228 protein-coding genes, 2 tRNA genes, 4 pseudogenes and 1 riboswitch (1 of these 235 only partly in view) are annotated in these 224,055 nt (G+C 74.1%); of the genes and pseudogenes, 126 read left to right on the top strand and 108 right to left on the bottom strand.

Annotation, left to right across the window (positions count from 1 at the left end; genetic code table 11):
• A protein-coding gene (clpX, locus tag QSK03_RS17050; RefSeq protein ID WP_285654237.1) for an ATP-dependent Clp protease ATP-binding subunit ClpX crosses the window boundary here: on the top strand, positions 1–13 show its final stretch. 1,274 nt of this gene lie to the left of the window's left edge; 13 of the gene's 1,287 nt are visible here — the last part of the coding sequence; its start codon lies off the left edge, out of view; it ends in the stop codon at positions 11–13.
• 30 nt (positions 14–43) lie between these two features.
• Here clpX and QSK03_RS17045 read toward each other — a convergent pair whose 3' ends face one another.
• Positions 44–979: an alpha/beta hydrolase gene (locus tag QSK03_RS17045; RefSeq protein ID WP_285654235.1), complete on the bottom strand. Its 936-nt coding sequence runs from the start codon at positions 977–979 to the stop codon at positions 44–46.
• Between the two features lie 121 nt (positions 980–1,100).
• Positions 1,101–1,949, bottom strand: coding sequence for a formate dehydrogenase accessory sulfurtransferase FdhD (gene fdhD, locus QSK03_RS17040; RefSeq protein WP_285654233.1), 849 nt, complete (start codon positions 1,947–1,949; stop codon positions 1,101–1,103).
• Between the two features lie 104 nt (positions 1,950–2,053).
• Here fdhD and QSK03_RS17035 point away from each other — a divergent pair, with 104 nt between their 5' ends.
• From QSK03_RS17035 to ndk, 6 genes are read left to right on the top strand one after another with little or no spacing between them, the layout of a single operon-like run.
• Positions 2,054–3,454, top strand: a complete 1,401-nt coding sequence (locus QSK03_RS17035; protein WP_285654231.1) for an OFA family MFS transporter — start codon at positions 2,054–2,056, stop codon at positions 3,452–3,454.
• Entirely contained in the window at positions 3,451–3,558 is a 108-nt protein-coding gene (locus tag QSK03_RS33420) for an MFS transporter small subunit (RefSeq protein WP_460382549.1), read from the top strand. The genes QSK03_RS17035 and QSK03_RS33420 overlap by 4 nt, the downstream gene beginning before the upstream one ends.
• Positions 3,559–3,562: 4 nt before the next feature.
• Complete coding sequence (locus QSK03_RS17030) at positions 3,563–3,838, top strand: DUF6457 domain-containing protein (RefSeq protein WP_285654229.1); 276 nt, start codon at positions 3,563–3,565, stop codon at positions 3,836–3,838.
• Between the two features lie 11 nt (positions 3,839–3,849).
• Positions 3,850–5,418, top strand: a complete 1,569-nt coding sequence (folC, locus tag QSK03_RS17025; RefSeq protein ID WP_502872178.1) for a bifunctional tetrahydrofolate synthase/dihydrofolate synthase — start codon at positions 3,850–3,852, stop codon at positions 5,416–5,418.
• Complete coding sequence (locus QSK03_RS17020; RefSeq protein WP_285654227.1) at positions 5,415–5,822, top strand: DUF4233 domain-containing protein; 408 nt, start codon at positions 5,415–5,417, stop codon at positions 5,820–5,822. The genes folC and QSK03_RS17020 overlap by 4 nt, the downstream gene beginning before the upstream one ends.
• 53 nt (positions 5,823–5,875) lie before the next feature.
• Positions 5,876–6,280, top strand: coding sequence for a nucleoside-diphosphate kinase (ndk, locus tag QSK03_RS17015; RefSeq protein ID WP_285654225.1), 405 nt, complete (start codon positions 5,876–5,878; stop codon positions 6,278–6,280).
• Here the strand turns inward: ndk and QSK03_RS17010 are convergent.
• A complete protein-coding gene (locus QSK03_RS17010; protein WP_285654223.1) occupies positions 6,261–7,124 on the bottom strand; it encodes an alpha/beta fold hydrolase in 864 nt (287 codons plus the stop codon). The two genes, ndk and QSK03_RS17010, sit on opposite strands and share 20 nt — an antisense overlap.
• A gap of 86 nt (positions 7,125–7,210) precedes the next feature.
• Between QSK03_RS17010 and QSK03_RS17005 the strand changes: the two genes are divergently transcribed.
• The 9 genes from QSK03_RS17005 to QSK03_RS16965 all read left to right on the top strand — a co-directional run bounded on the left by QSK03_RS17005 (position 7,211) and on the right by QSK03_RS16965 (position 18,885).
• Positions 7,211–9,169: a TIGR03960 family B12-binding radical SAM protein gene (locus QSK03_RS17005; RefSeq protein ID WP_285654221.1), complete on the top strand. Its 1,959-nt coding sequence runs from the start codon at positions 7,211–7,213 to the stop codon at positions 9,167–9,169.
• Between the two features lie 154 nt (positions 9,170–9,323).
• Positions 9,324–9,788, top strand: a complete 465-nt coding sequence (locus QSK03_RS17000; RefSeq protein WP_285654219.1) for a GNAT family N-acetyltransferase — start codon at positions 9,324–9,326, stop codon at positions 9,786–9,788.
• Positions 9,788–10,588: a TIGR03936 family radical SAM-associated protein gene (locus QSK03_RS16995; RefSeq protein ID WP_285654217.1), complete on the top strand. Its 801-nt coding sequence runs from the start codon at positions 9,788–9,790 to the stop codon at positions 10,586–10,588. Before QSK03_RS17000 ends, QSK03_RS16995 begins: the two co-directional genes overlap by 1 nt.
• 199 nt (positions 10,589–10,787) lie before the next feature.
• Positions 10,788–14,021, top strand: coding sequence for a translation initiation factor IF-2 N-terminal domain-containing protein (locus QSK03_RS16990; RefSeq protein WP_285654215.1), 3,234 nt, complete (start codon positions 10,788–10,790; stop codon positions 14,019–14,021).
• A 178-nt stretch (positions 14,022–14,199) separates the two neighbouring features.
• Positions 14,200–14,499 (top strand): 50S ribosomal protein L21, encoded by a 300-nt coding sequence (rplU, locus tag QSK03_RS16985; RefSeq protein ID WP_285654213.1) that lies wholly within the window; start codon positions 14,200–14,202, stop codon positions 14,497–14,499.
• A gap of 11 nt (positions 14,500–14,510) precedes the next feature.
• Positions 14,511–14,780: a 50S ribosomal protein L27 gene (rpmA, locus tag QSK03_RS16980; RefSeq protein ID WP_285654211.1), complete on the top strand. Its 270-nt coding sequence runs from the start codon at positions 14,511–14,513 to the stop codon at positions 14,778–14,780.
• Between the two features lie 195 nt (positions 14,781–14,975).
• Positions 14,976–16,457, top strand: a complete 1,482-nt coding sequence (obgE, locus tag QSK03_RS16975) for a GTPase ObgE (RefSeq protein ID WP_285654379.1) — start codon at positions 14,976–14,978, stop codon at positions 16,455–16,457.
• Complete coding sequence (proB, locus tag QSK03_RS16970) at positions 16,454–17,596, top strand: glutamate 5-kinase (RefSeq protein ID WP_285654209.1); 1,143 nt, start codon at positions 16,454–16,456, stop codon at positions 17,594–17,596. Before obgE ends, proB begins: the two co-directional genes overlap by 4 nt.
• Positions 17,593–18,885: an aldehyde dehydrogenase family protein gene (locus tag QSK03_RS16965; RefSeq protein WP_285654206.1), complete on the top strand. Its 1,293-nt coding sequence runs from the start codon at positions 17,593–17,595 to the stop codon at positions 18,883–18,885. The genes proB and QSK03_RS16965 overlap by 4 nt, the downstream gene beginning before the upstream one ends.
• A 1-nt stretch (position 18,886) precedes the next feature.
• On the opposite strand, the gene QSK03_RS16960 is transcribed toward QSK03_RS16965, so the two are convergent.
• On the bottom strand, positions 18,887–19,345 hold the full coding sequence (locus QSK03_RS16960) for an SRPBCC family protein (protein WP_285654204.1): 459 nt from the start codon (positions 19,343–19,345) through the stop codon (positions 18,887–18,889).
• A gap of 68 nt (positions 19,346–19,413) precedes the next feature.
• Between QSK03_RS16960 and QSK03_RS16955 the strand changes: the two genes are divergently transcribed.
• Positions 19,414–19,800: a nuclear transport factor 2 family protein gene (locus QSK03_RS16955; protein WP_285654202.1), complete on the top strand. Its 387-nt coding sequence runs from the start codon at positions 19,414–19,416 to the stop codon at positions 19,798–19,800.
• Positions 19,801–19,803: 3 nt separating this feature from the next.
• Here the strand turns inward: QSK03_RS16955 and QSK03_RS16950 are convergent, their stop codons facing one another.
• From QSK03_RS16950 to QSK03_RS16930, 5 genes are all read right to left on the bottom strand, one after another.
• Positions 19,804–21,312: an acyl-CoA synthetase gene (locus QSK03_RS16950; RefSeq protein ID WP_285654200.1), complete on the bottom strand. Its 1,509-nt coding sequence runs from the start codon at positions 21,310–21,312 to the stop codon at positions 19,804–19,806.
• A gap of 27 nt (positions 21,313–21,339) precedes the next feature.
• On the bottom strand, positions 21,340–22,233 hold the full coding sequence (locus QSK03_RS16945; RefSeq protein ID WP_285654198.1) for an MOSC domain-containing protein: 894 nt from the start codon (positions 22,231–22,233) through the stop codon (positions 21,340–21,342).
• A 49-nt stretch (positions 22,234–22,282) separates the two neighbouring features.
• On the bottom strand, positions 22,283–22,612 hold the full coding sequence (locus QSK03_RS16940) for a hypothetical protein (protein WP_285654196.1): 330 nt from the start codon (positions 22,610–22,612) through the stop codon (positions 22,283–22,285).
• 35 nt (positions 22,613–22,647) lie between these two features.
• A complete protein-coding gene (locus QSK03_RS16935; protein WP_285654194.1) occupies positions 22,648–23,001 on the bottom strand; it encodes a YfdI family membrane protein in 354 nt (117 codons plus the stop codon).
• 112 nt (positions 23,002–23,113) lie between these two features.
• Positions 23,114–25,237: a RecQ family ATP-dependent DNA helicase gene (locus QSK03_RS16930; RefSeq protein ID WP_285654192.1), complete on the bottom strand. Its 2,124-nt coding sequence runs from the start codon at positions 25,235–25,237 to the stop codon at positions 23,114–23,116.
• A 72-nt stretch (positions 25,238–25,309) separates the two neighbouring features.
• On the opposite strand from QSK03_RS16930, the gene QSK03_RS16925 reads away from it, so the two are divergent.
• Entirely contained in the window at positions 25,310–25,672 is a 363-nt protein-coding gene (locus QSK03_RS16925) for a hypothetical protein (RefSeq protein ID WP_285654190.1), read from the top strand.
• Positions 25,673–25,677: 5 nt separating this feature from the next.
• On the opposite strand, the gene QSK03_RS16920 is transcribed toward QSK03_RS16925, so the two are convergent.
• Positions 25,678–27,201, bottom strand: a complete 1,524-nt coding sequence (locus QSK03_RS16920) for a DUF8692 domain-containing protein (RefSeq protein WP_285654188.1) — start codon at positions 27,199–27,201, stop codon at positions 25,678–25,680.
• 128 nt (positions 27,202–27,329) lie between these two features.
• Between QSK03_RS16920 and QSK03_RS16915 the strand changes: the two genes are divergently transcribed.
• The 5 genes from QSK03_RS16915 to QSK03_RS16895 all read left to right on the top strand — a co-directional run bounded on the left by QSK03_RS16915 (position 27,330) and on the right by QSK03_RS16895 (position 32,931).
• A complete protein-coding gene (locus QSK03_RS16915) occupies positions 27,330–28,220 on the top strand; it encodes an AAA family ATPase (protein ID WP_285654186.1) in 891 nt (296 codons plus the stop codon).
• Between the two features lies 1 nt (position 28,221).
• The gene (locus tag QSK03_RS16910; RefSeq protein ID WP_285654184.1) at positions 28,222–29,694 is read left to right on the top strand and encodes a VWA domain-containing protein; all 1,473 of its coding nucleotides are present in this window, start codon (positions 28,222–28,224) and stop codon (positions 29,692–29,694) included.
• A 19-nt stretch (positions 29,695–29,713) separates the two neighbouring features.
• Positions 29,714–30,349 (top strand): nicotinate-nucleotide adenylyltransferase, encoded by a 636-nt coding sequence (gene nadD / locus QSK03_RS16905; RefSeq protein ID WP_285654182.1) that lies wholly within the window; start codon positions 29,714–29,716, stop codon positions 30,347–30,349.
• A 138-nt stretch (positions 30,350–30,487) separates the two neighbouring features.
• Positions 30,488–31,885: a DUF6777 domain-containing protein gene (locus QSK03_RS16900; RefSeq protein WP_285654180.1), complete on the top strand. Its 1,398-nt coding sequence runs from the start codon at positions 30,488–30,490 to the stop codon at positions 31,883–31,885.
• Entirely contained in the window at positions 31,882–32,931 is a 1,050-nt protein-coding gene (locus QSK03_RS16895) for a hypothetical protein (RefSeq protein ID WP_285654178.1), read from the top strand. Before QSK03_RS16900 ends, QSK03_RS16895 begins: the two co-directional genes overlap by 4 nt.
• A 10-nt stretch (positions 32,932–32,941) precedes the next feature.
• On the opposite strand, the gene QSK03_RS16890 is transcribed toward QSK03_RS16895, so the two are convergent.
• Together QSK03_RS16890 and QSK03_RS16885 are read right to left on the bottom strand one after the other, a co-directional pair.
• Complete coding sequence (locus QSK03_RS16890; RefSeq protein WP_285654176.1) at positions 32,942–33,424, bottom strand: TIGR03618 family F420-dependent PPOX class oxidoreductase; 483 nt, start codon at positions 33,422–33,424, stop codon at positions 32,942–32,944.
• Between the two features lie 97 nt (positions 33,425–33,521).
• Positions 33,522–34,685: an FIST signal transduction protein gene (locus QSK03_RS16885; RefSeq protein ID WP_285654174.1), complete on the bottom strand. Its 1,164-nt coding sequence runs from the start codon at positions 34,683–34,685 to the stop codon at positions 33,522–33,524.
• Between the two features lie 83 nt (positions 34,686–34,768).
• Between QSK03_RS16885 and rsfS the strand changes: the two genes are divergently transcribed.
• The 6 genes from rsfS (at position 34,769) to QSK03_RS16855 (ending at position 40,743) form a co-directional block, all read left to right on the top strand.
• On the top strand, positions 34,769–35,167 hold the full coding sequence (rsfS, locus tag QSK03_RS16880; protein ID WP_285654172.1) for a ribosome silencing factor: 399 nt from the start codon (positions 34,769–34,771) through the stop codon (positions 35,165–35,167).
• Positions 35,164–35,778, top strand: a complete 615-nt coding sequence (locus tag QSK03_RS16875) for a histidine phosphatase family protein (protein WP_285654170.1) — start codon at positions 35,164–35,166, stop codon at positions 35,776–35,778. Before rsfS ends, QSK03_RS16875 begins: the two co-directional genes overlap by 4 nt.
• Positions 35,775–36,527, top strand: a complete 753-nt coding sequence (gene octT, locus QSK03_RS16870) for a diglucosylglycerate octanoyltransferase (protein ID WP_352232010.1) — start codon at positions 35,775–35,777, stop codon at positions 36,525–36,527. The genes QSK03_RS16875 and octT overlap by 4 nt, the downstream gene beginning before the upstream one ends.
• A gap of 25 nt (positions 36,528–36,552) precedes the next feature.
• A complete protein-coding gene (locus tag QSK03_RS16865) occupies positions 36,553–36,984 on the top strand; it encodes an SRPBCC family protein (RefSeq protein WP_285654168.1) in 432 nt (143 codons plus the stop codon).
• 151 nt (positions 36,985–37,135) lie between these two features.
• Positions 37,136–38,212 (top strand): ComEA family DNA-binding protein, encoded by a 1,077-nt coding sequence (locus QSK03_RS16860; RefSeq protein ID WP_285654166.1) that lies wholly within the window; start codon positions 37,136–37,138, stop codon positions 38,210–38,212.
• A gap of 176 nt (positions 38,213–38,388) precedes the next feature.
• Positions 38,389–40,743 (top strand): ComEC/Rec2 family competence protein, encoded by a 2,355-nt coding sequence (locus QSK03_RS16855; RefSeq protein WP_285654164.1) that lies wholly within the window; start codon positions 38,389–38,391, stop codon positions 40,741–40,743.
• Between the two features lie 84 nt (positions 40,744–40,827).
• On the opposite strand, the gene thrC is transcribed toward QSK03_RS16855, so the two are convergent.
• Positions 40,828–42,090 carry a threonine synthase gene (thrC, locus tag QSK03_RS16850; RefSeq protein WP_285654162.1) on the bottom strand — a complete coding sequence of 421 codons (1,263 nt, stop codon included), beginning with the start codon at positions 42,088–42,090 and terminating at the stop codon, positions 40,828–40,830.
• 12 nt (positions 42,091–42,102) lie between these two features.
• A riboswitch (SAM riboswitch) is annotated at positions 42,103–42,213 on the bottom strand.
• 147 nt (positions 42,214–42,360) lie between these two features.
• Here thrC and holA point away from each other — a divergent pair.
• Positions 42,361–43,380 (top strand): DNA polymerase III subunit delta, encoded by a 1,020-nt coding sequence (holA, locus tag QSK03_RS16845; RefSeq protein WP_285654160.1) that lies wholly within the window; start codon positions 42,361–42,363, stop codon positions 43,378–43,380.
• Between the two features lie 67 nt (positions 43,381–43,447).
• Here holA and QSK03_RS16840 read toward each other — a convergent pair whose 3' ends face one another.
• Positions 43,448–44,293, bottom strand: a complete 846-nt coding sequence (locus QSK03_RS16840) for a hypothetical protein (protein ID WP_285654158.1) — start codon at positions 44,291–44,293, stop codon at positions 43,448–43,450.
• 245 nt (positions 44,294–44,538) lie between these two features.
• Positions 44,539–44,832, bottom strand: a complete 294-nt coding sequence (gene rpsT / locus QSK03_RS16835) for a 30S ribosomal protein S20 (RefSeq protein ID WP_285654156.1) — start codon at positions 44,830–44,832, stop codon at positions 44,539–44,541.
• Positions 44,833–45,004: 172 nt separating this feature from the next.
• Between rpsT and lepA the strand changes: the two genes are divergently transcribed.
• The 4 genes from lepA to QSK03_RS16815 all read left to right on the top strand — a co-directional run bounded on the left by lepA (position 45,005) and on the right by QSK03_RS16815 (position 51,947).
• Positions 45,005–46,918 carry a translation elongation factor 4 gene (gene lepA / locus QSK03_RS16830; protein WP_285654154.1) on the top strand — a complete coding sequence of 638 codons (1,914 nt, stop codon included), beginning with the start codon at positions 45,005–45,007 and terminating at the stop codon, positions 46,916–46,918.
• A gap of 154 nt (positions 46,919–47,072) precedes the next feature.
• Complete coding sequence (locus QSK03_RS16825; RefSeq protein WP_285654152.1) at positions 47,073–48,962, top strand: DEAD/DEAH box helicase; 1,890 nt, start codon at positions 47,073–47,075, stop codon at positions 48,960–48,962.
• A 169-nt stretch (positions 48,963–49,131) separates the two neighbouring features.
• On the top strand, positions 49,132–51,111 hold the full coding sequence (locus QSK03_RS16820; protein ID WP_285654150.1) for an FAD/NAD(P)-binding protein: 1,980 nt from the start codon (positions 49,132–49,134) through the stop codon (positions 51,109–51,111).
• Positions 51,108–51,947: an alpha/beta fold hydrolase gene (locus QSK03_RS16815; protein ID WP_285654148.1), complete on the top strand. Its 840-nt coding sequence runs from the start codon at positions 51,108–51,110 to the stop codon at positions 51,945–51,947. Before QSK03_RS16820 ends, QSK03_RS16815 begins: the two co-directional genes overlap by 4 nt.
• Before the next feature lie 38 nt (positions 51,948–51,985).
• Here the strand turns inward: QSK03_RS16815 and QSK03_RS16810 are convergent, their stop codons facing one another.
• The gene (locus QSK03_RS16810; protein WP_285654146.1) at positions 51,986–52,951 is read right to left on the bottom strand and encodes a quinone oxidoreductase family protein; all 966 of its coding nucleotides are present in this window, start codon (positions 52,949–52,951) and stop codon (positions 51,986–51,988) included.
• A 104-nt stretch (positions 52,952–53,055) separates the two neighbouring features.
• Here QSK03_RS16810 and QSK03_RS16805 point away from each other — a divergent pair, with 104 nt between their 5' ends.
• Together QSK03_RS16805 and QSK03_RS16800 are read left to right on the top strand one after the other, a co-directional pair.
• The gene (locus tag QSK03_RS16805) at positions 53,056–53,814 is read left to right on the top strand and encodes an alpha/beta fold hydrolase (protein WP_285654144.1); all 759 of its coding nucleotides are present in this window, start codon (positions 53,056–53,058) and stop codon (positions 53,812–53,814) included.
• A gap of 35 nt (positions 53,815–53,849) precedes the next feature.
• A complete protein-coding gene (locus tag QSK03_RS16800) occupies positions 53,850–54,098 on the top strand; it encodes a hypothetical protein (protein ID WP_285654141.1) in 249 nt (82 codons plus the stop codon).
• A 98-nt stretch (positions 54,099–54,196) separates the two neighbouring features.
• Here QSK03_RS16800 and QSK03_RS16795 read toward each other — a convergent pair whose 3' ends face one another.
• Together QSK03_RS16795 and QSK03_RS16790 are read right to left on the bottom strand one after the other, a co-directional pair.
• Complete coding sequence (locus tag QSK03_RS16795; RefSeq protein ID WP_285654139.1) at positions 54,197–55,147, bottom strand: hypothetical protein; 951 nt, start codon at positions 55,145–55,147, stop codon at positions 54,197–54,199.
• 99 nt (positions 55,148–55,246) lie between these two features.
• Complete coding sequence (locus QSK03_RS16790; RefSeq protein WP_285654137.1) at positions 55,247–56,029, bottom strand: enoyl-CoA hydratase-related protein; 783 nt, start codon at positions 56,027–56,029, stop codon at positions 55,247–55,249.
• A 355-nt stretch (positions 56,030–56,384) separates the two neighbouring features.
• Here QSK03_RS16790 and QSK03_RS16785 point away from each other — a divergent pair, with 355 nt between their 5' ends.
• From QSK03_RS16785 to QSK03_RS16775, 3 genes and pseudogenes are all read left to right on the top strand, one after another.
• Positions 56,385–56,600 carry a hypothetical protein gene (locus QSK03_RS16785; protein WP_285654135.1) on the top strand — a complete coding sequence of 72 codons (216 nt, stop codon included), beginning with the start codon at positions 56,385–56,387 and terminating at the stop codon, positions 56,598–56,600.
• A complete protein-coding gene (locus QSK03_RS16780) occupies positions 56,597–56,725 on the top strand; it encodes a hypothetical protein (RefSeq protein WP_285654133.1) in 129 nt (42 codons plus the stop codon). Before QSK03_RS16785 ends, QSK03_RS16780 begins: the two co-directional genes overlap by 4 nt.
• 35 nt (positions 56,726–56,760) lie before the next feature.
• Positions 56,761–57,946, top strand: a pseudogene (locus QSK03_RS16775) (acyl-CoA dehydrogenase family protein).
• An 88-nt stretch (positions 57,947–58,034) separates the two neighbouring features.
• Here the strand turns inward: QSK03_RS16775 and QSK03_RS16770 are convergent.
• The 6 genes from QSK03_RS16770 to QSK03_RS16745 all read right to left on the bottom strand — a co-directional run bounded on the left by QSK03_RS16770 (position 58,035) and on the right by QSK03_RS16745 (position 63,639).
• Positions 58,035–59,039, bottom strand: a complete 1,005-nt coding sequence (locus tag QSK03_RS16770) for a zinc-binding alcohol dehydrogenase family protein (protein WP_285654375.1) — start codon at positions 59,037–59,039, stop codon at positions 58,035–58,037.
• A gap of 101 nt (positions 59,040–59,140) precedes the next feature.
• On the bottom strand, positions 59,141–59,488 hold the full coding sequence (locus tag QSK03_RS16765) for an LLM class flavin-dependent oxidoreductase (protein ID WP_352232008.1): 348 nt from the start codon (positions 59,486–59,488) through the stop codon (positions 59,141–59,143).
• Positions 59,489–59,650: 162 nt separating this feature from the next.
• A complete protein-coding gene (locus QSK03_RS16760; RefSeq protein WP_285654131.1) occupies positions 59,651–60,421 on the bottom strand; it encodes a dienelactone hydrolase family protein in 771 nt (256 codons plus the stop codon).
• A gap of 133 nt (positions 60,422–60,554) precedes the next feature.
• Positions 60,555–61,544 carry an isopenicillin N synthase family dioxygenase gene (locus QSK03_RS16755; RefSeq protein ID WP_285654129.1) on the bottom strand — a complete coding sequence of 330 codons (990 nt, stop codon included), beginning with the start codon at positions 61,542–61,544 and terminating at the stop codon, positions 60,555–60,557.
• 218 nt (positions 61,545–61,762) lie between these two features.
• Positions 61,763–62,236 carry an OsmC family protein gene (locus QSK03_RS16750; protein WP_285654127.1) on the bottom strand — a complete coding sequence of 158 codons (474 nt, stop codon included), beginning with the start codon at positions 62,234–62,236 and terminating at the stop codon, positions 61,763–61,765.
• 200 nt (positions 62,237–62,436) lie between these two features.
• Positions 62,437–63,639 (bottom strand): trans-sulfuration enzyme family protein, encoded by a 1,203-nt coding sequence (locus QSK03_RS16745; RefSeq protein ID WP_285654125.1) that lies wholly within the window; start codon positions 63,637–63,639, stop codon positions 62,437–62,439.
• A 91-nt stretch (positions 63,640–63,730) separates the two neighbouring features.
• Here QSK03_RS16745 and QSK03_RS33160 point away from each other — a divergent pair, with 91 nt between their 5' ends.
• Together QSK03_RS33160 and QSK03_RS16740 are read left to right on the top strand one after the other, a co-directional pair.
• Positions 63,731–63,865, top strand: coding sequence for a putative leader peptide (locus QSK03_RS33160; protein ID WP_352232007.1), 135 nt, complete (start codon positions 63,731–63,733; stop codon positions 63,863–63,865).
• A gap of 119 nt (positions 63,866–63,984) precedes the next feature.
• A complete protein-coding gene (locus QSK03_RS16740; protein WP_285654123.1) occupies positions 63,985–64,542 on the top strand; it encodes an OsmC family protein in 558 nt (185 codons plus the stop codon).
• Positions 64,543–64,554: 12 nt separating this feature from the next.
• Here the strand turns inward: QSK03_RS16740 and QSK03_RS16735 are convergent, their stop codons facing one another.
• The 5 genes from QSK03_RS16735 to QSK03_RS16715 all read right to left on the bottom strand — a co-directional run bounded on the left by QSK03_RS16735 (position 64,555) and on the right by QSK03_RS16715 (position 70,034).
• Positions 64,555–65,802 (bottom strand): NAD(P)-binding domain-containing protein, encoded by a 1,248-nt coding sequence (locus QSK03_RS16735; RefSeq protein ID WP_285654121.1) that lies wholly within the window; start codon positions 65,800–65,802, stop codon positions 64,555–64,557.
• A 76-nt stretch (positions 65,803–65,878) separates the two neighbouring features.
• On the bottom strand, positions 65,879–67,261 hold the full coding sequence (locus QSK03_RS16730; RefSeq protein WP_285654119.1) for an NtaA/DmoA family FMN-dependent monooxygenase: 1,383 nt from the start codon (positions 67,259–67,261) through the stop codon (positions 65,879–65,881).
• 10 nt (positions 67,262–67,271) lie between these two features.
• Entirely contained in the window at positions 67,272–68,441 is a 1,170-nt protein-coding gene (locus QSK03_RS16725; RefSeq protein WP_285654117.1) for an LLM class flavin-dependent oxidoreductase, read from the bottom strand.
• Positions 68,442–68,454: 13 nt separating this feature from the next.
• Positions 68,455–69,162, bottom strand: coding sequence for a GNAT family N-acetyltransferase (locus QSK03_RS16720; RefSeq protein ID WP_285654114.1), 708 nt, complete (start codon positions 69,160–69,162; stop codon positions 68,455–68,457).
• A 218-nt stretch (positions 69,163–69,380) separates the two neighbouring features.
• Positions 69,381–70,034, bottom strand: coding sequence for a nitroreductase family protein (locus QSK03_RS16715; protein WP_285654112.1), 654 nt, complete (start codon positions 70,032–70,034; stop codon positions 69,381–69,383).
• A gap of 70 nt (positions 70,035–70,104) precedes the next feature.
• Between QSK03_RS16715 and QSK03_RS16710 the strand changes: the two genes are divergently transcribed.
• Positions 70,105–70,497 (top strand): cupin domain-containing protein, encoded by a 393-nt coding sequence (locus tag QSK03_RS16710; RefSeq protein WP_285654110.1) that lies wholly within the window; start codon positions 70,105–70,107, stop codon positions 70,495–70,497.
• Between the two features lie 14 nt (positions 70,498–70,511).
• On the opposite strand, the gene QSK03_RS16705 is transcribed toward QSK03_RS16710, so the two are convergent.
• Positions 70,512–71,672, bottom strand: a complete 1,161-nt coding sequence (locus tag QSK03_RS16705) for an acyl-CoA dehydrogenase family protein (protein WP_285654108.1) — start codon at positions 71,670–71,672, stop codon at positions 70,512–70,514.
• Positions 71,669–72,781 carry an LLM class flavin-dependent oxidoreductase gene (locus QSK03_RS16700; protein WP_285654106.1) on the bottom strand — a complete coding sequence of 371 codons (1,113 nt, stop codon included), beginning with the start codon at positions 72,779–72,781 and terminating at the stop codon, positions 71,669–71,671. The genes QSK03_RS16705 and QSK03_RS16700 overlap by 4 nt, the downstream gene beginning before the upstream one ends.
• A 290-nt stretch (positions 72,782–73,071) precedes the next feature.
• On the opposite strand from QSK03_RS16700, the gene QSK03_RS16695 reads away from it, so the two are divergent.
• The gene (locus QSK03_RS16695) at positions 73,072–73,560 is read left to right on the top strand and encodes a beta-class carbonic anhydrase (protein WP_285654104.1); all 489 of its coding nucleotides are present in this window, start codon (positions 73,072–73,074) and stop codon (positions 73,558–73,560) included.
• 60 nt (positions 73,561–73,620) lie between these two features.
• Here the strand turns inward: QSK03_RS16695 and QSK03_RS16690 are convergent, their stop codons facing one another.
• The 9 genes and pseudogenes from QSK03_RS16690 to QSK03_RS33150 form a co-directional block, all read right to left on the bottom strand.
• Positions 73,621–74,901 carry a sulfate adenylyltransferase subunit 1 gene (locus tag QSK03_RS16690; protein ID WP_285654102.1) on the bottom strand — a complete coding sequence of 427 codons (1,281 nt, stop codon included), beginning with the start codon at positions 74,899–74,901 and terminating at the stop codon, positions 73,621–73,623.
• A gap of 2 nt (positions 74,902–74,903) precedes the next feature.
• Entirely contained in the window at positions 74,904–75,821 is a 918-nt protein-coding gene (gene cysD / locus QSK03_RS16685) for a sulfate adenylyltransferase subunit CysD (protein ID WP_285654100.1), read from the bottom strand.
• Positions 75,818–76,543: a phosphoadenylyl-sulfate reductase gene (locus tag QSK03_RS16680; protein ID WP_285654098.1), complete on the bottom strand. Its 726-nt coding sequence runs from the start codon at positions 76,541–76,543 to the stop codon at positions 75,818–75,820. Before QSK03_RS16680 ends, cysD begins: the two co-directional genes overlap by 4 nt.
• A 144-nt stretch (positions 76,544–76,687) precedes the next feature.
• On the bottom strand, positions 76,688–78,478 hold the full coding sequence (locus QSK03_RS16675) for a nitrite/sulfite reductase (RefSeq protein WP_285654095.1): 1,791 nt from the start codon (positions 78,476–78,478) through the stop codon (positions 76,688–76,690).
• Between the two features lie 110 nt (positions 78,479–78,588).
• The gene (locus tag QSK03_RS33155) at positions 78,589–78,672 is read right to left on the bottom strand and encodes a putative leader peptide (RefSeq protein WP_352232012.1); all 84 of its coding nucleotides are present in this window, start codon (positions 78,670–78,672) and stop codon (positions 78,589–78,591) included.
• A gap of 49 nt (positions 78,673–78,721) precedes the next feature.
• Positions 78,722–79,873, bottom strand: a complete 1,152-nt coding sequence (locus QSK03_RS16670; protein WP_285654093.1) for an LLM class flavin-dependent oxidoreductase — start codon at positions 79,871–79,873, stop codon at positions 78,722–78,724.
• Between the two features lie 95 nt (positions 79,874–79,968).
• A pseudogene (locus QSK03_RS16665) lies at positions 79,969–80,352 on the bottom strand (MFS transporter); the annotation flags it as partial.
• A 23-nt stretch (positions 80,353–80,375) separates the two neighbouring features.
• Positions 80,376–80,819 (bottom strand): MFS transporter, encoded by a 444-nt coding sequence (locus QSK03_RS16660; protein WP_285654091.1) that lies wholly within the window; start codon positions 80,817–80,819, stop codon positions 80,376–80,378.
• A gap of 30 nt (positions 80,820–80,849) precedes the next feature.
• A complete protein-coding gene (locus QSK03_RS33150; protein WP_352232011.1) occupies positions 80,850–80,933 on the bottom strand; it encodes a putative leader peptide in 84 nt (27 codons plus the stop codon).
• Positions 80,934–81,024: 91 nt separating this feature from the next.
• On the opposite strand from QSK03_RS33150, the gene hemW reads away from it, so the two are divergent.
• From hemW to QSK03_RS16590, 14 genes are all read left to right on the top strand, one after another.
• Complete coding sequence (gene hemW, locus QSK03_RS16655; protein WP_285654089.1) at positions 81,025–82,260, top strand: radical SAM family heme chaperone HemW; 1,236 nt, start codon at positions 81,025–81,027, stop codon at positions 82,258–82,260.
• Between the two features lie 371 nt (positions 82,261–82,631).
• A complete protein-coding gene (gene hrcA / locus QSK03_RS16650; protein ID WP_285654086.1) occupies positions 82,632–83,651 on the top strand; it encodes a heat-inducible transcriptional repressor HrcA in 1,020 nt (339 codons plus the stop codon).
• A 57-nt stretch (positions 83,652–83,708) separates the two neighbouring features.
• Positions 83,709–84,866 carry a molecular chaperone DnaJ gene (gene dnaJ, locus QSK03_RS16645; RefSeq protein ID WP_285654084.1) on the top strand — a complete coding sequence of 386 codons (1,158 nt, stop codon included), beginning with the start codon at positions 83,709–83,711 and terminating at the stop codon, positions 84,864–84,866.
• A gap of 149 nt (positions 84,867–85,015) precedes the next feature.
• The gene (locus QSK03_RS16640) at positions 85,016–85,714 is read left to right on the top strand and encodes a 16S rRNA (uracil(1498)-N(3))-methyltransferase (RefSeq protein ID WP_285654082.1); all 699 of its coding nucleotides are present in this window, start codon (positions 85,016–85,018) and stop codon (positions 85,712–85,714) included.
• Positions 85,705–86,628, top strand: a complete 924-nt coding sequence (locus QSK03_RS16635) for an alpha/beta hydrolase family protein (protein WP_285654080.1) — start codon at positions 85,705–85,707, stop codon at positions 86,626–86,628. Before QSK03_RS16640 ends, QSK03_RS16635 begins: the two co-directional genes overlap by 10 nt.
• Before the next feature lie 34 nt (positions 86,629–86,662).
• Positions 86,663–87,775 (top strand): PhoH family protein, encoded by a 1,113-nt coding sequence (locus tag QSK03_RS16630; RefSeq protein ID WP_502872177.1) that lies wholly within the window; start codon positions 86,663–86,665, stop codon positions 87,773–87,775.
• Positions 87,776–87,804: 29 nt separating this feature from the next.
• Complete coding sequence (ybeY, locus tag QSK03_RS16625; protein ID WP_285654373.1) at positions 87,805–88,389, top strand: rRNA maturation RNase YbeY; 585 nt, start codon at positions 87,805–87,807, stop codon at positions 88,387–88,389.
• Positions 88,386–89,882: a hemolysin family protein gene (locus QSK03_RS16620; protein WP_285654076.1), complete on the top strand. Its 1,497-nt coding sequence runs from the start codon at positions 88,386–88,388 to the stop codon at positions 89,880–89,882. Before ybeY ends, QSK03_RS16620 begins: the two co-directional genes overlap by 4 nt.
• Complete coding sequence (lhgD, locus tag QSK03_RS16615) at positions 89,875–91,155, top strand: L-2-hydroxyglutarate dehydrogenase (RefSeq protein WP_285654074.1); 1,281 nt, start codon at positions 89,875–89,877, stop codon at positions 91,153–91,155. The genes QSK03_RS16620 and lhgD overlap by 8 nt, the downstream gene beginning before the upstream one ends.
• Before the next feature lie 28 nt (positions 91,156–91,183).
• The gene (era, locus tag QSK03_RS16610) at positions 91,184–92,089 is read left to right on the top strand and encodes a GTPase Era (protein ID WP_285654371.1); all 906 of its coding nucleotides are present in this window, start codon (positions 91,184–91,186) and stop codon (positions 92,087–92,089) included.
• A 154-nt stretch (positions 92,090–92,243) separates the two neighbouring features.
• Positions 92,244–93,119 (top strand): DNA repair protein RecO, encoded by an 876-nt coding sequence (gene recO / locus QSK03_RS16605; RefSeq protein WP_285654072.1) that lies wholly within the window; start codon positions 92,244–92,246, stop codon positions 93,117–93,119.
• Between the two features lie 71 nt (positions 93,120–93,190).
• A complete protein-coding gene (locus QSK03_RS16600; protein WP_285654369.1) occupies positions 93,191–93,970 on the top strand; it encodes an isoprenyl transferase in 780 nt (259 codons plus the stop codon).
• On the top strand, positions 93,967–94,377 hold the full coding sequence (locus QSK03_RS16595) for a hypothetical protein (RefSeq protein ID WP_285654070.1): 411 nt from the start codon (positions 93,967–93,969) through the stop codon (positions 94,375–94,377). The genes QSK03_RS16600 and QSK03_RS16595 overlap by 4 nt, the downstream gene beginning before the upstream one ends.
• 160 nt (positions 94,378–94,537) lie before the next feature.
• On the top strand, positions 94,538–96,469 hold the full coding sequence (locus QSK03_RS16590) for a BCCT family transporter (protein WP_285654367.1): 1,932 nt from the start codon (positions 94,538–94,540) through the stop codon (positions 96,467–96,469).
• Positions 96,470–96,850: 381 nt separating this feature from the next.
• Here QSK03_RS16590 and QSK03_RS16585 read toward each other — a convergent pair whose 3' ends face one another.
• Genes QSK03_RS16585 through QSK03_RS16575 form a run of 3 tightly spaced genes read right to left on the bottom strand, consistent with a single transcriptional unit; the run spans position 96,851 to position 97,940 of the window.
• Positions 96,851–97,267 carry a Fur family transcriptional regulator gene (locus QSK03_RS16585; RefSeq protein WP_285654068.1) on the bottom strand — a complete coding sequence of 139 codons (417 nt, stop codon included), beginning with the start codon at positions 97,265–97,267 and terminating at the stop codon, positions 96,851–96,853.
• A complete protein-coding gene (locus tag QSK03_RS16580) occupies positions 97,264–97,638 on the bottom strand; it encodes an ArsR/SmtB family transcription factor (RefSeq protein WP_285654066.1) in 375 nt (124 codons plus the stop codon). The genes QSK03_RS16585 and QSK03_RS16580 overlap by 4 nt, the downstream gene beginning before the upstream one ends.
• Positions 97,635–97,940, bottom strand: coding sequence for a DUF6703 family protein (locus QSK03_RS16575; protein WP_285654064.1), 306 nt, complete (start codon positions 97,938–97,940; stop codon positions 97,635–97,637). The genes QSK03_RS16580 and QSK03_RS16575 overlap by 4 nt, the downstream gene beginning before the upstream one ends.
• 78 nt (positions 97,941–98,018) lie before the next feature.
• Here QSK03_RS16575 and QSK03_RS16570 point away from each other — a divergent pair, with 78 nt between their 5' ends.
• The 6 genes from QSK03_RS16570 to QSK03_RS16545 all read left to right on the top strand — a co-directional run bounded on the left by QSK03_RS16570 (position 98,019) and on the right by QSK03_RS16545 (position 103,535).
• Complete coding sequence (locus tag QSK03_RS16570) at positions 98,019–98,351, top strand: antibiotic biosynthesis monooxygenase (protein WP_285654061.1); 333 nt, start codon at positions 98,019–98,021, stop codon at positions 98,349–98,351.
• An 80-nt stretch (positions 98,352–98,431) separates the two neighbouring features.
• Positions 98,432–99,859 carry a glycine--tRNA ligase gene (locus tag QSK03_RS16565; protein WP_285654059.1) on the top strand — a complete coding sequence of 476 codons (1,428 nt, stop codon included), beginning with the start codon at positions 98,432–98,434 and terminating at the stop codon, positions 99,857–99,859.
• Between the two features lie 25 nt (positions 99,860–99,884).
• On the top strand, positions 99,885–100,883 hold the full coding sequence (locus tag QSK03_RS16560; protein ID WP_285654057.1) for an XdhC family protein: 999 nt from the start codon (positions 99,885–99,887) through the stop codon (positions 100,881–100,883).
• Positions 100,880–101,566, top strand: coding sequence for a YdcF family protein (locus QSK03_RS16555; RefSeq protein WP_285654055.1), 687 nt, complete (start codon positions 100,880–100,882; stop codon positions 101,564–101,566). Before QSK03_RS16560 ends, QSK03_RS16555 begins: the two co-directional genes overlap by 4 nt.
• A gap of 2 nt (positions 101,567–101,568) precedes the next feature.
• Positions 101,569–102,843 carry a deoxyguanosinetriphosphate triphosphohydrolase gene (locus QSK03_RS16550; protein ID WP_285654053.1) on the top strand — a complete coding sequence of 425 codons (1,275 nt, stop codon included), beginning with the start codon at positions 101,569–101,571 and terminating at the stop codon, positions 102,841–102,843.
• Positions 102,844–103,025: 182 nt separating this feature from the next.
• Positions 103,026–103,535 carry a gamma carbonic anhydrase family protein gene (locus QSK03_RS16545; protein ID WP_502872179.1) on the top strand — a complete coding sequence of 170 codons (510 nt, stop codon included), beginning with the start codon at positions 103,026–103,028 and terminating at the stop codon, positions 103,533–103,535.
• 6 nt (positions 103,536–103,541) lie between these two features.
• On the opposite strand, the pseudogene QSK03_RS33145 reads toward QSK03_RS16545, so the two are convergent.
• Positions 103,542–103,664 (bottom strand): annotated as a pseudogene (locus tag QSK03_RS33145) (aromatic-ring hydroxylase C-terminal domain-containing protein); the annotation flags it as partial.
• A 329-nt stretch (positions 103,665–103,993) separates the two neighbouring features.
• Positions 103,994–104,851: an alpha/beta hydrolase gene (locus QSK03_RS16540; protein ID WP_285654049.1), complete on the bottom strand. Its 858-nt coding sequence runs from the start codon at positions 104,849–104,851 to the stop codon at positions 103,994–103,996.
• Between the two features lie 164 nt (positions 104,852–105,015).
• Between QSK03_RS16540 and QSK03_RS16535 the strand changes: the two genes are divergently transcribed.
• Positions 105,016–105,966: a helix-turn-helix domain-containing protein gene (locus QSK03_RS16535; protein WP_285654048.1), complete on the top strand. Its 951-nt coding sequence runs from the start codon at positions 105,016–105,018 to the stop codon at positions 105,964–105,966.
• A gap of 6 nt (positions 105,967–105,972) precedes the next feature.
• Here the strand turns inward: QSK03_RS16535 and QSK03_RS16530 are convergent, their stop codons facing one another.
• Positions 105,973–106,653 carry a GntR family transcriptional regulator gene (locus tag QSK03_RS16530; protein ID WP_285654046.1) on the bottom strand — a complete coding sequence of 227 codons (681 nt, stop codon included), beginning with the start codon at positions 106,651–106,653 and terminating at the stop codon, positions 105,973–105,975.
• 274 nt (positions 106,654–106,927) lie between these two features.
• Here QSK03_RS16530 and QSK03_RS16525 point away from each other — a divergent pair, with 274 nt between their 5' ends.
• The 8 genes from QSK03_RS16525 (at position 106,928) to QSK03_RS16490 (ending at position 113,879) form a co-directional block, all read left to right on the top strand.
• Positions 106,928–108,658 carry a 2-hydroxyacyl-CoA lyase gene (locus QSK03_RS16525; RefSeq protein WP_285654044.1) on the top strand — a complete coding sequence of 577 codons (1,731 nt, stop codon included), beginning with the start codon at positions 106,928–106,930 and terminating at the stop codon, positions 108,656–108,658.
• A 1-nt stretch (position 108,659) separates the two neighbouring features.
• Positions 108,660–110,060, top strand: coding sequence for a phenylacetate--CoA ligase family protein (locus QSK03_RS16520; RefSeq protein WP_285654042.1), 1,401 nt, complete (start codon positions 108,660–108,662; stop codon positions 110,058–110,060).
• Positions 110,061–110,152: 92 nt separating this feature from the next.
• On the top strand, positions 110,153–110,794 hold the full coding sequence (locus QSK03_RS16515) for a gluconate 2-dehydrogenase subunit 3 family protein (protein ID WP_285654040.1): 642 nt from the start codon (positions 110,153–110,155) through the stop codon (positions 110,792–110,794).
• A 10-nt stretch (positions 110,795–110,804) separates the two neighbouring features.
• Positions 110,805–112,457 (top strand): GMC family oxidoreductase, encoded by a 1,653-nt coding sequence (locus QSK03_RS16510; protein WP_285654038.1) that lies wholly within the window; start codon positions 110,805–110,807, stop codon positions 112,455–112,457.
• Between the two features lie 79 nt (positions 112,458–112,536).
• Entirely contained in the window at positions 112,537–112,803 is a 267-nt protein-coding gene (locus QSK03_RS16505; RefSeq protein ID WP_285654036.1) for a hypothetical protein, read from the top strand.
• Between the two features lie 96 nt (positions 112,804–112,899).
• Positions 112,900–113,079: a hypothetical protein gene (locus QSK03_RS16500; RefSeq protein WP_285654034.1), complete on the top strand. Its 180-nt coding sequence runs from the start codon at positions 112,900–112,902 to the stop codon at positions 113,077–113,079.
• Positions 113,080–113,091: 12 nt separating this feature from the next.
• Positions 113,092–113,544, top strand: a complete 453-nt coding sequence (locus QSK03_RS16495; RefSeq protein ID WP_352232006.1) for an MFS transporter — start codon at positions 113,092–113,094, stop codon at positions 113,542–113,544.
• On the top strand, positions 113,541–113,879 hold the full coding sequence (locus tag QSK03_RS16490) for a thioesterase family protein (protein WP_285654030.1): 339 nt from the start codon (positions 113,541–113,543) through the stop codon (positions 113,877–113,879). The genes QSK03_RS16495 and QSK03_RS16490 overlap by 4 nt, the downstream gene beginning before the upstream one ends.
• Positions 113,880–113,891: 12 nt before the next feature.
• Here QSK03_RS16490 and QSK03_RS16485 read toward each other — a convergent pair whose 3' ends face one another.
• Positions 113,892–114,683 carry an SDR family NAD(P)-dependent oxidoreductase gene (locus QSK03_RS16485; protein ID WP_285654028.1) on the bottom strand — a complete coding sequence of 264 codons (792 nt, stop codon included), beginning with the start codon at positions 114,681–114,683 and terminating at the stop codon, positions 113,892–113,894.
• Positions 114,684–115,007: 324 nt separating this feature from the next.
• On the opposite strand from QSK03_RS16485, the gene dnaG reads away from it, so the two are divergent.
• The 3 genes from dnaG to QSK03_RS16470 are packed head-to-tail and all read left to right on the top strand — an operon-like array spanning position 115,008 to position 118,266.
• The gene (dnaG, locus tag QSK03_RS16480; protein ID WP_285654026.1) at positions 115,008–116,915 is read left to right on the top strand and encodes a DNA primase; all 1,908 of its coding nucleotides are present in this window, start codon (positions 115,008–115,010) and stop codon (positions 116,913–116,915) included.
• A complete protein-coding gene (locus tag QSK03_RS16475; RefSeq protein WP_285654024.1) occupies positions 116,912–117,496 on the top strand; it encodes a hypothetical protein in 585 nt (194 codons plus the stop codon). The genes dnaG and QSK03_RS16475 overlap by 4 nt, the downstream gene beginning before the upstream one ends.
• Entirely contained in the window at positions 117,493–118,266 is a 774-nt protein-coding gene (locus QSK03_RS16470) for a trans-aconitate 2-methyltransferase (protein WP_285654022.1), read from the top strand. The genes QSK03_RS16475 and QSK03_RS16470 overlap by 4 nt, the downstream gene beginning before the upstream one ends.
• Here QSK03_RS16470 and QSK03_RS16465 read toward each other — a convergent pair.
• Entirely contained in the window at positions 118,260–118,541 is a 282-nt protein-coding gene (locus QSK03_RS16465) for a hypothetical protein (RefSeq protein ID WP_285654020.1), read from the bottom strand. The genes QSK03_RS16470 and QSK03_RS16465 overlap by 7 nt on opposite strands.
• A gap of 119 nt (positions 118,542–118,660) precedes the next feature.
• On the opposite strand from QSK03_RS16465, the gene QSK03_RS16460 reads away from it, so the two are divergent.
• A tRNA-Asn gene (locus QSK03_RS16460) sits at positions 118,661–118,733 on the top strand.
• A 274-nt stretch (positions 118,734–119,007) separates the two neighbouring features.
• On the opposite strand, the gene QSK03_RS16455 is transcribed toward QSK03_RS16460, so the two are convergent.
• The 4 genes from QSK03_RS16455 to QSK03_RS16440 form a co-directional block, all read right to left on the bottom strand.
• Positions 119,008–119,427, bottom strand: a complete 420-nt coding sequence (locus QSK03_RS16455) for a hypothetical protein (protein ID WP_285654018.1) — start codon at positions 119,425–119,427, stop codon at positions 119,008–119,010.
• Entirely contained in the window at positions 119,424–119,894 is a 471-nt protein-coding gene (locus tag QSK03_RS16450) for a hypothetical protein (RefSeq protein ID WP_285654016.1), read from the bottom strand. Before QSK03_RS16450 ends, QSK03_RS16455 begins: the two co-directional genes overlap by 4 nt.
• Positions 119,895–119,955: 61 nt before the next feature.
• Positions 119,956–120,507: an LEA/WHy family protein gene (locus QSK03_RS16445; RefSeq protein ID WP_285654014.1), complete on the bottom strand. Its 552-nt coding sequence runs from the start codon at positions 120,505–120,507 to the stop codon at positions 119,956–119,958.
• Positions 120,479–121,729 (bottom strand): adenylate/guanylate cyclase domain-containing protein, encoded by a 1,251-nt coding sequence (locus QSK03_RS16440; RefSeq protein ID WP_285654012.1) that lies wholly within the window; start codon positions 121,727–121,729, stop codon positions 120,479–120,481. The genes QSK03_RS16445 and QSK03_RS16440 overlap by 29 nt, the downstream gene beginning before the upstream one ends.
• Before the next feature lie 114 nt (positions 121,730–121,843).
• Between QSK03_RS16440 and QSK03_RS16435 the strand changes: the two genes are divergently transcribed.
• The 3 genes from QSK03_RS16435 to QSK03_RS16425 are packed head-to-tail and all read left to right on the top strand — an operon-like array spanning position 121,844 to position 123,945.
• The gene (locus QSK03_RS16435; protein WP_285654010.1) at positions 121,844–122,755 is read left to right on the top strand and encodes a metallophosphoesterase family protein; all 912 of its coding nucleotides are present in this window, start codon (positions 121,844–121,846) and stop codon (positions 122,753–122,755) included.
• Positions 122,740–123,432 carry a 4'-phosphopantetheinyl transferase family protein gene (locus QSK03_RS16430; RefSeq protein WP_285654008.1) on the top strand — a complete coding sequence of 231 codons (693 nt, stop codon included), beginning with the start codon at positions 122,740–122,742 and terminating at the stop codon, positions 123,430–123,432. The genes QSK03_RS16435 and QSK03_RS16430 overlap by 16 nt, the downstream gene beginning before the upstream one ends.
• A gap of 12 nt (positions 123,433–123,444) precedes the next feature.
• Positions 123,445–123,945, top strand: coding sequence for a DnaJ family domain-containing protein (locus QSK03_RS16425; protein ID WP_285654006.1), 501 nt, complete (start codon positions 123,445–123,447; stop codon positions 123,943–123,945).
• A 272-nt stretch (positions 123,946–124,217) separates the two neighbouring features.
• Here the strand turns inward: QSK03_RS16425 and QSK03_RS16420 are convergent, their stop codons facing one another.
• The 7 genes from QSK03_RS16420 to QSK03_RS16390 all read right to left on the bottom strand — a co-directional run bounded on the left by QSK03_RS16420 (position 124,218) and on the right by QSK03_RS16390 (position 132,498).
• On the bottom strand, positions 124,218–127,007 hold the full coding sequence (locus QSK03_RS16420; RefSeq protein WP_285654004.1) for an AAA family ATPase: 2,790 nt from the start codon (positions 127,005–127,007) through the stop codon (positions 124,218–124,220).
• The gene (locus QSK03_RS16415; RefSeq protein WP_285654002.1) at positions 127,004–128,161 is read right to left on the bottom strand and encodes a metallophosphoesterase family protein; all 1,158 of its coding nucleotides are present in this window, start codon (positions 128,159–128,161) and stop codon (positions 127,004–127,006) included. Before QSK03_RS16415 ends, QSK03_RS16420 begins: the two co-directional genes overlap by 4 nt.
• Positions 128,162–128,352: 191 nt before the next feature.
• Positions 128,353–129,987, bottom strand: coding sequence for an alkaline phosphatase D family protein (locus tag QSK03_RS16410; RefSeq protein ID WP_285654001.1), 1,635 nt, complete (start codon positions 129,985–129,987; stop codon positions 128,353–128,355).
• Positions 129,988–130,029: 42 nt separating this feature from the next.
• Entirely contained in the window at positions 130,030–130,752 is a 723-nt protein-coding gene (locus QSK03_RS16405; protein ID WP_285653999.1) for a hypothetical protein, read from the bottom strand.
• Positions 130,721–130,873, bottom strand: coding sequence for a hypothetical protein (locus tag QSK03_RS16400; protein WP_285653997.1), 153 nt, complete (start codon positions 130,871–130,873; stop codon positions 130,721–130,723). The genes QSK03_RS16405 and QSK03_RS16400 overlap by 32 nt, the downstream gene beginning before the upstream one ends.
• A gap of 189 nt (positions 130,874–131,062) precedes the next feature.
• A complete protein-coding gene (locus tag QSK03_RS16395) occupies positions 131,063–131,254 on the bottom strand; it encodes a hypothetical protein (RefSeq protein WP_285653995.1) in 192 nt (63 codons plus the stop codon).
• 308 nt (positions 131,255–131,562) lie between these two features.
• Positions 131,563–132,498, bottom strand: a complete 936-nt coding sequence (locus tag QSK03_RS16390; protein ID WP_285653993.1) for a type IV toxin-antitoxin system AbiEi family antitoxin — start codon at positions 132,496–132,498, stop codon at positions 131,563–131,565.
• A gap of 178 nt (positions 132,499–132,676) precedes the next feature.
• Between QSK03_RS16390 and QSK03_RS16385 the strand changes: the two genes are divergently transcribed.
• A tRNA-Ile gene (locus QSK03_RS16385) sits at positions 132,677–132,751 on the top strand.
• A 65-nt stretch (positions 132,752–132,816) separates the two neighbouring features.
• On the top strand, positions 132,817–133,062 hold the full coding sequence (locus QSK03_RS16380; RefSeq protein ID WP_285653991.1) for a hypothetical protein: 246 nt from the start codon (positions 132,817–132,819) through the stop codon (positions 133,060–133,062).
• A gap of 4 nt (positions 133,063–133,066) precedes the next feature.
• Here QSK03_RS16380 and QSK03_RS16375 read toward each other — a convergent pair whose 3' ends face one another.
• From QSK03_RS16375 to QSK03_RS16345, 7 genes are all read right to left on the bottom strand, one after another.
• The gene (locus QSK03_RS16375; RefSeq protein WP_285653989.1) at positions 133,067–133,987 is read right to left on the bottom strand and encodes a 3-hydroxyacyl-CoA dehydrogenase NAD-binding domain-containing protein; all 921 of its coding nucleotides are present in this window, start codon (positions 133,985–133,987) and stop codon (positions 133,067–133,069) included.
• A complete protein-coding gene (locus tag QSK03_RS16370) occupies positions 133,984–134,868 on the bottom strand; it encodes a beta-keto acid cleavage family enzyme (RefSeq protein WP_285654365.1) in 885 nt (294 codons plus the stop codon). The genes QSK03_RS16375 and QSK03_RS16370 overlap by 4 nt, the downstream gene beginning before the upstream one ends.
• Positions 134,865–135,719: a TetR/AcrR family transcriptional regulator gene (locus QSK03_RS16365; protein WP_285653988.1), complete on the bottom strand. Its 855-nt coding sequence runs from the start codon at positions 135,717–135,719 to the stop codon at positions 134,865–134,867. The genes QSK03_RS16370 and QSK03_RS16365 overlap by 4 nt, the downstream gene beginning before the upstream one ends.
• Before the next feature lie 56 nt (positions 135,720–135,775).
• Positions 135,776–136,939 (bottom strand): acyl-CoA dehydrogenase family protein, encoded by a 1,164-nt coding sequence (locus tag QSK03_RS16360; protein WP_285653986.1) that lies wholly within the window; start codon positions 136,937–136,939, stop codon positions 135,776–135,778.
• Between the two features lie 24 nt (positions 136,940–136,963).
• On the bottom strand, positions 136,964–137,251 hold the full coding sequence (locus tag QSK03_RS16355; RefSeq protein ID WP_285653984.1) for a putative quinol monooxygenase: 288 nt from the start codon (positions 137,249–137,251) through the stop codon (positions 136,964–136,966).
• A gap of 37 nt (positions 137,252–137,288) precedes the next feature.
• Positions 137,289–138,608, bottom strand: a complete 1,320-nt coding sequence (locus QSK03_RS16350) for an MFS transporter (protein ID WP_285653982.1) — start codon at positions 138,606–138,608, stop codon at positions 137,289–137,291.
• Positions 138,609–138,746: 138 nt separating this feature from the next.
• Positions 138,747–139,277, bottom strand: a complete 531-nt coding sequence (locus QSK03_RS16345) for a TetR/AcrR family transcriptional regulator (RefSeq protein WP_285653980.1) — start codon at positions 139,275–139,277, stop codon at positions 138,747–138,749.
• Between the two features lie 87 nt (positions 139,278–139,364).
• Here QSK03_RS16345 and QSK03_RS16340 point away from each other — a divergent pair, with 87 nt between their 5' ends.
• A complete protein-coding gene (locus tag QSK03_RS16340; RefSeq protein ID WP_285653978.1) occupies positions 139,365–140,324 on the top strand; it encodes an SDR family NAD(P)-dependent oxidoreductase in 960 nt (319 codons plus the stop codon).
• A 4-nt stretch (positions 140,325–140,328) separates the two neighbouring features.
• Here the strand turns inward: QSK03_RS16340 and QSK03_RS16335 are convergent, their stop codons facing one another.
• The 4 genes from QSK03_RS16335 to QSK03_RS16320 are packed head-to-tail and all read right to left on the bottom strand — an operon-like array spanning position 140,329 to position 144,951.
• On the bottom strand, positions 140,329–141,588 hold the full coding sequence (locus QSK03_RS16335; RefSeq protein ID WP_285653976.1) for an MFS transporter: 1,260 nt from the start codon (positions 141,586–141,588) through the stop codon (positions 140,329–140,331).
• Positions 141,585–143,225 (bottom strand): FAD-dependent monooxygenase, encoded by a 1,641-nt coding sequence (locus QSK03_RS16330; RefSeq protein WP_285653974.1) that lies wholly within the window; start codon positions 143,223–143,225, stop codon positions 141,585–141,587. Before QSK03_RS16330 ends, QSK03_RS16335 begins: the two co-directional genes overlap by 4 nt.
• A complete protein-coding gene (locus QSK03_RS16325; RefSeq protein WP_285653972.1) occupies positions 143,222–144,043 on the bottom strand; it encodes a fumarylacetoacetate hydrolase family protein in 822 nt (273 codons plus the stop codon). Before QSK03_RS16325 ends, QSK03_RS16330 begins: the two co-directional genes overlap by 4 nt.
• The gene (locus tag QSK03_RS16320; RefSeq protein ID WP_285653970.1) at positions 144,040–144,951 is read right to left on the bottom strand and encodes a dioxygenase family protein; all 912 of its coding nucleotides are present in this window, start codon (positions 144,949–144,951) and stop codon (positions 144,040–144,042) included. Before QSK03_RS16320 ends, QSK03_RS16325 begins: the two co-directional genes overlap by 4 nt.
• Before the next feature lie 116 nt (positions 144,952–145,067).
• On the opposite strand from QSK03_RS16320, the gene QSK03_RS16315 reads away from it, so the two are divergent.
• Positions 145,068–145,820: an IclR family transcriptional regulator gene (locus QSK03_RS16315; RefSeq protein WP_285653949.1), complete on the top strand. Its 753-nt coding sequence runs from the start codon at positions 145,068–145,070 to the stop codon at positions 145,818–145,820.
• Here the strand turns inward: QSK03_RS16315 and QSK03_RS16310 are convergent, their stop codons facing one another.
• Entirely contained in the window at positions 145,821–146,384 is a 564-nt protein-coding gene (locus QSK03_RS16310) for a class I SAM-dependent methyltransferase (protein WP_285653947.1), read from the bottom strand.
• A gap of 84 nt (positions 146,385–146,468) precedes the next feature.
• On the opposite strand from QSK03_RS16310, the gene QSK03_RS16305 reads away from it, so the two are divergent.
• Positions 146,469–147,212, top strand: coding sequence for an AraC family transcriptional regulator (locus tag QSK03_RS16305; protein ID WP_285653945.1), 744 nt, complete (start codon positions 146,469–146,471; stop codon positions 147,210–147,212).
• Positions 147,213–147,413: 201 nt separating this feature from the next.
• Here QSK03_RS16305 and QSK03_RS16300 read toward each other — a convergent pair whose 3' ends face one another.
• The 8 genes from QSK03_RS16300 to QSK03_RS16265 all read right to left on the bottom strand — a co-directional run bounded on the left by QSK03_RS16300 (position 147,414) and on the right by QSK03_RS16265 (position 155,762).
• Positions 147,414–148,277 carry an alpha/beta hydrolase gene (locus QSK03_RS16300; protein ID WP_285653943.1) on the bottom strand — a complete coding sequence of 288 codons (864 nt, stop codon included), beginning with the start codon at positions 148,275–148,277 and terminating at the stop codon, positions 147,414–147,416.
• Positions 148,258–148,803: a quercetin 2,3-dioxygenase gene (locus QSK03_RS16295; protein ID WP_285653941.1), complete on the bottom strand. Its 546-nt coding sequence runs from the start codon at positions 148,801–148,803 to the stop codon at positions 148,258–148,260. The genes QSK03_RS16300 and QSK03_RS16295 overlap by 20 nt, the downstream gene beginning before the upstream one ends.
• A gap of 100 nt (positions 148,804–148,903) precedes the next feature.
• Positions 148,904–149,776 (bottom strand): LLM class flavin-dependent oxidoreductase, encoded by an 873-nt coding sequence (locus QSK03_RS16290; RefSeq protein ID WP_285653939.1) that lies wholly within the window; start codon positions 149,774–149,776, stop codon positions 148,904–148,906.
• Between the two features lie 11 nt (positions 149,777–149,787).
• On the bottom strand, positions 149,788–150,603 hold the full coding sequence (locus QSK03_RS16285) for an HpcH/HpaI aldolase/citrate lyase family protein (protein WP_285653937.1): 816 nt from the start codon (positions 150,601–150,603) through the stop codon (positions 149,788–149,790).
• Positions 150,600–151,052, bottom strand: a complete 453-nt coding sequence (locus tag QSK03_RS16280) for a MaoC family dehydratase (protein ID WP_285653936.1) — start codon at positions 151,050–151,052, stop codon at positions 150,600–150,602. The genes QSK03_RS16285 and QSK03_RS16280 overlap by 4 nt, the downstream gene beginning before the upstream one ends.
• Before the next feature lie 34 nt (positions 151,053–151,086).
• Entirely contained in the window at positions 151,087–153,012 is a 1,926-nt protein-coding gene (locus QSK03_RS16275) for an AMP-binding protein (RefSeq protein ID WP_285653934.1), read from the bottom strand.
• A gap of 9 nt (positions 153,013–153,021) precedes the next feature.
• Complete coding sequence (locus QSK03_RS16270; RefSeq protein ID WP_285653932.1) at positions 153,022–154,614, bottom strand: acyl-CoA carboxylase subunit beta; 1,593 nt, start codon at positions 154,612–154,614, stop codon at positions 153,022–153,024.
• Entirely contained in the window at positions 154,611–155,762 is a 1,152-nt protein-coding gene (locus QSK03_RS16265; protein ID WP_285653930.1) for an acyl-CoA dehydrogenase family protein, read from the bottom strand. The genes QSK03_RS16270 and QSK03_RS16265 overlap by 4 nt, the downstream gene beginning before the upstream one ends.
• A 92-nt stretch (positions 155,763–155,854) precedes the next feature.
• Here QSK03_RS16265 and QSK03_RS16260 point away from each other — a divergent pair, with 92 nt between their 5' ends.
• Positions 155,855–156,472 carry a TetR/AcrR family transcriptional regulator gene (locus QSK03_RS16260; RefSeq protein WP_285653928.1) on the top strand — a complete coding sequence of 206 codons (618 nt, stop codon included), beginning with the start codon at positions 155,855–155,857 and terminating at the stop codon, positions 156,470–156,472.
• A 42-nt stretch (positions 156,473–156,514) separates the two neighbouring features.
• Here QSK03_RS16260 and QSK03_RS16255 read toward each other — a convergent pair whose 3' ends face one another.
• Positions 156,515–157,327, bottom strand: coding sequence for a crotonase/enoyl-CoA hydratase family protein (locus tag QSK03_RS16255; RefSeq protein ID WP_285653926.1), 813 nt, complete (start codon positions 157,325–157,327; stop codon positions 156,515–156,517).
• A gap of 158 nt (positions 157,328–157,485) precedes the next feature.
• On the opposite strand from QSK03_RS16255, the gene QSK03_RS16250 reads away from it, so the two are divergent.
• Genes QSK03_RS16250 through QSK03_RS16230 form a run of 5 tightly spaced genes read left to right on the top strand, consistent with a single transcriptional unit; the run spans position 157,486 to position 162,804 of the window.
• The gene (locus tag QSK03_RS16250) at positions 157,486–158,742 is read left to right on the top strand and encodes an acyl-CoA dehydrogenase family protein (RefSeq protein WP_285653924.1); all 1,257 of its coding nucleotides are present in this window, start codon (positions 157,486–157,488) and stop codon (positions 158,740–158,742) included.
• Entirely contained in the window at positions 158,739–160,085 is a 1,347-nt protein-coding gene (locus QSK03_RS16245; protein WP_285653922.1) for a phosphotransferase family protein, read from the top strand. The genes QSK03_RS16250 and QSK03_RS16245 overlap by 4 nt, the downstream gene beginning before the upstream one ends.
• Complete coding sequence (locus tag QSK03_RS16240; protein WP_285653920.1) at positions 160,082–160,987, top strand: SMP-30/gluconolactonase/LRE family protein; 906 nt, start codon at positions 160,082–160,084, stop codon at positions 160,985–160,987. Before QSK03_RS16245 ends, QSK03_RS16240 begins: the two co-directional genes overlap by 4 nt.
• Before the next feature lie 12 nt (positions 160,988–160,999).
• Entirely contained in the window at positions 161,000–162,286 is a 1,287-nt protein-coding gene (locus QSK03_RS16235) for an acyl-CoA dehydrogenase family protein (protein ID WP_285653918.1), read from the top strand.
• A gap of 35 nt (positions 162,287–162,321) precedes the next feature.
• On the top strand, positions 162,322–162,804 hold the full coding sequence (locus QSK03_RS16230) for a peroxiredoxin (protein WP_285653916.1): 483 nt from the start codon (positions 162,322–162,324) through the stop codon (positions 162,802–162,804).
• On the opposite strand, the gene QSK03_RS16225 is transcribed toward QSK03_RS16230, so the two are convergent.
• Positions 162,801–163,448: a TetR/AcrR family transcriptional regulator gene (locus tag QSK03_RS16225; RefSeq protein ID WP_285653914.1), complete on the bottom strand. Its 648-nt coding sequence runs from the start codon at positions 163,446–163,448 to the stop codon at positions 162,801–162,803. The two genes, QSK03_RS16230 and QSK03_RS16225, sit on opposite strands and share 4 nt — an antisense overlap.
• Positions 163,449–163,541: 93 nt before the next feature.
• Here QSK03_RS16225 and QSK03_RS16220 point away from each other — a divergent pair, with 93 nt between their 5' ends.
• The 5 genes from QSK03_RS16220 (at position 163,542) to QSK03_RS16200 (ending at position 167,664) form a co-directional block, all read left to right on the top strand.
• A complete protein-coding gene (locus QSK03_RS16220) occupies positions 163,542–164,324 on the top strand; it encodes an enoyl-CoA hydratase/isomerase family protein (protein ID WP_285653912.1) in 783 nt (260 codons plus the stop codon).
• Entirely contained in the window at positions 164,321–165,088 is a 768-nt protein-coding gene (locus tag QSK03_RS16215; RefSeq protein ID WP_285653910.1) for an SDR family NAD(P)-dependent oxidoreductase, read from the top strand. Before QSK03_RS16220 ends, QSK03_RS16215 begins: the two co-directional genes overlap by 4 nt.
• A complete protein-coding gene (locus QSK03_RS16210) occupies positions 165,088–165,462 on the top strand; it encodes a nuclear transport factor 2 family protein (protein WP_285653908.1) in 375 nt (124 codons plus the stop codon). Before QSK03_RS16215 ends, QSK03_RS16210 begins: the two co-directional genes overlap by 1 nt.
• Before the next feature lie 32 nt (positions 165,463–165,494).
• The gene (locus QSK03_RS16205; protein ID WP_285653906.1) at positions 165,495–165,695 is read left to right on the top strand and encodes a hypothetical protein; all 201 of its coding nucleotides are present in this window, start codon (positions 165,495–165,497) and stop codon (positions 165,693–165,695) included.
• Positions 165,696–165,843: 148 nt separating this feature from the next.
• The gene (locus QSK03_RS16200) at positions 165,844–167,664 is read left to right on the top strand and encodes a flavin-containing monooxygenase (RefSeq protein ID WP_285653904.1); all 1,821 of its coding nucleotides are present in this window, start codon (positions 165,844–165,846) and stop codon (positions 167,662–167,664) included.
• A gap of 64 nt (positions 167,665–167,728) precedes the next feature.
• Here the strand turns inward: QSK03_RS16200 and QSK03_RS16190 are convergent, their stop codons facing one another.
• On the bottom strand, positions 167,729–169,474 hold the full coding sequence (locus QSK03_RS16190; protein ID WP_352232005.1) for an MFS transporter: 1,746 nt from the start codon (positions 169,472–169,474) through the stop codon (positions 167,729–167,731).
• 162 nt (positions 169,475–169,636) lie between these two features.
• On the opposite strand from QSK03_RS16190, the gene QSK03_RS16185 reads away from it, so the two are divergent.
• A complete protein-coding gene (locus QSK03_RS16185) occupies positions 169,637–170,605 on the top strand; it encodes an aldo/keto reductase (protein ID WP_285653902.1) in 969 nt (322 codons plus the stop codon).
• Positions 170,606–170,611: 6 nt separating this feature from the next.
• Here the strand turns inward: QSK03_RS16185 and QSK03_RS16180 are convergent, their stop codons facing one another.
• Positions 170,612–172,144, bottom strand: a complete 1,533-nt coding sequence (locus QSK03_RS16180; RefSeq protein ID WP_285653900.1) for an acyl-CoA synthetase — start codon at positions 172,142–172,144, stop codon at positions 170,612–170,614.
• Positions 172,145–172,146: 2 nt separating this feature from the next.
• Positions 172,147–172,935, bottom strand: a complete 789-nt coding sequence (locus tag QSK03_RS16175; RefSeq protein ID WP_285653898.1) for an SDR family NAD(P)-dependent oxidoreductase — start codon at positions 172,933–172,935, stop codon at positions 172,147–172,149.
• A gap of 169 nt (positions 172,936–173,104) precedes the next feature.
• Between QSK03_RS16175 and QSK03_RS16170 the strand changes: the two genes are divergently transcribed.
• On the top strand, positions 173,105–173,740 hold the full coding sequence (locus QSK03_RS16170) for a TetR family transcriptional regulator (RefSeq protein WP_285653896.1): 636 nt from the start codon (positions 173,105–173,107) through the stop codon (positions 173,738–173,740).
• 4 nt (positions 173,741–173,744) lie between these two features.
• Here QSK03_RS16170 and QSK03_RS16165 read toward each other — a convergent pair whose 3' ends face one another.
• Positions 173,745–174,185, bottom strand: coding sequence for a GNAT family N-acetyltransferase (locus QSK03_RS16165; protein WP_285653894.1), 441 nt, complete (start codon positions 174,183–174,185; stop codon positions 173,745–173,747).
• A 90-nt stretch (positions 174,186–174,275) separates the two neighbouring features.
• Between QSK03_RS16165 and boxC the strand changes: the two genes are divergently transcribed.
• On the top strand, positions 174,276–175,988 hold the full coding sequence (gene boxC, locus QSK03_RS16160) for a 2,3-epoxybenzoyl-CoA dihydrolase (protein WP_285653892.1): 1,713 nt from the start codon (positions 174,276–174,278) through the stop codon (positions 175,986–175,988).
• Position 175,989: 1 nt separating this feature from the next.
• A complete protein-coding gene (gene boxB, locus QSK03_RS16155) occupies positions 175,990–177,417 on the top strand; it encodes a benzoyl-CoA 2,3-epoxidase subunit BoxB (protein WP_285653891.1) in 1,428 nt (475 codons plus the stop codon).
• A gap of 31 nt (positions 177,418–177,448) precedes the next feature.
• On the opposite strand, the gene QSK03_RS16150 is transcribed toward boxB, so the two are convergent.
• Together QSK03_RS16150 and QSK03_RS16145 are read right to left on the bottom strand one after the other, a co-directional pair.
• Positions 177,449–179,749, bottom strand: a complete 2,301-nt coding sequence (locus tag QSK03_RS16150) for a protein kinase domain-containing protein (protein WP_285653889.1) — start codon at positions 179,747–179,749, stop codon at positions 177,449–177,451.
• A gap of 30 nt (positions 179,750–179,779) precedes the next feature.
• Positions 179,780–180,259, bottom strand: a complete 480-nt coding sequence (locus QSK03_RS16145; protein ID WP_285653887.1) for a QcrA and Rieske domain-containing protein — start codon at positions 180,257–180,259, stop codon at positions 179,780–179,782.
• Between the two features lie 259 nt (positions 180,260–180,518).
• Between QSK03_RS16145 and QSK03_RS16140 the strand changes: the two genes are divergently transcribed.
• Both QSK03_RS16140 and QSK03_RS16135 read left to right on the top strand, forming a co-directional pair.
• Positions 180,519–182,150, top strand: a complete 1,632-nt coding sequence (locus tag QSK03_RS16140; RefSeq protein WP_285653885.1) for a benzoate-CoA ligase family protein — start codon at positions 180,519–180,521, stop codon at positions 182,148–182,150.
• Positions 182,150–182,320 carry a hypothetical protein gene (locus tag QSK03_RS16135; RefSeq protein ID WP_285653883.1) on the top strand — a complete coding sequence of 57 codons (171 nt, stop codon included), beginning with the start codon at positions 182,150–182,152 and terminating at the stop codon, positions 182,318–182,320. The genes QSK03_RS16140 and QSK03_RS16135 overlap by 1 nt, the downstream gene beginning before the upstream one ends.
• 18 nt (positions 182,321–182,338) lie before the next feature.
• Here QSK03_RS16135 and QSK03_RS16130 read toward each other — a convergent pair whose 3' ends face one another.
• From QSK03_RS16130 to QSK03_RS16115, 4 genes are all read right to left on the bottom strand, one after another.
• Positions 182,339–182,827, bottom strand: a complete 489-nt coding sequence (locus tag QSK03_RS16130; RefSeq protein ID WP_285653881.1) for a hypothetical protein — start codon at positions 182,825–182,827, stop codon at positions 182,339–182,341.
• Positions 182,828–182,915: 88 nt separating this feature from the next.
• Entirely contained in the window at positions 182,916–183,113 is a 198-nt protein-coding gene (locus QSK03_RS16125) for a hypothetical protein (protein ID WP_285653879.1), read from the bottom strand.
• Between the two features lie 197 nt (positions 183,114–183,310).
• Complete coding sequence (locus QSK03_RS16120; RefSeq protein ID WP_285653878.1) at positions 183,311–184,330, bottom strand: phosphotransferase family protein; 1,020 nt, start codon at positions 184,328–184,330, stop codon at positions 183,311–183,313.
• The gene (locus tag QSK03_RS16115; protein ID WP_285653876.1) at positions 184,327–185,325 is read right to left on the bottom strand and encodes a zinc-dependent alcohol dehydrogenase family protein; all 999 of its coding nucleotides are present in this window, start codon (positions 185,323–185,325) and stop codon (positions 184,327–184,329) included. Before QSK03_RS16115 ends, QSK03_RS16120 begins: the two co-directional genes overlap by 4 nt.
• Positions 185,326–185,440: 115 nt before the next feature.
• Here QSK03_RS16115 and QSK03_RS16110 point away from each other — a divergent pair, with 115 nt between their 5' ends.
• The 3 genes from QSK03_RS16110 (at position 185,441) to QSK03_RS16100 (ending at position 188,030) form a co-directional block, all read left to right on the top strand.
• Entirely contained in the window at positions 185,441–186,124 is a 684-nt protein-coding gene (locus QSK03_RS16110; protein WP_285653874.1) for a TetR/AcrR family transcriptional regulator, read from the top strand.
• A complete protein-coding gene (locus QSK03_RS16105; RefSeq protein WP_285653873.1) occupies positions 186,121–187,311 on the top strand; it encodes a cytochrome P450 in 1,191 nt (396 codons plus the stop codon). Before QSK03_RS16110 ends, QSK03_RS16105 begins: the two co-directional genes overlap by 4 nt.
• A gap of 65 nt (positions 187,312–187,376) precedes the next feature.
• The gene (locus QSK03_RS16100; protein ID WP_285653871.1) at positions 187,377–188,030 is read left to right on the top strand and encodes a thermonuclease family protein; all 654 of its coding nucleotides are present in this window, start codon (positions 187,377–187,379) and stop codon (positions 188,028–188,030) included.
• Between the two features lie 203 nt (positions 188,031–188,233).
• Here QSK03_RS16100 and QSK03_RS16095 read toward each other — a convergent pair whose 3' ends face one another.
• The 3 genes from QSK03_RS16095 to QSK03_RS16085 all read right to left on the bottom strand — a co-directional run bounded on the left by QSK03_RS16095 (position 188,234) and on the right by QSK03_RS16085 (position 191,315).
• A complete protein-coding gene (locus tag QSK03_RS16095) occupies positions 188,234–189,619 on the bottom strand; it encodes an FAD-binding oxidoreductase (RefSeq protein ID WP_502872175.1) in 1,386 nt (461 codons plus the stop codon).
• Between the two features lie 63 nt (positions 189,620–189,682).
• Positions 189,683–190,678, bottom strand: a complete 996-nt coding sequence (locus QSK03_RS16090) for an inorganic phosphate transporter (RefSeq protein ID WP_285653869.1) — start codon at positions 190,676–190,678, stop codon at positions 189,683–189,685.
• A gap of 1 nt (position 190,679) precedes the next feature.
• The gene (locus QSK03_RS16085; RefSeq protein ID WP_285653867.1) at positions 190,680–191,315 is read right to left on the bottom strand and encodes a DUF47 domain-containing protein; all 636 of its coding nucleotides are present in this window, start codon (positions 191,313–191,315) and stop codon (positions 190,680–190,682) included.
• A 50-nt stretch (positions 191,316–191,365) separates the two neighbouring features.
• On the opposite strand from QSK03_RS16085, the gene QSK03_RS16080 reads away from it, so the two are divergent.
• Positions 191,366–192,385, top strand: coding sequence for an NAD(P)-dependent alcohol dehydrogenase (locus tag QSK03_RS16080; protein WP_285653865.1), 1,020 nt, complete (start codon positions 191,366–191,368; stop codon positions 192,383–192,385).
• Positions 192,386–192,479: 94 nt separating this feature from the next.
• On the opposite strand, the gene QSK03_RS16075 is transcribed toward QSK03_RS16080, so the two are convergent.
• Both QSK03_RS16075 and QSK03_RS16070 read right to left on the bottom strand, forming a co-directional pair.
• Entirely contained in the window at positions 192,480–192,782 is a 303-nt protein-coding gene (locus QSK03_RS16075) for a YrhK family protein (RefSeq protein WP_285653863.1), read from the bottom strand.
• 65 nt (positions 192,783–192,847) lie between these two features.
• Complete coding sequence (locus QSK03_RS16070; protein ID WP_285653861.1) at positions 192,848–193,495, bottom strand: OmpA family protein; 648 nt, start codon at positions 193,493–193,495, stop codon at positions 192,848–192,850.
• Positions 193,496–193,733: 238 nt separating this feature from the next.
• Here QSK03_RS16070 and QSK03_RS16065 point away from each other — a divergent pair, with 238 nt between their 5' ends.
• Positions 193,734–194,750: an ornithine cyclodeaminase gene (locus tag QSK03_RS16065; protein WP_285653860.1), complete on the top strand. Its 1,017-nt coding sequence runs from the start codon at positions 193,734–193,736 to the stop codon at positions 194,748–194,750.
• A gap of 50 nt (positions 194,751–194,800) precedes the next feature.
• Here QSK03_RS16065 and QSK03_RS16060 read toward each other — a convergent pair whose 3' ends face one another.
• Positions 194,801–195,235, bottom strand: a complete 435-nt coding sequence (locus QSK03_RS16060) for a GlcG/HbpS family heme-binding protein (RefSeq protein ID WP_285653858.1) — start codon at positions 195,233–195,235, stop codon at positions 194,801–194,803.
• Positions 195,236–195,469: 234 nt separating this feature from the next.
• Here QSK03_RS16060 and QSK03_RS16055 point away from each other — a divergent pair, with 234 nt between their 5' ends.
• From QSK03_RS16055 to QSK03_RS16045, 3 genes are read left to right on the top strand one after another with little or no spacing between them, the layout of a single operon-like run.
• Positions 195,470–197,188: a PP2C family protein-serine/threonine phosphatase gene (locus tag QSK03_RS16055; RefSeq protein WP_285653857.1), complete on the top strand. Its 1,719-nt coding sequence runs from the start codon at positions 195,470–195,472 to the stop codon at positions 197,186–197,188.
• Positions 197,185–198,210 (top strand): cobalamin B12-binding domain-containing protein, encoded by a 1,026-nt coding sequence (locus QSK03_RS16050; protein WP_285653856.1) that lies wholly within the window; start codon positions 197,185–197,187, stop codon positions 198,208–198,210. The genes QSK03_RS16055 and QSK03_RS16050 overlap by 4 nt, the downstream gene beginning before the upstream one ends.
• A gap of 10 nt (positions 198,211–198,220) precedes the next feature.
• Complete coding sequence (locus tag QSK03_RS16045) at positions 198,221–198,526, top strand: STAS domain-containing protein (RefSeq protein ID WP_285653855.1); 306 nt, start codon at positions 198,221–198,223, stop codon at positions 198,524–198,526.
• Here QSK03_RS16045 and QSK03_RS16040 read toward each other — a convergent pair.
• The 5 genes from QSK03_RS16040 to QSK03_RS16020 all read right to left on the bottom strand — a co-directional run bounded on the left by QSK03_RS16040 (position 198,523) and on the right by QSK03_RS16020 (position 203,588).
• Positions 198,523–199,383, bottom strand: coding sequence for an LLM class flavin-dependent oxidoreductase (locus tag QSK03_RS16040; protein ID WP_285653854.1), 861 nt, complete (start codon positions 199,381–199,383; stop codon positions 198,523–198,525). The two genes, QSK03_RS16045 and QSK03_RS16040, sit on opposite strands and share 4 nt — an antisense overlap.
• A gap of 86 nt (positions 199,384–199,469) precedes the next feature.
• A complete protein-coding gene (locus tag QSK03_RS16035) occupies positions 199,470–200,516 on the bottom strand; it encodes an alpha/beta fold hydrolase (RefSeq protein ID WP_285653853.1) in 1,047 nt (348 codons plus the stop codon).
• Positions 200,516–202,168: an acyl-CoA dehydrogenase family protein gene (locus QSK03_RS16030; RefSeq protein WP_285653852.1), complete on the bottom strand. Its 1,653-nt coding sequence runs from the start codon at positions 202,166–202,168 to the stop codon at positions 200,516–200,518. The genes QSK03_RS16035 and QSK03_RS16030 overlap by 1 nt, the downstream gene beginning before the upstream one ends.
• Positions 202,152–202,898 (bottom strand): Crp/Fnr family transcriptional regulator, encoded by a 747-nt coding sequence (locus QSK03_RS16025; protein ID WP_285653851.1) that lies wholly within the window; start codon positions 202,896–202,898, stop codon positions 202,152–202,154. Before QSK03_RS16025 ends, QSK03_RS16030 begins: the two co-directional genes overlap by 17 nt.
• Before the next feature lie 57 nt (positions 202,899–202,955).
• A complete protein-coding gene (locus QSK03_RS16020; RefSeq protein ID WP_285653850.1) occupies positions 202,956–203,588 on the bottom strand; it encodes a hypothetical protein in 633 nt (210 codons plus the stop codon).
• Between the two features lie 403 nt (positions 203,589–203,991).
• Between QSK03_RS16020 and QSK03_RS16015 the strand changes: the two genes are divergently transcribed.
• The 4 genes from QSK03_RS16015 to QSK03_RS16000 all read left to right on the top strand — a co-directional run bounded on the left by QSK03_RS16015 (position 203,992) and on the right by QSK03_RS16000 (position 207,773).
• Positions 203,992–204,954: a cyclase family protein gene (locus QSK03_RS16015; RefSeq protein ID WP_285653849.1), complete on the top strand. Its 963-nt coding sequence runs from the start codon at positions 203,992–203,994 to the stop codon at positions 204,952–204,954.
• Positions 204,954–206,618 carry an AMP-binding protein gene (locus tag QSK03_RS16010; protein ID WP_285653848.1) on the top strand — a complete coding sequence of 555 codons (1,665 nt, stop codon included), beginning with the start codon at positions 204,954–204,956 and terminating at the stop codon, positions 206,616–206,618. Before QSK03_RS16015 ends, QSK03_RS16010 begins: the two co-directional genes overlap by 1 nt.
• A gap of 100 nt (positions 206,619–206,718) precedes the next feature.
• Positions 206,719–207,243, top strand: coding sequence for a DUF305 domain-containing protein (locus QSK03_RS16005; RefSeq protein ID WP_285653847.1), 525 nt, complete (start codon positions 206,719–206,721; stop codon positions 207,241–207,243).
• The gene (locus QSK03_RS16000) at positions 207,240–207,773 is read left to right on the top strand and encodes an HAD family hydrolase (protein ID WP_285653846.1); all 534 of its coding nucleotides are present in this window, start codon (positions 207,240–207,242) and stop codon (positions 207,771–207,773) included. Before QSK03_RS16005 ends, QSK03_RS16000 begins: the two co-directional genes overlap by 4 nt.
• Positions 207,774–207,779: 6 nt before the next feature.
• On the opposite strand, the gene QSK03_RS15995 is transcribed toward QSK03_RS16000, so the two are convergent.
• Positions 207,780–208,670 carry an isocitrate lyase/PEP mutase family protein gene (locus QSK03_RS15995; protein WP_285653845.1) on the bottom strand — a complete coding sequence of 297 codons (891 nt, stop codon included), beginning with the start codon at positions 208,668–208,670 and terminating at the stop codon, positions 207,780–207,782.
• Between the two features lie 101 nt (positions 208,671–208,771).
• On the opposite strand from QSK03_RS15995, the gene QSK03_RS15990 reads away from it, so the two are divergent.
• The 5 genes from QSK03_RS15990 to QSK03_RS15970 all read left to right on the top strand — a co-directional run bounded on the left by QSK03_RS15990 (position 208,772) and on the right by QSK03_RS15970 (position 212,329).
• Positions 208,772–209,437 (top strand): GntR family transcriptional regulator, encoded by a 666-nt coding sequence (locus QSK03_RS15990; protein WP_285653844.1) that lies wholly within the window; start codon positions 208,772–208,774, stop codon positions 209,435–209,437.
• A complete protein-coding gene (locus tag QSK03_RS15985; protein ID WP_285653843.1) occupies positions 209,434–210,057 on the top strand; it encodes an isochorismatase family protein in 624 nt (207 codons plus the stop codon). Before QSK03_RS15990 ends, QSK03_RS15985 begins: the two co-directional genes overlap by 4 nt.
• Complete coding sequence (locus QSK03_RS15980; protein ID WP_285653842.1) at positions 210,014–211,156, top strand: LLM class flavin-dependent oxidoreductase; 1,143 nt, start codon at positions 210,014–210,016, stop codon at positions 211,154–211,156. The genes QSK03_RS15985 and QSK03_RS15980 overlap by 44 nt, the downstream gene beginning before the upstream one ends.
• A 158-nt stretch (positions 211,157–211,314) precedes the next feature.
• Positions 211,315–211,665: a hypothetical protein gene (locus tag QSK03_RS15975; protein ID WP_285653841.1), complete on the top strand. Its 351-nt coding sequence runs from the start codon at positions 211,315–211,317 to the stop codon at positions 211,663–211,665.
• Positions 211,666–211,741: 76 nt separating this feature from the next.
• Positions 211,742–212,329 (top strand): TetR/AcrR family transcriptional regulator, encoded by a 588-nt coding sequence (locus QSK03_RS15970; protein WP_285653840.1) that lies wholly within the window; start codon positions 211,742–211,744, stop codon positions 212,327–212,329.
• On the opposite strand, the gene QSK03_RS15965 is transcribed toward QSK03_RS15970, so the two are convergent.
• Both QSK03_RS15965 and QSK03_RS15960 read right to left on the bottom strand, forming a co-directional pair.
• Positions 212,271–212,747, bottom strand: coding sequence for a protein-tyrosine phosphatase family protein (locus QSK03_RS15965; protein ID WP_285653839.1), 477 nt, complete (start codon positions 212,745–212,747; stop codon positions 212,271–212,273). The genes QSK03_RS15970 and QSK03_RS15965 overlap by 59 nt on opposite strands.
• Complete coding sequence (locus QSK03_RS15960; protein ID WP_285653838.1) at positions 212,744–213,661, bottom strand: LysR family transcriptional regulator; 918 nt, start codon at positions 213,659–213,661, stop codon at positions 212,744–212,746. The genes QSK03_RS15965 and QSK03_RS15960 overlap by 4 nt, the downstream gene beginning before the upstream one ends.
• Positions 213,662–213,718: 57 nt before the next feature.
• Here QSK03_RS15960 and QSK03_RS15955 point away from each other — a divergent pair, with 57 nt between their 5' ends.
• The 5 genes from QSK03_RS15955 to QSK03_RS15935 all read left to right on the top strand — a co-directional run bounded on the left by QSK03_RS15955 (position 213,719) and on the right by QSK03_RS15935 (position 218,343).
• Positions 213,719–214,114, top strand: coding sequence for a Rieske (2Fe-2S) protein (locus QSK03_RS15955; protein WP_285653837.1), 396 nt, complete (start codon positions 213,719–213,721; stop codon positions 214,112–214,114).
• Positions 214,101–214,385: a hypothetical protein gene (locus QSK03_RS15950; protein WP_285653836.1), complete on the top strand. Its 285-nt coding sequence runs from the start codon at positions 214,101–214,103 to the stop codon at positions 214,383–214,385. The genes QSK03_RS15955 and QSK03_RS15950 overlap by 14 nt, the downstream gene beginning before the upstream one ends.
• On the top strand, positions 214,382–215,590 hold the full coding sequence (locus QSK03_RS15945; protein ID WP_285653835.1) for an amidohydrolase family protein: 1,209 nt from the start codon (positions 214,382–214,384) through the stop codon (positions 215,588–215,590). The genes QSK03_RS15950 and QSK03_RS15945 overlap by 4 nt, the downstream gene beginning before the upstream one ends.
• A 226-nt stretch (positions 215,591–215,816) precedes the next feature.
• Positions 215,817–216,680, top strand: a complete 864-nt coding sequence (locus QSK03_RS15940; protein WP_285654359.1) for a siderophore-interacting protein — start codon at positions 215,817–215,819, stop codon at positions 216,678–216,680.
• A 73-nt stretch (positions 216,681–216,753) separates the two neighbouring features.
• Complete coding sequence (locus QSK03_RS15935) at positions 216,754–218,343, top strand: serine/threonine-protein kinase (protein WP_285653834.1); 1,590 nt, start codon at positions 216,754–216,756, stop codon at positions 218,341–218,343.
• On the opposite strand, the gene QSK03_RS15930 is transcribed toward QSK03_RS15935, so the two are convergent.
• Positions 218,340–220,259 (bottom strand): aldolase/citrate lyase family protein, encoded by a 1,920-nt coding sequence (locus QSK03_RS15930; protein WP_285653833.1) that lies wholly within the window; start codon positions 220,257–220,259, stop codon positions 218,340–218,342. The two genes, QSK03_RS15935 and QSK03_RS15930, sit on opposite strands and share 4 nt — an antisense overlap.
• A gap of 73 nt (positions 220,260–220,332) precedes the next feature.
• Positions 220,333–221,460, bottom strand: a complete 1,128-nt coding sequence (locus QSK03_RS15925; protein WP_285653832.1) for a response regulator transcription factor — start codon at positions 221,458–221,460, stop codon at positions 220,333–220,335.
• A gap of 113 nt (positions 221,461–221,573) precedes the next feature.
• On the opposite strand from QSK03_RS15925, the gene QSK03_RS15920 reads away from it, so the two are divergent.
• The 3 genes from QSK03_RS15920 to QSK03_RS15910 are packed head-to-tail and all read left to right on the top strand — an operon-like array spanning position 221,574 to position 223,767.
• Positions 221,574–221,984 (top strand): RidA family protein, encoded by a 411-nt coding sequence (locus QSK03_RS15920; protein ID WP_285653830.1) that lies wholly within the window; start codon positions 221,574–221,576, stop codon positions 221,982–221,984.
• A 27-nt stretch (positions 221,985–222,011) separates the two neighbouring features.
• Positions 222,012–223,343 (top strand): FAD-binding oxidoreductase, encoded by a 1,332-nt coding sequence (locus QSK03_RS15915; protein WP_285653828.1) that lies wholly within the window; start codon positions 222,012–222,014, stop codon positions 223,341–223,343.
• A gap of 4 nt (positions 223,344–223,347) precedes the next feature.
• Positions 223,348–223,767: a VOC family protein gene (locus tag QSK03_RS15910; RefSeq protein ID WP_352232004.1), complete on the top strand. Its 420-nt coding sequence runs from the start codon at positions 223,348–223,350 to the stop codon at positions 223,765–223,767.
• Positions 223,768–223,858: 91 nt separating this feature from the next.
• Here QSK03_RS15910 and QSK03_RS15905 read toward each other — a convergent pair.
• Positions 223,859–224,055, bottom strand: a pseudogene (locus QSK03_RS15905) (hypothetical protein); the annotation flags it as partial.

The raw sequence follows: 224,055 nt of genomic DNA, 5'->3' as shown, positions 1-224,055 counted from the left end.
CAAGTCGGCCTGAGCCGCGGCCCCGGGGTCGGCGCCGGGCCGGTCAGCCCACCCGGCGGGTCGTGACGCCCGCTGAGGTGTCCCGGCTGTGCCGGCCGATGAACGCCCACACGTCGGTCAGCACGCTGCCGTAGTAGACGCCGTCGTGGCGGCCCGGGCTGACGCGGCCGATCTCGGGGCGGGCGAGCGCGATGTAGCGGCGCGTGGCGTCGATGAAGGGGTCGCGGTCGCCGCACCAGACACCCGTCGGGACGTCGGCCAGCTCGCGGTAGAAGCGCAGCGGGTCGTTCGCCGCCCAGTCGTCCTCCCCGTCGAACGGGCGGCGCGAGGCCACCCGCCAGTCGGTGAACAGCCCGGGGCTGACGGCGGCCGCGGCCCGGACGGGGCGCCCGAGGTGCACCCTCTCCCGCGCGTACATCAGCGTGCCGGCACCGCCCATCGAGATGCCCGTGACCAGCGCGGGCTCCCCGGGCAGGTCGCCGGGCGCGGGCCGCGTCGCGAGCCCCCGCTGCTGCAACCAGGCCGGGAGCTCCTCGATCAGCATCCGCATCGGGTCGTCGCCGGCGCGGTAGGGGTGCCAGTAGTTGTCGCCCCCGTCGAGGCCGACCACCGCGAACGGCGGCACCCCGTGCGCCCAGGCGTCGCCGAGGACACCGCGGGTCCCGGCGTCGCCCCAGAACTGGGCGTTCCCCCGCAGGCCGTGCAGGGCGACGCAGACCGGGAGCCCGGCGCGGTCGGCCCCGGGCGGCAGCGTCGTCACGAGGCGCACGGCCCGGTGGCGGGCGGCGGAGCCGACCCACTCGGTCGTCGACACGGCGTCGGTGGGGGTCGGCCGGCGCGGCGGGACCGGCACACGCTGCGGAGGCGGAGCCGGGTCCTCCTGGCCCACGAGCAGGCTGCCGACCCCGACGGCGCCGGCGACCCCGAGGGCTCCGGCGCCACCGAGGAGGAACTGCCGTCGCGTGGGTCGGGCGGGCACGGCGGAACCTCCCTCGGGCTCGGGCGATGGCGCACGGCCGGAAGCCGCGCCCACCGTAGTGGCCGGGGACGAGTGGCCCCCGGCACGTCACACCTGCGCGTCGCGCCGTCCGGGACGCGCGTCAGCCGCCGACCAGCGGGGCGTCCTCGGTGACGATCCGGTGGGTTCCCGCGTAGACGTTCATCGACGACCCGCGCAGGAACCCGACGAGCGTCATCCCCGACTCCCGCGCCATCTCGACGGCCAGCGACGAGGGCGCCGACACCGCGGCGAGGACGGGCACCCCGGCCATGACGGCCTTCTGTGTGAGCTCGAACGAGGCCCGCCCGGACACCATGAGGACCGTGCCGGTCGCCGGGACGTCGCCGTTCAGCAGGGCGTGGCCCAGGACCTTGTCGACCGCGTTGTGGCGCCCGACGTCCTCCCTCGCCACGAGGAGCGTCCCGTCGGCGCGGAACAGCCCGGCGCCGTGCAGCCCGCCGGTGCTGTCGAACACCGCCTGCGCCGCGCGCAGGGTGTCGGGCAACGTCGCGAGGACCAAGGGGGTGAGGGTCACCGGGTCGTCGCCCGGAGCGAAGCGGGTCTTCGTGCGCACCGCGTCCAGCGAGGCCTTGCCGCACACCCCGCACGACGAGGTCGTGTAGAAGCGGCGCTCCACCGAGTCGTCCGGGGGCGCCACGCCGGGGGCGAGCGCGACGTCGAGCACGTTGTAGGTGTTGCGTCCCTGGTCGTCGAGCGAGTCGCAGTAGCGCGCGGTGCTGATGTCCTCGCGGTCGCCGATCACGCCCTCGGTGAGCAGGAAGCCATGCGCGAGCTCGACGTCGTGGCCGGGCGTGCGCATGGTGACGGCCAGGGACCGCCCGTCGACCCGGATCTCCAGCGGCTCCTCGGCCGCCAGGGTGTCCGGACGCCGCCGGGTCTCGCCGTCGACGATGCGGAGCACCGGGCGCTTCACCGTCACCCGTCCCATGCCCCCGCCTCCGTTCCGTCGCCTGCGTGTGTTCGGTGTGTGACCCATCGTCCGACCGGGTAGTCGGCCTCTCAACTATCCGTAGTCGCTGAGGGAGGCCAACGGTGGCCGGCGGTTTCTTCGATCGTTCCTCCATCGTCGCACCACCGGGATGGAGTCGCTGGCTCGTCCCGCCGGCGGCCCTCGCGGTGCACCTGGGCATCGGCCAGGCCTATGCCTGGAGCGTGCTCAAGACCGGTCTCGGATCCGGGCTGAAGCTCTCGGGCACGGCGACCGCGCTGCCCTTCCAGCTCGCGATCGTGATGCTGGGGCTCTCCGCGGCGTTCCTCGGCACCCAGGTCGAGCGCCGGGGGCCGCGCTGGGCGATGTTCGTCTCGACCGTGTGCTTCGCCGCGGGCTTCCTGATCTCCTCCGGCGGCATCGCGCTCGGGCAGTACTGGCTGGTCGTCGTGGGCTACGGGTTCGTCGGCGGCATCGGCCTGGGCATCGGCTACATCTCGCCGGTCTCGACGCTGATCAAGTGGTTCGCCGACCGTCCGGGCATGGCCACCGGCATCGCCATCATGGGCTTCGGCGGCGGCGCGCTGATCGCCCAGCCCGTGGAGAAGGGCCTGCTCGCGGCCTTCGGGACGACGCAGGCCGGGCTCTCGCAGACCTTCCTCGTCATGGGCATCGCGTACGCGATCTTCATGTCGCTGGGCTGGCTGCTGGTGCGCGTGCCCGCCGACGACTGGCAGCCCCCGAACCCGCCGCAGCAGTCGCCGGGCAGCACCGGCAGCGGGCCGGCGGTCTCGGCCGCGACGGCGATCAAGCTGCCGCAGTTCTGGCTGCTGTGGGTGGTCCTCTGCTTCAACGTCACCGCCGGCATCGGGATCCTCGAGCGGGCCCAGGACATCTACCGGGACTACTTCACGGCGAGCAGCGGCCCCCAGATCGCGGTCGCCGCCGCCGGGGCGTTCGTCTCGATCCTCTCGCTGGCGAACATGCTCGGGCGGTTCGTCTGGTCGTCGACGTCCGACGTGGTGGGGCGCAAGAACATCTACCGGATGTACCTCGGGGTCGGGGCGCTGCTCTACCTCGTCGTGCTCACCCTCGGCGAGGGCAACAAGGTGATCTTCCTGATCGCCACCCTGCTGATCCTGTCCTTCTACGGCGCCGGGTTCGCGACCATACCGGCCTACCTCAAGGACCTCTTCGGCACCTACCAGGTCGGCGCCATCCACGGCCGCCTGCTGACCGCGTGGTCCGCCGCGGGCGTGCTGGGGCCGCTCATCGTCAACGCCATCGTCGACGCGCAGAAGGACGTCCCGGGCGCCGCCAAGTACGGGCTGCCCTTCTCGATCATGATCGGGCTGCTCGTCGTCGCCTTCATCGCGAACGAGCTCATCCGCCCCGTCGACCCGCAGCACTTCGTCCCCGACGCCGAGCGCGGGGGCGTCGAGGACGCCGGCGTGTCCGCGTCCACCGGCCCGTCCGACACCCGCAACGAGGAGGTCTCCCGATGACCGCCGGCCGCACCGTGCTCACCGTCGTCGCGTGGGCCTGGGTCGTGATCCCGTTCCTCTACGGGGTCTACTCGCTCCTGATGAACATCGGGGCTCTGTTCTAGGCGCGTGGGCGCGCTCGCCGACTGGATCACCGAGGTGGCCCGAGAGCTGGGTGTCGACGAGCTCGGGGAGCTCGTCGACCCCGAGGTCGTCGAGCCCCTCGTCCTCGACATGACCCGCGACGTCGCCCACGGCGTGGCCCGCCCCGCGGCGCCGATCACGGCCTACCTGCTGGGACTCGCCGTGGGGCGTGCCGCGGGGTCGGGCCCGGGGGAGCGGGAGCTCGCCGAGGGCTTCGCGGAGCGGCTGGCGGCGCGGGCCCGGGAAAAGCCCCGGCCGTAGCATCGGGGGTGATGAGCAGCGACGACCGGTGGGGCTCGATCTCCGCGGACAACGACGCGTCCGGTGACGCGGACGCCGACGAGCTCGCGCAGCTCCTGGCCATGGCGGGGGGTGCCGACGACGCCGGGTCCGGGCCGGGCGGGGGCGCGCTCGCCGACGCCCTGAGCCAGGGCGTCACGACGGGCGCGATCGAGGGCGCGCCCGGTCACGAGCCGGACGACGCCGAGTCGCTGGCCGCGCTGCGCGCCGTGGAGGCCGAGCTCGACCAGCGCTGGCCCGAGACCCGCATCGAGCCGTCGCTCGACCGGATCCGCGCGCTCGTGGAGGTGCTCGGCGACCCGCAGCGCTCCTACCCGGCGATCCACGTCGCCGGCACCAACGGCAAGAGCTCCGTCACCCGGATGATCGACGCGCTGCTCACCCGCATCGGCCCGCGCACCGGGCGCTACACCAGCCCCCATCTGCAGCGGGCCACCGAGCGGATCGCGATCGACGGCGCCCCGATCAGCGCGCGCCGCTACGTCGAGGTCTACCAGGAGATCGCGCCGTTCCTCGGCATCGTGGACCGGGCCCAGGGGGACGGCCCGAAGCTCTCGAAGTTCGAGGTGCTCACCGGCATGGCCTTCGCGGCCTTCGCCGACGCCCCCGTCGACGTGGCGGTGCTCGAGGTCGGGCTCGGGGGGAGCTGGGACGCCACCAACGTCGCCGACGCGGCGGTCGCGGCGATCACCCCGATCGACATCGACCACGTGAACTACCTGGGCCCGGAGCTCGGCGGGATCGCGGCCGAGAAGGCCGGCGTGATCAAGGAGGGCGCCGTCGCCCTGATGGCCGAGCAGGCGCCCGAGGCCGCGAAGGTGCTGCTCGAGCGGGCCGTCGCGATGGACGCCGAGGTCGCCCGCGCGGGCATGGAGTTCGGCGTGCTCGGCCGCGAGGTCGCCGTCGGCGGCCAGCAGCTGCGCCTGCAGGGGCTCGGCGGCGAGTACGACGACATCTACCTGCCGCTGTTCGGCGAGCACCAGGCCAAGAACGCGGCGCTCGCGCTCGCGACCGTCGAGGCGTTCTTCGGCGCCGGCGCCTCGCGCAAGCTCGACGTCGTCGCGGTGCGCGACGCGTTCGCGTCGGTCCGCGTCCCGGGACGGCTCGAGCGCCTGCGGTCCGCCCCGACCGTCGTCGTCGACGCCGCCCACAACCCGCACGGCGCCCGGGCGGCCGCCGCGGCCGTGCGGGACGAGTTCTCGTTCCGGCGGCTCGTCGGGGTCGTCGCGGTGATGGGCGACAAGGACGCCGGCGGCATCCTCGCCGCGCTGGAGCCGGTGCTCGACGAGGTCGTCGTCACCGCCGTCTCCTCGCCCCGGGCCATGGACGCCGACGAGCTCGGCAGCCTCGCCGTGGGCTACTTCGGCGCCGACCGCGTGGTCGTCGAGACCCGGATGGACGCCGCGCTGGAGACGGCGATCGGGCTCGCCGAGGAGACCGACGACGCCGAGGCGCCGGTCGCCGGCGCGGGCGTGCTCGTCGTCGGCTCGGTCGTCGCGGCGGGCGAGGCGCGGACGCTCCTGGGACGGGAGCCGGCGTGACGGCAGGAGACGGAGCGGAGCGGAGCTCGACCGTCGGCACCGACTACGTCGCCGAGGCCAAGAAGGCGTTCCGCGGGCCGGCCAGCGCCTGCCTGTCGCTCGAGATCATCATCGTGCCGCTGGCCCTGCTCATCATGGACAAGGTCGAGGGCGGGCTGACCCCGGCGAAGATCGCCTGGGTGGTCGTGCTGACCGTCGGGATGATCGTCGCGATCGCGCGGTTCTCCCGCCCCTGGGGCCTGCCGCTGGCCCTGGGCCTGCAGGTCCTCATGCTGCTGGGCTGGATCGTCTCGCCGTCGCTGGGCGTGCTGGGCGTCGTCTTCTGCCTCGTCTGGGCGGGCATGCTCTGGATGCGCCACGAGGTGCTGCGGCGTCGTGCCCAGTGGGCGGCCGGGAGCGGCTGAGCGCCCTCGCTACCCTCGGCGCCGACAGCGTGTCGCAACAAGAGGGGAACGACGTGGACGAGCGCACCCTGGTGCTGGTCAAGCCCGACGGCGTGCAGCGCGGCCTCATCGGCGAGGTCATCTCACGTATCGAGCGCAAGGGGCTGCGCCTCGTGTCGCTGGAGCTGAAGACCGTCGACCGCGGGCTCGCCGAGCAGCACTACGCCGAGCACGAGGGCAAGGGCTTCTACGAGGAGCTGATCGCCTTCATCACCTCGTCGCCGGTGGCGGCCCTGGTGGTCGAGGGCCCGCGCGCCATCGCAGCGTTCCGCCAGATCGCCGGCGGCACCGACCCCGTCGAGAAGGCCGTCCCGGGCTCCATCCGCGGCGACCTGGCCCTCGAGACCGGGTCGAACATCGTGCACGGCTCCGACTCGCCCGAGTCCGCCGAGCGCGAGATCAAGCTCTGGTTCGGGTAACCACCCGCTCCACCCCGTCGAGCACGGCGGGCCAGGTCGACCGCGCGAGGTCGTGCCCCATGCCGGGGACCTCCAGGAGCTCGGCACCGGGCACGGCCGCGGCGGTCGCCCGCCCGCCGGACGGGCGGATGATGCGGTCGCGGTCGCCGTGGATCACCAGGGTCGGGCAGGTCAGGGCCCCGAGGTCGGCGGTGCGGTCGCGTTCGCCGACGCACGCCGCGAGCTGGCGGTCGCCGCCGGCGCCGGTCTCGCGGGCGAACGCGCGGCGGGCCGTGACCCGCACGTCCTCGTCGTCCTCGGGCGTGCGGCCGGCCGAGCCGATCCTGCGGAACGAGGCGACGAGGTCCTCCACCGGGTCGGCGCCCGGTCGGCGCAGGAACTCGGCGACCAGCCGCGGGTGCGTCTTCCCGGTCCGCCGGTCGCCGGGACGGCCCATGATCGAGGTGAGGCTGAGCGTGCGGTCCGGGTGTCGGATCGCGACCTCCTGGGCCACCATCGCGCCGAGGCTCGCGCCGACGACGTGCGCGGCCGCGTCGAGGTGGGCGAGCAGGCCGGCCGCGTCGTCAGCCATGTCCCCGAGCGTGTAGACGGGCCGGGCCCGCCGCGTCAGGAACCCCCAGGCGCCCATGCCCCGGCCGCCCAGGTGGGTCGACCGCCCGACGTCGCGGTTGTCGAAGCGGACCACCCGGAAGCCCCGGTCGACCAGCGCGTCGCAGAAGTCGTCGCGCCACCAGTCCATCGACAGCCCGAGGCCCATGATCAGCAGGATCGTGGGCCGGTCCGGCTCGCCGATCACCTCGTAGCAGAGCTCCACGTCACCGACCGCGACGAACTCCTCACGCACGGTCCCGCCTTCGTCGGGGAGATCGTCGCGGTTCGACCGCCATCCGGGTCGGGAGGGCGTCGGAGGGTGCTCGTTACGCTGGGTCCGTGGTCGAGTCCGTGTTCGAGAGCCTGGAACCCCTGCTGCCGCGCGTGAAGAAGCCGGTCCAGTACGTGGGTGGCGAGCGCAACGCGGGGACCAAGCCGTGGGACTCGGTCCCGGTCCACTGGGCGCTCTGCTACCCCGACGCGTACGAGGTGGGCCTGCCCAACCAGGGCCTGATGATCCTCTACGAGGTCCTCAACGAGCGGGCCGACGCGCTCGCCGAGCGCACCTACGCCGTGTGGCCGGACCTCGCCGCGCTGATGCGCGAGCACGGGGTCCCGCAGTTCACCGTGGACGGGCACCGGCCGGTCGGGGCGTTCGACGTGCTCGGCGTCAGCTTCGCCACCGAGCTCGGGTACACGAACCTGCTCTCGATCCTCGACCTCGCGGGCATCCCGTTGCACGCCGCGGACCGCGACACGAGCCACCCCCTCGTCCTCGCCGGCGGGCACGCCGCGTTCAACCCGGAGCCGATCGCCGACTTCGTCGACATCGTCGCGCTCGGGGACGGCGAGGAGGTCGTCGGCGAGATCACCGAGGTCGTCGAGGCGACGCGGGGGTGCAGCCGCCGCGAGGTCCTCGAACGTCTCGCCGCCGTGCCCGGCGTCTACGTCCCGGGGCTCTACGACGTCAGCTACGGCGACGACGGCGCGATCGCGGCGGTGACGCCGACCAGTGAGGCCGCGCCGGCCCGCGTCCACAAGCGGACCACCTCGGACCTCGACGACTGGCCCTACCCGAAGCAGCCCCTGGTCCCGATGGCCGAGACCGTGCACGAGCGGATGAGCGTCGAGATCTTCCGCGGCTGCACGCGGGGGTGCCGGTTCTGTCAGGCGGGCATGATCACCCGGCCGGTGCGGGAGCGGTCGCCGCAGGGCGTGGGGGAGATGGTCGAGCAGGGTCTGAAGACCTCGGGCTACCACGAGGTCGGGCTGCTCTCGCTCTCGAGCGCGGACCACTCCGGCATCGGCGAGATCGCGAAGGGCCTCGCCGACCGCTACGAGGGCACCGGCACCGGGCTGTCCCTGCCGAGCACCCGCGTCGACGCCTTCAACGTCACCCTCGCCGAGGAGCTGACGCGGTCCGGGCGCCGCTCCGGCCTGACCTTCGCCCCCGAGGGCGGCTCGGAGCGGCTCCGCAAGGTGATCAACAAGATGGTCTCCGAGGACGAGCTCATCGCGACGGTCGGCACGGCCTACGAGCACGGCTGGCGCCAGGTGAAGCTGTACTTCATGTGCGGTCTGCCGACCGAGACCGACGAGGACGTCCTGCAGATCGCCACGATGGCCCACGGCGTCATCCGTGCCGGCCGGAAGGCCGCCGGCCGCGGCGACGTGCGCGCGACGGTGTCGATCGGCGCGTTCGTGCCCAAGCCGCACACCCCCTTCCAGTGGGCGGCGCAGGCCGACCCGGACGTCGTCGACGCGCGGCTGCGCAAGCTCCGCGAGGCGATCAACAGCGACCGCGGCCTGGGCCGCAACATCGGTCTGCGCTACCACGACGGGCAGCCCAGCCTCATCGAAGGCCTGCTCAGCCGGGGTGACCGGCGGGTCGGCCGCGTCATCGAGCGGGCGTGGCGCGACGGCCAGGAGTTCGACGGCTGGAGCGAGCATTTCTCCTTCGAGCGCTGGGTGGCCGCCGCCGACGCCGAACTCACCGACGTCGACCTCGCGTGGTTCACCACCCGCGAGCGGGACCAGGACGAGACCCTGCCTTGGGACCACCTCGACTCGGGCCTCGACCGCGGCTGGCTCTGGGACGACTGGCAGGACGCCCTGCACGCCGAGGAGCAGGACGACTGTCGCTGGACGCCGTGCTTCGACTGCGGCGTCTGCCCGACCATGGGCACCGAGATCCAGATGGCGCCGCCCGGCAGCGTGCCGCTGTCGATCACGCCCGTCGGGGACCGCACGTCCACGCCGGTCCGCAACCCGGCCTTCGCGGCCGACCGGGGCGCGTGAGGACGGTGGTCCCGGTGGCCGTCGCGACGCGCTCGTGAGCGCCGCCGCGTCCCGACCCGAAAGGCCCGAACGGCCCGAACGGCCCGGCCGCCCGGAGCAGCCGGATCCGCCCGGACGACCCGCACCCGAGGTCCGGGTCCGGCGGGCCGGGGCGGTGGACGGCGACGCGGTCGCGGCGCTGCGCCGGGCCTGGGTCGAGCAGCGCGGTCAGGTCGAGCCGGGCGCCGACCCGGGCTTCGAGCACGGGTTCGCGACGTGGTGGCGCGCCGAGCTGTCGCACCACGCGGTGTGGGTGGCCGAGGTCGCCGTGGACACGGAGCGGGGCGGCTGGGAGGTCGTCGGTTCGCTGGACGTCGCCGAGGTCGCCGCGATGCCCGCCCCCGGGCGTCCGGGGGAGCGGTGGGGCTACGTCGGCAGCCTCGTCGCCCTCGGCGCCGCGCCGCGGGGCGTCCCCCGCAGGCTCCTCGGCGCCGCCGTCGCCCACGCCCACGCCCACGGGCTGGCGCGCCTGGTGCTGCGGCCGTCCCCGACCGGGGCGGCGTTCTACCGCGCGGCCGGGTTCAGCCCGGCCGGGGACGAGATGATGGTCCTGCCCACGGGCGGACGAGGAGGGACGTGATGGCGACCGCACGCGCGAAGGCCGGCGACGCTCCGCACCCGTCGGCGCCGATCGCGGCCAAGCTGCGGATGCGCTACGCCAAGCGGGGTCGCGCGCGCTTCAGCTCGCACCGCGACGTCGCCCGCACCATGGAGTGGACTCTGCGGCGGGCCGGCGTACCGGTGGCTCTGTCGCAGGGCTTCAGCCCGCACCCGAAGCTCTCCTGGCTCGGGGCCGCCCCGACCGGCGCGGCGAGCGAGGCCGAGTACCTCGAGATCGGGGTCACCGAGGAGCTCGACCCGGCCGTGGTGGCCCGCGAGGTGGACGCCGCCCTGCCCGACGGGCTCGCGGTGGTCGAGGTGGTGCGGGCGGGTCCGGGCGCGATCGCCGACCGGATCGACGCCAGCCGGTGGGTCATCGACACGCCCGGCGTGCCCGACGAGCGTCTCCGCCCGGCGATCGAGACGTTCCTCGCGGCGACTGAGGTGACCGTCGAACGCCTGACGAAGAACGGGCCCCGGCCGCTCGACGTCCGCAGCGCCGTCGCCGAACTGGGGCTCACGCTCACCCGGACGGACGAACCGGAGGACGCGGACCGGGAGGACCGTGCACGAGCGGCGACGTGTGGGAGACTGATGACGGTCGTACGGCACACCACGCCGGCCGCACGACCCGACGACGTGTGCAGTGCGCTTCGCGCCGTCGCCGGCCTCGAGTTCCCGGAGCCCGTCAGGGCCACCCGGTGGGCGCAAGGTCGGCTCGACGAGCGCGGAGAGCTGGTCGATCCGCTCGCGGCGGACCGCGCGGCACCCACCGCGTAGTTCTCCGGACGGACCCCGGCCGGCCTCGGTACTGCCGACGCCGCCGTACTGCACGATCAGGCGGGTACCGGGCCCACCGGCCCGACCCACCGGCCGTGCCGCAGTCGGCGACCGTCCCCGACGGCCGCCTCGGCGAGACCACGCGAGGTCCCCGTGTGGCCGCGACCCCCGTGTCGCGCCCGGGGACGGAGGAGATCGATTGACCGACACCGACACCCCCACCGGCGAACCCACCGCCGCGGGGGATTCCGTCGCACCCGGACGCCCCGACGAGCAGGCCCTGGCCGCGCTCCCGGACAAGGTGCGAGTCCATGCGCTGGCCCGCGTCGTGGGCACCTCGAGCCGCGAACTGCTCGCGGTGCTCGCCCGCCTCGGGGTGGGTGCGCGCAGCGCGCAGTCGAGCGTCGACCGCGAGGTCGTCGCCCGCGTCGTCGACGACCTGTTCCCGACGCCGGGCTCGCCGGCCGGTGAGCCGGTGGCCGAGGCGACCGCGCCGACGGCCGGCTCCGCGCCCGACGAGCTGCCGGCCGCGCCCGAGGACGCCGCCGTCGACGAGTCCGCCACGACGCTGCCGGGCACCGCGCCGACCGCCGCGCCCGCCTTCGCGGCGCCGATGTTCCTGGCGCCCGAGTCCGGCGCGGACGGCGAGGGCTCGTCGCGGTCGCGGCGCCGTCGCGGGAGCCGCTCGACCGGGGTCGTCACCCCCGGGGAGCCGACCGAGACCGAGTCCACCGGCGACCACACCGCCGCCGAGGACGGCGAGGCCACCGAGGCGGCGTCGGCACCCACGGCCACCGAGGACGCCGGGTCCGCCGGGTCCGCCGGGTCCGCCGGGTCTGTCGGCGGGCCGGAGAGCCCCGACCCCTCCGACGACGACGGTGACGACGACGAGGGCGGCCGCCGCCGGCGTCGCCGGGGTCGCCGCGGTCGCGGGCGCGGGCGGGGCGGCAGCGACGACGCCGAGTCCGGTGACGACCAGACCTCCGGCGAGTCCGGCGAGTCCGGCGAGGCCGCCGACGGGTCGTCCTCCGACGACCAGACCTCCCGCGAGTCCGGCGAGGGCGACGACTCCGCCGACGCCGACAGCAGCGACGGCGACGACGAGGCGTCCTCGGGCGGCTCGCGCCGTCGGCGCCGGCGTCGCCGCCGGTCGTCCGAGGGCGACGGCGACGGTGACGAGGCCGAGCAGGACCCGCCGAACACCGTGACCCACGTGCGCGACCGGGTCGAGCGACCCGAGGGCGGACGGTCGTCGAACGACGAGGTCAAGGGCGTCAAGGGCTCCACCCGCCTGGAGGCCAAGCGCCAGCGCCGTCGCGACGGCCGCGAGTCCGGCCGCCGGCGGCCCTCGATCCTGTCCGAGTCCGAGTTCCTCGCCCGGCGCGAGGCCGTCGAGCGCACGATGGTGGTGCGCCAGCAGGCCGGCCGCAGCCAGATCGGGGTCCTCGAGGACGGCGTGCTCGTCGAGCACTTCGTCGCCGGCGACGGCCAGAACTCCATGGTCGGCAACGTCTACCTCGGCCGGGTGCAGAACGTGCTCCCGTCGATGGAGGCGGCGTTCGTCGACATCGGGCGCGGGCGCAACGCCGTGCTCTACGCCGGCGAGGTCAACTGGGACGCCTCGGGGCTCGAGGGCAAGCAGCGCAAGATCGAGCAGGCCCTGTCCACCGGCGACCAGGTGCTCGTCCAGGTGACGAAGGACCCGGTCGGCCACAAGGGCGCCCGCCTGACCACGCAGATCAGCCTGCCGGGCCGGTTCCTCGTGTTCGTGCCCGCCGGCGGCGCCACGGGGATCAGCCGCAAGCTGCCCGACACCGAGCGCAAGCGCCTCAAGGAGATCCTCAAGCGGATCGTGCCCGACGAGTCGGGTGTGATCATCCGGACGGCCGCCGAGGGCGTCAGCGAGACCGACCTCGAGCGCGACGTCCGCCGGTTGACCGCGCAGTGGGAGGCCATCGAGTCCTCGGCGGCGGACAACAAGAGCTCGAAGGGCCCGACCCTCGTCTACGAGGAGCCGGACCTGCTCATCCGCGTCGTCCGCGACATGTTCAACGAGGACTTCTCCTCGCTCGTCGTCTCCGGCGAGCGCGCGTGGGAGACGCTGGAGGGGTACGTGGAGCACGTCGCGCCGGAGCTCGCCGGGCGCCTGGTGCGCCACACGGGGCCGGAGGACGTCTTCACCGCGCACCGGATCGACGAGCAGCTGATCAAGGCGCTCGACCGCAAGGTGTGGCTGCCGTCGGGCGGCACGCTGGTGATCGACCGGACCGAGGCGATGACCGTCGTCGACGTCAACACCGGCAAGTTCACCGGCTCGGGCGGCAACCTCGAGGAGACGGTCACCCGCAACAACCTCGAGGCCGCCGAGGAGATCGTCCGCCAGCTCCGCCTGCGCGACATCGGCGGCATGATCGTCATCGACTTCATCGACATGGTCCTGGAGTCCAACCGCGACCTCGTGCTGCGGCGGCTCACCGAGTGCCTGGGCCGGGACCGCACGCGCCACCAGGTCTCCGAGGTCACCTCGCTGGGCCTCGTGCAGATGACCCGCAAGCGCGTCGGCCAGGGGCTGCTCGACGAGTTCTCGACCACGTGCGAGCACTGCCGCGGCCGCGGCGTCATCGTCTCGACCGAGCCGGTGATGGGTCACGAGCACGGCGGCAAGGGCAACGGCAACGGCAACGGGCAGGGCGCCTCGGACAAGAGCGACAAGGGCGACAAGAACGAGGGCAAGGACCAGGGCAGCGGCTCCGGTTCGGGCTCCGGCTCGGGGCGGCGCGGCCGTCGTGGCCGTCGCGGCGAGAAGTCCGACAGCGCCTCGCCCGCGACCGTCGCCGCGGCCTCCGGTCTCGTCGGCGGCCGTGACGCCGACGACGTGGCCGACGACGTCGCCGAGGCCGAGACGGCGGCCGACGCGGCGACCGAGGACGCCGGTGCCGTGACCGCGCCCGTCAGCGAGCCCGTGGCCGAGGCCTCCGAGGACGAGGTGGAGCTCGAAGCCGGTCTCGCCGAGGCGAGCGCGGGATCGGAGTCGGAGGACACCGGCGACTCCGAGGAGGCCGACGAGACGGAGGAGACCGACGAGGCGGTCACCGAGACCATCCACTCGGCGGTCCAGGCGGAGGTCGCGCTGGAGGCCGACCAGGCCGAGCACGTGCCCGGGGCGAACGGCGCCGGTCCGGCGCCGGCCGAGGAATCGCCCGTCCCGCGCGTCACGGGCGCGATCGGCGCCACCCCGGCCGGGAACGGCAACGGGAACGGCCATGGCCGGGACGAGGCGCTGGTGACCCCGGCGGGCACGCCCGGGGAGGCCGAGGACGAGGCCGCGGCGCCGGCGGCGCCGGAGGTGCCCACCGGGGCCGGCTCGCGTCCCCGCCGTCGTCGTGCCGCGTCGCGCCCGGCGGGCCCGCCGGTGGGGGGAACGAGCAGTTGATGTCCGTCCGCGCCCCGGGTCGGCACCCGGGGTGCGGACGCCGACCCGCGGGCGGGTATCCTAGGTCGTCGGTGCCCGCCGGGTCAGCAGTCCTTGCCCGCGGCACCAGTGCGCCGGGCCCGCTCCGCACGGGCCGCGCCGGAGCCGGAAGTCCACGCAGACAGGAGCACCGCGGAAGATGTACGCGATCGTGAAGACCGGCGGCAAGCAGTACAAGGTCGCGGTCGGCGACGTCATCGACGTGGAGCTCCTCGACGGTGACACGGTCGATCTGCAGCCCGTGCTCGTCGTCGACGGCAGCACCGTGATCAGCTCGGCGTCCGACCTCGAGAAGGTGTCCATCTCCGGCAGCATCGTCGGGGAGAACAAGGGCCCGAAGATCAAGATCATGAAGTACAAGAACAAGACCGGGTACAAGCGGCGCGTCGGCCACCGCCAGCGCTACAGCCGCCTCGAGGTCACCGACATCTCGAAGTAAGGGGAGCAGTCATGGCTCACAAGAAGGGTGCGTCCAGCTCCCGCAACGGTCGCGACTCCAACGCCCAGCACCTCGGCGTCAAGCGCTACGGCGGCCAGGTCGTGAAGGCCGGCGAGATCCTCGTCCGCCAGCGCGGCACCAAGTTCCACCCGGGCACCGGTGTCGGCCGCGGCGGCGACGACACGCTGTTCGCCCTGGTCGCGGGCTCCGTGACCTTCGGGAACCGCCGCGGCCGCAAGGCCGTCAGCGTCATCCCGGCGGAGGAGACCGCCTCCGCCTGATCCGGCGGCACGGGGCGCAGCGGAGCTGCCGCGCCGAAGGCCGACGACTGCAGCAGTACCGTCAGGGGTGGGTCCGGGACACGGACCCACCCCTTTCGTTCGTCCGGACCGCCCTCGAGCGTGTGACGGTACGGACACTGGATGGCAGCGGTGGCCCACCGCTGGCACGACACACCGGAAAGGACACGCCGCGCGATGGCCCGCTTCGTCGACCACGTGACGCTGCACGTCACGGCGGGGGCCGGGGGCCACGGGTGCGCGTCGATCCGGCGGGAGAAGTTCGTCCCCCTCGGCGGGCCGGACGGGGGCAACGGCGGGCGCGGCGGTGACGTCGTGCTGGTCGTCGACCCCGGCGTCCACACGCTGCTCGACTTCCACCACCGCCCGCACGCGACGGCCGGCAACGGCCGCCCGGGGATGGGCAGCTTCCGCAACGGGGGCAACGCCGACGACATCGAGCTCGCGGTGCCCGAGGGCACGGTCGTGCTCGACACGGACGGCGACGTCCTCGGCGACCTCACCGGCCCGGGCACCCGGTTCGTCGCGGTCCGCGGCGGCCGTGGCGGGCTGGGCAACGCGGCCCTCGCGGGGCCCTCGCGCAAGGCGCCGGGCTTCGCGCTGCTCGGCGAGCCGGGAGAGAGCCGCGACCTGGTGCTCGAGCTCCGCTCGATGGCCGACGTCGGGCTCGTCGGCTACCCGAGCGCCGGGAAGTCCTCGCTGGTCAGCGCCCTCAGCGCGGCCAAGCCCAAGATCGCCGACTACCCGTTCACCACGCTCGCGCCGAACCTCGGTGTGGTCTCGGCGGGCGGGAGCACCTTCACCGTCGCCGACGTCCCAGGGCTCATCCCGGGCGCCAGCGCCGGCAAGGGCCTCGGGCTGGACTTCCTGCGCCACATCGAGCGCTGCTCGGTGCTCGTGCACGTCGTCGACTGCGCGACCTTCGAGCCCGAGCGCGACCCGGTGTCCGACATCCGCGCACTCGAGGCCGAGCTCGCCGCCTACACCCCGGCGCTGGGCACCGACCTCGCCGCGCGCCCCCGCATCGTCGCCCTCAACAAGATGGACGTCCCCGACGCCGCGGAGCTCGCCGACATGGTCCGCGAGGACGTCGCCGCCTTCGGCTGGCCGGTCGTCGAGATCTCCACCGCCTCGCGTCAGGGTCTCCAGGAGCTCGCCTACGCGATGGCCGCGGCGGTCGACGCCGAGCGGGCGGCGGCGGTGCCGTCGACCGCGCCCCGCGTGGTGCTGCGCCCCACCGCCGTCGACGACACCGGCTTCACCGTCGAGCCCGACCCCGAGGAAGGGTTCCTGGTCAAGGGCGAGAAGCCCGAGCGCTGGGTGCGCCAGACCGACTTCGCCAACGACGAGGCCGTCGGCTACCTCGCCGACCGGCTCGCCCGCCTCGGCGTCGAGGAGGCGCTGGCCGAGGCCGGCGCCCGGCCCGGCGACATGGTCACGATCGGCATCCACACCTTCGACTGGGAGCCGTCCACGCCCGCGGGCGTCGCGGCGATGCGCGGCAACCGCGGCACCGACCCGCGCCTCGAGGGCGCCGAGCTGGTCGACCGCCCGTCGGCGTCCGACCGCCGCGCGGCCCGCGACGAGCGCCGTCGCCACCACAGCGACGACGAGCTCGGCATCACCCCGTGGCACGAGGACTACGAGGACCCGGCATGACGGCCCGCGAGACGGTCGCGGGCGCGCGCCGGCTGGTGGTCAAGGTCGGGTCGACGTCGCTGACCAGCGTCGACGGCGGCCTGGACGTCGCCCGTCTCGACGCGCTCGTCGACGCGGTGGCGGCGCGGGCCAGCGCCTCGCAGGTCGTGCTCGTGTCCTCCGGGGCGATCGCCGCGGGCCTGCGCCCGCTCGGGCTCCCGCGCCGCCCCCGGGACCTCGCGACGCAGCAGGCCGCGGCCGGCGTCGGTCAGCTCCACCTCACCCGCGCGTACGCCGAGGCCTTCGCCCGCCACGGCCGCACGGTCGGTCAGGTACTGCTGACCTCCCACGACGTCGTGCGGCGCCAGCCCTACCGCAACGCGCAGCGGACGTTCGAGCGGCTGCTCGGCCTCGGCGTGGTCCCGGTGGTCAACGAGAACGACACCGTCGCCACCGACGAGATCCGCTTCGGGGACAACGACCGCCTGGCCGCCCTCGTCGCCCACGTGATCTCGGCGGACGCGCTGGTGCTGCTCTCCGACGTCGACGGCGTCTACGACGCCGATCCGCGCTCGCCGGGCGCGTCGCTCGTCCGGGAGGTCACCGGCGGCGCGGACCTCGCCGGGGTGCGCGTCGGCAAGCCCTCCTCCCTGGGCACCGGGGGGATGGCGTCCAAGCTCGCCGCCGCCGACCTCGCCAGCGGCGCCGGGGTCCCGGTGCTGGTGGCCGCGGCCGCCGACGCGCCGGCCGCCCTCGACGGCGCCGGCGTCGGCACCGTGTTCGCCCCGTACGGCCCGCGGCTGTCGGCGCGCCGGTTCTGGCTGCGGCACATGGCCGGCACCCGCGGGCGGCTGCACCTCGACGCCGGCGCGGTCCGTGCCGTGGTCGGGCGCCGCCGTTCCCTGCTCGCCGCGGGGATCACCGGCTCCGACGGCGACTTCGAGTCCGGCGACGTGGTCGATCTCGTCGACCCGCGCGGCGAGGTCGTGGCCCGCGGTGTCGTCGCGTTCGACGCCGAGGAACTGCCCGAGATCTCCGGGCGCTCGAGTGAGGACCTCCCGCCCGAGATGCGCCGGGAGGTCGTGCACGCCGACGACCTGGTGCCGGTCGTCCCGGCGATCCCCGACCCCGCCGCCCCCGCCGAGGTGAGCTCGCCGTGACCACCACGTCCCCGACCCCGGCCACCGACACCGGGACGGACCCCGCGGAGATCGTCACCGACTGCGGCCGTCGCGCGTCCGCGGCGGCGCCGCGGATGGCCGCGGCGTCCGACCACGAGGTCGCGCAGGCGCTGCGCGGGATGGCGGCCCTGCTCGCCGAGACCGCCGACACCGTGCTCGCGGCCAACGCCACCGATGTCGAGGCGGCCGAGCGGGCGGGGACGACGTCGGCGCTCGTCGACCGTCTCCGGCTCGACCCGGGCCGCCTCGACGGGCTGGCCCAGTCGCTGCTCGACCTCGCCGACATCGCCACGCCCGCGGTGGACACCGTCCTCGAGGAACGCCCCGACGGGCTGCGGCTGATCGAGCGCCGCCGTCCCGTCGGCGTCATCGGCGCGAACTTCGAGGCGCGGCCCAACGTGGTCATCGACGTCGCCTCGCAGCTGATCAAGTCCCGCAACGCCGGCGTCCTGCGCACCGGCGGCGCCGCGCTCGCCTCGGCCACGGCGCTGATGGAGGCCGTCGTCGCCCCGGCGCTCGCGGGCGCGGGACTCGACCCGGACGCGGTCGTGCTCGTCACCGATCCACGCCGCGAGTGCGCTGTCGAGCTGGTGCGTCACCCGGATCTCGTCCCGCTGGTGATCCTGCGCGGCTCGGGCGACACCACCCGCTCGCTCGGTCTCGAGGCCGCCCAGCACGGTGTGCGCACCCTCGCCCACGCCGACGGCGGCGGCGTCCTCTACGTCGACCGCGCCGCGTCGGTCGAGCTCGCCCACCAGATGGTGACGTCGTCGATCGACCGGCTCGGCGTCTGCAACCGCCTCAACCTGCTGCTCGTCGAGCGTCACCGGTGGGACGAGATGCTGCCCGGGCTGACCGCGCTGCTCGACGGGCACGGGCTGCGGGTCTCGCTGCCCCCGCACACGCACGCGCTGGGCCACGAGTGGGCGCTCGACGACGGCAACGAGGCCACCGTGACCGTGGCCCCGGCCGACGGTCCCGCCGACGCCGCGGCGATCGCCAACCGGGAGACCTCGGGGCTCGCGGCCGCCATCGCGACCGCCGACGAGGCCGCGGCGCGGGTGTTCCTCGACACCTACGCCGGCACCGGCGCGTTCTGGAACGCCACGACCCGCCTGCTCGACGGCGTCAAGCTGCGGCGCGTTCCCGAGACCGGCATCAACGTCGACCACGTCCCCGGCCCGCGGGGCCCGGTCGTGTTCACCGACCTGTGCCTGCGTCAGTACGTCGTCGTGCCGGCCTCGACGGCGATCGGGCACCCGGAGTAGGTCAGCCCTCCGACTCGGCGATCGCCTTGATCTTCTTCAGCGTCGCCCGCATGTTCCGGCGGTTGGTCTTCCCGCGGGCCCAGCCGGCGAGGGCCCAGTAGATCCGGGTCGCGGCGCTCGGCGTGAGCCGGAAGGACTCGGTGACGTCGGTGCCCTGACCCGCCGGCTCGAACCGGTAGTGCCAGTTGTTGATCGAGCGGTCGCCGACGACGACCTCGAAGCCGAACTCCCGGCCGGGCTCGCACGCGGTGATGCGGCAGACCGACCAGTACGTCGGGCCCTTGCCGTTGCGCTTGACGTGCCCCTTGAAGCGGGTGCCGACGGCCGGCCCGCTCGCGCCGTCCATCCACCTCGCCTCGAACGTCTCCTCGCTGTAGCGGTGCGTCTGGGTCACGTCGGCGACGAGCCACCACACGCTCTCCGGGGATGCCTCGATGTGCTCGGTCACCGCGTCCTGCATCGTCCGCCTCCTTGATCGACCCGCGGCACCGTCCCACGGACGGCCGCCCGCGGCGCGACGATGGGGTCATGCTCAGCACCGAGGACGTCCTCGCGATCCAGGCCCTGCTCGCCGACTACGGCCACGTCGTCGACGACCACGACTGGGACCGCGCCCACGAGGTCTTCGCCGAGGACTTCGTGTTCGAGCGCGGCGACGGCCGGCCGGACCTGCACGGCGTCGCCGACATCGTCGCCACGTTCAAGGGCCGCAACATGTACGCGCACGTCACGACGAACACCACGATCCGCGAGGACGACGACGGGACGGTGCGGGCGCACAGCAAGTTCCTCGGCTTCCCCAACGAGGGGCCGCCGGTGACGGGCGACTACCGCGACGTCGTCGTCCGCACGCCCGCGGGGTGGCGGCTGCGGCACCGCCACGCCGAGATCCGCGCACGGAAGTTCTTCGACTGACGGTCAGGACGGGACCTGGTCGCGCAGGACGCGCTTGAGCAGCTTTCCCGACTGGTTGCGGGGCAGCTCGTCGACGAAGTGGACGTGCTTGGGCGTCTTGTAGCCCGCGAGACGGCCGCGCGCGTGAGCGATCAGCTCCTCCGGGGTCGCGTCCGCCCTGCGGACCACGAAGGCCGTCACGGCCTCGATCCAGCGCTCGTCCGGCGTGCCGATCACGGCGACCTCGGCGACGGCCTCGTGGGTGTAGAGCGCGTCCTCGACCTCGCGCGAGGCGACCAGCACCCCGCCGGTGTTGATCACGTCCTTGATCCGGTCGACGACCGTGATGTACCCCTGCTCGTCGATCCGCACGAGGTCGCCGGAGTGGAACCAGCCGTCCCGGAAGGCCTCGGCGGTCTCCTCGGGCTTGTCCCAGTAGCCCTCGCAGAGCTGGGGCGAGCGGTAGACGACCTCGCCAGTGCCGCCGGGCTCGACGTCCTCGCCGTCGTCACCGACGACCCGCAGCTCGACGAACAGCACCGGCCGCCCGCACGAGTCGGGCCGCTCGTCGTGCTCCTCGGGCTGCAGCACGGTCGCGAGCGGGCCGATCTCGGACTGGCCGAAGCAGTTGTAGACCCCGAGCGCGGGCAGGGCCTCGCGCAGCCGGTTCAGGATCGGTACGGGCATGATCGACGCGCCGTAGAACGCCTTGCGCAGGCTCTCCAGGTCGCGGGTGCCGAAGTCGGGGTGGTTGACCAGCGGCACCCAGACGGTGGGTGCCAGGAAGATCGCGCCGATGCCGTCGGCCTCGATGCGGCGCAGGATCTCCGGGATGTCCGGCGCCTCCATGAGGTGGTTGGTCGCGCCGACCATCAGGTAGGGCATGAGGAAGAGCTGCATACCGGCCGAGTGGTACAGCGGCATCGCGTGCAGCGGGCGGTCGTCCTCCGACATCTGGAGCGAGTGCACGCCCGAGACGTACTCGTGGACCAGGCCGCGGTGGGTCATCATCGCGCCCTTGGGTCGGGAGGTCGTGCCCGAGGTGTAGAGCAGCTGCACGAGGTCGGTGTCGGCGACGGTGACCGTCAGCTCCGGGATCGGGCCGTCGGACGCCCGCTCCAGCAGCGAGCCCGGCGTGTCACGCAGCGGCACGACCTGCTTGGGCTGCTGGGGCAGGGCGGAGACGGGCCCGGCGAGGGCGGGGTCGACGAGGAGCAGCCGGCTGCCCGACTGGTCGATGAGGTAGGCGAGCTCGTCGCCGGTCAGGGCGTAGTTGATCGGCACGTGGATCGCGCCGATCCGCGAGCACCCCAGGAACGCGAGCAGGTACGCGTCGGAGTTCTTCCCGTAGGTGGCGACGCGGTCGCCGGCGGCCACCCCGAGCTCGGTGAGGAAGCCGGCGGCGCGGGTGACGGCGTCGTCGAGGGCGCGGTAGGTCCAGGTGCGGTCGGCGAAGTGCAGGGCGACGCGGTCCGGGGCACGCCGCGCGCTGCGGGTCAGGACGCCGTCGACGGTGCTGGAGCGGGTGTCCACGTGGTCTCCTCGACGGACGGTGCGGGATCAGGCGTGGGCGTCGCCGACCGACACCTCGCCACCGGCGGCGACATCGGCATACACCCCGGCGCACGCCCACTTCCCCGCGACCTCCGGCTTCTCGATCATGATCCGGTTGTTCTTCGCGACCGTACGCAGGGTGTTGCGGTCGTCGGGCAGCTCCTCCTGCGCCATCGTCGTCATGACGCAGCGCATGGTCTGGAACGTGTAGGCCACCCGGACCCCGTCGCCGAGCGTCATCTCCCGCCCCGGCCAGTCGTTCTCGGCGAAGCCGGGCTCAGTGTCGGCCAGGACGATGTTGGGCCGGTAGCGCCGCACGTCGAACGAGCTCTCGGGCGCGAGCTCGGCCAGCCGCGCGAGCGTCGACTCCGTGACGACGTGCAGGGCGGCGAGGTCGTAGAAGCGCCCGGGCGGGGCGAACGCGGCGACGTCGAAGCTGCTGATCGCCTCGCCGGTGTCCTCCTGGCGCGACGTGGTGGCGTCGATGATGTGCTCGGGCGCGAGGCTCTCGCGGTCCATGTCGTCGAGGTCGGCCCAGAGCTCCTCGAACTTCGGCGCGTCGGGCGCCGTGGTGACCAGCCGGACCTCGCGACCGAGGGCGTCGGACAGCGCCCGGTCGAGGTCGGCGTCGTCGCTGCGGCGGGTCGACCCGTCCGGGAAGGTGATCACAACCGGCGGCGCGGGCTCGCCGGGCACCGGCTCGCCGGCGAAGGTCGCGGAGAACCGGAGCAGCTCGGCCCACCGCTTCGGCACCTTCGCGCTCGCGATGATGCCGGTCTCGACGTCGAGGACGGCGTACGCGCGGTCGCCCACGACCCCGCGTTCGTCGAGGACGGCGCGGCCGAGGGACTCCCCGAGCATCGACTTGACGGGGTAGCGGTACAGCGCGGCGATCGTCACACCGGAGGGCATATCACCCGCCGCCGCCCGCCGGGAACGGTCCGATCGATCAGGTCCGTCCGCGAGCCGCCAGGGACAGGGCCGCCGCGGCCAGGACGAGCCCGGCGACGACGAGCGCGTAGGACCCGAGCCAGACGTGCTTGGCGAGCTCGCAGTACCCGTCGCCGAGGACGGCGACCAGCACGATGCCGACGCCGGTGCCCGCGAGGAGCGCGGCGACCCGCAGAAGACCCACGGCGGGCGGGGTCGCCGCGCGGTCGAGCACGGTCCCGGCGACACGGCGGGTCGGGAGCAGGGTCAGCGCGCCGCCGAGCAGGGCCAGCGCGACGACCGTCGGCGGCACCCACCGGCCCGGGAGCCCGTCGAGATAGGCGAACATCACGCCCGTGTAGGGCGAGCCCTCCGGTGCGCGGGTCAGCGGGACCTCGACGCCGTCGACGGTGCGCGGTCCGGCGGACTGCGGCGGTACTCGGTCACGACGACGCCGTGGGCCGTCGCGAAGCCGTCGGTGGTGTCGGGCACGAGCCCGGCGAGGCAGGACAGGCGGGGCCCGTCGCCGTTGTCGGCCGCCCCGATCGCATCACCGCCGACCAGACCGAGGCGCAGCACGAGGGTCGCGCCCACCAGCAGCGCGACCAGGACGGCGACGAGCAGGCGGTGCCCGGCGCCCGACCGTGCGGACGGCGCCGCGTCGGCCGCGCCGTCCGGCGCCGCGACCGAGGGGGACGCGGCACCATCGCGCTCGGAGGGCCTCGTCCCCGCGGTCATCGTCCTCCTCGGGCGGCCCGGTCACGGGCCGCGATGTTCTCTCCGGCACGGCCCGACGGTGCTCGTGGCGCGACCGAGGGTGCCAGAGCGGAGGGTCCGGCCGACGGCCGCGTCAGCCCGTGGTGGCCAGCACCAGGGGCAGTACCGCCGGCGCCCCGGCCCGGCGCAGCAGCGCCGCCGCGACCGTGAGCGTCCAGCCCGAGTCGGCGACGTCGTCGACCAGCAGCACCGGTCCGTCGCTCGGGTCCAAGCCCGAGGGCACCGAGAGCCGCGACCACACCTCGGCGAGGCGCTGCGCGGAGTTGGGGGCCTCCGGCTCGGCGTCGTCCTCCGGGTCCTCGTAGATCGGCGGTGCGGTGTCGGCCAGCGCGCCGAGCAGCGGCAGGCGCCCGATGCTGCCGATGCGCTGGGCGAAGCTCTCGACCAGGACCGGGCGCCGGCGCGATGGCAGCCAGACGACGCTCGCGGGCCGCTGCGCCCAGTCCCAGCCCTTGAGCACCTCGACGGCCGCGTCCACCGCGGCGTCGGGGACGAGGTCGTCGGCGCGCAGCAGGGGGCGCAGGCGAGGGCCCCAGCCCACGTCGGTGAGCCGGCCCAGCGCGCGTCCCTCCTCGGCGGCCTCCTCGGGCTTGATCTTGCCCTTGAGCGGCACGTCGAGGGCGTCCATGCCGCTGGGCCACTGCTTGCGCGGGGCCAGCGGAACGCCCGGCCGGTCGAGCGTCGTCTGCGCCTGGACGCGGACGTCCTCGCCGATGGTCGGGTCGGCGTGCCGGCCCGTGCAGTTGTCGCAGCGTCCGCACGGCGCGGCGCCCGGGTCGTCCAGCTGGCGGCGCAGGAACTCCATGCGGCAGCCGTCGGTGGCGATGTAGTCGAGCATCGCCTGCTGCTCCACGCGCCGGGCCTTGGCCAGCCCCGTGTACCGCGCGCCGTCGTACTCCCACGGCTCGCCGGTGGCCTCCCAGCCGCCTTTCACGCGGCGGACCGCCCCGTCGGTGTCGAGGACCTTGAGCATCATCTCCAGGCGCCCGCGGCTGAGCTCGACCCGTGGCTCGAGCGCGGCGGTGGACAGAGGGCGCCCGGCGTCGCCGAGCACACTGAGGGCGACCCGGACCTGGGGCTCGGCGGGGAAGGCCAGGGACGCGAAGTAGGCCCAGATGTCGCGGTCCTCCGGGCCGGGCAGCAGGAGCACCTCGGCGCGCTCGACGCCGCGGCCGGCGCGGCCGATCTGCTGGTAGTACGCCACCGGCGACTGCGGCGCCCCGAGGTGGATGACGAAGCCGAGGTCGGGCTTGTCGAAGCCCATGCCCAGCGCGCTCGTCGCCACCAGCGCCTTGACGCGGTTGGCCAGCAGGTCGTCCTCGGCGCGCTCGCGGTCGGCCGGGTCGGTCTTGCCGGTGTAGGAGGCGACGGCGTGGCCGCGCTCGCGCAGGAACTCCGCGAGCTCGTCGGCCGTCGAGACCGTCAGCGTGTAGACGATGCCGGAACCCGGCAGGTCGTCGAGGTGCTGGGCGAGCCAGGCGAAGCGGTCCGCCCCCTTGTCGAGCGGCAGGACCCCGAGGCGTAGCGACTCGCGGTCGAGCTCGCCGCGCAGCACGAGCGCCCGGTCGTGGCTCTGCGAGACCCCCAGCTGGTCGGCCACGTCGGTGGTCACGCGGTCGTTCGCCGTGGCCGTGGTGGCGAGCACGGGGACGCCGTCGGGGAGGTCGGCGATGAGGGTGCGCAGCCGGCGGTAGTCCGGCCGGAAGTCGTGGCCCCAGTCGGAGATGCAGTGCGCCTCGTCGACCACCAGCATGCCCGCGGTGCGGCTGAGCTCGGGCAGCACCTGGTCGCGGAACTCGGGGTTGTTGAGCCGCTCGGGGCTCACGAGCAGCACGTCGACCTCGCCGGCCTGGACCTGGGCGTAGACGTCCTGCCAGTCGTCGGTGTTGGCCGAGTTGACCGTCACCGCATGGATACCGGCCCGGCCCGCCGCGTCGATCTGGTTGCGCATCAGCGCGAGCAGGGGGCTGACGATGACCGTCGGACCCTTGCCCGCGGCGCGCAGCAGCGCCGTGGCCACGAAGTAGACCGCCGACTTGCCCCATCCGGTGCGCTGCACCACCAGGGCCCGCCGACCCTCGGCGACCAGCGCGTGGATGGCCGCCCACTGGTCCTCGCGCAGCGCCGCCCCGGGTCCCGCGAGGCGCTGGAGGGTGGCCTCGGCGTCGGAGCGCAGATCGGCCTCGGTGGTCGTCATGTCCCCATGGTGGCCGACGGGTCCGACAGCGCGGGGGTGGTCCCACCGGGACGAGAAGTCAGTGTCGCCTCAGTGGATCAGCAGCAGACCGCGGAGATCACCGACGAGGCCGCGCTGCGCGCGATCGTCTCCGAGCCACCCGCAGTCGTCGCCGACACCCACAGGTCGGGATGCTCTTCCTCGTGCCCGGTCACGACCACACCCCTGCGGATCAACGGTCGCGCCCGGATCCTCGCGCATCCGCCGTTCGCGGACCGGTTCACGGTGAAGGGCACGGTCCCCGAGCTCGCCGTGGTCGTCGACCCGGCTGCCTGGCCCGGCCAGCGTGACGTGCCCTCGGCCGGGAGGATCGCGAAGAGCCAGTCGGGCACGCACGTCCCCGCCGCCGCGATCGACGCGGCGTCCGCGGTGGACGCGCGGACGAACCGCTACTGACCAGGTCAGGCGCGCGCGATCGGCGTGGTCGCGGCGACCATCGGGATGGCCTCGGTGGGGGAGTCCTCGACGGCGTACCCCACCGGCTCGGCCTCGACCACCGGCTCCTCGACCACCGGGTCGGGCGCCTCGCCCGCCCCCACGTAGCGCACCGCGAGCGCTCCCGCGGCCCGTCGCACCGCCAGCGCGCTGGTCGCGGCGCCGATGAGCATCAGGGCGCCGACGTTCTCGCCCAGCTCCTCGACGTGGTAGGCGAGGACCTCGACCGCGTGGTTGCTTGCGTTGCTCGCGATCACCGCGCCCTCGATGCCCTCCAGGCCGAGCGCGAAGAAGAACAGCACGCCGAGCCCGCCGACCAGCAGCCAGCGCGGCCGCCCCCGCAGGCGCAGCGCCAGCGCGCCGACGATCACCGCGATCACCAGCGCGACGCCCGCGCCCGGGATGACCCAGTAGAAGGAGAACGTGCCGCCCGGGGTCGCCGGCGCCGCCGCGCCCTCGGGTTTGAGCATGTCGCCGACGCGCTCGTGGATCGAGGTCATGTCGTCGAGCGACATCCCCGCGAGGATCACGGCCGTGACGAGCCACCCGACCGCGGCCCGCGCACCCTGGGCCCGTCCGACCAGGCCGGTGACCAGGTGCGCGACCGCGGCCGCGGCGAGCAGACCGACGGCCCACCACGTCGGGAGGTTGCCCTCGGCGTCGACGTTGAGGTAGCCGATCCACTGCTGGAGCTTCGGGCCCGGCGCCGGGAACGCGAGCGTCACGAGCAGGCTCAGCGCGCTGAGGGCGAGCGTCGGCACGACCAGGCCGAGCCACAGCGTCCGGCGGCCGAGGTCCGGCCGCTCGTGCGAGGTGCGCGCGTCGGTGTCGTCGGTGCCCGCCGGAGCGACGCGCAGGTCGGCATCGTCGCGGACCACCCGGACCGCGCACACCGTCGCGAGCAGCAGGCCCGCCGCGCCGGCGTCCTGGAGACCCTCGGCGACCTCGGCGAGCGCGCGGCCGCCCGGCCCGAGCGTCCGGGTCAGCAGCTCGCTCGCCAGGGCCCCGGCACCGAACAGTGCGACCGCGGCGACCATCCACCGCCCGTGCGGGAGCCGCCGGGCGAGCACCACGAACGGCACCGCGAGCACGACGCCCGCGACCACCGCCGTGGGCAGCCAGTCGGTGGTCAGGGGGGTGGAGCCGACGACCTGGCGCGCGAGGCCGTCGACCCGGGTGTGGAACCCGGTCGCGACGCACAGGGACGCCAGCGTCGGCCCGACCGCGGCGCCGCCCCACCACCAGGCGGCCCGTCGGTCCCGGGTGCGCGCGGCGAGCCCGGCCGCGAGGCACGCCACCGCGGTGAGCAGCAGCAGCATCGCGTACAGCCACGTCGGCAGGTTGTAGGGCTCCAGCGCGTCGACATAGGCCCACAGCCCCGCCGGCGCCGGGCGCAGGAGCGCGGTGACGAGGCCCAGGACCGTGGTGAGCGCCACCGCGGCGGCGAGCGCCACCGCGAGCAGCCGCACGGGGGAGACCGTCCGGTTCACGTTCACCTCACGTTCAACGAGGTGACGTCCGGGTGGTTTCTCCGGGACGTCCGGGATTCCCCCGCGTGAGGGTGCGAGCGGGCCACATCGCCGGGACAACACGGGATACGTTGGGCAGGATGCGGCCCGTGAGCACCGAGCCGGTCGACCAGAGGGCCCAGAAGCCGCTGTTCGACTCCGTCGAGGACGTGACCACCCGGCTCGCCGACGTCGGGTACCTCGCGTCCACGGCCGTCGCGACCACCGTCTTCCTGGCCGACCGCCTGGGCAAGCCGCTGCTCGTCGAGGGTCCCGCGGGCGTCGGCAAGACGGAGCTGGCGCGCGCCGTCGCCGACGCGACGGGCTCGGGCCTGGTGCGCCTTCAGTGCTACGAGGGCATCGACGAGGCGCGCGCGCTCTACGAGTGGAACCACGCGAAGCAGCTGCTGCGCATCACCGCGAGCCAGGGCGAGTCGTGGGACGACGCGCGCGACGACGTCTTCTCCGAGGAGTTCCTGCTCCCGCGCCCGCTGCTCACCGCGATCCGGCGCACCGACCCGACGGTGCTGCTGGTCGACGAGACCGACAAGGCCGACGTCGAGGTCGAGGGACTGCTGCTCGAGGTGCTCGGCGACTTCCAGGTCACCGTGCCGGAGTGGGGCACGATCACCGCCAATCAGCGCCCCTTCACGCTCCTGACCTCGAACGCGACCCGCGAGCTCTCCGAGGCCCTCAAACGCCGCTGCCTGTTCCTGCACCTCGACTTCCCCGACCCCGAGCTCGAGCGGCGCATCGTGCTCGCCCGCGTGCCCCAGCTACCCGAGGCGCTGGCCGAGGAGCTGGTGCGGATCGTCGGCGTGCTGCGCAGCATCCAGCTCCGCAAGGCCCCGTCGGTATCCGAGACGATCGACTGGGGCCGCACGCTGCTCGCCCTCGGGCTCGACACCCTCGACGACGAGACCGTGCGCTCGACCCTCGGCGTCGTCCTCAAGCACCAGGCCGACGCCCAGAAGGCCGTCGCCGAGCTGCGGCTGAACTGAGATGACGCCCGTCGTCCAGGGCGGTCTGCCCGCCCACCTCGTCGACTTCGTCGGCGCGCTGCGCCGGGCGGGGATCGCGGTGGGCCCCGGGGAGTCGGTGGACGCCGCGGCGGTGATCTCCGAGCTCGACCTGCTGCGTCGCGAGCAGCTGCGCGAGGGCCTGGCGGCGGCGATGCTGCGGCGTTCCGGGCAGCGCGCGGTGTTCGACGCGCTGTTCGACCTGTGGTTCCCGCTGGGGCAGGGAGCCGCGCTCGGTGAGGTCGCGCTGCCCTACGCCGAGGACGGGTCGGTCGACGTCGAGGCGCTGCGCGACCTGCTCGCCGGGCTGCTGCGCGACGGCGACACCGCGGCGATGGCCGAGCTGGCCCGCGCGATCGTCGACGGCCTCGGTGCCGTGGGACGAGGCCAGGGCCAGGGAGGTCAGGGACAGGGCCATGGCGGGGGCGGCGGGGATCGCGGCGAGGGCGGCGGTCAGCAGGGAGGACAGCCGTCGACGTGGTCGGCCTACCAGGCCCTCAACGCCGTACGCCCCGAGACGCTGCTCGCCCGCGTGCTCGCCGACCTGCGCGGCGGCGCGGACGCGGACTGGGACAGCCCCTTCGCCGAGGAGGTCTCCCGCCGGCAGGTCCGCGAGCGCATCGCGTCGTTCCGGCGGATGGTCACCGACGAGGCCCGCCGCCGCGGCGCGGAGATCCGCGGGCGCGAGGCCGCGGCGCGCACGGGGGTACCGAAGCAGGGCGACCGCGTCGACTTCCTCACCGCCAACTCCGAGCAGCTCGCCGACCTGCGCCGCCGCGTCGCCCCGCTCGCCCGTCACCTGGCGTCGCGGCTGGCCGCGCGGCGCCGGCGCGCCCGTCGCGGGCCGATGGACCTGCGCCGCACCCTGCGCCGGTCGATGTCCACCGGCGGGGTCCCGATGCGGCCCGCGTTCCGCCGGCCGCGCCCCGGGCGCCCCGAGCTCGTGCTGCTCTGCGACGTCTCGGGCTCGGTCGCGGGGTTCAGCCACTTCACGATGATGCTGGTCCAGGCCCTGCGCGAGCAGTTCTCCCGTATCCGGATCTTCTGTTTCGTCGACGGCTGCGTCGAGGTCACCGACCTCTTCGGCCCGAACGCCGACCTGGGTGGCGTCATGGCGGACATCACCGCGCGCCCCGGACTGATCGCCTTCGACGGGCACAGCGACTACGGCGCGGCGTTCGGACGCTTCCGCGAGGGCTGGCCCGACGTCGTCGGCCCGCGGACCTCGCTGCTCGTGCTCGGCGACGGTCGCACCAACTACCGCGACCCGAACCTCACCGTCCTCGGCGACCTCGCCGGCGCGGCCCGCCACGCGCACTGGCTCAACCCCGAGCCGCAGGCCCAGTGGGGCACGGGCGACTCGGCCGCGCGCCGCTACGGCGAGGTCGTCCCGATGCACGAGTGCCGCACCGCGGCGCAGCTCGCGGGCGTGGTGTCGGGACTGCTGCCGGTGTGAGCGCACCTAGGCTGAACGGATGAGCGGCCGCCGGATCGGGGTCATGGGCGGCACCTTCGACCCCATTCACCACGGCCACCTCGTGGCCGCCAGCGAGGCCCAGGTCCGCTTCGAGCTCGACGAGGTCGTGTTCGTCCCGACCGGCCAGCCCTACCGCAAGGAGAGCCGCTCGGTCAGCCCGGCCGAGGACCGCTATCTCATGACGGTCGTCGCCACCGCCTCGAACCCGCGGTTCACCGTCAGCCGCGTCGACGTCGACCGGATGGGCCCGACCTACACCGTCGACACCCTCTCCGACCTCGCGACGATCTTCCCCGAGGACGAGCTGTTCTTCATCACCGGCGCTGACGCCCTCGAGCAGATCCTGTCGTGGCACCGCGCCGACGAGATGTTCGGGCTCGCGCACTTCGTGGGCGTCACCCGGCCCGGCTTCGACCTCGACGGCGACCACCTGCCGAGCGGCGCGGTGAGCCTGCTCGAGGTGCCCGCCATGGCCATCTCGTCGACGGCCTGCCGCGAGCGCGTCGCGGCGGGGGAGCCGGTCTGGTACCTCGTGCCGGACGGGGTCGTGCAGTACATCGCCAAGCGCGGGCTGTACCGCGAACGGGGTCAGGGGTGGGTGCTCGGTCCGACGGAGCACGTCGCCTCCGAGTAGCGGCCGCGTCCATCGTTCGCCGCATCGACGACACGAACGAGTGACATCGCGACGCGGTGACTAACGCCGCTCCGTGAGCAAGCGAGATCCACTCTGAGTGCCGCCCGTCGGGGGCGGGTCCAGGGGAACGGATCTCGGATGATCATGCCGCCGCCCGCCGCCGCACCGGTCCAGTCACCGCCGCGTCGTACGTCCCGGGGGCTCATCGCCGCCCTCGTGGTGCTCGGCATGCTCGTCGCGGCCGCCGCCGGGATGCTCGTGGCCCGCGAGATGAGCGCGCCGACCGACGTCGCGCTCGAGTCCGTCTCCACCGCCGGTGCCGACCCGTTCATGCCGAGCGTCGGCACGGACGCCGTCGACGTCCGCCCGGTCGCGAACACCACCGGCCGCCACTCCGGCACGACCCCCGGCCTCTACGGCGGCTCCGGCAGCAACACCTGCGACCGCGAGCAGCTCAGCCGCTTCCTGGGTGAGCACCCGGACCGCGCGGCCGGCTGGGCGTCGGTCCTCGGCCTGCAGGACTCCTCGACGTCGTCGATCTCGCGCTACGTCGACGGGCTGACCAGCGTCGTCCTGCGCTCGGACACCTACGTCACCAACCACGGCTGGGTCGGCGGCCACGTGACCTCGTGGGCCTCGGTCCTGCAGGCCGGCACCGCCGTCCTCGTCGACCGGTACGGCAACCCCGTCACCCGCTGCTTCTGCGGCAACCCGCTCTCCGCGCCGCAGTCCTTCAGCTCCGTGGCCTACTACGGCCCGCGCTGGTACTCGTTCACCTCGAACTCGATCACGGTGATCAACCACCAGACGACGACCGTGACGAACAACTACACGATCGTCGACGTGCACACCGGCCGCGGCTGGGACCGCCCCGTTGGCAGCGACGGACACCACGACACGATCAACGTGAACATCACGAACAACTACTTCCCGCCGCCCGTGAAGACGGGTGACGAGAAGAACGGCGGCGGGCAGGGCGGTCCGGACAGCGGACCCACCAACGTCTCCGACCCGAGCTCCGACACGGTCACCGGCGGTCCGACGAGCGACTCGGCCGCGGGGGATGGTGCCGGCGGTGCCGGATCGAACGGCGGCGAGCAGCCGCGGGTCGCGGTGCAGCCGGAAACCGGCAGCGAGCCGCAGGTCGACGCGCAGCCGCAGGGCTCGGAGGGATCGTCGGACGACGTCGTCCCGGCCCGAGCTCCGGCGCTCGCGCCGGCAGGGCTGCCCGAGGACACGGAGGCCGGTGGATCGGATGCCGCGGGCACCCCGGTGACCTCGTCGACGACGACCAGCACGACCCGGTCGGCCGCGGCGCCCAGCGGTACGTTGACCGCCTCGGGGTGCTTCGGCGACGGGTCCGTCACGTTCGCGGGCACCGGGACGAGCGGCAGCTACAGCGCCGGCGAGGCCGGGGGAACCTGGACCTTCAGCGGCACGACGCTCGAGATGACGCCCACGTCGGGTGACGCTTCGGTGACCACCCTGACGCCGTCCGCCTCGGGCTGGACCGGCTCGGGCTGCTCGCTGTCATGAGCAGGCACCGCCGATCCGACTCCGGGGACGACGACGAGGACGTCGTCCCGGGCGTCATCACCGACGACGAGCCCACCACCGGCTCGCACGCCACACCGCCGCGGACGCGGGTCGTGATCGTCCCGCGGCCCCGGCCCTCCGAGCCGGAGCCCGCCGGTGACGCGGACGTGGCGGACGCGACGGCGTCCGGCGCGCCGCGGGTGGGTCTGCCCGGGACAGCGTCGGAGACCCCGGTGGCCCGGCGGCGGGAGTGGTCGGACGCGCCGGGCGGATTCGTGCGGACGGGCGACACCGGGCCACAGACGCTCCCGCCGATGCCTCCGCCGGCGGCGAGCACGCCGTTCGTGCCGCTGCCGCACGACGCGTGGGGGCCCTGGCCGCCCGACGGCGAGTACCCGCTGCCGTCGATGCCCTCCCGGCCCGCGGTTCCCTTCGCGACTCAGCCGCCACCGCGCCGCGGCCCGGGGGCCCTGATGATCGGCGGGATCACCGTGCTCGTCGTCCTGCTCCTCGGGCTCGGTGTCGCGCTCGTGCAGCCCGGCCTCGTCGGGCTGCACGGGTCGCCGCTGTTCGAGGTCGGCGGCGAGCCCGGCCCGGGCACGACCGAGGCGGGCTCGACCAGCGAGGTCGCCCCCGTCGGGAGCGAGCGCCCGAGCGCGGCGGCCCCGGCCGACCCGGCCACCGAGCTGCGGGACCTCGCGCGGTCGGATGCGGCATCGCTGCAGGGCGTCGAGAACACCTGGGTACCCCAGCTCGCGTCGAAGCGCCCCGGCACGGTCGCCGACGGGCGCACCTGGGACGCCGCGGCCATCCTCGCCGAGCACCAGCAGCTCCGCGCCCGCTATCCGGAGGCGCGGCTGCTGTGGTCGGGCGACTGGCCCGTCTTCGGCGCCGGCGACTACTGGGTCACGGTGCTCGCGTCACCGGCCCTGTCGCCGGGCGGGGCCAACGGGTGGTGCGACGGCCAAGGGCTCGGCGCCGACGCGTGCTTCGCCAAGTACCTCTCGCGGACCGCCGGCAGCGACGGCACGGCGGTGCACCGCTGAGCCGGGTCGCTCAGCCCTGGCGGTGCAGGGCGGTCGGGACGATGCGCAGGATCAGGCGCGTCTGCTCCCGGCCGCCGAACCACGGATAGGGGCCGCCGAGGTAGCGCCGCGACAGGTGCTCGATGTGCTCGGTGGCACCGTCGGGGGTGATGTCGACGACCCGGCCGCGCACCGCGACGTAACGGCTCGGCCGCCCGGCCTCGGCGACCGCGACCGAGATGCGGGGGTCGCGGCGCAGGTTGCGGACCTTCTGGAAGCCCTCGACGGTGTTGATCACGACGTGGGTGCCGTCGGTGTCGACCCAGGTCTCGGTCGTCTGCGGCGAGCCGTCGGGCATGACCGTCGCGACGAAGCAGGGGTTCGGGCCGCGCAGGAGGGCGACGACGTCGTCGGGCAGGCGCCGCGGGGCCTCCGGGGCGTGCGGCGCGTCCTCCTGGGGAGGCCGGTCGTCCTCCGGGGAGCGCCGGCCGTCGGGCCGGTGCGCGGGGCTCATGGTGGTGTCGTGCTCCTGGCGAGGTGGTCGCGAACGGCGTCCACCGTAGGAGTGACCCCAGCCGCCCCCGACAGGGCCCCCGGACGGACGGGTCCCGCTACGCGGAGTCCCCGAAGGCCAGCACCGAGGCCGTGAAGGCGTGCAGGTGGTTGCGCGCGGCCACCGGCCCGATCTCGCCGGCGGCGAAGAAGCCCGCGACGCCCTGGGGCTCGAGGCCGCGCCGGACGGCGAGGACGTCGTGGTCGGCGTCCGGGAACATGGCCCGGCCCCGCCCGTTGCAGGAGAACAGCAGGGCACCGGCGGTGCCGCCCTCGCCGCGGAAGCGCGTCATCAGCCAGTCGAGGTCGGCGTCGGCGCTCGCCGCGTCGCGCACCTGGAACCGCACCGTGCGGCCGACCTCGACGACGTCGCCCACGGTCACCGTGCCCTCGTCCGGGTCGGCGCCGACGACGCCGCGGATGAGGAAGTCGCCCTGGCGGTGGTCGTCGGCGTACTCGTCCATCGCGACCCCGAGGTGCAGGCCCTGCGCGACCATCTGCTGCTCGGCCTCGTCGAGCTCGCTGATGATCTGCTCGAGCTTGCGGTAGGCGGGCTGTCCCGCCAGACCCTGCAGGTGCGGGCCCTCGGCCGCCGTGACCGTCATCGCCAGCCCGACGGGACGGCACCCCTGGCTGACGAGCGTGCGGACCCGCACGTCGCCGCCGATCGTCACGCCGACCACGCCGCGCTCGTAGACCTTGCCGTCGAGGAAGAGGCGCGTGCCGCCGGCCCCGCCCGGTCCGGACGCGAGCCCGCCGACCATCGGCAGCCCCTTCAGCGCCGTCCCGGAGTGCTCGACGAAACCCTGGATGGGGAAGGTGTACGGGTCGGCGAGCACGAGGGCGACCTCGTCGGCGTCGGTGCGCGCCGGCATGCCGCCGACGACGATGCCGGTGTCGGTGCGGCTCGCGTCGAGGTGGAACGGCGTGAAGGTCGCCTCCGGCAGCGCCCCCGCCCAGGCCGCGACCGCCGGCGCGGCCTCGACACCCCGCCCGTCGCCGATCACGCCACCGGCGCTGCACCCCACGGCGACGCGAGCCCCGGCGACCTCCATGGCCCGCTCCCCGGCGCGGGCGATCTCGGCGGGGTCGGGGTGGCAGACGAAGAGGGCGAGCAGGTCGGGTCGGCGGCCCCCGAGCGGTGCGGTGGCCTGTGACACGGCGTTCTCGGCGGCGGCCACCAGGTCGGCGCCCTGGGCCAGCCCGTCCCCGTAGTCCGACATCGGCCCAGTATGCGACGGCCGCGCGCCCTTGATGGCGTCGAGTACCATCACAGCGCCGTTGCCGTCGACCTCCGAAGGGATTCGTGGCCGTCACCGACCGCGCACGCCGTCTCGCCGAGACCGCCGCGCTCGCCGCTGCCGACAAGTTGGCCCAGGACGTCGTCGCCATCGACGTGTCCGAGCGGCTCCCGCTCACCGACGCCTTCGTCATCGCCTCCGCGCCCAACGAGCGCCAGGTGCAGGCCGTCGTCGACAACGTCGAGGAGAAGCTGCGGCCCCTCGACGCGAAGCCGGTGCGCCGTGAGGGCACGCAGGAGGCCCGCTGGGTCCTGCTCGACTTCGGCGACATCGTCGTCCACGTGCTGCACAGCGACGAGCGCGAGTTCTACGGGCTCGAGCGGCTGTGGAAGGACTGCCCGGCTGTGCCGTTGCCCGCGGAGGTGTACGGCCCGCCCGCCGACCGGTCCGCCGCCGGCGAGTGAGCCTGTCCCGACTCGTCCTCGCCCGCCACGGGCGGACGATGTGGAACGCCGAGAGCCGCATGCAGGGCCGCCTCGACCCCGACCTCGACGACACCGGACGCGCCCAGGCCCTGGCGGCCGCACCGCTGCTCGCGGCCTACGAGCCCGCGCTGCTCGTCGCGTCCGACCAGGTCCGGGCCTGGCGCACCGCCGAGGCCGTCGCCAAGGAAGCGGGCCTCGTCCCGCGTCCGGAGCCCCGGCTGCGCGAGACGTCGCTGGGCGACTGGGAAGGACTGACCGGGGCCGAGGTCGAGGCCGGCTGGCCGGGCGGGCTCGAGGCGTGGCGCACCGATCCGGCGTGGGCGCCGCCGGGCGGCGAGTCCCGGGTCGACGTCGCCGAGCGCGCCTTCCCCGTGCTCGCCGAGCTCGACGCCGAACTGGACGGCACCGACGAGCGCCGGACCGCGATGGTCGTCGCGCACGGCGGCACCATCGGGGCCCTGACGGCCTCGGCGCTGGGATGGCCGGTCGAGGCGTGGCACTCGCTGTCCCCGTTGGGGAACTGTGCCTGGGCGATCCTCGAGCACCGCATCGACCGCTGGCGGCTGCGGGCCTGGGGCCTCGGCGCGTGACCGTGGGGGACCCGGTCCTCGTCGTGATCGCCGACTCGCTGTCCTTCCACGGCCCCGACCGCGCCGAGCCCGCCGACGAGCCGCGGCTCTGGCCGCACGTCGCCGCCGACCTCCTCGGCGGGCGCGCCGAGCTGCACGCGGGTCTCGGGTGGACCGCGCGCCACGCGTGGCGGGCGATGGTCGGCGACCCCCGGATCTGGGCGTCGCTGCGGCACGCCGACGCCGTCGTCCTCGGGGTCGGCGGGATGGACACCCTGCCGTCGCCGGTGCCCACGGCCGTGCGCGAGCTGATTCCGGCGCTGCGCCCGGCCTGGCTGCGGCGCGCGGTGCGCGAGGCTCACCGGCGGGCGACGCCGGGGGCCGCCCGCGTGCTCGGCCGCGCCGGGCCGGTCGCCCTGCCGGCGGCCGAGACGGTGCGGTACCTCGAGCGGCTCCGCGTCGCGGTGACCACCCTGATCCCGGGGATCCCGGTGGTCGGCATGCTCCCCGCGGTGCACCGGGCTCCGGCCTACGGCGGCGTGCACGCCGGACGGGACGGGCACGTCGCCGCGATGACGGCGTGGGCGGCGGCGCACGACGTCGTCCTCGTCGACCCGCTGCCGCACGTGGCCGCGCACGTCCTGGGCGGGCACGGCAACCCCGACGGCATGCACTGGGGCTGGACGGGTCACCGGGCCCTCGGCGAGGCGGTCGGTCGGGCGGTGGGGGAGGCGCTGACGGCTGCCCGCCCTTTGCCGGATGTGCCCTGACCTCGCGGACGACGAGGATGGCCCGGTGACGATCGTGGTGAACCGCCTGGACTCCGACGCCGACCCGGAGACCGTGTTCGACCACGTCGCCGACCTGCGCACCGAGGCGGTGTGGAACCCCGCGGCCCGGCGCATCGACCTGGTCGGCCCGGAACCCGTGGGACCCGGCGCGCGCTATGACGGCACGTGGCTGGGGCTGGGGCGGGGCAGCGCCGAGATCCTCGAGTACACGCGGCCGACCCACTGGCGCACCCGGTGCCGGTTCCGCGGCCTCGACATCGACCTCCACGGCGCCGTCGAGCCCCGCGACCGTGGCAGCCGGCTGACCCTCACCCTCGAGCTCGCGGCCGGACGCACCCTGCGCCCGGTCCTGCCGGCGCTCGCGGCGGGGCTGCGGGTGGCGGGGCGCAGCAACATGCGCCGCCTGGGGCGGATGCTGGCGATGCCGGGGGTCTGAGGGCTCCTCCGGCCCGCGGACGGTCGGTGTCGGCCGTTCGGCCGTGCCGCGGGCCCGGGCGCGCCGCGGTCCGTCCCCAGCGCCGCCGGTTGTCCCCAGGGCCGCGGCCGACGCTGTCCGGGATGAGGGGCGTGTTCCTAGCGTCCCGCGCATGGCCCGCCCTTCACCGCCCGTTCCCGACGGCGCCCGTGCCCGGCTGCGGGCGCTCGGGGATCCGCCTGCCGTCGTCGGTGATCGCTCCGAGCGCTGGGGCCCGCCGGAGACCGTCGAGGTGGGCGAGCGTGGTGCCGCGGGTCGGGTGGGCTGGCCTGGGGCTCCGCCGGGCACGCCCGCGGCGCGTCTGCGGCTGCCGCCGCGATCCGGTACGTCCCGGGCGCGCGTGGACGACGAGCCGTGGGAGGACGAGACGCCACCCGCCGCGCCCGGCGGCGGCTGGTGGGACGACGAGGACGACGAGCCCGTGCGCCCGGTCGCGCGCGGGAGCGCGTGGGACCCACCGGAACCGGGCGAGCGGGCGCGACGCTGGCTCGGCCGGTGGGTGCCGGCGTCGTGGGCGGGGGCGCGGTGGGACCCCGGGCGCACCGGAGCCCTCGCTCTCGCCGCGGTGGCCGCCGTCGCCGCGGTCGTCGCCGCGGTGGGGGTGTGGGCCGGGCGCCCGGTCGCCGAGCCGGTCCCCGCGCTGCCGGCCGTGGCGGGGCCGTCGTCCGTCGCTGCGGTGCCCGGGCCGCCGGGGGCGCCGGGTGCGGCCCCGGCCGACGCGGGTCCGATCGTCGTGTCGGTGTCGGGACGTGTGGCGCGCCCCGGGCTGGTGCGGCTCGCGCCGGGCAGCCGGGTCGGCGACGCGGTCGAGGCCGCCGGCGGTGCTGCGCCCGACGCCGATCTCACCGGGCTGAACCTCGCCGCCCGCCTCACCGACGGTGAGCAGGTCGTGGTCGGTGTGCCGACCCCGGCCGCGCCGGCGGGTGCGGCGGGTCCGGCCGCGGGCGGGGCGCCGGCGGGCGTCCCGGCCGACGGCGCGGCCGCCGCCGGGGGAGGGGGCCGGGTCAACCTCAACACCGCGACCCTCGAGCAGCTCGACCAGCTGCCCGGCGTCGGTCCGGTCACCGCCCAGCGCATCCTCGAGTGGCGGACGCAGAACGGGCGCTTCGGCGCTGTCGAGCAGCTGCAGGAGGTCAGCGGCATCGGCGACGCCCGCTTCGCGACCCTCCGCGACCTGGTGACGGTGTGAGCGATCGCCGGGCGGCCGGGCCCGGCGACGCGACTCCAGCCCGGGGGAGTGCGGGCCGCGGGCAGGGAGGGGCGGCGAGAGGGCCGGCGGGAGGGCCGGAGCGCCGGCAGGAGCGCGGGTCGGCGCGCCCGCCGGCGCCGGAGGCGGAGCCTGTCGCGCCCCCCGACCTCCGGCTCGTGCCGGCGGCGCTCGCCTCCTGGGGTGTCGCCGTCGCGGCGCTCACCGCCGGGTGGGGCGCGGCGGCGGTCCTCGTGGCGGTGGCGGTGGTCGCGCTGGCGGTCGCGGTGCGGCGGCGCGGCGCAGGGTCCGGGGCGTCCCGGGCGTCGGGATGGCGAGCGGTGGTGATCGCGACCGGTGGGTGCGCGGCGGCCGTCGGTCTCGTCGCCGGCCTCGGGGCGTTCACCGTGGCGAGCCACCCGCTGCGCCCGGCCACCGGCACGGGGACCTCCGCGCGCCTCGACCTCGTGCTCACCGCCGACCCGCAGCCGGTGCGGTCGAGCGTGCCGGGGGCGGGACGGGTCGTCGTGCGCGGCGAGCTGCTGGGCGGGCAGGTCGGAGCGGGGGTGACGTGGCGCGCGGGCGGGCGCGTCGTCCTGCTGGCCCCGGCCGACGGGTGGGCGACGCTGCTCCCCGGGCAGGTGGTGAGCGCCCGGGGCCGGCTCGCGCCGCCCGACCGCGCCGACCTCACCGTGGCCGTCCTCCAGGTCCGGGGCCCGCCCCGGGCGGTCGGGCCGGTGCCGACCGCCCAGCGCGTCGCCGGCGACCTGCGGGGCGGTCTGCGCGACGCGGCCCGCACCGTGCTCGCCGAGGACCCGGCCGGGCTGCTGCCGGGGCTCGTGGTCGGCGACACCTCGGGGATCAGCGCGGGCCTCGCCGACGACTTCCGCACCGCCGGCCTCACGCACCTGACGGCGGTGTCCGGCACGAACGTGGCGATCGTTTGTGGCGCGGTGCTGCTGCTCGCCCGCCTGGGTCGCCTCGGCCCGCGGACGGCGGCGCTGCTCGCGGCGCTCGCGCTGGTGGGGTTCGTGATCCTGGCCCGGCCGTCGCCGAGCGTGCTGCGTGCCGGCGTGATGGGCGGGATCACGGTGCTCGCGCTGGCGGTGGGTCGGCGGCGATCGGTGGTGCCGGCGCTGTGCGCGGCGGTGATCGTGCTGCTGCTCGTCGACCCGGGCCTGGCCACCGACCCCGGGTTCGCGCTCTCGGTGCTCGCCACCGGGGCGCTGGTGCTGCTCGCGCCGGGAGTCGTGGCCCGGCTGCGGGCGCGCGGGCTGCCGGTGGGGATCGCGGAGGCGCTCGCGGTGCCGGTGGCGGCGCACGTCGCCACCGCGCCGGTGATTGCGGGTCTGTCGGGCGAGGTCAGCCTGGTCGCGGTCGTCGCCAACCTGCTGGCGGCGCCCGTGATCGCGCCGGTCACCGTCCTCGGCGTGCTCGCCGCCGCCGTCGCGCCGGGGCGGACCGCGGCCGCGCACGTCCTGGTGTGGCTTGCGGGGCCCGGGGTCTCCTGGCTGGTGTGGGTCGCGCGCCGGTGCGCGGCCGTGCCGGGGGCGACGTTCGCGTGGCCCGGCGGGGCGGCGGGCGCGCTGGCCCTGGCTGCGGTGGTGGTGCTCGTCGCGGCTGCCCTGCGGTGGCGGCGCCTGCGCGCGGTGGTAGCCGCGGTGCTGGTCGGGACGCTGCTCGTGATCGTCCCGACGCGTGTGGTCCCGCCGGGCTGGCCGCCGGAGAAGTGGGTGATGGTGGCCTGCGACGTCGGTCAGGGCGATGGACTGGTGCTCGCGACCGGCGAGCCGGGCCGCGCGGTGCTCGTCGACGCCGGACCGGACGCGGGGGCGATCGACGGCTGCCTGACACGCCTGGGCGTGCGGTCGCTCGCGCTGGTCGTGCTGACCCACCTGCACGCCGATCACGTGGGCGGGCTCGCGGGGGCGCTCAGCGGCCGGTCGGTCGGCGGTGTCGCGCTGGGTCCGGCGCGCGACCCGGGCGACACGCTCGTCCAGGTCATGGGCCGCAGCGCCGCCGCCCGGGCGCCGTTGGTCGCCCTGGGACGCGGGACGGTGCTGCGCTGGCCGGGCCTGGCGCTCGAGGTGCTCGGCCCCGTCCGGCCCACGGTGCACGTCGACGGTGAGGACGGCACCGCGGTCAACGACACCTCGGTGGTGCTGCGAGCCCACACCCCGGTGGGGCGGGTCCTCCTGCCCGGTGACGCGGAACGGTCGTCGCAGTCGGCGCTGCTGGGCTCGGGCGCCGACCTGCACGCCGAGATCCTCAAGGTGCCCCACCACGGGTCACGGTCGTCGCTACCGATGTTCCTCACCGCGGTGCACGCCGCGCTCGCGCTCGTGAGCGTCGGCCGCGGCAACACCTACGGCCACCCGAATCCGGGGATCCTGGGACTGCTCGCCCGCAGCGGCGCGCTCGTGCGGCGCACCGACGAGTCCGGCGACCTCGCGGTCGTCGTCTCGCCCGAGCCGCGGGGTGGCCCCGCCGTCGTCGCGCGCGGCGATCCGCGCCCCGACCCTCGGCGGAGGTGAACCGGTGTTCCCCGCGCGAGGGGCACGTTGCGCAGCCCATCCGGCCCCGGAGAGCTGCGGAACGTGCCACTCGCGACGAGGGAGCTACAGGCCCAGCGCCTCGCGGACAGCCTTCGAGGTCGCCGGGATCGTCGCCTTGGGGCCCACCTGGTGCTCGATGGCGTCGAGGGTCTTCAGCCCGTCGCCGGTGATCAGCAGGACCGTGTCGGCGTCCGGATCGAGATCGCCCGACTCGACCATCTTCTTTGCGTTGGCCACCGTCACCCCGCCGGCGGTCTCGGCGAACACGCCCTCGGTGCGGGCGAGCAGCCGGATGCCGTCGCGGACCTCTTCGTCGGTGACGTCGGTGACCACGCCGCCGCACCGGCGCACGGCGTCGAGCACGTAGGGGCCGTCCGCCGGGTTACCGATCGCCAGCGAGCGGGCGATGGTGTCCGGCTTCTGCGGGCGGACGACGTCGGTGCCCTCGCGGAACGCGGTCGAGACCGGGGAGCACCCCGCGGCCTGGGCGCCGAAGACCTTGTAGTCGCCGCCCTCGACCAGCCCCAGCGAGATCAGCTCCGCGTAGGCCTTGTCGACCTTCGTCAGCTGCGAGCCCGAGGCGATCGGGATGACGGTCTGGGCCGGCACGCGCCACCCGAGCTGCTCGGCGACCTCGTAGCCGAGGGTCTTCGAGCCCTCCGCGTAGTAGGGCCGGACGTTGACGTTGACGAACGCCCAGTCCTCCTGCTCGAAGGCGAGCTCGGTGGCGAGGCGGTTCACGTCGTCGTACGTGCCCTCGCAGGCGAGGAGGTTCGTGTCGTAGACCGCGGTCATGAGGATCTTCGCGCGCTCGAGCGAGGCGGGGATCAGCACGACCGAGTCCCAGCCGGCACGGGCGGCCGCGGCGGCGGTCGCGTTGGCGAGGTTGCCCGTCGACGGGCAGGCGAGCGTCGTGAAGCCCAGCTCGCGGGCGGCGGCGAGGGCCACTGCGACGACGCGGTCCTTGAAGGAGTGCGTCGGGTTGCCGGTGTCGTCCTTGACCCACAGGTTCCGGATCCCGAGCGCGGCGCCGAGGCGGTCGGCGCGCAGCAGCCGGGTGCACCCCGGGTCCGTGTTCGGGTGGTCGGACACGGTGGTCGGGACGGGCAGCAGGTCCTTGTAGCGCCAGATGCTGCGGGGGCCGCGCTCGATGTCCTCACGGGTGAGGCGGCCGAAGTCGTAGGCCACCTCGAGGGGGCCGAAGCACTGGGGGCACGCGAACTCGGCGGCCAGGTCCATGCGGTACCCGCAGGCCCGGCAGGCGAGGGCGCAGGCGGGGCCCAGGTCGTAGCCGGTACTGGTCGTCGGCTGGGCGGTCAGCGTCATGGCAGGAAGTCCTCCTCATCTTCCCCGCGGACGGGTCGGAATTGGCACCGTGATCGCCGCAGAACGCTGGCGCCGGTTGCCGGGGTGTCATCGGGCCGGTCCCTCTACCCCTCTGGATGAGCCGTATTCGGTTGTCGGAGGCCCACCGGGCACGTCCGGCGCAGGACTCTACGGCACCGGTCGGAGCCCGACCACCGAGCGGCGCGCGGTGGAGACCTGCCTCACGATGTCCCGAACGGGGCTGTCGGGACGCCGTGACACGATCGTCGGGTGAGTCCCGAGGCCCCGGCGCCGCTGCAGCTCGTCGTCGGCGACGAGGCGCTGCTGGTCGAGCGGGCCGTGGCCCGTGCGGTCGCCGCGGCACGCGACGCCGATCCCGCCGTCGAGGTGTCGCACGTGCCGGCGGGGGAGCTCACCGCGGGGACGCTGGGCGAGCTCGTCAGCCCCTCGCTGTTCGCCGAGTCGCGCGTGGTCGTAGTCGAGAACGGCCACGACGCGGGCGCCGAGGTCACGACGCTGCTGCTCGACTACGCCAAGGCCCCGAGCGACGGGGTGACGCTGATCGTCGTGCACCGCGGCCCCCCGAAGGGCGGCAAGGGGCGGCGGCCCGCGAAGGGCAAGGAGGCCGCGAAGCCCAAGGGCGACGCCCTCCTCGAGGGTCTGCGCTCGGCCGGTGCGAACGAGGCGTCCGCGGCGTCGCTGTCGGACGACCAGCGGGCCGACTTCGTGCGCACCGAGATCCGCCAGGCCGGCGGCAAGATCACCGGCGAGGCGCTCGGGCTGCTCATGGACGCCGTGGGGTCCGACCTGCGCGAGCTCGCGGCCGCGGCGTCCCAGCTGGCGTCCGACTCGGGCGGCCACGTCGACGCCGACGCGGTCCGCCGCTTCCACCGCGGGCGCGCCGAGGTCACCGGCTTCGCCGTGGCCGAGAAGGCGATCACCGGCGACCGCCTCGGCGCGGTCGAGGAGCTGCGGTGGGCGCTCGAGACCGGCGTGCCCCACGTGCTGCTGGCCGACGCCCTCGCCGACGCGGTGCGCACGGTCGCGCGGGTCAGCGCGGCGGGCCGCGGCGACCCGTACGCGATGGCGTCGGCGCTGAAGATGCCGCCGTGGAAGGTCCGCAAGGCCCAGGGGCAGGCGCGGGGCTGGGGCGCCGAGGGGCTCACCCAGGCGATGGGCGTCGTCGCCGACCTCAACGCCGACGTCAAGGGCGCCGCCGCCGACCCGGCCTACGCCATCGAGCACGCCGTCGAGCTCGTCGTCGCGGCGCGGGGCAGCCTCCGCCGATAGGGCCCGCGGCGCTTCCCGGGATGAAGCCGGCCACGGTGGAACACACCTAGAAACGCCTATCGGCCGGCTAGGCGGTGGCAAGCCGGGAGCGGAAGGAGCTGCCGAGTCCTCTCAGAGCTGCCGTCTGTGGGGGATATCCCGCTGGCACCGGCATGTCCCGCCGGAGGAGCTGAGGCGTCCAGTCAGGGAGGAAGTAGAGGAATGCACAACCGCCGGCGAACAGCGGTAAGGGCCGCGGGAAGATGCCCCAACTCGACCGAACGAAGTCCACATAGCGGGCCTCGGCATGGCGGAGTTTCTTCGGGGTCTGTGCGGCGTCCACCGGGAGGCAGACGATGAGGCGCTCGGGCCTGCCTTGAGCGAGGACGCTCCTCAGCTCCCAGAGCACTCCCGGTGAGCTCCCGCCGTGGAGAACGATCAGACTCGACTGCCGGATGAGGTGTCCGACGCGCTCCTGCCACGCGTCGTCGCGCAGGTACATCCTGGCCGCTCCGACCTCGGGGGTGCGGGCGTTCTCGCCCGGTGACCCGACGGCCACAACAGGCCCGATATCGCTGAGGGCCTTGACGAGGTGCTCCTCGTAGGTCTTGAAGAGGAAGTAGTGACCGCTGAGCACAACACCGTCGTTGGAGAAGGGACGCAGGTAGAGCACCGGAGGCCGATCGTCGGTGGCCAGGACGTCAGCGGCGGACGGCGCCCGCATCTGTTTCGCGCGCCGCAAGCCACGAGAGATGAAGTAGAAGAGCCCTCCGGCGATACCACCCGCCAGCAGACCTCCGAGCGCTCCGAACTCACGGGTGATGCTCTTCGAAGCGACGAACACGAGCACCCCGACGGGGATCATGAGAAGAGTGACGAGCAGCCCTTGGGCTCGACGCGGGTTCGGCTGCTCGGGCTCGTGGTTTGCCGCCATGGTTGACCTCGTGGGAGTCCGACATCACATCACGAGGAGTAACTGTCCAAGTGGCACACTCGGCCGTCAATCGGACGCGGGGGTAGGGTTCGCCCTCTTCGCGACGATGGATAAGAGGCGCGACTCGCTCACCCTAGCCCGGTCGGGTGACGAACGGCCCTCGGTTGCACCAACACGACGACGGCCCGCTCCCGGCGAGCCGGGAACGGGCCGTGGTCGTGCTGTGGGCCGGGCTCAGGCCGGGCTCAGGCCGGCGTCTTGCCCGCCTTGGCGTCGACGGTGAAGCGCTCGGCGCGGTGCGCCATGCGCGACTTCTTGTTCGCCGCCTGGTTCTTGTGGATGACGCCCTTGCTGACGGCCTTGTCGAGCAGGCGGGCGGCCTCGCGCTGCCGGGTGGTGGCCACCTCGGTGTCGCCGGCCTCGACGGCCTCGCGGTAGCGGCGGATCGCGGTCTTGATGCGCGACTTCGCCGCCTTGTTCCGCTGGCGCGCCTCCTCGTTCTTGCGGATGCGCTTGACCTGCTGCTTGATGTTCGCCACGGGAGTCTTCGAACCTCGTCTGTCGGTGCCGTCTGTCGTCTCGGGAGCGCGCGGGGGCGCTCGACCGCTCCACGCAGAGCACCGAGGTTACCAACCCCGCACATCGCGGACCGCGCCCGGGGCTCATGGGACGATGGTGGCGAACCGGCCGAGCCAGAACGTGAGGAACCCGTTGAGCCAGACCACCCAGCAGTCCGACACGAACCCTGGGCGGCCGGGCACCAAGGGGTACGCGGACGAGACGTTCACGCCGCCGGACCGGATCCGCAACTTCTGCATCATCGCGCATATCGATCACGGCAAGTCGACGCTGGCCGACCGCATGCTGCAGATGACCGGTGTGCTGGGCGAGCGGGCCTACCGCGCCCAGTACCTCGACCGCATGGACATCGAGCGCGAGCGCGGCATCACGATCAAGGCGCAGAACGTGCGCCTGCCCTGGTACGCCGCGGGCCCCGACGGCGAGATGCGCGACCACGTGCTGCACCTCATCGACACGCCGGGCCACGTCGACTTCACCTACGAGGTCAGCCGGTCGCTGGCCGCGTGCGAGGGCGCGATCCTGCTGGTCGACGCCGCGCAGGGCATCGAGGCGCAGACCCTGGCCAACCTCTACCTGGCCATGGAGCACGACCTCGAGATCATCCCGGTGCTCAACAAGATCGACCTGCCGGCCGCGGAGCCGGAGCGCTACGCCGAGGAGCTCGCGCATCTCATCGGGTGCGAGGCCGAGGACGTGCTGCGCATCTCGGCCAAGACCGGCGACGGCGTCGAGGCCGTGCTCGACGAGGTCGTGCGCCGCGTGCCGGCCCCGGTCGGGGACGCCGACGCCCCCGCCCGCGCGATGATCTTCGACTCGGTCTACGACACCTACCGCGGCGTCGTCACCTACATCCGCGTCGTCGACGGCAAGATCACGCCGCGTGAGCGGATCCGCATGATGTCGACGAACGCCGTGCACGAGCTGCTCGAGGTCGGGATCATCTCGCCGGACCAGAAGCCCTGCCAGGGTCTCGGCGTCGGCGAGGTCGGTTACCTCATGACCGGCGTGAAGGACGTCCGCCAGTCCCGCGTCGGTGACACCGTGACCTGGGAGCGCAAGGGCGCCACGGAGCCCCTCGGCGGCTACCGGGACCCCCAGCCGATGGTCTACTCCGGCCTCTACCCGATCGACGGGTCGGACTTCCCGCTCCTGCGTGACGCCCTGGACCGCCTGCGCCTCAACGACGCCGCGCTGTCCTACGAGCCGGAGACCTCGGCGGCGCTGGGCTTCGGGTTCCGCTGCGGGTTCCTCGGCCTCCTGCACCTCGAGATCACCCGCGACCGCCTCGAGCGCGAGTACGGGCTCGACCTCATCTCCACCGCGCCCAACACCGTGTACCGCCTCGAGCTCGACGACGGCTCCGAGGCCGAGGTGACCAACCCCGCCGACTGGCCCGAGGGCAAGGTCGCGGCGATCTACGAGCCGATCACCAAGGTCTCGGTGCTCGCCCCGGCGGACTTCGTCGGCCCGATCATGGAGCTCTGCCAGTCGCGGCGCGGGTCGCTCGAGGGAATGGACTACCTGTCCGACAGCCGCGTCGAGCTGCGCTACACGATGCCGCTCGCCGAGATCATCTTCGACTTCTTCGACATCCTGAAGTCGCGCACCCGCGGCTACGCGTCGCTGAACTACGAGCCCGCCGGCGAGCAGGCCGCCGACCTGGTGAAGGTAGACATCCTGCTGCAGGGCGAGCCGGTGGACGCCTTCTCGGCGATCGTGCACCGCGACGCCGCCTACGACTACGGCAACTCGATGGCCACGAAGCTGCGCGAGCTCATCCCGCGCCAGCAGTACGAGGTGCCGATCCAGGCCGCCATCGGGGCGAAGATCATCGCTCGCGAGACCATCCGCGCGATCCGCAAGGACGTGCTCTCCAAGTGCTACGGCGGCGACATCACGCGCAAGCGCAAGCTGCTGGAGAAGCAGAAGGAGGGCAAGAAGCGCATGAAGACGATCGGCCGCGTCGACGTCCCGCAGGAGGCCTTCGTCGCCGCGCTCTCCACCGACCAGAACGCCGTGGAGAAGAACAAGGCGAAGAAGTAGCCGCGGTCGAGGCGGTCACAGGGCGTCGGTCGGGAATGACCTCTCGCGTAGACTGGTTACAGAGCCGAGCTGTCGGTCTGGGAAAGACGCCGGAGATGTGACCGGGTCCACGGACAGCTCTGCGTCCGTTTGCTCCCTCTCCTGAAAGAACTACGTGACCAACGCTGCTGTCCTGACTGATCACGACGTCGAGCTCGTCGACGTGATCGCCCCCTCCACCTCCGATGACGCCGACACGGCGCCGGAGATCCCCGAGGCCGCTGACGAAGCGACCCACCAGAACGACGAGACCCCCGAGCCCGCCGCCTCCGAGCCCGACGTCCCCGCGTCCGGCTTCGCCGCGCTCGGGCTCGACGAGCGCCTGCTCGGCACCCTGGCCGAGGCCGGGTTCGAGACGCCCACCCCGATCCAGACCGAGACGATCCCGCTGCTGCTCGACGGGCGCGACGTCCTCGGTCTCGCGCAGACCGGCACCGGTAAGACCGCCGCGTTCGCGCTGCCGATGCTCTCGGCGATCGAACCGTCGCAGAAGAACGTGCAGGCCCTGGTCCTCACGCCGACCCGCGAACTCGCCATCCAGGTCGCCGAGGCCATCGAGCGCCTCGGCACCGCGGTGCGCGGCCTCGAGGTCGTCCAGCTCTACGGCGGCGCGCCCTACGGTCCGCAGCTGCACGGGCTGCGCCGCGGCGGCCAGATCGTCGTCGGCACCCCCGGCCGCGTGGCCGACCACCTCGAGAAGGGCACGCTCGACCTCTCGAACGTCGCGCATTTCGTCCTCGACGAGGCCGACGAGATGCTCCAGATGGGCTTCCTCGAGGAGGTCGAGGCGCTCTTCGAGAAGCTGCCCGATCAGCGCCAGGTCGCGCTGTTCTCGGCGACGATGCCCGCGGCGATCCGCGAGGTCTCGCGCCGGCACCTCAACGCGCCCGCCGAGGTCTCGATCAAGTCGAAGACCCAGACCGGCGTCAACACCCGGCAGCGCTACGTCGTGCTGCCCGAGCGGCTCAAGGCCGACGCGCTCTCCCGGGTGCTGCAGGTCGAGGACTTCGACGCCTGCCTGGTGTTCGTGCGCACCCGCCAGAACACCACCGACGTCACCGAGGCGCTCAACCGCCGCGGCTTCGCCGCCGTCGCCATCTCCGGGGACCTCTCGCAGGTCCAGCGCGAGAAGACGATCGCCGACCTGCGGTCGGGCAAGATCGACGTGCTGGTGGCCACCGACGTCGCCGCCCGCGGCCTCGACGTCGACCGCATCTCGCTGGTGGTCAACCACGACCTGCCCACCGACCCCGAGTCCTACGTGCACCGCATCGGTCGCACCGGCCGGGCCGGGCGCAGCGGCGAGGCGATCTCGTTCGTGACGCGCGGCCAGATCCGCACCATGCGCATGATCGAGGGCGTCACCAAGCAGAAGGCCGAGGAGATGTCGGTGCCGGGCACCGACGAGGTCAACGAGGTGCGCAAGCGCCGCTTCGCCGACCGCATCACCGGCACGCTCGACGGCACGGTCACCGGCGGCGACCCGATGGACGTGTACCGCGGCATCGTCGGCGACTACGTCGCCGAGACCGGCGTCGACCCGCTGGAGCTGGCGGCCTCGCTGGCCAAGATGGTGCAGGGCGACAAGCCGCTGCTGGTCGAGGACCTGCCGGCACCGCCGCCGCGCGGCGAGCGTCCCGACAAGCGCGGTGCCCGCGACGGCAAGCCCGACCGCGGCCAGGGTCGCGGCAAGGCCCCGTCCTGGGACGTCGGCTCGGGCCGCGACACCTACCGCATCGACGTCGGCCACAACCAGCGCGTGCGGCCGGGCGCGATCGTCGGCGCCATCGCCAACGAGGCGGGGCTCGACTCCGCGCACATCGGGCACATCGACATCCGGCCCGACCACACGCTGGTCGAGCTGCCGGACAACGTGCCGGGCCCCGTGGTCAAGCGCCTGCAGCGTGCCCGCGTCGCCGGCCGGCCGATGGGGCTGCGCCGCGCGTCGGGCGACGAGAAGGCCAGCGATCGAGGAGACCGCCCGCGCGGCCCGAAGCGCCGCTGAGGCTCCGAGAGCACCGCGACGACGCCCGTTCCCGCTCCGGCGGGGGCGGGCGTTCGTCGTCACGCGGGCGCCCCGGTGGGGAAGCGCTCGCGCTCACGCGTGGTTGACCCCGGTGGAGCAGGGATAATCGGTCACGGGCGCGCAGTGTCGACGGCGGAGGGGCGGACGGATGCCACGCTCGGTGGTGATCGTCGGGGGCGGACCTCGCGGGACCGGCGTGCTCGAACGCCTCGCGGCGAGCGCCCCCGAGTTCGTGTCCGCCGGCGACGTGCTCCACGTCCACCTCGTCGACCCCTACCCCGACGGCGCGGGACGCATCTGGCGTGAGGACCAGTCGGCGCTGCTCTGGATGAACTCCATGGCGGCCGACGTCACGATGTTCACCGACGACAGCGTGCGCTGCGACGGACCGATCGTGCCGGGTCCGTCGCTGTACCAGTGGGCCGTCGCGGTGCGCGACGGCGAGCTCCCCGGCGAGACGGTGCCCGACGGCGCGGTCGGCGAGGAGCTGCGGGCCCTCGGCCCCGCAACCTTCGCGACGCGGCGGCTGCAGAGCCACTACCTGGACTACGTCCTGCGCCGCGTCCTCGCGGACCTCCCGCCGCAGGTCCGCGTCGAGCGGCACCGGACCCGCGCGGTCGGGCTGCGGCGCGGCTCGCCGGACACCGTCCTCCTCGACGGCGGCGGGGAGCTGCCCGCCGACGTGCTCGTGCTCGCGTCCGGCCACCTCGACGCGGCACCCACCGCCGACGAGGCCGCCCTGGCCGCCCACGCCGAGGAGCACGGGCTGCGCTACTTCCCGCCCGAGCAGACCACCGACTCCGACCTCGACCGCATCCCCGCCGGCGAGACGGTGATCGCCCGGGGGATGGGGCTCGCGTTCATCGACCTCATGGTCCTGCTCTTCGAGGGCCGCGGCGGCCGGTTCGCCGACCGCGGCGACGGCACCCTGGACTACGTGCCCTCGGGCCGGGAGCCCGTCGTCCACGTCGGGTCCGGGCGCGGCGTCCCGTACCACGCGAAGACCGAGTACGCGCTGCGCGGACCGCGGCCGCCGCTGCCGCGCTTCCTCGGGCCGGACGAGATCGCCGGGTTCGTGCGGCGGGGATCGGTCGACCTGCGCCGCGACGTGTGGCCGCTGATGGCCAAGGAGGTCGGCTGGGCGTACTACCACGAGCTCTTCGCCGGCCACCCCGACCGCGTGCGGGGGGTGTGGGACGACTTCGCCCTGCGCTACGCCGAGCTCGACTGGTACACGCCGGCGATGTGGGAGCTGGTCGCCGGTTTCGTCCCCGACCCCGCCGACCGGCTCGACTTCGAGCGGATCGACCGCCCCCTCGAGGACGTGTCCGCGCCGGACCTCGCGGGCCTGCAGGAACGGCTGCGCGCGTACGTCCTCGACGACCTCGCCCGTCACGTCGACGACCGCTACACGGCCGAGCTCGGGGCGTTCGTGGGGCTGCTCTCGGTGTTCGCGCAGGTCGCGGAGCTCGCGGGCACCCCGGCGCTGACGCCGCGCTCGCGGGCCCAGGACCTCGCGTGGTGGCAGAACCTGTTCAGCTCGCTGGCCAGCGGGCCGCCCGGGCCGCGCCTGCGCCAGCTGCTCGCCCTCTCGCGAGCCGGTTATGTCGTGTTCCTCGGCGCGGGCCTGCAGGTCGAGCCCGTCGACGGCGGGTTCCGGGCCACCAGCGCCTCGCTCGACCACGTCGCCGTGACCGCCGAGACGTTCGTCGAGGCGCGCCTGTCGTCGCCGAGCGTGAGCCGCAGCGACGACCCGATGCTCGCGGGGCTCCACGCCGAGGGTCTGCTCGACGAGGAGACCCTGCGCGAGGAGCACGCCGTCGGCGGTCGCGACGCCGGGTCGGCGGTCGCCGTGCACGCCGCCGACGCTGCGGTCGCGCACTCCGGCGCGTCGGTGACGCTGCACAACACCGGCCTCGTGCGGGTGCGCACGACGGACTTCCGGCTGGTCGACGCCGAGGGCCGGCCCGACCCCGGGCGCTTCGCGATCGGGCCGCACACGAACGTCCGGCTGCCCGGCGCGTTCACCCGGCCGAACACCAACGCGCTGAGCTTTCGCGCCAACGACGCCCTGGCCCGCGCGGTGCTCGCCGAGGTCGCGCCGGCCGCGGGACGATTGTCGGCGTGATCCCCGAGCCGGTCCGCGTCTCCCTGCCCGACATCACGCTCTCGGTGCTCGACGCCGGCAGCGGCCCGGCGGTGCTGCTGCTGCACGGCTTCCCCGACCGCGCCACGCTGTGGCGGGCCCAGATCGAGGCCCTCGTCGCCGCCGGGTACCGCGTGATCGCTCCGGACCTGCGCGGCTTCGGCGACAGCGACAAGCCCGAGGACGTCGCGTCCTACCGGCTGCACCACTCGGTGAACGACATGCTGGCGCTGCTGACCGAGCGCGGCGTCGAGCGGGCCGCGGTCGCCGCGCACGACTGGGGCTCCGCGCTCGGCTGGGCGCTGGCCCTGCGCAGCGACCGGGTCACCCGCTACGCCGCGCTGGCGGTCGGGCATCCCGAGGCGTTCCGCGCCGCGGGCCTCGAGCAGCGCGCCCGGTCCTGGTACATGCTCTGGTTCCAGTTCCCCGGGGTCGCCGAGGAGGTGCTGTCCGCCGACGACTGGGCGCTCTTCCGGCGCTGGCTGCACCCCGGCGCCGACGACGACCTCGTGCGCACCCAGATCGCGGACCTGTCCCGGCCGGGCGCGCTGGTCGCGGGGCTGAACTGGTACCGCGCGAACGTCGACCCGCGCACGTTCACCGACGACACCCCGCTCGGGCTGCCGCCGCTGACGTGCCCGGTGCTGGGCATGCTCGGCGAGGACGACGTCGCCCTCGTCGAGGCGCAGATGACGGGCTCGCGGCACTTCGTCGACGGCCCGTTCACCTACGTGCCCGTGCCCGGCGGCGACCACTGGCTCCCGGTCCGCAGCGCCCCGACCGTCACCGAGACCCTGCTCGCCTTCCTACGTGAGTGAAATTCCCGGCTATGGCCGGGAATTTCACTCACATACTCCTAGTGGGTGAAGACGATCTTGCCGGCGGTGACGCCGTCGAGCATCGACTGGAAACCGTTCTTCGCGTCGGTCATCGGCAGCTCCTGGCCGATCTCCGGGGCGATGCCGGTGGCGGCGACGAAGTCGAGCAGGTCGCGCAGCTCGGCGAGCGTGCCCATCGTCGAGCCGACGAGGTTCTTCTGCAGGAAGAAGATCTGGGCGAGCTCGGCGGGCGGCTGGTTGCCGGACGTCGCGCCCGAACAGACGATCGTGCCGCCGGGGACGAGCGCGCGGACCGAGTGCTTCCAGGTGGCCTCGCCGACGGTCTCGAACACCGCCTGCACCTTGCCGGGCAGCTTCGCGTTCGACTCGAAGACCTGGTGGGCGCCCAGGCGCAGGGCGAGCTCGCGCTTCTCGTCGGTGCGCCCGGTGACCCACACCTGCATGCCGGCGGCGCGCCCGAGCTGGATGAGCGCGGTCGAGACGCCGCCCGACGCGCCCTGGACGAGCATCGTCTGCCCGCCGCGCAGGCCGGACTTGGTGAACAGCATCCGGTACGCGGTGAGCCACGCGGTGCCCATGACGGCGCCGGCGGTGGCCGTCATGCCCTCCGGCCGGGGCAGGGCGTTGCGCTGCGGGACGACGACGTAGTCGGCGAAGCTGCCCTGCGCCCACTCGGTGAGCATCTTGCGCTTCGGGTCGAGGGTCTCGTCGTCCTTCCAGTCCGGGTCGCCCATGAGCGAGTGCAGGACGACCGGCGTGCCGTCGTCGAGCGTCCCGGCGCCGTCGCAGCCGAGGATCATCGGGAACTGGTCTTCCTTGATGCCGACGCCGCGCAGCGTCCACAGGTCGTGCATGTTGAGGCTCGCCGCCTCGACCTTGACCCGCACCCAGCCGTCCGGGACCTCGGGGTCGGGCCGCTCGCCCACCACGAGGGAGGCGATCGGGTCGTCGGCGTTGGGCTCGGAGGCGTAGACCGCGAACATGTCCCGCAACCTATCCGGGACGCCACGACCGATGCCCGATGAGTCGGCGCTCGCCGCGAAGTCCTAGCCCACGACCGACCCCGACTCGCGACGGAGGAACCACCATGACCACCGTGACCGGCTCGTACGCGGCCCTGCCCGGCATCGACGTCTACTACGAGGACCACGGCGAGGGCGACCCGCTCGTCCTGCTGCACGGCGGGATGCAGACCCTCGACCTGAGCTTCGGCGCCCTGCTGCCGGTGCTCGCCCCGCGCCGGCGCCTGATCCCGATCGAGCTGCAGGGTCACGGCCGCACCGCCGACGTCGACCGCGAGATCACCCTGGCCAACCAGGCCGGCGACGTCGTCGGCGTGCTCGACCACCTCGGTCTCGAGCGCGCCGACGTGCTCGGCTTCAGCTGGGGCGGGCTGGTGGCCCTCGAGACGGCCGTGCGCCACCCCGATCGCGTCGGGCGCCTGGTGCTCGGTGCCGTGCACACCCGCAAGGACGGCTACCACGCCGAGATCCACGACCCGGCGCAGTGGGAGACGTCGACCCGGATGCCCACGGAGGAGGACTTCGCGGCCATGGTCGGCGAGTACGAGCGCTACGGGCTCAGCACGTTCGAGGCCGTCAACGTCAAGCTGCAGCACACCGTCGGCGCCGAGGAGAACTGGACGCCCGCGCAGCTCGCCATGGTCACCGCGCCCACCCTCGTGATGATCGGCGACCACGACTTCGTGCGCGTCGACCACGCCGTGGCGATGGCCGACGCGATCCCGGACGCCGCCCTGGCCGTGCTGCCGCGCACCCAGCACACCGAGGTCTTCGCCCGGGTCGGGATCGTCGCGCCGATCCTCGAGGACTTCCTGACCCGCTGACCGACCTCACACGCCCGCGCGTACCGTTCCGAGGCGTGCTGCACGCGGTCGCGACCTGGTGGGACGGGATCGAGCTCTGGCTGACCCAGCTCGACTTCACGTTCCAGGTCGTCCTCGTCGTGGCCGTCGTCGGCCCGGTCTGCTGGGGCCTGGCCGCGATCATCGACACGGTGGTGGAGCGCTCCGTGGCCGCCCGCCTCGAGGCGACCGAGCGCCGGGCACAGGCGCGCAACGAGGCCCGCGACCAGGCCCGTGACCAGCACGCCGCCGACGCGAGCACCTGATGGACCGCCGCGCGGCGCGGCTCTGGGTCACGGCGACCCTCGTGGCGCTCCTGCTGATCGTGCTCCTCGTGAACGTGCTCTGACGCCCGACCGCAGCCCTACCGCGCCGCCGCCACCGCCTCGTCGTGCAGCGTGCGCGTGATGCCCGTGACCGTCGACGACTCGGCCTCGTAGCTCTTCGTCTTCGGGCTCAGGGTCAGCACCACGATCACGCGCCGCCGGCCGTCGACGACCCCGCTGGTGTGCATGGCGCGCCGGCTGAGGTCGAGGGCCGGCGTGGCGAGCGTGGACGGGCGGCTGTCGGCCACGACCTGCGGCGCCTCCTGGGCCGCCTGACCGGAGGCGCCGTCGGGTGGGGTGTTGACCTGACCCTCGACACACGGGCGCGCCGGCGCCGACCCGTAGCCCGACCAGCCCTGCTTGACCGCGCGCGTGCCCGTGACGGCGCGCGGGATGCCGAAGGACTGGTCGAACCCGTCCGCGGCGCACTGCGTCGAACGCTCGAGGTTGCCGACGATCAGGTCGCGCTGGAACGCCGTGGTGCGGTCGAGGAGGAAGTTGTAGACCCGCGCGACGTCCGCGGCGCTGATCGCGGTGTAGCCCCAGTACCGCCGGTCGGTCGGCGGGGCGGTGTTGACGAGCCCGATCAGGCGCACCATGCGCACGACGACCTGCTCGTAACCGCGGCGGACCCACAGGGTGCTCGCCGCGTCGTCGTCGCTGGAGCGCAGCATCGACGTCAGCAGCGCGCGGTCGGCCGTGGACACGCTCGTCCGGCCCTGCAGGTAGTCCAGCGCGATGAGCAGCTTGACCAGCGACGCGGAGCGGAACCTCGTCGTCGCCGCCGACTGCGCCACGATGCGGCGGGTCGTGCGGTCGTAGACCAGGTAGCCCGCGGAGGTGTCGACGGGCACGCCGGGCGCGGCCCGGAGCCCGGCGGTGTCCGCGGGGGCGGCGAGCGCCGCCGGCGTCAGCAGGCCGGCGAGCAGACCGGCGAGGACCAGCGCCAGCCCCAGTCGCGTGCGGATGCCACTCCGTGATGTGCCCACCGTGTGCTCCCCCCGAGCGAGCGCCTCACTGCGAGCGGCGGCATCGATACCACCGAGAGGCGTAGGGGCATCACGATGACATCACGTCCGGAACGATGTTCAGGCACCCGGCACCCAGGACGGGGCGCGCTTCTCCGCGAACGCCGCCATGCCCTCCTGGCCCTCCTCCGAGGCGAAGAACTCCGAGGACAGGGCCGTCATCGCCTCGAGGTCCTGCTGCAGGTGCTCGCTGCGGTCGCGGCGCAACATCGTCTTGGTGGCGGCGAGGGCGTTCGGCCCGCCGCGGGCGAGCATGGCGGTGTAGCGGTCGACCTCCGCGTCCAGTCCGTCGGCGTCGACCGCGCTGTTGATCAGCCCGATCGCCGCGGCCCGGTCGGCGTCGAAGGTCTCGCCTGTGAGCATCAGCTCGTGCGCGGCGCGGGGGAGCAGGCGGGGGAGCACGGTCGAGGAGATCACCGCGGGCACGACGCCGATGCGGACCTCGCTGAACGCGAACGTCGCCTCCCGGGCGGCGACGGCGATGTCGCACGCGGAGACCAGGCCGACCCCACCGGCCCGCGCCGGCCCGGCCAGCCGGGCGACGACGGGGGTGTCGGACTCCCACAGCGCGGTGAGGATCGCGGGGAACTCGTTGACACCCTGCTCGGAGGATCCGGCTCCGCGCGACTCGCGCAGGTCCATCCCGGAGCAGAACACCGGGCCGGTGTGGGTGAGGACGATGACGCGGGCGCTCTCGTCGAGGATCGCGGCGTCGAGGTGGGCGGCGAGCTCCCGCCGCAGCTGGGCCGAGAGCGCGTTGCGGTTGCGCGGCGAGTCGAGCGTGATCGTGGCGGTGCCGCCCGTGACGTCGAGGTGCACCAGTTCGCCGGGGTCCGAGTCCATGGCGGCCACTGTGACACGGGCCGGATCGCCCGCCCGGTGGTGGCGTCGGGCCCGCCCGGGTGCGTAGCGTCCGTGATCGTGACCGAGGCGCCCTCCACCGTGTGGCACGCATGGCGCCGTCACGTCGATCTGTGCCGGACCTCCGCTGCGATCTGTCGTCCCTGACCTGCTGAGTCCGCCCGGGTGCCTCTCGGGTCCGTCCTCACGCTCGTCCGGAGCACGACATGACCCTCGCGCAGCGCGTGCAGCGAGCCCTCGACGACCTCTGTCGTCTGTCGCCGCTGCTCGCCCTCGTCCACACCTCCTCGCCGGCCGCGGCCACCGTCCCGGGCGAGGTCCACCGGAGGAATCCCGCATGGCCACTGTCATCCCCCGTTTCAGCCCGCGCGGCGCCGCCGTCGCCGAGCTCCTCACCGATCTGGACTCGCTGGTCCGCCGTGAGGTGAACCGCGACAACGCGGGCACCGAGCACTGGGACCGTGACGCCGAGCGCATCGCCGCCGAGGTCGCCACCGCCCTCGCGCGTCTGCGCGACGACCTGCATCGCCACCCGCTGCCCCCACGGCGGTGACCCCGGTGCTCGCGCTGGTGCCGCTCGTGCGGCGCCGGCACGTCGACCACGCCCGAACGGGCGCCCAGCGATGTCGGGTCTCCTCGACCCGTCCCGACCCGTTCCTGATCGAGGAGAACCCGTGACCAGCACGCTCACCCGCACCCCCGACTTCGCCACCCTGACCACCCCGCGCACCGAGGAGGAGTGGCTCGCGCGCGCCCGCCTCGTCCGCGGGCTCCTCGCCGCCGACGCCGCCGAGCGCGACGCCGCGGGGGCGACGCCGTACGCCGAGGTCGCCCTGCTCAAGGACTCGGGGCTCGTCACCCTGCTCGGGCCCGTCGAGCACGGCGGCGGTGGCCAGGAGTGGCCGACCGCGTACCGCGTCATCCGGGAGGTGGCCGCCGGCGACGGCTCGATCGGCCAGCTCCTCGGCTACCACCTGCTGTGGTTCTGGGCGGCGCGGCTCGTCGGCACGCCGGAGCAGATCGCCCAGGTCGAGGCCGAGGCCACGCGGCACCGGTGGTTCTTCGGCGGCGCGGTGAACCCGCGCGACGCCGACGTCGTCATCCGCGACGAGGGCGCCGAGGTCGTCTACACCGGCCGCAAGTCGTTCTCGGACCGGTAGCAAGGTCTCCGACGTGACCGTGCTCGAAGGGGTGATCGAGGGCACCGACACCCACGTCTTCGCGATCGTGCCGTCCGACCAGCCGGCGATCACGTTCCACGACGACTGGGACACCATCGGCCAGCGGCTCACCGAGTCGGGCAGCGTCTCGCTCGACGGCGTGCGGGTGCCGTGGGAGGCCGCGGCAGGGTTCCGCGACAAGGTGTTCACGCCGCGCGTCTACAACACGCTGAACGTGCCGGTGATCCAGCTCGTGTTCGTCGCCTTCTACCTCGGCATCGCCCGCGGAGCGCTCGACGAGGCCGCCGACTACACGCGCACGACGACCCGACCGTGGTTGCACGGCGGGCAGTCCCGCGCGGTCGACGAGCCGTACGTGTTCGACACCTACGGCGACCTCACCGCCAAGCTGTGGGCCGTCGAGGCGCTGGCGGACGCGGTGGCGGCGGAGGGGTTGGTGATCCACCGGGACCCCGATGCGGTCACCGAGCGGGCGCGCGGCGAGCACGAGGTCCGGGTCGCGGCGGTCAAGGCGCGCGCCACCGAGGTCGCCCTGGAGATCACGAGCGGGATCTTCGAGGTCACCGGGGCCCGCTCCACGTCGTCGTCCCTGCGCTTCGACCGGTTCTGGCGCAACGTCCGCACCCACACGCTGCACGACCCGGTGGCCTACAAGCGTCGCGAGGTCGGGCGCTTCGTCCTCGTCGACGAGCTGCCCGAGCCGACCTGGTATAGCTGAGTACCGTCCTTGATGGAGCGAACGCGCCGTTCGCTGCGATAGAAGCAGCGAACGGCGCGTTCGTTTCATCTGCGGGCGGTGCGAGAGCTCATCTCGGGGCGGCGTGGGGGCGCCAGCGCAGCGGGCGGGGGAGGATGACGATCTTCCCCGTGGCCCGGTCGCCTTCCATGATCGAGTGGGCGTCGCGGATGCGTTCGATCGGGAAGACCTGACCGAGCGGGACGGTGGCGCGGCCGCCCGCGACGTCGTCGAGGAACTGCTGCAGCACCGCGGCGGGGAGGTCGCTGGCCTCCCCGCCGTAGGCGGTGAGCCGCACGCCGCGGGGCAGGTAGTCGATGGGGTAGAAGTCCGGCACCGTCCACTGGTTCGAGAGCATCCCGGCGAAGCAGACGACGCCGTGGCGCCGCGTGGCGCGCAGGGTGTCGGGCAGGGTCGGGGTGCCGACGAGCTCCAGCGCGGTGTCGACGCCGTCGCCGAGGACGTCGCGGACCTGCCGGGCCACGTCCCCGTCGTCGACCAGCACGTGGTCGACGCCGAGCGCGCGCAGCTTCTCGGCCTTCGCCGCGGTGCGCGTCGTGGCGAGCACGGTGAGGCCGCGGGACTTCGCCAGGACCGCGGCCGCCATGCCCACCGACGACGTCCCGCCGCGCACGAGCAGCGACTGGCCGGGCCGCACGTCGAGCCCGTCGGTGAGCGCACCGTGGGCGGTCTGGAGCATCTCGGGCACCGCACCGATCGTCGGCCAGTCGAGGTCGCTGTAGAACGCGATGACCTGCCCGGCCGGCACGCAGGTGTACTCCGCGTAGCCGCCGTCGAAGGTGCGGCCCATCCCACCCATCATCGTGACCACCTGCTGGCCCGGGACGAACTCGCCGCCCGGGCAGTCGGCCACCACCCCGGCCGCCTCGATGCCGGGCACGCGCGGGAACGTCACGCCGTCGGCGAGCCCGAGCCGCGTGTGGAGCTCGGAGCGGTTGACCCCGAAGGCCTTCACCGCGATGAGCACCTGCCCGGGCTGCGGCTCGGGGACGATCAGGTCCTTGATCTGCAGCGCGGTCAGGTCGCCCGGTCCGCTGAGCACGACGGCACGCATCCTCGCCACGGGCATGATCCTGGCACCGGGAAGCAGCGAACGCCCCGTTCGCTGCGATAGAAGCAGCGAACGGCGCGTTCGTTGCGTACGTCGGGGCGAGCTCAGGCCTGCTCGTGCTGGTTGCCGCCGGTGATGACGTGGACGGTCACACGGCCGGAGCCGATGAGGTCCATCGTCGCGAACGTCTTCGCTGCGAACGTGGGGATCGACAGGTTCGGCCGGTGCGCGACGAGCAGCTGCAGGCCGTCGACGTGGTCGAGGATGTACGTCGCGGCCTGTGCGGGGTCGGGGCTGCCGGACGAGTACGCGGTCAGGACGCGGTCCCAGCCGTTGTCGCGGTGGGCGCGGGCGAGGCGCAGCGTGTAGTCGGGATCGAAGGCGGGACCCGAGCGTGGGGTGATCTCGGAGCCGTCGTTGGTCGCGGCGATGCCGAGGAACTCGACGGGCATTGGGGGTGGCTCGCTTTCCTGGGAGACGGGTCGGTCCGGGGGACCCGTCTCAGAGCGCCGACGACACGCGACCGAGGTCGACGTGCCGGCGTGACACCAGGAGCACCACGACGTCCACGCTCCTCCGCCGCTGGAGCCGGGTCAATCGCCCGCGACGAGGCGTCAGACCGGCGCCGGTCGCACCGGCGCCAGCTCCTCGGCCAGCAGGCGAACGACGTCGTCCCACGCCCGCTGTGCGTGCCGGGCGTGGTACCCGACGCCGGGGAGCACGGTCTGGCCGTACCCGCCGTCGAGGTTGACGGTGCCGTCCGGGTTCGTCGGCGGGTGGTGGAACGCGTGCAGCGCGCCGCCGTAGGTCACGAGACGCCAGTCGACGCCCGCGTCCTGCATCTCGGCGGCGAACGCGTCGCGCTGCGCGGGAGGCTGGATGGGGTCCTCCGAGCCGACCCCGGCCCACACCGGGCAGCGGATGGCCGCCGCCTCGCCGGGCCGGCCCGTGATCAGACCGTTGACCGTCGCGATGGCCCGCAGGTCGACGCCGGCGCGCCCGAGCTCCAGCCCGATCGCGCCGCCGGTGCCGTAGCCGACCACGGCGATGCGGTCCGGATCGGTGCGCGTCTCGGCACGCAGCACCTCGAGCGCCGCGCCGCCGATCTCGCGCATCCGCTCGGGGTCGTCGAGCAGCGGCAGGCAGCGCGCCAGCATCTCCTGGGGGTCGTCGAACCATAGTCCCCCGTGGATGTCGAAGGCGAACGCGACGTACCCGAGCTCGGCGAGGGCGTCGGCCCGCGCGCGCTGGAACGCGTTCAGCCCGGTGCCCTCCGGCCCGACGAGGACCGCGGGCCGCCGGCCGTCGCCGCCTGGGAGCGCGAGGTGCCCGATCATCGTCAGGCCGTCGGCCGGGTACTCCACCGTGCGCGTCGTCACCGTCACGGCACTGACGCTAGGGAGCTGGCGGGCCTCGCGGACCGGTGTTCGCGGCCGGCGGACGAGGTGCGCTCCGCGCACGTGAGCACTTCGGACTGCTCGAGCACTCCGAACTGCTCACATGCGCCGCAGGCGCACCTCAGCTCCAGAACCGCTCGGCGACGGTCGGGTGCGAGCGCAGCCAGCCGACCAGCGCGTTCTCGCCGTACGCGGCGAGCAGGGGGTTGTCGGGGTCGTCGTTCGGGTCCCAGTCACCGGTCTCTGCGGCGAGCTCCGGCGGCAGGTCGACGGGTTCGACGACGGCGTCGAGGCGCGGGCCGAGGAAGAACGCCACCGAGTAGCGGTCGACGCCCGCGGCCGGGCCGACCACCCGGTGGCGGGTGGCGGTGAGGTAGCCGCGGGTGGCGACCTCGAGCATCTCGCCGATGTTGACGACGTAGCCGTCGGGGACCGGCGCGGCACCGATCCACGCGTCGGCGCCGGGCACCTGGACCTCGAGGCCGCCGACGTCGTCCTGGTGCAGCAGCGCGAGGAACCCGTAGTCCTTGTGCGCGCCGACGCCCTGCGCGGTCGCGGCACCCCCGGGATAGTGCAGGACCTTGAGGTGCAGGTGCGACTCCTCGTCGAACCAGCGGTCGAAGTGGTCCTCGGCCTGGCCGAGCGACGCGGCCAGCGCGCGCAGGATCTCCCGGCTCACCCGCAGCGCTTCGTCCTGCCAGGCGAGCACCGCCGCGCGCAGCGCCGGCAGCGCGGGCGGCCACTGGTTGGGGCCGACGAGGCCCCAGTACCGGGCGTCCCCGCTCACCGGCGCCCGCTCCGGCCCGATGTCGATCTGCTCGCGCTGGTCGGCGGCGCCCGCCGTGCGCTCGGTGCCGACCCGGCTGTAGCCGCGGAAGTGCGGTGACGCGGTGTTCTCGATCGTGAGGCGCTCGTCGAGCGGGAGGGCGAAGAACGCGCGCACCTCTTCGTCGAGACGCGCGGTCAGCGCCGGCGGGATGCCGTGACCGACGACCGTGAAGAACCCGACCTCCCGCGCCGCACGGCGGAGCTCGTCGAGGAACGCCCCCCGATCAGCGGAGTGGTCGCCGGAGCGGAACCGGCGCAGGTCGAGGACCGGGAGACCGGACATCGTCGTCCTCCTTCGCGGACCGAGGGCTCTCCTCCAGCGTCGCCCACGCCGCGGCGACGCCGCCAGCGTTCGCCCCGCAACGAACGCCCCGTTCGCTGCTTCTCTCGCTGCGAACGGCGCGTTCGTGTCGTTCGGAGCGGACGTGGCCCGCGAGCGAACGGGGACTTCGCGCGCATAGAAGCAGCGAACAGCACGTTCGCTGCGACGACCCTCGGGCCTCAGACGGCAGCCGGCAGCTCCGCGCGGGTCCAGTCGTTGACGAACTCGAGGCCCGAGCGCCGGAAGAGCTGCGTCACGGGGCAGCGGCGCTCGGTCTCGGAGATGAGCGTGGCGAACTGCTCCTCGCTCGCGTCGGTCTCGACGGTCGCGCGGACCTCGACCTTGTCGAAGTTCGCGTTGCCCTCGGCGCCGCCGACGAGGACGGCGGTGTCGAGGTCGCCCTGGATGTCGAAGGTCCACCGGCCGAGGCGGACGCCGAGGTCCTTGGCGACGAGCGAGGCGGTGACCTGGTTGCACGAGGTCAGCGAGCCGAGGGCATAGAACAGCGGGCTCGGGGCCTCGTCGGCACCGCCGAAGGCCGGGTAGGCGTCGGTGGTGAAGACGTGACCGCCGGCGGTGAGCTCCTGCGCGACGCCGGTGCCCTCGCCGTGGACGGCGAACGGGACGACGGTCTCCTTGGGCTGGACAGCCATGATCGAACCTTTCGGGAACGGGGTGCCCGGGCGCGCGGCGGCGCGCCGGAACGGGCGACGGGTGAGGCGGGGCGATCAGCCGCGGCCACACGTGGTCGTCGCGAGCCGGCAGAGGTCGACGTGCAAACGCCGGACCAGGAGGCTCACGACCCCGTTCCTACCCGATCGCGCGCAACCGGAAAAGTGCGCAGCGGACACGATCACGCACGGACCGTGGTGAGCGCGGCGTCGAGGTCGGCGATGAGGTCGTCGGTGTCCTCGAGGCCCACCGAGAAGCGCAGGTGCCCGTAGCGGCGGAACTCCTCGGGCCAGTGCGCGGCGCGGGCGCCGGTCGGCCCCACGTGCACGATGAGGCTCTCGTCGTGGCCGAGCGAGACCGCCGAGGTGATGACGCGCAGGTCGGCGACGAAGCGGTTCTGCAGCGCGGCGTCGCCGTCGAGCGCGAAGGCCATCATCCAGCCGTTCCCGCGGCCGCCGAACTGCCGCTGCGCGAGGTCGTGCTGGGGGTGCCCGGGCAGTCCCGGGTACGTCACGTAGGCCACCGCCGGGTGGGCGGCGAGGAACTCCGCGACCCGCTGCGCCGAGCCGACGTGCTGGCGCAGGCGCAGCGGCAGCGTGATCGCGCCACGGGAGATCAGCCAGGCGTTGAACGGGGACACGACGCCGCCGACGTCGACCATCGCCTCGGCGCGGATCGCGTCCAGGTGCTCCCGGGAGCCCACGACGACCCCGCCCATCGCGTCGCCGTGCCCGTTGATGACCTTCGTCAGCGAGTGCACGACGAGGTCCGCGCCGGCGGTCAGCGGGCGGTAGAGCGGGGGCGGCGTGAAGGTCGAATCGACCGACAGCAGGGCCCCGCCGGCGTGCGCGACCTCCGCGACCGCGGCGATGTCGCAGACCCGCGTGGTCGGGTTCGCGATCACCTCGGTGTGCACCAGCTTCGTGGTCGGGCGCATCGCCGCGCGCACGGCCTCCGGGTCGCTGGTGTCGACGAACGTGGCCTCCACCCCGTAGCGCCGGGGCAGGATCTCGGCGAAGAGCCGGTAGGAGGCCTCGTAGGTGACGTCGGAGATCACCGCGTGGTCGCCGGTCCGCAGGAACGTGAAGAACACGGCGTGCAGCGCCGCGACCCCGGTCGCGAGCACGACGGCGTCCTCGCCCTGCTCGAGCAGCGCGAGCTTGTCCTGCAGCGCGCGCTGGTTGGCCCCGGTGTTGCGGGTGTAGAGCGGGACGTCGAACCCCGACCACGAGAGGTTCTCCGGGTCCTCGGGCAGCGCGTACGAGTTCGCCATCACGATCGGCGTCCGGATCGCCCCGCTGCCGGCGTCGACGGCGTTGCCGGCGTGCACGGCCTGCGTCGCGAACCCGAGCGACTCGGGGCGTTCCTTGTCCGGGCGGGTCACGGCCGTGATCGTGGCATCCGGGAGGGTCGCGGTCGCCCCTCCGTGAGTGATCCGAGGCCCTCGGTGACGGCAGCCACCCGAACCGCCCAGCGTGACCCGCAAGCCCTTGGCCTGCGACGACGGTTCCGCTAGGAACGGCTGTGTGCGCGGTCACACGATGCTGGTGAGGCGGTGGCACGTCGACCTGTGCCGCACCGCCGGCATGGGCTGTCGACCCGGCCGCTGAGCGCGCACCCGCCCGGCCCTGGCGCCATCCCTGCGACGTGCCGTCGTCGTCCGGCGGGGGATCGGACCGTGATCGGTACCGACCGACACAACGACCAACGAGCACTCCTGGAGCACGCGATGACCGCGACCCCGACCGTCAACAACAACGTCAACACCGAGGCCCTGCTGCAGGCCCGCGACGCGCTGAAGGAAGCGCCCCAGGCCGCCGAGTTCGTGTGGAAGGTGACCTCGGAGTGGGAGGACGGCACCTACTCGAAGCAGACCATCGAGCACTTCTCGGGCCTGGGTGCCGCGCAGCAGCACAAGCAGGCGTACGTCCTCGAGGGCGACCATCCGGAGGTCTTCGCGTCCGAGGACCGCGCACCCACACCTGTGGAGACGGTGCTCGCCGGCCTCGCCGGCTGCCTGACCGCGGGCGTCGCCGCCGTCGCGCAGAACCGGGGCATCCAGCTGCGCTCGGTCAAGGCGACCGTGGAGGGCAACCACAACGTGCTCGGCATCCTCGGCGGCGACCCCGAGGTCCGCAACGGCTTCAACGACGTCAACGTCCACTTCGACATCGACGCCGACGCCAGCGAGGAGGACATCGCCGCGCTCGTCGCCCAGTCGCAGAAGCGTTCCGCGGTGTTCGACGCCCTGTCCAACCCGACGAATGTCAACGTCAGCGTGGGCTGAGGCCCGCCCTCGTCATCCGGCGGCGCGGACACGGCCCGCGAGGTGGCCCTCGAGGTGGGCGGCCAGCTCGGCGGTGTCCTGGTCCGCGCCGCCGATGTACGTCGAGCGCCGGCGGCGCAGCAGGCTCGTGCCGAGCACGTAGACGCCCGGCGCCTTCGTCACCACACCCCCGTCGTGCTGCAGGCGACCCTTGTGGTCGAGCACCGGGAGCGCGAGCCAGGAGCGGTCGGCGCGGTAGCCGGTAGCCCACAGCACGGTCCGGATGCCCTCGCGAGCCAGGTCGATCTCGAGACGGGGTGACGCGTCGACGGGCGTCGGCTCCGGTCGCGACGGCCCGTCGAGGTCGCCGGGCCCCTCCTCGGCGGCCCAGGCGTCGAAGCGCTCGAGCAGGCGGTTCTGCTTGAGGTCGGCGAGCCGGACCGTGTTGGCCAGCCCGCCGGAGAACTGGGCGACGCCGTCGCGCAGCCGCCCGAGCTTGCCGACCACCCGCACGCCGCGCGCCTGCAGGGTGCGGAGGTCGATGTCGCTGTGGGCCGGGGTGCCGATGAGCTGGGGCGACGGCGTGTGCCGCGCCCGGATGACGTCGTCGACCTCGTCGTAGCGCTCGTCGAGGACGCCGGCCTGCTCCATCCACCAGAAGGCGTCACGGCCGCGGTAGGTCCGCGGCATGCGGACGTGCTCGCCGGCGGCGACCGTCACCGCGCGCCCGCTGCGGGCGAGCTCGTCGGCGAGCTGCACGCCGCTGGCCGAGGCGCCGACCACGAGGACGCCGCCGTCTCCGACGTCGTCGGGGGAGCGGTAGGTCGCGGTGCTGATCGACGTCACGTCGTCGGGCACGCCCTCGGCGGCGGCGGGCACGGCGGCGACGTTGCTGCCGCCGCTGGCCAGCACGACGGTGTCGCAGGTCCAGGCGCCGCGATCGGTGGTGACCTCGTACCCCGTGTCGGTCGCCGCCACCCGGGTCACCGTGGTGCCGGTGTGCACCGGGGCGTCGACGGTCGCGGCGTAGCCGTCGAGGAACGCCACCAGCTCGGGCACCGTGAGGAAGCCGTCGGGATCCCCGTCGGACGGGGTCGCGCCGGGGAGCGTGACGTGCCACGTGGGCGTCAGCAGCCGCAGCGAGTCCCAGCGCTCGGTGCGCCAGGAGTTGGCCACCTCGCCGCGCTCCAGCACGACGTGGTCGATGGAGCGCTCGGTCAGCCGCCTGCTCATCGCGAGGCCCGAGTGACCTGCGCCGACGATGACGGTGGTGACGTGCACGGGTCTCAACGTAGCCCGAGTACGTGAGCGGAATTCACGGTCAGGACCGTGAATTCCGCTCACATCGACGGTGCGCTCACGCCTCGACACTCACCGCGGCCACGGTGGTGGGGGAGGGCTGCAGACCGAGGTGCTCGCGCAGGGTCGTGCCCTCGTAGTCGGCGCGGAACGAGCCCTTCTCCTGCAGCAGCGGGACGACCCGGTCGACGAACGGGTCCATCCCGCCGGGCGTGATGTGCGGGACGAGGACGAAGCCGTCGCTGGCGTCGGACTGCACGAACTCGTCGATGGTGTCCGCGACACGCTGCGGGGTGCCGACGAAGGTGTGCCGCCCGTTCTTGCGGATGACGACCTCGCGCAGCGAGAGGCCCTCCCGCTCGCCGAGCTCGCGCCACTCGTTCGCGGTCGCGACCGGGTCCCGGTACATCCGCACGCTCGCGCGGCCCTTGGAGATGTGCGCGCCGGAGTCGACGTCGTCCTCGGTCTTCGGGTCGAACGACGGCACCGGCCCGTCGGGGTCGACGTCCGAGAGGTCGCGGTTCCACACCTGCTCGGCGAAGGCGATCGCCGTCTGCGGGCCGACCTGCTGGTACTGCACCTGCCGGGCGTTCTCCGCCGCCTCCTCCTCGGTGTCCCCGAGCACGAAGGTCGCTGCCGGCAGGATCTTGAGGTCCTCGGGTCGGCGGCCGAACTTCGCCAGGCGCGCCTTGACGTCGGCGTAGAACTCCTTCCCGGCATCCAGCTCGGCGTGCCGGGTGAAGATCGCGTCCGCGCTCGCGGCGGCGAACTCGCGGCCCTCCTCGGAGTCGCCGGCCTGGATGATCACCGGTCGGCCCTGCGGGCTGCGCGGCACCGGGAAGCGCCCGGAGATGTCGAACTGGTCGGAGCGGATCGCGAACCGGCCGGCGTCCGTGTCGCGCACGAACCGCCCGGACGCGGCGTCGGCGACGACCTCGCCCGGCGCCCACGAGTCCCAGAGCGCCTGCGCGGTCGCGAGCATCTCCTGGGCCCTTAGGTAGCGCTTGTCCTTGGGCAGGTAGCCGCCGCGGCGGAAGTTCTCGCCGGTGAACTCGTCCCAGCTCGTCACGACGTTCCAGGCGGCGCGCCCGGCGGAGAGGTGGTCGAGCGTGGCGAGCTTCCGGGCGACGTCGAGCGGCTCGTTGAACGTCGAGTTGACCGTGCCGGCCAGCCCGATCCGCTCGGTGACGGCGGCGAGCGCCTGCAGGATCGCCACGTTGTCCGGGCGGCCCATGACGTCGAGGTCGTAGATCTCCCCGCCCTGCTCGCGCAGGCGCAGGCCCTCGGCGAGGAAGAGGAAGTCGAACTTGCCCCGTTCCGCGGCCTGTGCGAAGCGGCGGAAGGACTCGAACTCGATGTGGCTGCCCGACGCCGGGTCGCTCCAGACGGTCGTGTTGTTGACGCCGGGGAAGTGGGCGGCGAGGTGGATCTGCTTCGGCACGGTGTCCTCCTCAGGCGCGGGCGTAGCGGTCGGCGGGGCGCGCGAGGCCGAAGTGGCCCCGCAGCGTGTGGGCCCCGTAGGCGGTGCGGAACAGGCCGCGGCGCCGGAGCTCCGGGACGAGCTCGCGGGTGATGCGCGGCAGGTCGGTCGACGTGACCGCCGGGCGCAGACGGGCGCCCGCGAGGCCGGCGCCGTGCCAGGACTCGAGGACGTCGGCGACGTCGGCGACGGTGCCGGTGAGGATGCGGGCGTCGCTGCGCAGCTCGCCGCCGTCGGTCTCGTCGAGGCGGGCGAGGCGCGCGCGGGCGGCGTCGGCGCTGTCGTCGAGCACGACCAGCAGATCGCCGAGGACATGCAGCGGGTCGCCCTCGCGGCCGACCGCCGCCTCCTCGGCGCGCACCTGGCGCAGGATCGCCCCGGCGTCGCCGGTCGGGCCGTCGCGGCCGACACCGCCGGGCGTGACGAAGACGAGGTCGGTGCCGCGGGCGGCGAGCCGGTAGGCGACGTCGACGTGGGCGAGCGCGGTGACGACGGGCTGGCCCTGCGGCGGCCGGGGGGTGATCGACGGGCCGCGCACCGAGAAGTGCGCCCCGGAGAAGTCGATGTAGTGGAGCTTCTCGCGGTCGACGAACCGGCCCGTCGCGGCGTCCCGGATCTCGGCGTCGTCCTCCCACGAGTCCCACAGCCGGCGCTGGACCTCGATGTGGTCCGCGGCCTCGTCGAACAGGCTCTCGCGGTCCTCGGTGCCGTACTCGCGGCGGCCGAAGAGCGCGTACTCGTCGGGCTTCGAGGAGACCTTGACCCGCACCCCGGCGCGGCCCTCCGTCGCGAAGTCGAGCGTCGCGATCTCGGTGGAGACGTGGAACGGCTCGGTGTGCGTCGTGACGACCGTGGGCACGAGGCCGATGTGGCTGGTGACCGGGCCGACGCGCAGCGCGATGAGCTGGGCGTCGAGGCGTCCCTGGACGCGGTCGGGGCGGTCCGAGTCGATCGCGAAGGAGTCCTCGAACGTCACGAGGTCGAGCAGCCCGGCCTCGGCCTCGCGGACCTGGTCGACCCAGAAGCCCCCGGTGAACAGCTCGTCGGCGCGGGCGCCGGGCTCGCGCCAGGAGGCGGGGTGCCATCCGGTGCCGTCCAGGGCCACCGCCAGGTGGAGCCCGGGGGTCGGTGCGGTGGTCATGATCCTCCTGTCGTCAGGCGGGCGTTCCGGCCGGGACGTCGCTCGGGACCGTCAGGGCCACGAAGTCGGGCCGGGCGCGCAGCCGGAACCCGAGCTGCTCGTAGAGCCGGATGGCGTTCGTGTTGTCGGCCGCGGCGTGCAGCATGGGGACCTCGCCGCGCTCCCGGATGCCGGCGGCCACCGCGAGCATGAGCCGGCCCGCGAGCCCCCGGCCGCGGTACGCGGCGTCGGTGCAGACCGCGCTGATCTCGGTGTACCCGGGCGGGCGCAGGCGCTCACCAGCCATGGCCACGAGGGCCCCGTCGTCGACGACGCCGAGGTAGGTGCCCATCTCGTGGGTGCGCGGGCCGAACGGGCCGGGCTTCGTGCGCGCCACCAGGTCGCGCATTGCCGGGACGTCGTCGTCGCCGAGCCGGACCAGCTCGGGATCGGGGCGGCCGGTCACCGCGTCGCCGATCATCTGGACCCCGGGGAGGACGCGACCCCACGCGAGCCCGACCGGCGTCAGCTCGCCGAAGGCGGGGACGACGGTGGTCCCGCCGGGCCCGACCAGTGCGGCGACGTCGTCCCACTCGGCGGCGCAGCGCGGCTCGGCGAGGAACGGGGCGACGTCGGGCTCGTAGCGCAGCGCGTCCCCGCGCCCCTGCGCGAGGTGCGCGTGCGGGCCCAGGAGGGAAGCGCGGACCGGCTCGTCGAGCGGTCCCGTCGCTGCGGCTGCCACCTCGGGAACAACCGCCCCGTCCTCACCGCCATTCCGCCCCGTGCGGCTGCGCCGCCTGTGACCACCCTCGCGTGCTCCAGCACGCCGTTCTGCTCACGTGCGGCGGAGCCGCACCCGGATTCTCGAAGCGTCCCGGGGGACGTCGACGGAGCCTCGGCGGCGTGTGAAGCGACCCGCGGCGGTGGCCGGGGTACCGAGGTCGTTGCCGGCCGGCCTCGTCACGGACGCGGGCGCGTCCCGCCCCACCGCTCCCAGTGCACGACCTGGTCGACGGGCTGGCGGCGCGGCGTCGACCAGCGCCCGCGCACCGGATACCCCAGTGGCACCAGCCCCATGGTCGCCGCGTCGTCGGGCAGCCCGAGCAGCGTGTCGATCTCCCGCTCACCGCTGATGAGGTGGAGCGAGGTCAGCACGCCGCCGATGCCGTACGCCCGCGCCGCGAGCAGCAGTTGCTGCACGGCACCGTAGATGGACCCGCCGAGCCGCTTGTCGGTCGAGTCGGCGCCGTGGCGCAGCACCGGCACGACGAAGACGGGCGCCTCGGCCAGGTGGTAGGCGAGGTGGTCGGCGGCGCGGAAGGACGCCGGGCTCAGGCCGTCCGCGGCGCCGTCGCGGGCCGGGTCGAGCAGCTCCTCGCGGCGCACCCCGTAGACCTGCTCCCAGCCCCGGCGGTAGTGCTCGGCGATCCGTTCCTTCACCGCCGGATCGGTCACGACGAGCCAGCCCCAGGTCTGGCGGTTGCCGCCGGACGGGCCGCGGATCGCGGTGTCGAGGAGATCCCACAGGACGTCGTCCGGGATCGGTGTCTCCGCGAGGTAGCGCCGGGCCGGGGTCGTGCGGAGTCCGTCGAGCAGATCGATCGGGTCGGGCACGGTGCCTCCAACGGTGTGATCGACTCCCGCTCCCACCCTAGGCGCAGGGGCGTTCGGCGGTGTCCGCGCCGTGGCCCGACCGGTGACCATGGTCGTCCACCACACCGCACGGACGGGGCCGACCATGCTGAAGCTCTCCCTCGACGCCATGTCCCGCCAGCAGCTCGCGGCCGCGCGGACCAGTTCGGCGGGCCGCGCCGCCCACACGGTCGTGGGCGGGCACGCCAACGTCATGCGGCAGACGGTGATCGCCCTGACCGGCGGGAGCGAGCTCGGCGAGCACGAGAACCCCGGCGAGGCGAGCCTCGTCGTGCTGCACGGGCGGGTCCGGCTCGTGTCGGACAAGGACTCCTGGGACGGGCGCCGCGGCGACCTGCTCGTGGTCCCCGACGCCCGGCACCGCCTCGAGGCCGTGGAGGACGCGGTCGTCCTGCTCACCGTGGCGAAGCTCAGCGCCAGGTGAGGCGGAGCCGCACCTCAGAAGTAGCCGTTGACGGGGAGCGCCTCGCCGGTGACGAGGCGGCGGCCGAGGGCACTCGCCTTGTAGGCCGCCGGGTTGTGCAGCGTGATCGTGCGCAGGTTGCGCCAGTGCCGGTCGAGGTTCCGTGCGCGGCTGGACGCGGACGCGCCGCCGACGTCGAACAGCGCGGTCGCCGCGTCGAGCGCCACGCGGTCGAGGTGCACCTTCACCGACGTGTGGGCGAGCGTCGCCGCCCGCAGGTTCTCGTCGCTCGGGTCCGCGCGGACGGCGTCGATCGCGTCCGCCGCCGCGAGCACCGCCGACTCGGCGACCCACGCCGTGGCGGCCAGCGAGCCGACGGTCGACTGCAGGATCGGGTCGTCGACGGCACGCGGTGCCGCGGCGTGCTCGAAGGTGCGGCCGCGGGTCCGGACGACCTCGGCGGCGTCGGTGACCACGGACCGCAGGATCCCGGCGACCAGCGCGTGCAGGTAGAGCTGCAGGAACGCGACGTCGCCGGGCGGGCGCGCCTGGAGCCGTGGCCGCACCGCGAGGACGTCGGCGGGCTCGACCGCGACGTCGGTGAACGACGTCGTCCCGGTGCCGGTGCGGCTCTGGCCCATGCCGTCCCAGTCGTCGACGACGGCCACGCCCGCACGGTCGGCGGGCACCATCACCGTCGCCACCCGGTCGCCCTCCGCGCGGGCGGCGACCGCGATCCAGTCCGCGTAGAGGGTGCCGGTGCTGTAGTACTTCGTGCCGTTCAGCACGAGCCGGCCGTCGGCCTCGTCGAGACGCGTGTCGAACTCGTGGCCCCCGGCCGCGGACGGACCGGTCTCCGAGATCGCGTTGCCGAACACCTTTCCGGCGCGCACCTCGTCGAGCCACCGGTGTCGCGCGGCGGGATCGGGCAGGCGCAGGAAGCCCAGCACCTGGCTGTAGTGGGTGCGCAGGACGTGGGCGACGATCGGGTCCGACTCGGCGAGGTCGATCACGAACGCGAGCAGCTCGCGCACCGACGCGCCCGCCCCGCCCTCGTCCACGGGCAGCGACAGCGCGCCGAGACCGGCCTTCGCGACGGCCGCGACCTGGTCGAACGGGCTCTCGTCGCGGCGCTCGCGCTCGGCCGCCCCCGCGGCGATGTCCGTGAGCAGGGCCGTCGCGTCGGGAGGGCTCATGCGCTCGTCCCTACCGGTGTCCGGCGGGCCACCTCGGCGTGCACCCGCGGGAGCAGGTCGCGGCCGTAGGCGACGGCGTCGTCGAGGGGGTCGTAGCCGCGGATGAGGAACGTCGTGACGCCGATGGCGTGGTAGTCCACGAGTGCCGCGGCGACCGTCTCCGGGGTGCCGACCAGCGCCGTCGAGTTCCCGGCGGCGCTGGTCGCCGCGGCGGTCGGCGTCCACAGGCAGCGGTCGTGCAGCTCGCCGCGTTCGGCCGCGGCGAGCAGGCGCTGGGAGCCGATGTTCGTCGGCGGCTGGTGCCCGCGGCGGTGGGCCATCCGCCCGGTGAACGAGCCGGCGCCGCCGCCCGCCTCGGTGATCTGCTCGAGGATCGCGTGGGCACGCTCCCACGCCTGGTCCTCGGTGGCCCCGAGGATCGGGCGGAAGGACACGCTGATGCGGGGCATGGTCGTGCGGCCGGCGGCGCGGGCGGCCTCGTGCACCGACGCGATCTGCTCGGCGGTCTCGGCCAGCGGCTCGCCCCACAGCGCGAACACGTCGGCGTGCTTCCCGCCCACCCGGTACGCGTCCGCGGAGGAGCCGCCGAAGTACACCGGGATGCGCGGCTGCTGCACCGGGCGCGCGCTCGCGTACACGTCGCGGACGTCGTAGAACTCGCCGTGGTGGTCGAAGGGCTCGGTGGCGGTCCAGGTGCGCGTCACGACGTAGAGGTACTCGTCGGTGCGCCGGTAGCGGCCCTCCTTGTCGAGGTGGTCGCCGTCACGGGCCTGGTCGGCGTCGCTGCCGCCCGAGATCGTGTGCAGGGCCACGCGCCCGCCGGAGAACCGGTCGAGCGTGGCGAAGGCCCGCGCGGCCATCGTCGGGGCCATGAAGCCCGGGCGGTGGGCCACGAGGAAGCCGAGCTGCTCGGAGTGCGCCGCGCCGAACGCCGCGACCTGCAGCCCGTCGGCGGTCGAGGCGCTGGCGCCGACCAGCACCCTGTCGAAGCCGCCCTCGTCGTGGGCGCGGACGAAGCGGCGGACGAAATCGGGGTCGATCGTCGGGCCGGACGCCGGGTGGATCTCCGACACGTGCTGCGTCCCGATCATCCCGATGAACTCGACCATGCGGACCTCCTGCGGTGCTCGGCGCGATCGTCCCCGGCTACCCCGGCGCGGCGCGACCGGATCGGAGCTTCCTCACCCGTGCCTCGTTGCCAGCGCACCGATGCCTGCGGTGAGATGTCCGCATCCGTCTCCGCGCCCTCGAGCCGTTCTGGCCGAGCCAGCGCGTCGTGGAGTTCGACCAGTGGTGTCGCCGGGCCGCGTGAGCGTCCCGGGCCGTGGTCACGCGCCCTGATCCGTTCGCGCGGCCGGATCGTCGTGCCCACCCTCTCGACCAACCCTGGAGATCCCGCGTGTCCGTCACCGACGAGTACCTGAAGAACAACGAGAGCTACGTCGCGAGCTTCCCCGGCGAGCTGCCCCTGCCGCCCGCGCGCAAGACCGCTGTCGTCGCCTGCATGGACGCCCGCGTGAACCCCTACGGCGCGCTCGGCCTGCACGAGGGCGACTCGCACGTCATCCGCAACGCCGGCGGCGTCGTCACCGACGACACGATCCGCTCCCTCGCGATCAGCCAGCACCTGCTCGGCACCGAGGAGATCGTGCTGATTCACCACACCGACTGCGGCATGGTGACCTTCACCGACGAGCAGTTCGCCGAGATTCTCGAGAAGGAGGCCGGCGAGCGCCCGTCGTGGTCGGCCAACGCCTTCGGAGACCTCGAGGCCGACGTCCGCGACTCGATCAAGCGCATCACCGACAGCCCGTTCGTCAAGAACAAGGGCTCGGTGCGCGGGTTCGTGCTCGACGTCGCGACCGGGAAGCTCACCGAGGTCGCGTGACGCGGCGCGGGGGACGCCCTCGCTGCGTCGCACGCAGCGGGGGCGTCCCTCGCGCCCGGGTCAGCCCTCGAGCGCCTGCAGCGGGCGCGCCACGAGCGGGCGCCCCACGAGGCCCGCGCCGAGCGTGTCGCCGGCCTGCGGGTCGATCAGCAGGAACGACCCGGTGGCGGCGATCTCGTCGTAGGGGTCGAGCGGCAGCGGCTCGGAGACCGTCAGCGACACCTGGCCCATGTCGTTGATCCCGAGCTCGCCGGGGTCCTCGTCGACGGTGAGCGTGTCGGTGTCGAGCTTGTGGGTCACGGCGCCGACGATCGCCTGCACGGTGCGCGTGCCGTGCTTGAGCAGCAGGCGCGCCCCCGGGCGCAGCGGCTTCTCGTGCAGCCACGCAAGCGTCGCGTCGAACTCCGTCACGGGCTCCGGCGAGCCCGGCGCGGCGAGGAGCGCGCCGCGGGCGATCCCCAGGTCGTCGGCCAGGCGCAGCACGACGCTCTGGCCGTCGTGGGCGGCGTCGCGCTCACCGTCGAAGGTGTCGATCCCCTCGACGCGGGTGCGCTGGCCGTCGGGCAGGACCTCGACCTCGTCGCCGACGCGCACCGTGCCCGCCGCGACGAGCCCGGCGTAGCCGCGGTAGTCGGGGTGGTCCTCGGTGCGCGGGCGCACGACGTACTGCACGGGGAAGCGGAACGGCGCGGTGTGGTCGGCGCCCTCGACCGGCACGGTCTCCAGGTGCTCGAGCAGCGTCGGGCCCTCGTACCAGGGAGTGTTCCGCGAGGACAGGACGACGTTGTCGCCCTTCTTCGCCGACAGCGGGATCGCGACGACGTCGGACTCGGCGTACCCGAGGGCCTCGGTGAGCCCGACGAACTCCTTGGCGATGCGCCAGTAGGTGTTCTCGTCGAAGTCGACGAGGTCCATCTTGTTCACCGCGAGCACCAGGCGCGGGACGCGCAGCAGACCCATCACCGCGACGTGGCGGCGGGTCTGCTCGACGATGCCGTGGCGCGCGTCGACGAGCAGGACGCCCAGCGACGCTGTCGACGCGCCGGTGACCGTGTTCCGGGTGTACTGCACGTGGCCGGGCGTGTCGGCCAGGACGAACGACCGGGTGGGCGTCGCGAAGTAGCGGTAGGCGACGTCGATCGTGATGCCCTGCTCGCGCTCGGAGCGCAGCCCGTCGACGAGCAGCGAGAGGTCGGGGTCACCGCCCCCCTGCGTGGCGCGCTCGACGGCCTCCATCTGGTCGGCGAGCACCGACTTCGTGTCGTAGAGCAGGCGCCCGACCAGCGTGGACTTGCCGTCGTCGACGGAACCGGCGGTGGCGAGACGGAGCAGATCGGTCATGTCTAGAAATAGCCCTCTCGCTTGCGGTCCTCCATGGCGGCCTCCGAGAGGCGGTCGTCGGCCCGCGTGGCGCCGCGCTCGGTCAGGCGGCTCTCGCGCACCTCGTCGAGCACCTCGTCGAGCGTCGTCGCGGTGGACGCGACGGCGCCGGTGCAGGAGCCGTCGCCGACCGTGCGGTAGCGCACGGACAGCGTCCGGACCTCCTCGCCGTCGCCCGGCCCGCCCCACGGCCCGCTGGTGAGCCACATGCCGTCGCGGGCGAACACCTCGCGCTCGTGCGCGTAGTAGATCGACGGGAGCTCGACGCCCTCGCGGGCGATGTAGCGCCACACGTCGAGCTCGGTCCAGTTCGACAGCGGGAACACGCGCACGTGCTCGCCGGGCTTGTGGCGCCCGTTGTAGAGGTTCCACAGCTCGGGGCGCTGGCGCGACGGCTCCCACTGCCCGAACGCGGTGCGCAGGCTGAACACGCGCTCCTTGGCCCGGGCGCGCTCCTCGTCGCGGCGCCCGCCGCCGAAGACGGCGTCGTGGCGGTGCTCGGCGATGGCGTCGAGTAGCGGCGTGGTCTGCAGCGGGTTGCGGGTGCCGTCGGGGCGCTCGGCCAGCCGGCCGTCGTCGATGTAGTCCTGCACGCGGGCGACCTCGAGCTCGAGCCCGTAGCGCGCGACGACGGCGTCGCGGAAGTCGATGACCTCGTCGAAGTTGTGCCCGGTGTCGACGTGCAGCACCGGGAACGGGATCGGCGCCGGCCAGAACGCCTTCCTCGCCAGGTGCACCAGCAGCATCGAGTCCTTGCCGCCGGAGAAGAGGATCACCGGGCGGTCGAACTCGCCGGCGACCTCGCGCATGACGTGGATCGCCTCGGACTCGAGGGCGTCGAGCTGGTCGGTGCCCGTCGTCGGGATGGCGGCGGCGGTCATCCGTGCAGCCCGCACTCGGTCTTCGTGAACCCGGCCCAGCGCCCGCTGCGCGGGTCGGCGCCCGGGGCCGGCTTGGCGGTGCACGGCGCGCAGCCGATCGAGGGGTAGCCCTCGCCGACCAGCGGGTTGACCAGGATCGCGTGGTCGCGGATGTAGGCGTCCATCTGCTCGTCGGTCCAGTGGGCGATCGGGTTGACCTTCACCAGGCCGTGGCGCTCGTCCCAGGTGACCAGCGGGGTGGTCGCGCGCGTCGGGGCCTCGACGCGGCGCACGCCCGTGACCCACGCGTCGTAGTTCGCCAGGGTCTTCTTCAGCGGCTCGACCTTGCGCATCCCGCAGCACGCGCCGGGGTCGCTCGCGAAGAGGTCCTTCCCGAACTGCTCGTCCTGCTCCCCGACGGTGAGCTCCGGCTCGGCCTGCACGATCCGCACGCCGTAGACCTGGGCGACGGCGTCGCGCGTGCCGAGGGTCTCGGCGAAGTGGTAGCCGGTCTCGAGGAACAGCACGTCGACGCCGGGACGGGCGGCCGCGCCGAGCTCGACGAGCACGGCGTCCTGCATGTTCGACGCGACGATGAGGTCCGCGCCGTACGTCTCCGCGGCCCACGCGAGGATCTCGTGGGTCAGCTCCTCGTGATCGGTGTCCTGTTCCCGTGCCGCGAACCTCTCGCCGGCCGCGAGCGCGGCGGCGCGCAGGTCCTCGCGGGCTTCCGTGCTGGTCATCGCCGTGCCTCCTGAGGGACGGGTGTGACGACGAAGGTGCTGCGGCAGTCGGCGCACTCCCAGGCCCCGTCGGGTTCCTCCCGGGCCGCAGGTCCTGCTCGCCGCAGTAGGGGCAGTACTGCAACGGCAGCGATCGGCTCCCGCTCATGAGAGCTGCGCTTCTTCCGCGCGGACGACCCACTGGGCGAAGCGCTCGCCCGGCTCGTGCTGCTCGGCGTAGTGGCGCACGACCCGCTCGACGTAGTCGCCGAGCTCGGCGGAGAGCACCTTGTGGCCGCGCAGCTTGCGCCCGAAGCCGGCGTCGAGGCCGAGCCCGCCGCCGAGGTGCACCTGGAAGCCCGCCGCCGGGTTGCCCTCGGCGTCGTTGACGATCTGGCCTTTGAGGCCGATGTCGGCGACCTGGACCCGCGCGCAGGAGTTCGGGCAGCCGTTGAGGTGGATCGACACCGGGTGCTCGAGGGCGTCCTGGACGTCCGCGAGGCGCCGGTCGAGCTCCTCGACCAGCTCGCCGGCGCGGTTCTTGGTGTCGACGAAGGCGAGCTTGCAGAACTCGAGGCCGGTGCACGCCATCGTCGCGCGCCGCCACGGCGTCGGGCGGGCGGGCAGGCCGAGGTGGTCGAGCGTGGTGGTGAGCGCGTCGAGCGTGTCGCTCGGCACGTCCAGCACGAGGATCTTCTGGTACGGGGTGAGCCGCACCCGCCCGGAGCCGGCCTCCTCCGCGGCCTTGGCGACGCCGACGAGCGTCGAGCCGCTGGTGCGCCCCGCGGGCGGGGCGACGCCGACGTAGTGGTTGCCGTCGACCTGGTCGTGCACGCCGATGTGGTCGATGGTGCCGGCGATCTCCTCGGGCGCGGGACCGTCGATCAGCGTGCGGTGCAGGTACTCGTCCTCCATCACCTGCCGGAACTTCTCGGGGCCCCAGTCGGCGATGAGGAACTTGAGGCGCGCCCGGGTGCGCAGCCGCCGGTAGCCGTAGTCGCGGAAGACCGAGGTGACGGCGTGCCACACGTCGGCGACCTCGTCGAGCGGCACCCAGGCGCCCAGGCGCACCGCGAGCTTCGGGTTGGTCGACAGTCCGCCGCCGACGTGGAGGTCGAAGCCCGGGCCGTGCTCGGGGTGGACGACCCCGACGAAGCTGACGTCGTTGACCTCGTGCGCGACGTCCTGCTGCCCGGAGATCGCGGTCTTGAACTTGCGGGGGAGGTTGGCCAGCGAGCGGTCGCCGATGAACCGCGCGACGATCTCGTCGACCGCCGGGGTGCCGTCGATGACCTCGTCCTTGCTGATGCCGGCGACCGGCGAGCCCAGAACCACGCGCGGGCAGTCGCCGCAGGCCTCGGTGGTGTAGAGGTCCACGGCCTCGAGGCGGCGCCAGATCTCGGGGACGTCCTCGACGCGGATCCAGTGCAGCTGGATGTTCTCGCGGTCGGTGACGTCGGCGGTGTCGCGGGCGAACGTCTGGCTGATCTCGCCGATGACCCGCAGCTGCTCGGTGGTCAGCCCGCCGCCGTCGACCCGGATGCGCATCATGAAGTGCCGGGCGTCGAGCTCCTCCTCCTCGACGTGCCCGGTGTCGGTGCCGGGGAAGCCCTCGGCCCGCTGGGTGTAGAGCCCCATCCACCGGAAGCGCCCGCGCAGGTCGGCCGGGTCGATCGAGTCGAAGCCGCCGTGGGCGTAGATGTTCTCGATGCGCGCCCGCACGTTCAGCGGGTGGTCGTCCTTCTTGGACTGCTCGTTCTTGTTCAGCGGCTCGCGGTAGCCCAGCGCCCACTGGCCCTCGGCTCGGCCCTTCCTCTTCCGGGCCCCCTGCGCGCCCTGCGCCGGCTTCGCCTTCGGTGGCGCGTCCTCGGTCGCCCCGGTGTGTCGCAGCGGGGTGGTCTCCGCGTACGACTCCTCGGAGGTCGCGGCGTTCTCGGACGACGGGGCGTCGGCCATGGTTCGGGTGTCCTCCGGGGGTGGTGCACGGCCGCGCGCGGACACACGACGAGGGCGGACCTCGAGGTGGACGCGCGACAGCCGCTCGGGCGTGGTGGCGGGGCTCGCGCTCAGCAGGCGCGGCAGAGGGCGCTGGCGAGGCGCACGAGGTCGACGTGACGTCGACTCACGAGGAGGTCGCCCGGCGCGCACATGACCACGAGCCTGCCACGAGCAGGGGACCGATGGCCACGTGACGTTCAGCTACTGGGCGAAGGGCACCGCGGCCGGGGCGGCGTCGACGGTGCCGGCCGGGTGCGACCACAGGCCGCGTCGGCCCAGCTCGGGCAGGACGCCCTCGCCGACCCAGTACGCCTCCTCGAGGTGCGGGTGCCCGGACAGGACGAACTCGGTGATCCCGAGGTCGTGGTACTCCGCGATCCGGTCGGCGACCTCGGTGTGGCTGCCGACGAGCGCGGTCCCCGCCCCGCCGCGCACAAGGCCGACCCCCGCCCAGAGGTTGGGGGCGACCTCGAGGTCGGCGGCGGTCTTCGTGCCCCCGGAGTGCAGGGCGCGCATGCGCTGCTCGCCCTCGGACTCGCTGCGCGACAGGCCCGACTGCAGCTTCTCGATCATCTCCTCCGGGATGCCGCGGAGGTACTGCTCGGCCTGGGCCCACGCCGCGTCGGACGTGTCGCGGGCGATCACGTGCAGGCGGATGCCGAACCGGACCTCGCGGCCCTGCGCGGCGGCCAGGCCGCGGATCCACTCGATCTTCTGCCGCACCTGCTCGGGCGGCTCGCCCCAGGTCAGGTAGACGTCGACGTGCTCCGCCGCGACCTCGCCGGCCTTGGGCGAGGACCCGCCGAAGTAGACCGGCGGCACCGGGTCGGGCACGCGGGTCAGGGCGGCCTCGTCGACGTGGATCTGCTCACCGTGCAGGGTCACCGTCTCGCCGGCCCAGAGCCGGCGCACCACCTCGAGGAACTCGCCGGTGCGCACGTAGCGGTCGTCCTTGCCCAGGTAGTCGCCGTAGGCGCGCTGCTCGGCGGGCTCGCCGCCGGTGACGACGTTGAGCAGCAGGCGTCCCTGGGAGTGCCGCTGGAACGTGGCGGCCTGCTGGGCGGCGAGCGTGGGGGACAGGACCCCGGGACGGAACGCGACGAGGAACTTCAGCCGCTCGGACTCCGCGACGAGCATCGCCGTGGTCAGCCAGGCGTCCTCGCACCACGCGCCGGTGGGCGTGAGGGCGCCCTCGAACCCGACGGTCTCGGCGGCGCGGGCGATCTGGGCGAGGTAGCCGATCTCGGCGGGTCGGACGGCGTCGGCGGCCGTCGTGGCCACGCCGTGCCCGCCGCCGACGAGGCCGCGCGAGTCGCCGTAGGTCGGCAGGAACCAGTGAGCTGTGATCGACATCGGGGCTCCTCGAGCGTCTCGAGGGGCTTCGCGCGCAGGGCGGCGACCGTGCTGACGGCGCCCGCGAGCGCGAGGTAGGCCGCGGCGAGCCAGGGCGTGCCGCCGCTGGCGGCGAGCAGGAAGGTGAGGATCAGCGGGGTCAGGCCGGAGGCATAGATCCCGCCGCCCTGGAAGGCCAGGGACATGCCGGTGTAGCGGGTGCAGGTGGGGAAGACCTCGGCGAACAACGTCGACTCCGCGCCGCTGGACAGGCCGTAGGACAGGCCGAGCATGACGAGGAGCACCGCGGTCACCGCGACGATCGAGCCGGTGCCGAGCAGCGCGAACGCCGGGAAGACCCCGATCACGAGGAGGACGCACCCGAGCGCGAACACCTTGCCGCGCCCGATCCGGTCGCCCCACGCCCCGGCGAGCGGGACGACGAGCGCGCTGAGGATCGCGGCCACGGTGACCGCGACCAGCACCTCGGTGCGCGGCATCTTCAGCGTCGCCACCGTGTAGGTCAGGACGAGGGCACGGCGCCGCCCCACTCGCCGCCGATCGCGATGCCCTGGACCACCCGGAGGACGACCAGCAGGATCGGCGCCGCGACGCCGATGGCGGCGTAGGTCGGGAGGAACCCGATCGCCGCCGTCGCGAGGCCGGTCAGCGCCATCGTCACGATCAGCGTCTCGCGCCGCCCGAACCGGTCGCCGATGTGCCCGAAGATCAGCCCGCCGATCGGGCGGGCGACGAAGCCCACCGCGAACGTCGCGAACGACAGCAGCGTCGCGACCGTGGGGTCGCCGTTGCCGTAGAACAGCTGCGGGAAGACGATCCCCGCCGCCGTCGCGAACAGGAAGAAGTCGTACCACTCGATCGTCGTGCCGATGAGGCTCGCGACGAGCACCGTCCGGGGGCTGGTGGTGGTGGCCTGCTGATCGAGGGCAGGCGGGGCCGTGGTCATGGGTGTCCTCTGCGGTGGGGTGGGCGGGCGTCAGCACACCGGGCAGAGGGCGCTCGCGAGACGGCCGAGGTCCACGTGGCGACGGGCCACGAGGAGCAGGCGGTTCGCGGGCATGATCCGACCGTGCCATCCGGGGCGCGCCGCCTCCACCGGGAGACCATCTCCGGTGACCTTCGCCGCAGTCCGGGACGGGCACACTGGTCCCGTGCCCTCCGTCCCCCCGTCCGGCGAGCCGGCGCCGGCCGACGGCGCCCTGCCGCGCGCGTCGCTCGAGGGGCTCGGCACGCGCCCCTTCGGGGTCTACGTGCACGTGCCGTTCTGCGCGACGCGCTGCGGGTACTGCGACTTCAACACCTACACGGCCATCGACCTGGGGTTGACGTCCTCCGACGACCCCGCCTCGCCGGCCTCGTGGCTCGAGGGGCTGCGCCGGGAGCTCGATCTCGCCGCCTCGGTGCTCGGCGAGCCGCCGCCCGCCGACACCGTCTTCCTCGGCGGGGGGACGCCGTCGCTGCTCGGCGCCGAGGGCCTGGTGTCGGTGCTCGACGCCGTCCGCGGCACGTTCGGGCTGCGCGACGGCGCCGAGGTCACCACCGAGGCCAACCCCGAGTCGACGACGCCGGAGCTGCTCGCCGCGATCGCGGAGGCCGGCTACACGCGCCTGTCGCTGGGCATGCAGTCCGACGTCGACCACGTCCTCGCCGTCCTCGACCGCCGGCACACGCCCGGGGCGGCGGTCTCGGTGGCGGGCGAGGCGCTGGCCGCCGGGATCGAGCACGTCAACCTCGACCTCATCTACGGCACGCCCACCGAGACCGACGACGACCTGCGCCGCTCACTGAACGCCGTCCTCGCGTCGGGAGCCGACCACGTGTCGGCGTACTCGTTGATCATCGAGGAGGGGACCGCGCTGGCGCGGCGGGTGGCTCGGGGCGAGCTGCCGATGCCCGACGACGACGTGCTCGCCGACCGCTACGAGATCGTCGACGACGTCCTGTCCACCGCCGGGTTCGGCTGGTACGAGGTGTCGAACTGGGCGCGCTCGGTCGACGCCCGCTGCCGCCACAACCTCATCTACTGGGGCGGCGGCGACTGGTGGGGCGCCGGGCCGGGCGCGCACTCCCACGTCGGCGGCACGCGCTGGTGGAACGTGCGCCACCCCGCCCGCTACTCGGCGGCCCTGGCCGGCGGGCGCTCGCCGGCCGAGGCCCGCGAGCTCGTCACCCCCGACGAGGCGCACCTCGAGCAGGTGCTCCTGGAACTGCGCACGGTCGACGGGCTGCCGGTCTCCGCCCTGGCGGCGACCGGCCGGGACGCGGGTGACGAGGCGGCCCGCGACGGGCTGCTGGACCCCGCCCACTGGGCGGGCGGTCGCGCCGTCCTCACCCGCCGTGGCCGCCTGCTCGCCGACGGTGTCGCCCTGGCGCTCGCGGAGCGCTGAGGGCGAGGCCCTGCCGGGGTGCTCTCCAGTTCGATCTCCCGGGAGTGTCACCAGGTACGTCGTCCCCGTCGCTGCCCTTGATCAGGAGCGCGTCGTGCACCCGGGCGCGCGGGCGCCGGTGGATGACGCGCTCGTGATCTCCCCACCGACCCCGCGAGGGCTCCGCGCACCGGCGACAGGCACGTTCGGCAGGTCGCTGAGGCGTTCGATCATGCGCAGCGCGCCTCTCGCGCGAGTTGAGCGCCCCCGACGCCAGATTGCTGACACGGGCCCGGACACCGGGGGCCGCCACCGACGGACGGGACGATCCGACTCGCCTACGATGGAGGGTCGGGACCGGACGGACGCGAGGGACCGGGGAGGTGGGCGCGGTGAACGCCGAGGAGCGCCGCGTCGCCGTCCTGCGCGCGATCGTCGCGGACTTCGTGGCCACCAACGAACCGGTGGGTTCCAAGGCCATCGTGGAGCGTCACAACCTGGGCGTCTCCAGCGCGACCGTGCGCAACGACATGGCGACGCTGGAGGAGGAGGGCTACATCGCCCAGCCCCACACCAGCGCCGGGCGGATCCCCACCGACAAGGGCTACCGCCTGTTCGTCGACCGGCTGCACCAGGTCAAGCCGCTCTCGCCCGCCGAGCGCCGCGGCATCACGACGTTCCTCGAGGGCGCGGTCGACCTCGACGACGTCCTCAAGCGCAGCGTGCGGCTGCTCGCCCAGCTCACGCGGCAGGTCGCCGTCGTCCAGTACCCGACGCTGACGCGCTCGACGGTGCGCCACCTCGAGGTGGTGCGGCTGACGCCGGCGCGGCTGATGCTCGTCCTGATCACCGACACCGGCCGGGTCGACCAGCGCGTGGTCGACCTCGGCGACGTGCTCGACGAGGAGGACGTCGCGCGCCTGCGCGCGCTGCTCAACAACGCCCTGGTCGGGCAGCCGCTGGCGACGGCGTCCGCACGGATGTCCGAGCTGCCCGAGAACGCCCCCGACGGGCTGCGCTCGCCGCTGCTGTCCGTCGCCGCGGTGCTGCTCGAGGCCCTGCTCGAACGCCCCGAGGAACGGCTCGTGCTCGGCGGGACGGCCAACCTGACCCGGGCGGGCACGGACGCGACGGCGCTGCGCGGCATGCTGGAGGCCCTCGAGGAGCAGGTGGTGGTGCTGCGGCTGCTCACCTCGGCGAGCGACGCCCCCACCGTCACCGTGCGCATCGGCGAGGAGAACGAGTCCGAGGACCTGTGGAGTGCCTCCACGGTGTCGATCGGGTACGGAGCGGGGACAACGGCCCTGGGCGGCATGGGCGTCGTGGGGCCGACCCGCATGGACTACCCCAGCGCGATCGCGGCGGTGCGTGCGGTGGCGCGCTACGTCGGTGAGATCGTCGGGGGACGCTGAGCGCCCGCCGCGAGGCACGGCGCCGGCACGGATGAGACAGGACGGACGAGGACCAGCGTGGCGAAGGACTACTACGGAATCCTGGGCGTGTCCCGGGACGCGGACGAGGGCGAGATCAAGCGGGCGTACCGCAAGCTCGCCCGCGAGCTGCACCCCGACGTCAACCCCGACGACGAGACGCAGGCGCGCTTCCAGGACGTCAAGACCGCCTACGAGGTCCTGACCGACCCGCAGAAACGGCGCATCGTCGACCTCGGGGGCGACCCGCTGGACTCCGGCCGCGGCGGCGGCGCGGGGGCCGGCGGGTTCTCCGCCGCGGGGTTCGGCGGCCTCGGGGACATCATGGACGCGTTCTTCGGCGCCGCCGGCGGCACCGGCGGGCGGGGGCCGCGCAGCCGGGTCCAGCCCGGTGAGGACGCGCTGATCCGGATCGACCTCACGCTCGAGGAGTGCGCGACGGGCGTCGCCCGCGACCTCACGGTCGACACCGCGGTGCTCTGCGAGAAGTGCCACGGCGGCGGCGCCGAGCCCGGCACCCGCACCGAGACGTGCGACACCTGCGACGGCCGCGGCGAGATCCAGAACGTGCAGCGCTCGTTCATCGGCCAGGTCGTCACCGCCCGGCCCTGCCCGGTCTGCCGCGGCACCGGCGAGATCATCCCCAGCCCCTGCGCGCAGTGCGGCGGCGACGGCCGCGTGCGCTCGCGGCGCACGGTCACGGTGCAGGTCCCGGCGGGCGTCGGCGACGGCATGCGGATCCGGATGGCCAACCAGGGCGAGGTCGGCCCCGGCGGCGGCCCGGCCGGCGACCTCTACATCGAGGTCTCCGAGGAGCGCCACGAGTACTTCACCCGCGACGGCGTCGACCTGCACACCCACCTCAGCCTGCCGATGACCGCGGCGGCACTCGGCGCCACGCTCCCGCAGCGCACCCTCGAGGGCGAGGAGGAGCTGACGATCGAGCCCGGCACGCAGCCGAACACCACGCTGACGCTGCGCGGGCGGGGCATGCCCCGGCTGCGCTCCACCGGGCGCACCGACGGGCGCGGCGACCTGCTCGTCCACGTCGACATCCAGGTCCCCGACCGCCTCGACACCCGCCAGACCGAGCTGCTCAAGGAGCTGGCCGAGCTGCGCGGCGAGGAGCGCCCGGAGCTGCTGGCCCACCGCAACGGGCTGTTCGGGCGCCGCCGGTCGGGCGGCCGCACGCGGTGAGCCGACGCGGGCGAGGGGGTGGACTCGCCGACGCTCGACGTCAGACGACCGCCTCCGGAGCGGCGGCTCCCGACCCGCCGCGTGCCGCGGGTGGCCGCCAGACCGACGACGCCGCCTGGACCCGCCCCGCCCTCTTCTGGGTCGACGAGGTGCCCGAGGCCGGCGAGGTCGTGCTCGACGGCGCCGAGGGCCGGCACGCCGCCGACGTCCGCCGGGTCCGGCGGGGCGAGGTCGTGCTGATCGGCGACGGGATCGGCACGCGGGCGCGCGTCGAGGTCGTCGAGGTCGGCAAGAGCACGGTGACGACGACGGTGCTCGAGCGCCGCACCGATCCGGGCCCCGCGCTGCGGGTGACCCTCGCCCAGGCGCTGGCCAAGGGGGACCGCGGCGAGCTCGCCGTCGAGCTGGCCACCGAGGCCGGCGTGGACGCCGTGGTGCCGTGGCGCGCGGCGCGCAGCGTCGCCCGCTGGGACGACGGCACGCGCGGGGAGAAGGCGCTCGCGCGCTGGCGGTCGACCGCCCGCGAGGCGGCCAAGCAGGCGCGGCGCGCCCACGTGCCCGACGTCGCCCCGCCGCTGACCACCCCCGACCTCGCGGCACGGGACGCCGACGCCGTGCTGCTCCTCGAGGCGACCGCGAAGGAATCGTTCGCGACCGTCCCGCTGCCCGGGCAGGGCGAGCTGGTGCTGGTCGTCGGCCCGGAGGGCGGCGTCACCGACGAGGAGCGGGCGGTGCTCGCCGAGGCCGGCGCCCTCGAGGTGCGGCTCGGGCCCGACGTGCTGCGGACGTCGACCGCGGGCGCGGTGGCGCTCGGTGCGCTGGGGGCGCGCACCGGCCGGTGGGGGTGACCCCGGACGTGCGCCTGCCCCGGCGGCGCCTGCTCGGCGGTCTCGCCGGCATGACCGCGCTCGCCGGCCTGGCCGCCTGCGGGCGCGCACCCGCCCCGGACCCCGGGATCACGGTGCCGCCGACCCGCCCCGGCACGCCCGGGACCCAGCGGCTGTCCTACGGCCCCGACCCGGCGCAGTACGGGGTGCTGCACCTGCCGCCGGGCGACACCGGCGACCTGCCGGTGGTCGTCGTCGTCCACGGCGGCTACTGGCAGGCGGCCTACGGGCTCGAGCTCGGCACGCCCCTCGCGGTCGACCTCACCAACCACGGCGTCGCGGCCTGGAACGTCGAGTACCGCCGCGTGGGCGCCGGCGGCGGCTGGCCGTCGACGTTCACCGACGTGGCGACGGCGGTCGACCTGCTGCCCGGCACGGTCCAGAAGGCCGCCGCCCAGCGCCTCGACCTCGACCGCGTCGTCTTCCTCGGGCACTCCGCCGGCGGGCAGCTCGCCGTCTGGGCCGCGAGCCGCGAGCGTCTCGATGCCGGCGCGCCCGGCGCCGACCCGCAGGTGCGCCCCGTGGGCACGGTCAGCCAGGCCGGGGTGCTCGACCTCGTCGCCGGGGCCACCCAGGGCCTCGGTGGCGGCGCGGTCGCCCAGCTCCTCGGCGGGACACCGGACCAGGTCGCCGACCGCTACGCCCTCGCCTCGCCCACCGCCCTCGTCCCCGCCGCGGCCCCGGTGGTGTGCGTGCACGGCGACGTCGACGGCACCGTCCCGCTCGACCAGTCCCAGCGCTACGTGACCGCGGCGACCGCCGCGCGGGGCGACGCCCGGCTGCGCGTGCTGCCGGGTGCGGACCACTTCGCCGTGATCGACCCGGACCACGCGGCGTGGGCGGCGGTGCGTGGGGAGGTCGAGGGGCTGCTGTGAACGGCGCCGCGAACCGGGCGCGCCGGGCGCTACGATGGAGGGCAGGCCAGATCGTCGGCGAGGAAGCAGGACAGTTCAGCACGTGACCGGTGACGGAACCTCCCGGATCGTGGTGCCCGAGGCGGCGCTCCTCGCGCTCCTGGGCAAGCGCGACGAGAACCTGCGCGAGGCCGAGAGCCTGCTGGCCGCCGACGTGCACGTCCGCGGCAACGAGCTCACCCTCTCCGGCGACCCGGCGGACGTCGCCTTCGCCGAGCGGGTGTTCGCCGAGCTGGTGGTGCTCGCCAGCCGCGGCCAGCAGATCGACCCCGACGCCGTGCGCCGCTCGGTGCGGATGCTGCAGGAGGACGGCGACGACGCGGCGGACGGGGGAGCCCCGTCGCCGGCCGAGGTCCTCAGCCTCGACATCGTGTCCCGTCGCGGGCGCACCGTCCGGCCCAAGACGCTCAACCAGAAGCGCTACGTCGACGCGATCGACGTCAACACGATCGTCTTCGGCATCGGCCCGGCGGGCACCGGCAAGACCTACCTGGCCATGGCCAAGGCCGTGCAGGCGCTGCAGGCCAAGCAGGTCAACCGGATCATCCTGACGCGCCCCGCGGTCGAGGCGGGGGAGCGGCTCGGGTTCCTGCCCGGGACGCTGTCGGAGAAGATCGACCCGTACCTGCGGCCGCTCTACGACGCGCTCCACGACATGCTCGATGCGGAGTCCGTACCAAAACTCATGGCCGCAGGGACCATCGAGATCGCCCCTTTGGCGTACATGCGTGGAAGGTCGTTGAACGACGCCTTCATCATCCTCGACGAGGCGCAGAACACGACGCCCGAGCAGATGAAGATGTTCCTGACCCGGCTGGGCTTCAACTCGAAGATGGTCGTCACCGGCGACGTCACCCAGGTCGACCTGCCGGGCGGCTCCACGTCGGGCCTGCGCATCGTGCGGGACATCCTGGACGGCGTCGACGACGTCGAGTTCGCCGAGCTCACCAGCCACGACGTCGTCCGCCACCGGCTCGTGGCGGACATCATCGACGCGTACGGGCGCTACGACGCCGCGCAGCAGCAGCGTCGTCCCCAGGCCGTGTCCAACGCGCCGCGCACCGGGCCGCCGGTGGGCCCGCGCAACCGCGAGCGCCGGGGACGATGAGCACCAGCCCCGACACCGACGGGACCGACATGAGCATCGAGATCGCCAACGAGTCCGGCGTCGACGTGGCCGAGGGCCCGATCGTCGAGGTGGCCCGGTACGCCCTCGACCGCATGGGCGTCAGCCCGCTCGCCGAGCTCTCGATCATGCTCATCGAGCTGGAGCCGATGGCCGAGCTGCACGAGCGCTGGCTCGACGAGCCCGGTCCCACCGACGTCATGTCGTTCCCGATGGACGAGTACGACTCGGCGCGGCGTCCCGACGCCCCGTCGTCCGGGCCGGCGCTGCTCGGCGACATCGTGCTCTGCCCGGCCTTCGCCGCCGACCAGGCCGCCGCCGCGGGCCACGGCCTCGAGGACGAGCTGCACCTGCTGACGGTGCACGGCGTGCTGCACCTGCTCGGCTACGACCACGCCGAGGCCGACGAGGAGCGCCAGATGTTCGGCCTGCAGGCCGAGCTGCTGGCCGACTGGCGCACCGCCCGCGCCGAGGCCGAGCGCGCCGCCCGCGAGCAGGAGGCCGCCGCCGCCCGTTCGGCGCGGGCCCGGGCCAAGGACGACCGGCTCCTCGGCACCGTCGGCCTCGGCGACGACCCGGGGAGTGCCTCGCGGTGACGTCGGGGCTGGTCGGCCAGCTCGTCGCCGCGATCCTGCTGGTGCCGCTCGCCGGCGTGTTCGCCGCCGCCGACGCGGCCCTCTCGACGGTCTCCCGGGCCCGGGTGGACGGGCTGGTGCGCGAGGGCGCCACCGGCGCGAAGGCGCTGGCCGCGATCGTCGCCGACCGGCCCCGTCACCTCAACCTGCTCATGCTGCTGCGGCTGGCCTGCGAGGCGGCCGCCGCGGTGCTCGGCGCGTTCGTCGCGCTGCAGCTCATCGGTCCCGACTGGCTCGCCCTGCTCGTCGCCGGGGCGATCGTCGTGCTCGTCTCCTACGTGCTCATCGGCGTCGGGCCCCGCACGCTCGGCCGCCAGCACCCCTACGGCATGGCGCTCGCCGTCGCCGTCCCCGTGCGGCTGCTCGCGCGCCTGCTCGGCCCGCTGGCGACGCTGCTGATCATCGTCGGCAACGCGATCACGCCCGGGGTCGGCTTCCGTGAGGGCCCCTTCTCCTCGGAGGTCGAGCTGCGCGAGCTGGTCGACATGGCCGAGCGCGGCGGGCTCGTCGACGACGACGAGCGGGCGATGATCCAGTCGGTGTTCGACCTCGGCGACACGCGGGTGCTCGAGGTGATGGTCCCGCGCACCGAGATGGTGTGGATCGAGCGGGACAAGACCGTCCGCCAGGCGCTGGCCCTCGCCCTGCGCAGCGGGTACTCCCGCATCCCGGTCATCGGCGAGAACGTCGACGACACCGTCGGCGTCGTCTACCTCAAGGACCTCGTCCGGCGGACCGTCGACGGCGACGCGCCCGCCGACCGGGCCGGCGCGGTCGCCGAGGTCATGCGCCCGGCGAGCTACGTCCCGGACTCCAAGCGTGCCGACGCCCTGCTGCGCGACATGCAGCGCGACCGCAACCACATGGCGCTCGTGGTCGACGAGTACGGCGGCACGGCGGGGCTGGTCACCATCGAGGACCTGCTCGAGGAGATCGTCGGTGAGATCACCGACGAGTACGACGCCGCCGAGCACCGCCCGCTCGACCACCTCGACGAGCACAGCTGGCGGGTCGCCGCGCGGTTGCCGGTCGAGGACCTCGAGCAGGCCGCGGGCGTCGAGTTCGATGTCGAGGACGTCGACACCGTCGGCGGGCTGCTCGCCCAGCGCCTCGGGCGCGTGCCGCTGCCCGGCGCCGAGGCCGAGATCGCCGGCCTGCGGCTGCGCGCCGAGGGCGGCGAGGACGCCCGCGGCCGGATGCGCATCCGCAGCGTGCTGGTGTGGCGCCCGGCCGAGGAGGGGGCCGATCCGGCCCCCGCGGACCGGGCCGACGAGCCGACCCGCGACCATGCCCGGCAGACCGCGCACGCCGAGGACGCTCGGGCCACCGAGAACGGCGAGCACACCGACGACCCGCGGCGCCGCGACGGCGACCTGGCCCAGTCCGGAGCGCAATCCGGCGCCCAGGCCGGGGCCCCGACCGGCGCCCGCGACGGAAAGGACGACCGTGGCTGACGCCGCCACCCCGCCCGCCGGAACCGTGGCCTCCAGCCCGCGTCACGACGTCGTCGTCGTGGGCGGCGGCATCGTCGGCTTCGCCGTGCTGCACGAGCTGCTCGCCGCCGGGCACACGTCCGTCGCGCTGGTGGAGCGCGAGCACACCGCGGGCACGCACCAGACCGGCCGCAACTCCAACGTGATCCACTCCGGGCTCTACTACGCGCCGGGGTCGCTCAAGGCCCGCCTGGCCGTCGCCGGGTGCGCGGAGACCAAGGAGTTCTGCGCCGAGCACGATCTGCCCTGGCAGGAGTGCGGCAAGGTCGTCGTCGCGACCGACGAGGCCGAGCTGCCGCGCATGGCTGAGCTGGTGCGCCGCGGCCGCGCCAACGGCGTCGAGGTCCACGAGCTGGACGAGGCCGGTGTCCGCGACCGTGAGCCGGCGGTCGCGGCGCTCGCGGGGCTCTGGGTGCCGTCGACGGGCATCTGCGACTACGGCGCGATCACCCGCGAGCTCGCCGACGTCGCCGCCGCGCGGGGCGCCGTGCTGCACACCGGGCGCGCGGTCCGTTCCGTGACCCGCCGGCGCCGCGACGTCGTCGTCCACACCGACCGGGGCGACCTGCTCGCGGGCCAGGTCGTGGTGTGCGCCGGGCTGCGCTCCGACGAGATCGCCCGGGCCTCGGGCTTCGACCCCGGCGTGCGGATCGTGCCGTTCCGCGGCGAGTACTCCGACCTGGTCGGCCCGATCGGCGATCAGGTGCGCGGGCTGGTCTACCCCGTGCCCGACCCGGCGTTCCCGTTCCTCGGCGTGCACGCGACCCGCGGCGTCGACGGCTCGGTGCACGTCGGCCCGAACGCCGTCCTGGCGCTGGCCCGCGAGGGCTACGACTGGCGCACGCTGCGGGTGCGCGAGCTCGCCGGGACGCTCGCCGACCCCGGCTTCCTCAAGCTCGCCGGACAGCAGTGGCGCTACGGGCTCGGCGAGATGTACCGCTCGCTGTCGCGGTCGGCGATGGCCGCCGCCGTGGCCCGGATGCTGCCCGGCGTGACCGCCGACGACCTGGCCCGGCCGCACGACGTCGCCCGCCGCGCCGGCGTGCGGGCGCAGGCGATCCGCCCCGACGGGTCGCTCGTCGACGACTTCCTGTTCGTGCAGGACGGCGACGCCGCCGACGGGCCGAGCGTGCTGCACGTGCTCAACGCGCCCTCGCCGGCGGCCACCGCGGCGCTGCCCATCGGCCGCGAGATCGTGGCGCGGCTCGAGGGGAAGCACGTTGACGCAGCCTGAGGGAGACAAGAGACAGGACAGCACGCCGATAGGGGAGCGGAGCTCGACCCGGGAGGGCTTCCGGTCGGGGTTCGCGTGCTTCGTGGGCCGTCCCAACGTGGGCAAGTCGACGCTGACGAACGCGCTGGTCGGGCAGAAGGTCGCGATCACGTCGTCGCGGCCGCAGACGACCCGGCACGCGATCCGCGGGATCGTGCACCGCGACGACGGCCAGCTCGTCCTCGTCGACACCCCCGGCCTGCACCGTCCGCGGACCCTGCTGGGGGAGCGTCTCAACGACGTCGTACGCACGACCTGGGCCGAGGTCGACGTCATCGGCTTCTGCGTGCCGGCCGACCAGGAGATCGGGCCCGGCGACCGGTTCATCGCCTCGGAGCTGGAGAAGATCGCCGGGAAGACCCCGCTCATCGGGATCCTCACCAAGACCGATCTCGTGCGGCCCGAGGTGATCGCCGAGCGCCTGCTGGCGGTGCACGAGCTCGCCGAGTTCGCCGAGATCGTCCCGGTGTCCGCGGAGTCCGGGCACCAGGTCTCGCTGCTGGCGGACCTGCTGTTGGAGCGGATGCCGCCAGGTCCGCCGCTCTACCCCGAGGGCGACCTCTCCGACGAGCCCGAGGAGCGGCTGATCGCGGAGTTCGTCCGCGAGGCGGCGCTCGAGGGTGTCCGTGACGAGCTCCCGCACTCGCTGGCCGTCGTCGTCGAGGAGATGACGCCGGGCAAGGTGCTCACCGTGCGGGCCGAGATCTTCGTCGAGCGCACCTCGCAGAAGGCGATCGTCATCGGTCGCGGCGGCTCGCGACTCAAGGACGTCGGCACCCGCGCCCGCACGCAGATCGAGAACCTGCTGGGCGAGAAGGTGCACCTCGACCTGTTCGTCAAGGTCGCCAAGGACTGGCAGCGCGACCCCCGCCAGCTCCGCCGTCTGGGGTTCTAGGGGCCTCGTACGTAGGGGCCTCGTACGAGCAATGCGGCTTTCCTGGCGTCTGACGCCAGGATCGCCACACGCTCGTCTCCGCGACACGCCGATCGTTTCCGACGGGCGCCCGCTGCTCCGGCCCGCGGAGCCGTCGAGGTGGGACGATGACGACGTGGGCTTCTATCGCGACACCGGGGTGGTGCTGCGCCTGCAGAAGCTCGGTGAGGCCGACCGGATCGTCACGTTCCTCACCCACCGGCACGGCAAGGTGCGCGCGGTCGCCAAGGGCGTGCGCCGCACGAGCTCGAAGTTCGGCGCGCGGCTGGAGCCGTTCGGCCACGTGGACCTGCAGCTGCACACCGGCCGCACCCTCGACATCGTCACGCAGGTGCAGACCCTCGACGCTTTCGGCGGCGGGCTGACCGTCGACTACCCCCGCTACACCGCGGGCTGCGCGCTGCTCGAGACCGCCGACCGGCTCACCTCGGAGGAGGGCGAGCCGGCCCGCGACCTGTTTCTGCTGCTCGTCGGCGCCCTGCGCGGGCTCGCCGGCGGCACCCGCGACCCGTACCTCGTCCTCGACGCCTTCCTGCTGCGCGCCATGGTCATCGCGGGCTGGGCCCCGGCGATCACGGAGTGCGCGCGCTGCGGGCGCGAGGGCGCGCCGTACCACCGGCGTTTCTCGGTGCCCGCCGGCGGCGCCGTGTGCGAGGGCTGCCGGCCGTCGGGCGCCGTCGTCCCCTCCGAGCCGACGTGGCGCCTGCTCGAGGCCCTGCGCGACGGCGACTGGACCACCGCCGAGGACACCGACGGCGCCGCGCGCCGCGACTCGGCGGGCCTCGTGGCCGCCCACCTGCAGTGGCACCTGGAGCGGACCCTGCGCTCGCTACCGCTCGTCGATCGACGGGGGGCCGTCCCGCGCGTGGACCTCGGCGGGGGGATCGCGGTCGGGGTCGACGGCGAGGACGATCCGGACGCGGACCGAGCAGGTCCGGACGTCGAACCGAGCGGAGGGCCCCTTCGCCCGGAACCAGGAGTCGCCCTGTGAGCCCCCGCGCGCGCCGCGTCCGCGGACGCACCGACGACCGCCGGCTGCGCGGCCCCGGTGACCCGACGATCATGGCGCCGACCCCGCACCCGAGCGGCGCGACCCCACCCCCGATCCCCGCGGAGCTGGTGCCGAACCACGTCGCGCTGGTGATGGATGGCAACGGGCGGTGGGCCAACCAGCGTGGGCTGCCCCGCATCGAGGGCCACCGGCACGGTGAGGCCCAGCTGCTCGACGTCGTGCGCGGCTGCATCGACATCGGCGTGAAGTGGATCAGCGCGTACGCCTTCTCCACCGAGAACTGGCGCCGCAGCCCCGACGAGGTGCGCTTCCTGCTCGGCTTCAACCGCGATGTGATCCGGCGGCGGCGCGACGAGATGCACGCGATGGGCGTCCGCGTGCGGTGGTCGGGACAGCGGCCCCGGCTCTGGCGCAGTGTGATCAAGGAGCTGGAGATCGCCGAGGAGATGACGCGCGACAACGACGTCGTCACGCTGACCATGTGCGTCAACTACGGCGGGCGCGCGGAGATCGTCGGCGCCGCCCGTGAGCTCGCGCGCCGGGCCGCGCGCGGCGAGATCGACCCGGAGCGCATCGACGAGAAGGCCCTCGCCCGTCATCTCGACGAGCCCGACATGCCCGACGTCGACCTGTTCCTGCGCAGCTCGGGGGAGCAGCGGACGTCGAACTTCCTGCTCTGGCAGTCGGCGTACGCCGAGATGGTCTTCCTGGACACGCTCTTCCCGGACTTCGACCGCCGCCACCTCTGGGAGGCGTGCGAGATCTACGCCAGCCGCGACCGCCGCTACGGGGGCGCGATGGACAGCGCCGACGGGACGGGCACCTCGTGAGCCGGGAGGCCGCGACCACGGCGAGCCTGCTCATCACCGCCCGGGAGGCGATGGAGCAGTTCGTGGACGTGCACGTCGACGACGACGGGGCGCTGTCGTTCCGCCACGACGGCGTGCCCTGCGCGATCCAGGGGATCGAGCTGGTCGAGGGCCTCGCCGTGCTGAGCCTGACGTGCGTCGTCGCCTGGGATCTCGCCGACGCCGACGTCCCCCGGCAGGTCGCCGAACGCGCCGGTCAGGGGCTGTTCGGCACCCTCGGCGCCGTCGCCACCGACCGCGGCTGGGACGTGACCCTCCGCTACGCCTTCCCGGCCGAGGGCCTCTCCGTCGGTGCGCTCCGCACCCTGCTCATGCTCGTCGTGTCGACGGCCTCCCAGGTCCGGACGGATCTCATCGACGCCGGCTGACGGCCTCCCGTCGCCCGTTGTGCGCGACGCAACGGACGTCACGAATCTGCCGAAAGTGGGACGAATCAGCCCATAAGACCCGTAGACTCCGCCGACCGCCGTCCATCCGGAGAGGAGGGGCGTCCCCGGTGGAGATCACGGCCGGGAGACGCGACGCGTGATGACACAGGATCTCTCGTCACCGCCGGGCCCGTCGGCGGCCGAGCCGGACGAGCCCGCGACCACCGGGGCCGCCTCGGCAACGGACCGGAAGCACGGCACCGACTGGGTCGTGTTCGGCGTGGGCGCGGCGCTCGCCGTCGTCTTCGTCGTCTGGGGCGTGGTCGGCACCGAGAGCCTCAGCAGCGCCTCGGGCGCGATGCTCGAGGGACTCATCCGCGGGGGTGGCTGGGGCTTCATCCTCGCGGCCACCGGCTTCGTGGTGTTCGCGCTCTGGCTCGCCTTCAGCCGCTTCGGCAAGATCAAGCTCGGGCGTGACGACGAGCAGCCCGAGTTCCGCACGGTCTCGTGGATCGCCATGATGTTCAGCGCCGGCATGGGCATCGGGCTCATGTTCTACGGCGTGGCCGAGCCGCTCTCGTTCTTCACCGAGCCGCCGCCCGGATCGGTACCGCCCGGCGACCAGGTCGAGGCCCTGCGTACGGCGATGGCGACCTCGCTGTTCCACTGGACGCTGCACCCGTGGGCGATCTACGCGGTGGTCGGCCTCGCGATCGCGTACTCGACGTTCCGCAAGGGCCGTCGCCAGCTGATCAGCTCGGCGTTCATCCCGCTCATCGGCGAGAAGGCCGCCAACGGCGCCGTCGGCCGGGTCATCGACATCATCGCGATCTTCGCGACGATCTTCGGGTCGGCGGCCTCGCTGGGCCTGGGCGCCCTGCAGATCGGCGGCGGGCTCGACGCCACGGGCTTCCTGCCCGGCGCGGGCAACGAGGTCCTCGTCCCGCTGATCGTGGTGCTCACCGCGGCGTTCGTGCTCTCGGCCGTCTCCGGCGTCGCCAAGGGCATCCAGTGGCTGTCGAACATCAACATGGTGCTGGCCGGCGTGCTGGCGCTGTTCGTGTTCGTCGTCGGCCCGACGGTGATCATCCTCGACCTGCTGCCGACGGCGGTCGGCGCGTACTTCGGCGACTTCGCCGAGATGGTCGGGCGCACCGAGGCCACCGGCGGCACGGCGATGCTCGACTGGCTCAGCAGCTGGACGGTCTTCTACTGGGCCTGGTGGATCTCCTGGACGCCCTTCGTCGGCATGTTCCTGGCGAAGATCAGCCGCGGCCGCACTATCCGCCAGTTCGTCGGCGGCGTGATCCTGGTGCCGAGCCTCGTGAGCCTCCTGTGGTTCGCGATCTTCGGCGGCACGGCGATCAGCCAGCAGCAGGCGGGCCTCGACCCGGCCGCCGCGGGCACCGAGCAGCAGCTCTTCGCCGTCCTGCAGGCCTACCCGTGGGCGACGTTCACCGGGCTGCTCGTCATGGTCCTGGTGGCGATCTTCTTCGTCTCCGGCGCCGACGCCGCGTCGATCGTCACCGGCACGCTCTCGCAGCGCGGCACCGACGAGCCCTCGCGCTGGGTGGTCATCTTCTGGGGCTCCACGATGGGCGCGGTCGCGATCATCATGCTGCTCGTCGGCGGCGAGGACGCCCTGTCCGGCCTGCAGAGCCTCACGATCCTCGTGGCGGCGCCCTTCGTCGTGATCATGGTGTTCCTCTGCATCGCGTTCATGCGCGACCTCAACCACGACCCGATCGTCCTGCGCGAGCGCAAGGGCCTCGAGGTCATGGAGCAGGCCATCGACCACGGCACCGACAAGCACGGCGAGGACTTCTACCTGCGCGTCCAGGCCTTCCCGGCCACGAGCGCCCGGCGCCAGGCCAACGGCGACGCGACCGGGCCGACGTACGCCGAGGTGTACGGCGTGCAGGATCCGTTCTCGACGGGCGAGACCCCCGTCGTGCCGGCGGACCCGGAGGAGGCGCGGGCCCAGGCCAGGGCGGTGCCCAAGGACGACGACCCGGGTGGCACCGAGGTCGTCGACACGGGCCCGGGTGCCCAGGCCGAACCGGCGGGGCGTCCGAGCGCTGACCGGGAGTAGGCAGGCACCGGGAAGCCGGATCCCCGTCCGGGGGCCCGGCTCCCGCGTGTCCGGGGCGGTGCGAGGGGCGCCCTGGGTTCGTGGTCGCGGGAGCGAGGGGCGCCCTGGGTGCGTGGTCGCGGGAGCGAGGGACGCCCTCACTGCGCCGGGCGCAGCGAGGGACGCCTTCGCTGCGGCCGCGGCGCGCCGCCCGGGCGACCGGCACGTTGCGCATGATCGACGGGCCCGCCGACCTGCGGAACGCGCCACTCGCGAGGCCCGACCCGCGGCGCGCCCCGGACGGCGGCGCCTCCCGGCGTGTCGCGCCGGCGAGCCTGTGGCGATCCTGGCGTCAGACGCCAGGAAAGCCGCATTCCTCGCACACCCCGGGCGCGATGAGCCTCAGCGGGCGGCGGCGCGGCAGTCGGCGCAGATGCCGAGGATCTCCACGGTGTGCGAGATCTCGGCGAACCCGTGCTGGGTGGCGACGCGGTCGGCCCAGTGCTCGACGGCCGGGCCCTCGACCTCGACGGTCTTGCCGCACGCGCGGCAGACGAGGTGATGGTGGTGGTGCTCGGAGCAGCGGCGGTAGGACGCCTCGCCGGTGCCCGTGCGCAGCACGTCGACCTCGTCGGCGTCGGCGAGGGCCTGCAGGGTGCGGTATACGGTGGTCAGACCGATGCCCTCGCCGCGTCGGCGGAGCTCCTCGTGGATCTCCTGGGCGGAGCGGAAGTCGTCGAGCTCGTCGAGCAGCCCGGCGATCGCCGCCCGCTGGCGTGTCGCGCGCAGCCCGGGGACGGAGGGGGCGCGTGAGTTCACGACTCCTCCTCCACGTGGGCGACGGCGTCGACGACGATGTGCGCGAGGTGGTCGTCGACGAGGCGGTAGACGACCTCGCGCCCCCGCCGGTCGCCGCGCACCACGCCGGCGGCCTTGAGCACGCGCAGGTGCTGGCTGATCAGCGGCTGGGTCACGGCGAGCGCGTCGACCAGCTCGTGCACGCAGCGCGGCGAGGCGCGCAGCTGCAGCACGATCGCGATGCGCACCGGGGCGGCGAGGGCCCGGAGCAGGTCGCCCGCGGCGGCGAGCGCCACGGACGCGGGGATCTCCGGCGCGGGGACGTCGTGGGCGTCGTCGTCGTGGACGACCGGGAGGTCGGGCACCGCGGTCCGGCCGGGCGGCGCGCTCATCGCACGACCAGCCCGACCGTGATCGCCACGAGGATCGCGAGGACCAGGATGCGCACCAGACGTTCGGCCGACGTCAGGCGGGGCCACGTCGTGGCGAGCAGGACGGCGACGGCGATCGCGAGGGCCCCGAGGAGCACCGCGCCGGCGAACCCGCCGATGATCACCCCGGCCGCGAAGACGACCGCCACGACCGCGAACACCGCCACCGGGGGTACACGCGCGAGCGGGCCGTCGCCGGGCACCATGCGTCCGCGGCGACGCGCGAAGGGCGAGCGCGCCCGTCCCGGTCCGCGACCGCTCACGGATACCTCCCGCTGCTCGTCGAGTGCTCCCTCCCGATAATGGCATCCGTTGTCGACCGACGGGGTCAGGAGGGCCGCATGCTGCTGGTCTGTCGCTTCGCGCCGGCGGAGGGGAGCGCGGAGCCGTTCCTCGAGCGGGCCCGCCGGGCGGTCGCGCTGCTGGCCGCCCAGCCGGGCTGCGAGAGCGTGGACCTCGGCCGCGCGATCGAGGAACCGGGGCGCTGGGTGCTCGTCGCCCGGTTCACCACGGTCACCGCCTACCGGCGTGCGCTGCAGCCCTTCGACGTCCGCGAGCACGTCGTCCCGCTGCTCTCCGAGGCGCTGACCGACGAGCCCGCGGCCCACGAGCGAGCCCTCGTCGCCGGTCCCGACGGCGTCACCGAGCACCCGAGCCTGCTCTCCGATCGCTGACCCGCCGCTCGCTACGCTGGGTGTACCCGCCAGCCAGGCGAGGCCAGCGTGATCCACCTGCGATTCCCCGGAGTTCCACCGTGCCCACCCCCACCGGCAGCGCCCGCATCGAGACCGTGGTCAACCTCTGCAAGCGCCGCGGCTTCGTGTTCCCGTCCGGGGAGATCTACGGCGGCACCCGGTCGGCGTGGGACTACGGCCCGCTCGGCGTCGAGGTCAAGGAGAACCTCAAGCGCCAATGGTGGAAGGCCGTCGTGAACGGCCGCGACGACGTCGTCGGGCTGGACTCCAGCGTGATCCTCCCGCGCCAGGTCTGGGTCGCGTCGGGCCACGTGGACGTGTTCACCGACCCGCTGGTCGAGTGCACCAACTGCCACCGCCGCTTCCGTGCCGACCAGCTGGCCGAGGACTTCGCCGAGCGCACCGGCGGCCCGTCGTTGGAGTCGACCGACGCCGACGGGAACACGCTCTACGACCTCTCGGGCGTCCCGTGCCCGAACTGCGGCGTGCGCGGCGAGTACACCCCGCCGCGCGAGTTCAACATGATGCTCAAGACCTACCTCGGCCCGGTGGAGTCCGAGGAGGGGCTGCACTACCTGCGCCCCGAGACCGCGCAGGGCATCTTTGTCAACTTCGCCAACGTGATGTCGACGTCGCGCAAGAAGCCGCCGTTCGGCATCGGCCAGGTCGGCAAGAGCTTCCGCAACGAGATCACGCCCGGCAACTTCATCTTCCGCACGCGCGAGTTCGAGCAGATGGAGATGGAGTTCTTCGTCGAGCCCGGCTCCGACGAGCAGTGGCACCAGTACTGGATCGACGAGCGCACGCGCTGGTACACCGACCTCGGGATCTCCGCGGACAACCTGCGGCACTACGAGCACCCCAAGGAGAAGCTCTCCCACTACTCGAAGCGCACCGTCGACATCGAGTACCGCTTCGGCTTCAACGCCGGGCAGGAGTGGGGCGAGCTCGAGGGCATCGCCAACCGCACCGACTTCGACCTGACGACGCACTCGAACCACTCGGGCGTCGACCTGTCCTACTACGACCAGGCCACCGACTCGCGCTACCGCCCGTACGTCATCGAGCCCGCCGCGGGCGTGGGGCGCTCGCTGATGACGTTCCTGCTCGAGGCCTACACCGAGGACGAGGCCCCGAACGCCAAGGGCGGCGTCGACAAGCGCACCGTGCTGCGCCTCGACCCCCGGCTCGCCCCGGTCAAGGCCGCGGTGCTGCCGCTGTCGCGCAACGCCGACCTCTCGCCGGTGGCGCGCGACGTCGCCGCACGGCTGCGTCGCCACTGGAACGTCGAGTTCGACGACGCCGGCGCGATCGGGCGTCGCTACCGCCGCCAGGACGAGATCGGCACCCCGTTCTGCGTCACCGTCGACTTCGACTCGCTGAACGACCAGGCGGCCACCGTCCGCCACCGTGACGCGATGACGCAGGAGCGCGTGGCGCTCGACCAGCTCGAGTCCTACCTGGGCGCCCGCCTCATCGGTTGCTGAGCCGCGCTCGCCTACGCTGGACGCCGTGAGCGACCGCAGCGAGGTGGCCGGGGTGCTGGCGCGGGGCGACGAGGCCCGGGCGGTGGTGCGCGTGCTCGATCGACACGGGTTCGGCACCGTCGAGCCCGGCCAGTTGCTGGTCGCCGGTGCCGACGGCTCGCTCGGCGGGGGGCTGCTGCGCGGCGCGCTCGACGCGAGCGCCGAGGCCCTGGCGCGGGACGCGCGGTCGGGTCCGGTGACGGTCGTGGCGCACGTTGCCGAGGACGACGCCGTCGCCGCCGGGCTGGCCTGCGCGGGCGGGGCGACGCTGCTGGGCCACCCGCTCGATGCCGCCCCGGCGCGGGCGCTGGCCGCGGCCTTCGCCGACGGGGTGCCCGCGGCGCTCGTGTCCCGGGCGGACGGGTCCGCCTCGATGGCCCTGACCGGCGGCGAGCTCGACGCGGTCGAGGGCTCGCTGGGCTTCGCCGCGGTCGACGCCGCCGCGGCCGCCCACGCGCGGACGCTGCTGCGGCGCGGGGCCACGGTCACCGAGCGCGTGACGCTCGAGGCGGGTGCCGACGTGCTCGTCGACGTCTGGGTGCCCGTGCCGACGGTGGTGATCGTCGGGCCCGGGGCGATCGCCGACGCGCTGGCCGCGCAGGCCGGGCTGCTCGGGTGGGCGGCGGGGCGCGCGGACACCGTCGAGGAGGCCGATGCCACGGTCGCCGCGTTCACCGACGCCGACGTGCTCGTCCTGCTCGACCACGACCCCGCCTTCGACGCCGTCCTGCGCACGGGGCTGAAGGGCCGGGGCTTCCTCGGCGCGCTCGGGTCCCGGCGCACCCAGGCCGCGCGACGCGAGCGCCTGCTCGGCGCCGGCGTCACCGAGGCCGAGCTCGAGCGCATCCACGGCCCGGTCGGGCTCGACCTGGGCGCCCGGACGCCCGCGGAGACCGCGGTCTCGATCGTCGCCGAGGTCCTCGCCGCGCGCAGCGGGCGCGACCCGTCGGTGCTGGGCCGCTCGGCGGGACCCATCGGCGCATGAGCGGTCCCACCACCCCCGCCGGCCCCCGCCCCGCCCCCGACCCGCCGAGCACCGCCCGCGCCGCGCTGCGCTGGGCGCCACGGGTGGTCGTCGGTGCGCTCGTCATCGCGGTGCTGCTGGTCGGCGGCACGGCGATCCGGGTCTGGCAGCTGGGTCGGGTCGACGAGCGCCAGCCCGTGGACATGATCGTCGTCCTCGGGGCCGCGCAGTACGACGGCCGCCCGTCGCCGGTGTTCCGGGCGCGCCTGCAGCACGCCCTCGAGCTCTACGAGCAGGGTGTCGCGCCCCGGATCGTCACGGTCGGCGGGGCCGCGCCGGGCGACGCGTTCACCGAGGCCCAGGCCGGTGAGCAGTGGCTCGTCGAGAACGGCGTCCCGGGCCAGGCGCTGCTGCCGGTCGACGACGGCCGCGACACCTACGAGAGCTTCGAGGCCGTCGCGAACGTCGCCGAGCAGCGGGGGTGGGAGTCGGCGGCCCTGGTCAGCGACCCGTGGCACTCCCTGCGGTCGCGGACGATGGCCGACGACGTCGGCCTCGACGCCACGACGTCGCCGACGAAGCGCGGACCGGTGGTACAGACCCGCGAGACCCAGTTCCGCTACATCGTCCGCGAGACCGGGGCGCTGATCTACTACCACCTCACCCACGGCTCGACCGACTTCTCCGACACCGGCGTGGGCTAGCCATGACCACGCTGGGCAGCCCGGGGCACCGCGCCGCGCGGTTGTTCGACGAGGCCCCCAAGCCCGGCCGCGACCGGCGCTCGCCGTTCGCCCGCGACCGCGGCCGCGTCCTGCACTCCGCGGCGCTGCGCCGCCTCGCGGGCAAGACCCAGGTCGTCGGCCCCGACGAGGACGCGGCGGTGACCGGCGTCCCGCGCACCCGCCTGACGCACTCGCTGGAGGTCGCCCAGATCGGGCGCGGGATGGCCGAGGACCTGGGCGCCGACCCGGACGTCGTCGACACCGCGGGCCTGGCCCACGACATCGGCCACCCCCCGTTCGGGCACAACGGCGAGCGTGCCCTGCACGAGCTGGCGGCCGACGCCGGCGGGTTCGAGGGCAACGCGCAGACGCTGCGGATCCTCACGCGGCTCGAGCCCAAGGTGCTCGACGACGACCGGTGCCGCGGGCTCAACCTGACCCGCGCGGTCCTCGACGCCTGCGTCAAGTACCCGTGGACGCAGCGCCCCGGCCGGCGCAAGTTCGGTGTCTACGCCGACGACCTGCCGGTGTTCGCCTGGGTGCGCGAGGGCGCACCCGCCGACCGGCGCTGCGTCGAGGCGCAGATCATGGACTGGGCCGACGACGTCGCCTACTCCGTGCACGACCTCGAGGACGGCATCCTCGCCGGGCGCATCGTGCTGGGCTGGCTCGCGAGCCCCGCCGAGCGCGCCGAGCTCGCGGCGCTCGCCGCCGAGGCGTTCTCCACCGCGCCGCGGTCCGACCTCGAGCACGCCGCCGGGGTGCTCGCCGAGCTCCCCTCCGTCCGGGCCGCGGCGGCCCACGGCGCCCACGACGGCTCGCTGGCCGCGACGGCGGCGCTCAAGCGGCTGACCAGCGAGCTCGTCGGCCGCTTCGTCGCCGGCACCGTCGACGCCACCCGCGACGCGCTCGGCGAGGACGTCGTCCCCGCCGGTCACGGCGCCGACCTCGTGATCCCCGCGCCGATCGGTGCCGAGGTCGCCGTGCTCAAGGCCGCCGCGCTGCGCTGGGTGATGCGCGACCCCGCCCGCCTCGCCGTGCAGCAGCGCCAGCGGGCCCTCGTCACCGAGCTCGTCGAGCGCCTCGTCGCCGGCGCCCCGCACGCCCTCGACCCGGCCTTCGTCCCCGCGTGGGAGGCCGCCGCCGGCGACGCCGAGCGGCTGCGCGTCGTCGTCGACCAGGTCGCGGTGCTCACCGACGCCGGCGCCGGGCGCTGGTGCGAGCGTCTGCGCGCGAGCCGCCCCGCCGCCGGCTGACGGCTCCCCGGAACGCAGCGGACGCCGGCCGGCTCACGCCCCGGAACGCAGCGAACCCCCGCCGGCTGCTCCCCGGAACGCAGCGAACGCCACATTCGCTGCTTCTACGCGCACGAGATACCCGTTCGCTGCAACACCCGCGCACGCCCCGGCGCGCGGCTGGGAGGATGCGCGCCGTGCAGCTGATCACCGTCGACGGCCACACCCCGGCGATCGCCGAGGGCGCGTGGGTCGCGCCCGGCGCGGTCGTCGCGGGCCGCGTCACGATCGGGACGGAGACCGGTGTCTGGTACACCGCCGTGGTGCGCGCCGACACCGCCGAGGTGACGGTGGGGGAGGGCACGAGCATCCAGGACGGCACCGTCGTCCACGCCGACCCCGGCTTCCCCGCCTCGATCGGCAGCAACGTGACCGTCGGGCACCGCGCCGTCGTCCACGGCTGCACCGTCGAGGACGACTGCCTCGTCGGGATGGGCGCGGTGATCATGAACGGCGCCGTGGTGGGCCGGGGTTCCGTCGTCGCCGCGGGCGCGGTGATCTCCCAGGGCGTGGTCGTGCCGCCGAACTCGCTGGTCGCGGGCGTCCCCGGCAAGGTGCGCCGGGAGACCACCGAGGACGAGCGGGCGATGATCGGGGTCAGCGCCGCGACCTACCGCCACCTGCTCGGCCTCCACCGCGACGCGACGGCCTGACCCGACTCAGGAGACGTGCTCCGGCGCCGCCCCGCACCACGTCCGGACGGCGTCGCGCACGTGGTCGACCAGCTCGGCGCCCTCGTCCCCGGCCCACGCGACGTATCCGTCGGGTCGCACGAGCAGGCGCCCCCGGGCGTCCGAGCCCCAGCCGGCGCAGCGCGCCCCCGGGGCCGTGCAGCACCCGCTCGACGACCACGGCGGCGACGAGGACGACGGCCAGGACGAGCACCCCGCCGCGTGCCGACGGGTCGAGCGACGCGAGACCCTGGAGCAGCGCCCAGAGCACGGCGAACCCGGCGAGGAAGCGGACCCATCCGCGGGGTCCGCGGACCGGCGCCTCGGTGTCCGGCGGCGCGCCCGCGACGACCATCGGGCCCCCGGAGTCGGACGAACGGGACGCCGCGACGGTGGCGTCGGCCGCGACCGCCCGCATCACCCGTGCGGGATGACCCGCGTCAGACGCTCACGGGCTCGGCCGGCGCGGGCGGGGGAGCGACGACGGGCGGCGGGGTGGTCGCGTGGCGCAGGGCCCAGGCGAGGACGTAGTCGGCGATCTCCTCCCAGCCCGGGGCCGCGGGCAGCAGGTGGGGCTTGCTCCCGAACTCGACGACCTCGGTGGTGGTGCCCGGCGCCCGGTAGTGCGCGGCGTTCGACCACTGGACCTTCGGCGGCATGATGTTGTCCTGGCTCCCGGCGACGAACAGCAGCGGCGCCCGGCCCTCGTTGCCGTAGTCCACCCACGTGCCCTGGTGGCCCGGGGTGAGGTTCGCCAGGGCGCTCTCGAACAGGATGCGGCCGGACACGGGCACGGCGTAGCGGTCGTGGAGGGCGCGGGCCTCGCTCTCGGGGAACGTGTTGGTGAAGGCGTAGTTCCAGTGCGCGAAGTCGTAGCGGACGGCGCGGTGCCGGTTCGCCGGATTCTTGAGCACCGGGAACGTCGCCTTCACCTGCGAGAGCGGGACGACCGGGACACCCTCGGTCGGCGCCGAGTTGAGGGCGACGCCCGCGGCGCCGAACCCGTGGTCGAGCAGGATCTGCGTGAACGCCCCGCCGGCGGAGTGCCCGATGATGATCGGCGGGGAGGAGAGCCCCCGGAGCACCCCCTCGAGGTGCTCGACGATCGCCGGGATCGTGACGGCCTCGACGGGCGCGGGATCGGCGTTGAGCGACTCGACCTCGGCCTCGAAACCGGGGTAGGCCGGCGCCACGACCCGGTAGCCCTTCGCCTCGTAGTGCGCGATCCACTGCTCCCACGAGCGTGGCGTCACCCAGAAACCGTGGACGAGGACGATGGTGTCGGGGGTGCTGCTCATGGGCGGCCCTTCGTCGTCTCTGCCCCGATCGGCGCAGCGTCGATCGGCTTGCTGTGACGATAGGTAGACGATCGGTGTCGGAGTTGTCCCAGGATGCGCAGCTCTTGCCCCTCTGTGCCGTTCATCGTTGGTTCGGCACGGTGGGCCGTCTACGGTGAGTCACCATGTTGGTGCTCGACTCGCGGGACGCGCCCGCGGCCGGGCGCGCGGACCTCGTCGCAACGCTCATGGCGGAGGCCAGCGCCGCCACGGTCACCCTCGTCCCGCACGATGAGCTCCACGCGCGCATGGAGCTCTGGCAGCTCGGGCGGCTGCACCTCTTCCGCAGCGCGTCGTCCGGGATGGCGATGTCCCGCACCGCCGGTGGGGCGCGGCGGGACGGCGCGCCGATCGTCGCGCTCGCGGTCCAGGAGCGGAGCACGGCACGGCACGAGCAGTTCGGGCGCCGGCAGGACATCCCTCCGGGGCGGCTCATGCTGGTCGACCTCACGGCGCCGTTCGCGTTCTCCTGGGCGACGACGGGCGCCTCCCGTGCCCTGCAGATACCCCTCGACGCGCTCGGGCTGCCCGTGGACACCGTCCGGGCGGCGTCCGGCGCGCTCGACACCAGCCCGCTCGCCGGTCTCGTGAGCCGCCACGTCGTCGACCTGTTCGGCGAGGCCGACCGCCTGGCCGCCGGCGACCAGGCCGCGGCGATCGGCGCGGCGAGCATCGATCTCGTCCGGGCCCTGCTCGTGTCGACGGCGGCCCCGGACGCCACGGAGCGCTCGGTGCACCACGAGACGCTCGTGGTGCGCATCCACGAGTACGTGCGCCAGCGTCTGCGCGACCCGGACCTCGGGGCCGACGAGATCGCCGCGGTGCACAACATCTCGCGCCGCCAGCTGTTCGGGCTCTTCGCGAGAGCCGGCGCCAGCCTGGAGCAGTCGATCATCGCGCGGCGGCTCGACGCCGCCCACGACGAGCTGGGCCGTGCGGAATCCGCGCACAAGTCCGTCGCGACGATCGCCCACGAGTGGGGCTTCCGCGACGCCGCGCACTTCTCCCGGCGGTTCAGGCGGGCGTTCGGGACGACACCGCGGGAGCGGCGCGCCGTCGCGCTCGGGGGTCGGTAGCCGGCGTCAGGCGTCGGCGGCGTCGTCCTCGTCCGCGGTACCCATCGCGTCGAGGATCAGTTGCTCGCCGTGGGCTGCGTGGCGACGGGCCAGCTCCTCGGCGTGCGGCGCGTCGCCGCGGGTGATCGCGTCGAGGATCGCGGCGTGGTCCTCCCACACCCAGGCCGGCGAGCCGCCCTGGAGCAGGACCTCGCCCATCACGCGCTGGACGTTGCGCCACATCACCGCGGTGCTCTCGGTGAGCAGCGGGTTGCCGGCGGCCTCGACGACCGCGCGGTGGAACTCGACGTCGGCCGAGATCATCCGCGCGAACGCCCGGTCGGCGAAGGCGCGCTCGCCGAGGTCGACGATCCCCGCGGCCTCGGACAGCCACGACTCGCTGCGCCGTTCCGCGGCGAGGCGGGCCGCGTAGCCGTCGAGCAGCTCGCGCAGGTCGTAGAGGTGGCTGACGAACTCGCGGTCCAGGGGGGCGACCTCGAGCCCCCGCCGGCCGAACTCCCGGACCAGGCCCTGATTGCGCAGCAGCAGCAGCGCCTGCTGGATGGGCTGACGCGAGACGTTGAAGCGCTCCGCCAGCTGTTCCTGGCGCAGCGGGGTCCCCGGCGTCAGCTTGCCGGTGCAGATGTCGTCGACGATCGCGTCGAACACCTGCTCGGTGCGGGACGGGGGAGTCGGGAGCGCCGTCATCGGCACCGTCCCCGGACGGTGCCCCGGCTCGGCTCCGCGAGCAGCACGGATCCTCCTCGGAGGTCCTTCTCGGTCGGTGTTCCGACTGCCCAGCGTAGCGCCTGGCCGGATCGCGGATCTGCCCGTGCTGCTTGACTTCTGAATTCAGAATGCGGCACGGTACGTGTGGGAGCGGTCACGTGGCGCCGATCACGGGGAGCGGAGACGGAATGCCCCCGGTCACAGGGGCCAACCGACCGTTCCGCGTCCGGACTGTCTCGAGGAGGAGGAGCGGATGGCGGAGAACGGCCCGGTCGTCGTCGCCGACCTGGTGGCGCGGTTCTTCCGCGACCACGGCGTCGATCGAGTCTTCGGACTGCAGGGCGGCCACATCCAGCCGGTCTGGGACCAGCTCGCGCGTCTCGGCGTGCGCATCGTCGACGTGCGCGACGAGGGCTCGGCGGTGCACATGGCCCACGCCCACTCCGAGCTCACCGGCGAGACCGCCGTCGCGCTCGTGACCGCCGGGCCGGGCGTGACCAACACCGTCACCGCCGTCGCGAACGCCTCGATCAGCCGCATCCCGCTGCTCGTCTTCGGCGGCTGCCCGCCCCGCCCCCAGGCCAACATGGGGCCGCTGCAGGACATCCCGCACACCGAGATCCTCGCCCCCGTCACGCGGCTGTCGCGCACGCTGCGCCAGCACGACCAGGTCCTGCGCGAGCTCGACGAGGCCTGGGCCCGGGCGTCGGGTGACCGCGGCGAGCCCGGCCCGGTCTACGTCGAGATCCCGACCGACGTGCTGCGGCAGGAGGTCGCGCCGGCGCTGGTGACCGACGAGCACCTGCGGGCCAAGCCCCGCCGGCGCCCGCAGCCGCATCCCGACGACGTCGCGGCGGTGGCCGACCTCGTCCGGAACACGAGCAGGCCCGCGGTCATCAGCGGCCGCGGCGCCCGCGTCACCGACGGCCGCGAGCTCGTGCGATTCCTCGACGCCAGCGGCGCGGCGTACCTCGACACCCAGGAGTCCCGCGGCCTCGTCCCCGCCGACCACCCCGCCGGCGTCGGGTCGGCCCGCTCGGCGGTGATGCGCGACTGCGACCTGCTCATCACGGTGGGCCGCCAGCTCGACTACCAGCTGGGCTTCGGCTCACCGGCGGTCTTCCGCAACGCCACGGTCGTGCGGATCGCCGACACCGCGAGCGAGCTCATCGACAACCGGCGCGGCGAGGTCGAGATCCTGGCCGACCCGGCCGCCGTGATGACCGCGCTGACCGCCGCCCTCGAGGGCCACTCGCCCGACACGAGCTGGCGCGACGAGCTGCGGGCCAAGCACGAGAAGCGCTCGGCGGAGTACAAGGCGACGCTCGCCGAGACCCCCGCCGGCGACGACGGGCGGATGCATCCGAACCGCATCTTCGCCGCGCTCGACGCCCTCGACGGCACGGCGCTCGACCTCGGCGAGACGATCATGGTCGCGGACGGCGGCGACCTGCTGTCGTTCGCCCGCCTGGGGATCACCCGCTGCGCCCGCTACCTCGACCCCGGCGCCTTCGGCTGCCTGGGCGTCGGCACGCCGTTCGCGATCGCCGCATCGCTGGCGTTCCCCGACCGGCCCGTCGTCACCGTCACCGGCGACGGCGCCTTCGGGATCACGGCCACCGACATCGACACCGCGGTCCGGCACGGCGCCAAGATCGTCGTGATCGTCTCCAACAACGCCGCGTGGAACATCGAGCGCTACGACCAGCAGGAGAACTACGGGCTGGTGGTCGGCACCGAGCTCGACTTCTCCGACTACGCAGCGCTCGGCCGCAGCCTCGGCGCGCACGGCGAGCGCGTCACCGACCCCGCGGAGCTGCCGGACGCCCTGCGGCGCGCGCTGGAGAACGCGCCGGCCGTCGTCGACGTCGTGACCAGCCGCGACGCGCCGTCCCCCGACGCCGACAAGGGCCTGGGCTTCGTGCCGGACTACCAGGCCCTCACGCCCTGGAACGACGCCGAGATCGAGCGGAGGAAGGCCTGAGATGAGTTCGCAGATGGAGGAGTGGCGCTTCCCGGCGGGCTACGACCAGAGCTACCTGCCCGACCCGGAGTCGCCGTACTGGTTCCCGTACCGCGAGACCATGGATCCCGACGAGCGCGACGCCGCGGTGCTCGTGCGCCTGCGCGAGGTCATGGAGTACGCGTACTCGACGTCGCCGTTCTATCGGCGCAGGTGGGACGCCGTGGACCTCAAGCCCGCCGACATCACGTCGTTCGAGGCCTTCGAGCAGGTCCCGGTGATCCAGAAGGAGGAGATGCGGGCCGCGCAGCACGAGCACCCGCCGTTCGGTGACTACACCTGCGTCGACGACTCCGAGATCCACCACATCCACGGCACGTCGGGCACCACCGGGATGCCGACCGCCTTCGCGATCGGGCGGCGTGACTGGGAGGTCATCGCCGACAACCACGCCCGCATCCTCTGGGGCATGGGCGTGCGTCCCGGCGACACCGTCTTCGTCGCCGCGCTGTTCAGCCTCTACCTCGGCTCGTGGGGCGCGATGAGCGGCGCCGAGCGGCTGCGCTGCCGCGTCCTGCCCTTCGGTGCCGGCGCGCAGGGCATGACCGCCCGCGCCGTGACCTGGCTGGCCCGCACGCAGCCCACGGCGTTCTACGCGACGCCCTCCTACGCGCTGCGCCTCGCCGAGGTCGCGCAGCAGGAGAAGATCGACCCCAAGGAGTTCGGGCTCAAGGTCATGTTCTTCTCGGGCGAGCCCGGCGCCTCGGTGCCGGCGGTCCGGGACGCCATCGCCGACGCCTTCGGCGCCCAGGTCGTCGACTGCGGGACGATGGCCGAGATGACGCCGTTCATGTCGGCGTCGGCCACCGCCGGGACCCCGGACGGCATGCTGCTCTGGCAGGACATCGTCTGGCACGAGGTCTGCGACCCGACCACCTTCCGCACCGTCCCGTACGGCAGCGAGGGCACGCCGGTCTACACCCACCTCGAGCGCACGTCGCAGCCGATGATCCGGCTGGCGTCGAACGACCTCACCCGCTGGGTGATGGAGGACAACGGCTGCGGGCGCACCTACCCGAAGCTGCCCGACGGCGTGTACGGCCGGATCGACGACATGATCCACATCCGCGGCGAGAACGTGTACCCGACCGAGGTCGACAACTACCTGCGCGGCGTGGCCGACTACGGCGGCGAGCACCAGATCGTCGTGCGCCGCACCGGCTCGATGGACGAGATGATCGTCCGGGCCGAGTGCACCCTGCCCGAGGGCCAGCGCTCCGAGTTCGAGCGCACGACCGGCTCGGGGCTGCAGTCCTTCCTCGGCGTCCGCGTGACCTTCGAGTCGGTGGACGCCAACACCCTCGAACGCGCCGAGCACAAGTCCCGCCGCGTCGTCGACGAGCGCGAGCACACCAAGCGCTGACCCCCATGTGAGCAGTCGGCGCCCTGATGGAGGCGCCAACTGCTCACGTCACCCCACACGCACGAACCTTTCAACGCAGAGGGGAGATCCTCGTGAACGACGCACTGGGAGAGAAGCCGGCACCGTTCGGCGCCCCGGAGACCACGGCCACGCCGGGAGAGGCGGGCGGATACTTCGAGACCGGCCGGCCGCGCCTGGGCGGGCTGCAGAACCCGATCCGGTTCAGCGACGCCCAGGCCGCCGTGATCAACGCGGCCGCCGACACGATCATCCCGCCGCACCCGGACTGGCCGACGGCGAGCGAGCTCGACCTCGTGACGTTCGTCGGGCGCTACACGACGCCGAGCGGCTACAAGAACAAGCACTTCCCGTTCGCGACCGAGGACGAGTTCAAGGCCGGCCTCGACCGGCTCGGGCAGTCCTTCGTGGACGCCGACGGCAACGGGCGCGCCGACGCGATCGCCGCCCTGGAGAAGGCGGAGGACCCGCTGTTCGAGCAACTGCGGGCGCTCGTCTACTACGGCTACTACTCGCGCCCGGTCGTGACCCAGGCGATCAACCGCAACCTCCCGGCCGGCCGCGACTACCACGGCCCGCCGCTGCCCTACGGCTACCTGCAGACCACGGAGCCCTGGGACGAGGAGCTCCTGACGCAGGCGCAGGAGAACGGCTCGTACCTCGAGACCGACGAGGTCGTCCGCGTCGACCTGTCCCAGCTGTCCTGGACGAAGTGAGGAGCGCACGATGGCTACGTACGAGGAGACCGACGTCCTGATCATCGGGGCGGGCCCCGGCGGGGCGGGCAACGCGCTCAAGCTCGCCAAGGCCGGCATGAAGGTCATCTGCCTGGAGCAGGGCCCCTGGGTCAAGCCGACCGACCACCCGCACTACCACGACGAGTGGGAGCTGGAGAAGCAGCGCGGCTGGGCGTACGACCCGAACGTCCGCCAGCTGCCGGAGGACTATCCGGTCACCGGCACCACGACGCCGTACATGATGAACAACGTGGGCGGCTCGACGGTCCACTACGCCGGCCACTGGCCGCGCTACAAGCCCGTCGACTTCCGCAAGGGCACCGAGCACGGCCTCGAGGGCACGATCGACTGGCCGATCTCCTACGAGGACCTCGCCCCGTTCTACGACGAGAACGACGAGATCTACGGCATCTCCGGACGCATCGGCGACCCGTCGTACCCGGACCGCAAGCAGGCCGTCCGCGACCCCGAGGTGCTGCCCGGCAAGCTGGGCCTGAAGTACGCGAAGGCCTCCCGGGACCTGGGCTGGCACTGGTGGCCGTCGGACAACGCGGTCATCACCGTCCCGCGCGAGAACCGCGAGGCCGACCAGGCCATGGGCAACGAGCTCTCGGGCAGCCCGACGGGCTCGCTGTCGACTCCGGCCAACGCGCACTGGCCCTACGCCATCCGGTACGGCGCGGATCTGCGCACCATGGCCCGCGTCGAGACGATCAACGCGGAGAACGGCAAGGCCACCGGCGCGACCTACATCGACCGCACCACCGGCGAGCGCCACGAGGTCCGTGCGAAGATCGTGATCCTCGCCGCCAACGGGATCGGGTCGCCGCGGCTGCTGCTGCAGAGCGCGCAGAAGGATTTCCCGAACGGTCTCGCGAACTCCAACGGCATCGTCGGGAAGTACCTGATGCACCACGTCTTCGCGTTCTGCGACTCGTGGTTCGACGAACCGGTCGAGGGGTTCAAGGGGTCGTTCGGGGCGCCCCTGTACTCGCACGAGTTCTACCACACCGACATGAGCCGGGGATTCGTCAACGGTTTCGGCATGCAGGTGGCGCGGTCGTTCGGGCCGGCCTACGCCGCGATGGGGACCCACACCGGGTACACCGCGCCGTGGGGCGAGAAGCACCGCGACTTCTTCGACGGGCACTTCGCCAACCACCTCATGGTGTTCATGTTCGGCGAGGACCTGCCGGTGGAGTCGAACGCCGTCACGCTCGACCCCGAGGTGAAGGACTCGTCGGGCCTGCCGGCCGCGCACGTGAACTACGAGCTGCACCCGAACGACATCGCGCTCGCGAAGTACGGGATCGACAAGATCTTCGAAGCGACGCGTGCGGTCGGGGCCACCGAGACCAACGACACCGGCGTGCTCTACCCGCCGCCGGCCTGGCACCTCATGGGGACCTGCCGGATGGGGAACACCCCGGACGACTCGGTGCTCAACAAGTGGTGCCAGACGTGGGACCTGCCGAACCTGTTCGTGGTCGACGGCAGCACCCTGACCACGGGTGGCGCGGTGAACCCGACGTCCACGATCGGCGCGCTCGCCTGCCGGAGCGCCGAGTACATCACGCGGAACTTCCACGACATCACGTCGCAGAAGTCGACACCGAGCAACGCCGACGCGCCCACCATGTGACCTTCGGTCATGTGAGCAGTTCGGCTCGCCATAGCGAGCCGAACTGCTGACATGCGCGGAGCGCACCGGGAGAACCGCCATGCCAACGCCTGCCCCCGACGCGGTCTATTCGAAGATCACGCGCCGGCTCGTGCCGTTCCTGTTCATCTGCTACGCCGCGGCCTATCTGGACCGCGTGAACGTCGGGTTCGCGAAACTGCAGCTGCAGGACGACCTGGCGTTCTCCGACACCGTCTACGGGATCGGCGCCGGCATCTTCTTCGTCGGCTACACGTCGGGGGGCTCGGCGGCTGGCAGTGGATGTTCCTCGTCGAGGCCGTCCCGTCGCTCGTCCTGGGTCTGCTGAAGTTCCTCGACAACTCCGTCGACGCCGCCCGGTGGCTCGCCGACGAGGAGAAGGCGGTCGTCCGGGCGGACCTCGCCCGCCGAGGAGTCCACCCGCGTGGAGGGTCACGGCAGCATCCGCGCGGCGATGACCAGCGGGCGGGTGTGGCTGCTGTGCGGCATCTACTTCACGATCGCGCTGGGCATCTACCTGGTCAGCTTCTGGCTGCCGACGATCATCAAGGGCAGCGGTGTCTCCGACACGTTCACGATCGGCCTCTTGACCGCCGTCCCCTAGGTCGTCGCGGTCGTGGTGATGATCGCCTGGTCGGCGCACGGTGACCGCACCGGCGAACGCCGCTGGCACACCGTGATCCCGTGTCTGGTCACGGCGCTCGGCCTCGTGCTCACGGCGGTGTTCCTGCAGAGCACCGCGCTCGCGGTGGGCGCCATGGTGCTGGTCGCGGCCGGGGTCTCCACCGCCCAGGCGGCGTTCTGGAGCATCCCGTCGGCGCTGCTCTCCGGCGCCGGGGCCGCGGCGGGCATCGCCCTGGTCAACTCGATCGGCAACATCGGCGGCGCCGTCGCCACCTCGCTCGTCGGCTGGCTCTCCGACCTCACCGGGTCGACGGCGTCGAGCCTGTACCCGTTCGGCGCCGTGCTGCTCGTGGGCGGGCTGCTCGTGCTGCTGCTGCCGCGGTCGGTCGACGACGCCCCGGCGCCCGCACCGCGCCCCGCGGACGACCTACGATCGGCGGGATGAGGTACGAGGTCACCGACGACGACACCGCGGTCGCGCTGAGCACCGGGGACGTGCCCGTCCTGGCCACGCCCCGGCTGATCGCCTGGCTCGAGGCGGCGACCGTGGCCGAGGCGGCCACGACCCTGGAGCCGGGGCAGACGACGGTCGGCGCCGCGATCCGCGTCCGGCACCGCCGGCCCACCCCGGTGGGCGGCACCGTCGACGTGTACGCCTCACTGACCACCGAGGGCGACCGGCTGACGTTCGACGTCAGCGCGATCGACGGCGACGGGCACTACGTCGCGGACGGCGAGATCGACCGCGCCGTCGTCGACCGGGCGGCGTTCACGGGCTGACGCGGCGCGCGGCTAAGGGATGATCGAGTCCACGTAGCCGCCGTCGACGCGCACGGCGGCCCCCGTGGTGGCCGAGGCCAGCGGTGACGCCAGATACGTCACGAGGTGCGCGATCTCCTCGGGCTCGATGAGGCGCTGCAGCAGTGACTGCGGGCGGTAGGAGATCATGAACTGACGCTGCGCCTCGTCCCACGGGAGCTCGTCGCCGACCAGCTCCCGCACGAAGCCCTCGACCCCACCGGTGTGGGTCGGGCCGGCGATCACGGAGTTGACGGTGACGCCGGTGCCCGCGGCCTCCTTCGCGAAGCCGCGGGAGACCGCGAGCAGGGCCGTCTTCGACATCCCGTAGTGGATCATCTCGGCGGGGATGACGACCGCGGAGTCGCTGGCCACGTCGAGGACGCGGCCCCAGCCCCGGGAGGTCATGCCCGGCAGGTAGGTCCGGATCAGGCGGGCGGCGGAGAGCACGTTGACCTCGAAGTAGCGCCGCCAGTCGTCGTCGGCGATCTCCAGGGCCGGCTGCGGGCCGAAGATCCCGAGGTTGTTGACCAGCACGTCGACGTCGGGCTCGGCCGCGGCGAGCGCGTCGGCGCCCTCGGCCGTCGCGACGTCGGCGGCCACGCCGACGACCTCGCCGCCGGTCTCCGCGCGGATCCCGGCCGCGGCCTCGTCGACGCGCCCCTGGTCGCGCCCGTTGACGACGACGCGGGCGCCGGCGCCGGCGAGATCCGCGGCGATGGCGCGCCCGATGCCGCCGGTCGAGCCGGTGACCAGCGCGGTCCGCCCGGACAGGTCGAGCTGCATGGCATGTCCTCCTCGTCCTCGCTGCGGTGCCGGTGGAGCAACCGAGCGATGCGGCTCGAACTTCCCGAGACCCATACCGCGTGGAGCGAAGGACGCCCTGGCTGCGTAGGACGCAGCGAGGGACGCCATCGTGCCGACCGGCGACTCCACACCTCGCGGGGGCGAGGGACGCCCTGAGTGCGTGGGTGGCAGCGAGGGACGCCCTCGCTGCCACCATGCGCCCACGCGGCGCCTGCGCAGACGCGTCCCCGACACCCGGGGGGCTGTCCGCGACATCGTGCGGGCCGGACCGGCGCGCGCCGGCGGCGTCCTAGACTGACGGTCATGGCGGGGCGCATCCGGGACGCGGACATCGCGGAGGTCCGCGATCGCAACCGGGTGGACGAGGTGATCGGCGAGTACGTCGCCCTGCGCCGGGCGAGTGCCAGCTCGGTGAAGGGCCTCTGCCCGTTCCACGACGAGAAGACGCCGTCGTTCAACGTCCGGCCGACGCACGGCACCTTCCACTGCTTCGGCTGCGGCGAGGGCGGCAGCGTCATCGACTTCCTCATGAAGATCGAGCAGCTGGGCTTCGTCGAGGCCGTGGAGAAGCTCGCCGACCGCATCGGCTACCGCCTGACCTACGAGGGTGGCGGGTCGAGCGTCCAGAAGGACCGCGGGACGCGCGCGCGGCTGCTGGCGGCGAACAAGCTGGCCGCGGAGTTCTACGCCGAGCAGTTGCGGGCGCCGGGGGAGGCGCAGAAGGCGCGGGAGTTCCTCGCCGAGCGCGGGTTCGACCAGGCGGCCGCCGAGGACTTCGGGTGCGGGTTCGCGCCCAGCGGGTGGGACAAGCTGACCAAGCACCTGGTCGCCCAGGGCTACACGCTCGAGGAGCTGGAGAAGGCGGGCCTGTCGCGGCAGGGGCAGCGCGGGTACATGGACCGCTTCCACCGCCGGCTGCTCTGGCCGATCCGCGATCTCGGCGGCGACGTCGTCGGCTTCGGCGCGCGGCGGCTGTTCGACGACGACCGGATCGAGGCGAAGTACCTCAACACCCCCGAGACGCCCGTCTACCACAAGTCCAAGGTCCTGTTCGGCCTGGACAAGGCCAAGCGGGAGATCGCCAAGAGCCGGCAGGCGGTGATCGTCGAGGGCTACACCGACGTCATGGCCATGCACCTCGCCGGCGTGCACACCGCGGTCGCCAGTTGCGGCACGGCGTTCGGCGACGACCACGTCGCGGTGCTGCGCCGGCTGCTCATGGACGACTCGTTCGACCGCGGCGAGGTCATCTACGTCTTCGACGGTGACGCCGCCGGCCAGTCGGCCGCGCGCAAGGCGTTCGAGGGCGACCAGCAGTTCGCCACCCAGACCTACATCGCCGTCGCGCCCGACGACATGGACCCCTGCGACCTGCGCCAGGCCCGCGGCGAGATCGCGCTGCGCGACCTCGTGGCCCAGCGGGCGCCGCTGTTCACGTTCATCATCCGCGCGATCCTCGACGAGCACGACCTCGGCACCGTCGAGGGCCAGGTGGCGGCGCTGCAGCGCGCCGTCCCCGAGGTGGCCCGTATCCGCCGCGAGGATCTGCGCGACGGGTACGCCCGCCGGCTCGCGGGATGGGTCGGCTGGACCGACGAGGCGCAGGTCGTGCGCCGCGTGCGGGAGACCGCGGGCGCCCCGACCGAGGCCCCGGCCCGGCGCGCCCAGCAGCGCCGCGCCCCGACCGGGCAGAACGGCCGTCCCGCCGGTGAGGGCCCCACGTTCCCCGCCCGCGACGACCCGCGGCTGCGGGTGCAGCGCGAGGTGCTCAAGGCCGCGCTGCAGGCGCCCGCGCTCGCCGGCCCGGTGTACGACTCGCTGCCCGAGGACGCCTTCTCCAACGACGCCTACCTCGCGGTCCACCGGGCCGTGCTCGGCGCGGGCGGCACGTCGGCGGGGTGGTCGGGCTCGGCGTGGATCGCCGCGGTCGGCGAGGAGCTCGCGAGCGGCTACCGGCCGCTGGTCCACGAGCTGGCCGTCGAGCCGCTGCAGACCCGCGAGACCGACGAGCACCGCTACATCACCTCGATGATGAGCGCGCTGCAGGGCACGCTGGTCGAGCGCCAGGTCTCGGAGATCAAGTCACGGCTCCAGCGGCTCTCGCCGATCCAGAACGCCGACGAGTACCACGAGCTCTACGGCGACCTCGTCGCGCTCGAGCAGTACAAGAAGGCGCTGCGCGACCAGGCGACCGGGGCGGTCTCGCTGTGAGCGGGGTGCTCGACCGCCTCGGCGCGATGCTCACCGGCCGCGAGCCCATGCCGGAGGGCTTCACCGGCACGCTCGACGAGGGCGAGCGCGTGATCGCCGACGGCCGCGGCCCGCGTGGGTCGATCGTCCTCGCCACCGACCTCGGGCTCTGGCTGCCGCCCGCCGCCTCGGGCGAGGCCGCGGTGCGCATCGCCTGGCACCTGGTCACGAAGGCGACGTGGGCCGGCGGCGCGCTCGAGGTGATCGAGGCGCAGGAGGCGGAGGAGCTCGACGGGGGCGTGGTCCTGCTCGCCGACCTCCCGCCGCGCCGGGTGCCGCTGACCGACCCGGGCAAGCTCCCCGAGACGGTGCACCGGCGCGTCACCGCCGCGGTGAAGGACAGCCAGCACCACGAGGTCGCCGACGGCGGTGCCTGGTTCGTCCAGCGCCGGGCACCGGGCGCCGGGATCGTGCTGCACGTGCGCCCCGACCCCGGCACCGATCTCGACGCGGTGCGGTCCGTCGCGGCCGGGGTGGGGGAGAGGCTCCAGGCCGGACGCGAAGCGGAGCGGAGCCGGACCATCGGCGAGGCGCGGGGATGAGCGTCACGTGGGACCCGGAGCTCTACCGGCGTCACGACGACCACCGCGCCCGCCCGTTCCTCGACCTCGTCGCCCGCGTGGGCGCGCCCGCGCCGCGCGAGGTCGTCGACCTCGGCTGCGGGCCCGGCCACCTCACCGCGGTCCTCGCCGCCCGGTGGCCCGGTGCGCGGGTCCGCGCCTCGGACTCCTCGCCGGAGGTGGTGGCCGCGGCGCGGGCGGCCGGGGTCGACGCCGAGCTCGCCGACGTGCGGGACTTCCACCCGGGCCCCGAGACCGACGTCGTGGTCACCAACGCCGTGCTGCACTGGGTGCCCGAGCACCGCGAGCTGGTCGCGCGGTGGGCCTCGGCGCTCCCGGCCGGCGGCTGGCTGGCGTTCCAGGTGCCGGGCGCGGAGCAGTCGCCGTCCCACCGGATCGCGCGCGACCTGCTGGCGTCACCCGCCTGGGTGGAGCGCGTCGCCGGGGGCCTGCCCGCGTACGGGGTCGGCACCCCCGAGGAGTACGCCCGCCTGCTCGCCGCTGCGCGCCCCGATGGCGTCGTCGACTGCTGGGAGACGACCTACCTGCACCCGCTGACCGGCGACGACCCCGTGGGCGACTGGCTCGCGGGCACGACGCTGCGACGGGTCCGGGACGTGCTGGACGACGCCGGCTGGGCGTCGCTGCGCGCCGACCTCGTCCCGCGGCTGCGGGAGGCCTATCCCCCCGACCGCTCGGGCGTCACCTGGTTCGGGTTCCGCCGGGTGTTCGCGGTGCTCTCCGCTCAGTGATCGGAGCCGTTGGTCGTCGCGCGACCGGGAGCGCCCGGCGTGCCCGACGCCTCCGACGGACCGCCGGTCGGCGCGACCTTCTCGCGGGCCATCGACACACCGGTCTGCACGGCCTCGCCGGCCTTCGCCCGGGCGACGCCGGCGGCGCCCTGGACGCTCGGGTGGTCGGCCACCTGGCGGTAGGCACGGGCGATCTGCTCGTAGCGCTCACGACCGGCGCGGGCGCCGAGCACGTACCCGACACCGGCACCCAGCAGGAACGGGATCAACTTCATGCGGTCTCCTCGCCGACGTCTCGGTTCCGTCCATCCTGCCCCACCCGTGCGGCGGGACCGCGGACCCCGTGCGGTAACGTGACTTCCGTCCGACGGCGAGATCGGGTCGGGCGTGACGGTCCTCCGTAGCTCAATCGGCAGAGCATTCGGCTGTTAACCGAAGGGTTACTGGTTCGAGTCCAGTCGGAGGAGCCGAGACCCCGGGTCACCGCGCGTGACCTGGGGTTTTCTCTTTCCGGTGGTCCCTGGTTGACCGGGTCGCGTCGTTCCCCAGGTCGAGTGAACCCGTGACCGTGTCGAGTGAACCTCGGCGTGGATCCCTGGTGCGGCGGGTGTGGCACACGGCACCGTGGGCCCCGAGCCGGTGACGCGACCCGGCCTCCGGTGCCCGGGGGCACCGTCCGCGTGGTGGTGGGCCGGATCAGGCAGCTGGGGAGCGGGCCCCGGCCCACCATCATCGCGAGACTTACGGGCAGAGCACCGCCTTGTTCACGGTCGCGCTGGGCGTCCCGCTCCAGTTCCCCGCACGCGCCGTGACGCGCACGTACATGTCGATCAGGAGCGTCGTGGTGGTGAACGTCGTCGACGTCCCGTTCACCGTCTTCTTCTCGCCCTGGGCGAGGTTCAGGAGGCGGCCCGATTCGACGTAGTACTGGGATGCACCGGTGACGGATGTCCAGCTCACGTTCGCCGTCGCGGTCGTGGTCAGCCCGCTCGTGGTGCAGGTGATCGCACCGATCGTGACGGTCGGCGCGCCGAGGCTGCCCGCCTTCCCGGTCGCCTTGCCCGCGTTCGACGACCGCCACGCCGCCGTCGCCACACCGCTGCCCGCGAGCAGCAGCGTGACGACGACGGCCGCGACGACCGCGGTCCCCGGACGTCTCACGCGCTGGTGATGGCGACGGTGACGGGGATGGTGAAGGTCGCGTTCTGACACCCGGTCTCCGAGGCGCTCGTCATCGACGCCGCGCCCGCGAGCGTCAGCGTCGTCGAACCGTTCGCGGGGATCGCGGTGCCCGGCGAGGCGGTCGTGAGGGTCACGCCGGTCGTCGCGCACGTCCCGCTCCCGCCGGCCGCCGTCGGTGAGCCGTTGGGGCTGACCGACGTGACCGTGACGGGGTAGGTGTTGGGGTTGTTGACGGTGACCTTCACGTCGCCGCTGGACCCGGGGTAGAGCAGGTTCGCGGTGATCGCGGACCCCGCGACCGTCGTGGTCGTCGGGGCCTGGGCCTGCCCCGCCCGCGACGTCGCGGTACCGCCGCCGCTCGACAGCCAGGCCGCGGACGCGAGCCCGGCGCCGAGCAGCACGGCGACGACGACACCGGTCACCCCGACCGCCGGCAGCCGGCGCACCCACCACCGCCACGAGAGCCGGCGTTGCGACCTCCAGCGGCCGTGACGTGGGGACACCCGCTCAGCCGGCCGCGGAGGCCAGGCTCGCGGTCAGCGGCAGGGAGAAGCTCTGGCCCTGGCAGGAGTTGGCGGGGTCGGCCGCCATCTTGGCCTGGAGGGTGTAGGTCTGCGTGCCGTTCGGGGCGATGGTCCCGGGCGGGTTGGTCAGACCGGCTGTCGTGACGGTGCCCGCGGGACAGTTGCCGGCGGTGGCGTCCGAGCTGCCCGGCGAGATCGAGGCGACGACCACGGGGTAGGAGTTCGGGTTGTTGACCGTGACGGTGGCGTTGACGGTCGCCCCCGGGTCGAGCCCGGTGGCGCCGTTCTGCGGCGTGATCGTCGAGTTGATGGCGGTGGTCGAGCTGCCCTCGGCCGTGCCGGCGCCGCTCGAGAGCCAGGCGGCGAGCGCGAGCCCGCCACGCAGGCCAGGGCGATGCCACCGCCGATGGCGCCCAGGCGCCTCTTCGTCGTCGTTTCCACGGTGAACTCTCCTTGTCCGACGCCGGGCGGTCCCGACGCTCGGAGGGAGAAGTACGCCAGATGGCCTAGTCGCGAATCGGCTCGTGCGCCTCATCCACTCGATCGAGAGGTGTGCCGTTGCCGCGGGACACGGTCGGGCGACGCTGCACCCGGTACAGGCGCTGCGCACCGCGGACACCCTTGAACTTGCGCGGCGCAGCGGTGCGGAACCGCAGCGGGGCGTCGTCTCCGGCGACCGCCACCACCGCGTCGTGCACCGCGGCGGTGACGGTGACCTGTCCGGGGCGGGCGGTCTCGGTGACACGGCTGGCGAGGTTGACCGGCGGGCCGAACCAGTCGCCGGCGTGCGGCACGCCGATGCCCTTGGCGATGCCGACGCGCAGCGCCGGGCGGCCGTCCTCGGCACCCGACCACGCCTCGACCAGCGCGACCGCCGCCCGGACCAGCGCGGTCGGGTCGGGGGACACGAGCATGACCGCGTCGCCGATGGTCTTGGCCAGCCGCACGGGCCACGACGAGACCTCGGTGGCGGTGGCCGAGAGCATCTCGGCGACCTCGCTGAGCTCGACCGCCGACACGCTCTCCCCGAGGTCGGTGAAGCCGACGAGGTCGGCGAAGCACACCGTCACGTCCTGGGCGCCCTGCAGCCGCCCGGCGCTCGACTCCTCGACCGCGAGCGCGTGCGAGCGGATGCGGTCCGCCAGCCCGGCCGCGACGAGGTGCACCAGGTGCAGCGAGTCCTCCTCGACGATCCGGCGCGCCTCGGTGGCGTAGCGCAGGGCCATCTCCGGCTCGGGCTCGCCGGGGCGCAGCAGCGCCTCCCCGAGCAGCCCGCCCAGCGCGTCGGCGATGTTGAGCACGCCGCGCCCGATCGCCCGGACGACCGGCATCATCTCCTCGTCGGAGAAGCCGAGGCTGCGGTAGCGGTGGATCCGCTGGGCGATCTCGACGTCCTCGTCGGTGTAGATCGGCTCCTCGGGGTCCGGGGCGATCGGGCGGCCGAGGGCCTGGAACCAGCGCCGCGCGACCTCGACGTCGACCTCGGCCAGCTGGCAGACGTCGGTGAGCGAGTGCCCGTCCTCGGGGCGCAGCGTCCGCTCGAGCAGCAGCAGCCCCAGGCGGTCGCGCGCGATCGCGTCGCGCATGGCGTCGATGTCGACACCGTCGGCGGCCAGCGACTCCAGCACCGACACCCGCGTGCGCCGTTCGTCGCCCGCGAGGCCGTCGAGGAGCCCGGCGCGGTCGTAGTCGCCCTCCGCCATCACCGACCGGACCCGCGCCGGGATCGGCAGCGATGTGCGGTGGCGGGGCGGCACGGGCCCATGGTGCCAAAGGGGTCCGACACGGACATCTGGAGGGAGACGTGTCACGGCCGGCGCGCCGGTCACCGCGGGATCCGTACCGTGAGCCCGAGGAGACAGGGAGGACCCATGAGCGGCGGCCCGCGCCTGCTGGCCACGAGCGACCTGCACGTGAACCGGTCGGAGAACGAGGACCTGGTCCGGGAGCTGCGTCCCACCCACCCCGACGACTGGCTGATCGTCGCCGGCGATGTCGGTGACCGCGTCGCGACCGTCACGTGGGCGCTGGGGGTCCTCGCCGACCGGTTCGCCCGCGTGATCTGGGTGCCGGGCAACCACGAGCTGTGGACCCCGCCGGGCGACGAGGTCGAGCTCGTCGGCCCCGCGCGCTACGACCACCTCGTCGCGGCGGCGCGCGATCTCGGCGTCGTGACCCCCGAGGACCCGTGGCCGCTGTGGGAGGGGGCAGGCGGGCCGGCGCTCGTGTGTCCGCTGTTCGTGCTCTACGACTACAGCGTGCGGCCGCCGTCGATCCCGGCCGAGTGGACCGACGAGCAGGCGCTCGACGCCGCGCGTGAGGCCGGGGTGGTCTGCACCGACGAGATCCTCATGTCGAGCGACCCGTTCGCCGGGCCCGCCGCCTGGTGCGCCGACCGTCTGGCCCGCACCGAGGCGCGCCTCGCCGAGCGCCCGGCCGGGATGCCGACCGTGCTGGTGAACCACTGGCCGTTGACCCCGGACCCGACCCGCATCCTGCGGTACCCGGAGTTCTCCCTGTGGTGCGGCACGACCGCGACGGCCGACTGGCACATGCGCCACGACGCCGCCGTCGTCGTCTACGGCCACCTGCACATCCCGCGCACGACGGTCCAGGACGGGGTGCGCTGCGAGGAGGTGTCGGTCGGCTACCCGCGCGAGTGGCAGCGCCACGGTCTCGTCCGCGGCGCGCTGCGCGAGATCCTGCCCGGCGCGGGCGCCGACGGCCCCGATCCCTTCACGGTCTGGGCCGCCGAGCAGCGTGCGTCGTGGGCGCGGTCGTGACCACCGACGTCGCGGCCCTCGGCGCCGTCCTGCCCGCCGCCGTCGTCACCGCGGCGCGCACCGACGACGACCCCGCGGCCGCGCTCGCGCCGGAGGAGGAGGCGGCGGTCGCGCGCGCCGTCGACACCCGCCGGGCGGAGTTCACCACGGCCCGCGCCTGCGCCCGCGACGCGCTCGCCCGGCTGGGGGCGCCGGCGATCGGGATCCCGGTCGGGGAACGACGCGCGCCCGTGTGGCCCGACGGCGTCGTCGGGGCGATCACCCACTGCGCGGGCTTCCGCGCGGCGGCGGTGGCCTGGAGCGACACGGTGCGCACCGTGGGCCTCGACGCCGAGCCCCACGCCGCCCTGCCCGACGGCGTGCTCGAGGCGGTGTCCGACGCGGGGGAGCGCTCGCTGCTGTCGTCCCTGTCCCGAGGCGCACCCGACATCCGGTGGGACAAGATCCTGTTCAGCGCCAAGGAAAGCGTCTACAAGGCGTGGTTCCCGCTGACCGCACGCTGGCTGGGGTTCGAGGACGCCGACCTGCGTCCCGCGGCGGACGGCACGTTCCGTGCCTCGCTGCGCGTCCCGGGGCCGGTCGTCGACGGTGTCGAGGTGACCGCGTTCGACGGCCGCTGGATCGTGCGCGACGGTCTGGTGATCACTGCGATCGCCCTTCCGGCCCGCGCTTCGTAGCCTGGGAGCACCATGCGGGGCGACGGGCAGTGGGAGAGCTACGAGTCGATCGTCGACCGGCGCATCCGCGAGGCCCAGGAGGACGGCAAGTTCGACGGGCTGCGCGGTGCCGGGCGCCCCCTGCGTGGGCTGCACCGTGCTGACGACGAGAACTGGTGGCTGCGCTCCTACCTCGAGCGGGAGAACGTGCCCACCGACGTGCTCCTGCCGACCCCGCTGCGGCTGCGCCGCGAGGTCGAGCGCCTGCCCGGGACCGTCGCCGGGATGGAGACGGAGCAGGAGGTCCGCGCCGCGGTCGCGGAGGTCGCCGCGCGCGTCGCGCAGTGGATGCGCTTCCCGGACGGTCCGCGCGTGGCGGTCCCGATGCCGCGGGCCGACGCGATCGTCGAGGGGTGGCGGGAGGGGCGCGCGGCGAGCGTCGAGGCGCCGTCCGGGCTGCCGGCGGCCGGTGCTCCGCGGGCCCCGTCGCGCTGGGAACGCTTCCGGCGCGTGCTGCGGGGGCGTCGCGCCTGAGTCCTCGTGATCAGGAGCGCGTGGTGCACGTCGTCCCGCCGTGCGAGGGGGTTGAGGCGCTCCTGATCTCTGTGCGATGTGGCGCGCGGCGGCCGGTCGGCTTCGTTCCCCGAGATGCTTCGGAAACAGAAGCATCGAGGCGACCTCGCGGGGGTCGCTCGCGGGGGTCGGGAGCGCCCGTGGTGGCGCCCAGCCGGCCGCCGTCGATCAGGAGCGCGTGGTGCACCTCCGCCGGCCGCGCGACGTGGATGAGGCGCTCCTGATCTCGCGCGTCAGCCGGCGCGCGGGGCCCGGGGGAGGTCGACGACGGTGCCGGGCGCCGTGGCCGGGGCGGGGTCGATGGGGCGTGCCGGCTCGTCGCGGTCGCCGGCGTGGTCGTCCCGGTCGTCGGCGCTGTCGGCGCCCGGGCGCCGGGACGGGGTGAGCGGGACGACGGTGGCGGCGCCGATGCCGTGGTAGCGCTCGGGGGTGCAGGTCAGCACGACGACCTGCGCGGCGCCCTGGGCCGCGGTGGCCGCGGTGAACACGGCGCCGAGGCGGGCGAGGCGCTCGGGATCGGTGTGCCCGAGGGCGTCGTCGATGACCACGGGCACGCCGTCGGCCGGGTCGACGAGCGCGGCGCAGGCGAGGCGCGCGCACAGCCCGAGCTGCTCCTGGGCGCCGCTCGACAGTGCCCCGAACGCCACCGTCGTCCCGTCGAGCGTGCGGTGGGTGATGCGGAGATCCTCGTCGATCTCCAGCGACAGGGTCGGCCCGAACACGATCCGCGCCAGCCGCTCGACCTGCGCCCGGAACGGGGCGACGTAGGAGCGCCGCACCCGCTCGCGGTGGCGGGCGAGGGTCTCGTGCAGGCGGCGCGCTGCCGCGGCGCGCGCCGCGACGGTCTCGTGCGCCCGCCCCGCCGCCTCGAGCTCGGTGGCTGCGGCGGCGAGCTGGTCGTGCCAGCCCTGGGCGCCCGCGGCCTGGAGGCGCCCGGTGGTCTCGGCGTGCTCGCGCTCCAGACGGGCGACCTCGCCGGTGAGCCGTTCGGCGACCGCGCGGGCGTTGGTGACGAGGACCTCGACGGTGTCGGGGTCGTCGCCGGCGAGGGCGGCGGCGAGGGTCTCGTGCTCGCGCTCGGCCTCGCGGGCGCGGTCGCGGCGCGTCGACTCGGCGTCGGCGAGGGCGGCGTCCGGCTCGTCGACCCGGGCGGCGGCCAGCTCCTCGGCGCGGCGCGCGTGGGCGTGCCGCGCGTCAGCGGCGCGCTCGGTGAGCACGGCGGAGCGCGTCTCGGACTCGCGCACCGCGTCCTCCGCGGCCCGGCACGCCGCGTCGGCCTCGTCGGCGCGCCGCGCGGCGGTCCCGGCCTCCTCGCGGGCCGTCCCGGCGGCGGTGCGCAGGGCGGCGACGTCGTCGGTGGTCGCCTCGACGCCCTCGAGCCGGTCGCGCACCGCGTCGTGGGCGGTGCGCAGGGCGGCGGTGTCGGCGTGCCCCGCCAGCTCGCGGGCGAGCGCGGCGCGGTGCTCGCCGGCCCGGCGTGCCGCGTCCTCGGCCGCGCGGCATGCGGCGCGGGCCGCCTCGAGGTCGGCGACCCCGAGGTCCTCGCACGCCCCGGCGAGCGCCCGGGTGGCCTCACGGACGGCGTCGTCGCGACCGGCGTCGTCGAGACCGGGCCGGACCCGGACGGCGAGGACACCCGGCAGCGACACCGCGCGGACGGCGGCGACGGGCAGCGTGCGCGTCTCGCCCGCCGCGAGCGTCACCGTCTCGCCGTCGACGTCGAGGGTCAGTCCGTCGCCGTCGGCGGGCACCGTCAGCTCGACGCGGGCGGCGGCGGCGTCACGGGCGGCCTCGGCGCGCAGCAGGTCGCGGGCGAGGTCCTCGACCTCGGCGAGGTCGTCGGCACCCACCGTCGCGGCGGCCTGCGCCCGCTCGGCCGCGGCCAGCCCGGACGCGGCGTCGCCGACCCGGCGCAGCCGCTCGGCGAGGTCGAGGAGCTCGGCGCGGTCGCGGGCGGCGGACACGGCCCGGTCGGCGGCGTCGGCGGCGTGCCGTGCGCGGGTGGCCTCGGCGCGGGCGTCGGTGTCGTCGGCGCGGCGCCGGTCGCGGTCCTCACGGGCGGTGGTGTGCTCGGCGTCGTGCGCGTCGCGCGCCGCGGCCGCCCGTGACGCGGCGTCGGCGTCCGCGGCGACCGCGGCGATCAGGGCGTCGCGGGCCGCGCGCCGATCCCGTGCCGCGTCGGCCCGCTCGCGGGCGAGCACCGCCTGGTCGCCGGCGGCCTCGACCTCGCGCAGCCGCGACTGCAGCCCGGCCCACCGGTCCTCGAGCTCGGCGACCTCGTCGCCTTGCGCCCGCCGGCGCGCGCGGACCGTGCCGAGGTCGGCGTCGAGCCGGTCGCGGGCGGCGACGTCGCGTTCGGTGGCCTCCAGCGCGGCGCGGCAGCGATCGTGCTCGGCCTCCGCGTCGGCGAGGCGCACCTCGGCGGCCCGGAGCTCGCCGGTCGCCCGGCCGCTCGGGGTGCGGTAGCGGCGCAGCTCCTCCACCGCCCGCTCGACGAGCCCGTCGTCGACCGTGGGGTCGGGCCGCGCCGCCTCGTGGCCGGATGCCGCGCGGTCCAGGGCCCGCGTGAGCGCGTCCTGGCCGCCGAGGTCCGCCTGCCCGACGCCGGAGTGCTGCTCGACGCGCAGCCCGCGCCACAGCACGCGGTCCATCGTCTCGTCGAGGATCGCCGACACGCGGGCATGCGCGTCGGCGCCGGTCAGCTGCTCCGGCGCGGGCGCGGTGACGTGCAGCTCGGTCCGCGGGCGGCGCAACCACCGCTTGCGGTAGGTGAAGCGGTAGGGCCCGGTGGACACCTCGGCCTCCACCTCGGGGCCCGCGTCGACCCCGGCGGGCTGGGCGGCCCGGATCTCCGCGCGCCGCGACGAGTCGGCGGCGTCGAAGAGCAGGTCGAGCGCGGCGAGCGTGGACGTCTTGCCGACCTCGTTGTCGCCCTGCAGCACGGTGACCCCGTGCTCGGCGAGGGCGACCTCGCGGTCGTGCACGCCGCGGAAGTCGCGCAGCCGGATGCGGTGCAGCCTCATCGCGACCCCACCAGCCGGTGGAGCAGGCGCAGGGCGTCGCGCGCCTCGGCGTCGTCGCTGGTGGCGGCCGCGAACAGCTCGGCGGCCGCGTCGGCGGCGAAGCCGTGCAGGTCGAGGTCGTCGAGGTCGGCGTCGTCGGGCACCGTCGCCAGGTCGGAGTGCTGCTCGAGGATCTCCACCGCGGCGAAGGCGTGGGCGTGCGCGGCGAGCAGGTCGTCGAGACGTCCACGCTGGCGCAGCGAGAGCGTGCCGACGAGGGCGAGCCGGATCGCGGTGCGCTCCTTGTCGGGCACCGCGGCGAGCCGGGCGTCCAGCGCGTCGAGATCGCCGTCGGCGTCGAGCCGCGCGTCGTGGCGCAGGAACCGCCAGCGCCCGACCGGCTCGACCGCGACCTGCGCCCCGTGCCGGTCGAGGTCGACGACGAGGACGTTGCCCGGGTCGACCTCATCGAAGTCGGTGACCTCCGGGGTGCCCGCGTGGCGGATGCGGTCGTCGACGGCGTCGGTCCACGTCGAGTGCCGGTCGCCGAGCGCCACGTAGTGCACGCGCCCGTCCGCGAGCGCCGCCAGCACGCCGTCGCGGCGGATGCGGGCCGGCTCGTCGTCGTCCGGGTCGAGCACGTCGAGCTCGCCGTGCCCGGCCAGCACCCGCAGCGTGCCGGGCGGGGCGGGGTCGAGGGCGGCGAGCTGCTCGCCGACCAGGTCGGTGAGCGGGTGCTTCGAGCGCCACGGCGCGGCGACGACCTCGACGCCGGGCGCGACCTCGTGCACGCCGGGGGCGTCGAGGACCGTCACGTGGGCGGGGCAGCGGCGCGCGAAATCGGGCCGTCGCAGCACGCACGCGGCGTCGGCGGGGTCGTGGTTGCCCGGCAGCAGCAGCACCGGCGTGCGGAAGGACCCCAGGGCCTCGCATGCGCGGGCGACGACGTCGGGGCCGACGAGGTTCGACTCGAACACGTCGCCGCACACCAGCACGAACGCCGCGTCCCGCTCGTCGGCGAGGCGGCCCAGCTCGGCCACGGCGTCGAGGCGGGCCTGCGCGAAGCGCGCCTGGGCCTCGCCGGTGAGCCCGCCGGCGGCCTCCTTGGGTGGCCGGGCGCCGAGGATCCGGCGCGTCATGCCGAGCTGCCAGTCAGCGGTGTGCACGAACCGCACGCGCGCCTCCCTCCACTGCTCGACCCCCGACCGTAGAACGGCCCCGCCGCCCGGGCGGGCAGCGACACAGGGTTCGACGCAGTGACGCCCCGAACGGTTCCGCGCGGACCCGACCCGGATCGAGCGGGTGGCTTTCTGATGTCTGACGCCGGCGTGGATGCCAGGCTGACAGACCCCGCAGGCCACGAGCCTCAGGTCAGCGGCAGTTCGGCGATCGCCTCGAGGCCGCCGCGCGCGCCGGAGCGCTCGACGCGCAGGCGGGCGTCCGTCCCCGAGACCTCGAGCGTCGACACCGCGTTGCCGAACCACGGGCCGCCGACCGTCGACCACGACAGCGGCGGGTCGTCGAGACCGGCGACCTTCGCGACGCGCCCCAGCACCCCGGAGAGCCGGCGCCACCAGCCCAGCGCGAACACGTACTCCATGAACCAGGGGACGCCGTTGCGGACCGGCGAGCAGGTCAGCTGGTAGACCCGCGACCGGGTGGGGGAGGGGTAGCGGGCCTCGGCGGCGTAGCTGTGGTGGACGTCGCCGGAGAGCACGCAGACGGTCGCCGGGGCCGACGGTCCGGACGCGATCCCGCGGACGAGGTCGGCGAGCCGGTCGAACGAGGTGCGGAACGCCGGCCAGTGCTCGAGGTCGACGGCCTGGCGCACCGACTCGGCGAGCTTGCTGCCCCTCGCCGCGGCCAGCTCGTCGAGCGACTGCACGTGGCTGACCGCCGGCGGCATCAGCCAGGGGATCGACGACCCGAGCAGCAGGTGGTCGACGTCACCCTCCGACGTCGCGTTCTCCGCGATCCAGGCGAACGAGTGATCGTTGATCATCAAGCGGTCCTGCGCGTTCAGCACGCGGGCGCACCGTGAGTCGATCATGAGCAGGCGCGTCCGGCCGAGGTCCCACCGGTAGCTCCACCGCACGCCGGTGGGCTCGCCGACCTCGGCGTCCGCGCGGCCGGCGAAGTCGGCGAGCAGGTCGTACACGTCGCCGTCGGCCTCGAGGACCTTGCGGTAGAGCGGGTCGGCGTTCCGTGTCTCCGGATCGAGGTTGCCGAGGTGCTGGTAGACCCAGTACGACGCGAGGCCGGCCCGGATGCGCTGCGGCCACCACGGCTGGGCGGCCATCTGGTCGCGCCAGGTCTGCGAGGTGTTCCAGTCGTCGCGGACGTCGTGGTCGTCGAAGATCATCGCGGTCGGCACGGTCGAGAGCAGCCAGCGCAGCTCCCGGTCGGTCCACGATTCGCTGTAGAGGTGCGCGTACTCGCCGTAGTCCGCGATCTCCAGGCCCGGCCCGTCGGGGGAGTCCGGGTCGCGGCGCGAGCGGATCCACCGCTCGGTGCGCGGCGTGAGCTCGTCGGCGTAGACCTGGTCGCCGAGCAGGCAGACCGTGTCGGGGAGGACCTCCGCCGGGTCGTCGGCCTCCGCGACCTCGTCCATGAGCCGGGTGGCGAACGCGTCGAGGGCGTCGATGCCCAGCGAGGCCTCGAGCTCCGGGTCGTCGGTCGGGGGGTAGCGGCACGACCCGAAGACCACCCGCAGCCGCTCCTCGTCGCCTGCCTCGCGGCGGGTCCGCAGGTAGCTCGGCGGCGTCGAGGCGCCCTCGAGGGGCCAGACGACCTCGCCGTCGAGTCGGACCTCGTACGCCCGGCACGTACCCGGCTGCAGCCCGTCGACGGTGACGAGCGCGTAGTGCTGGCCGCACACCTCGAAGGTCGGCGCGGAGCTGCCGAGCACCTCGACGGTGCAGCGCGCGCTCGTCTCCACCCAGATCGTCGCCGTCGTGGTGCCGACGTGGCGCAGCAGGGGGCCGAGTTCGAGGGAGGTCACGTCACCTGACTACCCCAGCCGGCCGCCCGCAGGCATGCCGGATCACTCCGAGCGGTGGGTCAGCTGCTCCAGGCGGCTCTGCACCTGGTCGAGCCGTGCCTGCAGCAGCGCCACCTCGGCGGTCAGCAGCGGGACGAGCGTGCCCTCGTCGAGGTCGCCGTCGCCCCCGACCCCGTCCAACGGAGCGAACACCGCGGCCGCCGGGTCGTCCACGGCCTCGTCGCCGCGCACCGGGACGTGCCCGCACAGCACCCCGAACGCCTCGGGCGTCAGGACCGGGCGCGGCCCCGCGCACAGTCCGCAGACCGGGTGGAGCCGCCGCCACCCCACGACGCCCGGCCCGCCGTCGGCGAGCGCCGTCGCCGCCCGCCCGCAGCCGCAGCGCCCCAGGCGGACCGACCGGATGGTCTGCCGGGCGTAGCGCAGCCCTAGCTCGTAGCGCACGAACCGGCCCGACGCGGCGATCTCGAGCAGCACGCAGTGCTGGTACTGCGGGTCGCAGGCCAGGTCGCGCGCGTCGTCGAGGTCGTGGAAGCAGTAGAACCCGCAGTCGCACCACGACGACGGGGGCCGGTGCCGCGGGCTCTGGATGCACACGGCGTCGGCCACGCCGCCGTAGACCTGCGTCCGGCCCAGCGCGACACCGTTGAAGCCGGCGCGGCGCGCGTCGGCCGAGATCATCGGGTACGCGATCTTGTACCCGGTGAGCGGCGCCTCCGCCCGGGGGCGGTGCCTACCGATCGACCAGCTGCTCGGCCGGCTCACGGCGCTCCGCGGTGATCTCGTGGGCCGGGATGGCGATCTCACCCGTGTCCGCCGCGTCCTCCGGGGCGGGCGTTGGCGGGTCCTCGGCGATACCGGCGGAGAGTCGACGTCCCAGGCGCATGGCGGCCTCCGAGGGTCAGGAGTTGACGTCCCCCCAGCGTCGTCGGCGACCTCCTCGATGTCCAGGGATCCGTGTGAAAGGGATGGGGACGCCCACGTTGGCCCGGGCGGACCCCGATGGGGAGCGGGTCCGGCCCGGGCCTTCGCGGAAGCTGCTGTGGGGAGCGGCTTTGGTGCGGGTCCTGCGTGCTTACTCGGCGGCCTCGAGGCCCAGGTCGTCGACGACCGCGCCGACCTCGGCCTCGGTGTCCGCCACGTCGTGGTCGAGCTGGTGCGCGTAGGGCGCGAGCTCGACGGCGTTGGCGGCCGGGGCGGCGAACGCCGTGATGGCCGCGGGTGCGGCGACGGCGGCGAGCGCGACACGCATGGTGCTCTTCTTCATGAAGGGTCCTTCCCGATCAGGACTGCTGACTGTTCAGGTCCGGATGACCCGAACGGCCGAACCTTCGCGGGCGATCGACGCCCGATTCAAGTCAGAACGGCCCATTCGGGCAGTCGGTAACGCGATCATCACGGGGCGTCGTGTCGCCCGAGTGGCCCTGTGCAACGAACACGCATGTCAAGGACTTCTCATGCTGCCCTCAGGTGGATCTCGGTCCTGTCACGGCGAGGTCACGGCGGTTCACGTGATCGTCATGTGCCGGCGGGTTTCGGCGGGCAAGATCTGGAACTGGTGAGCGGATGCTCCGCTCAGCGGAGCGATTGCTCACCAATTCCAGATCTTGCCGCGAGCGTCGCGCGGAGGCGGGCCAGGAAGGTTCCGGGGCCGGCGCGCAGCTCGTACCAGTGGGTCCGCAGGACCACCCAGCCGGCGGCGACCAGCGCGGACTGCCGGGGCCCGTCGAGGAGGAAGGCCCGCAGGTCCCGGTGGTAGGCCCAGCCGTCGACCTCGACGATCACCTTCTCCTCGTCGAACACCACGTCACCGACCGCTCGCCCGAAGCCGGGCAGGACGATCCCGGTGTTGGCGGTCCACCTGGGGAACCCGGCTCCGCGCAGCCCCGCGTGCAGCTCCCGCTCGGCCCACGACCGGGCGCCGCCGTCCGCGAGCGCGATCAGCTCGGCGCCGAGGGGTGCGCCGCGTCGCCCGCATGTCCGCGTGTGCGCTGCCCGCAGCATCTCGATGCTCAGCGAGCCCTTCTGGAGGGCCCGGTCGGCGACCCGCGCGCCGTCGTCGAGACCGAGCACCACGACGGCATCGAGCACCGTTCGTGCCCGGACGGTCACGTTGGCGCCGGCGACCCGGGTGCGGTCGGCGGGGTCGACGGTCCTCAGTGCGATGTCGAGGTCCTCCCGGGGGCGGGGTCGGCGGTCCCGGGGGACGGCGACCTGGTGCCGCGACGGCGGGGTGTCCCGGAAGCCCCACCACCACGCGGCCGACGTCCCGACGAGCGTCGCGTCGGGGCCGAGCGACAGGAGGGCCGCGATCGCCCGCGACGTGGGCGTCTCGACGTGCTCGCCCACCTGGTATGTCCGCGGGCCGGCCGGGAACCAGGCCTTCGCCTCGACCTTGCGGGCGATGGCCTGGCGCGTGTAGCCGGCAGCCCTCGCCTGCTCGAGGCTCACGACGCCGTGCTGGCGGCGGATCAAGGCCCGGAACGCCCCGCGCCCCGCATCGGTGCTCACACGGGCTTCGACGCAGCCGCCGGCCCGCCGGATCCATGCGATCTCGAGCAAGATCTCGGACTGGTGAGCGTCCGCTCCGCTGAGCGGAGCATCCGCTCACCAGTTCCAGATCTTGCTCGGCACAGGCCCGGCCGAGCCCGGGCGACACCCCCCGCGTGTCGTACGCTTCGCCGCCGAGGGGGCAGTAGCTCAGCTGGTCAGAGCAGCGGACTCATAATCCGTCAGGTCGTCGGTTCGAGCCCGACCTGCCCCACACGGTCGAGGGTGTCCTCTCTCTGCCGCGTGGCGAAGATCGGTCGCGCCCGTCACCCTGAGGCCATGGACCACACCGCGATCCCCTCGCTGCGGCGCTGGCTCATGGCCGCGATGCTGCTGGTCATCGCGCTGGTCGGGTGGACCTGGGCCGACGCCGTCGACGACCCGTCGAGACCGGCGCTCTGGTACCCGGTCGCCCTCGCGGTCGCCGCCGGGATCTGCCTGGGCGTCGTCGGTGCCCGTCTGCGTCGTCTGGAGCAGGCGGGTCGACCCGAGGACACGGCCGTCGAGCAGAGCACCACGACCTGACGGTTCAGGGACGTCGGGCCTGCTCCACGGCGCGGCGGATCGCGATCACCGCGCGGTCCCGCTCGGCGACCAGGGCGGCGTAGTCGTGCCCGCTCGCCGTCCCCGCGACCATGGCGTCGCGCAACGACCCGGTCAGCTCCGGCGCCTCCAGCCGGGTCCACGGCGAGCGCAGGGACGGCCCGAAGTGGTCGAGCATGTGCGCCATCCCGCCCTCGCCGCCGGCGAGGTGGAAGGTCAGGCACGGGCCGTGCACCGGCCAGCGCAGCCCCGGGCCCTCGGTGATCGCGGCGTCGATCTGCTCGACCGTCGCGTCCCCGTTCGCCACCATGTGCAGCGCCTCCCGCCAGAGCGCCTCCTGCAGCCGGTTGGCGACGAACCCGGGGACCTCCCGGTCCATCTCGATCACCGTCTTGCCGGTCGCCCGGTAGAACCCGGCGGCCCGCCGCGTCACCGCAGGATCGGTCGAGGGTCCGCCGACCACCTCGACGAGCGGGATGAGGTACGGCGGGTTGAAGGGGTGCCCGACGACGAGGCGCGACGGGTCGGGGGCCTCCGTCGCCATCTCGCCCATCGGGAAGCCCGAGGTCGACGACGCGATCACGGCGTCGTCCGTCGTCGCCACGACGATCTCGGCGAGCAGGCCGCGCTTGAGGTCGAGGTCCTCGGGCGCGCTCTCCTGGACGAAGACGGCGTCCGCGCAGGCCTCGCCCAGCGACGCGGCCACCCGCAGCCGCGACCGGTCGGCGCCCTCGTCGAGTCCCAGCTCGGTCAGGGCGGGCCAGGCGGCGTCGACGGTGCGCCGCAGCCGTGCCCCTGCGTCCGGCGCCGGGTCCCAGGCGACGACGTCGAAGCCCCGGGAGAGGAAGTGCGCGGCCCACCCGCCCCCGATGACGCCGGCCCCGATGCAGGTGACGTGACGGGTCACCGGGCGCCCAGCCCGAAGATCTCGCGAGCCTCCGCCGGCGACGCCACCCGGGCCCCGAGCGACTCCACGATCGTCACCGCGCGGTCGACCAGCTGGGCGTTCGTCGCCTTCACCCCGCGCGCGAGGTAGAGGTTGTCCTCGAGCCCCACCCGGGCGTGCCCGCCGTGCAGCACCGACTGCGCCACCCACGGCAGCTGGTCGCGGCCGAGAGCGAAGGACGTGAACTGCGCGTCCTCGGGCAGCAGGTTCACCATCGCCTGGAGCAGACCGGGATCGGCCGGCGCGCCGTACGGCACGCCCATGCACAGCTGCATCAGCGCGGGCCGGTCGATGAGCCCCTCGTCGTGCATGACCTTCGCGAACCACAGCTGCCCGGTGTCGAAGATCTCCAGCTCGGGCTTCACGCCGAGCTCCTGGAAGCGCCGCGCGCCGACGCGCAGCATGTCGGTGGTGGACACGTAGAGGGCGCTGCCGTCGCCGAAGTTGTAGGAGCCGCAGTCCAGCGTCGCGATCTCGGGCCGGAGCTCCTCGACGTGCGGGAGGCGGTCCAGCGCGTTGACGAGGTCGGTGCCGTCGACCGGCTTGAGCGGGTCCTCCTCGTCGATCACGAGGTCGCCGCCCATCCCCGCGGTGAGGTTGAGGACGACGTCGACGTCGGCGGCCCGGATGAGGCGGACCGCCTCGCGGTAGAGGGCGACGTCGCGGGACCGGATGCCCGTCTCGGGGTGGCGGACGTGCACGTGGACGACGGCCGCGCCGGCCCGGGCGGCGGCGATCGCGTCGTCGGCGATCTGGGCCGGGGTGACCGGGACGTACGGGCTCTTCCCGGGGCTGTCGGCGGCACCGGTCAGCGCCGCCGTGATGACCACCTGGCGGTTCATGGCTCGGGGCATGGCGCGTCCTCCCGCAGGATCGTGTGCGCGATGAGGTCGTGGAGGGCCGCGCGCATGTCGGCGGCGCGGGACGCACGGGTCATGACACCCACCCCGAGGCCGTCGACCAGCGCGGTCAGCTGGCGGGCGCGCAGCTCGACGTCCATGTCGACGCGGAAGACCCCGGCCTCGACACCGTCGCGCAGCGTCATCAGGACCGTCCGGAACCACCGGTCCTGCGCCTGGGCGTACAGCTCGCGGCGGCCCGCGTCGAGCACCGCCTCCACCCAGACCTGCATCCAGATCGACCACTCGGGCTCGAGGACGGGCCCCTCGGGCATCTGCAGGTCGAGCAGGGCGACGAGGCGCGCGTGCGGGTCGGCGACGGAGCCCAGCGCGGCGGACTGGCGCGCGAACGCCAGCTCCACGTTGTGGCGCAGGGCCTCGCCGAGCAGGGCCTCGCGTCCCGGGAAGTGGTAGTGGACCGCGGCGCTGCTGGTGCCCGCCCGCTCGGCCACGTCGGCGACGCGGACCCGGTGGTAGCCCGCCGTGGCGATGAGGGTCCACGCGGCGTCGAGGATGCGCTTGCGGGCGCCGTCGGGGTCGGGGGTGGCGTCCTCGCGCAGCGACGGGGCGGGCGTGGCCGTCACCGGCGCCCGGCCGTCCGGGTCACCGCGGGCGAGCCAGCCGAGCGGCACGCCGGTGGTCTCCGCGATCGCGGCGAGCTCGCCGGGCGTGAACCGGCGGCGCCCCGCGAGGGCCTTCGACAGCTTGGTCTCGTCGAGCCCGATCGCGTGCGCGACCTCGCGGCGCGTGCCGAACCCGTCGACGGCCGCCCGCACGCGCCGGCGCAGCTCCACGTCCCTGAAGGTAGGCGGGGCCCTGCCGAAATCGCAAGACCTGACTGACGAGTCAGTCAGATGTCGCCGAGGCCGCCGCGCTTGACCAGCTGCGAGGCGATGACGCCCTGCTGGATCTCGTTGGTGCCCTCGCCGACGATCATCAGCGGGGCGTCGCGGAAGTAGCGTTCGACGTCGTACTCGGTGGAGTAGCCGTAGCCGCCGTGGATGCGCACCGCATTGAGCGCGACCTCCATGGCGATCTCGCTGGTGAACAGCTTGGCCATGCCGGCTTCCATGTCGGCGCGCTGCCCGGCGTCGAACTTGTCCGCGGCGTGCAGGATCAGCTGCCGCGCGGCGGTGATCTTGGTGCCCATGTCGGCGAGGTAGTTCCCGATCGACTGGTGGCGCCAGATCGGCTGCCCGAACGCCTCACGTTCCTGGGCGTAGCGCAGCGCGTCGTCGAACGCGGCGGTGGCGACCCCGAGCGCGCGGGCGGCGACCTGGATGCGCCCGGTCTCCAGGCCCTTCATCATCTGCGCGAACCCGCGGCCCTCCTCCCCGCCGAGCAGCGCGTCGGCGGGCACGGCCATGTCGGTGAACGTCAGCTCGCAGGCCTCGACACCCTTGTAACCGAGCTTCGAGAGGTCTTTCGAGACCTCGAGGCCGGGGCCGTGCTCGACGAGCAGGATGGACACCCCGCGGTGGCGGGGTTCGGCGGCGGGGTCGGTCTTGCACATCAGCGCGATCAACCCGGACCGGCGCGCGTTGGAGATCCACGTCTTGGACCCGTTGACCACGTAGCCGCCGTCGCCGGCGGGCTTGGCTACCGTGGTCATGGCCTGCAGGTCCGAGCCGCCGCCGGGCTCGGTGAGCGCCATCGTCGCGCGCAGCTCCCCGGTCGCCATGCGCGGCAGGTAGCGGTCCTGCTGCTCCTTCGTGCCGAACTCCACCAGCAGCTTCGCGACCACGGTGTGCCCGCCCATCGCCCCGGCCAGGCTCATCCAGCCCCGGGCGAGCTCGGCGGTCACCAGCGCGTAGCAGGGCATCGACACCGGCGCCTCGCCCCACGGCGCCGGGATCGCCAACCCGTAGATCCCGAGCTCCTTCATCTGCTCGATGAACTTCTCCGGGTACGTGTTCGCGTGCTCCATGTCGCGGACCTGCGGGCGCACCTCACGGTCCACGAACTCCCGGACCGTCTCCACCACGAAGCGTTCCTCGGACGACAGGTCGCTCATGGGAGCCATCATGCGGGCCCCGCGTCAGAAGGGCGACCGCTCGCCCGCGGCGTCGTAGAGGCGCGTGTGGTCGGCGACGATCACGTCCCCGATGTCGGGGGCGTGGGCGACGGCCCGCCAGCCGTCGAGCGCCTCCGCCGAGTCCCACCGCTCGTAGATGTCGATCCGCGCGGGATCCACCGAGTCGGCCGTGATCGCGAGCCCGAGGCAGCCCGGGGCGTCACGCCCGCGGCGGACGAGGTCGGCGAGCGTCGCGACGACGCGGTCACGGATGTCGGGGGCGACCTCGACGTGGCCGGCGATGATGAGCATCGGTACACGATAGCAACGATCCAGTCCTGAACAAGGACTAGACGGCGGCCCGCGCCGGCTCCTCCAGCCCCCGCGTCAGCGTCTCGCTCATGCCCCAGCTGCTCGCGAGCGAGACCAGGGCGAGCAGCACCGTGAAGCCCGCGACGGCCAGGAGGCTGCCGGTCCACAGCACGAGGAGCCCGCAGATCGCCGGTGACACCCCGCCGACGATCGACGCTATCTGGTAGGAGAGCGAGGCCCCGCTGTAGCGCAGGTGGGTCGGGAAGAGCTCGGAGAAGTACGCCGACTGCGGCCCGTAGACCGCGCTGCGGCAGGCCTGGACGACGAGCCCGCCGAGGATGAACAGGCCGATCACGCCGGTGCCGACGAGCAGGAAGTACGGGATCGAGAACACCGCGAGCAGCGTCATGCCGCCGAGGAAGAGCGGTCGCCGTCCGATCCGGTCGGAGAGCAGGCCGAGCAGCAGGATCATCGGGATGTCGGCCGCGGACAGGAACGTGTTCGCGCCGAGGACCGCGCTGCGCGCGTAGTCGAGCTCCGTCGTCGCGTACGAGACGAGCCAGACCGAGCTGATGTAGAAGGTCGCGTTGGTGGCGACGAAGGACCCCGCCGCCAGGAGGATGAGCTTCGGGTGCTCCCGGAGCACCTGCAGGACCGGCAGCCGGCTCGCCTCGCGGCGCTCCTGGTCGCGGCGGAACACCGGGCTCTCGGCGACGGTCAGCCGGATCCACAGACCCACCGCGATGAGGACGGCGCTGGCGAGGAACGGGATCCGCCAGCCCCAGGCGAGGAACGACGCCTCGCTGACGGTCAGGTCGAGCACGAGGAACGAGCCCGTGCCCATGACCAGCCCGAGGGGGACGCCGACCTGCGGCCAGCTGCCGTAGAAGCCGCGCCGGCCCTCCGGCGCGTTCTCGACGGCCATGAGCGCGGCGCCGCCCCACTCGCCGCCGACGCCGAAGCCCTGGGCGAACCGCAGCACCACGAGCAGCACCGGCGCGAGCACGCCGATCGTGGCGTACCCCGGCAGGAGGCCGATGCCGACCGTCGCCGCGCCCATGAGCAGCAGCGAGTACACGAGCATCGGCTTGCGGCCGATGCGGTCGCCGAAGTGCGCGAACACCGCGCCGCCGATCGGGCGGGCGATGAAGCCGGTGGCGAACGTGCCGAGCGCCGCGATCGTGCCGACCGCCGGGGCGACGGACGGGAAGAAGACCTTGTTGAAGACGAGCGCCGCGGCCGTGCCGTAGATGAAGAAGTCGAACCACTCGATCGTCGTGCCGACCAGGCTCGCGGCGGCGACCCGGCGGGGGACGCGCAGGGAGGGGCGGCCGGACCCGGACGCGTCGCTGACCATGGCGTGCTCCTCGTCGTCGGGTGCACGCCATCGAACGGCCCGCGGCCCGACGAGGTCAAGGAACGGCAAAGAAGAGGTCAAGCCTCTGGAGGGTCCGCACGACGCCGCCGGGGTGGGACCGGGCGCGGCGCACAGCGCTCAGGTCCGCAGGCCGTCGAGGACGAAGCGGGCCAGGCGGTCGGCGCGGGCCGGCCACTCCGGGCCGGCGGGCAGGGTCCACAGTCCCGCCAGGAGGGCGAGGACGTCCTGGGCGTCGCGGTCGGCGGGCAACGAGCCGTCGCGCTCCCCGGCCGCGAGGATCCGCGCGAGGGCGTCCAGGATCGCCTCGCGGACCGGCGGGTGGGTGCCGGCGGGGAGGGCGTGCACGAGCTCGCCCAGGGCGCGCTTCGTCCGGGCGTACTCCACGAACCGCGCGAGCCAGCGCGCGAGCGCCTCGGCGGCGGTCCCCTCCTCGAGATCGAGCTCGCCGAGGGCGCGGATCTCCGCGGCGTAGGTCGCGGCGACGAGGTCCTCGCGGCTCGGGAAGTTCCGGTACAGCGTCGCGATGCTGACGCCCGCCTCCCGCGCGACGGCGTCGAGGGGGACGTCCGGGCCCTGGTCGGCGAACAGGCGCGCGGCGGCGGCGAGCAGGGCGGACCTGTTCGCGCGGGCGTCGGCTCGCTGGGGCACGGAACAAGCGTAGCCGTCCTACGCTTGAGGTGTACGGTGGAGTTGCAAGCGTAGGGAGCCTACGTTTGGGCCCACGAGGAGAGCGTCATGACCGCCACCGCAGAGCTGATCACCACCCCGTTCGGCGAGTTCTCCACCGCCGAGGAGGTCGCCGAGGGCATCGACCTGACCGGGGGCCGCGCCGTCGTCACCGGCGCGTCCTCGGGCATCGGCGTCGAGACCGCGCGCACCCTCGCGTCCCACGGCGCCGAGGTCACCCTCGCCGTGCGCAACACCGTCGCCGGGCGGGAGGTCGCCGACGACATCCGCGCCGGCGCGCCCGACGCCCGCGTCGACGTCCGTCCCCTCGAGCTGGGGGACCGCGCCTCGATCGCCGCGTTCGCCGACGCGTGGGACGGCCCGCTCGACCTGCTCGTGAACAACGCCGGCGTCATGGCCCTGCCCGAGCGGACGCTGACCGACGGGCTCGAGACCCAGTTCGCGACCAACCACCTGGGCCACTTCGCGCTCGCGACGGGCCTGCACCACGCGCTGGCGGCGGCCGGCGGTGCCCGCGTCGTGTCCGTGTCCTCGGCGGCGCACCTGCGCTGCCCGGTGCTGTTCGACGACCCCGCGTTCGCCTTCGTGCCGTACGACCCGTTCCTCGCCTACGGCCAGTCCAAGACGGCGAACGTGCTCTTCGCCGTCGAGGCCACCCGGCGCTGGGCCGACGACGGGATCACCGTGAACGCCCTCATGCCCGGCGGCATCGCGACGGGCCTCCAGCGGTATGTCGACAGGGAAGCCCTGATCTCGGCGCGGCGCAGTGCCGGCGCGTCGGACGTCCTCAAGACCACCGAGCAGGGCGCGTCGACGTCGGTGCTGCTCGCGGTCTCGCCGTTGCTCGAGGGCGTCGGCGGCCGCTACTTCGAGGACTGCCGCGAGGCCACGGTGATCAGCAACCGGTCCGAGTCCGACGGGCGCCACGGCGTCGCCCCGTTCGCGCTCGACCCGGAGAACGCGGCGCGGCTGTGGACCTTCTCCCAGCGCCTGCTCGAGCGGGCGTGAGCGCTCAGGCGGTGGGCACCGACGCCGGCGCGGGCTCCACCGTCGCGGGCACGATGCGCCGCCGCAACGCGGCGACCAGCCCGGCCAGCAGCAGACCGGCGACGCCCACGATCGCCAGCGCGGTCGTGAGCGCGCCGGTGGCCGCGGACAGCCCGGCGACGAGCACCGGGCAGAGGAACTGGCCGAGGAAGAACGCCGAGGTCCAGGCGCCGGTGCCCTGGCCACGCCGCTCGTAGGGCAGCCGGGCGGTGGTGCCGACCAGCAGCGAGGCCAGCAGCAGGCCGCCGCCGAGGCCGGCGACCACCGCGCCGGCGCCGACGCCCACCGCGCTGCCGGCCGTCGCCATCACGAGCAGGCCGGCGCCGCCGAGCGCGAACCCGGCGGCGATCGCCTCGGGCGCGCGGGCGGAGCCGAGGCGGGCGAACACGCCGGCCGCCACCATCACCGCGAGGTTGGCCAGCGCCGCGGTGATCCCGATGCCCGCCGTCCCGACGCCGAGGCCGTCGAGGACGTAGCTCAGCTCCACCTGCAGCGCGTAGAAGACGATCGCGCCGAGCAGCGTCAGCACGAGCAGCGGCGCGAGGGCCCGCCAGGGCACCGTGCGGAACGAGCCCCCGGAGTCGGCGGCAGCCGCGCGGGGCCGGGCCGGCTGCCAGAGGAAGCGCAGCGCCAGGGGCAGGAACAGCAGCCCGGAGAGGTAGGCCCAGAACGGCGTGCGCCAGCCCAGCGCGCCCAGCGCCCCGCCCGCGAGCAGGAACACCACCGCGGAGCCCGAGGTGACCACCACCTGCAGCGACAGGTAGCGCTCGCGGCGTTCGCCGTGCCAGTAGTCGCCGATCAGGGTCACGCAGCAGGTCATGATCGCGGCCTCGGCGACGCCGATGACCGCGCGGCTCGCGACGATCGCGGGCAGCGAGTCGAGCCACAGCGGCGCGGTGCCGGCGACCACGTAGAGCGGCAGGGCGCCGATCAGCAGGCGCAGGCGGCCCACGCGGTCGACGATGCGGCCCGCGACGATCGCGAGGAGGCCGACGGCCAGCGAGGGGATCGACAGCGCGACCGGCGCCAGGACCTCGACGCCGGGGGTCCCGCGGAACGCCGCCTGGAGCTGCGGCAGGACCGGGGCGATGAGGATGGCGCCGAGGATCGGCAGGGTGCTGCCGATCAGCAGGATGGTGGCCTGCGGGCGGCCGGCCCGGCGTCCGTCGGGGGCGACGGCGCCGTCGGCGTCGTCGGCGGACGCGGGGGTGGGCGAGGGGTTCACGGCAGCTCTCCGGTGGGTGTCGTGGTGACCGCGACGCGGGACGTCGGCGGGACGGTGTGGTGCTCGGCGGCCGGCGGGCCGCCGAGGAGTCGGTCGAGCAGCGCGTCGGCGCCGCCGGGACCGGGGGCGTGGTGGGCGCGCCAGGCGACGTGCTGGTCGGGGCGCACGAGCAGGAGCGGCGCGCCCCACCGCGCGAGGTCGTCGGGCCCGGTGTCGACGACGGCGAGCGGTGCGCCGCGCGCACGGGCGGCGTCGAGCAGGGCCGTGACGTCCAGGGCCGGGTCGAGGCGCAGCACCGTGAGCCCCGGGCCCAGGTGGTCGTAGATCGAGGAGCCGTCCGCGCACCACCGGTGCGGCAGCCGCGCCCCGGGGCGGGCCGAGGCGTGGTAGCGGATCGGGTGCGGCGGCGGGACCGGCGAGCCGTCGTCGACGACGGCGGGCGACCCGGCGTAGTGGGCTCCGAGGACCAGCCCGAGGCTGTGGAACTCGGCCTCCTTGACCTGCAGCGCCGCGGCGAGCTCGGCGTCCCCGGTCGCGGTGAACGTGCCGGCGAGGCGCCTGTCCTGCGCGGCGGCGTCGTCGATGGTGCGCGCGGCGACGGGGCGGCGCTCGGGTTCGTAGCTGTCGAGCAGTGCCGGCCCGGCCCACCCGGTCAGGACGGCCCCGAGCTTCCAGCCCAGGTTCACCGCGTCGCCGACGCAGGTGTTGTAGCCGTGCCCGCCCCACGGCGGGTTGAGGTGGGCGGCGTCGCCGACGAGGAAGACGCGGTGGCCGCGGTAGCGGTCGACCAGCAGCATCCGCGCGGTCCACGGGTCGGTGGCGAGGACCTCGACGGCGAGGTCGGCGCCGAGCAGCGCGCGCACGAGGTCGGCGGGGTCGCGGGGGTCGTCGGCGCGGACGCCCTGGGCGATCGCCCACCAGGTGCCCTCGAGATCCATCCGCCCGACGATGCCCCCGACCGGACCGCCGACCGCCCACCAGTGCGCGGCGCGGGCGCAGAGGCGCTCCTCGGTCAGCGCCGGCGCGCGGAAGGTGATGCTGAGGTTCGGGCGCTCGCCGCTGCTGCCCGCGTAGGCGGCGCCGATCGCCGCGCGGGTGACCCCGGCGGCGCCGTCGCACCCGAGCACCCAGTCGGCCTCGACGTCGCTCGCGGTCCCGTCGGCCTCCACGACGCGCAGGCACGCGCCGTCGCGGGCGTCGTGCACGGCCTCGACCCGGGCCCCGAGCCACAGCGTCACCGACCGCTGGTCCCGGACGGCCTCGCGCAGCACGCGTTCCACCACGGGCTGCGGGACCTGCTGCCCGCCCTCGGCGACCTCGTCGCGCCGCGCGGCGTGCATGGCGAAGGCGTGCCGGAAGCGGGTGATCTCGCGCCCGAGCACGCCGGTGCAGAACACGACGTCCTCGGCGTACGACACCGGCACGGGTGCGGCGGCGCGGAGGCGGTCGGCGAGACCCCACCGGCGCAGCAGCTCCATCGTGCGCGCGTGCGTGGTCTTGGCGCGGGGACGGTGGTCGGAGACCTCGGTGCGGGGCTCGACGACCAGGCACCGCACCCCGGCCCGGCCGAGCTCGATCGCCGCGGCGAGCCCGGCCGGCCCGCCCCCCACCACCACGACGGGCCAGCGGGCGCTCATCGCCGGTCCGCTCCGACGATCGGGGTGCGGAGCACACCGAGGCGCTCGGCCTCGACCTCGACGACGTCCCCGGGCCCGAGCAGCCACGGCGGGGTGCGCGCGTAGCCGACGCCGGCCGGCGTGCCGGTGACCAGGACGTCGCCGGGGTGCAGGGTCATCGTGCGGCTGACCAGCGCCAGGGTCTCGCCGACCCCGAACATCAGGTCCTCGGTGTCGCCCTCCTGCACCACGTGGCCGTTGACGCGGGTGGTCAGGCGCAGCCCGTCGGTGAGTGGGCCCACCTCGTCGGCGGTGACGATCGGGCCCATCGGCCCGGAGCGGTCGGCGTTCTTGCCGAGCGTCCACTGGGCGGTGAGCTTCTGCGCCCGGCGCGCCGAGAGGTCGTTGAACACGGCGTAGCCCAGGACGCCGTCCTGCGCCTGCGCCGCGGTGGCCTCCTGCAGGGGAGCGCCGACGACCGCGGCGACCTCGCCCTCCCAGTCCAGTCCGGGCTCGTCCGCTGGGACCGGCACCGGCACGCCGTCCACCGAGAGCGACGCCGTCCACCGCCCGAAGATCGTCGGGTGGTCGGGGACGCCGTAGTCGCCCTCGGTGGCGTGGTCGCGGTAGTTGAGGCCGAGGCACAGCACCCGCGCCGACGGCGGGATCGGCGGCGCGAGCGTGATGGCCTCCACCGGGCGCGGGTCGCCGGTCGGGCGGGACAGGTGGCGCTGCGGGTCGGCCCAGAAGTCCCGGACCTCCGCGAGCGGTGTCGCGTGGTCGCCGTCGAGCGCCGCGACGAGGACGTCGCACCCCTCGGCGATCCCGACGAGCCTCACCGGGCCACCCCCGCCGGGACCGCCGCCGCCTCGTCGGCCACCGTCGCGGCGACGAGGCGGACGTCGAAGGCGAGCTCGAGGAACGGGCCCCCGAGCCGCCAGCCCGCCGCGTCGTCGGCGGTGCGCCGCCGCGGGGCGACGACGAGCGCGTCCTTGACGGCGAACGCGGCGTCGGAGCCGAGGTAGGGGTCACCGGCGACGAACACGTGGGTGGTGATCGGGCGGTGCCCGTCGGCCTCGACGCGCAGGTGGACGTGCGCGGGGCGCATGGGGTGGCGGCCCAGGGCGGTGAGCAGGCCACCGACCGGCCCGTCGGTCGGCACGGGGTAGCTGGCGGGCAGGACGCTGCGGAACCAGTAGCGGCCGTCGGCGTCGGTGGTGAGCAGGGCGCGCAGGTTGCCGTCGGGCTGATCGGCGTCCTGGGTGTCGTAGTGGCCGACGTCGTCGGCCTGCCAGACGTCGACGGTGGCGCCGGCGAGCGGGGCGCCGTCGGTGTCGGTGACGCGGCCGTGGACGACCATCGGCTCCGCGCGCTCCCGCTCCGGGCCGTCGGCGACCCAGGCGCCGTTCTCCCGCGCCGGCGCCGGCGAGTGGAAGGGGCCCTCCACCGACGACGGCGTCGCGCCCTCGACCGCGGCGTAGTTGACCTCGTCGACGGCCGAGGTCAGGCCCAGCATGTCCGAGAGCAGGATGAACTCGTCGCGCCGCGGCGTGCACGTCTGGCCGGTGCGGGCGAGGAAGGCGAGCCCCGCGAGCCACTCCTGCTCGGTGGGGCGCACCTCGCGGACGAAGGCGTGCAGGTGCACGACGGCGGCGCGGACCACCTCGGCGAGGCGCGCGTCGCCGGCACGGACCGAGGCCAGCACCTCGTCGAGCAGGCGGTCGAGTTCGGCGTCGGTGTGGGCCACGGTGCTCCTCGGACGTGTGGTGGCGATCACGGCTCAGGATGGGTGCGGCTCCGGCGCCGGTCGCGGACCGTGCCATTGAGTGGACTTCTCGATCTCGTCGCCGTCACACTGCGCCGGTGACCGGGCGGGGGAAGCGACCGCCGAGCGGGGAGCCGGTGGTCGACCGGGCGCTGTCCCTGCTCGCCGTGTTCAGCGCCGAGCGCCGCGCGGTCGGGCTCGCGGAGCTGAGCCGCCGCAGCGGGCTGCCGCGCAGCACCACCCTGCGGCTGGCCGCCCGGCTCGTGGCCTGGGGTGCGCTCGAGCGCGACGCGGACGGCCGCTACGTGGTCGGACTGCGGCTGTTCGAGGTCGCCTCGCTCGCCCCCCGCAGCCACGGTCTGCGGGAGGTCGCGCTGCCCTACCTCGAGGACCTGCACGAGGTGACCCGCCAGCACGTGCTGCTCGCGGTGCGCGACGGCTCCCATGCGCTGCTCGTGGAGCGGCTCTCGGCGCACGGCGCCGTGGAGATCGCCTACCGGGTCGGCGGGCGGATGCCGTTGCACCACACGGGGGTGGGGCTGGTGCTGCTCGCCCACGCCGACGAGGAGGAGCGAACGACGGTGCTCGGGACGCTCGGCCCGGCGGCCACCACCGCACCGCTGCGCCGCCGGCTCGCGGACATCCGGCAGCGCGGCGTCGTCGTGTTCGACCGCAGCGATCCCGCCCCCGTGGCCTCGGTGGCGGCACCGGTCCGCGACGCCACCGGGGCGACGGTCGCCGCGGTCTCGATCGTCGTGCCGGCCGGCGGCGCGTCCCCCCGGGCGTACGAGCACGTCGTGTCGGCGACCGCCCGCGGCGTCTCCCGGGGGCTCGGCCCCGCGCGGGGCTGATCAGGGCCGGCGTGCGGTGAAGTGCACCCGCTCGCCCGGGTGGAGCGTGTGGGTGACGTCGCCGAACCCGGCGGTGTGCAGGCGGTCGTCGAGGGTGTCGGCGTCGAGGACGGTCATCGTGTCGGCGACGTGCAGGAGCCGGAAGCCGATGCTGAGCTGGCTGTCGACGCCCCGGAACGTCCCGCCCGGCCGCAGGACGCGGCGCGCCTCGGCGAACAGGGCGTCCTGCGCCGCGGGCGTCGGGACGTGGTGGAGCATCGTGAAGCACACGACCGCGGAGAACCGGCCGTCGTCGAACGGCAGCGCGGTGGCGTCGCCGTGGACGATGTCGACCCGCTCACCGAACTCGGCGCGCAGCCCGCGCACCGACGCCTCGTCGATCTCCACCGCCGTGAGCGCCCGCACCCGTGGCGCGATCACCCGGGTGGTGGCGCCGAAGCCCGGGCCGATCTCGAGGACGTCGTCGAGGTCGAGGTCGTCGAGCTGGCCGGGCAGGTACTGCGCCATGGCGTCGGCCCATTTCCGGGAGCTGCAGAGGCGGCGGTGCAGGAGGTTCATCGGCATGCGCCGACGGTAGGGAGCACCCTGGTGCGGCCGCGATCCGCGACGGGGCCGACCTGTGTCGCGTGGAGGCCATATCGTGGCCGGGTGCAGCCGGTGCCGGGCGCAGCGATCATGGTCGGGTCGTGGCCGCTCGCGGCGGGCTCGTGGTTCCCGGAGCACACCCACAACGCGCACCAGCTGAACTGGGCGGTCGGGGGCGTGCTCGGTGTCCGCGTCGGCCACCGCTCCTGGATCCTCCCGCCGACCCTGGCCCTGTGGCTGCCCGCCGGCGTGCCCCACCGCACCGGCGCCACCCGGGACGCGACGCTGCGCAGCCTGTTCCTCTCGGCGCGCCTGCCCGACCTGGGGTCGGGCGACCCGGTGCCGGTCGCGGTGGACGGGCTGCTGCTCGCGCTCGCCGCCCACCTCGAGCGCACCGACCTCGCCGAGGACGCCCGCACCCGCGCCGAGGGCGTCGTGCTCGACGCGCTGCGCCCCCTGCCGACCCGCCCCGTCGCCGTGCCCGAGCCCGCCGACCCGCGCTGTCGCGCCGTCGCCGACGCCCTGCACCGCGATCCCTCCGACGACCGCGGACTCGCCGCGCTCGCGGCCGCCGCGGGCAGCAGCCGTCGCACGGTGTCGCGGCTGTTCGTGCAGGACACCGGCCTGAGCTTCGAGCGCTGGCGGCGCCACCTGCGCGTCCGCGCCGCCCTGCCAATGCTCGCCGAGGGGCGCCCGGTCGACGCCGTCGCCCGCGCCGTCGGCTACGCGACGCCGAGCGCGTTCCTCGCGGCCTTCCGTGGCGTCGTCGGCACCAGCCCGTCGCGCTACCTGGGGCGGCGGGACTGAGGGGGTCGGGTCGTCGGCAGGTCGATCGCCGTCCCGGTGACGATCCATGGCAGATCCGAACGGGATCGTCACCAGGATGCCGATCTGCCGTGAGGCTGCGAGTGCTCCGGCGTGTCGCGAAGGCGAGCGTGTGGCGATTCTGGCGTCAGACGCCAGGAAAGCCGCATTCCTCGTCGACGCCGACCGCCCTCCGCACCGTGGTCAGACCCCGAGGTGACGCCGGAGGAAGGCGGCCGCGTCGTCGAACGCGGCGGCGGCGACGTCCGGGGCGCCGCGCCAGAGGTGGTCGGCGCCGGGGACGAGGTCCAGCGTCACCTCGGCGCCGACGGACTCCAGCGCCGTCGCGAGGCGCTCGGACTGGCGGGACGGGACCAGGGTGTCGCCCGTGCCGTGCCGGAGCAGGAACGGCGGGGCGCCGGCCCGGACGTGGGCGACGGGGCTCGCGGCGCGGGCCCGGTCCGGGTCCGCGGCCGGGGCGACGCCGAGCATGAGCGCCTCCCGGGAGTCGGCGGCCGCCGGGTCGACGGCGCTGATCCCGCCGGCCGCGGCGTCCCCGGCGAGGGCGCTGAGGTCGGCCGGGCCGTACCAGTCGACGACGGCGCGCACGTCGGGGTCGGTGAGCCCGAGCAGGGCGGCGAGGTGGCCGCCCGCCGACTCGCCCCACAGCGCGATCCGGGTGGCGTCGACGTCGACGGCCTCGGCGTGCTCGCGCACCCAGTGCAGGCCGGCCATCACGTCCTCGAGCGGTGCCGGGAACCGCGCCTCCCCGGAGAGCCGGTAGTCCAGCGACGCCACGGCGACCCCGGACGCCGCGAGCCGGGCGAAGGGGGAGGGGCACCAGTCGGCGTACATCGGCCCCACCGACCCCCGGGTGCCGACGCGCCACCCGCCGCCGTGCAGGAACACGACCACCGGGGGCGGGGGACCGTCGTGCGGGCGGTACAGGTCGAGCAGCAGCGGCCGGTACCCGGGCACCGTGGCGTACTCGACGGCCCGCCACATGGCGACGCCGTCGACCCCGTCGACAAGGACCGACTCCGGGATCTCAGTCGATGAGACGGACATCGTGGAAGAACTCGTTGCGGTAGCGGCGCGCGGCGTCGCCCAGCTGCTCGGGGGAGGGGATCACGGAAACCGGTGGTGGTGCCGTCGCCTCGGTGCGCTCCCCGGCGGCCGCGAAGAAGCGCTCGAAGCCGCCGGTCGAGACGCCGAGGGTCCGCGCCCGCAGGGACTCGACCTTGAACGTGTGCTTGCGACCGGCCGGGACGTAGCCGAAGTCGCCGGTGGTCAGCACGCGGTCGAGGATCCCACCGTCGGCGTCCTCGATCGCGACGCGCACCTGCCCGTCGAGGACGTAGAAGATCTCGTGGACGTCGTCGTGGGCGTGCACCGGGATCGCCCGCCCGCGCGGCGCCTCCATCGTGAACACCCCGAACTGGCCCTCGGTCTCGTCGCCGGAGAGCAGCACGGTGAAGAGCTGGTCGAACAGGTGCGCCCGCTCGCCCTCGCCGGCGGCCAGCACGAACGGCTCCGGGCGCCCGGGCAGGGTGCTCCGTGGCGACTCGCTCGCCGTCACGAACTCCGCGGTCATCGAGGCTCCTCGCACGGGGACAGGGGTCGGTGGCGCGAGCACTCTGCGGCACCCTCGACCCGCCGGTCACGCCGCATTCCGTCCAATGGCACGGCCGGGCTCACCGGAGCCGGGGGAGGACGTCGTCCGCGACGAGATCGATCATCCGCTCGCGGCCCTCGCCGCCCACCGCGGGTGCGATCACCACGGACGCCGCGCCCGCGTCGCGGTACTCGGCGAGCCGGGCGGCGACCTGCTCGGGCGTGCCGTGCGGGACGCAGGCGTCGACGATCCGCTCCATGTCCTGGCCGTAGGTCGCGGCCAGGGCGTCGAGCGCGGTGCGGCGGGCGACGGCCGGGTCAGGGTCGACGCAGGACCACGCGAAGTACGCGCCGGTGACCTCGCCCGGGTCGCGGCCCCGGCGCTCGGCCTCCTCGTGGGCCGTGCGCAGGCCGCGGGCGACGCGGTCCGGGCTGCCGAGATAGGGCATCCACACGTCGCCGGAGCGCCCGGCGCGGCGCATCGACGCCTCCGAGCGCCCGCCGACCCACACCGGCGGGCGGGGACGCTGCACCGGGAGCGGGTCGAGGGCGGCCGGGGTGCCGTCGACGTCGATCTCCTCGCCGGCGAAGAGCCGCGCGAGCGTGTCGATCCCGGCGTCGGTGCGCTTCCCGCGCTCGCGCACCGGCACCCCGCACGCGGCGAACTCCACGGGGTTCTCCCCGCCGACCCCGATCCCGAGCTCGAAGCGCCCGCCCGAGAGCCGGTCGAGGGTCGCGGCCATCTTGGCGGCGAGCGGCGCGGGGTAGAGCGGCAGCAGCGTCACGGCGCTGAGCAGGCGCACCCGCGTCGTCACCGGGGCCGCGGCGGCGAGGCTGACGAAGGCGTTCGCCGTGGGGCTGCCGAAGAGCACGTGCTCGCCGGCCGCGACGATGTCGAAGCCCCGCTCCTCGGCCCGCTGCGCGTCGGCCGGCGCCATGGTCGGCGACATCATGAGCCCGACCCTCACGCGTCGACCCCGGCTCGGCCCAGCACGGCGCGCGCCATCCTCAGGTGCACGTCGTCGACCATCTCACCGTCGACGACCCCGACCCCCGACCGCCCCGCCTCGATGACCTCCCGGGCGTGCGCGACCTCGTCCTCGGTCGGCGTGAACGCCTCGTGGGCGAGCGCGACCTGCGACGGGTGGATGCAGATCTTGCCGTCATACCCGAGGTCGCGGCCGGCGGCGGCGTCGGCGCGGAACGCCTCGGCGTCGTGGGCGGCGACGACGGTCTGGTCGAGCGCGCCGACGCCGGCGAGGACCGCGGCGAGCACGACCTCGCTGCGGGCGTAGAGCACCTCGCGGCCGCCGGGCGTGCGGCGCCCGCCGATCGAGGCGGCGAAGTCCTCGGCGCCGAAGTAGACCGCGAGGCACCCGGGCGCGAGCTCGCGGCACCGCGCGACGCCCCGCACGGTCTCGAGCCCGCCGATGACCGGGAGGCCGCCGAGGCGCTCGTGCAGGTCGGCGAGCTGCTCGGGCGTCTCGAGCTTGGGCAGCACGACGCCGTGGACCGCCGATCCGGCCGAGGCGACGGCCGCGACGTCGTCGGCGTACCAGGACGTGGACGGGGCGTTGACCCGGACGACGACCTGCAGGCCGGTGTCCCGCGGCAGGTCCGCGACCGCCCGGACGGTGGCCTCGCGGGCGGTGTCCTTGTCGGCGGGGGCGACCGCGTCCTCGAGGTCGACGGCGACCGCGTCGGGCGCCCAGCGGGGGACCTTGGCGACCATGTCCGGGCGCGCGCCGGGCACGAAGAGCAGGCTGCGGGGAACCGTCACGCCGGCGCTCTGTACATGAGTCCGGTGCGCCGGCAGGTGCACACCACGTCGTTGCGCTGGTTGTGCGCCCGGTGCGCGAACACCACGATCCCGGCGTCGGGCCGGCTGCTCGACGCGCGCGCGGACGCGACCTCGGTCTCGACGCGCACCGTGTCGCCGTGGAACACCGGCGACGGGAACGTCACGTCGTCGATCCCGAGCTGGGCGACGATCGTGCCCAGCGTCAGCTCCGGCACCGAGAGCCCGACGACCAGCGCCAGCGTGAACATGCTGTTGACCAGCGGGCGGCCGAACTCGGTGCTCGCCGCGTACTCGTGGTCGAGGTGCAGCGGCGCCGGGTTCATGGTCATCGTCGTGAACATGACGTTGTCGGTCTCGGTGACCGTGCGCCGGGTCGCGTGGTGGACGACCCGCCCCACCTCGAGCTCCTCGAACCACAGTCCGCTCATCGGTCGAGCTCCGCTCCGCTCCGTCTCCCACCGCTCATGCGTGCACCGCGCCCGCGAGCGTGTCCAGGCTGCCCGGGTCCTCGAGCGCGCTCGTGTCGCTGCGGGCCTCGCCGTGCAGGAGGACCTCGCGCATCAGCCGCCGCATGATCTTGCCGGTGCGCGTCTTGGGCATGGCCGGGGTCACGATGACGCGCTCCGGGCGGGCGAGCCCGCCGATCGTGTCCGCCACGAGCGTGCGCACCTCCTCGGGCACGCCGTCCGGCTCGCCGGTGATCGTCACGAACGCGACCGGCACCGTCCCCTTCGTCGCGTCGGGGATGCCGACGACCGCCGCCTCGACGACCTTCGGGTGCGTGCCGACGACGGCCTCGATCTCCATGGTCGAGAGCCGGTGGGCCGCGACGTTGATGACGTCGTCGGCCCGCCCGAGGACCCACAGGTGCCCGTCGGCGTCGACGACGGCCTCGTCGTTGGTGGCGTAGCGGCCCGGGAAGCGCCCGAAGTACGTCGACAGGTAGCGCTCGTGGTCGTCCCACACCGTGCGGGCCAGCGTCGGGAACGGCCGGGTCATGACGAGGTTGCCCTTCACCCCGGCCGGGACGGGCTCGCCCTCGTCGTCGACGACCGCGAACGCGTGCCCCGGCACCGGCGTGCCCGTCGATCCGGCCTTGAGGTCCTCGACCCCGGTGACCGGGTAGGTCCACGTCGACCCGGTCTCGGTCTGGCCGTAGGCGTTGACGATCGGCACCCCGAACGTCTCGTACCCCCAGGTGAACGTCTCGCCGTCGAGCGGCTCGCCCTGGACGGTGATCAGCTGGAGGCGGGGGAGGGGGTGCGACGCGGCGAGGTCGTCGCCGAACTTGCGCAGCAGCCGCAGCACCGTCGGGGCGCACAGCACCTGGGTGACCCCGTGGCGGGCGCAGATGTCGTAGAACCGCGACGGGCCCGGGGTGTCCAGCGCGCCCTCGTAGCAGGCGATCGTCGACCCGTGGGCCAGCCCGCCGATGACCGCCTGGATGGGGAAGGTCAGCCAGCCGACGTCGGCGGCGACCCAGTAGACGTCGCCCTCGACCGGCCCGGCCTGCCAGTGCACGTTGGCCCAGGTGCCGAGCAGGAAGCCGCCGACGGAGTGCACGACGCCCTTGGGCCGTGACTCGGTGCCGCTCGTGAAGATCAGGAAGGCGGCCTCGTTGGGGTCGAGGGCCACGGTCGGCGCGCCCTCGGGGTGCTCGGCGAGCAGGGTCGCGTAGGAGACCTCGTCCCCGGAGAGCGGCACGCCGCGTCCGGTGCGGTCGACCACCACGACGTGCTCCACGGTCGGGGCGTCCGACCGGGCCGCGCGCAGCGTCTCCAGCAGCTCGACGGGCTTCCCGCGCCGGTAGATCGCGTCGGCGACGATCACGGCCTTCGCCCGCGCCGCGGACAGCCGCGAGGCGACGGCGTCGCGGCCGAAGCCGGAGAACAGCACCGTGTAGATCGCGCCGATCTTGTTGCAGGCGTGGATCGCGGTGAACGCCTCGACGAGGTTGGGCATGTAGACCGCGACGACGTCGCCCTGACCGATGCCCAGCGCGCGCAGACCGCCGGCGAGGCGGTCGGTCTCCTCGGCCAGCTCGGCGTAGGTCAGCGTGCGGGTGTCGCCCGGCTCGCCCTCCCACACGATCGCGGGGCGCTGCGCGGTCGCCGGGTCGTCGGCCCAGCGGTCGACGCAGTTGTCGGCGACGTTGATGCGCCCGCCCTCGAAGTACCGGAAGTCGCCCAGCTCGCCGGACCGCACCGTCTCCCACGGCGTGAGCCAGCGGTGCTGGGCGGCGACCCAGGCCCAGTAGTCGTCGGGGTCCGCGTCGTGGCGGGCGCGGCACGCGGCCAGCTCGTCGGCGCGCCCGGGGGAGCGCCAGCGCTCGGGCAGCGGGATCAGCGGCGCGGAGATCAGGGCGCCGAGGGTGTCGCGATCATCCATGATCGTCTCCTAGACGGGGCTGACGAGGTGGTGCCGGCGGCCGGGCCTGCGGGTCCAGCCGTCGGCGTGGCGCAGGCGCGTGACGAGCTCGCCGCGGAGCTCCTCGCCGGGCACGACCGCGTCGACGACGAGCTCGTCGCCCATGCGCAGGAGGTTGACCTCCGCGCGGTGCTCCTCGACGCGCGCGGCGACGAAGGCCGCGCGCTCGTCGTCGTCCTCGATCGCGGCGATCTTGCCGGCGTAGACGGCGTTCACCGAGGCCTCGGGGCCCATCGCGCCGATGAACGCGCTGGGCAGGGCGAGCGTCGCCCGTGGCTCGAAGCCCGGCGCGCACATCGCGTAGTAGCCCGCCGCGTAGGCCTTGCGCAGGACGACGGTGAACTTCGGGACCTCGGCCGAGGACATCGCCGCGATCATCTTCGCGCCGTGGCGGATGATGCCCTGGCGCTCGACGGCGACGCCGACCATGAAGCCGGGCACGTCCTGCAGGAAGACCAGGGGCACGTCGAACGCGTCGCAGAGCGCGATGAAGCGGGTGGCCTTGTCGGCCGAGTCGACGTGGATCGCCCCGCTGCGCACCCGCGGCTGGTTGGCGACGAGCCCCACCGCGCGCCCCTCGAGGCGCGCGAACCCGACGACGATCTCCTGCGCCCAGTCCGGCTTGATCTCGAAGAAGGAGCCGCCGTCGACGAGGCGGTCGATCACGGCGAGGACGTCGTAGCCGACGGTCGGGTCCTCGGGCACCAGGCCGTCCCAGCCGCTCGCCTCGGGCTCGCGGGGCTCCGCGGCCGGCGGGGTCTCGTCGAAGCGGGACGGGAGGTAGGAGAACAGCAGGCGCGCGGCGGCGACCGCCTGCCAGTCCTCGTCGAACACCGCGTCCCCGCACCCCGAGACCTCGGCGTGCATGCGCGCCCCGCCCATCTCCTCGGCGGTGGTGCGCTCACCGGTGACCTTCTCGGCCACCCGGGGCGACGCGAGGTACATCGACGCCTGCCCGTCGACCATGCCGACCCAGTCGGTGAACGCGGGCATGTAGGCGCCGCCCGCCGCCGACGGGCCGTGCAGGCAGCAGATCTGGGGCACGCGCCCGGACAGGGCGACCTGCAGGTGGAAGATCCGCGAGGCGCCGCGGCGCCCGGGGAAGAAGCCCATCTGCTCGGTGAGCCGCCCGCCCGCGGAGTCGACGAGGTAGAACACCGGGAGCAGGTCGCGGTCGGCGCGCTCGAGGATGCGGATCTGCTTCTCGCAGGTCCGCTCGCCCCAGGACCCGGCCTTGACCCCGAAGTCGTGGGCGATCACCGCGACCGGGCGGCCGTCGACCGTCCCGACGCCGGTGACGACGCCGTCGCCGGGCATGCCGTCGTCGTTCGCGGCGGCGAGCACGCCGTCCTCGATGAAGCTCCCGGGGTCCAGCAGGACGTCGAGGCGCCGGCGCACCGGGAGCTTCTCCGGCCAGCGCGAGGTGTCGCCGCCGAGGCGGGCCCGGTCGGCGGCCGCGAGGACGTCGCCGCCCGAGGGAGGTGCCGGCGGCCCGGGGGGATGGGCCGCCGACACCTCCCACGGGGGACGCGCGCCGTTCGCGGTGCCGGTCGTGTCGGTCACGGCACCAGCCGCTTCGCGAGGATCTCGAGCTGGATCTCGTCGGTGCCGCCGCCGATGCGCAGGATCCGCACGTCGCGGTGGTGGCGCGCGACCGGTGTCTCCTCCAGGTAGCCCGCGCCGCCGAAGAGCTGCACAGCCTCGTCGACGATCCACGCGGCGGCCTTGGCCGCGAAGTACTTGGCGGCGGCCACCGAGCGGTCGGCCTCGGGGTGGCCGCGGTCGAGGCGGTCGGCGGCCTTGTAGGTCATCACCCGGGCGGCCTCGAGCTCGATCTCCATCGCGGCCAGGCGGTGGCGGATCGCCTGCCGGTCGGTCAGCGGCGCGCCGGCGACCTCGCGGCCGCGGACGTACTCGGTGACCGTGTCGAGGGCCTCGGCGGCGTGGCCGAGGCCCATCGCCGCGAGCGCGACCCGCTCGAGCTGGAAGGCGCTCATGATCTGGTGGAAGCCGCGGCCCTCGACGCCGAGCACCGCGTCGTCGCCGAGCACCACGCCGTCGAGCACGACCTCGCGGGTGTCCGACGAGTGCCAGCCCATCTTCTGCAGGGGCGCGCCGAAGGAGAGGCCGGGCGTGCCGGCGGGGACGACGAACGTGGTGATGCCGCGGTGGCCGCCGTCCGGGTCGGTCTTCGCGCCGACGACCAGCACGTCGGCGAGGCCCGCGTTGGTGATGTACATCTTGCGGCCGTCGAGCGCCCAGCCCTCGTCGGTCCGGCGGGCGCGGGTGGTGATGCCGGCGACGTCGGAGCCCGCGCCGGGCTCGGTGACGGCGATGGCGGCGATCGCCTCGCCGGCGGCCAGCGCCGCGACCCAGCGCTCCCGCTGGTCGGTGGTGCCGTGGCGGACGATGTGCGGGGCGGCCATATAGGCGCTGACCAGGGCGCCGACCGCGATGCCGCCGCAGGCGCGGGTGATCTCCTCGGCCAGCACGGCGACCGCCGTCGCCTCGCCGCCCTCGCCGGCCGAACCGCCGAACTCGGGCGGGGTGAGCAGGCCCAGCAGGCCCGCGTCGCCCATCTCCTTCCAGAGCCGCTCGGGCGGGTGACCGTCGCGCTCGGCCTCGGCGACGAGGGGACGCACCCGCTCGTCGGTGAACGCGCGACAGGTCGCCCGGAAGTCCTCGTGGACCTCGTCGAGGTCGTAGGACACGCGTGCTCCCTTGCTGTCGACCGACCGGTCGGACGAAAGTACCCCACGTCACAGACGTTCGGTCAAGGCGTCCGACGGGAATCGGGGCGGGGATGGCGACACGGGGGGCCGGGACGGCCGGTGCGGCACGGGGCAGCCGCGCCGACGAGCAGCGGCAGCGCATCCTCGCGGCCGCCGTGGCCGTCTTCAGCCGCCGTGGGTACCGCGCGGCGTCGATGAACGACGTCGCCGCGGCCGTCGGGCTCTCGAAGCCGACGCTCTACCACTACGTCCGCACCAAGCAGGACCTCCTCGTCGCGATCTACGAGGAGGTGCTCGACGAGAGCCTGGCCAGCGGGCGCGCGATCGTCGCCGCGGCACCCTCGACGCGCGAGGCGGTGCGTCTGCTGATCGTCGACCGGGCCGCGTACACGTGCGAGCACCGCGACCTGCTGACGATCTGCTTCGAGGAGGAGTCGGAGCTCCCGCCGGAGCTCGCCGAGCCCATCCTCGAGCGCCGGCGCACCTACGAGGCCCTCCTGCGCGACGCCGTCGAGGCGCACCTCGCCGCGACCGGCCGGATGCTGCCGATGGCGACCGGGACCTACGTCAACGCGTGCCTGGGCGCCGCGAACTGGACCTACAAGTGGTTCGACCCCGCCGGCCCGCGCACCCCCCGCGACCTCGGCGAGGACGTCGCCGCGGTGCTGATGCCGGTGCTGGACGGCTGACGATATGTGAGCGAACTTTGGGCCTATAGGCCCAAAGTTCGCTCACATGGGGTCGGTGAAGACGGGGGCGCGCTTCTCGAAGCCCGCGGTGACGGCCTCGACCTGGTTGGGGCTGCCGATGAGCGCGCCGATCTCGGTCTGCTCGGCGGCGAACCCGGTGGTCAGGTCCACGCGGCCGGCGAGGTCGAGCAGGCGCTTGGCGGCCCGGACGGCGTGCGGGCTGCGCCCGGCGATCTGGCGCGCGAGCTCGAGCGCGGCCGCCAGCGGGTCGTCGTCGGTGCGCGTGCAGAGCCCGAGCGCCGCCGCCTCGGTGCCGCCGACGACGCGGGCGGTGAGTGTCAGCTCCTTCGCGACGTCGCGGCCCACGAGCTCGGGGAGCACCTGGGTCCCGGTCATGTCCGGGATCAGGCCCCACTTCGCCTCGAGCACGGAGAGCTTGGCGTCCGGCGCGACGATGCGGATGTCGGCGCCGAGCGCGATCTGCAGCCCGCCGCCCAGCGCGTTGCCCCGGATCGCGGCGATCACCGGCACCTCCAGCTCGGCCCACACCCACGCCGCGCGCTGTCCGGTCGCCCGCGCCGGGCCGGCGGAGGGCGGCAGCTGCGCCGACGCCGAGAGGCGCTCGCCCGAGCGCATCGCCTGGAAGGAGGCGAAGTCGAGCCCGGCGCAGAAGTCGTGACCCTCCCCGGAGAGGACCACCGCCCGCACCGCGGGGTCCTTCTTCAGCTGCTCCCCGGCCTCGACCAGGCCCTCGAACATCGCCGGGTCCAGCGCGTTGCGCTTCTCGGGGCGGGACAGCCGCACGTCGGCGACCCCGTCGGTGACCTCGACCCGCACACGCTCCTGCTCGGTCATGCGCGCGAGTCTCGCAGCGCGCGCCACTTCCGCAGCGAACGCGCTGTTCGCTGCTGCTCCGCGCCCGAAGTCCCCGTTGATCACCGGCGCGATGCCCTTCCGTCCCCGGTCCGCCCGCTGCCATGCTCCCTGAACGGTTGTTCGCCGAGGAGGTCGGTGTGGACTTCGCGCTCCCGACGGAGCTGACGGCGCGGCTGGAGGCCCTCGACGAGTTCATCGAGCGGGAGATCCGCCCGCTGGAGGAGCAGGACGACAACCAGCGGTTCTTCGACCACCGCCGCGAGTGGGCGCGCACCGACTTCGAGCACGGCGGGGTGCCGCGCGCGGAGTGGGAGGAGCTGCTCGGCGAGATGTTCCGCCGTGCCGACGCCGCGGGCTGGCTGCGCTACGGGCTCCCGGCGTCGGTGGGCGGGGGCGACGGCACGAACCTCGACATGGCGGTGATCCGCGAGCACCTCGCGCACCGCGGGCTCGGGCTCCACAACGACCTGCAGAACGAGTCGTCGGTGGTCGGCAACTTCCCGTTCGTGCACATGCTGCTCGAGTTCGGCTCCGACGAGCAGCGCGCGGAGTTCCTCGAGCCCGTCCTCACGCGCACGGCGCGCCTCGGGTTCGGGCTCAGCGAGCCCGACCACGGCAGCGACGCCACGTGGATGGAGACGACGGCCGTCCGCGACGGCGGCGACTGGGTGATCAACGGCGCGAAGCGCTGGAACTCCGGCATGCACTCGGCGACCCACGACGTGGTGTTCGCCCGCACCTCGGGGAACGACGGCGACGCGCGCGGCATCACCGCGTTCTTCGTGCCCGTGAGGACCGCCGGCTTCTCGGTCGACTTCCACTGGTGGACGCTGAACATGCCGACCGACCACGCCGAGGTGACGCTGCGCGACGTCCGGGTCCCCGACACGGCGATCTTCGGCGAGGAGGGCGGGGGCCTCGCGGTCGCCCAGACCTTCGTGCACGAGAACCGCATCCGGCAGGCGGCCTCGGGCGTCGGCGCCGGCCAGTTCTGCGTCGACCGCAGCGTCGAGTACGCGCGGCAACGGCACACGTTCGGCGCCCCGCTCGCGACGCGCCAGGCGATCCAGTGGCCGCTCGTCGAGCTGCAGACCGAGGCCGAGATGCTCCGGGGCCTGGTGCGCAAGACCGCGTGGGAGCTCGACCGTGTCCCGCACGCCGAGATCAGCGACCGCGTCTCGATGTGCAACTACCGCGCCAACCGCTTCGTCTGCGACGCCGCCGACCGCGCGATGCAGGTGCACGGCGGGCTGGGCTACTCGCGGCACACACCGTTCGAGCACATCTACCGTCACCACCGTCGCTACCGGATCACCGAGGGCGCGGAGGAGGTCCAGATGCGCCGGGTCGCGGGCTACCTCTTCGGCTTCGCGGGCCCCCGGAAGGCTCGATGACCCTCGCCGACCAGCTCGCCCGCCGCCTCACCGAGGTCAGCGGCGCGACCGTCACCGTCGAGGGCCTGCGCCGTCTCACCGCCGGCGCGAGCCGCGAGACGTGGTCCTTCACCGCGCGCAGCGACGGGCGCCGGCGCGACCTCGTCCTGCGCCGCGACCCGCCGGGCGCCGACCGCCCCGACGGCATGGCCCTCGAGGCGGCGTCGATCGCGGCCGCCGGGGCCGCGGGCGTGCGGGTGCCGCCGCTGGTCGACAGCGGCACCGACCCGGTGACCGTCGGCGCCCCGTACCTGGTCACCGAGCACGTCGACGGCGAGACCCTCGGGCCGCGGCTGCTGCGCGACGAGCGCTACGCCGGCGCCCGCGACGGTCTCGCGGCCGAGCTGGGACGCACCCTCGCCCGCATCCACGCGATCCCGGTCGACGGGGTCCCGGGCCTCGCGACCGCCGACCCCGTCGACGCCCTGCGCGCGACCCTCGACGCGCTCGGCGAGCCGCTGCCGAGCGTCGAGATCGCCCTGCGGTGGCTCGACGGGCACCGGCCCGCCGCTGTCCCCGAGGCCGTCGTCCACGGCGACTTCCGCCTCGGCAACCTCATCGTCGACGAGACCGGCCTGCGCGCCGTGCTCGACTGGGAGCTGGTGCACCGCGGCGACCCCCGCGAGGACCTCGGCTGGCTGTGCGTCAAGTGCTGGCGGTTCGGGGCCCCGCTGCCGGTCGCGGGGCTGGGCACGGTCGACGAGCTGCTCGACGGGTACGCGGAGGTCGCCGGGCACCGTCACGACCCCGAGGCCGTGCGCTGGTGGCAGATCCACCGGACGGCCTGGTGGGCGCTGCACTGCCGGGAGATGGCCGAGCGGCACCTCTCCGGCGCCGTCCCGTCGGTCGAGCTCGCCGCGATCGGGCGCCGGGTCGCCGAGCAGGAGCACGACCTGCTCCTGGCGCTGGGGCTCCCGGCGTCGGGGGACACCGCCGTCGAGGCCGCGGCGCCCCGCTCCGACCTCCTCGGACGCCCCTCCGCGGCCGATCTCGTCGACGCCGTGACGACGTTCCTGCGCGACGACGTCATGGCCGTCGACGACGAGCGCGTCGCGTTCCTCGCCCGCGTCGCGGCGAACGTCCTCGCGGGCGCGGGACGGGAGCTCACGCTCGGCCCGGAGATCGACCGGCGCCACACCGAGCGGCTCGCCGCGCTCGGGTACCGCGACCAGGCCGGGCTCGCCGCCGCCGTCCGGTCCGGGGCGGTCGACGACAGCGACCCCGCGCTGCTCGCCGCGGTGCGGGCGGGGGTGACCGACAAGCTCACCGTCGCCAACCCCCGCTACCTGGAGCAGCCCGCATGAGCACGATGCAGACGGTGACGACGGGCCTGGAGTTCCCGGAGGGCCCGATCGCCCTCACGAACGGCGACGTCCTCGTCGTGGAGATCCGCCGCGGCACGCTCACCCGCGTCGCGTCCGACGGGCGGACCAGCGTCGTCGCCCAGCTCGGGGGCGGGCCCAACGGCGCGGCGATCGGCCCCGACGGCGCGGTCTACGTCTGCAACAACGGCGGCTTCGCGTGGCACGACCGGCCCGACGGCGTCACCGCGCCGGGTCACCAGGCCGGGGACTACATCGGCGGGTGCATCCAGCGGGTCGAGCTCGACACGGGCCACGTCACCGACCTCTACACCGCCTGCGACGGCCGCCCGCTGCGCGGGCCGAACGACATCGTCTTCGACGCCGACGGCGGCTTCTGGTTCACCGACCTCGGCAAGAAGCGCGAGCGCGACCAGGACACGGGCGCGCTGTACCACGCGCGGCCCGACGGGTCCTCGATCACCGAGGTCGTGCACCCGCTGGTCGAGCCCAACGGGGTCGGCCTCGCCCCCGACGGCTCGCGGCTCTACGTCGCCGAGACGGGGCCGGGACGGCTGTGGGCGTGGGACGTGACCGGGCCCGGGCAGCTCGGACCCCGGCAGCTCCTGCACGGCTTCGACGGGTTCCAGCCGCTCGACTCGCTCGCGGTCGACGGGGAGGGCAACGTGTGCGTCGCCACGCTGATGACCGGGGCGGTCAGCGTGGTGGCCCCGGACGGCACGCTGCTGCGCCAGGTGCCGGTGCCCGAGCACGATCCGTACGTCACGAACATCTGCTTCGCGGGCTCGGGGAGCCGCACGGCCTGGGTCACGTCCTCGGGCCGCGGCGTCCTCTACGCCACGGAGTGGGACACCGCGGGTCTCGACCTCGCGTTCACGGCATGAAGGGATGACGGCATGGCCTGGGACTTCTCCACCGACCCGGAGTTCGAGCAGCAGCTCGCGTGGATGCGGACGTTCGTCCGCGAGGAGATCGAGCCGCTCGAGACCCTCGACCTCGACGGGGCGGCGCTGAAGCGCGCGACGGCGCCGCTGCAGGAGGAGGTCAAGGCGCGCGGGCTGTGGGCCGCGCACCTGCCCCCGGAGCTCGGCGGCGGCGGCTTCGGCCAGGTCAAGCTCGGGCTGATGCACGAGATCCTCGGGCGCTGCGTGTACGCCCCGTCGGTGTTCGGCAACAACGCCCCCGACTCCGGCAACGCGGAGCTCCTCGCCCTCGGGGCGAACGACGACCAGAAGAAGAAGTGGATGGAGCCGCTGCTCGACGGGACGCTGCGCAGCGCGTTCTCGATGACCGAGCCGAACGCCGGCGCCGATCCCACCCTGCTGACCACCCGGGCCGAGCGCGTCGGCGACGAGTACGTCGTCAACGGGCACAAGTGGTTCACGTCGAACGGGTCGGTCGCCGACTTCCTCATCCTCATGGCCGTCACCGACCCGGACGCGGCGCCGCGGCGGCGGGCGTCGATGTTCGTCGTCCCGGCCGACGCCCCCGGCGTGGAGGTCCTGCGCGACATCCCGACGATGGAGCACCCCGAGGAGCGCACCGGCCAGCCCGGCGGGCACGCCGAGGTGATCTACCGCGACGTGCGCGTGCCCGTCGAGAACCTCGTCGGCAACGAGGGCGACGGTTTCCTGCTCGCCCAGCAGCGGCTGGGACCCGGCCGCATCCACCACTGCATGCGCTGGCTCGGGCAGTCGCGGCGCGCCTTCGACATGCTCTGCGAGCGCGCGGTGTCGCGGTACACCCACGGCTCGCTGCTCTCCGAGAAGCAGATGGTCCAGGACTGGATCGCCACCTCGACCGCCGAGATGACCGCGGCGCGGCTGATGACGCTGCAGGCCGCCTGGAAGATGGACCAGGGCGGCACCGAGGCGGCGCTCACTGACATCGCTATGATCAAGTTCTACGGCGCGACCGTGCTCTACAACGTCATCGACCGGGCCATCCAGGTCCACGGCTCGCTCGGCTTCACCACCGACCTGCCGCTCGAGGGCATGTACCGCCACGCCCGCGCCGCGCGGATCTACGACGGCCCCGACGAGGTCCACAAGGTCACCGTCGCCCGTCGTGTGCTGCGCGGCTACGAGGCCCACGAGGTGCCCTCGGAGCACGTGCCGACCCGGCGCGAGGAGGCGCGGCGGAAGTTCGCGCACCTGCTGGACGCGGCCGCCGTGGGCGGCTAGAAGTTGTCTCCAACCGATCGAAGGAGAACCCGGCGATGATCGCAGTGGGCGAGAAGATCCCTGACGTGCCGTTGACGACGGTCGACGCCTCGGGCGCCACCGAGTCCGTGCGCTCCGGCGAGCTGTTCGGGTCCGGCCGTTCCGTGCTGTTCGGGGTGCCCGCCGCGTTCAGCCCGACGTGCAGCGACGCGCACCTGCCGGGGTTCGTCGCCAAGGCCGACGAGATCACCGGCAAGGGCGTCGACCGCATCGTGTGCGTGTCGGTCAACGACCCGTTCGTCATGGGCGCCTGGGCCAAGGACCAGCAGGTCCACGGCGTGACCATGCTCGCCGACGGCTCGGCCCTGTTCGCGAAGGCGATGGGCACCGACATGGACGGCACCGACTTCGGGCTCGGCATCCGGTCGCAGCGCTACGCGGCGCTCATCGAGGACGGCACGCTGACCTGGATCGACGTCGAGGACGCGCCGCCGGACCACGAGAAGTCCACGGCCGAGGTGGTGCTGAGCCACCTCTAGCGGCAGTCCACGATCCGCAGCGCGATCGCCGTGTAGCGATCCACGAGGTCGGTGACGTCGAGCCCGCCGTGCGTGTGCGGCTCGTACCACTGCGCGATCGCGTTGCAGGCCGCGATCACCGCACGGCGGGCGTCGCCCGGGTGGGCACAGCGGAAGGCCCCCCGGGCGACGCCGTCGTCGATGAGGTCGGCCCAGAGCCGGGTGGCGGCGGCGCGCATCCCGTCGAGGCGCTCGCGGTGCTGCGGCTCGAGGTTGCGCCACTCCGAGGTGGCGATCGTGCTCTCGACCCGCCGGCTCACGCGGTACTCGACGGTGGCGCGGACGAGCGCGGCGAGGCGCCCGGCCGGGTCGTCGCCGGCCGCCCGCAGCGCGGCGTCGCAGCGGCGGAAGTACTCGTCGATGCTCTCCTCGATCAGCGCGGCCAGCAGCTCCTGCTTGCCCGCGTGCCAGTGGTAGAGCGCCGAGAGCGACAGCCCCGCGCGGCGGGCGATGTCGCGGATGGACGTGCCGTGGTAGCCGCGCTCGGCGAAGCTCTCCCGGGCCGCTCGCGTGATGGCCTCCCGGCCGCCACCCCGCGGGACGGACGGCGGGCCGGACGCCTCGGCAGGCCCGGGCGGCTCGTCGTCGAGGGGCCCCGTGGACACCGGATCAGCATAGGGCCGGTTGGCCGCCGAACGGACGATCGATAGGTTTCGAGGGCCGGCATCTCGGCCCCTCGACGCCCCGGGAGAGGACCCATGGACTCCGACGTCCTGCTCACCAGCCACTCCGACGGCGTGCTCACCCTCACGCTCAACAGGCCGCAGCGGCGCAACGCGCTCGACGCCGCGTCGTGGCGGGAGCTGCACGCCGCGCTGTCCGCGGCGAGCCACGACACCGCCGTGCGCGCGCTGGTGATCACCGGGGCGGGCGGCGCGTTCTGCGCGGGCGCCGACGTCTCCGAGGCCCGCGAGGGACACCCCCTGGAGCGCATGGCGTTCATCAACGAGATCGCGCTGATGCTCCACGAGCTGCCGATCCCGACGGTCGCCAAGGTCGACGGTGTCGCCGTGGGCGCCGGCTGGAACCTCGCGCTCGGCTGCGACCTCGTCGTCGCCACCCCGACCTCGCGATTCTCGCAGATCTTCGCCAAGCGCGGGCTGTCACTCGACTTCGGCGGCTCGTGGCTCCTGCCCCGCCTGGTCGGGATGCAGCAGGCCAAGCGGCTGGCCCTGCTCGCCGAGATGATCGACGCCGCGGAGGCCGAGCGGCTCGGGCTCGTGACGTGGGTGGTGGCGCCCGAGGAGCTCGACGGCTTCGTCGACGACCTCACCGCCCGCCTCGTCGGTGCCGCGCCCGTCGCTGTCCGGCAGTCCAAGGCGCTGCTGCACGAGAACGCGGACCGTCCGCTGCGCGACGCGCTCGCGAGCGAGGCCCGCACCCAGGCGGTCAACTTCGCGACCGCCGACGCCCCCGAGGCGTTCCGGGCCTTCACCGAGAAGCGCGAGCCGGGCTTCACCGGCGAGTGGGCGGTCCGGTGAGCGGTCTGTTCGACCTCACCGGGCACGTCGCGCTGGTCACCGGCGGGAACTCCGGGATCGGCCTCGGCATGGCCCGGGGCCTCGCCCAGAGCGGTGCCGACGTCGCGCTCTGGGGGACGAACGCGGAGCGCAACGACGCGGCCGTCGAGGACCTGGCGCAGTACGGCACGCGGGTGCGCGCCTGGCGCTGCGACGTCGGCGACGAGGACGCCGTCACGGCGAGCTTCGCCGCGACGCTCGAGCACTTCGGCCGCGTCGACTCGTGCTTCGCCAACGCCGGCGTCGGCGGGTCGGGGGCGGCGTTCGTCGACACCACGCTCGACGACTGGCGGCGCGTCACGCGCGTCAACCTGGACGGCGCGTTCCTGACGCTGCGAGCCGCGGCGCGACACATGGTCTCCCGCGGCGGGGGAGGGGTGCTCGTCGGCACCTCGAGCGTGTCCACGGTGCACGGGGCGCCGCGCAACGAGGCGTACGCGGCGAGCAAGGCCGGTCTCACCGCGATCATCGAGGGCGCCGCGGTGGAGCTCGCGCGGCACCGGATCAACGCGCACTCGATCGTCGCGGGCTGGACCGAGACGCCCCTGGCCTCGCCGCGCCTGCACGACGAGCGCTTCGAGGCGGCGGTGATGAAGCGGATGCCGCAGCGGCGGTGGGGCGACCCCGACGACTTCGCCCGCCTCGCCGTGTACCTCGCCGCCAACGTCGGCGGCTTCCACACCGGCGACGAGATCGTGGTCGACGGCGCCTACTCGATCTTCTGATGGAGATCCTCGACGAGTACCTCGCCGCGCTCGACGCGGGGTCGGCCGAGCGGTCGGTCGCCTGCTTCGCGCCGGGCGGCGAGGTCGTCTCCCCGCTCTACGGCACCGTGCCCGCGGCCCGGTTCTACCCGACGCTCTTCGCCGACTCAGCGCCCTCGCGGACCACGCTGCAGCGGCTCTACGTCGACCCGGACGACCCGCGCGAGGTGGCGCTCGCGTTCCGGTACGACTGGGTGCTGCGCGACGGCACGCCGGCGCCGTTCGACGTCGTCGACCTGATCACGCTCACCCACGACCGCTCGCGGATCGCGCGGCTGGTGATCTGCTACGACACCGCGCCGCTGGCGTCCGCGTGGAGCCGGGCGCGTCATTGACCCCCGGCGGGGGCTGGGAGAGCGTGCGGAGCATGACTGCCGACGAGGTCGCCCGCGAGCAGGGCGAGCAGGACGCCTCCGCCGCCCTGGCCGACGAGGAGCACTGGCGCATCGCCGGCGGCGGGATGCTGACGGTGCACCCGGTGGAGCACTGGGTGCCGCGCGACCACCGCCGCGCCTACCTCGACGGCGCCGCCAGCGTCCTCGGCTACCGCCCCCTCGTCCTGGGTTGACCTCGTATGTGAGCAGCGCGCTGCAACCTGGGTGCAACCCCTGCCGCCCGCGCCGGTGAGCCGGTTCACTGTCTTCCACGCCACACGATCCTGGGCAGCGGCGGGCGGATGCCCCGGGTCGGCCGACGCCGTCCGCGTGGAGGTAGCAGTGACCCAGACCGTCGAGAGCGCCGCGGACGCGGGCACGCGGGTGGACGCCTGGCTGACCGAGTTCGCCGCGGCGGTCTCGGCCGGCGAGGGCGACCGCGCGGCGGCGCTGTTCGCCGCCGAGTCCTACTGGCGCGACCTCGTGTCGTTCACCTGGAACCTGATCACCGTCGAGGGCCCGGCGGGCGTCGCCGGGGTCGTGACGTCCGACGCCGCGCGCCAGATGGGCCCGGTGACCTTCGAGGTCACCGGCGAGCCGACCGTGGCCGACGGCATCACCGACGCCTGGCTGACGTTCGAGACCGCGATCGGCCGCGGCACCGGCCACCTGCGGCTCGACGGCGAGAACAAGGCGTGGACGTTGCTCACCACGCTCGACGAGCTCAAGGGCCACGAGGAGCCGGCCAGCCCGAACGCCGAGCGGCCCTTCGGCACCGAGCACGGCGCCAACCCCGACCGCGTCACGTGGCAGGAGCGCCGCGAGGCCGAGGCCGCCGAGCTGGGCTACACCCGCCAGCCCGAGATCGTCATCATCGGCGGCGGCCAGGGCGGCATCGCGCTCGGCGCGCGCCTGCGCCAGCTCGGCATCGAGACGATCATCGTCGAGTCGAACGAGCGCCCCGGCGACTCCTGGCGCAAGCGCTACAAGAGCCTCGCCCTGCACGACCCGGTCTGGTACGACCACCTGCCCTACATCAAGTTCCCGGACAACTGGCCGGTGTTCTCGCCGAAGGACAAGATCGGCGACTGGCTCGAGATGTACACGAAGGTCATGGAGCTGAACTACTGGGGCTCCACGACGGCGAAGAGTGCCTCGTTCGACGAGGCGGCCGGCGAGTGGTCGGTGGTGGTCGACCGCGCCGGCGAGGAGGTCACCCTCCGGCCGAAGCAGCTCGTCTTCGCCCTCGGCGTCTCGGGCAAGCCGAACATCCCGTCGATCCCGGGCGAGGACGTCTTCCAGGGCGAGATCCAGCACTCGTCGCAGCACCCCGGCCCGGACGCCTACAAGGGCAAGAAGGTCGTGGTCATCGGCTCGAACAACTCCGCGTTCGACATCTGCGGCTCGCTGTGGGAGGTGGGCGCCGACGTCACGATGGTGCAGCGCAGCTCCACCCACATCATCCGGTCCGAGACGCTGATGGAGTACGCCCTCGGCGACCTCTACTCGGAGCGTGCGGTCGCCGCCGGCATCGACACCTACACCGCCGACATGGTGTTCGCGTCCCTGCCCTACCGGATCATGCACACCTTCCAGAAGCCGGCCTACGACAAGGCGCGCGAGGTCGACGCCGACTTCTACCGGCGCCTGGAGGAGGCCGGCTTCCAGCTCGACTTCGGTGACGACGACTCCGGCCTGTTCATGAAGTACCTGCGCCGCGGGTCGGGCTACTACATCGACGTGGGCGCCGCCGAGCTCGTGGCCGACGGCAAGGTGAAGCTCGCCACGGGCCAGATCACCGAGTTCACGGAGTCCGAGGTCGTGCTCGACGACGGCACCCGTCTCGAGGCCGACCTCGTCGTCTTCGCCACCGGCTACGGCTCGATGAACCGGCGCGCCGCCGACATCATCGGCCAGGACATGGCCGACAAGGTCGGCAAGGTCTGGGGCCTCGGTTCGGACACCACCAAGGACCCCGGTCCCTGGGAGGGCGAGCAGCGCAACATGTGGAAGCCGACCCAGCAGGACAACCTGTGGTTCCACGGCGGCAACCTGCACCAGTCGCGCTTCTACTCGCTCTACCTCGCCCTGCAGCTCAAGGCGCGCCAGGTGGGCATCCCGACCCCGATCCACGGGCGTCAGGAGTCGCACCACCAGGCGTAGGGGGCCGCTCCTCACCGCTTCGTTCGTCGGGTCGGTGCGCGTTCGGCGGTGTCGCCTGCTCCGGTCAGGTGCGGGCGGGTTCCACGGCGAGGTCGAGGACGACGTCGCCCTGGGTGGTGCGCCCGTCGTGGAGCAGGATCCGCTGCGCGCTCGGGGCCAGGCCCGCCGCGCCGGCGACGAGCAGGTGGTCGCCCGGTCCGGCCGGCAGCGCGTAGTCACCCGCCCCGTCGCTGACGGTGCGCCCGGCCTCGCGGCCGGTGGTGTCGACGAGCGTGAGCGTCGCCCCGGGGACGGGCCGGCCGGCGGCGTCGCGCACCGCGCCGACCAGCGCCGTCCCGACGGGCTCGGTCTCGGCCTCCTCGGTGTGCTCGGTCCGCGTCGTCACCGACCCGCGGCCCGTGGTGCGTCCGACCGGGACCAGGACCCCGACGATCAGGGCGCCGACCACGAAGATGCCCGCCGCGACGAGGAAGGCGACCGTGTAGCCGTGCAGCGCGACGGCCAGCGGCGAGCCCACGACGCCGACGGCGGCCGTGCCCGCGACGCTGGAGAGCAGCGCCGTGCCCACCGACCCGCCGACCTGCTGCATGGTGTTGACCGAGGCCGACGCCACGCCGGCGTCGCCAGGCGCCACCCCGAGGGTCGCGGTGTTGATCGACGTCGACATCGCGGTGCCCATGCCGAGGCCCATGAGGATCAGCGGGCCCAGGATGTGCGCGACGTAGCCGGACTCCGGGGTGAGGAACGAGAACCAGAACAGGGCGCCCGCGCCGAGCAGCATCCCGGCGACGAGCAGCGGCTTCGGCCCGGTCCGCGGGAGCAGGTAGGTGGGCACGGTGTTCGCGGCGGTCACGATCGACGCGACCATCGGCAGGAACGCGACGCCGGTGATCAGCGGTGAGAAGCCGAAGACCTGCTGCAGCGTGTACGCGAGGAACAGCGACACCCCGAACATGCCGGTGGTCAGCACGAGGATCGTCAGGAACGAGCCGCCGCGGAAGCGGTCGGTGACCACGCGCAGGGGCAGCAGGGGCGCCGCCACCCGGCGCTGGACGAGCACGAACGCGACGAGCAGCACGACCCCGGCGGCCAGGAACGCGTAGACCACGGGCGAGGTCCAGCTGTCGGTCTCGGCGCTGGCGAAGCCGTACACCACGGCGAACAGGCCGGCCGACGCGAGCAGGGTTCCCGCGACGTCGAGGCGCGGCCGGTGCTCGACGGGGTGCTGCGGGAGCAGCAACGAGGCCCCGAGGAAGGCGACCGCGGCGAAGACGGCGTTGACGTACATGCACCAGCGCCAGTCGACGTACTCGGTCAGCGCGCCGCCGAGCAGCAGCCCGATCGCGGCGCCCGAGCCGGCCAGGGCGGCGAACACGCCGAACGCGCGCGCCCGGTCCCGTCCCTCGGTGAACGTCGTGGTCAGCAGCGAGAGCGCGGCCGGGGCCAGCAGCGCCCCGAACACGCCCTGCAGGGCGCGGGCCGCCACCAGCAGCTCGAACCCGGGGGCCAGCCCGCCGAGCACCGAGGCGGCCGCGAAGCCGACCAGGCCGACGAGGAAGGCGCGCTTGCGTCCGAAGAGGTCCGACAGGCGTCCACCGAGCAGCAGCAGGCTGCCGAAGGCGAGCGCGTAGGCGGTGACGATCCACTGGCGCTGCGCGTCGTCGAAGCCCAGGTCGGCCTGGGCCGAGGGCAGGGCGATGTTCACGATCGAGTTGTCGAGGATGACCATGAGCTGGGCGATCCCGATCACAGCCAGGATCAGCCAGCGCCGCCGGTCCGGCGACGCAGGTGCTTCGACAGGAGAGCTCACGAGGCGTACGACCGTTCTGAGCGGAATACGGGGTTCGATCGGATCGGGAACGACGCTGTCCCCGGGCGTTCTCGACGCTATGACCTCGAGCGCTGTTGATGTCCAGCCGATTCCCGGCCGCGGGTGTGAATCGACCGACGGTCCAGGGGGCACGCTGGCCCCATGGAGTACACGAAGCTCGGTGCGACCGGTCTCGACGTCTCCCGGGTGTGCCTGGGGTGCATGAGCTACGGCGAGCCGAACGACCGCTGGCCCTGGGCGCTGCCCGCCGACCAGGCCGAGCCGTTCTTCCGCCAGGCGCTCGACGCCGGCATCAACTTCTTCGACACCGCCGACGTCTACTCTCAGGGCACGTCGGAGGAGATCACCGGACGGTGGCTGAACAAGCACGCCGACCGCGACGAGATCGTCGTCGCCACCAAGGTCTTCAACCGGATGCGGAAGGGGCCGAACGGGGGCGGCCTGTCGCGCAAGGCGATCATGACGGGCATCGACGCCTCGCTGCGGCGCCTGGGCATGGACTACGTGGACCTCTACCAGATCCACCGCTGGGACTACGGGACCCCGATCGAGGAGACCCTCGAGGCGCTGCACGACGTGGTCAAGGCGGGCAAGGCCCGCTACATCGGCGCGTCGTCGATGTGGGCCTGGCAGTTCGCGAAGGCGCTGCACCTGCAGGACGGCAACGGCTGGACCCGGTTCGCGACGATGCAGGACCACTACAACCTGCTCTACCGCGAGGAGGAGCGCGAGATGCTCCCGCTCTGCGGCGACGAGGGCGTCGGGTCCATCCCCTGGAGCCCCCTGGCGCGCGGGAAGCTGACCCGCGACTGGGACTCCTCGACCACCCGGGGCGAGACCGACGAGTTCGGCAAGACGCTCTACCGCGACACCGACCGCTACATCGTCGAGAAGGTCGCCGAGGTGGCCGAGAAGCGCGGGGTGTCCCGGGCGCAGGTCGCGCTCGCGTGGACGCTGACCAACCCGGTCGTCGACTCGCCGATCATCGGCGCGACGAAGTCGCACCACCTCGACGACGCCGTCGCGGCCGTCGAGCTGCGCCTGGACGACGACGAGATCGCCGGTCTCGAGGAGCGTTACGAGCCCCGCGGGGTCGCCGGGCACCAGTGAGGGGAGTCAGCTCCCGGCCAGCGCCGCCCGCACGTCGGTCTTGAGGATCTTCCCGACGGTCGAGCGCGGGAGCGTGTCCCAGAACTCGATCTGCTTCGGCGTCTTGACGCTGCCGATCCGGCCCTTGACGAAGGCCATGAGGTCGTCGCCCGAGACGTCGGTGCCGCCCACACGCTCGACCACCGCGGTGACGCGCTCGCCCCACTTCTCGTCGGGCAGGCCGATCACCGCGCAGTCACGCACGGCGGGGTGGGCCATGAGCGCCTGCTCGACCTCGGCGGAGTAGACGTTGAACCCGCCGGAGATGACCATGTCCTTGGCGCGGTCGACGATGAACAGGAAGCCGTCGGCGTCGAGGTAGCCGATGTCACCGGTGTGGTGCCAGCCGTGCGCCGAGACCTCGGCGGTGGCCTCCGGGTTGCGGTAGTAGCCGGCCATCACCAGCGACCCGCGGACGACGATCTCGCCGCGCTCGCCGCGGGGCAGCAGCTCCCCGTCCCGGGACATGATCGCCACGGTGACCAGGGGTGACGGGCGACCGGCCGAGGCGAGGCGCTCCGTCGCGATGCTCCCGTCGGCACGGCGGTGCTCGGCCGGCGACATCGTCGACACCATCATCGGCGCCTCGGACTGCCCGAACAGCTGCGCCATCGGCCCGATCCGCTCGAGCGCCTCCTCGAGCCGCGCCACCGACATCGGTGCCGCGCCGTACCAGAAGCACTGCAGGGAGCCCAGGTCCCGCGACGGGAGGTCGGGATGGCCCAGGACCATGTAGATCAGCGTCGGCGGCAGGAACGTGTGCGTCACGCGGTGGTGCTCGATCAGCTCGAGGAACCGCGCGACGTCGGGCTTCGCCATCACGACGATCTCCCCGCCGAGCGCCATGACCGGGAAGCACAGCACCCCGGCGGCGTGGGTCAGCGGCGCGAGGGCAAGGTAGACCGGCCGGTCCGCGAACGGATAGCTCATCAGCGTGACCGCGGACATCGTCTCGAGGTTCCGGTCGGTGAGCATCACGCCCTTGGGCCGCCCCGTGGTCCCGCCGGTGCCCACGAGGGCGACGACGTCGTCGGGCGGCGGCGCCTCCGCCGGCGGGTCGTTCTCGGCGGCCGCGAGCCAGTCGGCGAACGACGGCGTCGCGCCGCGCGGGCCGTCGAGGCACACGATCGTCCGCAGCTGGGGCAGGGCGCCCGCGATCGCGTCCACGAGCTCGCCGAACGAGCCCTGGTGGATCAGCGCGGCGCAGTCGAACAGGTCCAGCAGCTCGCGGTTCTCGTCGCCGGCGTTGCGCGGGTTGATGGGGCACCACACCGCCCCGGCGCGCGCGACGCCGAACACGCACGCGAACGCGACCGGGTCGTTCGCCGACAGGATGCCGACCTTGTCGCCGGGTCGGACGCCCGAGCGCAGCAGGGCCCGGGCGACCCGGTGGCTCAGGGCGACGACCTCGCGGTAGGACAGCGTCGCGCCGTCGAGGGTCAGGCAGGGGGCCTCGGGGTCGATCGAGGCTCCCTTGTCCAGCCAGGACGTCAGGGCCACGACTACATGCCCATCCCACCGTCGACCGGCAGGCCGACGCCGTTGACGAACCGGGCGGCGTCCGACGCGAGGAAGACCACCGCGTCGGCGATGTCGGACACCTCGGCGAGGCGGCCGGACGGGGTCAGTTCGACGACCGCGGCGACGGCGGCGTCCGGGCTCTCGAAGAGGCCCAGCCCGGAGGTCTCGACCGCGAGCTTCACGCCCATGTCGGTGGGCACGAGACCGGGATAGAGGCAGTTGACGCGCACGCCGTAGCCGAGCTTGCCCGACTCCATCGCCGCGACGCGGGTGAGCCGGTCGACGCCGGACTTCGTGGCCGAGTAGCCCGCGATGGCCGGGAACGCGATCGTCGCGGCGACCGACGCCACGTTGATGACCGCGCCGCCCGCGCCCGCGGCACCGCCGGGGCGCATCGCGCGGAACGCGTGCTTGATGCCGAGCATCGTGCCCAGCAGGTTGACCTCGAGCATGCGCCGGACGTCGTCGGGCTCGGTGTCGACGAGCAGCGAGGTGACCTCGAGACCGGCGTTGTTGACCACGACGTCGAGCCCGCCGAGCTCGGCGACGGTGTGCGCCACGGCGGACTCCCACGCGGCGTCGTCGGTGACGTCGAGCGCGACGAAGCGCGCGCCGGGGATCTCGCCGGCGGTCTGCTCACCGACGTCCTTGAGGACGTCGGCCAGCATCACCGAGGCGCCGACCGCCGCCATGGCGCGCCCCATCCCGGCGCCGAGGCCGCGGGCGCCGCCGGTGATCAGCACCCTCCGGCCGGCGAGTTCGTCACTCATCCGTCGTCCTTCCCGCCGGCGCCCCTGCCGGCCGACCCGTGATCGTGCTTCGCTGCTGCGACGCAGATCACAACGTAGGGACGGCTTTGGACAGTCGTCAAGATTTCCCCGGACGGCTGTCCAGGCTCGGTACGGTGAGGCGTCCCGACCTCGACGGGAGATCCAGCCCGTGGCCCGCAGGACCGACTCGACGGCGCCGGCCGACCGCAGCGCGCGGCGGCGGGCGGACAGGATCGACGAGCGCCGACGCGCGCTCGCCGACGCCGCGCTGCTGACGCTCTCCGAGCTCGGCTACGCGCGGACGAGCCTGCGCGAGATCGCGCAGAACTCGGCGTTCTCGCACGGCGTCCTGCACTACTACTTCCGCGACAAGGTCGACCTGATCACCTACTGCGTGCGGCAGTACAAGACGCACTGCGTCGAGCGCTACGACGGCATCGTGGCGACCGCCGCGAGCCCGGAGGACCTGCTGGACGGCGTCGCCGAGGGCCTCGCGGCGACGCTCGAGCAGGACGCGCTGCTGCACCGCCTCTGGTACGACCTGCGCACCCAGTCGCTGTTCGAGGAGTCGTTCCGCGCCGACGTCGCGGCGATCGACGGCAGCCTCGAGCGCATGATCTGGCGGACCGTCGAGGCGTACGCCCGCCTCGTCGGCGCCGCACCGGCCTGCCCGCCGTCGTTCGCCTACGCCACGGTCGACGGCCTGTTCCACCAGGCGCTCCAGCGCCACCTCGCCGGCGCGGCCGACGCGCTCGACGTCCTGCGCGCGGGGGTCCGGCGCCAGCTGGCGACCCTGGTCGCCTGAGGTCTCACGCCCCGCTCGGCGCGGCCCCCGAGGCGACGCGCTTGCGCAGCTCGCCGACCTCCGTGGGATCGAACCCGTGGGCGGTCAGCCACGTCCGGACCGCCTCGCCCTCGGGGTGACGGGTGGGCACCACGTTGTAGACGTAGTTGAGCTGGCGGGACGCGGCCTCGCGCTCGAGGTGCTCCAGCACGAAGGCGCCGACGCCGGTGCCGCGCGCGTCCGGGGTGGTCACGATGAGGATCTCGGCATCGCCCCAGGTGTCGTCCAGGCGCCCGTAGCCGAGCGCGCTGCCGGCGTCGTCCTCCACCCGCCACCACGCGTCACCCAGGGGGTGGCCCACCTCGGGGTAGCCCAGACCGAACAGCGTCGGCGGCAGGTCACCGAGCGCCGCGGCCTTGTCCTGGTCCCAGCGGGGCTCCTGCTCGGCGATCCAGTGCCACGTCATCGTGTCGCCCTCCCCAAAGTTCTACAGCTCTATGCATCGACGTCGGATTCTCGTAGAGTGTGGCCCGCACGACAAGGGAGGACCACCACCGTGACCGTTCTCGACGACGCGCCCGCCGCATCTCACCCCGAGACCGTTCCCCAGGTCGACTTCGACACCGATCCGGAGCGCTACCGCCACTGGCGGCTCGAGGTCGACGGCGCGACGGCGTGGGTCTACCTCGACGTCGCCGAGGACGGCGGCCTCGTCCCGGGCTACGAGCTCAAGCTCAACTCGTACGACCTCGGCGTCGACATCGAGCTCTACGACATCACGCAGCGCCTGCGCTTCGAGCACCCCGAGGTGCGCAGCGTGGTGCTCACCAGCGGCAAGGACTCGAACTTCTGCGCCGGCGCGAACATCCGGATGCTCGCCCAGTCGAGCCACCCGTGGAAGGTGAACTTCTGCAAGTTCACCAACGAGACGCGCAACGGCATCGAGGACATGACCGCGCACTCCGGTCAGACCTGGGTGGCGGCGCTCAACGGCACGGCCGCCGGCGGCGGGTACGAGATGGCCCTGGCCTGCGAGACGATTCTCCTGGTCAACGACCGGTCGAGCACCGTCGCCCTGCCCGAGGTGCCGCTGCTCGGGGTCCTCCCCGGCACCGGTGGGCTCACCCGCGTCACCGACAAGCGCCACGTCCGCAAGGACCGGGCCGACATCTTCGCCACGAAGTCCGAGGGCTTCCAGGGTCCGAAGGCCGTGGAGTGGAAGCTCGTCGACGAGACGGTCTCGCGCAAGCAGTGGGACGAGACGGTGCGCGCGCGGGCGGCGGAGGCCGCCGAGGGATCGCACCGGCCCGTCGACGGCCGGGGCATCGCCCTGCCGCCCCTGCACCGGGAGGTCACCGAGGACTCCATCACCTACCCGAACGTCCGGTGCGAGATCGACCGTGACGCCCGCACCGCGACGATCACCGTGCTCGGTCCCGAGCCCGGGACCGTGCCCGAGTCGCTGGAGCGCATCCACGCCCTCGGCGCCGACTTCTGGCCGCTGGCCATGACCCGCGAGCTCGACGACCTCATCCTGCGGCTGCGCACCAACGAGCTCGAGATCGGCACGTGGCTGGTCCGCACGCAGGGCTCGGTCGAGGGCGCGCTGGCCTTCGAGGCGGTCATCACCGAGCACTCCGGCTCCGACTGGCTGGTCAACGAGATCCGCCACTACTTCAAGCGGACGCTCAAGCGCCTCGACGTCACCAGCCGCAGCCTCATCGCGCTCATCGAGCCCGGCAGCTGCTTCGCCGGCGCCCTGCTGGAGCTCGCGCTGGCCTGCGATCGCCAGTACATGCTCGAGGGCATCTTCGAGGACGCCGACGAGGAGCAGGAGGCGGCCCAGATCGTCCTCACCGGGTCGAACTTCGGCGCGTTCCCGATGGGCAACGGCCTGACCCGGCTGGCGTCGCGGTTCTACGGCGACGACGAGCACGTGGCGGAGCTGCACGAGCGCGTGGGCGAGCGCCTCACCGGCGCCGACGCCGAGGAGGCGGGCCTGGTCACCGACGCCCCCGACGACATCGACTGGGAGGACGAGATCCGCATCCTGCTCGAGGAGCGGGCCTCGTTGTCCCCGGACGCGCTGACCGGCATGGAGGCCAACCACCGGTTCGTCGGCCCTGAGACCATGGAGACGCGGATCTTCGGTCGGCTCACCGCGTGGCAGAACTGGATCTTCGTCCGCCCCAACGCCAGCGGACCCGACGGCGCCCTGCGCAAGTACGGCACGGGCCGCAAGGCCGACTTCGACCGGAAGCGAGTCTGAGATGACCTCCGCACGCCCGAAGATCGACTTCGACGCCAAGATCCCCAACAATGTCGACCTCGCCTCCGACCGCAAGCTCCAACGGGCCCTCGAGCGCTGGCAGCCCAACTTCCTCGACTGGTGGGGCGACATGGGCCCCGCGGTCGACACCAAGGACGTCTACCTGCGCACCGCCGTCGACGTCGGCCGCGAGGGGTGGGCGCACTTCGACCACGTGCCGATGAACGAGTACCGGTGGGGCGTCTTCCTCTCCGAGCACGACCCGGACCGCAAGATCGCGTTCGGTGAGCACAAGGGCGAGCCGGTGTGGCAGGAGGTGCCCGGCGAGTACCGCGCCGACCTGCAGCGCCTCATCGTCATCCAGGGCGACACCGAGCCCGCGTCGGTCGAGCAGCAGCGCTTCCTCGGCGCCACCGCGCCCTCGCTCTACGACATGCGCAACCTCTTCCAGGTCAACGTGGAGGAGGGTCGGCACCTCTGGGCGATGGTCTATCTGCTGCACGCCTACTTCGGCCGGGCCGGCCGCGAGGAGGCCGACCAGCTGCTGGCCCGCAACTCCGGCTCGGACGACTCGCCGCGCATCCTCGGGGCCTTCAACGAGGAGACCCCGGACTGGCTGTCGTTCTTCATGTTCACCTACTTCACCGACCGGGACGGCAAGTACCAGCTCGGGACGCTGAAGGAGTCGGGCTTCGACCCGCTGTCGCGGACCTGCGAGTTCATGCTCAAGGAGGAGGCCCACCACATGTTCGTGGGCACCACCGGCATCGACCGCGTGGTCACCCGCACCGCGCAGCTGATGACCGAGCACGACTCGGACGAGGTCGCGGGGGCCGGCGGCATCCCGCTCGACATGATCCAGAAGTACATCAACTTCCACTACACGGTCTCGCTCGACCTGTTCGGCAACGAGTCGTCCACCAACGCCGCCAACTACTTCACCGCCGGGCTCAAGGGCCGCTGGCAGGAGGAGCGGCGCAAGGACGACCACGTGCTCAGCGACGACGCCGGCGCCGTGGACGCCGTGCGCGACGGGTCGATCACCACCAACGAGGTGCCGGCGCTGCTGGCGCTCAACCAGGACCTGCGCAGCGAGTACATCGGCGACTGCCGCGGCGGTCTCAAGCGCTGGAACCGGATCCTCGAGAAGCACGGCATCGACGCGCGGCTCTCGCTGCCGCACGTCGGCTTCAACCGGCAGGTCGGGGCGTTCGCGGGCCAGCACATCTCGCCCGAAGGCAAGATGATGTCCGCGGAGGAGTGGGCGGCGAACGAGAGCCGCTGGCTGCCGACCGACGTCGACAAGACCCACGTCCGCGGCCTCATGCACCCCGTCCTCGAGCCGGGGAAGATCGCGAGCTGGATCGCGCCGCCGAACAACGGGATCAACGACAAGCCCGTCGACTTCGAGTACGTGCACTTCAACTAGGGCGGTGAGCACTCCAGCGGCACGGCCACCGTCAGGCCGTCCCGGCGACGTTGAGGACGGTGACGCTGCCGTCGTTGAGGTTGGTGACGTAGGCCTGGCGTCCGTCGGGAGTGATGGCGACGGACGTCGGGCCGCGTCCCACCGGCACGTTCGCCGTGATCGACAGGGTCGTGGTGTCGAGCACCTGGATCGCGTTCGCGTCGACCGTGGCGAGGTAGGCGTGCCTGCCGTCGGCGCTGAGCGTGATGTCCTGGGGATGGCTCGCCGTGGTGATCGTGCCGACGACCGCACCGGTGTCGATGTTGGTCACCGACACCGAACTGTCGTCGTAGTTGACGTTGAACACCAACGGCTGCGTCGGGTGGCGCACGATGGAGTGCGGGCTGCGGCCCACGGGGGTCGTGCCGAGCACGCGGTCGCCGTTCGTGTCGATCGTGGTGACCACGTTCGATTCGTGGTTGGCCGCGTAGAGCCGGGTGCCGTCCGGCGAGATGTCCAGCCAGTGCGGGTTCGGCGCGACGGAGACCGTGTCGACGACCTGGTTCGTCCCGGTGTCGGCCACGGTGATCGAGCCGGAGTCGTGGTTGGGCACGTAGAGGCGGCGGCCGTCGGGGGACAGGACCAGGGCGAACGGCCGTTTCCCGGTCGGGATGCGGGCGGTGATCGCGGCGCTCGACGTGTCGATCACGGCGACCTCGTTGAGCGTGTAGTCCTGGTTGAAGACGCTGACGTAGGCCCGTGCGCTGTCCGGCGAGAAGGCGACGAACTGCGGTCCGCCGTCGGGCACGGGGATGGTGCCGATGGGCTGGTTGCGCGTCGTGTCGAACACCGTGATCACGCCCGCGGCACGGTTGGCGATGTAGGCGAACCGGCCGTTCGGCGCGACCTGCATGTAGCCGGGGGTGGACCCCACCACCACGGTGCCGCCGACCGTGGGCCGGGGAACGCTGGTCGCAGGCTTGCGCGGCCCGTCGAGGTTGATCGGGCCACCGGGAGCGGCGGCCCCGGTCGTGTCACCACCGCCACCGCGGACCAGCAGGACGACCCCCATGCTCGCGACGGCGAGCAGCAGCACGGCGATCGCGAGGAGGGCACCGGTGCGCACCCCGCGGCCCCGCGGTGTGCCGTCGGGCCCGAACCCGGACCGGGGCGCGGGTCCGGGCGGGGGTGGGCTCGGCGGTGGCGCCGAGAACGAGCCGTGCGGTCCCGACGGCGGTCCCTGGCGGGGTGGTCCTCCGGTCGGCGTCCAAGGCGCGGGGGCGTCGAGCACCCCCACGCCGGAGCCGCCCCACCGCGACGGGTCGACCTGCTCGGTCGGCCCTTCCGGGGTGGGCGTCGAGAACGGGGCGCCCGGACTGGCGGTCGACGTGGTGGCGGCCGATACCGAGGTCGCCGGCATCGGCAGGTGCTGGGTGCGGTCCTCGACGGGTTCCGCGGGCCGGGGCACCGCCACCGGGCGGGGTGCCGCGACGGTGTCCGCGGAGCCGGTCGCCGTGTCGCCGGACGCGGCTCGGGAGCGGTGGACCGCCGCCTGCGCCGCCGCAGCGAACTCGCCGGCCGTCGCGTAGCGGTCGTCGGGGTCCTTCGCCATCCCGCGCACGATCACGTCGTCGAGAGCCGCCGGCACCTCGGGACGGATCTCACTGGCGTGGCGGGGCGCCAGGTAGAGGTGTCCGTACATCTGCGTGGGGAAGTCGTCGCCCGGGAAGGGCTTGGACGTGGTGACGCACTCGAAGAGGGTGCAGGCCAGCGAGTAGACGTCGGTGCGGGCGTCGACGGGCCGGTTCTCGAACCTCTCGGGGGCCATGTAGTCGAGCGTCCCGAGAGTCACGCCGGTCATCGTCAGGCGCGTGCGGCGGTGGCCCACGGCGTGGGCGAGACCGAAGTCGATGACGTAGACGAAGTCCTTCGCGGTGGTGACCAGGATGTTCGACGGCTTGACGTCGCGGTGCACCAGCTCCTCGGCGTGCGCGGCGTCGAGCGCGTCCGCGACCTGCTCGACGACGCTCACCGCCCGCGCGGGCGCCAACGGGCCGCTCTGCGCGAGCAGTGCGGCCAGGCTCTGGCCGTCGACGAGGCGCATGTCGATGTAGAGCCGGCCGTCGATCTCGCCGTAGTCGTGGATCGGGATGACGTGCGGGTCGCGCAGGCGCGCCACGGCGTACGACTCCCGGCGGAATCGCTGCTGGAACTCCGGATCCTTGGCGAGGGCCTCGGGGAGCAGCTTGAGAGCGACGTCCCGGTCGCGATCCGTGTCGTGGGCGCGGACGACCTGCCCCATGCCCCCCGCGCCGATCTGCGCGACGATCTCGTACCGACCGAACCGCTCCATCGCCTGCTCCCCCTCGATGTTCCCGACCGGCTACGTCAGGACGATCTGGCCGCCGTCGACCCGGACTCCGCGTGCCGGCAGTGCGCGGGGTGCGGGGCCGTGGGCCACGGAGCCGTCCAGGTGGAAGCGACTTCCGTGGCACGGGCACTCGATGACCCCGTCCGCGACCCGGTTGACGATGCAGCCCGTGTGCGTGCACTCGGCGGAGAAGCCGCGGTAGTCCCCGGTCGTCGGTTGGGTCACGACGAGCTGGAGGGCGTCGAACACCGCCCCACCGCCGACCGGCACCTCACCCGCGGCGCCGACGACGGTGCCCGTGCCGCCCCCGGCGCCACCGGTGGTCGCCGGCGGTCCGACGACGGCCGGAGGGCCCACGACGCCCGGCGCCGGGTCGTGCGGGGGTGGCGGCGGGCTCGGGGCCCCGCACGCGGTGACGACGAGACCTGCGGTCGCGCCCAGCAGGAGGCCGCGCCGGGTCACCGGCGCCTCGTCGGTGCCGTCGGCGTCCATCCCGCCCCCCTCGGATACGCCCTCCGCCCTGGCGCATCCCGCGGACCTTTCCCCCAGGTCACTCACATAGTGTTACGACAAGGCGGCCTTTTCTTGGGCCGAACGAGGGATATCTCCCGATTCGATGGGACAGAATGTCCCGACTCTGTCAACGAACCACCGACCGACGCCCACGGACCACCGCGTCGTTGCTCGTCCGGGGGTTCGCCCACCAGGGGTCCGGGTGGTAGTGATCGGCACCACGATGACGGGAGAAGCCATGGCGGAGCTGTTCAACGCGACCGAGTACCTCGTCGGCCGCCGCCTCGGGGCGGGTGACGGCGACCGGGTGGCCGTGCGGGCGCCGTCGCGCTCGCTGACCTACGCCGAGCTCGACGCCGAGATCGGCCGGGTCGCGGCGGGGCTGGCGGCGCTGGGCGTGCACCCCGAGCAGCGGGTCGTGCTGTGCATGGTCGACGAGGTCGAGCTGTTCACCGGCATCCTCGCGACGATGCGGCTGGGCGCGGTCGCCGTGCCGGTGTCGACGATGCTGCGCGGGCCGGAGCTGGCGGTGCTGGTGGCCGACTCGCGCAGCCGCCTGCTGCTGTGCTCGGCGGAGTTCGCCGACACCTCCCGGATGGCCGTGGCCCAGGCGCGGGAGAAGGGCGGGGACGTCTCGGAGGTCGTCGTCACCGGCGACGACCCGTCCGGCTTCGGCGCCGCGGTGGGCGCCCGGACGTGGGCCGAGATGCTGGCCGCGGGGGAGGCGCTCGGCGGGACCCCGCCGGCGTACGACACGTGGGACGAGTCGCAGGCGCTGTGGCTCTACACCTCGGGCACCACCGGCAAGCCGAAGGCGGCGATGCACCGGCACGCCGACATCCGCACGGTGTGCGAGACCTACGGCCAGCAGGTGCTCGGCATCGAGCGGGACGACCTCTGCCTGTCGGTGGCGAAGCTGTTCTTCGCCTACGGCATCGGCAACTCGATGTTCTTCCCGCTCTCGGTCGGCGCGGGCGCGGTGCTCGAGCCGTCCCGGCCGTCGCCGACCCTGCTCGCAGACCTCGCGTCGCGCCACCGGGTGACGATGTTCTTCGGCACCCCGAGCTCGTACGGCCCGCTGCTCGCCGCCGCGGAATCCGGCCAGGTCGACCCGGCCGCGTTCGCGACCGTGCGCCGGGGCGCCTCGGCGGGCGAGGCGCTGCCGGCCCGCATGGTCAACGGGATGCGGGACCGCTACGGCGTCGAGGTGCTCGACGGCATCGGGTCCACCGAGGCCCTGCACATCTACCTGTCGAACCGGCCCGGCGAGGTCGTGCCCGGCACCTCCGGCGTCCCCGTCCCCGGTTACGACGTCGAGATCCGCGGCACCGACGGCCGCCCGGTGCCCGACGGCGAGACCGGCACGCTCTACGTCCGCGGCGACTCGATCTGCACCGGCTACTGGTGCCGCACCGCGACCAATCGCCTCGTGTTCGAGGGTGAGTGGCTGCGCACCGGCGACACCTACGTGCGCAACGCCGACGGCACCTACACGTGCCTCGGGCGCACCGACGACGTCCTCAAGGTCGGCGGCATCTGGGTGACGCCGGCCGAGGTCGAGGAGCGGCTCGTCTCGCACCCGTCGGTGGCCGACGTGGTGGTCGTCGCGGTCCTCGACGACGACGGGCTCGATCTCCCGGTGGCCTGTGTCGTCCCGCGCGAGGGCCACACCGTCGACCCCGAGGCGCTGGTGGCGTGGTGTCGCGAGGGCCTCGCGTCGTTCAAGCGGCCGCGCCACGTCATCGCCATCGACGAGGTGCCGCGCACGGCCACCGGCAAGGTCCAGCGCTTCCGTCTGCGCGAGCTCGCCGCCGAGAAGCTCGCCGGGACGCGCGCGAGCGCCGACGCCACGCTGGAGGCGGCGCACTGATGGCGGGTCGACGCAGCGAGCAGACCGACCCCCTGGCGACGGCCGACCAGCCGCCGACCGAGGGCGAGCCCGCCTACGAGCCCGAGGTCGAGCCCGGCGGCGACGTGCCCGGCGCGGTGCTCGGCTCCGACCACGAGGAGCCGATCGACGGTCCCGAGCCGGACGCCTGAGCGGGGCGTCGTCGAACGTCACGATCCCGCGGTCTCGGGCTCCCACACCGGAGCCGAGCCGCCGTCGTCGAGAGCGCGCCAGACGAGCCCGGCCGAGACGGGCCCGGGTGCGGACAGCACGCCGTGGACCCGTGCGAGCTGCGCGACCAGCCACTCCGGGTCCCGGCCGTGCATCGCGGCCTCGCAGCGCAGCACGGCGGTGAGGAGGTCGCCGCCCCGACCGGCCCGCCACCGGGCCAGCGAGGCGCCGAGCACGTGCGCCGTCGCGGCGAGGACGGCCAGGTCCTCGGGGCGGACGTCGGGCAGGGTGACGCGGTCGCGCTCGCGCAGGATCGGGCGGGTCGCCGCCGACCACGCCCGTAGCGCCCAGCCCCCGGCCACGGGATCCGGCGGGCTCGCGCCGTCGGCCTCGGTCTCGCGCACGGTGAGCAGCAGCCCGGAGACCTGACCCAGCGCCGTCACCCACTCCCGGCGGCTCCCGGGCGGCGCGGTCGTGTCGTCGTCCATGGTCGCCCCCCCGGTGGTCGTCGAGCACGCGACGGTACGGAGACGGAGCACCGCGCGACGTCGGGGAGCGCCCCTGAGAACAGGCTGGTCAGGCGGCGGCCTGGGGGTACCAGGCGCTGATCTCGAGGTCGACCTCGGCGAGGTCGGGGTGGCCGAACAGCAGCGACTCGTCGGGGCTGAGGCGCTGGGGCCGGCGGCCGCCGGTCGGGCAGCCGTCCTCGTGGCGGACCGGGTAGAGCTTCCACACGCGGACCGAGTCGCAGTAGTGGCACTCACCAGTGATCATCGTCGGTACTCCGGGCACGTCGGCGGCGGGGGAGCGGTGTCCGCACGCCGACGTGGGGCGCGGCACCGCGTGCCAGTGTGGTGCCCGCCCGTGCGTCCCCGACCCCGTTCCGTGACCGCGCCCACCTGTGACGCGCGTCAGTCCTACGTGAGCGAACTTCGGGGCTATGGCCCCGAAGTTCGCTCACGTATCGGAGGTCAGCGGCCCTCGAGCTCCGCCAGGGCGGTCTCGGCCTGCTCGATGATGGCGGGCGGGCCGGTGACCTCGTCGGGGTCGGCGTCGGCGCCCATGTCGCCCGCGCGGTAACGGGTCCAGACGCCCGCGTGGATGCACGCGGCCCGCCAGCGCGCGAACGCGAGGTAGTAGGCGATGTCGACGTCGCCGAGGCCGCGCGCCGCGGTGTAGCGCTCGATCAGCTCGCCGCGGGTGGGGTAGCCGCCGGCCGGGGTCGGGCTGGAGAGGGCCTCCGCGACGGTGTCGCCGGGCTCGCTCCACGACACGAGCAGGTGCCCGAGGTCGCAGAGCGGGTCGCCGATCGTCGCGAGCTCCCAGTCGAACACCGCCACCGCGTGCCCGTCGGGGTCGTAGGCGATGTTGCCGGGCCGGAAGTCGCCGTGGACGATCCCGACCTCGCCCTCGGGCACGCGCGCGGCGAGCGCGTCGTGGGTGGCGTCGAGGGCCGAGAGGTCCTCCATCGCCGACGAGTGCGCCTGCCGGTGCCAGCGCTTGAGCTGGCGCTCGACGAAGTTGCCGGGGCGGGCGAGGTCGTCGAGACCCACGGCGGCCGGCTCGACCGCGTGCAGCGCGGCGAGGACGTCGACCGTCGACGTGCCGACGTTCGTGCGGGCCTTCTCCGGGACCGCGGCGCCGGACTCGGTGTCGTTGAGGACCTTGCCCGCCGCGAAGTCCATGACGTAGAGGTCGGCACCCCAGACGTCGTAGTCGTCACAGAACGCGCGCGGCGTCGGGACCGGGACGTCCGTCGGGTTGAGCGCCGCGAGGAAGCGCCACTCGCGACCCATGTCGTGGGCCGTCTCCAGCACGCCGCCCAGCGGCGGGCGGCGCAGCGCCCACGCGTGCCCGGCGTCGTCGGTGACGCGGAAGGTGAGGTTCGAGCGCCCGCCCGCGATGCGGGTGAACGTGAGGTCGCCGTCGATCTCGTCGATGTGCGACCGGAACCAGGCGACGACGGCATCGGGGATCTGATCGTCGCTCACGCGGCACCTCCGGGACGCAGGACGATCTTGCCGACCTGGGCGTTGGACTCGAGATAGGTGTGGGCGTCGACGACCTGGTCCAGGCCGTCGAACACGCGGTCCACCTGAGGGGCGAAGGATCCGTCGCGCAGGCCGGCGCCGACGAAGGCGCCGGCGCGGCGCAGCCGCTGCTCGTCGTGGGTCATCGCGAACAACGTATAGGCGCGCATCCAGAGGTCCGGCAGCGTCTCCGCCGGGAACGGCGTCGGCTGCCCGGAGAGCAGCCCGTGGATGGTCAGCACGCCGCCCGGGGCGGTGACCTTCGCGAGGTCCGCCACGCCGGGCCCGGCGACCGCGTCGAAGACGTGCTCGCAGCCCCGCCCGCCGGTGATCTCTCCGACGCGCTCGACGAGGTCCTCCTCGCCGGCGGCGACGACGTGCGCGGCGCCCGCGGCCTGCAGCGCCGGGGCCTTGCTGCTCGAGCGGCTCGTGGCGATCGGGACCGCGCCGACCCGGTGGGCGACGGCCAGCGACGCGAGCCCGACGCTGGACGTCGCCGCGGTGATCAGCACGTGGTCGCCGGGGCGCAGCCCGCCCGTCTCGACCAGCCCGCCGTAGGCGACGAGGAACGGCATCCACACCGCGGCGCCGTCGACCCAGCTCGTCTCCGCGGGCAGCGGCACGACCGCCCTGGCCGGGACGACGGCGCGGTCGGCGTAGACGCCGTAGTCGTTCATGGAGAACGCCGGGACGACGCTGACGCGGTCGCCCACCGACCAGCGGGTGACACCCTCGCCGAGCGCGGCGACGGTGCCCGAGCACTCGTAGCCCAGCCGGGCCGGGAGCCGGGTCTCCTCGATGTAGGTGCCGCGCCGGAACATCGACTCGGCCCGGTTGAGGCCGATCGCGGCGACGTCGACGGCCACCTCGCCCGGCCCCGGGGACGGGTCCGATCCCTCCTCGATCCGCAGCACCTCGGGCTCGCCGAGCTCGGAGAACCGCACCGTCCTCGCCATGCCCGCAGCATGCCGTCCCGACGATCACCCCGCAGCCCTTGCCCCGCGGCGCCGCGAGGTCCAGGCTGACGTGTGACCGGATCTCACATCTGGTCACGAGTCACGAGGAGGGCCCGTGAGCCGGGTGACGCGGATGCTCGACGCGGCGGGCGACCTGCTGGTCGCGCACTCCTACCGGCGGGTGACCGTCGACGACGTGGCCCGGCGCGCGGACGTCGGCAAGGGCACCGTCTACCTGCACTTCGCGAGCAAGCTCGACCTGTTCGCCGCGGTGCTGGTGCGCGAGTCGGTCGACGTCACCCGCGAGCTGCTCGACGCCCTGCGCGCCGACCCGGCCCAGGCGGCGCTCGACGCCACGCTGCGGGCGTCGTTCCTGGCCGTGCAGCGCCGGCCGCTGACCCGCGCGCTGCTCGCGGGTGATGTCGAGCTGCTCGGCGCGATCGCCACCGACACCAAGGCCGGGCTCGAGATCGTCACCGACAAGTCGGCGTTCGCCGCGGAGCACTTCGCGCTGCTGCACCGGCACGGCCTGCTCGCCGACGACCCCGCGACGACGCCGGACCTGACCTACCGGCTCGGCGCGTCGATGATCGGCTTCTTCCTCGACCACCTCGTCCCGGCCGCGGCCGGGATGGACGTGACGGCCCGGGCCGACGCCCTCGCCGCCGTCGTCCGGGCGGGCTTCACCCCGCCCGGCGAGCCCGCCCCGGCCGCGCTCGCGGCCGCCGCCGACGGGCTCGCCGCGCTCTACGAACGCACCCTCGACCACCTCACCGCGGCCCTCCCGGAGGAGCCATGAGCACCGACGCGTCGCTGCTGGATCGCGACCTGCCCCCCGACATCGCCGACCTGCCCGCCGTCCTCGACTGGCTCGCCCACCTGCGGGCGGACGCCCCCGTGTGGCGCGACCGCTACGGGATGCACCACGTGACCCGCGCCGCCGACGTCGAGCGCGTGCTGCACGACGTCGCGACGTTCAGCTCCGACTTCTCGGCGGTGATGCCGGGATCGGAGCAGATGACCAAGGGCATGCTGACGCGCATCGACCCGCCGGAGCACAAGGCGTTGCGGCACCTCGTCAGCGCGTCGTTCACCCCGCGCCGCGTCGCCGGGCTCGAGCCGCGGATCCGGGAGCTGTGCGGGGAGATGCTGCCCGCGGCGCCCGCCTCCTTCGACCTGGTCGACGAGCTGGCGTTCCCGCTGCCGGTCACCGTCATCGCCGAGATGCTCGGCCTCCCGGCCGCCGACCGCGGCCGGTTCCGCGCGTGGGCCGACGGGCTGTTCTCGATGCAGGTGGACGACCCCAAGGAGGCGATGAACGACCCGCGCGTGGCGGACGCGATGGGGGAGATCACCGGCTACCTCGGCGACTGGTGCCGTGCCCGGCGGGCCGACCCGGCCGACGACCTGATCTCCGCGCTCGTCACCACCGAGGTCGACGGGCGGCGCCTCGACGACGAGGAGGCCGCGAACTTCTCGACGCTGCTGTTGTTCGCCGGGCACATCACGACGACGCTGCTGCTCGGCAACGCGGTCCGGGTGCTGGACGCGAACCCGGGCGCGTGGGAGGCCCTGCGCGCCGACCCGGCGACGATCCCGGCGACCGTCGAGGAGGTCCTGCGCCTGCGACCGCCGTTCCCGCTCACCGCGCGGGCCACCACGGCCGACGTCGAGATCGGGGGCGTCACCGTGCCGGCCCGGTCGGTGGTGATGCCCTGGCTCCTCTCGGCCACCCACGACCCCGACGCGCACCCCGACCCCGAGCGGTTCGACCCCGCGCGCACCGGGATCGGCGGCGGCGCCCAGACGGCGTTCGGCCACGGCATCCACTTCTGCCTCGGCGCCCCCCTCGCCCGTCTCGAGGCGCGTGTCGCGCTCGAGGAGATGACCGCTCGCTACGCTCGGCTGTCCGTGGGTGACGGGGACCAACGGCCGTACACGGGTCGTGTGCTCGGGACGCGCCGGCTGCCCGTGGTGGCGACCTGAACGAGTGACGCGCGCCCCTGGTGACCGAACGTCGACTACTAGTCACGATCGGTCACTATGTGGGCGTGTCCCGCGCCGCGCTCGCCCGCCTCGTCCTCGGCATCGCCGTCGCCGTCAGTGCGGCCGCCGCCGTGCTGACGTTGGCGACGCTGCGCGTCCCCGCCACGACCGACAGCCCCTCGGCGCCGACGCCCGCGTCGGACCCCGCGGCCGCGCTCTCCGACCTGCGCGCCGCGCCCGAGGGGGAGCGGGTCGTCGTGGTCCGGGTCATCGACGCCGTCACGTTCGATGCGCGCCTGCCCGACGGTGGCCCGGTGATCCGCGTCCGCGCGCTCGGCGTGCAGCCGCCCGGCACCTGCTACGACGCCCAGGCCACCGCGTTCGCGTCGCGGGTGCTCGACCGCCGTGCGGTGACGCTCACCGGCGACCGCGCGAGCGACCGGTTCGACCGGCGCCTGGCGTCGGTGGCGATGAGCGGCGGCGCCGACTACGCCGTCCTCGCCGCCGAGGCCGGCATCGCCCGCGCCTACGCCACCGACGCCGCGCCGGCCGCCATGCCCGCAGTCCGCGCCGCGCAGGACCGCGCACGCCTCGCCGAGCGCGGCGTCTGGGGCCCGCCCTGCCTCGGCGCCGCGACCCCGAACGACACGCGGTCCGCGGCGGGCACCGCGACCGACGCCGTCCGCTCCTCGCGCTCCGACGCCGCGGGTGGGCGCTGAGCGGGCTCCGGGCCCGGGGGAGCGAAGGACGCCCTCGCTGCGTGGGGCGCAGTCAGGGCGTCCCTCGGTCCACGCCACGCCGCCGGGCCCGGGGGAGCGAAGGACGCCCTCGCTGCGTGGGACGCAGTCAAGGCGTCCCTCGGTCCACGCCACGCCACACCACGCCGACGCGCCGCTCACTCGCCCGGACGCGGGCGAAACGGTCAGACGACCTTGCCGGGGTTGAGGATGCCGTGCGGGTCGAGGGCCGCCTTGACCGCGCGCTGCATCGCGAGGACCTCCGGGCTCTGCTCGCGCTCGAGACCGTCGCGCTTGAGCAGGCCGACGCCGTGCTCGCCGGTGACGGTGCCGCCGAGGGCGAGCGCGTCGGCGAGGATCTCCTCGAACGCCGCCTGGGCGCGCCGCCGCGCCGGCTCGTCGCCGATCGGGGTGATCAGCAGCGGGTGCAGGTTGCCGTCGCCGGCGTGGGCGAGGTTCGCGATCGTCGTCTCGTACCGCCGCCCGATGTCCTGGATGCGCCCGAGCATCTCGGGCACCGCGGCGCGCGGGACGCAGACGTCCTCGGTGAGTACCGGCCCCAGCCGCTCCAGCGCCGGGTAGGCCAGCCGGCGCGCGGCGAAGAGCGCGTCGGCCTCCTCGGCGTCGGCGGCCTGCGCGGCGAACGTGGCCCCGGCCGCCTCGAAGTGCCGCAGCATCTCGCCCGCCTCGGCGTCGCCGGCCGCCCCCGGCGCGTCCGAACGGCCCAGCAGCACGACGTCGGCCTCGGCGGCGAGCCCCATGTTCTTCCAGGCGTCGACGGCCTCGAGGCAGGTGCGGTCGACGAGCTCGAGCGCGGACGGCGTCAGCCCGGCCGCGGTGATCGCGGCGACCGCGCGCCCCGCGTCGACGACGGAGTCGAAGTACCCGGCGACGGTGTGCTCCGGCGCGCGGGCGGGCCGCAGCTTGACGGTGACCTCGGTGATCACGCCGAGGGTGCCCTCCGAGCCGACCATCAGCCCGGCCAGGTCGAGGCCCGCGACGCCCTTGGCGGTGCGCCGCCCGAGGCGCACCAGCTCGCCGAGCCCGTTGACGACCTGCACCCCGAGCACGTAGTCGCGGGTCACGCCGTACTTGACGCAGCACAGCCCGCCGGCGTTGGTGGCGACGTTGCCGCCGATCGTCGACCAGGGCGAGCTCGCCGGGTCCGGCGGGTACCAGAGGCCCTGCTCGGCACAGGTCGCGCGCAGGTCGTCGTTGACGACACCGGGCTGCACGACGGCCAGGCGCTCGGCCGGGTCGATCTCGACGACGTCGGTCATGTGCTCGGTGGACAGGACGACGCTGCCCTCGGAAGCGTTCGCCCCGCCGGACAGCCCGGTGCCCGCACCCCGCGGCACGACCGGGGCGCGGTGGGAGAGGCAGGCACGCACCACGGCCTGGCACTGCTGCGCGTCGGTCGGACGCACCACCGCCACCGGCAGCGCGTGCGGCGCCCACTCCGCGTCGTCGTGGGCGTAGCTCGCCAGCACGTCGGGGTCGTCGAGCACCCGGCCGGCGGGCAGCGCGCCGTGCAGGGCGTCGACGACGGGTGCCCTCGAGATCGTGGTCACGGCGCCTCCTCGAGCGGTGACGACATCGGGGCCCACGGTAACGCCGCGACGGGCCCCGAGGCGTCAGACGATCACGAGGTGCAGCAGCCAGAACGCGGCCGCGGCGACGACCGCGGCCGCCGGGAGGGTGAGCACCCAGGCGACCGCGATGTTGCCCGCGACGTTCCACCGCACGGCCGAGACCCGGCGGGTGGCGCCGACGCCCAGGATCGACGCGGTGATCGTCTGCGTGGTGGAGATCGGCGCGGAGAAGGCGAACGCCGTCGTGTAGAGCACGGCCGACGCGGTCGTCTCGGCGGCGAACCCGCGCGGCGGGTCGAGGTCGATGATGCGCCGGCCGAGGGTGCGCATGATCCGCCAGCCGCCGGAGTACGTGCCCGCCGACAGCGCGCCCGCCGAGAGCAGCACGACCCACCACGGCACCTCGAAGCCCTGGTGGTAGCCCCCGACCACGAGCGCCAGCACGATCACGCCCATCGTCTTCTGGGCGTCCTGCAGGCCGTGCCCGAGCGCCATCGCCGCCGCGGACACCGTCTGGGCGTGCCGGAAGCCGGAGGTGACCCGACGGGGGCGCCCGTACCGGAACGCCCAGAGGATGCCGGTCATCAGCAGCCCGGCCAGGACGAACCCGACGACCGGTGAGAGCACCATCGGGATGATCACCTTCTCGACGACCCCGTCCCACTGCACGGTGCCCGCCGCGGCGAGCGCGGCACCGACGAGGCCACCGATCAGGGCGTGCGACGATGACGACGGCAGCCCGAACCACCACGTCACGAGGTTCCAGGCGATCGCCCCGATGATGGCGGCGAGCACGACGACGAGGCCACCGATGCCCTGGGGCGGGTCGATGATCCCGCTGCCCACGGTGGAGGCGACCTCGGTGCCGAGGAACGCTCCGATCAGGTTCATCACCGCGGCCATCAGCAGCGCCGTCCGCGGCGCGAGGGCCCGGGTGGCGACCGAGGTCGCGATGGCGTTGGCCGCGTCGTGGAAGCCGTTGGTGTAGTCGAACGCGAGCGCTGCCGCGACCACCACGACGATCACGGCGAGCTCCACGTCAGGACTCCTTGACCGCGATGCTCTCGACGGTGTTCGCGACCGTCTCGAAGGCGTCGGCGGCCTGTTCGAGGACCTCGACGACCTCCTTGAGCTTCAGGACGGTCAGCACGTCCGACGGCGGGGCGTCGTCCGGTGGCGCCAGGAGCTCGCCGAGCAGGGCGCGGTAGACGTCGTCCGCCTCGTTCTCCAGGGAGTTGACGTGGATCCAGTACGGCTGGAGCTTGTCGACCTTCTCGAGCTTCGGCATCGCCTCGGCGGTGGCGGCGGCCGCGCGCCGGAGGATCTCGACCTGCTTCGGGATGCCCGTCGGCAGCTCGTCGAGCCGGTAGAGCACGATCCGGTCGGCGGCCTCCTCGACGGCGTCGAGGACGTCGTCGAGGGAGGAGGCGAGCCGGTAGATGTCCTCGCGGTCGAACGGCGTCACGAAGGTCGAGTTCAGCTTGACCAGGATCTCGTGGGTCACGCTGTCGCCGTCGTGCTCGGTGTCCTTGACCTTCGCGGCGAGCGCCGGGCGGGCGTCGGAACCGGCGGACACCAGATCGTCCAGCAGATCGATCCCGATCACGATGTTCTCGGCGGCCCGGGTGAAGAGTGGGTAGAAGCCACGCTCGTGGGGCGTCAGGCGGAAAGCCATCGCGCGATGGTAGGCGTCGGCACCGGGGCACCTGCGGGTACTCCGGGTCCATGAGCCCCACGAACACCGAGCAACGTGTGGCGGTGCTCCTCGCACCCGAGCGCATCGCCGTCGAGTCCCGTCCCGTGCCGGACCCCGGCCCGGGCGAGGTGCAGGTGGCGGTCCGGGCCGTGAGCGTCTGCGGCTCCGACGTGCACTACTACGACCACGGGCGCATCGGCGGCTTCGTCATGCACGGGCCGCTCGTGCTCGGCCACGAGACCTCCGGGGTGGTCAGCGCGGTCGGCGACGGGGTCGAGGCGCCGGCCGTCGGGACGCGGGTGGCCCTCGAGCCCCAGCGCAACTGCGGGCGCTGCGAGCAGTGCGTCCGCGGGCGCTACCACCTCTGCCCGTGGATCGAGTTCTTCGCGACGCCGCCGGTCGACGGGTCGTTCGCCCAGTACGTGACGGTGCCGGCGCACCGCGCCCATCCCGTGCCGGACACCCTCTCCGACGACGCCGCCGCGATGATCGAGCCCCTGGCCGTGGCCGTGCACGCCGCCGGCAAGGCGGACATCGGGCCCGGGACCCGTGTGCTCGTCACCGGCGGCGGGCCGGTCGGCCTGCTCTGCCTGCAGGTCGCGCGCGCCTGCGGGGCGGCCCACGTGACGGTCTCCGACCCCGTCGCGCACCGCCGGGAGGTGGCGACGGGCTTCGGCGCCGACACCGCCGTCGACCCGGGCGCCGGGACGGACCTCCCGCCCGCCGACGTCGTCCTGGAGTGCAGCGGCGTGCAGGCCGCCCTCGACCTCGCGATCGCCGCGACGGCGCCCGCCGCGACCGTCGTCCTCGTCGGCACCGGGGCGCAGGTGACGCTGCCGCTCGACGTGGTGCAGGCGCGGGAGCTCACCGTGAAGGGAACCTTCCGCTATGCCCACGTCTACCCGGCGGCGATCGCGCTCGCGGCCTCGGGTGCGGTGCGCCTCGACGACATGGTCACCTCGCACCACGACCTCGACGGCGCCGTCGACGCGCTGCTCGCCGCGCGCCGGGACCCGGGCGCCATCAAGGCGGTGGTGCGGCCGGGCTGATGTGAGCGGACTTCCCGGTCAGGACCGGGAGTTCCACTCACGAGGTCACGCGGCGAGGCTGCTGACCGCCTCGCCGGCGCGGCGGGCGATGCCCTCAGAAGTCGCGGGCGACCTCGTGGGGCATGCCCCGGGTGATCCGGCGCAGCTGCACGCGGCGGGCGAAGCGGATGGCCGGCCGGATGCCGAGCTGCACGCTGCCGATCACGAACAGCGTCACGCCCAGGTCGAACAGCTCGTGCCAGTAGAAGGCGACGCTGCGGACGGTGAAGAACAGGCAGATGCCGATGTCGTTGATGATGCTCATCAGCTCGTAGCGCTGGCGCAGGACGAGCTCCTGGGAGCCGATCGTCAGCGTGAGCGGTGCGCCCCCCGTCGCCGTCGGGGTCGTCGGTGTCACCGGTGCCGTCGGCCGTCTGCGGGTTCATGAGGCCCGAGATGGGTGATTCCGCGCTCCGGCAAACGTCACCCGACCCGGACCTCGACGCGGCGGCTCGCGTCGAGTGTCGCCAGCGGCCGGGCCGGGCCGACCCCGACCGCGGTGAGACGTCCGGTGGGCACCCCGGCGGCCTCCAGACGCCGGACGATCTCCTGGGCCCGCTGCTCGGAGAGCTGTTGCGCGCCGCCGGTCTGCTCGCCGATCGGGGCGGTGTGGCCCTCGACGGTGACCCGCGGGCCGGGTGTCGCCGCCAGCACGGCGGCGAGCCGCCCGATCGACCCGGCGGTGTCGGCGTTCGGGGCCGCGGAGTCGGCCGCGAAGCGCAGGGGGGCGGCGGCGAGGACCTCGTCGATCGTCGACTGGAGCACCGCCACGTCGGGGGTCGGCGCGGTGCGTGCCGCGGCGGACCGTCCGGAGGGCGTCGCGGCGGCAGGTGGGGCGGCGGGCGGCGCAGCGGAGGCGGGCGTGGGGGCGTCGGACCGGGTCGCGGTGACGGCCACCGCGACCCCGCCCGCGGCGAGGACGGCGATCAGGGCGAGGAGCAGCAGCAGGCCTCGGCGCCCCGCGCGGCGCACCGCGTGGGTGCCACCGCCCGCGCGTCCCGTGCCGCCCCACCAGTGCGCGCCGCCGGGACGGTCGGTGACGCGCCCGCGGTGGTGCCCTCCACCTGTCACCGGCGCGTCACCCCCTTCCCACCTCGCTCCGCGTCGAGCGGTGCGCGCACTGTGCCCGCTTCGTGCCCCGACGCGCCCGTGCGTTCCCGAGAAGCGGCCGGACGGCCCTGCAGTGCTGCGGCGACCGGCGTACCTGGACGCACACCGGGCACCAGAGCACCAAAGATCGCTCATGGGGGGTGGGTCGCGGGAGGCGGCGAACCGGTGACGCGGGAGGATCGCGCGCTGTGAGCAACCGATGACCTCCCCGAACGCCGAGCCGGCCCTGCGCGTCCTGCGCCGCGAGGACGTGCTGGCCGCGGCGGCCGACGTCGACCCCGTCGCGAGCGTCGAGGCGACGCTGCTCGCCCACGCGCGGGGCGCGACGACGCTGCCCGACGAGGCCTACCTGCCCTGGCACACGCCGTCCTCCGGCGTCTTCGCCCGCAGCCTCGCCCTGCCCGGCGCCGTGTGGGTCGACCGCCCGGCCGTGGGCCTCAAGGTGATCAACTCGAGCCTCGACAACCCGTCCCGCGGGCTGCCGCGGGCGCAGGGCTGGACGTTCCTGTTCGACCCGGACACCGCGCGACCGGTGGCGATGCTCGAGGCCGCGTGGATCTCGGCGACCCGCACCGCGGCCTACACGGTGCTCTCCGCGCGCCGCCTCGCCGCGCCCGACGTCGGTCGCATCGCCGTCCTCGGCTGCGGCGCCCTCGCCGAGTCGCACCTCGACCTGCTGGCGCGCGAGTACCCCGGGGCGTCCGTGGTGGTCCACGACGTCGACCCCGCCCGGGCCCGGTCGTTCGCCGCGCTGCGCCGCGCCGACGTCGCCGATGACCCGCGCGCGGCGGTCGAGGGCGCCGGCCTGGTCGTCTGCACCACCACGACGACCACCGGCTACCTCGCCCTCGACTGGTTCGCGCCCGGTGCGCTGATCGCGCACGTCTCGCTCGACGACGTCCTGCCCGAGGTCGTCACCGGTGCCGACCTGGTGGTGGTCGACGACTGGGACCTCGTCGCGGCCGACGACCGGCGCCTGCTCGGGCGGATGCTGCGCGAGGGCACGCTCGCGGGGCCGGGGGAGACGCGGCCCGGCGCGCGGACGGTCGACGCGACGATGGCCGAGATCGTCGCCGGCACCCACCCCGGACGGGCGGACGCGTCGGACGTCGTCCTGTCGAACCCCTTCGGCATGGGCGTCCTCGACGTCGCCCTCGCCGCCGACGTCCACGACGCCGCCCTCGCCCGCGACCTCGGCACGGTCATCGAGCCGTAGTCCTCCGTGAGCAGTTGGCGCCCCTCCCGGGGCGCCAACTGCTCACATACCTACTCGGCGCCCGTGCGGGGGGTCAGGCCGGCGGCGCGGATGCCGGCGACGACGGCCTCCTCGTCGGCGGTCGACGCGTCGCCGCTCGCGCCCACCGCGCCCAGCAGCGTCCCGGCGTCGTCGTGCACGAACACCCCGCCCGGCACCGAGAACACCTTGCCGCCGGCCAGCGACGCCACCGAGGTGAAGAACTCCGCCGAGTCGGCGGCACGGGCCGCGATCGCCCGGCTGTCCATCCCGAGACCGAGGACGCCGTAGGCCTTCGCCGTCGCCACGTCGGGACGCAGGAACCCCGACCCGTCCTCGCGCCCGAGGGCGACGAGCGCGCCGCCCGGGTCGAGCACGGCGACCGTGAGCGGCTTGAACCCCTGCGCGCGGGCGTGCGCGAGGGCGGCGGACACGACGGTCTGGGCCTGCTCGAGGCTGATGCTCATGGCCGGTGCCGTACCCGGCGAGGGACCCCGACTATCACCGGACGCCGGACCGGGCGGCCCCGCTCGCCGGACCCCCCGCCGAGCCCGTTCGGGGGACGGAGACCGGCGCTCCCGCGTCACCCACCGTTCGTCCGCGGTCACCGACGGCTCACCGCGGGACACGGCGGCTGCTCAGGACGGGGGTGATCAGGGTCGACTAGGGTGGACGCGTCCGTCACGGAGGGAGGGACGGCGGTGGAGTCACGGTTCGGCGCTCCGGCGCACGACGTGTCCGAGGCTCCCGCAGCTACCATCACGCCCCGCGCGACCCCCGCCGTCCCCGAGGCGCCGCCCGTCCCCGGCCCCCTGGACGGCTTCGAGGAGGGCGTGGTCATCTGCGACCGGGCCGGCGTCGTCCGCGCGGCCAACCCGGCGGCGCAGGAGCTCCTGCCGCACCTGCGCGTCGGCGAGATCATCGACGTGGCGCGCTGCGAGGTCCTCGCGCGGGCCGTGCGCGAGGGCGAGCCGGAGGGCTTCGAGGCCGTCGTCGAGCACGCCACCGGTGAGCGCCACGTGCGCGGGCGCCGCGGCACGGCCATCGGCCCGGTCCCGCCGCTCCCGCCGGCGACCCGCGAGGGCGACCGGTACTGGTACCTGCGCGACGTCTCCGACGAGCAGGCCCGCACCGACTCGCTGCTGGCCGCCCAGGAGCGTGCCGCGTTCCTCGCCGAGGCCGGCCGCGCCCTGCACGGCGTGCTGCACCTCGACCGCACCGCCCGTCGGGTGGTCGCCCTGGCGGTGCCGCGCCTGGCCGCGGGCGCGGTGCTGGTCGTGCGCCACGACGACACCGTCACCTGGGCGGCCGCGGAGCTCGGCGGTGGGCGGCCCCGGATCGGCCACGGTGCGGCCGCCGACCTCCACCGTGTGCCGCACCTCGCGGCCGTGCTCGCGGGCGAGGGCGACGGCAGCGGCGACCCCCGGGTGGACGACGAGATCGCGACGCTGACCGGGCGCCGGTCGGCCCCGGGCGAGGCGTCGCGGCGCGTGTGCCCGGTGCCAATCACCGGTGTCGTCGAGGCGTGCGTCGTGCTCACCGATCCGCGCGTCGCCGCCGACGAGGTCGACCGGGACGTCCTCGCCGCGGCGGAGGAGGACCTGCTCTCCTCCTACGTCGCCCGCGCCGGCACCGCCCTGGCCGCGGCCGCACTGCACGAGGAGCAGTCCCACCTCGGCACCGTGCTGCAGGAGAGCCTCGCCGCGCCGCGGCTGCCCGAGACGCCCGGCGTGCTCTGGGGCGCGGCCTACCGCCCCGCCCGCGAGACGATGCGCGTCGGCGGCGACTTCTACGAGGTCGTGGGCACCAGCGAGCGGCCCGCGTTCCTGCTCGGCGACGTGTGCGGCAAGGGCATCGAGGCCGCGGTCCTGTCCGGGCGGGTGCGCCAGTCGTGGCACGCGCTGCGCCTGCTCGAGGACCGGCCCGGCCACATCCTCCCGCTGCTCAACACCGCCCTGCTCGACGCCGTCGCCACCCGCGACGAGGATCCGCGCTTCGCGACGATGGTGCTCGGCGACGCCCGTCCGGCCGACGACGGCACTGTCGAGCTGCGCCTGGCCACGGGCGGGCACCCGCCGCCGCTCGTGCTGCGCGCCGACGGCGAGGTCGAGGCCGTGCCGGTGGCGGGCATGCTCGTCGGCGGGATCCGCGAGGCCCGCTTCGGCGAGGCCGAGGTGGGCCTCGGGCCGGGTGACACGTGCCTGCTCTACAGCGACGGCGTGCTCGAGGCCCGCGGCTCCGGCGACTTCTTCGGCGAGGAGCGCCTCGCCGCCGCCCTGCCGCCCTGCGCCGGCGCCCCGCCGCAGGTGCTCTGCGAGCACCTCGAGCAGGTGGTCGTCTCGTGGCTCGACGGGCACGACCACGACGACGTCGCGATGCTGGCGATCCAGGCACCGCACGGCCCGGGGAGCCCGGCATGACCGACATCGGCGCCCGCCGCACCGCCTATCTCGAGCGGCTCGCGGCCGCCGACGAGGCCGGCGCGGTCGCGGTGGCCGTCGATGCCCTGGACGCGGGCGTCGATCCCGAGTCCGTCCTGCTCGACGTCGTCGCCGCGGCCCAGCGCGAGGTCGGCGATCGCTGGGCCGCGGGGGAGTGGACCGTCGTCCAGGAGCACGTGGCCACCCACATCAGCGAGCGGGTCGTGGCCGCGGTCGCCCGGCACGCGCCCGCGCCGCGGCCCGGTGGCACGGGCACGGTCGCCGTCGCCTGCCTCGACGGCGAGTGGCACGGGCTGCCGGCGCGGCTGCTCGCCGAGGTCCTGACCCGCCACGGCTGGTCGGTGGAGTTCCTCGGGGCGTCGGTGCCCGCCGCCCAGCTCGCCACGCACGTGCACCGCGTCGGACCGGACGTCGTCGCGATCTCCAGCTCGCTGCCCTCGCGGCTGCCCGCGGCGCGGCGGATGGTCGAGGCCTGCCGGGCCACGGGCACGCCGGTGCTCGCCGGGGGACCCGCCTTCGGCGCGGACGGCCGCTGGGCGCGCGCGGTGGGCGCCGACGGCTGGGCCCCCGACGCCCGCGCCGCCGCCGCGATGCTCGCCGCGGACCCGGACGGACCGTGGCACGCCGACGCGGCCGAGGGCGGCGCGACCGCGGGCGACCGCACCGGCCGCGAGGAGCAGGGCGTGCTGCACGCCCGCCGCGCCGAGCTCGTCCGCCTCGCCGCCGCGGCGGCCCGTCCCGACGACGGCGACCCGACCGACGAGCTCGCCGACGACCTCGGCCACCTCGTCGACTTCCTCGCCGCCGCGGTCTTCGTCGACGACCCGGCGCTGTTCGACGGGTTCGTCTCCTGGGTGGGCTCGGTCGCGATCCCGGCCGGGCTGCGGGTGGCCGAGCTCGCGCCGGTGCTCGACGCCCTCGCGGCCGCGCTGGCAGACTCCCCGCGCACGGTTCGGCTCCTCCGTGAAGCCCACGGAGGCCTGCCCGCCCCGGTGGGGTGAGAGAGGCGCGATGACCGAGCTGACCATCCGCACCGAGCGCAGCGACGCCGCCACCGTCGTGGTCGTGGGCGGGGACCTCGACTACGACAGCCACGGTCGCCTCGACGACGCCGTCGGCGACGCGCTCGGGCAGCCGACGTCCGAGCTCGTCCTCGACCTCGAAGCGGTCACCTACTGCGACTCCTGCGGCCTCCGGGTGCTCATCGGCGCCCACCGCCGCGCCGAGGAGGTCGGTGCCTCCTTCGCGCTGCGCGGGGTGCACGGCCAGCCCGCCCGCGCGCTCAAGCTCACGGGGCTCGACCAGGTCTTCGGCTAGCCGATCACCTCGTCCGCCACCCACCGCGCGACGCCCCCGGGCCACGGCGCCGGCAGGCTCAGGACGACGTGGGTGACCCCGGCCCCGACGGCCTCCTCGACGGCCTTGCGGGTCTCCTCCGGGCGGTCGTAGGACACCGGCAGGACGACCGAGCGCGTGATCTCCGCCGGGTCGCGGCCGATCTCCGCGCAGTAGCGGTCGAGCAGGGCGCTGCGCTCGACGACGTCGGCGATGTCGCCGCCGGGGATGTTCCAGCGGTCCGCGTGCCGCGCGACGACGCGCAGGGTCGTCGCCGCGCGGCCCCCGACGAGGATCGGCGGGTGGGGGCGCTGGACGGGCTTCGGGTTGCCGAACGCGCCGGTCAGCTGCACCGCCGAGCCGTGGAAGTCGAACGGCTCGTCCGCGGTCCACAGCTGCTTGATCACGGTGCAGGCCTCGTCGAGGGCGACCACCGAGTCGCCGAAGTCGTGGTACGGCAGCCCGTGGGCGTCGTACTCCCGCCGGGCCCACGGGATGCTCGGGCGCGATCCGGCGCCGATCCCGAGCTCGAGCCGCCCGCGGGAGACGACGTCGACGGTCGTCGCGATCTTGGCGAGGACGGCGGGCGGCCGGAAGCGGTTGCTCGTCACGAGCAGGCCGAGGCGCAGGCGCTCGGTCTGCGCGGCCATCGCCGCGAGCAGCGTCCAGCCCTCGAGGATCGGACCGTCGATGTCCCCGGCGATCGGCAGGAGGTGGTCGAACAGCCACGCGTGCTCGATCTCGGGCACGGCGTCGGCCTCGCGCCAGACGCGCAGGACGTCGTCGTAGGCGACCTGCTGCGGTGCGGTCGCGATCCCGAAGCTGACGGTGGGTGCCATGGGAGTCCTCCGGGGCGGGCGGCACGAGACGGAACTTTGTTCCGCCTACGATACGGAACAACGTTCCGGTGTGCCAGGCCCCGGGACTACCGCGCCTCGACGAAGGCGAAGAACGTCGCCGACCACCGGTCCGCGGCGTCGACGTGCGGGCCGTGGCCCGACTCCTCGAAGATCTCGATCTCGGCGCGTCCCCCGGCCGCCCGGTAGGCCTCCATCACGTCGCGGATCTGCGTGACCATCGGCTGCGGCGGGAAGACGTCCGCGCCGGGCCAGCCGGGCACGACGCCGCCGGCGCCGAGGGTGCCGAGCTCGAGCGCCGAGCCGTCGGCGACCACCACGTCCCGGCCCCCGTGGGTCCACAGCACCGGCGGCTTGTCGGGCAACGTGGGCAGCCACGACCAGTCGCAATACTTCGGGGACAGGGCGTTGAGCAGGCCGCGTGTGCCCGGCGCCGCCCCGGGCCAGTGCTCCGAGGGCACCGCGTCGCCGGGATAGCCGTCGTCCGAGATCGTCGTCAGCAGGATCTCGTCGACGAGGACGTCCTCGCGGTCGCGGGGCTCGCGGTGCCCGGCGCGCCAGTACGTCGCGTTCATGACCGCGCGGGGCGAGAGCGGGCTGTCCTCGGTGCGGTCGCGGTCCCGGAGCCGCTGCACGAACTCCGGGTTGGCGACACCCGCCCCGGAGCCCGCGACGTCGGGCCAGCACGGGGTGCCGTCGCGGTGGACGCCGCCGAACCCGTACGGCGAGACCGGGTCGAGGAAGGTCAGAGACGCCACCGGCCGCGCGCGGGCGACCAGCGCGATCGCCGCGCCCGCGGTGGACCAGCCGACGAGGTGCGGCGGCCGGTCGACGCCGAGCGCGTCGAGGAAGCCGACGAGGTCGTCCGCCCAGTCGCCGAGGCCCCGGGTCGCGTCGATCGGCGCGGGCTCGCTGCGCCCGAAGCAGCGCATGTCCGGGGCGAGCAGCCGCCAGCGGTCCGGGGCGCCGGGCATGAGGTGCTCGAAGAACCGGCCGGTGGAGAGGTTGCCGTGCACGAACACGACCGGCTCGCCGTCCGACGGTCCGGACTCGAGGTAGTGCGTGCGGGTGCGGCCCTGGACCTCGGCGGCCCGGACGCCGGGCAGGAGATCCATCAGGTCACCGCACCGCCGCGTCGAGCTCCGCTGCGCTCCGTCTCCGGGAGCCGCGCCAGCAGCGCGTCGACGTCGGTGCCCCGCGGCAGCGTGCCGAAGGCGTACCCGCTCTCGCCGGTCACGCGCGCCGCGACGTAGGCGTCGGCGACCGACGCGGGGGCGTGCCGCACCAGCAGCGCGCCCGAGAGCAGCACCGCCATCCGCTCGGTGAGCCGCCGGGCGCTGCGCTCGTCGGCGTGGGCGAGCTCGGCCTCGACCTCCTTGCGCCCGGCGTCGATCCGGTCGTCGACACCCGAGACCTCGGCCCGCCACGCCTCCAGCGACGCCGGCTCGCGGGCCAGGATGCGCAGCAGGTCGAGCGCGTTGACGTTGCCCGAGCCCTCCCAGATGGAGTTCAGCGGCGACTCGCGGAACAGCCGCGGCATCCCCGACTCCTCGACGTAGCCGTTGCCGCCGAGGCACTCCAGCGCCTCGCCGACCACGGCCGTCTGGCGCTTGCAGATCCAGTACTTGCCGAGTGTGACGCCGATCCGCCGGAACGCGGCCTCGTGCTCGTCGGTGCCGGAGCGGTCCTGCGCCCCCGCCAGCCGCAGCGCCAGCGTCACCGCCGCCTCCGACTCGAGGGCCAGGTCGGCGAGCACCTCGCGCATGAGCGGCTGGGAGATCAGCGGGCGCCCGAACGCCGACCGGTACCGCGCGTGGTGCGCCGCGCGGGACACCGCGGTCCGCATGCCCGCCGCCGAGCCCAGCGCGTTGTCCAGCCGCGTGCAGGCGACCATCTCGATGATCGTGCGGACCCCGCGGCCCTCGTCGCCGACGCGCCAGGCCACGGTCTCGTCGAACTCCGGCTCGGACGAGGCGTTGGAGCGGTTCCCGAGCTTGTCCTTGAGGCGCTGGATGCGGAACGTGTTGCGCGTGCCGTCGGGCAGCACGCGCGGCACCAGGAAGCACGTGAGCCCGCCGGGTGCCTGCGCCAGCACGAGGAACAGGTCGCACATCGGGGCGCTGGTGAACCACTTGTGGCCGGTGAGCCGGTAGTGGTCCCCCTCGGGACGGGCCACGGTGGCGTTGGCGCGGACGTCCGAGCCGCCCTGCTTCTCGGTCATGCCCATCCCGGCGAGCAGGCCGCGCTTGGCGTCCGGCGCCCGCAGACCCGGGTCGTACGCGCGGCTGGTCAGCCCGGGCCCGTACTGCGCGAGCAGCTCCGGCGCCGCGCGCAGGGCGGGCAGCACGGCGTAGGTCATGGAGATCGGGCAGCCGTGCCCGGCCTCGAGCTGCGACCAGGTGAGGAACCCGGCGGCGCGGGCGACGTGGGCGCCCGGCCGGTCGTCGGACTGCTCGGCCCACGGGGCGCCCGCGAAGCCGCGGCCCACGGCCTCGGTCAGCAGCGCGTGGTAGCCGGGGTCGTAGTCGACCTCGTCGACGCGGTGCCCGACGCGGTCGTGGGTGCGCAGCCGGGGCTCGTGGCGGTGGGCGGCGTCGGCCCACTCCTGCGCGCTCGCCGAGCCGGCGAGCCGCCCGATCTCGCCGAGCTCGTCGCGGTACCACCCGGCGCCCTCGCGCTCCAGGGCCTCGAGCAGCGGCGGGTCGGCGGCCACGTCGTGACCGACGAGGTCGGGGACCTGGTTGGTGACCTCATGCGTCGCGGACACGGGCGGATCCGACCACGCCGCGCGCCCGGCTGCCAGGTCCGGGCGCCGGCCCGCCGCGGGCCAGCGCGACGAGGGCCGGCCGGTCGAGCAGGTGGTAGACGCCCCGGCCGACCGCCTCGATGATGCCGCGCTGCCCGAGCGAGGCCAGCGCCTGGTTCACCGACTGGCGGGCGGCCCCGAGACGGCTCGCGACCTCGGCCTGGCGCAGCGGGACGACGACGAGGTCGGAGCCGGCCTGCTGGGAGGCGAGCAGGAACTTCGCCACCCGTCGCGTCACCGGCAGCAAGCCGAGGTCGGTCATCTGCTCGGTGAAGGCCTGCAGGCGCTCGGCGATGTGGCGGGCGATGGCGATCCCGAGCTCGCGGTCCGCCTCGAGCATCGCGGGCAGGACCGTCGCCGGGACGCGCAGCAGGCGGGTGCCGTCCACCAGGCCGCGCATCGTGGCGAAGTACGGGATGTCGGCGACCACGTTCTCGAGGCAGAGGCTCTCGTGCCGGCGGTCGCTGACGAAGTACAGCATCGACTCGGGGTCGGTCGGCTCCCCGCGCCAGGCGCCGACGCGGCCGTGCAGCAGCACGAAGAACGCGTCCGGCGCCTCGCCGGACCGGTAGAGCGCCTCGTCCCGCGCCAGGGTGACCACCGAGCAGGCGTCCGCGGCGGCGGCGACGTGCACCGCGGGGAGCCGCCGGAACCACTCGATCCCGGCGAGCTCCTCGACCTTCGGCCGCATGGCCGAACCGTAGCGTGGTTTGCGATCACCGTCTCGGGTCGCGGAGCGCGGATGCGATCAGGATCGGGAGGAGCTCCGGAGTCGCCGCCGCGCGCCCCGGCGCAGGCCCTGGCCGACCGACCGGATCGCGGGCGGGGTGCCCGGGCGGCGGGCGTAGCGCGGTGGCATGCCGAGCACCACCCAGCGCCGCAGCAGGCGCTCGGTCTCCGCCACGGGCCGCCCGGCGACGATCTCCTCGAACGCCGCGCGGTCGACGCGCTCGCCGGCCGAGGTGTACGAGCGCATCAGGCCGCTCTCGAAGGCGTACCACGCCGACGGGTAGCGGAAGACGAGGTGCACGTCGTCGGTGCCCGGCTCGACCCGGAAGAGCGGGTTGACCTGGAGGTCCCCGGCGCCGTGCGCCGGCGGGCCGGGCCGCGGGCCCGCGTCGTCGAACACCGTGGTGTCGCGCGAGCTGACGAGCCCGAGCCACTTCTGCTCGTCGAGCCGGGCGGGGTCGCGCTCGGCGCCCAGGTCCAGCCCGTGGCCGGCGCGGTAGGCCTCGATCAGCTCGTCCTCGCAGGTCAGACGGGCACGGGGCCCGTCCACGAGCGCGGCGTAGCCCTCCGGGGTGCGCTCGTGGGCACCGTCGTGGGGTTCGAGCCTCCGGTTGCCGACCCGGTCGATCACGATGGTGTCGTCGACCGCCACCCGACGCATCTCGTCGGCCGCACCCTGCTGGGCGTCGAAGAGGTGGAAGGCGTCCGAGCACAGCGACGCCGCGAAAAGCGGCCGCCGGCCAGCGGCTGGGTGGGCGTCGGGACGAAGGTCGGGGCGGTCCCGCACTCCGGGCAGCGCAGCACACCCTGGTCGGCGGGGTGCGCGAACAGCAAGGATTCGGACATCGCTCTCTTTCGTCGCACTATACGTTAGGCGCAATGGCTGTACATCGAGCGTACATCAGTGGGAGTGACCGGCGGCACACCCGGCCCCCTCGTTGGTCCGGACGGCCGTGCACCCTAGGCCGTGCTCTCCCGCGTCCCACGACCCCTTGTCGGCCCGCCCGATGACCGGGCACCGTGGGCCGCGTCACGGTGATCTCGAGGAGGAGCTCATGGCCGACGTCCCGTCGATGCGGGAACTGCTGGGCGACAACCCCCCACAGAACTGGGGGAAATGGGGGCCCGACGACGAGGTCGGATCGCTGAACTACCTCGACGCCGCGCAGGTCCTGCGGGGCGTGGGCAGCGTGCGCGACGGCCAGGTCTTCACGCTCCAGTGCCCGATGGGCCACCCGCACGGCGACCCGGTCTTCCCCGGCCGTGAGGGCATCAAGCGCGAGATGGTCTGGGACCAGGAGCTGTTCGACTCCGGCAACGGCCCGAGCTTCCCCGGCGGCCTGCGGGCCTCCGACGACAAGGCCGAGATCTTCCTCCAGGGCTCGTCGCAGTACGACGCGCTCGGGCACGCCTGGTACGACGACACGATCTGGAACGGGCGCTCGGCCGACACCACCAACGGCGGCGGCATGAGCTGGGCGTCGGTGCTGCCGATCGCGAACCGGGGCATCGCGGGGCGCGGCGTGCTGATCGACATGGCGCGCCATCGCGGCAAGGAGTGGCTGGACAAGGGCGAGACATTCACCCACCACGACCTCGAGGAGGCCGCGTCCCGGCAGGGCACCTCGATCGAGGACCGCGACATCGTCTGCATCCGCACCGGCTTCCTGAAGTACTTCTACGCGACGCCGACGGACGAGTTCTACGAGGGCTTCGTCGAGCCGGGACTGACCTACTCGCGCGAGCTGGTCGAGTGGTTCCAGGACAAGGAGATCCCGAACCTCGTCACCGACACGATCGCCAACGAGGTGACCTCCGACCCCGAGTCCGGGGTGCTCCTGCCGCTGCACGCGTCACTGCTGCGCAACCTCGGGGTGAGCCTCGCCGAGATCATCTGGCTGGACGACCTGGCCGACGCCTGCGCCGCCGACGGCCGCTGGGACTTCCTCTACACCGCGGCGCCGTTGAAGATCCACGAGGCCACCGGCGCCCCCGTCAACCCGGTGGTGATCCGCTGATGGGCACGTACGACGAGCGGCCGTGGTTGGCCCGCTACCGCGAGGACTACCCGGCCGACATCGAGGTCGAGTACCCGAGCGCGCTGCACATGTTCCGCGCCGCCCTCGAGCGCGGTCCCGACGTCGAGATCGTGCGCTACTTCGACGGCACGCTGACCATGCGCGAGCTCGACCGGCTCTCCGACCAGTTCGCGGTGGCGCTCGCGGACCGCGGGTTCGAGAAGGGCCACCGCCTCGCGACCTACCTGCAGAACATCCCGCAGGTGCTCATCGCGGTCATCGGCACGTGGAAGGCCGGCGGCATCGTCGTCTCGATCAACCCGATGAGCCGGGTCCGCGAGCTGACCACGCTGCTCTCCGACTGCGAGGCGACCGCCCTGCTCGCCGAGGAGGACCTCTTCGGCCAGGTTGCGGCCGAGGTCGTGCCGACGATCCCCTCGCTGCGCATCGCGTGGACGACCTCGCCCCTGGAGTACCAGACCCGCCACGACGAGCGGCTGTTCAAGGGCGTGGAGCGCACCCGCCACGAGGGCACCAAGGACCTCACCGAGGTCCTGGAGTCGGTGGGCGACCGCACGCCCGAGCCGGTGGAGCTCGACGGCGACGACGTCGCGTTCCTCGGCTACACCTCGGGCACCACGGGCCCGCCCAAGGGTGCGATGAACACCCACCGCAACATCGTGTTCAACGCCCAGACCTACCGGGACTGGATCCAGCTCGGCCGCGAGGACTCGATCTTCGGCGTGGCGCCGCTGTTCCACATCACCGGCGTCGTCGGGCACATGGCGATCGCGCTGCTGCTGCCGGCGCCGCTCGTGCTGGCCTACCGGTTCGAGCCGGGCGTCGTCATCGACGCCATCCGGGAGCACCGGCCCACGTTCTCCATCGGGTCGATCACCGTGTTCATCGCGATGATGAACGCGCCGAACGCCGACCGGGACGCCCTGTCGTCGATGGTCAAGGTCTACTCCGGGGGCGCGCCGATCCCGCCGTCGACGGTCAAGGCCTTCCAGGAGCAGTTCGGCCACTACATCCACAACTTCTACGGGCTCACCGAGACCAACTCGCCGTCCCACGGCGTCCCGCTCGGCGGTGACGCGCCGGTCGACGAGGCGTCGGGTGCGCTGTCGGTCGGCGTCCCGATCTTCTCGACCGTCGTGCGGATCATGCGCGACGACGGCAGCGACGCCGACCCCGGCGAGGTGGGCGAGATCGTCACCCGCGGCCCGCAGGTGGTCCCCGGCTACTGGAACAAGCCCGAGGAGACGCAGAACGCGCTGCGCGCCCCCGACGGGTCGGTCGAGCTCAAGACCGGCGACGTCGGCTACATGGACGCCCAGGGCTGGTTCTACGTCGTCGACCGCAAGAAGGACCAGATCAACGCCGGCGGCTACAAGGTCTGGCCGCGCGAGGTCGAGGACGTGCTCTACGAGCACCCTGCGGTCCGCGAGGCCGCCGTCGTCGGGGTGCCCGACGAGTACCGCGGCGAGACGGTGAAGGCGTTCGTGTCGCTGCGCCCGGGCCAGAGCGTCGAGCCCGACGAGCTCATCGCGTTCTGCAAGGAGCGGATGTCGGCGTACAAGTACCCGCGCCAGGTCGAGCTCATGGACGAGATCCCGAAGACCGTCACGGGGAAGCTGCTGCGCCGCGCCCTGCGGTCGTAGCGAGCACCCCGGGGGTTGCCGCGAACGTGCTGCTCGCTGCTTCTACGCGCGCGAACTCCCCGTTCGCGCCGGCCGGGCACGTCGGCGAGGATCGCGGGTGATGTCCCGGGTTCTCGCCGTCGTGCTGCTGGTCCTCGTGGCGGCGGGGTGCGCGGATGAGCCCGTCACCCCGCCGGCGCCCTCCCCGGACGCCGCCTTCGTCGCGGGGATGGTGCCCCACCACCAGCAGGCGCTGGAGCTGACGGCGATGGTGGGCGGGCGCGGGGCGTCGCCGGGGCTCGAGGCGGTCGCGCTGCGTATCGACCGCGACCAGGTCGAGGAGATCGGCCAGCTCCAGGGGCTGGCGCTGGCGCGCGGGCTGCCCGTCGTGCCCGCGCCGATGATGATGGGCATGGCCTCGCCGGCGACCCTCGCCGCGCTGCCCGGCCTGCGGGGCGCGGCGTTCGAGCGGCTCTGGCTCGACACGATGATCCGTCACCACGAGGGCGCGCTGGCGATGGCGCGCGATTACCTGGCGACCGGCACGGACGAGACGCTGCGGCGGTACAACCAGGCCCTGATCGCGTCGCAGTCCGCCGAGATCACCACGATGGCGCAGCTGAGGACTACCATCGCCGGGCCATGAGCCCGACGTCGTGGCCCGCGGTGCCGATGCTCTTCGTCGAGGTCGAGGGCGTGCTCCGCAAGACGCCCGACGACCTGGGACGCGACTGGCGCGGCCCGTTCGACATCGAGGTGTTCGGAGACGCCGTCGAGCGGCTGCGGCTGTGGAAGGGCGCGGGCGGGCGCGTCGTCGGCTTCAGCCAGCAGCCCGGCGTCGCGCTGGGGGAGACCGACGAGCAGACCGCGGTCCGCACCCTCTGGACGGTCCGCGAACGCGCCGCCAACCTGCTCGACCTCGTCGTGCACTGCCCCCACCACCCCGACGCGACCATGCCGGACCAGGCGCGGTGCTGGTGCCGCCTGCCCAAGCCCGGGATGCTGATCGCGGCGCAGCACGAGGTCTCCCTGCGCCAGCAGGAGCACTACCCGCTCTGGATGTCCCTGCTCGTCGCCCGCTCACCGGCCGCCCTCCAGGCCGCTGCGGACCTCGACCTGGACCACCTCGACGGCGACGCCTGGCGCCGCGACGGGGGAGCGGTGGCGGCGGACTGAGACCCGTCACGACGAGAAGCGCTGCTCCATCTCCCGGATCTCCGCCAGGCCCTCGCGGTCGGCGAACGCGTCCAGCCCGCCGATCTCGTCGAGCACCGCCGCCGGGGTGCCGTCGGCGCGCAGGCGGCTGAGGACCGAGCGCATGGCGGTGTCGGCGGCCAGCAGCGTCGAGACCGGGAAGAGCACCAGGGAGAAGCCGAGCTCGGCGAGCCGGTCGTACGACAGCGGCGGGGTGCGCCCGCCCTCGGCCCAGTTGAACAGCAGGCGGTGCCCCGCGAGCTCCTTCGCGACGGTCTCGATGGCGTCCTCGGAGGTGGGGGCCTCGACGAACAAGACGTCCGCGCCGGCGTCGGCGAAGCGGCGCGCCCGCTCGATCGCGGCGTCCAGGCCCTCGACGGCGGCCACGTCGGTGCGCGCGATGATCACCATGTCCGGGTCGGTGCGCGCCGCCGCGGCCGCACGGACCTTGGCCACCATGTCCTCGGCCGGCACGACGACCTTCCCGGCGAGGTGCCCGCAGCGCTTGGGCATCACCTGGTCCTCGATGTGCAGCCCCGCGATGCCCGCCTGCTCGTACTCGCGGACGGTGCGCACGACGTTGATCGGGTTGCCGTAGCCGGTGTCGGCGTCGGCGATCAGCGGCACGTCGACCGCCGCGGTCATCCGCCGGGCGTTGTCGACCATCTCGGCCTGCCCGAGCAGCCCGACGTCGGGTCGCCCGAGGAGCGAGGCCGTCGTGCCGAAGCCGGTCATGTAGACGACGTCGAACCCGGCCTGCTCCACGAGACGCGCCGAGTGCGCGTCGAACGCCCCGGGCGCGAGCACGGGCCGGCCCTGGTCGAGCAGCTCCCGCAGGCGGGCGCGACGGTTGCCGGGACGGCTCAGCAGATCTCCCACGACACGGCTCCTTGTGCACAACAACGGGCGGACGTCGGCGATCGTGCCTTGTCGGGGGCGACCGCGCACCCTACGTTGCGTACAACGTCGGGAGGAGCGTGATGACGGGGACGGCCGAGCGCCGCGCGGGACGCGCCTCCGAGCGCGCCCTGGCCGACCTGCGCGAGGCCATCCTGACCGGCGACCTCGCCGCGGGCGCGCACCTCGGCGAGGTCGAGGTGGCCGCGCGGCTCGGGCTGTCCCGCACGCCGGTCCGCGAGGCCCTGACCCGCCTCGCCGCCGAGGGCCTCGTCGAGCTGGAGGCGCACCGCGGGGCGCGGGTGACGTCGTTCTCCCGCGACGACCTCGACGGCATCTTCGACGTGCGTCTCGCCCTCGAGCCCCGGGCGACGGCCCGCGCGGCCCGGCACGCGACGGCGGGCGACCTCGACGCCCTCGACGACCTCGCCGGCCGCATGCTCGCCGTCGGCGCCCCCGGAGCCGACCAGGACCTGGACGCGCTGGTCGGGCTCAACCGCGACTTCCACGCCCGCCTGCTCGACCTGGCGCAGGCCCCCGCGCTCGCCGCCGGGCTCGCGAACGTCGTCCACACCCCCGTGGTGACGCGGACGTTCCACACCTACGACGCGGCCTCGCTCGCCCGCAGCCTCGCCCACCACGCCGAGATCGTCGCGGCGCTGCGCGCGGGCGACGGCGACTGGGCGGCCTCGGTCATGCGCTGCCACCTCGGCAACGCCCGCGCGGTGATGGTGGGGGCGCGCCCGTGAACCCGCACGGCGGCCCGTTCGCGCACCGGGTCGGCTGGGGCGCGCGCCCGGCACTGGTCGTCGTCGACCTCGTCCGCGCCTACGTCGAGCCCGACGGCCCGTTCTGGCTCGGGTCGGCCGAGGTCCTGGGCCCCGCCGGGGACCTCGTCGACGCCGCGCGGGCGGCCGGCGTCCCGGTGCTCTGGACCGTCGTGCGCTACACCGCCGACCTCGCCGACGCCGGCTTCTTCGTGGCCAAGGTGCCCGCCCTCGCGACCTTCGCCGACGGCGCGGCGGGCGGGTGGGGCGAGATCGCACTGGAGCGTCGCGAGGCCGAGCCCGTCGTCGCCAAGCAGCACGCGTCCGCGTTCGCCGGCACCTCCCTCGGCGCCACGCTGCGTGCCCGCGGCGTCGACACCGTCGTCGTCGCCGGCGTCTCCACCTCGGGCTGCGTGCGGGCCACGGCCACCGACGCCCTCGCGCACGGCTTCCGCCCGATCGTCGTCGCCGACGCCTGCGCCGACCGCACCGCGGCCCTGCACGACCAGAACCTCGCCGACCTCGACGCGAAGTACGCCGACGTCGTCGACCTCGCCGATGCCCGCACCCACCTCAGCCAGCGATCCGACGGAGGCCCCTAGCGATGCAGTACGGCGTCTTCATCCCGAACGCCACCAACGGCTACATCCTGTCGACCGGCAGCCCACAGTACCGGCCGAGCTTCGCCCACAACGTCGCCATCGCGCAGGAGGCGGAGAAGCAGGGGCTCGACTTCCTGCTCTCGATGATGAAGCACCCGGGTCCGGTGGGCCGAGCGACTTCTGGGGCGAGTGCCTGGAGTCGTTCACGCTCTTCGGCGGGCTCGCGGCGGTCACCGAGAGGATCGGGCTCTACCCGTCGGTGACGACCCTCGCGACCCACCCGATCATGGCCGCGCGCATGGTCGCCACCATCGACGAGATGTCCGGCGGGCGCTGCGGGCTCAACATCGTCACGGGCTGGAACAAGCCGGAGTACACGCAGATGGGCCTGTGGCCGGGCGACGACTACTTCGACCGCCGCTACGAGTTCGCCGCCGAGTACGTCCAGGTGCTGCGCGCGCTCTGGAGCGAGGGGCGGACGACGTTCCACGGCGAGTTCTTCGACTTCGACGACGCCGACATGCGCCCGAAGCCGGTGCATACCCCGACGGTGGTGTGCGCGGGGCAGTCGCCGGCGGGACAGGCGTTCACGGCCCGCTACGGCGACCGGAACTTCATCATGGCCGAGCGCTCGAAGGTGGGTTCGATCAGCGCGGGCGTGCGCGAGCTGGGCGCCGGCGAGGGCCGCGACGTCGGCACCTTCGCGCTGTACTGCGTGATCGCCGAGGAGACCGACGAGGACGCCGACCGGGTGTGCGACCACATCGTCGCGAACGCCGACCTCGAGGCGATCAGCTACATGACCACCGGCGCCTCGCTGGACACCAACCCCGACGGGACGTCGGCCCAGCTGCTCGCGTCGCTGGAGCGCCCGGCCGCCGAGGGCAACATGGCGTTCCTGTCGCTGCCGGTGATCAAGGGGTCGTACGAGCGCGTCGCGGCGCAGTTCGACGAGATCGCGGTGACCACGGGCATCGACGGCGCGCTGCTGACGTGGCCCGACTTCGTCGGCGGCGTGACGAAGTTCGGCGAGCGCGTGAAGCCGCTGCTGCGCGATGCCGCGCAGCCGAGGACCGCGGCCGGCCTGACGGCCGGCTGACGATCCCGGCGATATCGGCGTCCGCGCCGGGAATGCACGGTTGGTCTGGTCGCCCCCGGCGGCGCGGCGGTGTATCCCGGACGGGACGACCCGCGGCGTGCGACACCAGCGCGCCGGGTCGCCTCCGTCGCCGAGACCGCGCGAGGAGCGTGATCGCCGTGAGCGAGCGTCCACTGTCCGATCGTCGTCGTCACGAGCACGCGGAGCTGGACTGGGAGGTCCGGGCCTGGGCCGACCCGCCGGAGGGGCGGCCCGACGTCGAGGGCTGGCGCAGCCTGGGCTGGAGCGCCACCCACGACGACGCGGTCGTGCTCGCCCGGGCCGTCACCACCGCCGGCGCCTACGAGTTCGCCGAGGTCTGGGGACCGGCCGACCAGGCGCCCGGACACACGCCGACCTGCGAGCGCTTCCCGGAACCCGACCGCGCGGAGCGGCGCGCGCTCTGGATGCGGGCGGCCGAGGAGTACTACACCGCCGACATCGAGCTGCCGCACCGCACCACGGTGTAGCCCGCCGTCGGTCGTGATCTTCGTCGTCCCCCGGAACATAGGAGGTGCTACGTTCGGGGGACGAGGGGGTGGCGACGTGACGGTGACCAACCGTGAGGGGTACTTCGTCGCGGCCATGACGCTCCTGGCGCGGGAGGGCCGGTCGGGCCTGCGCCTCGCGGCGCTCTGCCGGGGCGTCGGGGTGACGAGCGGGTCCTTCTACCACCACTTCGGCGGCTGGGACGACTTCGTCGACGCGCTGCTGGAGCACTGGGAGACCGTCGACACGCGACGCCTGGCCGAGCTCGCCGACCGCGAGCCCGACCCCGAGGGGCGCCTCGACGTGGTCAAGCACCTCGCCCTGACGTTCCCGCACGAGGCCGAGGCCGCCATCCGGGCGTGGGCCCACGGCGACGCGCGCGTGGCCGCGGTCCAGGAGCGGGTCGACGCCCAGCGCCGGACCGTCGTCGCCGACGCGCTGATCGCGACCGGTGTCGACGACGAGCGCGCGGGCCGGCTCGCCGACCTCGCCCTCGCCGTGCTGATCGGCCGCCAGCAGCTCCTCGGCCCCACCGACGTCGGTGAGCTCCTGGCGCTGTTCGACGAGCTGATGGCCGCCGCCCAGATCACTCCCGCGGCGACCATCGCGGATCGTGCAGGAGATCCACGAAGTTCGGGTTGTTGAGCGCGCCGGTGCGGGCCGCGCGGACCAGGGCGATGGCCTCGTCGGGGTCGTGCCCGCCGCGGATGAGCGCGGCGGCCGAGAGCAGCCCGGACCGGTTGATGCCGGCCGCGCAGTGGATCAGCACCCGCTTGCCGTCACGGCGCATGTCGTCGACGAGGTCCGCGAGCCCGCGCAGGGTCGTGAAGTCGGGCGCCGGGCCGTCCTCGATGAGCCAGTGGACGTAGAACTCGACGTCCTCCAGCGGCAGGTCGCTGCCGTGCAGGTCGAACACCGCGTCCCAGTGCTCGCCGGGCTCGGGGTCGCCCGACTGCCAGATGCCCGGGACGATCTCGTGCGGCGGCCAGGGCGGGGGTTCGTCGTCGAGGTCGTCGCGCAGGTGCGCCGGGATGTAGTCGTCGTCCCGCAGATCCTCGGTCACCGGTGGTGCCTCCCGCTGCTGTCCCGTGCTGCCGCCGCGAACGCCCGCGCGGTGGCCGTCGGGGCCACCTGTCCCGACCATGCCAGCACGATCGGCAACGGTGCCGGGTCGTCGGCGATCGGGACGGCGACGATCTCGTCGCCCGCATGGGTGCGGGTGCCCGGAACGGCCTGCGCCAGCACGGTGAACCCGAGTCCCTGACCCACGAGCGCCCGGGCCGTGTCCGGGTTCGCGGTGCGGTGGCGCACGCGCGGGGACAGTCCGGCGGCCAGGCACACCCCGAGGGCGTGCTCGGAGCTCGGCGGCAGGTCGAGCAGCACCATCGGCTCGTCGACGAGGTCCGCGAGCTTCACCGGGCCGCCGTCGCGGGCCAGCGGATGCCCGGCGGGCAGGACGAGGTACGGCGTGTTCGACGACAGCGGCGTGAGCTCGAGTGCGGGGTCGAGGCGGTGGTCGTAGAGCACGGCGACGTCGAGCTCGCCCTCGAGCAGCCCGCGCTGCAGCTGGTCCTGGGGGCCCTCGACGAACTCGACGCGGGCCCGCGGGTGCCGCGCGGCGAAGCGCCCGAGCGTCGCCGGCAGCAGCCCGGGCGCGAGCGTCGTGTAGCAGCCGACGCGCACCGCGCCCGCGACGTCACCGGCCTCGCCGCCCGCGGCGTCGGCGAGCTCGCCCGCGTCGCGCAGCAGCCGGCGGGCCCGGCGCAGCGTGTCCTGCCCGGCCGGCGTCAGGCGGATGCCGTGGGCGCGGCGGCGCACGGTGAGCTGCACGCCGAGCGCGCGCTCGAGCTCGTCGAGGGCCAGCGAGAGCGCCGACGCCGAGACGTGCAGGGTCGCCGACGCGCCCGCCAGCGTCCCCGCCTCCGCGACCGCGACGAAGTACCCGAGCTGCCGCAGCGAATACTCAGGAGAACTCACGAATCAGCCTCGATATCTGAACTTTACAAGAGATGTGGCGCGGCGCACGGTGGTCGCATGACGAGCACGGTGACGCCCCGGGTCTTCGACGTCGGGGCCAGCGACGAGGTCGCCGAGCGGGGGCGTCTCGTCGTGACGCTCGGCGAGGGGCCGGACGCGGTGACGGTGGGGGTGTTCCGCTTCTCCGGGCGCCTCTACGCCTACGAGAACGTGTGCGCCCACCAGGGCGGGCCCGCCTGCCAGGGCCGGATCGTCTCCCGCGTGCGCGAGCGCCTCGACGACGGGCAGCGCAGCCTCGGCCTGGTGTTCGACGACGCGGAGATGCACATCGTCTGCCCCTGGCACGGCTTCGAGTACGACGTCACCACCGGGCGCCACCCGGGCCGTCCCGACTACGCGCTGCGTCCGGTGGGCGTCGCCGAGGAGGGCGGGCGGGTCCGTGTCACGGTCTGAGAGCATCGGCACCCTCGTCGACGAGCTGACCGCCGAGGTCGACGCCGGCCTCGGCGACGGGGCGATCGCCGCGCTCGATCCCGACGTCGCGCGCCGTCTCGTCGCCGTCGCGGCGCGGCTCTACGCCGTCGCGGCCGAGGAGGACGCCCGCCCCCTGGAGGGCACCGACCTCACCCCCACCGAGTCGGTCGTGCTCGCCACCGCGGCCCTGAAGGCGCACGACCTCAACCCGTTCGACCTGGCGCTGTGGTTCTCGAGGAGCAGTTCATGACCGTTGACGACGGTGTGCGTCGCCTGCCGACGCAGGAGATCACCACCCACACCGACAGCCGGGAGATCCTGGCCAACGCCGCCCGCGACACCGAGCGCTACGGGCTCGACGAGTACTTCATCGTCGACGTCGACTCCCACCACGTGGAGCTCGACTCCTGGCCGGAGATCCTGGAGTTCCTCGACTCGCCGGTGCTCAAGGACACCGCGCACCAGATGATGAAGAACTGGCCCCAGGCCTCCCACCTGGCGCTGCACAACCACCCGCCGGGGCTGACGATGCAGGACGTCTCCGGGCGCATCCCGCACCAGGCCTCGCTCGGCGAGGAGACCCCCGACACCGGCTCGGGTGCCGAGCGGGACGTGACGCTCGTGCGGCGCGCGATGGACGCGATGAGCATCGACGTCCAGGTCGTCTTCCCGCAGCCCATGCTCGAGACCGGACTGCACCCGCAGCCCCAGGTCGCGAGCGCCCTGCTGCAGGCCTACAACCGGTGGTTCACCAGCCAGATCCTGCCGCGCGAGCCGCGGATCCGGACGATGCTCGGGCTGCCGTTCGAGGACCCCGACGCCTGCCTCGCCACCGTCGAGGAGTTCGCCGACCACCCCGGTGTCATCGGCTTCCTCGTCACCAGCCAGCGCCACGCGGGCGTGCACCGCAACGCGTACATGCCGCTCTACCGGATGCTCGAGGAGCGCGGCCTGCCGATCGGCTTCCATGCCGGCCCGAACCAGGCCGACTCGATGACGTCGACGATGAACCGCTTCCTCTCGGCGCACGCCATGAGCTTCGTGACCTGCAACATGACCCACATGACCAACTGGGTCATCAACGGGATCCCCGAGCGGTTCCCCGGGCTCAAGACCATCTGGATCGAGAGCGGCCTGGCGTGGGTGCCGTTCATGATGCAGCGCCTCGACCACGAGTACTACATGCGCCAGTCCGACGCCCCGCTGCTGACCAAGCCGCCGTCGGCCTACATGCGCGAGATGTTCTACACCTCGCAGCCGATGGAGTGGACCGACGACGCCCTGCTCGAGGCGACGCTGCGCGCGATCGACGCCCCGAACTCGTTGATGTACTCGTCGGACTGGCCGCACTGGGACTTCGACGTCCCCGGCCGCATCGCGTCCCTGCCGTTCCTCGACGACCACGCCAAGCGCAACATCCTCGGCGAGACCGCCCGGAAGGTGTTCGGGCTGTAGGGCCGCCCCCGGTACGAGCGATGCGGCTTTCCTGGCGTCTCACGCCAGGATCGCCACACGCTCGCGGAACGACACGCCGGCCGTGGCGTGTTGTCCGGCGCCGCGGGCCTGTCGGCGTGCTGTGCACCCCGTTCGGCGCCGCGATCGCGGACGGGGGTGGATCGGTACGGGTTGGTGAGGCTAGCCTTCCTCGCATTCGGGTGAGGAGGGATCGGGCGTGACGAGGATGTCGGTGCTGCCGCCGCTGCACGTGGTGGCGACCGAACGCGTCACGCCCCGCATGCAGCGCGTGACGCTGGGTGGCTCCCACGCGGAGGTGCTGGCCGGGCTCGAGACGATCCCGCCCGCCGCGCACGTCCGCCTGCTCTTCGCCGAGCCCGGCGCGCCCGTCGTCCTCCCCGAGCCCGGCCCGACGGGCCTGACCTGGCCGGACGACGACTCCCGGCCCTACGCGCGCAGCATGACCGTGCGCGCCCTCGACCGGGACCGCGGCGAGATGGCCATCGACATCGCCCTGCACGGCGACTCGGCGGCCGGTCGCTGGGCCACCGCGGCCCGCCCCGGCGACCCCGCCGGCATCGTCGGCCCCGGCGGCGGCTGGACCCCGCCCGCGGACGCCGACGAGGTCCTGCTCGCCGGCGACGAGACGGCGCTGCCCGCCATCGCCGCGCTGCTCGAGTGGCTCCCGCGGCACACGCCCGTCCGCGCCGCCGTCGAGGTGGAGGACGCCGCCGACGAGCAGGAGCTCGCGCGGCCCGTGCGGTGGGTGCACCGGGCCGCGGGCGGGTCCCTGCTCGACGTCGTGCGCGCCCGGCCCGTCCCGGACGGTGCCGCCGCCTGGGTCGCGGGGGAGGGCCACGTGGTCAAGGCGATCCGCGAGGACCTGCGGATCGCGCAGGGCCTCGCGCGCAGCCACTGCCACGCCATCCGGTACTGGACCCGGGGTCGCTCGCACGAGGACTCCGACCGCACCTTCGGCGCCGCCCGCGCCGAGGCCGCGCGCCGGGGGATCACGCTCGTCACCACCCAGGACGTGCATGAGATGAGCTACGAGCTCATGACCGGAGGCTTCCCGCTCCCCACCGCGTAGCGGGCCGGGGACATGACCCTCCCTCGTTCGGGGCAGACTCACCCGACCCGACGGACGAGGTGAGGGAGGCCGGGTGGCCGACGAGGACGAGCTGGTCGCGGCTCGCTATCGGCTGCGCGACCGCATCGGGCAGGGCGCGATGGGCGTGGTCTGGCGCGCCGAGGACGAGACGCTGCGCCGGCCCGTCGCGCTCAAGCAGGTCCTCCTGCCCTCGGGCGCCGACGCGGAGGCCCTCGCGCAGGCCCACCGGCGCGTCATGCGGGAGGGACGCATGATCGCGCGCCTGCACCACCCGCACGCGATCGCGCTCTACGACGTCGTCGAGGACGACGAGGCCCCGTGGCTCGTGATGGAGTACCTGCCCTCCCGCAGCCTCGCCGAGGTGCTCGCCCAGGACGGGCCCCTGCATCCGGACGCGACCGCCCGGCTGGGTCGCCAGGTCGCCGACGCCCTCGCCGCGGCCCACGACGCCGGGATCGTGCACCGCGACGTCAAACCGGGGAACGTGCTCATCGACGAGGCCGGCACGGTCAAGGTCACCGACTTCGGCATCGCGCGCGCCGTCGACGACGTCACGATCACCTCCACCGGCCGCGTCGCCGGCACGCCCGCCTACCTGGCCCCGGAGGTCGCGCGCGGCGCCGCCGCGGACTTCCGCTCCGACGTCTTCTCGCTCGGCTCCACGCTCTACGCCGCGACGGAGGGCGGGCCGCCGTTCGGCGCGGGCGACAACGCCCTGGCGGTGCTGCACCGCGTGGCCGGTGGCGAGCACGCCCCGGCCCGCCACGCCGGCCCGCTCGCCCCGCTGCTCGGCGGCATGCTCCAGGCGGAGCCGGACCGGCGGCTGCCGATGTCCCGGGTGCGCGACGAGCTCGCCGCCCTGGTCTCGGGGAGCGCGGGGACGGAGGAGGGTCCGGTCACGCCGATCCTCCCGCGGCCCGCCGCGGGGAGCGCGCCGTCGTCGTCACCCGACGTGTCCGTCCGGGAGCCCGTCCCCGATCCCGCGCCCGAGCAGCCCGTCGCCGTCGCCGCGCCGGTGGCCACGGCACCCGGCCCGGCACCCGTGCTCCGGCCGCCACCTGGTTCCCCGCCACCCGACCACGTGGCGGTGCCCGGCCGCCCTCCCGCGGACACCGACGAGGCCCGGCATCCGGCCCGTCGACGCTGGCCCTACGCCGTCGCCGGCCTCGCCGTCGTCCTCGTGGGCGCGGTGGTCGTCGTCGCCCTGCTCGGCACCGGCGCCGGGTCGGGCGCCCGCGTGCCCTCCGACGCGGGGTCCACACCGGAGACGTCGTCGGCGACGGGGTCCGGCGGGGACGCCGCGACCGCGTCGCCTGCCCTCACCGGCAGCGCCGACGACCGGGCGCGGCAGCAGGCCGTCGTCGACTACTACGCACTGCTGCCCGACCGTCTGGACGAGGGTTGGCAGCGGCTCACGCCGTCGTTCCAGCAGTCCACGGCGGGCGGGCTCGAGAACTACCGAAGCTTCTGGGGCTCGGTGCAGGAGGTCGCGGTGCTCGATGTCTCGCCGGCGGGTGGGGACGCCGTCGACGCCACCGTGTCCTACCGCTACGCCGACGGGCGCGCGGTCCGGGAGCGCACGGTGTTCGGGCTGGTGCTCCAGGACGGCGTCTGGAAGATCGACAGCCAGCGCCAGGACTAGTCCGGCGACGGCCCGAGGAACACCCGGTCCGGGTGCGGGTGGCGCAGGAAGTCGTGGTGCGAGATGTCCCAGCCGTAGGCGCCCGCCGCCTCGAACACGACGACGTCGCCGGCGCGCAGGCGACCGACCCGCGCGTGGGCGAGCGTGTCCTTGGGTGTGCAGAGCTCCCCGCAGATCGTGACCTCGTCGTCGGTGACCTCCGGGCGCGGGCGCCCCTCGGGCCAGGCGTCGACCGGGACGACGTGGAACGGGTGGCTGTGCTGCCACGACGACGGCAGGCGGAAGTGGTGGGTGCCGCCGCGCAGGAGGGCGTACGCGTGGCCGTGGGTGCGCTTGACGTCGAGCACCTCGGCCGCGTAGACGCCGCAGCCGGCGACGAGGAAGCGGCCGCACTCGAAGTCGATCTCGCGCCAGTGCTCGGGGAAGGTCGCGAGGAGCTCGGCGAGGCCCCGGCAGAACGCGGACCAGTCGAACGGGCGGTAGAGCGCGGCGTAGTCGACGCCGATGCCACCGCCGACGTCGACGACCTCGGCCCGCACGCCGAACTCCTCCTCCCACCCGCGGACGACGTCGCGGTAGTGCCCGAGCATCGCGAGGTGGCGCTCGGCGGAGAGGTTGTTCGACAGCGAGTGCAGGTGGAAGCCGGCGAGGCGGACCCCGGGGAGCTCCGTGGCGGCCGCGACGGCGGCGGGCAGGTCGGACTCGTCGATGCCGAACTGCGTGGGTCGCCCGGCCATCGCGAGCGTCGCCGCGGGGAACGGGCCGGCGAGGTTGACGCGCAGCAGGACGTCGGCGGTGGTCCCCGCGGCCGTCGCGGCGTCGCTGAGCCGGTGCAGACCGAGGGTGCTCTCGACGTGGAAGCGCGTGACGCCGGCGGCGAGGCCCGCGGCGAGCTCGGCGTCGGTCGGCACCGGCCCGCCCAGGAGCACCGGGGCGTCCGGGGCCGCGTCGCCGACCACCGCCAGCTCGCCGCCGGAGGCGACCTCGAACCCGGCGACGACGCCGTCGAGGGCGGCGACGACCCGCTCGTCGGAGTTCGCCTTCACCGCGTAGAACATCCGGCACCGCGGGGGCAGCGCCTCGACGACCCGGCGCGCGTGCCGGCGCAGCGCGTCGAGGTCGTAGGAGAACAGGCACACCGGGTCCGGCGACTCGACGGCGGCCGCGATGACCTCGGTATGTGAGCGAACTCTGGTGCTATAGCACCGAAGTTCGCTCACATGGGACCGGAAGGCGCGCACGGCCAGGGAGCGCTCCTCGCCGAGGACGAGGTCGGTGACGCCGCGGGCGCGCCAGCGGGCGCGATCGGCGGGGACGCGGGGGATCGCGCAGAACCGGACGCCGGCGCGCAGGCAGGCGGCGTGGACCTCCTCGACCGCCCGGCGCACGAGCCGGTGCCGGGTCCGCCACGGCACCCCGAGCGACTGGGAGAGGTCGGCGGCGCCCTCGAGCACCATGTCCAGCCCGGGTGTCGTGACGATCTCGTCGATCACCTGGAGAGCCTCGGCGTCCTCGATCATCGCGACGATGGTGATGTCCTTGTTGGCGCGAGCCACGTGCGTCGTCAGATCGACGCGCCCGTAGCCGACCATCCGTCCCGAGTTCAGCGAGCGCATCCCCGCGGGGGCGTAGCGGGCGGCGCGGACGACGGCCTCGACGTCGGCGCGGGAGCGCACGTGCGGGACGACGATCCCGGTCGCGCCGGCGTCGAGGACGCGGAGCACGAACCCGGGGTCGTGCTCGGGGACCCGCACCCACGGCGCGATCCCGGTCACCTCGGCGGCGCGGATCATCTCCTGCAGCGTGTCCGGGGAGACCAGCGCGTGCTCGGCGTCGAGGATCGCGACGTCGTACCCCGCCGCCCCGACCATCTCGACCAGCGCGGGCGACGGCGTCGCCACGAAGAGCCCCTCCACGCCCGCCGAGTCTGCCTCCGTTCCCTACGTGAGCAGTTGGCGCCCCCATAGGGGCGCCAACTGCTCACATGGGTCAGCTCGCGAACCAGCCCGACGGGGCCAGGGCGCCGCCCTCGACGAGGTGCGGGACGTAGTGGTCGTTGTAGATCCGGGCGATGAGCTCGCGGCGGCTGCGCACGCCGACCTTCGTGAAGATCTTCTTGAGGTGGTCCTGCACGGTGTAGGCCGACAGGTGCAGGCGCGCGGCGACGTCGGCGGTGTCCACGCCCGCCAGCACCAGGGCCACGACGTCGCGCTCGCGGTCGGTGAGCCCGTACGACGCCACGACCAGCGGGATCACCTCGGGCGGGCGGGCGTCCTCGAGCGTGACGACGACGTCGGCGACCGTCCCGCCGCGGCCCACCATCGGTGACGCGTGCGCGACCACCCAGCGCCCGGACCGCGACCGCAGCCGGGCCCGCGGCATCGGCGCACCGGGGTCGGCCGCGCGGCGCCGGGCCGCGCCGATGATCGTGTAGATGACCTGGGGGAGCCGGCCGTCGCCGAGCGGGCCGCCGCCGAGGTCGGCCACGCGCTCCTGCGCGCCGAGGTTCGCCTGCACGATCTCGTCGTCCGCGCCTACGACGATCACGGCGGGACCGTCGCCGCCGCCCGCGACGGTCAGGTCGGCCGCGCCGACCACCAGCCCGGTGCGCAGACCGCGGGCGAAGCCGGCCGACACCGAGCTCACGAATTCCTGCTCGGCCGGGGTGAAGGTGCGTCCGCCCTGGTGGAACAGGGCGATGCCGCCCCAGGTCGCGCCGTCGGTGGCGAGGCCGGCGCGCAGCTCGTCGGAGTAGTCCCAGACCGGGGAGAACATCTCGGCGTAGCGGCGCGAGCGGGACGGGTCGCCGCCGGTCTCGGCGGCCAGCGCGGCGACGGCGCCGGGCCGGCGGGCGACGGCGCGGAAGTCGTAGACGTCGTCGACCTCGTACTCGTAGTACGACCACTCGAGGTCGTGCTCGTCGTCGACGTCGCCCCACTTGACGGTCGCGGTGACGAGCTCGGTCGCCGGGTCGACGGTGCACAGGCACGCCGCGGAGAACGGCAGGGCCCGGCGGAGGGTCTCGATCGCGGCGGCCCCGAAGGTCGGCCAGTCCAGGCCCGCCGCCGCGAGCCCGTCGATCTGCGTGCGGACGCGCTCGGCGCTCACCACGGTCACGTCACGCAATGTAGCAAGCGATCGAGCAAACGGGGGATCCCAGATTCCTGGGATGGGAGGTCACCAGCGCGCTGGGATGGGCGCCGCGGGATCGACGACGCAGGCTTCTCGGCATGACACAGCAGCTCACCGGCCCCTACCGGATCAACCCGACGTCCTGGAACGCCGGCTTCCGCTACGACCAGGCCCAGCTCCGCCCGGCACCCGTCCAGCTACTCACCGTCGCCGGACAGGGCTCGATCGACGCCGACGGGCAGCTCCTCCACGAGGGCGACATGACCGCCCAGATGGCGCTCGCGATCGCGAACGTCGACGACCTCCTCGCCCGCGGCGGGATGGATCTCCGCGACGTCACCCGCCTCGTCGTCCACGTGACCGACATGGACGCCGCGCTGGCGTCCTACGGCGCGATCACCGAGCGGCTCGACGCCGTCGGCGCGACCCCGCCCGCGACCCTCCTGCAGGTCGTCCGCCTCGCCGTCCCCGGCATTGCCGTCGAGATCGACGCCACCGCCGCCCGCTGACCACCCACCCTCGACAGGAGATCCCAAATGACCACCTCGCTCACCGCCCCCGCCGCCCTCACCCCGCTCGACACCGGGTACGCCGCCGCCGTCGCGCCGTTCGTGACGACGACCACACCACGCCCCGATCTGGTCGTGGAGGCCCGCAGTCCCGCCGACGTCGTCGCCGCGGTCCGATGGGCGGGCGGCGAAGGGCGCGCCGTGACGGTCCAGGCGACCGGCCACCAGCTGCTGTCCGACCTCGCCGGCTCCGTGCTGATCTCCACCCGCCACCTCGACCAGGTCCGGATCGACCCCGAGGCCCGCACCGCGACCGTCGGCGGGGGCGCGCGCTGGCAGCAGGTGATCGCCGCGGCGACGCCGCACGGGCTCGCGCCGATCTGCGGGTCGTCGTCGCACGTCGGCGTCGTCGGCTTCTGCCTCGGCGGCGGGCAGCTGTCCCGGGCGTTCGGCACCGGCGCCGACCAGGTCCGGCGCGTCCGCGTCGTCACCGCCGACGGCGTCGAGCGCGACGTCGACGACACCCGCGAGCCGGAGCTCTTCGCCGCGCTGCTCGGCGGCAAGACGGGCTTCGGTGTCGTCACCGAGATCGAGATCGCCCTGCACCCGGTGACCCGCCTCTACGGCGGCGGCGCCTTCTTCCCCGGCGAGGCGTCCCCACAGCTGCTGCACGCGTGGCGCGCGTGGGTCACGACCCTGCCCGACGAGTCCTCGAGCTCGGTGGCGCTGCTGCGCCTGCCCCCGGACCCCTCGCTGCCCCCGCCGCTGCAGGGCGCGTTCGTCACGCACCTGCGCTTTGCCCACCTCGGGACGGCCGAGGAGGGCGCGGCGATCCTGGCCCCGATGCGCGCGGTGGCGACGCCGATCGCCGACATGATCGACGAGATGCCGTTCGCGGCGATCGACGCGATCCACGCGGACCCGACCGACCCGATGCCGATCTGGGACGACTCGACGACGCTCGGCGCCCTGACGGTCGACGCCGTCGACGCGCTGCTGGCCGTCGCCGGCCCGGGCGTCGAGACCCCGCTGATCATGGCCGAGCTCCGCCACCTCGGTGGCGCGATCGCGCACAGGCCCCCGCGGGAGCACGACGCGGTCGCCGGCCGCGACGCCGCCTTCCACCTCTACGCGCTCGCGCCGATGTTCCCGCCGGTGGCGGCGATGGCGCCCGCCGCGGCACGGTCCGTGATCGACGCACTGCGGCCCTGGGCGACCGGCGGGCTGCCGAACTTCCAGGGCCCCGCCGCGGGAGGACGACTGGGGGCGCTGTGGGACGGCGCGACGCTCGCCTTCCTGACCGGCGTCCGCGAGTCCTACGACCCGGACGGGATGTTCCGGGCGGTGGGGCTGCGCTGACGTCGTGAGCGGAGTGGGATGGGTCGCCATGGCGACCCGTCCCGCGCACGTGCGCAGCCTCGACCACCTCGTCCTGACCGTGGGCGACCTCCGGGCCACGGTCGACTTCTACACCCGCGTGCTGGGCATGGAGGAGCGGACGTTCTCCGGGCGCACCGCGCTCCGCTTCGGCGACGAGAAGATCAACCTGCACGAGGCGGGGAACGAGTTCGAGCCCAAGGCGCTGCGTCCGACCCCCGGCAGCGGCGACCTGTGCTTCGTCGTCGGCGGGCCGATCGAGGACGTGGTCGCCGCGCTCACCGACGCCGGCGTGACGATCGAGGAGGGTCCGGTCGACCGCACCGGCGCCCTCGGCCCCATGCGCAGCGTCTACCTCCGCGACCCCGACCGGAACCTGGTGGAGCTGGCGGTCTATCCCCTGTGAGTAGTCGGGGCCCCGATAGGGGCTGTCCTGTCTCGGGTGATCTGTCAAGGCCGAGTCTCGGTGGTTGTGTCGCGGGTTCGGATCTTGGTGGTCAGGCCGCGGGGGTGAGGCGGCCTTGGTAGCGCTTGGTGGGGTCAAGGTGTTGGTGGCCCAGGACCTGGCCGTCGGGGGTGTAGACGGTGATGTGGTCGCCGTCGCGCAGCACGGTGATGGTGTGGCCGGCGAGGTGGCGTCCGAGCAGCATCGAGGCGGGTCGCCCGCCGTGGGGTGCGGCGAGGGTGACCACCC

The sequence above is a fragment of the Actinomycetospora sp. NBRC 106375 genome (assembly GCF_030269665.1).
Taxonomy (GTDB): Bacteria; Actinomycetota; Actinomycetes; order Mycobacteriales; family Pseudonocardiaceae; genus Actinomycetospora.
This window is presented reverse-complemented; position numbering and strand designations above follow the sequence as displayed.

Coding starts and splice junctions, on each gene's coding strand:
- cysD (WP_285654100.1), bottom strand. CDS start 75,821: ATGACCGCCGCCGCCATCCCGACGACGGGCACCGACCAGCTCGACGCC.
- QSK03_RS16910 (WP_285654184.1), top strand. CDS start 28,222: ATGACGCCCGTCGTCCAGGGCGGTCTGCCCGCCCACCTCGTCGACTTC.
- QSK03_RS16380 (WP_285653991.1), top strand. CDS start 132,817: ATGGACCACACCGCGATCCCCTCGCTGCGGCGCTGGCTCATGGCCGCG.
- QSK03_RS16900 (WP_285654180.1), top strand. CDS start 30,488: ATGATCATGCCGCCGCCCGCCGCCGCACCGGTCCAGTCACCGCCGCGT.
- proB (WP_285654209.1), top strand. CDS start 16,454: ATGACGGCCCGCGAGACGGTCGCGGGCGCGCGCCGGCTGGTGGTCAAG.
- QSK03_RS16790 (WP_285654137.1), bottom strand. CDS start 56,029: ATGGACTCGGACCCCGGCGAACTGGTGCACCTCGACGTCACGGGCGGC.
- fdhD (WP_285654233.1), bottom strand. CDS start 1,949: ATGGGACGGGTGACGGTGAAGCGCCCGGTGCTCCGCATCGTCGACGGC.
- QSK03_RS16750 (WP_285654127.1), bottom strand. CDS start 62,236: ATGGCTGTCCAGCCCAAGGAGACCGTCGTCCCGTTCGCCGTCCACGGC.
- QSK03_RS16705 (WP_285654108.1), bottom strand. CDS start 71,672: ATGAGCCCTCCCGACGCGACGGCCCTGCTCACGGACATCGCCGCGGGG.
- QSK03_RS16000 (WP_285653846.1), top strand. CDS start 207,240: ATGAGCCCGACGTCGTGGCCCGCGGTGCCGATGCTCTTCGTCGAGGTC.
- QSK03_RS16175 (WP_285653898.1), bottom strand. CDS start 172,935: ATGAGTGACGAACTCGCCGGCCGGAGGGTGCTGATCACCGGCGGCGCC.
- QSK03_RS16300 (WP_285653943.1), bottom strand. CDS start 148,277: ATGTCCGTCTCATCGACTGAGATCCCGGAGTCGGTCCTTGTCGACGGG.
- QSK03_RS16240 (WP_285653920.1), top strand. CDS start 160,082: ATGAGCACGATGCAGACGGTGACGACGGGCCTGGAGTTCCCGGAGGGC.
- boxB (WP_285653891.1), top strand. CDS start 175,990: ATGACCTCCGCACGCCCGAAGATCGACTTCGACGCCAAGATCCCCAAC.
- QSK03_RS15940 (WP_285654359.1), top strand. CDS start 215,817: ATGTCGGTGCTGCCGCCGCTGCACGTGGTGGCGACCGAACGCGTCACG.
- ybeY (WP_285654373.1), top strand. CDS start 87,805: ATGAGCATCGAGATCGCCAACGAGTCCGGCGTCGACGTGGCCGAGGGC.
- QSK03_RS16765 (WP_352232008.1), bottom strand. CDS start 59,488: ATGCCCGTCGAGTTCCTCGGCATCGCCGCGACCAACGACGGCTCCGAG.
- QSK03_RS16210 (WP_285653908.1), top strand. CDS start 165,088: ATGGAGATCCTCGACGAGTACCTCGCCGCGCTCGACGCGGGGTCGGCC.
- QSK03_RS16330 (WP_285653974.1), bottom strand. CDS start 143,225: ATGAGCGCCCGCTGGCCCGTCGTGGTGGTGGGGGGCGGGCCGGCCGGG.
- QSK03_RS16145 (WP_285653887.1), bottom strand. CDS start 180,259: ATGGACGCCGACGGCACCGACGAGGCGCCGGTGACCCGGCGCGGCCTC.
- QSK03_RS16255 (WP_285653926.1), bottom strand. CDS start 157,327: ATGACCGAGCAGGAGCGTGTGCGGGTCGAGGTCACCGACGGGGTCGCC.
- QSK03_RS16360 (WP_285653986.1), bottom strand. CDS start 136,939: ATGAGCGACCTGTCGTCCGAGGAACGCTTCGTGGTGGAGACGGTCCGG.
- dnaG (WP_285654026.1), top strand. CDS start 115,008: ATGGCGGGGCGCATCCGGGACGCGGACATCGCGGAGGTCCGCGATCGC.
- QSK03_RS16340 (WP_285653978.1), top strand. CDS start 139,365: ATGACCGCCACCGCAGAGCTGATCACCACCCCGTTCGGCGAGTTCTCC.
- QSK03_RS16235 (WP_285653918.1), top strand. CDS start 161,000: ATGGCCTGGGACTTCTCCACCGACCCGGAGTTCGAGCAGCAGCTCGCG.
- QSK03_RS16395 (WP_285653995.1), bottom strand. CDS start 131,254: ATGAAGAAGAGCACCATGCGTGTCGCGCTCGCCGCCGTCGCCGCACCC.
- QSK03_RS16805 (WP_285654144.1), top strand. CDS start 53,056: ATGACCACCGTGACCGGCTCGTACGCGGCCCTGCCCGGCATCGACGTC.
- nadD (WP_285654182.1), top strand. CDS start 29,714: ATGAGCGGCCGCCGGATCGGGGTCATGGGCGGCACCTTCGACCCCATT.
- QSK03_RS15990 (WP_285653844.1), top strand. CDS start 208,772: ATGACGGGGACGGCCGAGCGCCGCGCGGGACGCGCCTCCGAGCGCGCC.
- folC (WP_502872178.1), top strand. CDS start 3,850: ATGAGCAGCGACGACCGGTGGGGCTCGATCTCCGCGGACAACGACGCG.
- QSK03_RS16105 (WP_285653873.1), top strand. CDS start 186,121: ATGAGCACCGACGCGTCGCTGCTGGATCGCGACCTGCCCCCCGACATC.
- QSK03_RS16540 (WP_285654049.1), bottom strand. CDS start 104,851: ATGAGCAGCACCCCCGACACCATCGTCCTCGTCCACGGTTTCTGGGTG.
- QSK03_RS33420 (WP_460382549.1), top strand. CDS start 3,451: ATGACCGCCGGCCGCACCGTGCTCACCGTCGTCGCGTGGGCCTGGGTC.
- QSK03_RS16570 (WP_285654061.1), top strand. CDS start 98,019: ATGCTGCTGGTCTGTCGCTTCGCGCCGGCGGAGGGGAGCGCGGAGCCG.
- QSK03_RS16530 (WP_285654046.1), bottom strand. CDS start 106,653: ATGACGGCGCTCCCGACTCCCCCGTCCCGCACCGAGCAGGTGTTCGAC.
- QSK03_RS16310 (WP_285653947.1), bottom strand. CDS start 146,384: ATGCCGATGAACCTCCTGCACCGCCGCCTCTGCAGCTCCCGGAAATGG.
- QSK03_RS16930 (WP_285654192.1), bottom strand. CDS start 25,237: ATGACGACCACCGAGGCCGATCTGCGCTCCGACGCCGAGGCCACCCTC.
- QSK03_RS16205 (WP_285653906.1), top strand. CDS start 165,495: ATGACTGCCGACGAGGTCGCCCGCGAGCAGGGCGAGCAGGACGCCTCC.
- obgE (WP_285654379.1), top strand. CDS start 14,976: ATGGCCCGCTTCGTCGACCACGTGACGCTGCACGTCACGGCGGGGGCC.
- QSK03_RS16355 (WP_285653984.1), bottom strand. CDS start 137,251: ATGCTCATCATCGCCGGCCACGTCGAGGTCGCCCCCGACATCCGTGAC.
- QSK03_RS16045 (WP_285653855.1), top strand. CDS start 198,221: ATGACCGAGCTGACCATCCGCACCGAGCGCAGCGACGCCGCCACCGTC.
- QSK03_RS16435 (WP_285654010.1), top strand. CDS start 121,844: ATGAGCGGCGGCCCGCGCCTGCTGGCCACGAGCGACCTGCACGTGAAC.
- QSK03_RS16755 (WP_285654129.1), bottom strand. CDS start 61,544: ATGTCCGGTCTCCCGGTCCTCGACCTGCGCCGGTTCCGCTCCGGCGAC.
- QSK03_RS16895 (WP_285654178.1), top strand. CDS start 31,882: ATGAGCAGGCACCGCCGATCCGACTCCGGGGACGACGACGAGGACGTC.
- QSK03_RS16445 (WP_285654014.1), bottom strand. CDS start 120,507: ATGAGGCGCACGAGCCGATTCGCGACTAGGCCATCTGGCGTACTTCTC.
- QSK03_RS16470 (WP_285654022.1), top strand. CDS start 117,493: ATGAGCGTCACGTGGGACCCGGAGCTCTACCGGCGTCACGACGACCAC.
- QSK03_RS16295 (WP_285653941.1), bottom strand. CDS start 148,803: ATGACCGCGGAGTTCGTGACGGCGAGCGAGTCGCCACGGAGCACCCTG.
- QSK03_RS16035 (WP_285653853.1), bottom strand. CDS start 200,516: ATGGATCTCCTGCCCGGCGTCCGGGCCGCCGAGGTCCAGGGCCGCACC.
- QSK03_RS16245 (WP_285653922.1), top strand. CDS start 158,739: ATGACCCTCGCCGACCAGCTCGCCCGCCGCCTCACCGAGGTCAGCGGC.
- QSK03_RS16140 (WP_285653885.1), top strand. CDS start 180,519: ATGGCGGAGCTGTTCAACGCGACCGAGTACCTCGTCGGCCGCCGCCTC.
- QSK03_RS16040 (WP_285653854.1), bottom strand. CDS start 199,383: ATGGCACCCACCGTCAGCTTCGGGATCGCGACCGCACCGCAGCAGGTC.
- QSK03_RS16185 (WP_285653902.1), top strand. CDS start 169,637: ATGGAGTACACGAAGCTCGGTGCGACCGGTCTCGACGTCTCCCGGGTG.
- QSK03_RS15980 (WP_285653842.1), top strand. CDS start 210,014: ATGCCCGCACCCACCTCAGCCAGCGATCCGACGGAGGCCCCTAGCGAT.
- QSK03_RS16660 (WP_285654091.1), bottom strand. CDS start 80,819: ATGACCACGGCCCCGCCTGCCCTCGATCAGCAGGCCACCACCACCAGC.
- QSK03_RS16860 (WP_285654166.1), top strand. CDS start 37,136: ATGGCCCGCCCTTCACCGCCCGTTCCCGACGGCGCCCGTGCCCGGCTG.
- QSK03_RS16130 (WP_285653881.1), bottom strand. CDS start 182,827: ATGGACGACGACACGACCGCGCCGCCCGGGAGCCGCCGGGAGTGGGTG.
- QSK03_RS16785 (WP_285654135.1), top strand. CDS start 56,385: ATGGCCACTGTCATCCCCCGTTTCAGCCCGCGCGGCGCCGCCGTCGCC.
- QSK03_RS15945 (WP_285653835.1), top strand. CDS start 214,382: ATGACCGTTGACGACGGTGTGCGTCGCCTGCCGACGCAGGAGATCACC.
- QSK03_RS16400 (WP_285653997.1), bottom strand. CDS start 130,873: ATGCGCCTGGGACGTCGACTCTCCGCCGGTATCGCCGAGGACCCGCCA.
- QSK03_RS16740 (WP_285654123.1), top strand. CDS start 63,985: ATGACCGCGACCCCGACCGTCAACAACAACGTCAACACCGAGGCCCTG.
- QSK03_RS33155 (WP_352232012.1), bottom strand. CDS start 78,672: ATGTGCGCGCCGGGCGACCTCCTCGTGAGTCGACGTCACGTCGACCTC.
- rplU (WP_285654213.1), top strand. CDS start 14,200: ATGTACGCGATCGTGAAGACCGGCGGCAAGCAGTACAAGGTCGCGGTC.
- QSK03_RS16690 (WP_285654102.1), bottom strand. CDS start 74,901: ATGACCGATCTGCTCCGTCTCGCCACCGCCGGTTCCGTCGACGACGGC.
- QSK03_RS15915 (WP_285653828.1), top strand. CDS start 222,012: ATGACCACCTCGCTCACCGCCCCCGCCGCCCTCACCCCGCTCGACACC.
- QSK03_RS16680 (WP_285654098.1), bottom strand. CDS start 76,543: ATGACCAGCACGGAAGCCCGCGAGGACCTGCGCGCCGCCGCGCTCGCG.
- QSK03_RS16125 (WP_285653879.1), bottom strand. CDS start 183,113: ATGATCACTGGTGAGTGCCACTACTGCGACTCGGTCCGCGTGTGGAAG.
- QSK03_RS16135 (WP_285653883.1), top strand. CDS start 182,150: ATGGCGGGTCGACGCAGCGAGCAGACCGACCCCCTGGCGACGGCCGAC.
- QSK03_RS16260 (WP_285653928.1), top strand. CDS start 155,855: ATGGCGACACGGGGGGCCGGGACGGCCGGTGCGGCACGGGGCAGCCGC.
- QSK03_RS16350 (WP_285653982.1), bottom strand. CDS start 138,608: ATGGTCAGCGACGCGTCCGGGTCCGGCCGCCCCTCCCTGCGCGTCCCC.
- QSK03_RS16065 (WP_285653860.1), top strand. CDS start 193,734: ATGACCTCCCCGAACGCCGAGCCGGCCCTGCGCGTCCTGCGCCGCGAG.
- QSK03_RS16555 (WP_285654055.1), top strand. CDS start 100,880: ATGAGCGGTCCCACCACCCCCGCCGGCCCCCGCCCCGCCCCCGACCCG.
- QSK03_RS16465 (WP_285654020.1), bottom strand. CDS start 118,541: ATGAAGTTGATCCCGTTCCTGCTGGGTGCCGGTGTCGGGTACGTGCTC.
- QSK03_RS16015 (WP_285653849.1), top strand. CDS start 203,992: ATGGCCGACGTCCCGTCGATGCGGGAACTGCTGGGCGACAACCCCCCA.
- QSK03_RS16230 (WP_285653916.1), top strand. CDS start 162,322: ATGATCGCAGTGGGCGAGAAGATCCCTGACGTGCCGTTGACGACGGTC.
- QSK03_RS16725 (WP_285654117.1), bottom strand. CDS start 68,441: ATGACCACCGCACCGACCCCCGGGCTCCACCTGGCGGTGGCCCTGGAC.
- QSK03_RS16010 (WP_285653848.1), top strand. CDS start 204,954: ATGGGCACGTACGACGAGCGGCCGTGGTTGGCCCGCTACCGCGAGGAC.
- QSK03_RS16220 (WP_285653912.1), top strand. CDS start 163,542: ATGGACTCCGACGTCCTGCTCACCAGCCACTCCGACGGCGTGCTCACC.
- QSK03_RS16505 (WP_285654036.1), top strand. CDS start 112,537: ATGCCAACGCCTGCCCCCGACGCGGTCTATTCGAAGATCACGCGCCGG.
- QSK03_RS16580 (WP_285654066.1), bottom strand. CDS start 97,638: ATGAGCGCGCCGCCCGGCCGGACCGCGGTGCCCGACCTCCCGGTCGTC.
- QSK03_RS16770 (WP_285654375.1), bottom strand. CDS start 59,039: ATGCGTGCCGTCGTGCTCAGCGGACCGGGCGACCTGACCGCGCTGCAG.
- QSK03_RS16600 (WP_285654369.1), top strand. CDS start 93,191: ATGGCGCCGACCCCGCACCCGAGCGGCGCGACCCCACCCCCGATCCCC.
- QSK03_RS16550 (WP_285654053.1), top strand. CDS start 101,569: ATGACCACGCTGGGCAGCCCGGGGCACCGCGCCGCGCGGTTGTTCGAC.
- QSK03_RS16700 (WP_285654106.1), bottom strand. CDS start 72,781: ATGGTCGAGTTCATCGGGATGATCGGGACGCAGCACGTGTCGGAGATC.
- QSK03_RS16820 (WP_285654150.1), top strand. CDS start 49,132: ATGCCACGCTCGGTGGTGATCGTCGGGGGCGGACCTCGCGGGACCGGC.
- QSK03_RS16490 (WP_285654030.1), top strand. CDS start 113,541: ATGAGGTACGAGGTCACCGACGACGACACCGCGGTCGCGCTGAGCACC.
- QSK03_RS16005 (WP_285653847.1), top strand. CDS start 206,719: ATGTCCCGGGTTCTCGCCGTCGTGCTGCTGGTCCTCGTGGCGGCGGGG.
- QSK03_RS16370 (WP_285654365.1), bottom strand. CDS start 134,868: ATGAACCGCCAGGTGGTCATCACGGCGGCGCTGACCGGTGCCGCCGAC.
- QSK03_RS16960 (WP_285654204.1), bottom strand. CDS start 19,345: ATGCAGGACGCGGTGACCGAGCACATCGAGGCATCCCCGGAGAGCGTG.
- thrC (WP_285654162.1), bottom strand. CDS start 42,090: ATGACGCTGACCGCCCAGCCGACGACCAGTACCGGCTACGACCTGGGC.
- QSK03_RS16050 (WP_285653856.1), top strand. CDS start 197,185: ATGACCGACATCGGCGCCCGCCGCACCGCCTATCTCGAGCGGCTCGCG.
- QSK03_RS16525 (WP_285654044.1), top strand. CDS start 106,928: ATGGCGGAGAACGGCCCGGTCGTCGTCGCCGACCTGGTGGCGCGGTTC.
- QSK03_RS16940 (WP_285654196.1), bottom strand. CDS start 22,612: ATGTTCGCCTATCTCGACGGGCTCCCGGGCCGGTGGGTGCCGCCGACG.
- QSK03_RS16885 (WP_285654174.1), bottom strand. CDS start 34,685: ATGTCGGACTACGGGGACGGGCTGGCCCAGGGCGCCGACCTGGTGGCC.
- QSK03_RS16280 (WP_285653936.1), bottom strand. CDS start 151,052: ATGAGCGGACTGTGGTTCGAGGAGCTCGAGGTGGGGCGGGTCGTCCAC.
- rpmA (WP_285654211.1), top strand. CDS start 14,511: ATGGCTCACAAGAAGGGTGCGTCCAGCTCCCGCAACGGTCGCGACTCC.
- QSK03_RS16995 (WP_285654217.1), top strand. CDS start 9,788: ATGGCGACCGCACGCGCGAAGGCCGGCGACGCTCCGCACCCGTCGGCG.
- QSK03_RS16890 (WP_285654176.1), bottom strand. CDS start 33,424: ATGAGCCCCGCGCACCGGCCCGACGGCCGGCGCTCCCCGGAGGACGAC.
- QSK03_RS16670 (WP_285654093.1), bottom strand. CDS start 79,873: ATGTCGATCACAGCTCACTGGTTCCTGCCGACCTACGGCGACTCGCGC.
- QSK03_RS33150 (WP_352232011.1), bottom strand. CDS start 80,933: ATGCCCGCGAACCGCCTGCTCCTCGTGGCCCGTCGCCACGTGGACCTC.
- QSK03_RS16165 (WP_285653894.1), bottom strand. CDS start 174,185: ATGACGTGGCACTGGATCGCCGAGCAGGAGCCCCGCTGGGACCAGGAC.
- QSK03_RS16810 (WP_285654146.1), bottom strand. CDS start 52,951: ATGTTCGCGGTCTACGCCTCCGAGCCCAACGCCGACGACCCGATCGCC.
- QSK03_RS16420 (WP_285654004.1), bottom strand. CDS start 127,007: ATGAGGCTGCACCGCATCCGGCTGCGCGACTTCCGCGGCGTGCACGAC.
- QSK03_RS16025 (WP_285653851.1), bottom strand. CDS start 202,898: ATGCGGCCGAAGGTCGAGGAGCTCGCCGGGATCGAGTGGTTCCGGCGG.
- QSK03_RS16085 (WP_285653867.1), bottom strand. CDS start 191,315: ATGGCTTTCCGCCTGACGCCCCACGAGCGTGGCTTCTACCCACTCTTC.
- QSK03_RS16485 (WP_285654028.1), bottom strand. CDS start 114,683: ATGCAGCTCGACCTGTCCGGGCGGACCGCGCTGGTCACCGGCTCGACC.
- QSK03_RS16840 (WP_285654158.1), bottom strand. CDS start 44,293: ATGGCGGCAAACCACGAGCCCGAGCAGCCGAACCCGCGTCGAGCCCAA.
- QSK03_RS15920 (WP_285653830.1), top strand. CDS start 221,574: ATGACACAGCAGCTCACCGGCCCCTACCGGATCAACCCGACGTCCTGG.
- QSK03_RS16630 (WP_502872177.1), top strand. CDS start 86,663: ATGGAGGGCAGGCCAGATCGTCGGCGAGGAAGCAGGACAGTTCAGCAC.
- QSK03_RS16520 (WP_285654042.1), top strand. CDS start 108,660: ATGAGTTCGCAGATGGAGGAGTGGCGCTTCCCGGCGGGCTACGACCAG.
- QSK03_RS16955 (WP_285654202.1), top strand. CDS start 19,414: ATGCTCAGCACCGAGGACGTCCTCGCGATCCAGGCCCTGCTCGCCGAC.
- QSK03_RS16150 (WP_285653889.1), bottom strand. CDS start 179,749: ATGGAGCGGTTCGGTCGGTACGAGATCGTCGCGCAGATCGGCGCGGGG.
- QSK03_RS16675 (WP_285654095.1), bottom strand. CDS start 78,478: ATGGCCGACGCCCCGTCGTCCGAGAACGCCGCGACCTCCGAGGAGTCG.
- QSK03_RS15955 (WP_285653837.1), top strand. CDS start 213,719: ATGACGAGCACGGTGACGCCCCGGGTCTTCGACGTCGGGGCCAGCGAC.
- QSK03_RS16535 (WP_285654048.1), top strand. CDS start 105,016: ATGTTGGTGCTCGACTCGCGGGACGCGCCCGCGGCCGGGCGCGCGGAC.
- QSK03_RS16290 (WP_285653939.1), bottom strand. CDS start 149,776: ATGATGTCGCCGACCATGGCGCCGGCCGACGCGCAGCGGGCCGAGGAG.
- QSK03_RS16060 (WP_285653858.1), bottom strand. CDS start 195,235: ATGAGCATCAGCCTCGAGCAGGCCCAGACCGTCGTGTCCGCCGCCCTC.
- QSK03_RS16115 (WP_285653876.1), bottom strand. CDS start 185,325: ATGGCGAGGACGGTGCGGTTCTCCGAGCTCGGCGAGCCCGAGGTGCTG.
- QSK03_RS16275 (WP_285653934.1), bottom strand. CDS start 153,012: ATGGATGATCGCGACACCCTCGGCGCCCTGATCTCCGCGCCGCTGATC.
- QSK03_RS16425 (WP_285654006.1), top strand. CDS start 123,445: ATGCGGGGCGACGGGCAGTGGGAGAGCTACGAGTCGATCGTCGACCGG.
- QSK03_RS16935 (WP_285654194.1), bottom strand. CDS start 23,001: ATGACCGCGGGGACGAGGCCCTCCGAGCGCGATGGTGCCGCGTCCCCC.
- QSK03_RS16590 (WP_285654367.1), top strand. CDS start 94,538: ATGACACAGGATCTCTCGTCACCGCCGGGCCCGTCGGCGGCCGAGCCG.
- QSK03_RS16080 (WP_285653865.1), top strand. CDS start 191,366: ATGAGCCCCACGAACACCGAGCAACGTGTGGCGGTGCTCCTCGCACCC.
- QSK03_RS16510 (WP_285654038.1), top strand. CDS start 110,805: ATGGCTACGTACGAGGAGACCGACGTCCTGATCATCGGGGCGGGCCCC.